The 216498-nt window shown below is 67.9% G+C and carries 188 protein-coding genes, 1 tRNA gene and 1 pseudogene; 104 read left to right on the forward strand and 86 right to left on the reverse strand.

What is annotated here, in order from left to right:
- Window positions 1-237: 237 nt before the first annotated feature.
- Window positions 238-762 carry a GNAT family N-acetyltransferase gene (locus QK291_RS03415; protein WP_282379171.1) on the reverse strand — a complete coding sequence of 175 codons (525 nt, stop codon included), beginning with the start codon at window positions 760-762 and terminating at the stop codon, window positions 238-240.
- Window positions 746-1447: a YigZ family protein gene (locus tag QK291_RS03420; RefSeq protein WP_282379173.1), complete on the reverse strand. Its 702-nt coding sequence runs from the start codon at window positions 1445-1447 to the stop codon at window positions 746-748. Before QK291_RS03420 ends, QK291_RS03415 begins: the two co-directional genes overlap by 17 nt.
- Window positions 1448-1469: 22 nt before the next feature.
- Between QK291_RS03420 and coaE the strand changes: the two genes are divergently transcribed.
- From coaE to QK291_RS03440, 4 genes are all read left to right on the forward strand, one after another.
- Window positions 1470-2747 (forward strand): dephospho-CoA kinase, encoded by a 1278-nt coding sequence (gene coaE / locus QK291_RS03425; protein ID WP_282379175.1) that lies wholly within the window; start codon window positions 1470-1472, stop codon window positions 2745-2747.
- A 40-nt stretch (window positions 2748-2787) separates the two neighbouring features.
- On the forward strand, window positions 2788-4869 hold the full coding sequence (uvrB, locus tag QK291_RS03430; RefSeq protein ID WP_282379177.1) for an excinuclease ABC subunit UvrB: 2082 nt from the start codon (window positions 2788-2790) through the stop codon (window positions 4867-4869).
- A 178-nt stretch (window positions 4870-5047) separates the two neighbouring features.
- On the forward strand, window positions 5048-6076 hold the full coding sequence (locus QK291_RS03435; protein WP_282379179.1) for a TerC family protein: 1029 nt from the start codon (window positions 5048-5050) through the stop codon (window positions 6074-6076).
- Between the two features lie 27 nt (window positions 6077-6103).
- On the forward strand, window positions 6104-6631 hold the full coding sequence (locus tag QK291_RS03440; protein WP_282379181.1) for a hypothetical protein: 528 nt from the start codon (window positions 6104-6106) through the stop codon (window positions 6629-6631).
- Here the strand turns inward: QK291_RS03440 and QK291_RS03445 are convergent.
- The 4 genes from QK291_RS03445 to QK291_RS03460 all read right to left on the reverse strand — a co-directional run bounded on the left by QK291_RS03445 (window position 6613) and on the right by QK291_RS03460 (window position 12723).
- Window positions 6613-7848: a VCBS repeat-containing protein gene (locus QK291_RS03445; protein ID WP_282379183.1), complete on the reverse strand. Its 1236-nt coding sequence runs from the start codon at window positions 7846-7848 to the stop codon at window positions 6613-6615. The two genes, QK291_RS03440 and QK291_RS03445, sit on opposite strands and share 19 nt — an antisense overlap.
- 361 nt (window positions 7849-8209) lie before the next feature.
- Window positions 8210-9484 (reverse strand): alpha/beta fold hydrolase, encoded by a 1275-nt coding sequence (locus tag QK291_RS03450; RefSeq protein ID WP_282379473.1) that lies wholly within the window; start codon window positions 9482-9484, stop codon window positions 8210-8212.
- A gap of 139 nt (window positions 9485-9623) precedes the next feature.
- On the reverse strand, window positions 9624-10124 hold the full coding sequence (locus tag QK291_RS03455; RefSeq protein ID WP_282379185.1) for a GNAT family N-acetyltransferase: 501 nt from the start codon (window positions 10122-10124) through the stop codon (window positions 9624-9626).
- Between the two features lie 52 nt (window positions 10125-10176).
- Window positions 10177-12723 carry a DEAD/DEAH box helicase gene (locus QK291_RS03460; protein WP_282379187.1) on the reverse strand — a complete coding sequence of 849 codons (2547 nt, stop codon included), beginning with the start codon at window positions 12721-12723 and terminating at the stop codon, window positions 10177-10179.
- Between the two features lie 142 nt (window positions 12724-12865).
- Here QK291_RS03460 and QK291_RS03465 point away from each other — a divergent pair, with 142 nt between their 5' ends.
- The 17 genes from QK291_RS03465 to QK291_RS03545 all read left to right on the forward strand — a co-directional run bounded on the left by QK291_RS03465 (window position 12866) and on the right by QK291_RS03545 (window position 32784).
- Entirely contained in the window at window positions 12866-13645 is a 780-nt protein-coding gene (locus QK291_RS03465; protein ID WP_282379188.1) for a trans-aconitate 2-methyltransferase, read from the forward strand.
- A 149-nt stretch (window positions 13646-13794) separates the two neighbouring features.
- Window positions 13795-15522 (forward strand): ABC transporter ATP-binding protein, encoded by a 1728-nt coding sequence (locus QK291_RS03470; protein ID WP_282379189.1) that lies wholly within the window; start codon window positions 13795-13797, stop codon window positions 15520-15522.
- 215 nt (window positions 15523-15737) lie between these two features.
- Window positions 15738-17546, forward strand: a complete 1809-nt coding sequence (locus QK291_RS03475) for an ABC transporter ATP-binding protein (protein ID WP_282379475.1) — start codon at window positions 15738-15740, stop codon at window positions 17544-17546.
- 17 nt (window positions 17547-17563) lie between these two features.
- Entirely contained in the window at window positions 17564-17935 is a 372-nt protein-coding gene (locus QK291_RS03480) for a GntR family transcriptional regulator (RefSeq protein WP_282379477.1), read from the forward strand.
- Between the two features lie 176 nt (window positions 17936-18111).
- On the forward strand, window positions 18112-21012 hold the full coding sequence (gene uvrA / locus QK291_RS03485; RefSeq protein ID WP_282379479.1) for an excinuclease ABC subunit UvrA: 2901 nt from the start codon (window positions 18112-18114) through the stop codon (window positions 21010-21012).
- A gap of 121 nt (window positions 21013-21133) precedes the next feature.
- Window positions 21134-21910, forward strand: a complete 777-nt coding sequence (locus tag QK291_RS03490; protein ID WP_282379190.1) for an HAD hydrolase-like protein — start codon at window positions 21134-21136, stop codon at window positions 21908-21910.
- The gene (locus QK291_RS03495; protein WP_282379191.1) at window positions 21897-22565 is read left to right on the forward strand and encodes a lysophospholipid acyltransferase family protein; all 669 of its coding nucleotides are present in this window, start codon (window positions 21897-21899) and stop codon (window positions 22563-22565) included. Before QK291_RS03490 ends, QK291_RS03495 begins: the two co-directional genes overlap by 14 nt.
- 103 nt (window positions 22566-22668) lie before the next feature.
- A complete protein-coding gene (uvrC, locus tag QK291_RS03500; protein WP_282379192.1) occupies window positions 22669-24696 on the forward strand; it encodes an excinuclease ABC subunit UvrC in 2028 nt (675 codons plus the stop codon).
- A gap of 130 nt (window positions 24697-24826) precedes the next feature.
- Window positions 24827-25750, forward strand: a complete 924-nt coding sequence (rapZ, locus tag QK291_RS03505) for an RNase adapter RapZ (protein ID WP_282379193.1) — start codon at window positions 24827-24829, stop codon at window positions 25748-25750.
- Window positions 25750-26769 (forward strand): uridine diphosphate-N-acetylglucosamine-binding protein YvcK, encoded by a 1020-nt coding sequence (gene yvcK, locus QK291_RS03510; RefSeq protein ID WP_282379195.1) that lies wholly within the window; start codon window positions 25750-25752, stop codon window positions 26767-26769. The genes rapZ and yvcK overlap by 1 nt, the downstream gene beginning before the upstream one ends.
- Window positions 26770-26778: 9 nt before the next feature.
- Entirely contained in the window at window positions 26779-27759 is a 981-nt protein-coding gene (whiA, locus tag QK291_RS03515) for a DNA-binding protein WhiA (RefSeq protein WP_069951655.1), read from the forward strand.
- Window positions 27760-27931: 172 nt separating this feature from the next.
- Entirely contained in the window at window positions 27932-28555 is a 624-nt protein-coding gene (locus tag QK291_RS03520; RefSeq protein ID WP_282379198.1) for a superoxide dismutase, read from the forward strand.
- Between the two features lie 283 nt (window positions 28556-28838).
- Window positions 28839-29849: a type I glyceraldehyde-3-phosphate dehydrogenase gene (gene gap / locus QK291_RS03525; RefSeq protein ID WP_282379199.1), complete on the forward strand. Its 1011-nt coding sequence runs from the start codon at window positions 28839-28841 to the stop codon at window positions 29847-29849.
- Between the two features lie 10 nt (window positions 29850-29859).
- A complete protein-coding gene (locus QK291_RS03530) occupies window positions 29860-31086 on the forward strand; it encodes a phosphoglycerate kinase (RefSeq protein ID WP_282379200.1) in 1227 nt (408 codons plus the stop codon).
- 81 nt (window positions 31087-31167) lie between these two features.
- The gene (tpiA, locus tag QK291_RS03535) at window positions 31168-31983 is read left to right on the forward strand and encodes a triose-phosphate isomerase (RefSeq protein ID WP_282379201.1); all 816 of its coding nucleotides are present in this window, start codon (window positions 31168-31170) and stop codon (window positions 31981-31983) included.
- 49 nt (window positions 31984-32032) lie between these two features.
- Entirely contained in the window at window positions 32033-32287 is a 255-nt protein-coding gene (gene secG, locus QK291_RS03540; RefSeq protein WP_282379202.1) for a preprotein translocase subunit SecG, read from the forward strand.
- A gap of 116 nt (window positions 32288-32403) precedes the next feature.
- Window positions 32404-32784: an RNA polymerase-binding protein RbpA gene (locus QK291_RS03545; RefSeq protein WP_282379203.1), complete on the forward strand. Its 381-nt coding sequence runs from the start codon at window positions 32404-32406 to the stop codon at window positions 32782-32784.
- A 48-nt stretch (window positions 32785-32832) separates the two neighbouring features.
- Here QK291_RS03545 and pgl read toward each other — a convergent pair whose 3' ends face one another.
- The 6 genes from pgl to tkt all read right to left on the reverse strand — a co-directional run bounded on the left by pgl (window position 32833) and on the right by tkt (window position 41105).
- Window positions 32833-33639, reverse strand: coding sequence for a 6-phosphogluconolactonase (gene pgl, locus QK291_RS03550; RefSeq protein ID WP_282379204.1), 807 nt, complete (start codon window positions 33637-33639; stop codon window positions 32833-32835).
- Window positions 33629-34570 carry a glucose-6-phosphate dehydrogenase assembly protein OpcA gene (locus QK291_RS03555; RefSeq protein WP_282379205.1) on the reverse strand — a complete coding sequence of 314 codons (942 nt, stop codon included), beginning with the start codon at window positions 34568-34570 and terminating at the stop codon, window positions 33629-33631. The genes pgl and QK291_RS03555 overlap by 11 nt, the downstream gene beginning before the upstream one ends.
- Complete coding sequence (gene zwf / locus QK291_RS03560) at window positions 34567-36141, reverse strand: glucose-6-phosphate dehydrogenase (protein ID WP_282379206.1); 1575 nt, start codon at window positions 36139-36141, stop codon at window positions 34567-34569. The genes QK291_RS03555 and zwf overlap by 4 nt, the downstream gene beginning before the upstream one ends.
- Before the next feature lie 15 nt (window positions 36142-36156).
- Window positions 36157-37791: a glucose-6-phosphate isomerase gene (locus QK291_RS03565; RefSeq protein WP_282379207.1), complete on the reverse strand. Its 1635-nt coding sequence runs from the start codon at window positions 37789-37791 to the stop codon at window positions 36157-36159.
- A gap of 4 nt (window positions 37792-37795) precedes the next feature.
- Window positions 37796-38917 carry a transaldolase gene (gene tal / locus QK291_RS03570; RefSeq protein ID WP_282379209.1) on the reverse strand — a complete coding sequence of 374 codons (1122 nt, stop codon included), beginning with the start codon at window positions 38915-38917 and terminating at the stop codon, window positions 37796-37798.
- A 70-nt stretch (window positions 38918-38987) separates the two neighbouring features.
- Window positions 38988-41105 (reverse strand): transketolase, encoded by a 2118-nt coding sequence (gene tkt / locus QK291_RS03575; protein ID WP_282379481.1) that lies wholly within the window; start codon window positions 41103-41105, stop codon window positions 38988-38990.
- Between the two features lie 517 nt (window positions 41106-41622).
- Between tkt and QK291_RS03580 the strand changes: the two genes are divergently transcribed.
- Window positions 41623-42585 carry a heme o synthase gene (locus QK291_RS03580; RefSeq protein ID WP_282379211.1) on the forward strand — a complete coding sequence of 321 codons (963 nt, stop codon included), beginning with the start codon at window positions 41623-41625 and terminating at the stop codon, window positions 42583-42585.
- A 121-nt stretch (window positions 42586-42706) separates the two neighbouring features.
- On the opposite strand, the gene QK291_RS03585 is transcribed toward QK291_RS03580, so the two are convergent.
- The 3 genes from QK291_RS03585 to QK291_RS03595 are packed head-to-tail and all read right to left on the reverse strand — an operon-like array spanning window position 42707 to window position 45433.
- Complete coding sequence (locus QK291_RS03585; RefSeq protein WP_282379213.1) at window positions 42707-43651, reverse strand: COX15/CtaA family protein; 945 nt, start codon at window positions 43649-43651, stop codon at window positions 42707-42709.
- Window positions 43652-43658: 7 nt separating this feature from the next.
- Entirely contained in the window at window positions 43659-44468 is an 810-nt protein-coding gene (locus QK291_RS03590) for an ABC transporter permease (RefSeq protein WP_282379214.1), read from the reverse strand.
- Entirely contained in the window at window positions 44465-45433 is a 969-nt protein-coding gene (locus QK291_RS03595) for an ABC transporter ATP-binding protein (RefSeq protein ID WP_282379216.1), read from the reverse strand. The genes QK291_RS03590 and QK291_RS03595 overlap by 4 nt, the downstream gene beginning before the upstream one ends.
- Window positions 45434-45735: 302 nt before the next feature.
- Between QK291_RS03595 and QK291_RS03600 the strand changes: the two genes are divergently transcribed.
- The 6 genes from QK291_RS03600 to QK291_RS03625 all read left to right on the forward strand — a co-directional run bounded on the left by QK291_RS03600 (window position 45736) and on the right by QK291_RS03625 (window position 50888).
- Window positions 45736-46515: a MarR family transcriptional regulator gene (locus QK291_RS03600; protein WP_282379483.1), complete on the forward strand. Its 780-nt coding sequence runs from the start codon at window positions 45736-45738 to the stop codon at window positions 46513-46515.
- A complete protein-coding gene (sufB, locus tag QK291_RS03605; RefSeq protein ID WP_282379218.1) occupies window positions 46515-47978 on the forward strand; it encodes a Fe-S cluster assembly protein SufB in 1464 nt (487 codons plus the stop codon). The genes QK291_RS03600 and sufB overlap by 1 nt, the downstream gene beginning before the upstream one ends.
- Complete coding sequence (sufD, locus tag QK291_RS03610; protein WP_282379220.1) at window positions 47978-49264, forward strand: Fe-S cluster assembly protein SufD; 1287 nt, start codon at window positions 47978-47980, stop codon at window positions 49262-49264. The genes sufB and sufD overlap by 1 nt, the downstream gene beginning before the upstream one ends.
- A 31-nt stretch (window positions 49265-49295) precedes the next feature.
- Window positions 49296-49655: a non-heme iron oxygenase ferredoxin subunit gene (locus QK291_RS03615; RefSeq protein WP_024365476.1), complete on the forward strand. Its 360-nt coding sequence runs from the start codon at window positions 49296-49298 to the stop codon at window positions 49653-49655.
- Window positions 49656-49744: 89 nt separating this feature from the next.
- Window positions 49745-50542, forward strand: a complete 798-nt coding sequence (sufC, locus tag QK291_RS03620) for a Fe-S cluster assembly ATPase SufC (protein ID WP_024365477.1) — start codon at window positions 49745-49747, stop codon at window positions 50540-50542.
- 13 nt (window positions 50543-50555) lie between these two features.
- On the forward strand, window positions 50556-50888 hold the full coding sequence (locus QK291_RS03625; RefSeq protein ID WP_069951673.1) for a metal-sulfur cluster assembly factor: 333 nt from the start codon (window positions 50556-50558) through the stop codon (window positions 50886-50888).
- Between the two features lie 246 nt (window positions 50889-51134).
- Here QK291_RS03625 and QK291_RS03630 read toward each other — a convergent pair whose 3' ends face one another.
- Entirely contained in the window at window positions 51135-52022 is an 888-nt protein-coding gene (locus QK291_RS03630; RefSeq protein ID WP_282379227.1) for a neutral zinc metallopeptidase, read from the reverse strand.
- Window positions 52023-52080: 58 nt separating this feature from the next.
- Between QK291_RS03630 and QK291_RS03635 the strand changes: the two genes are divergently transcribed.
- Both QK291_RS03635 and QK291_RS03640 read left to right on the forward strand, forming a co-directional pair.
- Window positions 52081-53505 carry an AMP-binding protein gene (locus tag QK291_RS03635; RefSeq protein ID WP_282379228.1) on the forward strand — a complete coding sequence of 475 codons (1425 nt, stop codon included), beginning with the start codon at window positions 52081-52083 and terminating at the stop codon, window positions 53503-53505.
- Window positions 53498-54703 (forward strand): thiolase family protein, encoded by a 1206-nt coding sequence (locus tag QK291_RS03640; protein WP_282379229.1) that lies wholly within the window; start codon window positions 53498-53500, stop codon window positions 54701-54703. The genes QK291_RS03635 and QK291_RS03640 overlap by 8 nt, the downstream gene beginning before the upstream one ends.
- Window positions 54704-54981: 278 nt before the next feature.
- Here the strand turns inward: QK291_RS03640 and QK291_RS03645 are convergent, their stop codons facing one another.
- The 3 genes from QK291_RS03645 to QK291_RS03655 are packed head-to-tail and all read right to left on the reverse strand — an operon-like array spanning window position 54982 to window position 57148.
- Window positions 54982-55653, reverse strand: a complete 672-nt coding sequence (locus tag QK291_RS03645) for an energy-coupling factor transporter transmembrane protein EcfT (protein WP_282379230.1) — start codon at window positions 55651-55653, stop codon at window positions 54982-54984.
- Window positions 55650-56462 carry an ABC transporter ATP-binding protein gene (locus QK291_RS03650; RefSeq protein WP_282379231.1) on the reverse strand — a complete coding sequence of 271 codons (813 nt, stop codon included), beginning with the start codon at window positions 56460-56462 and terminating at the stop codon, window positions 55650-55652. Before QK291_RS03650 ends, QK291_RS03645 begins: the two co-directional genes overlap by 4 nt.
- Complete coding sequence (locus QK291_RS03655; protein ID WP_282379233.1) at window positions 56459-57148, reverse strand: biotin transporter BioY; 690 nt, start codon at window positions 57146-57148, stop codon at window positions 56459-56461. Before QK291_RS03655 ends, QK291_RS03650 begins: the two co-directional genes overlap by 4 nt.
- Window positions 57149-57469: 321 nt before the next feature.
- Here QK291_RS03655 and QK291_RS03660 point away from each other — a divergent pair, with 321 nt between their 5' ends.
- A complete protein-coding gene (locus QK291_RS03660; protein ID WP_282379235.1) occupies window positions 57470-59068 on the forward strand; it encodes an ABC-F family ATP-binding cassette domain-containing protein in 1599 nt (532 codons plus the stop codon).
- 69 nt (window positions 59069-59137) lie between these two features.
- Here the strand turns inward: QK291_RS03660 and QK291_RS03665 are convergent, their stop codons facing one another.
- Genes QK291_RS03665 through QK291_RS03680 form a run of 4 tightly spaced genes read right to left on the reverse strand, consistent with a single transcriptional unit; the run spans window position 59138 to window position 61290 of the window.
- Window positions 59138-59605 carry a YbaK/EbsC family protein gene (locus QK291_RS03665; RefSeq protein WP_282379237.1) on the reverse strand — a complete coding sequence of 156 codons (468 nt, stop codon included), beginning with the start codon at window positions 59603-59605 and terminating at the stop codon, window positions 59138-59140.
- 12 nt (window positions 59606-59617) lie between these two features.
- The gene (locus tag QK291_RS03670) at window positions 59618-60508 is read right to left on the reverse strand and encodes an SURF1 family protein (protein ID WP_282379239.1); all 891 of its coding nucleotides are present in this window, start codon (window positions 60506-60508) and stop codon (window positions 59618-59620) included.
- Window positions 60509-60757: a hypothetical protein gene (locus QK291_RS03675; protein ID WP_282379240.1), complete on the reverse strand. Its 249-nt coding sequence runs from the start codon at window positions 60755-60757 to the stop codon at window positions 60509-60511.
- A complete protein-coding gene (locus QK291_RS03680; RefSeq protein WP_282379241.1) occupies window positions 60754-61290 on the reverse strand; it encodes a DUF3099 domain-containing protein in 537 nt (178 codons plus the stop codon). Before QK291_RS03680 ends, QK291_RS03675 begins: the two co-directional genes overlap by 4 nt.
- A 152-nt stretch (window positions 61291-61442) precedes the next feature.
- On the opposite strand from QK291_RS03680, the gene fabG reads away from it, so the two are divergent.
- Window positions 61443-62168 carry a 3-oxoacyl-ACP reductase FabG gene (gene fabG / locus QK291_RS03685; RefSeq protein WP_282379243.1) on the forward strand — a complete coding sequence of 242 codons (726 nt, stop codon included), beginning with the start codon at window positions 61443-61445 and terminating at the stop codon, window positions 62166-62168.
- Window positions 62169-62264: 96 nt separating this feature from the next.
- On the forward strand, window positions 62265-62684 hold the full coding sequence (locus tag QK291_RS03690) for an Hsp20/alpha crystallin family protein (RefSeq protein WP_282379245.1): 420 nt from the start codon (window positions 62265-62267) through the stop codon (window positions 62682-62684).
- A 177-nt stretch (window positions 62685-62861) separates the two neighbouring features.
- Here QK291_RS03690 and QK291_RS03695 read toward each other — a convergent pair whose 3' ends face one another.
- On the reverse strand, window positions 62862-63227 hold the full coding sequence (locus QK291_RS03695) for a DUF5655 domain-containing protein (protein WP_282379247.1): 366 nt from the start codon (window positions 63225-63227) through the stop codon (window positions 62862-62864).
- 219 nt (window positions 63228-63446) lie between these two features.
- On the opposite strand from QK291_RS03695, the gene QK291_RS03700 reads away from it, so the two are divergent.
- Window positions 63447-64199, forward strand: a complete 753-nt coding sequence (locus QK291_RS03700) for an SDR family oxidoreductase (protein WP_282379249.1) — start codon at window positions 63447-63449, stop codon at window positions 64197-64199.
- Between the two features lie 141 nt (window positions 64200-64340).
- On the opposite strand, the gene serB is transcribed toward QK291_RS03700, so the two are convergent.
- A complete protein-coding gene (serB, locus tag QK291_RS03705; RefSeq protein ID WP_282379251.1) occupies window positions 64341-65249 on the reverse strand; it encodes a phosphoserine phosphatase SerB in 909 nt (302 codons plus the stop codon).
- A 155-nt stretch (window positions 65250-65404) separates the two neighbouring features.
- On the opposite strand from serB, the gene QK291_RS03710 reads away from it, so the two are divergent.
- From QK291_RS03710 to QK291_RS03730, 5 genes are all read left to right on the forward strand, one after another.
- Entirely contained in the window at window positions 65405-66190 is a 786-nt protein-coding gene (locus QK291_RS03710) for an ABC transporter ATP-binding protein (RefSeq protein ID WP_282379253.1), read from the forward strand.
- Window positions 66191-66208: 18 nt separating this feature from the next.
- On the forward strand, window positions 66209-66994 hold the full coding sequence (locus QK291_RS03715; RefSeq protein WP_282379255.1) for a sulfite exporter TauE/SafE family protein: 786 nt from the start codon (window positions 66209-66211) through the stop codon (window positions 66992-66994).
- Window positions 66995-67039: 45 nt separating this feature from the next.
- Window positions 67040-67861, forward strand: a complete 822-nt coding sequence (locus QK291_RS03720; RefSeq protein WP_282379257.1) for an RNA methyltransferase — start codon at window positions 67040-67042, stop codon at window positions 67859-67861.
- A 189-nt stretch (window positions 67862-68050) separates the two neighbouring features.
- The gene (locus tag QK291_RS03725) at window positions 68051-68308 is read left to right on the forward strand and encodes a type B 50S ribosomal protein L31 (protein ID WP_282379259.1); all 258 of its coding nucleotides are present in this window, start codon (window positions 68051-68053) and stop codon (window positions 68306-68308) included.
- Window positions 68309-68432: 124 nt separating this feature from the next.
- On the forward strand, window positions 68433-69539 hold the full coding sequence (locus QK291_RS03730) for a biotin/lipoate A/B protein ligase family protein (protein ID WP_282379260.1): 1107 nt from the start codon (window positions 68433-68435) through the stop codon (window positions 69537-69539).
- 58 nt (window positions 69540-69597) lie between these two features.
- Here QK291_RS03730 and pepN read toward each other — a convergent pair whose 3' ends face one another.
- A complete protein-coding gene (gene pepN / locus QK291_RS03735; protein ID WP_282379262.1) occupies window positions 69598-72225 on the reverse strand; it encodes an aminopeptidase N in 2628 nt (875 codons plus the stop codon).
- 4 nt (window positions 72226-72229) lie between these two features.
- A complete protein-coding gene (locus QK291_RS03740; protein ID WP_282379264.1) occupies window positions 72230-73261 on the reverse strand; it encodes a putative sulfate exporter family transporter in 1032 nt (343 codons plus the stop codon).
- Between the two features lie 106 nt (window positions 73262-73367).
- On the opposite strand from QK291_RS03740, the gene QK291_RS03745 reads away from it, so the two are divergent.
- The 3 genes from QK291_RS03745 (at window position 73368) to QK291_RS03755 (ending at window position 76774) form a co-directional block, all read left to right on the forward strand.
- Window positions 73368-74924: a circularly permuted type 2 ATP-grasp protein gene (locus QK291_RS03745; protein WP_282379265.1), complete on the forward strand. Its 1557-nt coding sequence runs from the start codon at window positions 73368-73370 to the stop codon at window positions 74922-74924.
- Between the two features lie 75 nt (window positions 74925-74999).
- On the forward strand, window positions 75000-75926 hold the full coding sequence (locus QK291_RS03750) for an alpha-E domain-containing protein (RefSeq protein WP_226762129.1): 927 nt from the start codon (window positions 75000-75002) through the stop codon (window positions 75924-75926).
- A complete protein-coding gene (locus tag QK291_RS03755) occupies window positions 75923-76774 on the forward strand; it encodes a transglutaminase family protein (RefSeq protein WP_282379267.1) in 852 nt (283 codons plus the stop codon). The genes QK291_RS03750 and QK291_RS03755 overlap by 4 nt, the downstream gene beginning before the upstream one ends.
- A gap of 82 nt (window positions 76775-76856) precedes the next feature.
- Here the strand turns inward: QK291_RS03755 and QK291_RS03760 are convergent, their stop codons facing one another.
- Entirely contained in the window at window positions 76857-77345 is a 489-nt protein-coding gene (locus tag QK291_RS03760) for a pyridoxamine 5'-phosphate oxidase family protein (protein ID WP_282379269.1), read from the reverse strand.
- A 179-nt stretch (window positions 77346-77524) separates the two neighbouring features.
- On the opposite strand from QK291_RS03760, the gene QK291_RS03765 reads away from it, so the two are divergent.
- Window positions 77525-79216 carry a GAF domain-containing sensor histidine kinase gene (locus tag QK291_RS03765; protein ID WP_282379270.1) on the forward strand — a complete coding sequence of 564 codons (1692 nt, stop codon included), beginning with the start codon at window positions 77525-77527 and terminating at the stop codon, window positions 79214-79216.
- Window positions 79217-79262: 46 nt separating this feature from the next.
- On the opposite strand, the gene QK291_RS03770 is transcribed toward QK291_RS03765, so the two are convergent.
- Window positions 79263-79991 (reverse strand): response regulator transcription factor, encoded by a 729-nt coding sequence (locus QK291_RS03770; RefSeq protein ID WP_282379271.1) that lies wholly within the window; start codon window positions 79989-79991, stop codon window positions 79263-79265.
- A 359-nt stretch (window positions 79992-80350) separates the two neighbouring features.
- Between QK291_RS03770 and QK291_RS03775 the strand changes: the two genes are divergently transcribed.
- Window positions 80351-80803, forward strand: coding sequence for a universal stress protein (locus QK291_RS03775; protein ID WP_282379272.1), 453 nt, complete (start codon window positions 80351-80353; stop codon window positions 80801-80803).
- 146 nt (window positions 80804-80949) lie between these two features.
- Here QK291_RS03775 and QK291_RS03780 read toward each other — a convergent pair whose 3' ends face one another.
- From QK291_RS03780 to glgC, 3 genes are all read right to left on the reverse strand, one after another.
- Window positions 80950-81420, reverse strand: a complete 471-nt coding sequence (locus tag QK291_RS03780; RefSeq protein WP_282379273.1) for a pyridoxamine 5'-phosphate oxidase family protein — start codon at window positions 81418-81420, stop codon at window positions 80950-80952.
- An 88-nt stretch (window positions 81421-81508) separates the two neighbouring features.
- Complete coding sequence (locus QK291_RS03785; RefSeq protein WP_282379274.1) at window positions 81509-82972, reverse strand: SDR family NAD(P)-dependent oxidoreductase; 1464 nt, start codon at window positions 82970-82972, stop codon at window positions 81509-81511.
- A 72-nt stretch (window positions 82973-83044) separates the two neighbouring features.
- Complete coding sequence (gene glgC, locus QK291_RS03790) at window positions 83045-84460, reverse strand: glucose-1-phosphate adenylyltransferase (RefSeq protein WP_282379485.1); 1416 nt, start codon at window positions 84458-84460, stop codon at window positions 83045-83047.
- 97 nt (window positions 84461-84557) lie between these two features.
- Here glgC and glgA point away from each other — a divergent pair, with 97 nt between their 5' ends.
- Window positions 84558-85763, forward strand: a complete 1206-nt coding sequence (glgA, locus tag QK291_RS03795) for a glycogen synthase (RefSeq protein ID WP_282379275.1) — start codon at window positions 84558-84560, stop codon at window positions 85761-85763.
- A 96-nt stretch (window positions 85764-85859) separates the two neighbouring features.
- Here glgA and QK291_RS03800 read toward each other — a convergent pair whose 3' ends face one another.
- Both QK291_RS03800 and QK291_RS03805 read right to left on the reverse strand, forming a co-directional pair.
- Window positions 85860-88004 (reverse strand): acyl-CoA dehydrogenase, encoded by a 2145-nt coding sequence (locus QK291_RS03800; protein ID WP_282379276.1) that lies wholly within the window; start codon window positions 88002-88004, stop codon window positions 85860-85862.
- On the reverse strand, window positions 88001-88720 hold the full coding sequence (locus tag QK291_RS03805; RefSeq protein WP_282379487.1) for a TetR/AcrR family transcriptional regulator: 720 nt from the start codon (window positions 88718-88720) through the stop codon (window positions 88001-88003). Before QK291_RS03805 ends, QK291_RS03800 begins: the two co-directional genes overlap by 4 nt.
- 142 nt (window positions 88721-88862) lie before the next feature.
- Between QK291_RS03805 and QK291_RS03810 the strand changes: the two genes are divergently transcribed.
- Genes QK291_RS03810 through QK291_RS03820 form a run of 3 tightly spaced genes read left to right on the forward strand, consistent with a single transcriptional unit; the run spans window position 88863 to window position 92563 of the window.
- On the forward strand, window positions 88863-90290 hold the full coding sequence (locus tag QK291_RS03810) for an acetyl-CoA C-acetyltransferase (protein WP_282379278.1): 1428 nt from the start codon (window positions 88863-88865) through the stop codon (window positions 90288-90290).
- Window positions 90291-90299: 9 nt separating this feature from the next.
- Window positions 90300-91655, forward strand: a complete 1356-nt coding sequence (locus QK291_RS03815; RefSeq protein WP_282379280.1) for a 3-oxoacyl-ACP reductase — start codon at window positions 90300-90302, stop codon at window positions 91653-91655.
- The gene (locus QK291_RS03820; RefSeq protein ID WP_282379282.1) at window positions 91652-92563 is read left to right on the forward strand and encodes a MaoC/PaaZ C-terminal domain-containing protein; all 912 of its coding nucleotides are present in this window, start codon (window positions 91652-91654) and stop codon (window positions 92561-92563) included. The genes QK291_RS03815 and QK291_RS03820 overlap by 4 nt, the downstream gene beginning before the upstream one ends.
- Before the next feature lie 6 nt (window positions 92564-92569).
- Here QK291_RS03820 and QK291_RS03825 read toward each other — a convergent pair whose 3' ends face one another.
- The 5 genes from QK291_RS03825 to QK291_RS03845 form a co-directional block, all read right to left on the reverse strand.
- Window positions 92570-93700: an aromatic acid exporter family protein gene (locus QK291_RS03825; RefSeq protein ID WP_282379284.1), complete on the reverse strand. Its 1131-nt coding sequence runs from the start codon at window positions 93698-93700 to the stop codon at window positions 92570-92572.
- 10 nt (window positions 93701-93710) lie between these two features.
- The gene (locus tag QK291_RS03830) at window positions 93711-94319 is read right to left on the reverse strand and encodes a hypothetical protein (protein WP_282379285.1); all 609 of its coding nucleotides are present in this window, start codon (window positions 94317-94319) and stop codon (window positions 93711-93713) included.
- 445 nt (window positions 94320-94764) lie between these two features.
- Window positions 94765-95829, reverse strand: a complete 1065-nt coding sequence (locus tag QK291_RS03835) for a glutathione S-transferase C-terminal domain-containing protein (RefSeq protein ID WP_282379286.1) — start codon at window positions 95827-95829, stop codon at window positions 94765-94767.
- Window positions 95830-95838: 9 nt separating this feature from the next.
- Window positions 95839-96618 (reverse strand): M50 family metallopeptidase, encoded by a 780-nt coding sequence (locus tag QK291_RS03840; RefSeq protein WP_282379287.1) that lies wholly within the window; start codon window positions 96616-96618, stop codon window positions 95839-95841.
- The gene (locus QK291_RS03845; protein ID WP_282379288.1) at window positions 96615-97001 is read right to left on the reverse strand and encodes a TraR/DksA C4-type zinc finger protein; all 387 of its coding nucleotides are present in this window, start codon (window positions 96999-97001) and stop codon (window positions 96615-96617) included. Before QK291_RS03845 ends, QK291_RS03840 begins: the two co-directional genes overlap by 4 nt.
- Window positions 97002-97230: 229 nt before the next feature.
- Between QK291_RS03845 and QK291_RS03850 the strand changes: the two genes are divergently transcribed.
- The 3 genes from QK291_RS03850 (at window position 97231) to QK291_RS03860 (ending at window position 101144) form a co-directional block, all read left to right on the forward strand.
- Entirely contained in the window at window positions 97231-97770 is a 540-nt protein-coding gene (locus QK291_RS03850) for a hemerythrin domain-containing protein (protein ID WP_282379289.1), read from the forward strand.
- Window positions 97771-97779: 9 nt separating this feature from the next.
- Window positions 97780-99954, forward strand: a complete 2175-nt coding sequence (gene malQ, locus QK291_RS03855; protein ID WP_282379290.1) for a 4-alpha-glucanotransferase — start codon at window positions 97780-97782, stop codon at window positions 99952-99954.
- Window positions 99955-100157: 203 nt separating this feature from the next.
- Window positions 100158-101144 (forward strand): hypothetical protein, encoded by a 987-nt coding sequence (locus QK291_RS03860; protein WP_282379291.1) that lies wholly within the window; start codon window positions 100158-100160, stop codon window positions 101142-101144.
- Between the two features lie 330 nt (window positions 101145-101474).
- On the opposite strand, the gene QK291_RS03865 is transcribed toward QK291_RS03860, so the two are convergent.
- A tRNA-Leu gene (locus tag QK291_RS03865) sits at window positions 101475-101557 on the reverse strand.
- 163 nt (window positions 101558-101720) lie between these two features.
- On the opposite strand from QK291_RS03865, the gene QK291_RS03870 reads away from it, so the two are divergent.
- Window positions 101721-103025, forward strand: coding sequence for a M20/M25/M40 family metallo-hydrolase (locus QK291_RS03870; RefSeq protein ID WP_282379292.1), 1305 nt, complete (start codon window positions 101721-101723; stop codon window positions 103023-103025).
- Between the two features lie 20 nt (window positions 103026-103045).
- Window positions 103046-104233 carry an acyl-CoA dehydrogenase family protein gene (locus QK291_RS03875; RefSeq protein WP_282379293.1) on the forward strand — a complete coding sequence of 396 codons (1188 nt, stop codon included), beginning with the start codon at window positions 103046-103048 and terminating at the stop codon, window positions 104231-104233.
- Here the strand turns inward: QK291_RS03875 and QK291_RS03880 are convergent.
- Complete coding sequence (locus QK291_RS03880; protein ID WP_024366712.1) at window positions 104230-104463, reverse strand: DUF5703 family protein; 234 nt, start codon at window positions 104461-104463, stop codon at window positions 104230-104232. The genes QK291_RS03875 and QK291_RS03880 overlap by 4 nt on opposite strands.
- A gap of 39 nt (window positions 104464-104502) precedes the next feature.
- Here QK291_RS03880 and QK291_RS03885 point away from each other — a divergent pair, with 39 nt between their 5' ends.
- Window positions 104503-104766, forward strand: a complete 264-nt coding sequence (locus QK291_RS03885; protein WP_282379295.1) for a hypothetical protein — start codon at window positions 104503-104505, stop codon at window positions 104764-104766.
- A 23-nt stretch (window positions 104767-104789) separates the two neighbouring features.
- Here QK291_RS03885 and QK291_RS03890 read toward each other — a convergent pair whose 3' ends face one another.
- On the reverse strand, window positions 104790-105725 hold the full coding sequence (locus tag QK291_RS03890; protein WP_282379296.1) for an aldo/keto reductase: 936 nt from the start codon (window positions 105723-105725) through the stop codon (window positions 104790-104792).
- A gap of 53 nt (window positions 105726-105778) precedes the next feature.
- Here QK291_RS03890 and QK291_RS03895 point away from each other — a divergent pair, with 53 nt between their 5' ends.
- On the forward strand, window positions 105779-106612 hold the full coding sequence (locus QK291_RS03895; RefSeq protein ID WP_282379297.1) for an undecaprenyl-diphosphate phosphatase: 834 nt from the start codon (window positions 105779-105781) through the stop codon (window positions 106610-106612).
- Between the two features lie 15 nt (window positions 106613-106627).
- Window positions 106628-107908, forward strand: coding sequence for a cysteine--1-D-myo-inosityl 2-amino-2-deoxy-alpha-D-glucopyranoside ligase (mshC, locus tag QK291_RS03900; protein WP_282379298.1), 1281 nt, complete (start codon window positions 106628-106630; stop codon window positions 107906-107908).
- Here the strand turns inward: mshC and QK291_RS03905 are convergent.
- Window positions 107905-108810: a PAC2 family protein gene (locus QK291_RS03905; protein WP_282379299.1), complete on the reverse strand. Its 906-nt coding sequence runs from the start codon at window positions 108808-108810 to the stop codon at window positions 107905-107907. The two genes, mshC and QK291_RS03905, sit on opposite strands and share 4 nt — an antisense overlap.
- Window positions 108811-108940: 130 nt before the next feature.
- Between QK291_RS03905 and QK291_RS03910 the strand changes: the two genes are divergently transcribed.
- The 18 genes from QK291_RS03910 (at window position 108941) to QK291_RS03995 (ending at window position 130147) form a co-directional block, all read left to right on the forward strand.
- Window positions 108941-109726, forward strand: a complete 786-nt coding sequence (locus QK291_RS03910; protein WP_282379300.1) for an HAD family phosphatase — start codon at window positions 108941-108943, stop codon at window positions 109724-109726.
- Complete coding sequence (locus QK291_RS03915; RefSeq protein WP_282379301.1) at window positions 109719-110927, forward strand: site-2 protease family protein; 1209 nt, start codon at window positions 109719-109721, stop codon at window positions 110925-110927. The genes QK291_RS03910 and QK291_RS03915 overlap by 8 nt, the downstream gene beginning before the upstream one ends.
- Before the next feature lie 113 nt (window positions 110928-111040).
- On the forward strand, window positions 111041-112171 hold the full coding sequence (locus QK291_RS03920; RefSeq protein WP_282379302.1) for a tRNA (adenine-N1)-methyltransferase: 1131 nt from the start codon (window positions 111041-111043) through the stop codon (window positions 112169-112171).
- Between the two features lie 82 nt (window positions 112172-112253).
- Entirely contained in the window at window positions 112254-114029 is a 1776-nt protein-coding gene (arc, locus tag QK291_RS03925) for a proteasome ATPase (RefSeq protein ID WP_282379304.1), read from the forward strand.
- Window positions 114030-114088: 59 nt separating this feature from the next.
- Window positions 114089-115699, forward strand: a complete 1611-nt coding sequence (dop, locus tag QK291_RS03930; protein ID WP_282379489.1) for a depupylase/deamidase Dop — start codon at window positions 114089-114091, stop codon at window positions 115697-115699.
- A gap of 89 nt (window positions 115700-115788) precedes the next feature.
- Window positions 115789-115992 carry a ubiquitin-like protein Pup gene (locus tag QK291_RS03935; RefSeq protein ID WP_282379306.1) on the forward strand — a complete coding sequence of 68 codons (204 nt, stop codon included), beginning with the start codon at window positions 115789-115791 and terminating at the stop codon, window positions 115990-115992.
- A gap of 91 nt (window positions 115993-116083) precedes the next feature.
- Complete coding sequence (gene prcB, locus QK291_RS03940; protein ID WP_282379307.1) at window positions 116084-116917, forward strand: proteasome subunit beta; 834 nt, start codon at window positions 116084-116086, stop codon at window positions 116915-116917.
- Between the two features lies 1 nt (window position 116918).
- Window positions 116919-117626, forward strand: coding sequence for a proteasome subunit alpha (gene prcA / locus QK291_RS03945; protein WP_282379308.1), 708 nt, complete (start codon window positions 116919-116921; stop codon window positions 117624-117626).
- A 1-nt stretch (window position 117627) separates the two neighbouring features.
- Complete coding sequence (gene pafA, locus QK291_RS03950; protein WP_282379309.1) at window positions 117628-118992, forward strand: Pup--protein ligase; 1365 nt, start codon at window positions 117628-117630, stop codon at window positions 118990-118992.
- A 110-nt stretch (window positions 118993-119102) separates the two neighbouring features.
- Window positions 119103-120035: an FKBP-type peptidyl-prolyl cis-trans isomerase gene (locus tag QK291_RS03955; RefSeq protein ID WP_282379311.1), complete on the forward strand. Its 933-nt coding sequence runs from the start codon at window positions 119103-119105 to the stop codon at window positions 120033-120035.
- A gap of 42 nt (window positions 120036-120077) precedes the next feature.
- Window positions 120078-120473, forward strand: a complete 396-nt coding sequence (locus QK291_RS03960; protein WP_282379313.1) for an FKBP-type peptidyl-prolyl cis-trans isomerase — start codon at window positions 120078-120080, stop codon at window positions 120471-120473.
- 137 nt (window positions 120474-120610) lie between these two features.
- Window positions 120611-122659: a WYL domain-containing protein gene (locus QK291_RS03965; protein ID WP_282379314.1), complete on the forward strand. Its 2049-nt coding sequence runs from the start codon at window positions 120611-120613 to the stop codon at window positions 122657-122659.
- Between the two features lie 26 nt (window positions 122660-122685).
- On the forward strand, window positions 122686-123084 hold the full coding sequence (locus QK291_RS03970; protein ID WP_282379315.1) for a hypothetical protein: 399 nt from the start codon (window positions 122686-122688) through the stop codon (window positions 123082-123084).
- Window positions 123085-123119: 35 nt separating this feature from the next.
- The gene (gene tatA / locus QK291_RS03975; protein ID WP_282379316.1) at window positions 123120-123389 is read left to right on the forward strand and encodes a Sec-independent protein translocase subunit TatA; all 270 of its coding nucleotides are present in this window, start codon (window positions 123120-123122) and stop codon (window positions 123387-123389) included.
- Window positions 123390-123437: 48 nt separating this feature from the next.
- Entirely contained in the window at window positions 123438-124232 is a 795-nt protein-coding gene (gene tatC, locus QK291_RS03980) for a twin-arginine translocase subunit TatC (RefSeq protein WP_282379317.1), read from the forward strand.
- 24 nt (window positions 124233-124256) lie between these two features.
- Entirely contained in the window at window positions 124257-127151 is a 2895-nt protein-coding gene (locus QK291_RS03985; protein ID WP_282379318.1) for a DEAD/DEAH box helicase, read from the forward strand.
- Window positions 127152-127239: 88 nt separating this feature from the next.
- Complete coding sequence (locus QK291_RS03990) at window positions 127240-128943, forward strand: amidohydrolase family protein (protein WP_282379319.1); 1704 nt, start codon at window positions 127240-127242, stop codon at window positions 128941-128943.
- A 454-nt stretch (window positions 128944-129397) separates the two neighbouring features.
- The gene (locus tag QK291_RS03995) at window positions 129398-130147 is read left to right on the forward strand and encodes a polyprenol monophosphomannose synthase (protein WP_282379320.1); all 750 of its coding nucleotides are present in this window, start codon (window positions 129398-129400) and stop codon (window positions 130145-130147) included.
- 178 nt (window positions 130148-130325) lie between these two features.
- Here the strand turns inward: QK291_RS03995 and QK291_RS04000 are convergent, their stop codons facing one another.
- From QK291_RS04000 to QK291_RS04015, 4 genes are all read right to left on the reverse strand, one after another.
- On the reverse strand, window positions 130326-130673 hold the full coding sequence (locus QK291_RS04000) for an RNA polymerase-binding protein RbpA (protein WP_282379321.1): 348 nt from the start codon (window positions 130671-130673) through the stop codon (window positions 130326-130328).
- Window positions 130674-130969: 296 nt separating this feature from the next.
- The gene (locus QK291_RS04005; protein WP_282379323.1) at window positions 130970-131980 is read right to left on the reverse strand and encodes an SPFH domain-containing protein; all 1011 of its coding nucleotides are present in this window, start codon (window positions 131978-131980) and stop codon (window positions 130970-130972) included.
- 96 nt (window positions 131981-132076) lie between these two features.
- Window positions 132077-132538, reverse strand: a complete 462-nt coding sequence (locus tag QK291_RS04010; RefSeq protein WP_282379325.1) for an NfeD family protein — start codon at window positions 132536-132538, stop codon at window positions 132077-132079.
- Window positions 132539-132696: 158 nt separating this feature from the next.
- A complete protein-coding gene (locus QK291_RS04015; RefSeq protein ID WP_282379326.1) occupies window positions 132697-133572 on the reverse strand; it encodes a methyltransferase domain-containing protein in 876 nt (291 codons plus the stop codon).
- Between the two features lie 119 nt (window positions 133573-133691).
- Here QK291_RS04015 and QK291_RS04020 point away from each other — a divergent pair, with 119 nt between their 5' ends.
- The gene (locus QK291_RS04020) at window positions 133692-135785 is read left to right on the forward strand and encodes a S9 family peptidase (RefSeq protein WP_282379328.1); all 2094 of its coding nucleotides are present in this window, start codon (window positions 133692-133694) and stop codon (window positions 135783-135785) included.
- A gap of 17 nt (window positions 135786-135802) precedes the next feature.
- Here the strand turns inward: QK291_RS04020 and QK291_RS04025 are convergent, their stop codons facing one another.
- Both QK291_RS04025 and QK291_RS04030 read right to left on the reverse strand, forming a co-directional pair.
- The gene (locus QK291_RS04025; protein ID WP_282379330.1) at window positions 135803-136465 is read right to left on the reverse strand and encodes a peptide deformylase; all 663 of its coding nucleotides are present in this window, start codon (window positions 136463-136465) and stop codon (window positions 135803-135805) included.
- A gap of 9 nt (window positions 136466-136474) precedes the next feature.
- The gene (locus QK291_RS04030) at window positions 136475-137458 is read right to left on the reverse strand and encodes a hypothetical protein (RefSeq protein ID WP_282379332.1); all 984 of its coding nucleotides are present in this window, start codon (window positions 137456-137458) and stop codon (window positions 136475-136477) included.
- Window positions 137459-137594: 136 nt separating this feature from the next.
- On the opposite strand from QK291_RS04030, the gene QK291_RS04035 reads away from it, so the two are divergent.
- A complete protein-coding gene (locus QK291_RS04035; protein ID WP_282379333.1) occupies window positions 137595-138005 on the forward strand; it encodes a nuclear transport factor 2 family protein in 411 nt (136 codons plus the stop codon).
- Window positions 138006-138067: 62 nt separating this feature from the next.
- On the opposite strand, the gene QK291_RS04040 is transcribed toward QK291_RS04035, so the two are convergent.
- Genes QK291_RS04040 through QK291_RS04050 form a run of 3 tightly spaced genes read right to left on the reverse strand, consistent with a single transcriptional unit; the run spans window position 138068 to window position 141137 of the window.
- On the reverse strand, window positions 138068-139201 hold the full coding sequence (locus QK291_RS04040) for an NAD(P)/FAD-dependent oxidoreductase (RefSeq protein ID WP_282379334.1): 1134 nt from the start codon (window positions 139199-139201) through the stop codon (window positions 138068-138070).
- Window positions 139194-139892 (reverse strand): class I SAM-dependent methyltransferase, encoded by a 699-nt coding sequence (locus tag QK291_RS04045; RefSeq protein WP_282379353.1) that lies wholly within the window; start codon window positions 139890-139892, stop codon window positions 139194-139196. Before QK291_RS04045 ends, QK291_RS04040 begins: the two co-directional genes overlap by 8 nt.
- A 6-nt stretch (window positions 139893-139898) precedes the next feature.
- Window positions 139899-141137: a type III polyketide synthase gene (locus QK291_RS04050; RefSeq protein WP_282379354.1), complete on the reverse strand. Its 1239-nt coding sequence runs from the start codon at window positions 141135-141137 to the stop codon at window positions 139899-139901.
- A gap of 139 nt (window positions 141138-141276) precedes the next feature.
- Here QK291_RS04050 and QK291_RS04055 point away from each other — a divergent pair, with 139 nt between their 5' ends.
- Both QK291_RS04055 and QK291_RS04060 read left to right on the forward strand, forming a co-directional pair.
- Complete coding sequence (locus QK291_RS04055; protein ID WP_282379491.1) at window positions 141277-143685, forward strand: excinuclease ABC subunit UvrA; 2409 nt, start codon at window positions 141277-141279, stop codon at window positions 143683-143685.
- A 261-nt stretch (window positions 143686-143946) separates the two neighbouring features.
- Window positions 143947-145368 (forward strand): FAD-binding oxidoreductase, encoded by a 1422-nt coding sequence (locus QK291_RS04060; RefSeq protein ID WP_282379356.1) that lies wholly within the window; start codon window positions 143947-143949, stop codon window positions 145366-145368.
- An 869-nt stretch (window positions 145369-146237) separates the two neighbouring features.
- Here the strand turns inward: QK291_RS04060 and arfB are convergent.
- From arfB to QK291_RS04075, 3 genes are all read right to left on the reverse strand, one after another.
- Complete coding sequence (gene arfB / locus QK291_RS04065) at window positions 146238-146660, reverse strand: alternative ribosome rescue aminoacyl-tRNA hydrolase ArfB (protein ID WP_282379358.1); 423 nt, start codon at window positions 146658-146660, stop codon at window positions 146238-146240.
- Window positions 146661-146834: 174 nt separating this feature from the next.
- Entirely contained in the window at window positions 146835-149015 is a 2181-nt protein-coding gene (locus QK291_RS04070; RefSeq protein ID WP_282379360.1) for an elongation factor G-like protein EF-G2, read from the reverse strand.
- 157 nt (window positions 149016-149172) lie between these two features.
- A complete protein-coding gene (locus QK291_RS04075) occupies window positions 149173-149649 on the reverse strand; it encodes a VOC family protein (RefSeq protein WP_282379361.1) in 477 nt (158 codons plus the stop codon).
- Window positions 149650-149839: 190 nt separating this feature from the next.
- On the opposite strand from QK291_RS04075, the gene QK291_RS04080 reads away from it, so the two are divergent.
- Complete coding sequence (locus tag QK291_RS04080; RefSeq protein WP_282379363.1) at window positions 149840-150280, forward strand: DUF3054 domain-containing protein; 441 nt, start codon at window positions 149840-149842, stop codon at window positions 150278-150280.
- A gap of 99 nt (window positions 150281-150379) precedes the next feature.
- Window positions 150380-150661, forward strand: coding sequence for an Lrp/AsnC ligand binding domain-containing protein (locus tag QK291_RS04085; protein WP_282379365.1), 282 nt, complete (start codon window positions 150380-150382; stop codon window positions 150659-150661).
- Window positions 150662-150723: 62 nt separating this feature from the next.
- Here the strand turns inward: QK291_RS04085 and trpD are convergent, their stop codons facing one another.
- Window positions 150724-151782, reverse strand: coding sequence for an anthranilate phosphoribosyltransferase (trpD, locus tag QK291_RS04090; protein ID WP_282379367.1), 1059 nt, complete (start codon window positions 151780-151782; stop codon window positions 150724-150726).
- 208 nt (window positions 151783-151990) lie between these two features.
- Between trpD and QK291_RS04095 the strand changes: the two genes are divergently transcribed.
- From QK291_RS04095 to QK291_RS04110, 4 genes are all read left to right on the forward strand, one after another.
- Window positions 151991-152569, forward strand: a complete 579-nt coding sequence (locus QK291_RS04095) for a heme-copper oxidase subunit III (RefSeq protein ID WP_282379369.1) — start codon at window positions 151991-151993, stop codon at window positions 152567-152569.
- Window positions 152570-152655: 86 nt separating this feature from the next.
- Window positions 152656-153441, forward strand: a complete 786-nt coding sequence (locus QK291_RS04100; RefSeq protein ID WP_282379371.1) for a cytochrome c — start codon at window positions 152656-152658, stop codon at window positions 153439-153441.
- Window positions 153442-153543: 102 nt separating this feature from the next.
- Entirely contained in the window at window positions 153544-154614 is a 1071-nt protein-coding gene (locus QK291_RS04105) for a Rieske 2Fe-2S domain-containing protein (protein ID WP_282379373.1), read from the forward strand.
- On the forward strand, window positions 154592-156268 hold the full coding sequence (locus QK291_RS04110; protein WP_282379375.1) for a cytochrome bc complex cytochrome b subunit: 1677 nt from the start codon (window positions 154592-154594) through the stop codon (window positions 156266-156268). The genes QK291_RS04105 and QK291_RS04110 overlap by 23 nt, the downstream gene beginning before the upstream one ends.
- A 150-nt stretch (window positions 156269-156418) precedes the next feature.
- On the opposite strand, the gene QK291_RS04115 is transcribed toward QK291_RS04110, so the two are convergent.
- Complete coding sequence (locus QK291_RS04115; RefSeq protein WP_282379493.1) at window positions 156419-157186, reverse strand: GntR family transcriptional regulator; 768 nt, start codon at window positions 157184-157186, stop codon at window positions 156419-156421.
- A 192-nt stretch (window positions 157187-157378) separates the two neighbouring features.
- Between QK291_RS04115 and QK291_RS04120 the strand changes: the two genes are divergently transcribed.
- Complete coding sequence (locus QK291_RS04120) at window positions 157379-157672, forward strand: HPr family phosphocarrier protein (protein WP_282379377.1); 294 nt, start codon at window positions 157379-157381, stop codon at window positions 157670-157672.
- Window positions 157673-158178: 506 nt separating this feature from the next.
- Here QK291_RS04120 and QK291_RS04125 read toward each other — a convergent pair.
- The 5 genes from QK291_RS04125 to QK291_RS04145 all read right to left on the reverse strand — a co-directional run bounded on the left by QK291_RS04125 (window position 158179) and on the right by QK291_RS04145 (window position 163376).
- Window positions 158179-158580 carry a cytochrome c oxidase subunit 4 gene (locus QK291_RS04125; protein WP_282379379.1) on the reverse strand — a complete coding sequence of 134 codons (402 nt, stop codon included), beginning with the start codon at window positions 158578-158580 and terminating at the stop codon, window positions 158179-158181.
- Window positions 158577-160301, reverse strand: a complete 1725-nt coding sequence (gene ctaD / locus QK291_RS04130; RefSeq protein WP_282379380.1) for a cytochrome c oxidase subunit I — start codon at window positions 160299-160301, stop codon at window positions 158577-158579. Before ctaD ends, QK291_RS04125 begins: the two co-directional genes overlap by 4 nt.
- Before the next feature lie 10 nt (window positions 160302-160311).
- Window positions 160312-161184, reverse strand: a complete 873-nt coding sequence (coxB, locus tag QK291_RS04135; RefSeq protein WP_282379382.1) for a cytochrome c oxidase subunit II — start codon at window positions 161182-161184, stop codon at window positions 160312-160314.
- A 199-nt stretch (window positions 161185-161383) separates the two neighbouring features.
- The gene (locus tag QK291_RS04140; RefSeq protein WP_069951776.1) at window positions 161384-161773 is read right to left on the reverse strand and encodes an iron-sulfur cluster assembly accessory protein; all 390 of its coding nucleotides are present in this window, start codon (window positions 161771-161773) and stop codon (window positions 161384-161386) included.
- Between the two features lie 172 nt (window positions 161774-161945).
- Window positions 161946-163376, reverse strand: coding sequence for a dipeptidase (locus QK291_RS04145; RefSeq protein ID WP_282379384.1), 1431 nt, complete (start codon window positions 163374-163376; stop codon window positions 161946-161948).
- Between the two features lie 106 nt (window positions 163377-163482).
- On the opposite strand from QK291_RS04145, the gene QK291_RS04150 reads away from it, so the two are divergent.
- Complete coding sequence (locus tag QK291_RS04150) at window positions 163483-164082, forward strand: DUF3043 domain-containing protein (protein WP_282379389.1); 600 nt, start codon at window positions 163483-163485, stop codon at window positions 164080-164082.
- Between the two features lie 93 nt (window positions 164083-164175).
- On the opposite strand, the gene QK291_RS04155 is transcribed toward QK291_RS04150, so the two are convergent.
- On the reverse strand, window positions 164176-165249 hold the full coding sequence (locus tag QK291_RS04155; RefSeq protein WP_282379391.1) for a quinone-dependent dihydroorotate dehydrogenase: 1074 nt from the start codon (window positions 165247-165249) through the stop codon (window positions 164176-164178).
- 67 nt (window positions 165250-165316) lie between these two features.
- On the opposite strand from QK291_RS04155, the gene QK291_RS04160 reads away from it, so the two are divergent.
- Both QK291_RS04160 and QK291_RS04165 read left to right on the forward strand, forming a co-directional pair.
- Window positions 165317-166339, forward strand: a complete 1023-nt coding sequence (locus tag QK291_RS04160; RefSeq protein WP_282379393.1) for an alpha/beta hydrolase — start codon at window positions 165317-165319, stop codon at window positions 166337-166339.
- Window positions 166336-167394, forward strand: a complete 1059-nt coding sequence (locus QK291_RS04165; RefSeq protein WP_282379395.1) for an alpha/beta hydrolase — start codon at window positions 166336-166338, stop codon at window positions 167392-167394. Before QK291_RS04160 ends, QK291_RS04165 begins: the two co-directional genes overlap by 4 nt.
- 32 nt (window positions 167395-167426) lie before the next feature.
- On the opposite strand, the gene QK291_RS04170 is transcribed toward QK291_RS04165, so the two are convergent.
- The 3 genes from QK291_RS04170 to leuA form a co-directional block, all read right to left on the reverse strand.
- Complete coding sequence (locus tag QK291_RS04170; RefSeq protein WP_282379397.1) at window positions 167427-168254, reverse strand: isoprenyl transferase; 828 nt, start codon at window positions 168252-168254, stop codon at window positions 167427-167429.
- Between the two features lie 2 nt (window positions 168255-168256).
- Complete coding sequence (gene recO, locus QK291_RS04175) at window positions 168257-169012, reverse strand: DNA repair protein RecO (protein WP_282379399.1); 756 nt, start codon at window positions 169010-169012, stop codon at window positions 168257-168259.
- A 105-nt stretch (window positions 169013-169117) separates the two neighbouring features.
- Window positions 169118-170857 (reverse strand): 2-isopropylmalate synthase, encoded by a 1740-nt coding sequence (gene leuA, locus QK291_RS04180; RefSeq protein ID WP_282379401.1) that lies wholly within the window; start codon window positions 170855-170857, stop codon window positions 169118-169120.
- 252 nt (window positions 170858-171109) lie between these two features.
- On the opposite strand from leuA, the gene QK291_RS04185 reads away from it, so the two are divergent.
- Complete coding sequence (locus QK291_RS04185) at window positions 171110-173065, forward strand: M13-type metalloendopeptidase (RefSeq protein ID WP_282379403.1); 1956 nt, start codon at window positions 171110-171112, stop codon at window positions 173063-173065.
- A gap of 94 nt (window positions 173066-173159) precedes the next feature.
- Here the strand turns inward: QK291_RS04185 and QK291_RS04190 are convergent, their stop codons facing one another.
- The 5 genes from QK291_RS04190 to QK291_RS04210 form a co-directional block, all read right to left on the reverse strand.
- Window positions 173160-174608, reverse strand: coding sequence for an LCP family protein (locus QK291_RS04190; RefSeq protein WP_348994555.1), 1449 nt, complete (start codon window positions 174606-174608; stop codon window positions 173160-173162).
- A 237-nt stretch (window positions 174609-174845) separates the two neighbouring features.
- On the reverse strand, window positions 174846-175805 hold the full coding sequence (gene era, locus QK291_RS04195; RefSeq protein ID WP_282379407.1) for a GTPase Era: 960 nt from the start codon (window positions 175803-175805) through the stop codon (window positions 174846-174848).
- On the reverse strand, window positions 175789-177120 hold the full coding sequence (locus tag QK291_RS04200; protein ID WP_282379409.1) for a hemolysin family protein: 1332 nt from the start codon (window positions 177118-177120) through the stop codon (window positions 175789-175791). The genes era and QK291_RS04200 overlap by 17 nt, the downstream gene beginning before the upstream one ends.
- The gene (gene ybeY / locus QK291_RS04205; protein ID WP_282379411.1) at window positions 177117-177590 is read right to left on the reverse strand and encodes an rRNA maturation RNase YbeY; all 474 of its coding nucleotides are present in this window, start codon (window positions 177588-177590) and stop codon (window positions 177117-177119) included. Before ybeY ends, QK291_RS04200 begins: the two co-directional genes overlap by 4 nt.
- Window positions 177587-178675 (reverse strand): PhoH family protein, encoded by a 1089-nt coding sequence (locus QK291_RS04210; RefSeq protein WP_282379413.1) that lies wholly within the window; start codon window positions 178673-178675, stop codon window positions 177587-177589. Before QK291_RS04210 ends, ybeY begins: the two co-directional genes overlap by 4 nt.
- Before the next feature lie 430 nt (window positions 178676-179105).
- Here QK291_RS04210 and QK291_RS04215 point away from each other — a divergent pair, with 430 nt between their 5' ends.
- Window positions 179106-180005 (forward strand): GerMN domain-containing protein, encoded by a 900-nt coding sequence (locus tag QK291_RS04215; RefSeq protein WP_282379415.1) that lies wholly within the window; start codon window positions 179106-179108, stop codon window positions 180003-180005.
- A 114-nt stretch (window positions 180006-180119) separates the two neighbouring features.
- Here the strand turns inward: QK291_RS04215 and QK291_RS04220 are convergent, their stop codons facing one another.
- From QK291_RS04220 to hrcA, 3 genes are all read right to left on the reverse strand, one after another.
- Window positions 180120-180929, reverse strand: a complete 810-nt coding sequence (locus QK291_RS04220; protein ID WP_282379417.1) for a 16S rRNA (uracil(1498)-N(3))-methyltransferase — start codon at window positions 180927-180929, stop codon at window positions 180120-180122.
- Window positions 180930-180931: 2 nt separating this feature from the next.
- Window positions 180932-182059 (reverse strand): molecular chaperone DnaJ, encoded by a 1128-nt coding sequence (dnaJ, locus tag QK291_RS04225; protein WP_282379419.1) that lies wholly within the window; start codon window positions 182057-182059, stop codon window positions 180932-180934.
- Window positions 182060-182168: 109 nt separating this feature from the next.
- Window positions 182169-183182, reverse strand: coding sequence for a heat-inducible transcriptional repressor HrcA (hrcA, locus tag QK291_RS04230; RefSeq protein ID WP_282379421.1), 1014 nt, complete (start codon window positions 183180-183182; stop codon window positions 182169-182171).
- A 233-nt stretch (window positions 183183-183415) separates the two neighbouring features.
- Here hrcA and QK291_RS04235 point away from each other — a divergent pair, with 233 nt between their 5' ends.
- Both QK291_RS04235 and QK291_RS04240 read left to right on the forward strand, forming a co-directional pair.
- On the forward strand, window positions 183416-184267 hold the full coding sequence (locus QK291_RS04235) for a DUF3097 domain-containing protein (RefSeq protein WP_282379423.1): 852 nt from the start codon (window positions 183416-183418) through the stop codon (window positions 184265-184267).
- Between the two features lie 142 nt (window positions 184268-184409).
- Window positions 184410-184829 carry a DUF4870 domain-containing protein gene (locus QK291_RS04240; protein WP_024368069.1) on the forward strand — a complete coding sequence of 140 codons (420 nt, stop codon included), beginning with the start codon at window positions 184410-184412 and terminating at the stop codon, window positions 184827-184829.
- A 115-nt stretch (window positions 184830-184944) separates the two neighbouring features.
- Here the strand turns inward: QK291_RS04240 and hemW are convergent, their stop codons facing one another.
- Together hemW and lepA are read right to left on the reverse strand one after the other, a co-directional pair.
- Window positions 184945-186183 carry a radical SAM family heme chaperone HemW gene (gene hemW / locus QK291_RS04245; protein ID WP_282379428.1) on the reverse strand — a complete coding sequence of 413 codons (1239 nt, stop codon included), beginning with the start codon at window positions 186181-186183 and terminating at the stop codon, window positions 184945-184947.
- A gap of 42 nt (window positions 186184-186225) precedes the next feature.
- Window positions 186226-188079, reverse strand: coding sequence for a translation elongation factor 4 (gene lepA / locus QK291_RS04250; protein ID WP_282379430.1), 1854 nt, complete (start codon window positions 188077-188079; stop codon window positions 186226-186228).
- Window positions 188080-188270: 191 nt separating this feature from the next.
- Between lepA and QK291_RS04255 the strand changes: the two genes are divergently transcribed.
- Together QK291_RS04255 and rpsT are read left to right on the forward strand one after the other, a co-directional pair.
- The gene (locus QK291_RS04255; RefSeq protein WP_282379432.1) at window positions 188271-188912 is read left to right on the forward strand and encodes a type II toxin-antitoxin system PemK/MazF family toxin; all 642 of its coding nucleotides are present in this window, start codon (window positions 188271-188273) and stop codon (window positions 188910-188912) included.
- A 173-nt stretch (window positions 188913-189085) separates the two neighbouring features.
- The gene (rpsT, locus tag QK291_RS04260; protein WP_226775157.1) at window positions 189086-189346 is read left to right on the forward strand and encodes a 30S ribosomal protein S20; all 261 of its coding nucleotides are present in this window, start codon (window positions 189086-189088) and stop codon (window positions 189344-189346) included.
- Window positions 189347-189501: 155 nt separating this feature from the next.
- On the opposite strand, the gene holA is transcribed toward rpsT, so the two are convergent.
- The 3 genes from holA to QK291_RS04275 are packed head-to-tail and all read right to left on the reverse strand — an operon-like array spanning window position 189502 to window position 192915.
- On the reverse strand, window positions 189502-190515 hold the full coding sequence (gene holA, locus QK291_RS04265; protein WP_282379434.1) for a DNA polymerase III subunit delta: 1014 nt from the start codon (window positions 190513-190515) through the stop codon (window positions 189502-189504).
- Complete coding sequence (locus tag QK291_RS04270; RefSeq protein WP_282379435.1) at window positions 190449-192419, reverse strand: ComEC/Rec2 family competence protein; 1971 nt, start codon at window positions 192417-192419, stop codon at window positions 190449-190451. The genes holA and QK291_RS04270 overlap by 67 nt, the downstream gene beginning before the upstream one ends.
- A 55-nt stretch (window positions 192420-192474) precedes the next feature.
- Window positions 192475-192915: a ComEA family DNA-binding protein gene (locus QK291_RS04275; protein WP_282379436.1), complete on the reverse strand. Its 441-nt coding sequence runs from the start codon at window positions 192913-192915 to the stop codon at window positions 192475-192477.
- 18 nt (window positions 192916-192933) lie between these two features.
- Here QK291_RS04275 and QK291_RS04280 point away from each other — a divergent pair, with 18 nt between their 5' ends.
- Window positions 192934-193116: a hypothetical protein gene (locus QK291_RS04280; RefSeq protein ID WP_282379437.1), complete on the forward strand. Its 183-nt coding sequence runs from the start codon at window positions 192934-192936 to the stop codon at window positions 193114-193116.
- 548 nt (window positions 193117-193664) lie between these two features.
- Here QK291_RS04280 and QK291_RS04285 read toward each other — a convergent pair.
- Entirely contained in the window at window positions 193665-194663 is a 999-nt protein-coding gene (locus QK291_RS04285; protein WP_282379438.1) for a DegV family protein, read from the reverse strand.
- A gap of 80 nt (window positions 194664-194743) precedes the next feature.
- Complete coding sequence (gene leuS / locus QK291_RS04290) at window positions 194744-197275, reverse strand: leucine--tRNA ligase (protein ID WP_282379439.1); 2532 nt, start codon at window positions 197273-197275, stop codon at window positions 194744-194746.
- Between the two features lie 800 nt (window positions 197276-198075).
- On the opposite strand from leuS, the gene QK291_RS04295 reads away from it, so the two are divergent.
- The 4 genes from QK291_RS04295 to QK291_RS04310 are packed head-to-tail and all read left to right on the forward strand — an operon-like array spanning window position 198076 to window position 205783.
- Complete coding sequence (locus QK291_RS04295; protein WP_282379440.1) at window positions 198076-201252, forward strand: efflux RND transporter permease subunit; 3177 nt, start codon at window positions 198076-198078, stop codon at window positions 201250-201252.
- Window positions 201249-201701: a hypothetical protein gene (locus tag QK291_RS04300; RefSeq protein WP_282379441.1), complete on the forward strand. Its 453-nt coding sequence runs from the start codon at window positions 201249-201251 to the stop codon at window positions 201699-201701. Before QK291_RS04295 ends, QK291_RS04300 begins: the two co-directional genes overlap by 4 nt.
- Before the next feature lies 1 nt (window position 201702).
- Window positions 201703-204846 carry an efflux RND transporter permease subunit gene (locus QK291_RS04305; protein ID WP_282379443.1) on the forward strand — a complete coding sequence of 1048 codons (3144 nt, stop codon included), beginning with the start codon at window positions 201703-201705 and terminating at the stop codon, window positions 204844-204846.
- A 31-nt stretch (window positions 204847-204877) separates the two neighbouring features.
- Window positions 204878-205783: a hypothetical protein gene (locus QK291_RS04310; RefSeq protein WP_282379445.1), complete on the forward strand. Its 906-nt coding sequence runs from the start codon at window positions 204878-204880 to the stop codon at window positions 205781-205783.
- 108 nt (window positions 205784-205891) lie between these two features.
- Here QK291_RS04310 and glpK read toward each other — a convergent pair whose 3' ends face one another.
- The 3 genes from glpK to QK291_RS04325 all read right to left on the reverse strand — a co-directional run bounded on the left by glpK (window position 205892) and on the right by QK291_RS04325 (window position 210175).
- Window positions 205892-207406, reverse strand: a complete 1515-nt coding sequence (glpK, locus tag QK291_RS04315) for a glycerol kinase GlpK (RefSeq protein WP_282379447.1) — start codon at window positions 207404-207406, stop codon at window positions 205892-205894.
- A gap of 51 nt (window positions 207407-207457) precedes the next feature.
- A complete protein-coding gene (locus QK291_RS04320) occupies window positions 207458-208207 on the reverse strand; it encodes an MIP/aquaporin family protein (protein ID WP_282379449.1) in 750 nt (249 codons plus the stop codon).
- A 156-nt stretch (window positions 208208-208363) separates the two neighbouring features.
- Window positions 208364-210175 carry a glycerol-3-phosphate dehydrogenase/oxidase gene (locus QK291_RS04325; RefSeq protein WP_282379450.1) on the reverse strand — a complete coding sequence of 604 codons (1812 nt, stop codon included), beginning with the start codon at window positions 210173-210175 and terminating at the stop codon, window positions 208364-208366.
- Between the two features lie 125 nt (window positions 210176-210300).
- Here QK291_RS04325 and QK291_RS04330 point away from each other — a divergent pair, with 125 nt between their 5' ends.
- From QK291_RS04330 to QK291_RS04345, 4 genes are read left to right on the forward strand one after another with little or no spacing between them, the layout of a single operon-like run.
- Entirely contained in the window at window positions 210301-211263 is a 963-nt protein-coding gene (locus QK291_RS04330) for a sugar-binding domain-containing protein (RefSeq protein ID WP_282379452.1), read from the forward strand.
- A gap of 50 nt (window positions 211264-211313) precedes the next feature.
- Window positions 211314-212192 carry an aldo/keto reductase gene (locus tag QK291_RS04335; protein WP_282379453.1) on the forward strand — a complete coding sequence of 293 codons (879 nt, stop codon included), beginning with the start codon at window positions 211314-211316 and terminating at the stop codon, window positions 212190-212192.
- A 10-nt stretch (window positions 212193-212202) separates the two neighbouring features.
- Window positions 212203-213132, forward strand: coding sequence for an alpha/beta hydrolase (locus QK291_RS04340; protein ID WP_282379454.1), 930 nt, complete (start codon window positions 212203-212205; stop codon window positions 213130-213132).
- Window positions 213129-214217, forward strand: a complete 1089-nt coding sequence (locus tag QK291_RS04345; protein WP_282379455.1) for a glycosyltransferase family 1 protein — start codon at window positions 213129-213131, stop codon at window positions 214215-214217. The genes QK291_RS04340 and QK291_RS04345 overlap by 4 nt, the downstream gene beginning before the upstream one ends.
- Window positions 214218-214281: 64 nt before the next feature.
- Here the strand turns inward: QK291_RS04345 and QK291_RS04350 are convergent, their stop codons facing one another.
- Entirely contained in the window at window positions 214282-214866 is a 585-nt protein-coding gene (locus QK291_RS04350) for a hypothetical protein (RefSeq protein WP_282379456.1), read from the reverse strand.
- A gap of 757 nt (window positions 214867-215623) precedes the next feature.
- Between QK291_RS04350 and QK291_RS04355 the strand changes: the two genes are divergently transcribed.
- Window positions 215624-216013 (forward strand): ClpX C4-type zinc finger protein, encoded by a 390-nt coding sequence (locus QK291_RS04355; RefSeq protein WP_282379457.1) that lies wholly within the window; start codon window positions 215624-215626, stop codon window positions 216011-216013.
- A gap of 125 nt (window positions 216014-216138) precedes the next feature.
- Here QK291_RS04355 and QK291_RS04360 read toward each other — a convergent pair.
- Window positions 216139-216498: pseudogene (locus QK291_RS04360) on the reverse strand (hypothetical protein); the annotation flags it as partial.

Raw genomic sequence — 216498 nt, forward strand, 5'->3', positions numbered from 1 at the left:
GCGCCACGCGGATGGGCACAATGGGCCTATGTCCAGCCACTGCGGCCACGGTGGGCATGTCCAGTGGGGGCCGGGCGTCGAGGGAGGGCATGTCCAATCGCGCGCCACGCGGATGGGCACAATGGGCCTATGTCCAGCCACTGCGGCCACGGTGGGGCATGTCCAGCCAAGCGCGTGTGGTTACGTGGGGGCATGTCCACTGGCAGGGCAGGCGGTGGGGCATGTCCAGCCGGAGCCTCAGCGCAGCGGGATTCTTGCCCTGACCGGGACCGCTGCGGCGTCGGAGGCTTCGCCTTGCTCGAACTCGGCCCCGGCCGAGCGCAGGAGCACCAGCGCGGCGGCATTGCCCGCTGTCGTGTCGGCCTCCAGCACGGCGGCCCCGGACGCGGCGGCCCGCTCCATCACCAGGCGCAGGGCCTCCCGTGCGATGCCGTGGCCTCGGAAGCTGCGGCCCAGCCAGATGCCCGTTTCCAGGGAGTCCGGTCCGGTCCGTTGGAGCCGGATGGATCCTGCCAGTTCCCCGTCCGAGCTGATCGCCCAGCTCTTCTGCTGCGCGGGCCCGTCGAGCCCCGCGGCGGCGTGGTGGTACTCGCGGAACCAGCTGATCCGCTCGGAGTTCCAGCCGGAGGCGCTGCCCAGGGGAGGGGTCACCTCGTCCGGGTCGGCGTCCTGGATCGCGACGTTCAGGAGCCGCTCGAGGACCGGCTCCGTGACGTCTGCGAGCCGGACACCGGCAGGGGACGGCTCAGCCGAGGGGGACATCGATCCACTCCGTTTCTCCAGGCAGCAAGTCGGCGGTTCCGGCGGACAGGGCCGCTACACGTTCCCCCGCCCGGGCCAGACCCGCCGGATCATCCGGCAGGGCAAGCCTCAGGACAGTAGTCTGCGCCTCATAACTGGTTTCGGCCATCACATAGCCCGCGGCGCGCAGCTCGTTCTCCAGCCGCCCGGCCGCCGTGTGCCGGACCGCCACCGCGCAGATCCGCAGCCGGCGGCGCTGCGCGAGCAGCGCCCGGTCCAGGGCAGCGGAGACGGATACCGAGTAGGCCCGAACCAGTCCGCCGGCGCCGAGCAGGATTCCGCCGAAATAGCGGACGACGACGGCCGTCACATCGCTGAGGTCCGTCACACCCGGGGCCGTTTCGCGTTTCAGCAGCGCGTCCAGCATCGGGGCGCCCGCGGTGCCGGACGGCTCGCCGTCGTCGTTAGCGCGCTGCACAGCGCGGTCGGGACCAAGCACGAACGCGGAGCAGTGATGCCGCGCATCGTGGAATTCCTTGCGCAGCCCGGCGAGGATGGCGCGGGCCCCCTCCTCGTCCTCGGTGCGGTGCAGCACTGTGATAAAGCGGGAGCGTTTCACTTCGATCTCGTGGCGGAACTCCGGCCCCGCCGCCAGCGTGGTGTACACGGAGGCCCTGCTCTCGGGGAAATCCGCATCTTCAGCCACCGGATCAGTTTAGTCTGGAGGGGTGCTGAAAATCGGGTTGACGGGCGGCATCGCCTCAGGGAAGTCCGTGGCCGCCGCACGGCTGCGCGAACTCGGGGCCGTGGTGATCGACGCCGATGCCCTGGCCCGTGAGGTCGTGGAACCCGGAACGCCGGGACTCGCCCAGGTCGTGGCTGCCTTCAGCAAGGCCATCCTGGCGCCCGACGGCGGCCTGGACCGGCCGAAGCTCGGCGCCCTCGTCTTCGGCAACCCGGAACGCCTCGCCGTGCTCAACGGCATCATCCATCCCCTCGTCAGGGAGCGCGCCGCCGCGCTGGCCGTCGCCGCCCCGAAGGGCGCCGTCGTCGTCCAGGACATCCCGCTCCTCGTCGAGACCGGCCAGGGCGCCAACTTCCACCTGGTCGTGGTGGTGGACGCCCCGGACGACGTCCGGGTGCAGCGCATGGTGCAGCACCGGCACATGACCGCCGCGGACGCCCGCGCCCGGATGGCCGCCCAGGCCACCAGGGCCGACCGGCTGGCAGCAGCCGACGCCGTCCTGGATAACTCCGGCGCCAAGGAGGAGCTGCGGGACGCGGTGGACCGGCTCTGGAAGTTCCGGCTGGCACCGTTTGCCGTGAACCTGGCCAGGCACCGCCTCGCACCGCGGACCGGGGGGCCGGTGCTGGCGCCCGCCAACCCGGACTGGCCCGCGCAGGCCGCCCGGCTTATCGCTCGTCTGCAGGCGGCGGCCGCCGGGGATATCCTCACCCTGGACCACGTCGGTTCCACGGCCGTCCCCGGACTGCCCGCGAAGGACATCCTGGACCTCCAGCTGGGCGTTATGGACATGGCCGCCGCGGAGCGGATCGGGCCGCTGCTGGCCGACGCCGGCTTCCCCGCCTGGCCCGGCATCCTCTCCGACAACCCCAAGCCCTCCCGTCCGGACCCGTCGGACTGGCCGAAGCGGCTGCACGGCAACGCGGACCCCGGCCGGACGGTCAACCTCCACGTCCGCGCCGTGGGTTCCCCGGGCTGGCGCTTTGCGCTCTGCTTCCGGGACTGGCTGCGCGACGACGAGGCCGCGCGGACCGACTACCTGGCCGAGAAGCGCCGGGTCGCCAAGCTGCACGGCGTGGACAAATCCACCGCGCGCTACGCCGCCGACAAGGAAGCCTGGTTCGCCGGGCAGGCGGCCCCCCGGATGGAGGCGTGGGTGCAGCGCACCGGCTGGCACCCGCCGTCGTACCACAGCCCCGGGCCAGGGGACGCTCCGGGGACCGACCCGGAGAGGGGCCCGCGCGGTACCGCCCAAAGCTGAATCCGGGCTCAGTGTCGGGGGCCGGCGGTAGATTAGATGCATGAGTCTTGCGCAGCAGATCAACCGTGTCGTGGCGCCCTTCGAGGTCATCAGCGAATTCCAGCCGGCCGGTGACCAGCCGGCCGCGATCGCGGAACTGACCGAGCGGATCAAGAACGGCGAGAAGGACGTGGTGCTGCTCGGTGCCACCGGTACCGGCAAGAGCGCGACGACGGCGTGGCTGATCGAGCAGGTCCAGCGGCCCACCCTGGTGATGGTGCAGAACAAGACCCTCGCCGCGCAGCTCGTCAACGAATTCCGCGAGCTGCTGCCCAACAACGCCGTCGAGTACTTCGTCTCCTACTACGACTACTACCAGCCGGAAGCGTACGTGGCGCAGACGGACACTTTCATCGAGAAGGACTCCTCCGTCAACGAGGAAGTCGAACGGCTCCGGCACTCCGCCACCAACGCGCTGCTGACCCGCCGTGACGTAATCGTCGTGGCCACCGTGTCCTGCATCTACGGCCTGGGCACCCCGGAGGAATACATTGCCGGCATGGTGACGCTCCGCAAGGGAGCCCAGATGAACCGGGACGATCTGCTCCGCAAATTCGTCTCCATGCAATACGCCCGCAACGACATGGACTTCCACCGCGGCACGTTCCGGGTCCGCGGCGACACCGTGGAAATCATTCCGATGTACGAGGAGCTGGCGATCCGGGTCGAGTTCTTCGGCGACGAGATCGAGAACATCTACACGCTGCACCCGCTCACCGGGGAGATCATCCGGGATGAGACCGAGATGTACGTATTCCCGGCCTCGCACTACGTGGCCGGTCCGGAACGCATGGGCCGGGCGATCAAAAGGATCGAAGACGAACTCGCCGAGCGGCTCAAGGTCCTGGAGAGCCAGAACAAGCTCGTGGAGGCGCAACGCCTCCGGATGCGCACTACCTATGACCTGGAAATGATGCAGCAGATGGGCTTCTGCAACGGCATCGAGAACTACTCAAGTCACATCGACGCCCGCGCCCGCGGGACCGCGCCGCACTGCCTGATCGACTACTTCCCGGACGACTTCCTGCTGGTGATTGACGAATCACACGTCACCGTGCCGCAGATCGGCGCCATGTATGAGGGCGACATGTCGCGAAAGCGGAACCTCGTGGACCACGGCTTCCGGCTGCCCTCCGCGATGGACAACCGGCCGCTGAAGTGGGACGAGTTCCAGGACCGCGTGGGACAGACCGTCTACCTGTCCGCCACGCCGGGCAAGTATGAGCTCGGCAAGGCTGACGGCTTCGTCCAGCAGATCATCCGGCCCACCGGACTGATCGACCCCGAGATCGTGGTCAAGCCAACCAAGGGCCAGATCGATGACCTGCTCGGTGAAATCAGGACCCGCACGGCCAAGAACGAGCGCGTCCTGGTCACCACCCTGACCAAACGGATGGCCGAGGACCTCACTGACTACCTGCTCGGCCACGGCGTGAAAGTGGAATACCTGCACTCGGACGTGGACACCCTGCGCCGGGTGGAACTGCTCCGCGAGCTCCGGATGGGCGTCTTCGACGTGCTGGTGGGCATCAACCTGCTCCGCGAAGGCCTGGACCTGCCCGAGGTGTCGCTCGTCAGCATCCTGGACGCGGATAAGGAGGGCTTCCTGCGCTCGTCCACCTCGCTGATCCAGACCATCGGCCGTGCAGCCCGCAACGTCTCCGGCCAGGTGCACATGTACGCGGACCGGATCACCGATTCCATGGCCCACGCCATCGACGAGACCAACCGGCGCCGCGCGATCCAGGTCGCCTACAACACCGAAAAGGGCATCGACCCGCAGCCGCTGCGGAAGAAGATCGCAGACATCACGGACCAGATCGCCAAGGAGGACGCCGACACCCGCGAACTCCTCGCCAACGCGGGCAAGGCCCGCGGCAAGGGCAAGGGTTCGGACAGGATCCGCGCGGACGGCCTCGCGGCCGCACCGGCCGAGGACCTGGTGGGGTTGATCGAGCAGCTCACCGAACAGATGCACTCCGCCGCCGGGGAGCTCCAGTTCGAGCTCGCCGCACGGCTCCGCGACGAGGTGGGGGAGCTGAAGAAGGAACTGCGCCAGATGCAGGCCGCGGGGCACGCTTAGGGTAGGGTTGGGCGGACGTAGGGGAGTATCCCAAGCGCTACGATCGTCAACACGCACGGCACAGATGCCCTGCCGGGCGCAGCGGGCAGCCAAGCAGAACCGGTTTCGTCAGTACCGGACACTCAGGCAAGTCGGAGAGACTTACACCGCACAGTCACACCCTGCGAAAGGTATCTTCGTGCCCGAACTTCCCGTCTGGTTTGAGATCGGCTCCTTCGTCGTTCTCGGCATCATCCTTGCCATCGACCTGCTGCTGGTCCTCAAACGTCCGCACGAGCCCTCCATGAAGGAAGCCGGCCTGTGGGTGTCCTTCTACATTGCCCTTGCCTTGGTCTTCGCCGGTGCCATGTTCGCCTTCACCGGCCCGGAATACGGCGGCCAGTTCATCGCCGGCTGGGTGACGGAGTACAGCCTCAGCATCGACAATCTTTTTGTCTTCATCATCATCATGGCCCGCTTCTCGGTACCCCGTAAGTACCAGCAGGAAGTCCTCATGGTCGGCATCATCATCGCGCTGGTCCTCCGCGGCATCTTCATCCTCCTCGGCGCCGTCGTGATCGAACAGTTCAGCTGGGTCTTCTACATCTTCGGTGTCTTCCTGCTCTGGACCGCGTGGAAGCAGGCCCAGGACGGCGGTGAGGACGAGGAGGACAAGGAAAACCCGCTCATCGCCCGGATCCGCAAGGTCCTGCCGATGTCGGAGAAGTTCGACGGCGGCAAGCTCCGCACCGTGGTCGACGGCAAGAAGGTCTTCACCCCGATGCTGATCGTCTTCGTCACCATCGGCCTGACGGACCTGCTGTTCGCGGTGGACTCCATCCCGGCCATCTTCGGCCTAACCCAGAGCGCGTTCATCGTGTTCACCGCCAACATCTTCGCCCTGATGGGCCTGCGGCAGCTGTACTTCCTGCTCGGCGGCCTGATGACCCGCCTGATCTACCTCAAGCACGCACTCTCGGTGATCCTCGCGTTCATCGGCGTGAAGCTGGTCCTGCACGCCATGCACGTCAACGAGGTGCCCTTCATCAACGGCGGCCAGCACATCGAGTGGGCCCCCGAGATCCCGACGTACGTCTCGCTCGGCGTGATCGTGGGCACCATCATCGTCGCCGTGATCGCAAGCCTGGTCAGCTCCAAGGTCACGCAGTCGAAGCTCGATGCCCGGCTCGAAGAGGACTCCCGCAAGAGCCTGACCGACGCCGAATAGCACTCACGGTTCGGCTAGGCCCGGACCGTGAAAATTTTCGACGCTGCAGCAGTCAACGGTACGCCGCTGGACCCGCAACGGGTCCAGCGACGTACCGTCTGGGTGCTCAGCAGCGCTCAGCTCCTCAGCGGCGTCGGCAGCGGCGCCAGCCTGCCCGTGGGTTCGCTGCTGGCCGTCCAGCCCTCCGGCTCGACCGCCTGGGCCGGCTCGGTCACCACCGTGATGACCCTCGAGAGCACTCTCCCCGATCGTCCTCTGGACCGTCCCAACGGGCACATCCAGGTCAGGGGCGTCGACGGCACCGGACAGCGCCAGTACCTATACCACTCCCGGTGCCGGGAGCTGAAGGACCGCGAGAAGTTCGAATGCGTCCTCGCCTCGGCGTCCGGGTGGACGGGCGGGACGACTTCGCGGGACCGGCGCGGCCCCCACTTCACCGCGAAGGATTTACGCACCTGGCCGGGAACGGTGACCGCCGCGGGTGCGGGATGGCCGTGGGCGGTGCGCCGGCTCCGCAGGGACGTGAGGCCCCGTGCTCAGGACAGCCCGACGTAGGTAGCCGAGTATCCGAAGCCGACGACGTCGTCGCGGCCGTCTCCGTTGACGTCCCCGAGCAGGCGGGGGAACCGTGCCGGGTCCCAGCCGGCCGCCCGGCCGAAGGAGGTGGACTTCAGCTCCGGCCCGACCAGGAAGTTGTCGTCCCCGTAGGCCACGAGCACGCCCGCGTTGCCGAAGCCGACCACGTCCAGGATCCCGTCGCCGTTGATGTCCCCCAGCTTCCGGGGGTGCCGGTCGACGCGCCACCCCTGGGCGTACCCGAAGTCGGCGAGCTCGACGGTGACCGGGAGGTACTTCGGCTCGCCCGGGGCGAAGGCCCGGGAGTAGGCGGCGAGCACGCCCGCGTTGCCGAAGCCAACGACGTCCGGGATCCCGTCGCCGTTGATGTCCCCTATCTCCCGGGGGTGCCGGTCGACGCGCCACCCCTGGGCGTACCCGAAGTCGCGGATCTCCAGCGCGGGCTGGGTGAACGTGTCCCCGAGCTCCGAGAAGTAGGAGACGTACGTGCCGGCGTCACCGAAGCCGACGATGTCTGCCGTGCCGTTGCCGTCCATGTCGGCGAGCATCCGCGGGTGCTTGTCGACCCGCCAGCCGCGGTCCCAGCCGTAGTTGTCGATCCGCTTGCCGGTGCCGTCGAAGGTGCGGTCCGCCCGGCCGTGGGAGATGGTCACGCCGGAGTACCCGAAGCCGACGATGTCCGCCGTTCCGTTCCCGGAGAGGTCGGCCAGCTCGCGGACGTGCTGGTCGACCCGCCAGCCCTGGTTCCAGCCGAATTCGCGGACCTTGAGCTGCGGAGCGGTGAAGCTGCCGTCGGGCTGCGCGTAGGAGACGATCACGCCGGCGTTGCCGAATCCGACGATATCGGCGCGGCCGTCGCCGTCGACGTCGGCGACCCTCCGCGGGTGCCGGTCGATGCGCCAGCCCTGCGCGGTGCCGAAGTCGCTGACCTTCAGCACCGGCGCGGCGAAGGTGCCGTTGGCCTGGCCGAGGGCGACGAAGACACCGGCGTCGCCGAAGGCCACGACGTCGGCGCGGCCGTCCCCGTTAACGTCTGCGAGCTCTCGCACGTGCTGGTCGACCCGCCAGCCGTCGACGTAGGAGAGGAACGGCTGGGTGGACACCGCGTGGGCCGGTCCGGCGAGGGCGATGCCGGTGGTGGCCAGCGCGGCCGCGGAGAGCCCGGTGAGCAGCCGGGCTGTCGGTGAGCGTTTCATGGTTGAAACTCCAAGTTCCGAAGAGCGGGGAACTCTGTCCGGATCGCCGGACGGCGGGTGAGACGCCGATCGGTCCGACCGACCGGAGACTTGCCGTGGGCTCGGAGGGGGTCCCGGGACCGTGGTCCACCGGTGACCGACTCCCGCCGAGCGGACGGAACTGCTGGTGGGACCAGTGTAGAGCCGTTCGCATGCAATCGGTAAGTGTTCTCCGGACCGTGCCGGCCGAGGACGCCCAGCAGCAGGACCGCCTGACCGAGGCGGGTCAGGCGTCACACCAGACAGATCAACACCAAGCCTGCCAGCGGGTACCAGACCTGCGTGCATGCGGGTCCCGGGCACCGAAAGGGGCCGGCCCGGGTCAGTCCCGGACGGACCGGGTCAGGCCAAGGAGCCGGGCGAAGATGCCCTCGCCGTCGTCCGCGATGCCGTCATGGTGGAAGTCAGCGGACTCCCAGACCTGCAGGCCCCGGACGGCCGCTGCCGTCTCGAGCGACAGCCCGCGGTCGACGTAGATGTCGTCGGTGTAGACGGCAGCGGCCACCGGGACCGTGTTGAGCGCGAGCCGTTCCGGGTCGTAGAGCGGGGGCCAGTCGTCCTTTTCGGCGAGGCGCCGGGCGACGTCCTGCAGCGGCCGGAGGGCGGTATCCTGCTCGAAGTACCACGGGTAGACCATTTCGCCGGTGAGCAGCGGCTCGGGGGCCGCGGGGGAGAACTCCGGGAAATCCTGCAGCACCCGCCAGGCGGCCCAGTCCGTGGACTCGCACTGGCCGTAAATCGACTCGTGCATCAGCGCATAGAGGGGGTTGGCGGCGCGGGACACGAGCCCGCGGACCTGGTCGCGGAACGCGTCCGAGAGGCGGTCCCCGGCCGGCGTGCTGACGAAGGCATCCTCCAGCAGGTGGTGCAGGGCATCCACCCGGGTGTTCCCGCCCAGGAAGGACCCCACCATCTGGAAGCGTTCCACGGTGAGCCGTTCGCCGTCGGGCAGGTATTCCTCCGTGTTCCGGAGGTGCCGGGCGATCCGGGTGACCGCAGCCCGGTCCTCGGGGTACCGGCCGAAGTATTCGGCGTTGCGGGCCGCCACGCGCGCGAAGGTGGCCCGGTAGACCCGGTCCGCGGGCCCGGCGAGGGGCGCGAGACCGCCGGTGATGAGGGCCTCCCGCAGGCCCTCCGGGGCGAAGGAGAGATAGCTGAGGGCACAGAAGCCGCCGTAGCTCTGCCCGTAGATCGTCCACGGCCCGGAGCCCAGCGCCAGCCGGATGGCCTCGGCGTCGGCGACGATCGAGTCCGCCCGGAAGTGCGCGAGGTAGTCCGCCTGGTCGGCGTCGTTCCCGCGCAGCGGCAGGGTGTTCCGGTCGACGGCGGCGGACAGGCCGGTGCCGCGCTGGTCCAGCATCAGGATCCGGAAGTCCTTGGCGGCGGCCTTGCTCCACCCGCCGAGCGCCGGGAGACGGTTGCCGCGTCCGCCCGGGCCGCCCTGCAGGTACAGCAGCCACGGGAGCTCGGCGGCCTCAGCCTCGCTGTGGTCTGTGGAGACGTACTCGCGGGCAAAGACCGTAATGGTCTCGCCCGCCGGCGCGCCGGCGCCGAAGTGGTCCAAGGGCACTTCGAAATAGTGCTCCGCGGTGCGCATCCCGCGGTATTCGTGCCGCGCCTTGATGGTGTGCGGGGCGGTCGGCCGTGCGGCCTCCAGCAGGCCGGCGGCAGCGGTCCCGGTCAGGGGCCGGCCCGGCAGGGGAAGGCCCGGCAGGGGAATGTCAGCCCGGGGCAGGTCAGCCATGGGCGTGGACTTCCCGCGCGGCCGCGAAGGCTTCCAGGGCGGCGCCGGTCAGCCGGAAGGTGGACCATTCCTCCATCGGGCTGGCCCCCAGCCTCTTGTAGAAATTGATGGAGGGCTCGTTCCAGTCCAGGACGCTCCACTCGACGCGGGCGTAGCCGCGGTCGACGGCGGTCGCGGCGAGATGCTGCAGGAGCGCCTTGCCATGGCCTTCGCCCCGGGCCTCGGGGCGCACGTACAGGTCCTCGAGGTAGATGCCGTGGACGCCTTCCCAGGTGGAGTAGTTCAGGAACCAGAGGGCGAAGCCCCGGACCTCGCCGGCCTCGTTCTCGGCCATCGCCGCGAACACCCGCGGGTGTTCACCGAACAGCACCCCGGCAAGCATCTCCGGGGTGTTCCGGACAGCGTCCGGCTCCTTCTCGTAGACGGCGAGGTCATGGATCATCTGCAGGATATCGGGGACATCGTTCGCCGTCGCGGGCCGGATTACACTCATCCCCCGAGTTTACTAGCGCCGGGCCGCTGATGCCGCTCCGGTTCCCGGACCGTCAGAGCCGGTTCACGTCCGTGACCCGGACGACGGCGGTTCCGGTCTCGTCCGAGGCCCCGAGGTCCACCTCCGCGGAGATGCCCCAGTCATGGTTCCCGGCCGGATCCTCGAAGATCTGCCGGACCTTCCAGCGGCCCGGCTCATCGGTGATGATCAGCAGACCCGGGCCGCGGGCGTCCGGGCCGGTGCCGATGTCGTCGTGTTCGTCGAAGTAGTCATCCAGCACGTCCTCCCACCGTTCGGCATCCCAGCCGGAACCGGCGTCGAGCTCGCCGAGGGCGGTGGCGTCCTCGTCCGCGAAGAGCTCCACCCGGCGGAACATCTCATTGCGGACCATCACACGGAAGGCGCGGACGTTGGAGGTCAGCGACGGCGGCGGCGGCGGGGGAGCGTCGTGCGGCGTCGGCGCCTTGCCGGAGGTCAGCTCCTCCCACTCATCGAGCAGGCTGGAGTCGACCTGGCGGACCAGCTCGCCGAGCCACGCGATGAGGTCCTCGAGGTCTTCGCGGAGGGCGTCCTGCGGGACGGTCTGCCGCAGCGCCTTGAAACCGTCGGCAAGGTAGCGCAGCACAATGCCCTCGGAACGGGCCAGTCCGTAGAACTGGACGAACTCGCCGAAGTTCATCGCCCGTTCGTACATGTCCCGGACGATGGACTTGGGCGCGAGTTCGAAGTCGCCGATCCACGGGGCGGCCCGGCGGTAGACATCGAACGCCTCGCCGAGGAGCTCCGCGAGCGGCTGCGGGTAGCTGACTTCCTCCAGCATGGCCATGCGCTGGTCGTAGTCGATGCCGTCGGCCTTCATCGCCCCGATCGCGTCGCCGCGCGCCTTCTTCAGCTGCGCGGAGAGGATCTGCCGGGGCTTCTCCAGCGTGGACTCAATCACGGACACGACGTCAAGGGCGTACGACGGCGACTCCGGATCCAGCAGCTCCAGTGCCGCGAGGGCGAAGGGTGACAGCGGCTGGTTCAGGGCGAAGTTGGCCTGCAGATGGACCGTCAGGCGGACCGTGCGGCCGTCCGCTCCCTGCTCCTGCGGCGGAATCCGTTCCACGACCCCGGCGGCCAGGAGCTCCCGGTAGATGCCCAGGGCCTTCTTCATGAGCTGCAGCTGGGAGGAACGCGGCTCGTGGTTTTCGGTCAGCAGGCGGCGGGCGGCCTTGAACGGATCGCCCGGGCGTTCCATCAGGTTCATCAGCATCGCGTGGGTCACGCTGAAGCTGGAGGTCAGTGGATCCGGGACCGAGTCGACGAGGCGCTTGTAGGTCGGTTCGCCCCAGGACACGAAGCCCTCGGGCGGTTTCTTCTTGACCACCTGGCGGAGCTTCTTCTGGTCGTCGCCGAACTTGGCCGTGGCTTTCGCCATGGCCTTGACGTTCTCCGTGACATGTTCCGGGGCCTGCACCACGACGGTCCCGGCGGTGTCGTAGCCGGCCCGCCCGGCGCGGCCGGCGATCTGGTGGAACTCCCGGGAGTTCAGCAGCCGGGTGCGGACGCCGTCGTACTTGCTCAGCGCCGTGAGCAGCACGGTGCGGATGGGGACGTTGATGCCCACGCCGAGGGTGTCGGTACCGCAAATAACCTTCAGCAGCCCGGCCTGGGCGAGCTGTTCCACGAGCCGGCGGTATTTGGGCAGCATGCCGGCGTGGTGGACGCCGATGCCGTGCCGGACCAGCCGGTTGAGCGTCTTGCCGAAACCGGCCGCGAAGCGGAAACCGGCGATCAGCTCGGCGATCTTGTCCTTCTCCTCGCGGGTGCAGACGTTGACGCTCATCAGGTTCTGGGCCCGGTCGATCGCCTCCACCTGGCTGAAGTGCACCACGTAGACGGGGACCTGCTTCGTGGCGAGGAGTTCCTCGAGCGTCTCGTGCACGGGCGTCTGCTCGTAGTAGTAGTGCAGCGGGATGGGCCGCTCCGCCGAACTGACGGTCGTTGTCGGCCGTCCGGTCAGCTCGGTGATGCCGGCCTCAAACCGGCTCATGTCGCCGAGCGTGGCGGACATCAGCAGGTACTGCGCCTGGGGGAGTTCCAGCAGCGGGACCTGCCAGGCCCAGCCGCGCTGCGGGTCGGAGTAGAAGTGGAATTCGTCCATGATGACGGCGCCCAGCTCGGCGGCCGCACCTTCACGGAGGGCGATGTTGGCCAGGATTTCCGCCGTGCAGCAGATGATCGGGGCGTCCTGGTTGACGCCGGAGTCGCCGGTGATCATACCCACGTTCTCGGCGCCGAAGATCTCGCACAGGGCGAAGAACTTCTCCGAGACGAGGGCCTTGATCGGTGCGGTGTAGTAACTGCGCTGTCCGCGGGCCATGGCCTGGAAGTGCACCGCGATCGCGACGAGGGACTTCCCCGAGCCCGTGGGCGTCGCCAGGATGACATTGGCACCCGCGGCGAGCTCCATGACGGCCTCGTCCTGGGCGGTGTACAGGGCCAGCCCGCGGGTTTCCGTCCACTCGACAAAGCGGGTGTAGAGCTCGTCCGGGTCCAGACCGGCCGGGCCGGGGACTCGGGCGGCCGGGGCGGGGAGCTGATCAACAAGTTTCATTGCTCACCAGCTTAGTGGCCGGAGCCGCGGCCACAGGCTGTGCCCGGGGCCGGTGCGCCAGGGTCGCGCGCCTCCTGGGCTGCCGTTCCCGCCGGGGTTACGCTTCGGACGTCGCGTCGTTCGCCGGTGACTGGAGGAAGCAGTGAAATGGGATCCCGCCACGTACGTGCAGTTCGGGGACTACCGGGACAGGCCGTACTTTGACCTGACGGCCCGGGTCCATGCGGACGCGCCCCGCCAGATCGTCGACCTCGGCTGCGGTCCCGGCAACCTGACGGCCACCCTCGCCGAGCGCTGGCCCCTGGCCCGGGTCACCGGTCTGGACTCCTCCGCGGAAATGCTGGCCCGGGCTGTCGGCCAGGCGGAGCGGCTGCCCAATCTGTCCTTCGGCGAGGCGGACATCGCTGGCTGGATGCCCGCCGCGGACACGGACGTCGTCGTCACCAACGCCGCGCTGCAGTGGGTTCCGGGCCACCGGGACATGCTGGCGCGCTGGCTCGCGGCGCTCCGGCCCGGCGCCTGGTTCGCGCTGCAGGTCCCCGGGAACTTCAATTCGCCCTCGCACACGCTGATGCGCGGGCTGGCGGAGTCCGCGGCGTGGTCGGGACGTCTCGCCGGGGTGCTGCGCCACGAGGACGTTGTGGGCGAGCCGGACGATTACCTGGCCATCATGCTCGACGGCGGCTGCGACGCGGACGCGTGGGAGACGACGTACTTCCAGCTCCTCCCCGGAGCGGACCCCGTCCTGGAGTGGGTGCGCGGCACCGGACTCCGGCCCGTGCTCGCTGCACTGTCCGCCGCGGACGCCCGTGAGTTTGAAGCCGAATACGCGGCGTTGCTGGCGGAGGCCTACCCGGCCGGGCCGTATGGGACGGTGTTCCCGTTCCGGCGGATCTTCGCCGTGGCCCGGAAGCGGGGCTGATCCGCAGCCGTGGTTCCGGACCGGCGTGACAGGCCGGACAGCGTATGACTGCGAAGCACAGTGTGAGGGTGCTTACAATGTCGAGGCAGCGTGGGGGCGGCTGCCTTGGTCAATCCCGATCCGTGCCCTGACGTAGCGATGGAGGTTCGGTGCTTATTGGGCTGACGGGCCGGCTGTTGGCCGACCACAAAGGGGCCGTGCTGGCCATCGTGGTGCTGCAGCTCGTGCAGACGACCGCGAACCTCCTCCTCCCCACCCTGAACGCGGCCATCATTGACAACGGGATCGTCCGCGGCGACATCCCGGCGATCCTGAACCTGGGTTCCTGGATGGCTGCAATCGCCTGCGCGCAGGTGGCGGCGGCGATCGCCGCCGGGTATCTCGGCGCCGTCGTGGCGATGGAGCTCGGCCGCAAACTGCGCGAGGACCTCTTTGCCAGGGTGCAGTCCCTGTCCTCCCAGGAAGCCGGAGCCTTCGGCGCCGCCAGCCTCGTCACCCGGGCCACGAACGACGTCGCGCAGATCCAGAACCTCATGGTCCTCGTGTTCACGATGCTGGTCGCGGCGCCGGCCATCTTCATCGGCGGCATAGTGCTCGCCGTGCACCAGGACATCGCGTTGTCCGGCATCGTCGTCGCGGTCATTCCGGTGCTCGCGGTGATCATGGTCCTGATCGTGCGCCGCCTGGTCCCGCTGTACCGGCAGGGCCAGGAACTCATCGACCGGATCAGCAGGGTGCTGCGCGAGCAGATCATCGGCGCCAACGTCATCCGGGGCTTCGTCCGCCAGGGGCACGAGATACGGCGCTTCGACGGGGCCAACCGGGACCTGACCCGGAACAACCTGCGTTCCGCGCTGCTCGTCGCCGGAATGATGCCGCTGATCATGCTCGTGGTCAATCTGTCCTCAGTCGGTGTGGTCTGGTTCGGCGGGCACCGGATCCAGTCCGGTGACATGCGGCTGGGGGCGCTGACGGCGTTCATCGCCTACATCCTGCAGATCCTGATCGCGATCATGATGGCGATGTACGTCTTCATGACGGCGCCCCGCGCGGCAGCCTGCGCGGAGCGGATCCAGGCCGTCCTGGACACGGCGCCGGCAATCACGGACGGCCCGGGCGGAGCGGCTCCCGAGGGCACTGCCGTGGAGTTCAGCGACGTGTCCTTCGCATACCCGGGCGCCGAGGCCCCGGTCCTCGACGGCGTCAGCTTCACGGCTGCTCCCGGGACCGTGACGGCGGTCATCGGCGCCACCGGCTGCGGTAAGACCACCCTGCTGAACCTGCTGCCCAGGTTCCTGGAGGCCACCGCCGGGCACATCCGCATCGGCGGATGCGATGTCCGCAGCCTGCCCCTGGCAGCGCTGCGGAGCATGGTCGCCGTCGTTCCCCAGCATTCGTACTTGTTCTCCGGAACGCTCGCCGGAAATCTGAGGATGGCGGCGCCCGCGGCGACGGACAAGGATCTGTGGCAGGCGCTGGACACCGCCCAGGCCGCGGAGTTTGTCCGGGAACTGCCGCTGGGCCTGGAGTCACCGGTGAGCCAGGGCGGCACGAATTTCTCCGGCGGTCAGCGGCAGCGGCTGTGCATGGCGCGGGCGCTGCTCCGCCGGGCACCCGTCTACCTGTTCGATGACAGCTTCTCAGCGCTGGATTACGGCACCGACTACCGGCTCCGCGAGGCGATGGCGCCGCTGCTGCACAAGGCCACCGTCCTGATCGTCGCCGAACGGGTCGCCACGATCGTGGACGCCGGACTGATCCTGGTCCTCGAAGACGGCCGGGTCGTGGCGCAGGGAACACATCTGGAGCTGATGGCGTCGTCGCCGAGCTACCAGGAAATCGCGGCGTCGCAGCTGGTGCCGGAGGAAACCCTGTGACCCGTGAACCGGCGCTCGACGCCGGGACCGACGCCGGGACTGACGCGCCCGCCGTCCGTGACGCCCGGGACCACCCCCTGGTGGACGCGCCCTCCGGCGGACGCAACAAACCCTTCCCGGTGGTGTCCCCTGGGGACACCGCCGGGAAGGGCGCCCGGTTCCGCTGGCGTACCGCCGGACGGCTGCTCGGGCTGCTGCGGCCATCGAAGTGGCGGATGGCTTGCGTCATCGCCGCCACCTGCGCCTTTGTGATGCTCAATGTGGCGGCGCCGAAAATACTGGGGGACGCCACCGACGTCGTCGTCGAGGGCGTGGTCGGCGGATCCTTCGACCAGGAGAAACTGGGGGTCCTGCTGGCGGCGGTGTCCATCATGTATCTGGGGGCTTCCCTCTTCAGCTGGATCCACGGAGCCTTGACGGCCGTGGCGGTGCAGCGCCTGGGCTACGGGCTGAGGGCCTCGGTGGAGGAGAAGCTGCACGTCCTGCCGTCCAGCCACTTTGACGTCCAGCACCGCGGGGACGTGCTGAGCCGCGCCACGAACGACGTCGACAACATCGCCCAGGCCCTCAACCAGCTCCTCAACCAGCTGATCCTGTCGCTGCTGATGCTCTCCGGGGCCCTGGCCATGATGCTGTGGCTCTCCCCGGTCCTGGCCGTGATCGCGCTGGTCTCGGTCCCGGTGTCCACCCTCATCACCGTTCTGGTGGCCCGGCAGTCCCAGGCCCATTTCACCGAGCAGTGGGGGAGCACCGGCGAGCTGAACGCCCAGCTGGAGGAGTTCTTCACCGGCCACGAGGTCATCAAGGCCTTCGGGCAGCAGGAGGCGGCCGCGGCCACTTTCAAGGACGGCAACGACAAGCTGTGCCGTGCCAGTGCCCGCGCCCAGTACGTGTCCGGCGTCGTGCAGCCCCTCATGGTCCTGGTGTCCAACCTCAACTACGTCGCGGTCGCCGTCGTCGGCGCGCTCCAGGTCCTGTCCGGCGCCCTGACCCTTGGCGGCCTGCAGGCGTTCTTCCAGTTCAGCAGGCTCTTCAGCCAGCCGATGGGACAGATCGGCGGCATGCTGACGATCATGCAGTCCTGCCTCGTGTCGGCCGGGCGGGTCTTTGAGCTCCTTGACGCACCGGAGATCACGCCGGAAGCGGCCCCGCGCCCGGCGGCCCGGACGGCGGCGGGTGCGGCGGGCGGTGCAGCCGGGGCCTCCACTGCGGCGACCGCCGTCGGGCATGCCGAAGCCGGGGTGCCGGCGGCCGGGCGCGCCGGCCGGGTCACGTTTGAGCGGGTCACCTTCGGCTACCGGCCCGGCTCGCCCGTGGTCCGGGACCTGTCCTTTGCCGTGGAGCCGGGCCAGACCGTGGCGATCGTGGGGCACACCGGCGCCGGCAAGACCACTGTGGTGAACCTCCTGATGCGGTTCTACGACCTGGATTCCGGCCGGATTACGGTCGACGGGGCGGATATCGCGGAGCTCCGGCGGGATGAGCTGCGGGCCAATTTCGGCACAGTGCTGCAGGACACGTGGCTGTTCACCGGAACCATCCGGGACAACATCGAGTACGGCCGCCCCGGCGCGGGCGACACCGAAATTGTCGCCGCGGCGCAGGCCAGCCACGTGGACCAGTTCGTCCGGGCCCTGCCTTGCGGCTACGCCACGATGCTCGGGAACGACGGCGACTCGCTGAGCCGCGGCCAGCGCCAGCTGATCTCGATCGCCAGGGCGCACCTGGCCGGGCGCAGCATCCTGGTCCTCGACGAGGCCACCAGTTCCGTGGACAGCCGCACCGAGGCGCAGATCCGGCAGGCCATGCGGCGGCTCCGGCAGGGACGCACCAGCTTCGTGATAGCCCACCGCTTGTCCACCGTCCGGGACGCTGATCTAATTCTCGTCATGGACCAAGGACGGATCGTTGAACAGGGCACCCACCGGCAACTCATGGCCAGGGGCGGGCTGTACCCGAATCTGTACGAGGCGCAGTTCGCCCGCCGCGAACACCGCAAGCACACCCAGGAGCCCGGACAGTGACCCCCACCGAGACGTCCATCACACCGTTCCCGGGTGCCTGGCGGCCCAACCCGGGCAGCTCCGTCCCGCTGTTCGAACAGCTCCGGCTCAGCATTATTGAACGGGCGGACAACGGCACCCTGGCGCCCGGGACCAAGCTTCCTGCCGTCCGGAGCCTGGCCGGCGAGCTGGGCGTCGCCCCGCATACCGTGGCCCGTGCCTACAAGGAACTGGAGGCTGCCGGCGTTGTGCTGACCAGGGGCCGGAACGGGACGGTGGTCTGCGCCCGGGACGAGGCCTGGAGTTCCCTCTCCGCTGCCGCCGCCGAGTTCGCCGCCGCAGCAAAGGCCCGGGGCGCCAGCTTCGCCGAGGCCGTGCAACTGCTCGCCGCCGCCTACGACCGCGAGTAGCGCACCATCAACGCACCGGGCGGCCTGGCCCGCCCGGCGGCCCGGCCGGAAATGGAAATTCGAAGAAGTTTTCGATTAGCATTGGTAGCGTGCCTAAAGCCGTAGCTGAAAATCCAGCCGTTGATTCCCCGCCCTCCGCAGTTCAGGAGAGCCCAGTTCCGATGGACTCCGCTGCGATGAGTCCGGTCAAACCGGGCGGCGCGGAGGAATCCCGCCCCGCGCTCAAACGCCCGGACATGTCCCGGCTCATTGTCAAGGGAGCGCGCGAGCACAACCTGCGCAACGTCGACCTGGACCTGCCGCGCGACTCCATGATTGTCTTCACCGGGCTCTCCGGGTCGGGCAAATCGTCGCTGGCCTTCGACACGATCTTCGCCGAGGGCCAGCGCCGGTACGTCGAATCCCTGTCCGCCTACGCCCGGCAGTTCCTGGGCCAGGTGGACAAGCCCGACGTCGACTTCATCGAGGGCCTCTCGCCCGCTGTGTCCATCGACCAGAAGTCCACCAGCAAGAACCCCCGCTCCACCGTGGGCACCATCACCGAGATCTACGACTACATGCGCCTGCTGTGGGCCCGTGTCGGCCGCCCGTACTGCCCCGTCTGCGGGGAGCTCGTCGCGAAGCAGACCCCGCAGCAGATCGTCGACCAGCTGCTGGAACTGCCGGAGGGCACCCGCTTCCAGGTCCTGGCCCCGGTGGTCCGCGGCCGCAAGGGCGAGTTCGTCGAACTGTTCAAGGAACTGACCGCGAAGGGCTATTCGCGGGCTCGGGTCGACGACAAGCTGATCCAGCTGAGCGATCCCCCCAAGCTGGGCAAGCAGTTCAAGCACACCATCGAAGTGGTCGTGGACCGCCTCGTGGTCAAGGAAGGCATCAGCCAGCGGCTCACCGATTCGGTGGAAACCGCGCTCGGCCTGGCCGAGGGGCGGATCCTCGCCGAATTCGTCGACCTTGACGATGATGACCCGGAGCGGCTCAGGGCGTTCTCCGAGCACCTCGCCTGCCCCAACGAGCACCCCCTCGCGATCGACGAGATCGAGCCCCGTTCCTTCTCCTTCAATAACCCCTTCGGCGCATGCTCGGCCTGCAGCGGCATCGGCACGAAGCTGGAGGTCGACGAGGAGCTCATCATCCCGAACGGGGAACTGTCCCTCGCGGAAGGGGCCATCGCGCCGTGGTCGCTCGGGACCGCCACGACCGAATACTGGAACCGCCTCCTCGGCGGTCTCGCCAAGGAACTCGGTTTCTCGATGACGACCCCGTGGGACAAGCTATCCGAGGACAGCCGCCAGACCGTGCTGCACGGCAAGGACCACAAGGTCGTGGTGCAGTACCGCAACCGCTTCGGCCGGGAACGCAAATACAGCACCGGCTTCGAGGGCGTCATCCAGTACGTCCACCGCAAACACCTCGAAACCGACTCGGACTCGGCCCGCGACCGCTACGAGGAGTACATGCGGCAGATCCCGTGCCCGGCCTGCAACGGCGCGCGCCTGAACCCGGCGTCGCTTTCGGTGCTGATCAACGGCAAGTCCATTGCCGAGGTCGCCGCCCTGCCGATGCGCGAATGCGCCCACTTCCTGGACAACCTCGTCCTCACCGGCCGCGAGGCCCAGATCGCGAACCAGGTCCTCAAGGAGATCCAGGCCCGCCTGACGTTCCTGCTCGACGTCGGTCTGGAGTACCTGAATCTGGAGCGCCCGTCCGGCACCCTGTCCGGCGGGGAAGCCCAGCGCATCCGGCTGGCCACCCAGATCGGCTCCGGCCTCGTGGGCGTGCTCTACGTCCTGGACGAGCCGTCCATCGGCCTGCACCAGCGGGACAACCGCCGCCTGATCGAGACCCTCACCCGGCTGCGGGACCTCGGGAACACCCTGATCGTGGTGGAGCACGACGAGGACACCATCCAGGAAGCGGACTGGGTGGTGGACATCGGACCGGGAGCCGGCGAACACGGCGGCATGGTGGTGCACTCCGGTTCCTACAAGGGGCTGCTGGAGAACACCGAGTCGCTCACCGGCGACTACCTCTCCGGCCGGAAACGGATCGAGATTCCCAAGAAGCGGCGCAAGTACGACAAGAAGCGCGAACTCAAGGTGGTCGGCGCGAAGGAGAACAACCTCCTGAACGTGGATGCCACCTTCCCGCTGGGCCTGTTCACCGCGGTGACCGGGGTGTCCGGCTCCGGCAAGTCCACCCTGGTCAACGAGATCCTTTACAAGGTCCTGGCGAACAAGCTCAACGGCGCCAAGCAGGTGGCGGGGCGGCACAAGTCCATCCAGGGCCTCGAGCACCTCGACAAGGTGGTCCACGTCGACCAGAGCCCGATCGGCCGGACCCCGCGGTCCAACCCGGCGACCTACACGGGTGTCTTTGACAACATCCGCAAGCTCTTCGCCGAGACCACCGAGGCCAAGGTCCGCGGCTACCTGCCGGGCCGGTTCTCCTTCAACGTCAAGGGCGGCCGCTGCGAGGCCTGCTCCGGCGACGGCACACTGAAGATCGAAATGAATTTCCTGCCGGACGTCTACGTGCCCTGCGAGGTGTGCCACGGCGCCCGGTACAACCGCGAAACCCTGGAAGTCCACTACAAGGGCAAAACGATCGCCGATGTCCTGAACATGCCGATCGAGGAAGGCGCGGAGTTCTTCGCCGCCTTCTCGCCGATCGCCCGGCACCTGAAGACCCTCGTCGACGTCGGACTCGGCTATGTCCGGCTGGGCCAGCCCGCCACGACGCTCTCCGGCGGCGAGGCGCAGCGCGTCAAGCTCGCCGCGGAGCTGCAGAAACGCTCCAACGGGCGCAGCATCTACGTGCTGGACGAACCCACCACTGGCCTGCACTTCGAGGACATCCGCAAGCTGCTCCTGGTCCTCCAGGGCCTCGTGGAAAAGGGCAACACGGTCATAACGATCGAGCACAACCTCGACGTCATCAAGAGCGCGGACTGGGTCGTGGACCTGGGCCCCGACGGCGGGTCCGGCGGCGGACGGATTGTCGCCTCCGGAACCCCGGAACAGGTGGCCAAGTCCACGGAAAGCCACACGGCGGCCTTCCTCGCCGAAATCCTGGCCTGACGGGGCCCGGCCCCGGTGCCTCCGCGCTGTTTCCGCGGAGGCACCGGGGCGGGGCCCCGGATACATTCCCACTGCGGCATGCGAGTTTCTGGCATCGGTGCTCTCATGAGAAACTAGGCCGGTGACGCAAACAACAGTGCCCGTGATCTTCGACCTGGACGGCACTCTTGTCGATCCGGCCGGAGGGATAACGGACGGAATCGCAGCGGCCCTCACCGAGCTTGGACTCGGGGTTCCCGAGAAGGCCCTGCTGGATGCCATGATCGGCCCGAAACTCAGCCATTCCCTCACGGACATCGCCGGCGTCCCGGCCGAACGGCTCGACGACGCCATCCGCATCTACCGCGCTCACTACCGCGCCACGGGCATCGGCCAAAGCCTGCTCTACCCGGGAATCCGGGCGCTGCTGGAATCCTTCGTCGAGGCGGGCCGGCCCCTCGCCGTCGCCACCCAGAAACCCGAAGGCATCGCCCGGACTGTCCTGGAGCACCACGGCATCGCCGCCCTGTTCCACACCATCCGCGGCTCGGCCGCCGACGAGGCGGCAGCGGCCGGCGTGCCCTCCGGGAAGGCGGCGATCGTGGCCGCAGCACTGGCGGACCTCTCCGGCCACCACGGCGTGGACACCCGGCATGCCGTGATGGTGGGAGACCGTGCGCAGGACGTGGCCGGAGCGGCTGCCAACGGAATGGACTGCATCGGCGTAGGCTGGGGCTTCGCTCCGGACGGCGAACTGGACGCGGCCGGCGCGGTGCAGATCGTGCACAGCAGCGCGGCCCTCCACGAGACGATTGCCCGGCGGGATCCGGGACGGGCCACCGCCGGGAAACCGGATGCAGTGACCCCTGACCCGATGACCGACGCCGTAGACGAGGTGCACACCGATGGCAATGTTTGATGCAATCCGCTGGACCACGCGGGGACTGGTGACCTCGACGTGCCGGCCCACGGTAATGGGACTCGAAAACGTCCCCAAGGAGGGCCCGTTCATCGTGGCCCCCAACCACCTGTCCTTCCTGGACAGCGTGATCGTCCAGGCGCTCATGCCCCGGCCCGTGGCCTTTTTCGCCAAAGCGGAATACTTCACCACCGGCGGGGTCAAGGGCAGGGTGATGAAGTCCTTTTTCGAGGCTGTCGGCTCCATCCCGGTGGAACGCGGCGAACAGGCCGCCAGCGTCCAGGCGCTCAAGACGCTGCTGGAAATCCTTGACTCCGGCAAGGGCGTCGGCATCTACCCGGAGGGCACACGTTCCCGCGACGGGATCCTCTACCGCGGCCGCACCGGCGTCGGCTGGCTGGCGCTGACCACGGGAGCCCCGGTGATCCCGGTCGGACTGATCGGCACCGAGCACCTCCAGCCCGCGGACAGCAAATCGGTCAAGCCGCAGCACTTCACCATGAAAGTCGGTGCACCGCTGTACTTCGACAAGACCGGTCCGGACCACTCCCTGCCCGCCCGCCGGCAGGCCACCGACCGCATCATGGACGCGATCGCGGAACTCAGCGGCCAGGAACGCTCCACGAGCTACAACCAGAGCAAAACCGTTGATTAAGAACAGGACCAGCACGGCCTGATCAGGGCGGCCTGACCGCCAGGGGGCGCCGGCCCGGGGCTGACCGTCCGGGGAACGTCCGCAGGCTCAGTAGACTTGAACTGTGGCAGATCCAGCGAGTTACCGACCCCAGACGGGTGAGATTCCGACCAATCCGGGCGTGTACCGCTTCCGCGACCCGCACGGCCGGGTCATCTATGTCGGCAAGGCCAAGAACCTCCGCGCGCGGCTGAACTCCTACTTCGCCAACCCTGCGGGGCTGCTCCCCAAAACCTATGCGATGGTCCATGCGGCCAGCAGCGTCGAGTGGACCGTCGTCGGCAGCGAGCTTGAGTCGCTGCAGCTCGAATACACCTGGATCAAGGAATTCAAGCCCCGGTTCAACGTGATGTTCCGGGACGACAAAAGCTACCCCTACCTGGCCGTCTCCATGGGGGAGAAGTACCCCCGCGTCCAGGTCCTGCGCGGCGAACGCCGCAAGGGCACCCGCTACTTCGGCCCGTACACCGCCGGTGCGATCCGCGACACCATGGACACCCTGCTGCGGGTGTTCCCCGTCCGCAGCTGCAGCCCCGGCGTCCTGAAACGGGCCGAGGCCAGCGGCAGGCCCTGCCTGCTCGGCTACATCGACAAGTGCGCGGCCCCCTGCGTCGGCCGCATCTCCGCCGAGGACCACCGCGCCCTGGCCGAGGACTTCTGCACCTTCATGGGCGGCGAGGCCAAGCCGTTTGTCACGCGGCTGGAAAAGGACATGGCCGCCGCCGTGGCGGAGCTGGACTACGAGCGGGCGGCGCGGATCCGCGACGACATCGTCGCGCTCAAGAAGGTGTTCGAACGCAACGCCGTCGTCCTCGCGGAGGGCACCGACGCCGATGTCTTCGCCCTGCACGAGGACGAACTCGAAGCCGCCGTGCAGGTCTTCCACGTCCGCGGCGGCCGGATCCGCGGCCAGCGCGGCTGGGTCGTCGAAAAAGTCGAGGACTCCACCACACCGGACCTCGTTGAGCACCTGCTCCAGCAGGTGTACGGCGAGGAAGCCGGACTCCAGGGCAGGCTGCCCCGCGAGGTCCTCGTCCCGGCGGAGCCCAGCAACGCCGCGGAGCTGTCGCAGTGGCTCAGCGGGCTGCGCGGGGCGCGGGTCGATGTCCGTGTACCGCAGCGCGGGGACAAGGCCGCCCTGCTGTCCACCGTCCGGGACAACGCCGAGCACGCCCTCAAGCTCCACAAATCCCGCCGCGCCGGCGATCTGACGCTGCGGTCCCAGGCACTGCAGGAACTGCAGGAGGCCCTCGAGCTGCCGGTCGCGCTGATGCGGATCGAATGCTTCGACATCTCACACGTCCAGGGCACCAACGTGGTCGGTTCCATGGTGGTGGTCGAGGACGGGCTGCCCAAGAAGTCCGAGTACCGGAAGTTCTCCGTCACCGGCGCCGCCGCCGCCGACGACACCGCGGCCATGCATGACGTGCTGACCCGGCGGTTCCGGAACTACCTGCAGGAGAAGACCGTCCAGGCCGACGCCTCCCGGCAGCCGGGCCATCAGGCCATGCTCACCGCCACGGCGGACGCCGCCGTCGCGGCTTCCTCCCCGGTGGCCGTCGCCGACACCACGACCCCGGCGCCCCGGACCAGGTTCGCCTACCCGCCCAACCTCGTCGTGGTCGACGGCGGCAAACCGCAGGTCAACGCGGCCGCCCGTGCCCTGGCCGGACTGGGCATCGACGACGTCTACGTCGTCGGGCTGGCCAAACGGCTCGAGGAGGTCTGGCTGCCGGACAGCGACTTCCCGGTGATCCTGCCGCGCGCCTCGGCCGGGCTGTACCTGCTGCAGCGCGTCCGCGACGAGGCCCACCGCTTCGCGATTTCCTTCCACCGGCAGAAGCGCGGCAAGGCGATGACCGTGTCCGCGCTCGACGGGGTGCCCGGTCTCGGGGAGTCCAAGCGCAAGGCCCTGCTCGCCCAGTTCGGCTCGGTCAAGAGCATCAGGACCGCCAGCGTCGAGGAACTTACCGGCGCCAAGGGGATCGGCCCGTCGCTGGCAGCGGCGATCGTGCGGCACTTCAGCGACGACGACGGCTCCGCCACCGTGCCCGCCATCAACATGACCACCGGCGAAATCCTGGAGACTTAGCTAGCCCCGGCAAACTTAGCTAGGGTAAGGACTTGGGAAACGGCGCGCGGCAATTCCAGCAAACAACGACACTGCGGGCCGCTCCCGTCGCAAATCGGGAACAACAGCACAGCAGAATGGGGCTTCACTGATGGCAGAGTCGACGGCAGAATCCGGGACGGAGTCGGACGGCATGACGCCGGTCAAACCCGTCGAGGCCGAACTGCTCGTGGTGACGGGCATGTCGGGAGCCGGCCGGAGCACCGCCTCGGACGCGCTGGAGGACCACGGCTGGTACGTCGTGGAGAACCTCCCCCCGCAGATGCTCGGCACGCTCGCGGAAATCGTGTCCCACGCGCCGGGCTCCATTTCCAAGCTCGCAGTGGTGATGGATGTCCGGAGCAAGGAGCTGTTCGCTGACATCCGCACCGCCCTGCGCAACCTGGAAGCCAGCGGCATCGGGTTCCGGGTGCTGTTCCTGGACGCGAACGACGACGTCCTCGTCCGCCGCTTCGAACAGGGCCGACGCCCCCACCCGCTGCAGGGCGGCGGCAGGATCCTGGACGGCATCGCCGCCGAACGCGAACTCCTGCAGGAACTGCGCACCTCCGCCGACATCGTGCTGGACACCTCCACCCTGAACGTCCACGGCCTCGCCACCGCGATCACCGAGCTGTTCAGCGAAACCGGGCCCGTGGCGCTCCGCCTCAACGTGATGAGCTTCGGCTTCAAATACGGGCTCCCGGTCGACGCCAACTTCGTCGCCGACGCCCGCTTCATCCCCAACCCGCACTGGGTGCCGGCGCTGCGTCCGCACACCGGGCTGGACCAGGACGTCAGCGACTATGTCCTGGCGGCGCAGGGCGTCAGCAACTTCGTGGAACGCTATGTGCTGGCGCTCGAACCGGTCCTCGACGGCTACCGGCGGGAGAACAAGCACTACGCCACCATCGCCGTCGGCTGCACCGGCGGCAAACACCGCTCCGTGGCCGTCGCCGTCGAGCTGTCCCGCCGCCTCGCGCAACACCCGCGGGTCACCGTGACCACCACCCACCGGGACCTGGGCCGCGAATAATGGCGCTGCTCACCGGTCCACTGCCGCTTCTCCCTCCGGCCAGCGCCGCCTTCGCCAGCCAGCAGGACAAAGGTCCCTCCGTCGTGGCGCTCGGCGGCGGCCACGGCCTGGCCGCGTCGCTGTCCGCGCTGCGCCTGCTCACGTCCGAGCTCACCGCCGTCGTTACCGTCGCGGACGACGGCGGGTCCTCGGGCAGGCTGCGCGAGGAGTACGGCGTCCTGCCGCCCGGCGACCTCCGGATGGCCCTCTCGGCGCTCTGTGACGACACCGACTGGGGCCGCACGTGGCGCGACGTCATGCAGCACCGCTTCGCGCCCGGCAAGGGCCGCGGCGGGTCCCTCGACGAACACGCCATGGGCAACCTGCTGATCGTGACCCTGTGGGAGCTCCTCGGTGACACCGTGGCCGGCCTGAAATGGGCCGGGGCGCTGCTGGGCGCCCGCGGGGAGGTCCTGCCGATGTCCAGCGTCCCGCTGACCATCGAGGGCCAGGTCCGGGTCACCGCGCCGGACGGCAGCCAGGCGCTGCAAACCCTGACCGGGCAGGCGAAGTGCGCCGTCGCCGGCTCGCTGGAACGCGTCCGCCTGCTGCCCGAGGATGCCCCCGCCTGCATCGAGGCGCTTACCGCGATCGAACTGGCCGACTGGGTCATCCTGGGCCCCGGCTCCTGGTACACCTCCGTGCTGCCGCACCTGTTGCTGCCGGAAATGCGCGATGCGCTCTGCAACACGGCCGCCCGCCGGTGCCTCACCATGAATCTCGCAACGGACACCAAGGAAACCCTCGGCATGTCCGCCGCCGACCATTTGCGGGTGCTCCGGGACTACGCCCCGGACTTTACGATCGACGTTGTCCTGGCCGATCCGGCCTCCGTGACGGACCGCGCCGATTTCGAACAGGCAGCCGGGATGCTCGGCGCCGAGGTGGTGTTGGGTAAAGTGGGGGCGTCGAGCCGCCGGCCGATCCACGACCCGCTGCGTCTGGCAACGGCGTACCACGACATTTTCGGGAACAGGTAGGAAAGTGCCATGGCACTGACAGCATCAGTCAAGGAAGAACTTTCCCGGCTGGACATCAAGAAGTCCTCGGTCCGCAAGGCTGAAGTGTCCGCCATGCTTCGGTTCGCCGGCGGACTCCACATCATCTCCGGCCGGATCGTGATCGAGGCCGAAGTCGACCTCGCCTCGACCGCGCGGCGGCTGCGCGCCGCCATCGCCGAGGTTTACGGGCACCAGAGCGAAATCATCGTTGTATCCGGCGGCGGACTGCGCCGCGGCAGCCGCTACGTCGTCCGGGTGGTGCGCGACGGCGAGGCCCTCGCCCGCCAGACCGGCCTGCTGGACGCCCGGGGCCGCCCGGTCCGCGGCCTGCCCTCGGCCGTGGTGAACGGATCCGCCGCCGACGCCGAGGCCGTCTGGCGCGGCGCCTTCCTGGCCCACGGCTCCCTCACCGAGCCCGGCCGGTCCTCCGCCATGGAGGTCACCTGCCCCGGCCCCGAGTCGGCCCTGGCCCTCGTCGGCGCGGCCCGCCGGCTCGGCATCCAGGCCAAGGCCCGCGAGGTCAGGGGAGTGGACCGCGTGGTGATCCGCGACGGCGACACGATCGCGGCGCTGCTGACCCGGATGGGCGCCCACGACGCGCTGATGGTCTGGGAGGAACGGCGGATGCGCAAGGAAGTCCGGGCCACCGCCAACCGGTTGGCCAACTTCGACGACGCCAACCTGCGGCGTTCGGCGCAGGCCGCCGTCGCCGCGGGCGCCCGCGTGGACCGTGCCCTGGAGATTCTCGGCGACGACGTCCCGGACCACCTAAAATACGCCGGTGAACTCCGTGTGGCGCACAAACAGGCCAGCCTTGACGAACTCGGCCGCCTCGCGGACCCCGTCATGACCAAGGACGCCATCGCCGGGCGGATCCGCCGACTGCTGGCCATGGCGGACAAACGCGCCCAGGACCTCGGAATCCCAGGCACTGAAGCCAATGTGACGCCGGAAATGCTGGACGAGTAGCCTCTCCGCGGAAACATCTGCAGAATCGGATCGGGCCGGCGGGAATACCTTAGGGGGACCGGAGGCTATGCCCACTGGATTCCGATCCAGAGACTTCCGGGTGCCACAACATCCGGATGCACAATCCGAGAGTTACCCAACGGACAACCAGTCCACGACATTGGAGGATTTTGTGACCGAGTACGTACTGCCCGAACTCAGCTACGACTACGCAGCGCTGGAGCCCCACATTTCCGCGCGGATCATGGAGCTGCACCACAGCAAGCACCACGCCGCCTACGTGGCCGGCGCCAACAACGCACTCGCCCAGCTGGCCGAGGCACGCGACAAGGGCGATTTCGCCAACATCAACCGCCTCTCCAAGGACCTCGCGTTCCACACCGGCGGGCACATCAACCACTCGGTGTTCTGGAACAACCTGTCCCCGGACGGCGGCGACAAGCCCGAAGGTGAGCTGGCAGCCGCCATCGACGACGCGTTCGGCTCCTTCGACGCGTTCCGCGCGCAGTTCAGCGCCGCGGCGCTGGGCCTGCAGGGATCCGGCTGGGGTTTCCTGGCCTACGAGCCCATCGGCGGCAACCTCGTCATCGAACAGCTCTACGACCAGCAGGGCAACGTCGCGCTCGGCACCACGCCGCTGCTGATGCTGGACATGTGGGAGCACGCCTTCTACCTGGACTACGTCAACGTCAAGGCCGATTACGTCAAGGCCTTCTGGAACATCGTGAACTGGGCCGACGTCGCCAAGCGCTTTGACGCCGCCCGCAAGAACGCCACGGGCCTGATCACGCTTTAACACCGCCGGGCCCCTGGTCTGTGTGACGGGGTTCACCAGCCGGTAACAAACTTCACAATTCGGGCCGAATGGCTCAAATCGTGGACGGTCTGCCCCCGCACTTGCGGGGGCAGACCAAGTTAAACGTAAGATGGGTCACGGAAGGCGGTTAGCCTTCAGCAATGTGGCTGGTCGCCCTCCGATCTGTTAATCATCTCTGCCCAATGGCGTGCGGGATCTGTTAGTTGGCTTGAGCGCCTTCTCAACTAGTCGTGCTTGCAAAAGCACCAAGGAGACTGAAAACGTGACCACCCGTATTGGTATTAACGGCTTCGGCCGTATTGGCCGCAACTACTTCCGCGCCGCACTTGCCCAGGGGGCAGACCTCGAGATCGTGGCCGTGAACGACCTCACCAGCCCGGAAGCCCTGGCCCACCTCTTCAAGTACGACTCCGTGGGCGGGCGCCTGCAGGAGACGATCGAGGTCAAGGACGGCAACATCGTCGTCGACGGCAAGACCGTCAAGGTCCTCGCCGAGCGGGACCCGGCCAAGCTGCCCTGGGGCGAGCTCGGCGTTGACATCGTGATCGAATCCACCGGGTTCTTCACCAAGGCCGCCGACGCGCAGAAGCACATCGACGCCGGCGCCAAGAAGGTGCTGATCTCCGCCCCCGCCTCGGACGAGGACATCACGATCGTGATGGGCGTCAACGACGGGCTCTACGACCCCGCCGCGCACCACATCATCTCCAACGCCTCCTGCACCACCAACTGCCTCGGCCCGCTGGCCAAGGTGGTCAACGACGCCTTCGGCATCGAGCGCGGCCTGATGACCACCATCCACGCCTACACCGCCGACCAGAACCTGCAGGACGGCCCGCACAAGGACCTCCGCCGCGCCCGCGCCGCCGCCATCAACATGGTCCCCACCTCCACGGGTGCGGCCAAGGCAATCGGCCTGGTCCTCCCGGAACTCAAGGGCAAGCTCGACGGCTACGCCATCCGCGTTCCGGTTCCCACCGGTTCCGCCACTGACCTGACCGTCGTCGTCTCCCGCGAAACCACCGTCGAGGAAGTCAACGCAGTCCTCAAGGCAGCCTCGGAGACCGCGGAGCTCAAGGGCCTGCTGACCTACACCGACGAGCCGATCGTCTCCTCGGACATCGTCGGCGACCCGGCGTCCTCCATCTTCGACTCCGGCCTGACGAAGGTGATCGGCAACCAGGTCAAGGTTGTTTCCTGGTATGACAACGAATGGGGCTACTCGAACCGCCTCGTGGACCTCACGGAGCTCGTCGCAGCCAAGCTGGGCTAGGGTAAGACTCATGACATTCCACACCCTCAACGAACTGATCGCTGATGGTGTCCGCGGGCGGTACGTTCTGGTCAGAAGTGACCTGAACGTGCCGCTCGACGGCTCTACAGTGACTGACGACGGCCGCATCAAGGCCTCCCTGCCAGTGCTGGCGAAGCTCACGGACGCCGGTGCCCGCGTGCTGGTCACAGCACACCTTGGCCGCCCCAAGGGCGCCCCTGAGGACAAGTACTCGCTCAAGCCCGCCGCGGCGCGGCTGGCCGAGCTTGCTGGCTTTAAGGTTTCCCTGGCGGCGGACACCGTCGGGGAGTCCGCCCGGGCATCCGCCGCGGCACTGCAGGACGGCGAAGCCCTGATCCTCGAAAATGTGCGCTTCGACGCCCGCGAAACGTCCAAGGACGACGCCGAGCGCGGCGCTTTCGCGGACGACCTGGTGGCCCTCACCGGCACCAACGGCGCCTTCGTGGACGATGCCTTCGGTGCAGTGCACCGCAAGCACGCCAGCGTGTACGACGTCGCCACCCGCCTGCCGTCCTATCAGGGCGACCTGGTCAGCACCGAGGTCGAGGTGCTGCGCAAGCTCACCACGGACACCCAGCGCCCCTACGTCGTCGTGCTGGGCGGTTCCAAGGTCTCGGACAAGCTCGCCGTGATCGACAACCTCATCGGCAAGGCAGACACCATCCTGGTCGGCGGCGGCATGCTGTTCACCTTCCTCGCCGCCGCGGGCCACAAGGTGGCCGGCAGCCTGCTGGAAGAGGACCAGATCCCGGTCGTGCAGGACTACCTCAAGCGCGCCGCGGACGCCGGCACCGGGTTTGTGGTTCCCACCGACGTCGTGGTGGCCAGCAAGTTCGCCGCCGACGCCGAGCACGAGACAGTGCCGGCCGACGCCATTGAAGGCAGCAGCTTCGGCGCCCAGGGCATCGGCCTGGACATCGGACCGGAATCAGCGGCAGCCTTCGCCGAACAGATCAACGGCGCCAGGACGGTGTTCTGGAACGGCCCCATGGGCGTGTTCGAGTTCGCGGCCTTCGCAGCGGGCACCCGGGCCATCGCCCAGGCGCTCACCGAGACCGCGGCGTTCACCGTGGTCGGTGGCGGCGATTCCGCCGCCGCAGTCCGGACCCTCGGGTTCGCCGATGACCAGTTCGGTCACATCTCCACCGGCGGCGGCGCCAGCCTCGAGTACCTTGAAGGCAAGGAACTCCCCGGCCTGAGCGTCCTGGACCGCTAGACCCTCCGGCCGGCAGGGCGCCCATCCCAGGACGGGGCGCCCTGCCGGCCGCTCCACTGCTACGACCTTTTGGGAGACCACGTGACTACTTCAACCAACGGCACCTTCGACCGCACGCCCTTCATCGCGGGCAACTGGAAGATGAACATGGACCACGTCCAGGGCATCACCCTCCTGCAGAAACTGGCCTGGACCCTGTCCGACGCCAAGCACGACTACAGCCGGGTGGAGGTCGCCGTCTTCCCGCCGTTCACCGACCTCCGCGGCGTCCAGACCCTGGTCCAGGGCGACGAACTGACCATTGTCTACGGCGGCCAGGATCTCTCCCCGGCCGACTCCGGCGCCTACACGGGTGACATCTCCGGGCAGTTCCTCGCCAAGCTCGGCTGCAGCTACGTCCTTGTCGGGCACAGCGAACGCCGGACCATCCACCACGAGTCGGACGAGGTGCTGAACGCCAAGACCAAGGCAGCCTTCCGGCACGGCATCACCCCCGTGCTATGCGTCGGTGAAGGCCTGGAGATCCGGCAGGCAGGAACACACGTCGACCACACACTGGCCCAGCTCCGCGCCGGCGTCGAGGGCCTCACCCCCGAGCAGGCTGCCGAGCTTGTCGTCGCCTACGAGCCGGTCTGGGCCATCGGCACCGGTGAAGTTGCCGGGCCGGACGACGCCCAGGAAATGTGCGCCGCCATCCGCGCCGAGCTCGCCACGCTCTTCGGGGCGGACGTCGCCGCCAAGACCCGGCTGCTCTACGGCGGCTCGGTCAAGGCCAACAATGCCGCCTCGATCCTCAAGGAACGCGACGTGGACGGATTGCTGGTCGGTGGTGCCAGCCTGGACGCCGCCGAGTTTGCTAATATTGTCAGGTTCGAGAGTCACCTGCTGACGGATTAGTCCGGACACCGTCGTGGCCCCCGCAATCCAAATCTTCTGAAAGGCCGTCGTGGACGTTCTTCATGTCATTCTGCAGGTCCTCCTGGGTATCACCAGCCTCCTGCTGACCCTGCTCATCCTGCTCCATAAGGGTCGGGGTGGCGGTCTGTCCGACATGTTCGGCGGCGGCATGAGCTCCGGGCTCAGCTCCTCCGGGGTGGCCGAACGGAACCTGAACCGTTTCACGGTCATCCTCGGCATCACATGGGGCGTCGTGATCGTCGGCCTTGGCCTGATCATGCGGTTCAGCGGCGGCGACTCCTAACTCCCCTCCGAAAACTTCATATGGGGTCCTTTTGGCCCTGCCTTGCCTCGGGAACTCCGAACTACACTGTGGCTGACTGCACGCGCATTCCGTCCCCAAGTAGCCAGGAGTTCCCGATGCTGCATTCCGCCTCCGGATTCCGGGGCATCCGCGTAGGAGCCACCGAAGGGGCCTCGCCCCGCCACGAACCGCTCCACGGCGCCGCCGCCCGCACACCCCGCATCCGCGTCAGCTACCGCTGCGCCAAGGGCCACGAGACGCCGCTGGTCTTCGCCCGGCTGCCCGAGGACCAGATCCCCGGGGTCTGGGACTGCCGCCGCTGCGGCGGGACAGCAACCCGGGACGAGGCGCAGTTCGCGCTCGAGGAAGTTCCGGTGGAAGGCTTCAAAAGCCACCTGGAATACGTTAAGGAGCGGCGCTCCAGCCAGGACGCCGAAGACGTGCTGGCCGGCGCGCTCGAGAGACTGCGGGCCAGCCAGGCCCTCCCGGAGGGATAAGACAAAGAGATCGCGCCGGGGATAGCGCCGGGCAGGAGCGCTGCCGGGCTAACTCTTCCGGACCAGCTGCTCCGGAACCCGGGCAGCCGCGTTCTCATCGATCAGCCAAAGGGTTTCGTTCCGCCCCCGCGGGCCGGCCGCAGGCACCTGCACCGGGTTGGCGCCCGCAAGGGCCAGCCCCACGGCGCCGGCCTTGTCCTCGCCGGCGACCACCATCCAGACTTCCGAGGCCGTGTTGATGGCGGGCAGCGTCAGGGACACCCGCAGCGGCGGCGGCTTGGGGGAGTTGCGGACGCCCACCACGGACAGTTCCTTCTCCCGGATGCCTGCCTGTTCGGGGAAGAGCGACGCTACGTGCGCGTCCGGCCCAACCCCCAGCAGGACGATGTCGAAGCGGGGGAGCGCCGACGGGTGCTCCGGCCGGTCATCGGACATGTCCGCGGCGTGTTCCGCTGCCGCCGCGTCGCTGAGTTGGCGGGCGTAGTCCGCGGCCGCCTCCTCGGGAGTGTCGAAGTCGCTGGCGGACCCGGGCACGTGGATCCGGGCCGGATCCGCATCTATGCGCGAGAGCAGAGCCTCATGGGCCTGGCGGGTGTTGCGTTCGGGGTCGTCGGTGGCGACGAAACGCTCATCGCCCCACCAGAAATTGACCTTGGACCAGTCGACGGCCGGAGCCGCCGGCGACTCGGCCACGGCCTTGAGCGAGCCGATGCCCATCGACCCGCCGGTAAGCACCACCGTCGCCTCGCCGTGCTTGTCCTGGATGTCCACCAGCTTGGTGATCAGGCGCGCCGCGATGGCTGCCAACAGAACGGACGAATCGGGATGGATGCTTACTCTGGGATCAGCGCTCACTGGGACGGACACTCCTTAGATTGGTACGTGGCAGTCCAATAGTAATCACTTCACCGAACACTTCGTCCGGATCCAGGCGGCGCAGCTCTTCGGCAAGGCAGTCCTTGAGGCTGCGGCGCGGCAGTGAGATGCGCTGGACCGGCTGCCCGGGCTGGCTCAGTTCCGCCACGGTGAGACCCGGCCGGAACAGCTGCACGTCCCCTGCGGTGCGGGTAAGCCGCACCCGCCGGATCCCGGTGCCGGCCGGGTCCGCCACGATCGTGACCGGAGCGTCCAGGGCCAGCGTGAGCCAGGCCGCCAGCAGGATCGTGCTGGGGGAGTCCGAGGCGCCTTCAACGGCGACCGCCGTCACCGGGGAACCGTTCACCTGGTCCAGGACCGCGGCGAGCTGGATCCGCCAGTTGGTCAGGCGGGTCCAGGCCAGGTCGGTGTCGCCGGCCTTGTAGGTGCGGCGGATGTTGTCCAGCGCCCGCTGCGGATCGGACTCGTTGGCCGAGTCGGTGATCCGGCGGTGCGCGATCCGGCCGATGGAGGTCTGGCAGGCGTTCTTCGGGGCGCCGTGCGGCCACCAGGCCACGATGGGCGCGTCCGGCAGCAGCAGGGCCGCGACGAGGGATTCGCTTTCCTCCGCGAGTTCGCCGTAGCCGCGGAGCAGGATGACCTCGGAGGCCCCGGCGTCGCCGCCCACCCGGATCTGCGCATCGAGCCGGGTCGGGGCCTTGGCGCCGGCGTCGGCGAGGACGATGATCCGGCACGGGTGCTCCCGGCTGGCCTCGTTGGCGGCCTCGATGGCCTCCTCTTCCAGCCCGGATTTGGTGACGACCACGAGGGTCAGCACCCGGCCCAGGGCGATGACGCCGCCCTGTTCGCGCAGGGCCATGATCTTCTTGGAAATCTTGGAGGTGGTGGTGTCGGGAAGATCTACGATCATGGCCTTCTCCAGGTTCGTCCGTCACGGGCAAGGAGCTCGTCGGCGGAAGGAGGGCCCCAGCTGCCCGGGGCGTAGGGTTCGGGCTGTTCGGCCAGGGACGCCCAGTAGTCCTCGAAGGGGTCCAGGATCTTCCAGGACAGTTCGACTTCCGCGTGGCGCGGGAACAGCGGCGGCTCGCCGAGGAGCACATCGAGGATGAGCCGTTCGTAGGCCTCCGGGCTGGACTCCGTAAAGGAGTGGCCGTAGCCGAAGTCCATGGTGACGTCGCGGACTTCCATTTGCGTGCCGGGGACCTTGGACCCGAAGCGGATGGTGGCGCCCTCGTCGGGCTGGACGCGGATCACGACGGCGTTCTGGCCGAAGTCGTCCTCGCCGTGGTCGGTGAAGAGCAGGTTGGGGGCGCGTTTGAGCACCACGGCGATCTCGGTCACCCGGCGGCCCAGCCGCTTGCCGGCGCGCAGGTAGAACGGCACCCCGGACCAGCGGCGGGTATTGATGTCGACCCGGATCGCGGCGAACGTCTCGGTCGTGGAGTCGGCGGGGATGCCGTCCTCCTCAAGGTATCCGACGACTTTTTCGCCGCCCTGCCAGCCGCCGGTGAACTGCCCGCGCGCCGAATGGGTGGAGAGGTCCTCGGGGAGCCGGACGGCGGCGAGGACCTTTTCCTTCTCCGCGCGGAGGTCGTCGGCGTTGAAGGAAATCGGTTCTTCCATCGCGGTCAGCGCCAGGAGCTGGAGCAGGTGGTTCTGGATGACGTCGCGGGCCGCTCCGACGCCGTCGTAATAGCCTGCCCGGCCGCCGGTGCCGATGTCCTCGGCCATGGTGATCTGGACGTGGTCCACGTAGTTAGCGTTCCAGAGCGGCTCGAAGAGCTGGTTGGCGAAGCGCAGCGCCAGGATGTTCTGAACCGTCTCCTTGCCCAGGTAATGGTCGATCCGGAAGACCGCGTCCGGCGGGAAGACCGACTCGACGATGTCGTTGAGCTGCCGGGCCGACTCGAGGTCGTGGCCGAACGGCTTCTCGATCACGACTCGCCGCCACTTGTCCCCCTCGGCCTGGGCCAGGCCGTGCTTGGACAGCTGCCGGCAGACCAGCTCGAAGGCGTTCGGCGGGATGGAGAGGTAGAACGCGTGGTTGCCGCGCGTTCCCCGCTGCTCATCGAGTTCGTCGATGGTTTCGGACAGCCGTTTGAAGGCGTCGTCGTCGTCGAACTCGCCCTGCACGAACCTTATGCCTTCGGCGAGCTGCGTCCACACCGTTTCGTCGAACGGGGTGCGGGCGTAGGCCTTGACCGCGGTCTTCACCTCGGCGGCGAAGTCCTCGGTCTCCCAGTTCCGCCGGGCGAAGCCGACGAGGGCAAAGCTGGGCGGCAGCAGCCCGCGGTTGGCCAGGTCGTAGACGGCCGGCATGAGCTTCTTGCGTGCGAGGTCCCCCGTGACGCCGAACAGGACCAGCGACGACGGTCCGGCGATACGGTTCAGGCGGCGGTCCCGCGGGTCCCGGAGCGGGTTGCCGGCAGGCCTTCCCGAGCGGGTCGCGGAACTGCGGCCGCCATTGTGTTTGTCTGGCATGGTTGCGTGGGTGCCTTAGCTTTCGGAGGAGGGGACTGCCCGGCCGGCCAGCGTGGAGATGATCTCCTGCAGCTGGCGGACGCCCGCGGCGCGGTCCGTGAGGTGCAGTCGCAGGACCGGGCGGCCGTGTTCGGACAGCACCTGCGCATCGCCGGCGGCCTGCGCGGAGATCAGCTCGCCGAAGGTGAAGGGACGGTCCGGGATGGCCAGGTCGGTGGCGGAGGCGGCCGTCACCTGCAGGAAGACGCCGATCGCGGGTCCGCCCTTGTGGAACTGCCCCGTCGAGTGCAGGAACCGCGGACCCCAGCCAAAGGTCACCGGGCGGCCGCTGACGGCTGCCAGCTGGTCCCGGACCCCCTCAAGGGGTGCGTAGGCGAGCCGGTCGAAGTAGGCCTGGACGCTCAGGTAGCTGTCCGGACCAAGTTCGCCCAGCAGGGCGCTGACCGCTTCGGCAGCGGTGCCCGCGCCGCCGAGCCAGTCGCCGCCGCGGACCTCGACGGCACCGTCGGTGAAGGCCGCCGGCGTCGGTTCGGGCTGGGCGTCCAGCAGGCCGCGGGCGGCCACCTTGGCGGCTTCGACGTCGGGCTGGTCATAGGGGTTGATGCCGAGGAGGCGTCCGGCGACCGCGGTGGCGAACTCCCACGTCATCATCTGGGTGGGCAGGCCGCCGGCGATCGCGACCTCGTTTTCGCCGAGTTCGACGTCGGCGTCCGCCGCGACGACGCGGATCACCAGGACGTCGGGGGCTCCGAGGGTGGCCTCCGGGGAGGACGGGCCGGCGACGACCGGCAGCACGCCGGTGCCGAGTTTTCCGGTGGATTCGGCAATAAGCTGTTCGGCCCAGTCCGCGAAGCCCTTGATCCCGGAGCCGTCCTCGGCGATGACGATCTTGTTGCGCAGCGGGTTGGTGCCGCCCAGTGCCGAGCCGAGGGCGAGGCCGATGTTTTCCTCGCCGTCCTCATTGAGGACCTCGGCGGCTTCCTCCGCCTCGTCCAGGAAGGCCTGGATGTCCACGCCGGCGAGTCCGCAGGGCACCATCCCGAACGCGGTGAGCGCCGAGTAGCGCCCGCCGACGGTGGGGTCGGCGTTGAAGACGGCGCGGTAGCCGGCCTCCCGGGAGGCGGTATCCAGCGGCGAACCCGGATCGGTGACGATGATGATGCGGCTCTTCGCGTCGAGGCCGGCCTCGGTGAAGGCGTGCTCGAAGATCCGGCGCTGCGAATCCGTCTCCAGGGTGGAACCGGACTTGGAGGACACCACAATCGCGGTTTCGGCCAGCCGGTCCGCGAGGGCGGCGGCGACCTGTTCCGGATCGGTGCTGTCCAGCACGGTCAGCTCGACGCCGGCGGTTCCGGCGATGACCTCGGGGGCCAGCGAGGATCCGCCCATGCCGCACAGGACAATCCGGCTGACGCCGTCGGCGCGCAGGGCGTCGCGGAGGGCCAGGATGTCCGCGACCAGCCGCTGGGAGACGGTGGCCGCCTCAACCCAGCCGAGCCGGACCGAAGCCTCGGCCGCCGCGTCGGGACCCCACAGGGTGGGGTCCTTGGCGAAGATCCGGGTGGCGACTTTGTCTTCCAGCAGGGCGGTCAGGTGCTGTTCGTGGGCCAGGCGGGCGGCGCCCGTGGCGTCGTAGCTGAGAGTGGTCATGGGACTATGCGTCCTTCCGTGCAGCGGCGAGGGCTGCCTCGACGTCGGCCAGCAGTTCCTTCCAGCTTGCCACGAACTTGTCGAGGCCTTCGGACTCGAGCACCGCGACGACCTCGTTGTAGGAGATGCCGAGGCCATCGAGGGCGTTCAGGGTGGCGTTGGCGTCGTCGTAGCCGCGGCTGATCGTGTTGCCGGTCACGGCGCCGTGGTCGAAGGTCGCGTCGAGGGTCTTTTCCGGCATGGTGTTCACCACGCCGGGGGCCACGAGTTCCGTGACGTACAGGGTGTCCGGGTAGGCCGGGTCCTTGACGCCGGTGGAGGCCCACAGCGGGCGCTGCGGGAGGGCGCCGGCGTCGGCCAGGAGGGCCCAGCGTTCGGTGGAGAAGAGCTCCTCGTAGACCTGGTAGGCCAGGCGGGCGTTCGCGAGGCCGGCTTTGCCCTTGAGGGCGCGGGCCTCGTCGGTGCCGATGGCGTCGAGGCGCTTGTCGATTTCGGCGTCGACGCGGGAGACGAAGAAGGACGCGACCGAGTGGATTTTGGAGAGGTCATGGCCGTTGTCCCTGGCTTGCTCCAGGCCGGACTGGAAGGCGTTGATGACGGCGCGGTAGCGCTCGAGGGAGAAGATCAGCGTGACGTTGACGCTGATGCCGGCGGCGAGCGTGGCGGTGATGGCTTCCAGGCCCTCAAGGGTCGCCGGGATCTTGATCAGCACGTTGTCCTTGTTGACCTGGGCGTACAGTTCCTTGGCCTCGGTGATGGTGCTGGCGGTGTCCCAGGCCAGGCGCGGGTCAACCTCGATCGACACGCGGCCGTCGACGCCCTTCGTGGCCGCTGCCACCGGGGCGAAGAGGTCGCAGGCGTCGGCGACGTCGGAGGTGGTGATCGCGAAGACGGTCTCCTCGACGCTGGCGCCGGAGGCGGCCTTGGCGGCGATGATGTCGTCGTAGTCGTGGCCGGTGGTGATGGCCGCGTGGAAGATCGACGGGTTCGTGGTGACGCCGACGACGTTCTTCTCCTCGATCAGCTTGCGCAGCGTGCCGGTGGACAGCCGGCCGCGGGAGAGGTCATCGAGCCAGATGGAGACGCCGGCGTCGGAGAGCTGCTGCGTGGGGGTGGTGGTGCTCATAGTTAACTCCTGAAGTCTGGGGCCGCCGCCCTTGTGTTGGGGCGGCGGCCCGGAAAGCGTGAAGTTGGGGTCAGGCCGGAAGGCCGGCGAGGGATTCCCTGGCTGCGGCGGCAACGGCCTCCGCGGTGATGCCGAATTCCTGGAACAGGCGCTTGTAGTCCGCCGAGGCGCCGAAGTGCTCAAGGCCGATGGAACGGCCGGCGTCGCCGACGAATTCCTTCCAGCCCAGGGCGAGCCCGGCCTCGACGGACACCCGTGCCTTGACTGCCGCCGGGAGCACCGTTTCGCGGTAGGCGGCGTCCTGCTTGTTGAACCACTCCACGCACGGCATCGACACCACGCGGGTGGGGATCCCCTCTGCCTGGAGCGCTTCGCGGGCGTGCACGGCCAGCTGGACTTCCGAGCCGGTGCCGATCAGGATGACCTGCGGCTCGGCGGTCCGGCCGTTGGCCGACGCCTCCGCCAGGACGTAGCCGCCCTTGGCGACGCCGGCGGCGGAGCCGAAGGTGTCACCCTCGGCGTCGGACGTTCCGCGGGCATAGGTGGGAATGTTCTGGCGTGTCAGCACGATGCCGGCAGGGTTCCCGTGGTTCTCGAGCATGACCTTCCAGGCCGCCGCGACCTCGTTGGCGTCGCCCGGGCGGACGACGTCCAGGCCCGGGATGGCCCGGAGCGTGGCGAGCTGCTCCACCGGCTGGTGGGTCGGTCCGTCTTCGCCGAGGCCGATCGAGTCGTGCGTCCAGACGTACAGCGACGGGACCCCCATGAGGGCACCGAGGCGGATCGCCGGGCGCTGGTAGTCGCTGAAGATCAGGAACGTGCCCGAGAACGCGCGGGTGCGCCCGTGCAGGGAAATGCCGTTCACGATCGACGCGGCGGCGTGCTCGCGGATGCCGAAGTGCAGCACCCGTCCGTAGGGGTTGCCCTTCCAGGCGGCCGTGGAGCGGGAGGCCGGGATGAACGACGGCGAGCCCTCGATGGTGGTGTTGTTCGATTCGGCGAGGTCGGCGGAGCCGCCCCACAGCTCCGGCATCACCGGGCCGATCGCGTTCAGGACCTTGCCCGACGCGGCGCGGGTGGAGACGTCCTTGCCGGCTTCGAAGACCGGCAGGGCGGCGTCGAGCTCGGCCGGGAGCTTTTTCGCCTCGACGCGTTCGAGCAGCGCGGCGGCCTCGGCGTTGGACGACTGCCAGGCCTCGAAGGCTGTCTGCCATTCGGTGCGGGCGGCCGCGCCGCGGTCCGCGGCTTTCCGGGCGTGGGCCAGGACGTCGTCATCGACCTGGAAGGTGCGCTCCGGGTCGAAGCCGAGGACCTTCTTCAGCGCGGCGACTTCCTCGGCGCCGAGGGCGGAGCCGTGAATCTTGCCGGTGTTCTGCTTCTTCGGGGCCGGGTAGCCGATGATGGTGCGCAGCGAAATGATGGACGGCTTGCCCGTCTCGGCCTTCGCGGCGAGGAGCGCGGCATGCAGTTCCTGCACGTCCTCCTTGTATTCCCCGGTCCGGGTCCAGTCCACCCGCTGGGTGTGCCAGCCGTAGGCCTCGTAGCGGGCCAGGACATCCTCGGTGAAGGCGACGTCGGTGTCGTCCTCGATCGAGATGTGGTTCTCGTCGTAAATCACCACGAGGTTCCCGAGCTCCTGGTGCCCGGCGAGGGAGGAGGCCTCAGAGGTCACGCCTTCCTGCAGGTCGCCGTCGGAGGCGATGACCCAGATGGTGTGGTCGAACGGGCTGGTGCCCTCAGCGGCGTCGGCGTCGAACAGCCCACGCATCCGGCGCTGGGAGTAGGCGAAGCCGACGGCGGACGCGAGGCCCTGGCCCAGCGGGCCGGTGGTGATCTCGACGCCGGCGGTGTGCTTGTATTCCGGGTGGCCGGGGGTCAGCGAACCCCAGGTGCGCAGCGCCTCAAGGTCCTTCAGTTCCAGGCCGTAGCCGGAGAGGAAGAGCTGGATGTACAGCGTCAGGGAGGTGTGCCCGGGGGAGAGGACGAAACGGTCCCGTCCCAGCCAGTCGGGGTTCTTCGGGTCGTGCCGCATCAGCTTCTGGAAGAGAAGGTAGGCGGCCGGAGCCAGGCTCATGGCGGTGCCGGGGTGGCCGTTGCCGACCTTCTCCACCGCGTCGGCGGCGAGGACACGGATGGTGTCCACGGCGCGCTGGTCCAGGCTGGTCCAAGACAGTTCTTGCTCTTCCAAATTTGGCACGAAAACCGGGCCCCTCTCTGTGCTGATGGCGGGTGGTATGGTCAGTCCCGTCCGGGGCACAGTTCGGTGCCCGCTGCGGTACGTACCAGCCGTTCACCATCGAAACGTTGATCTATCCTTCAGCGGCGCGCGCCGGGACACACCTGCATAAATCTGCAGGAAGGTGCATCCAGCACTGGGGAAGCCTTTTGGCCGTTCCTGTGCGCGCTGATCTGCAGACAGCTTAGCCCTATTCCACCGGGCGGGTGCGGTATATCTCACCAATTGGACCGGATTTCGGCTTATATGAATCACCGGCGTCCGCGGCGGCTGTGAGCCCGCGTTAATATGTTCGAATCACGGCTCCCCGCCGGCAGTGTTCCCGGGACCCGCCGCGCTGTGCCTGCACGGTATGATGGTTCGTGGCTACCAACGGGGGCGGGGACACGCCTGTGCGCTGCGCGAGGACCCCTCCGATATGCAACCCGCGTTGCGGAACCAGCCGGACTGAACAGCCAGACAGAACAGAGTGACTGCCACCGTGAGCACAACAGATACGCCGCTGAACGCCTCTCCCATCCGCGGAAGAACCGGCTTCGCCCGCAAAGCCAAGGCCTATCTGGCGCTCACGAAACCCCGCGTCATCGAGCTCCTGCTGGTCAGCACCCTGCCGACCATGATCTACGCCGAGCGCGGCTTCCCGTCGATCGGCCTGATCGTGGCAACCCTGGTCGGCGGTGCCTTTGCCGCCGGCAGCGCGGGCGCCTTCAACTGCTATATCGACCGGGACATCGACAAGCTCATGCACCGCACCGAGAACCGGCCGCTGGTCACCGGCGAGGTCACCCCGCGTGAGGCGCTGATCTTCTCCTGGCTCCTCGGCGCGGCGGCGATCGCGATCCTCTGGTTCGGCGCCAACCCGCTCGCCGCCTGGCTCGGCGTCGGCGCCATCGTCTTCTATGTGGTCATCTACACGATGATCCTCAAGCGCCGCACGGCGCAGAACATTGTCTGGGGCGGGGCGGCCGGCTGCTTCCCGGTGCTGATTGCCTGGGCCGCGGTGACCAACACGGTCGAGTGGCCCGCCGTCGTGCTCTTTATGGTCATCTTCCTGTGGACGCCGCCGCACTACTGGCCGCTGTCCATGCGCTACGGCGAGGACTACCGCAACGCCAACGTGCCGATGCTCGGTGCGATCGCCGGGGCCAAGGTTGTTTCCGTCCAGGTGGTCCTGTACGCGTGGGCCATGGTGGCGTGCTCGCTGCTGCTCGTCCCGGCCGGCGGCGCCGGCTGGGTCTACACCGTCACCGCGGTACTCGCCGGTGCCTGGTTCCTCTTCGAATCGCACGGCCTGTACAACCGGGCGCAGGCCGGCGACGTGTCCAACAAGGGCGCCATGAAGGTCTTCCACGGCTCGATCAGCTACCTGACCCTGCTCTTCATCGCCCTCGCCGTCGACCCGTTCATCGGTTCCCCCCTCATGGGCGGCTAGCCCCAGCCCTCCGCGACACACCAACGCGGGGTCACTTGCGGCCCCATTCCGGGCGTCCGGATGGACCGCAAGTGACCCCGCGTTGTTTTGTACGACGGTGCGTGCGGCCGGGGTGTTGCGGCTACTTGACCGGGCTGCTGCGGGCCAGGTCGGCGGCGTTGGTGGCCGCGCTCATCAGCAGGGCGGCGGCGAGCATGTGCGCCGCGACCAGGAGCGCCGGGATGCCGTTGTAGTACTGCGTGAAGCCGATGGCGGCCTGCAGCACTGTGACGCCCAGAAGCATCATGACGGCGGTGCGGAACGGGCCGGGGGTCCGGTCGCGGATGACGAGGTACAGCGCGAACAGCGCCCCGGCGGTCACCAGGTAGGCCGGCACGGCGTGGATGTGCGAGAACAGGTCCCAGTCCAGGTTGTTGCGCGGCGCATCGGCGTCGCCCGCGTGCGGGCCCGCTCCGGTGACCACAACACCCAGGCAAACGGCCAGGGCGGAGAACAGCGCGACGGCGGTCATCAGCGGGCGCGCGACACCCGGCAGGGCCGGCAGTTCAGCGACCCGGAAGCGGCCCGTCCGCCCGTAGGCACGGTTGACCAGCAGGGTGGCCACGACCACCAGCGCCATGGAGACCAGGAAGTGCAGGCCGACGACCCAGGGGTTCAGCTGGGTCAACACCGTGATGCCGCCGATGACGGCCTGCGCCGGGATGCTGGCGAGCAGGCCGAGGGCCAGCAGGAAGAGGTCGCGCCGTTCCCTGCGGAGGTTCCAGAGGTACACCAGCATGGCGACGGCGACGGCGGCCAGCGCGAACGTCAGGAGGCGGTTGCCGAACTCGATGATGCCGTGGATGCCCATTTCCGGGGTGTTCACGAGCGACGCGTCCGTGCAGCGCGGCCAGGTGGGGCAGCCCAGGCCCGAGGAGGTCAGGCGGACCGCGCCGCCGGTCACGATCAGGACGGTCTGGCCGATCAGGGACAGCACCGCCAGCCGCTGCACCGTCTTGTTGACCGTGACGGGCAGCCAGGCGATGTTCCGGGACGCGGTAAGGGGAGGGCGGGAGGCCGTGCTCACAGATTTCTCAATTCCATTTGAACCATCGGGTGGCTGCGCCGCCGGCGATCGCCGTCCAGAGCAGCAGGACAAGTACCGGGACAGGACTGACGGTCCCGGACAGGAAGGCTTCGCGCATGGCCTGTCCCAGGGCGCCGGAGGGGAGGAACTGCACGATCGACTCCAGCAGGGCGGGCAGCCGTTCGGCCGGGATCACGATCCCGCCGAGGGCACCGAGCAGGATCCACAGCAGGTTGGTGATCGCGAGGGTCGCCTCCGGACGGACCGTTCCGGCGACGAGCAGGCCCAGCGCGGTGAAGGCCGCCGCACCGAGCACCAGCAGCACGAGGCCCGGGGCCCAGCCCAGCGGATCCGGCTGCCAGCCCAGCAGCAGGGCCACGGCAGTGACCACCAGCACCTGCAGCGCCAGGACCGCAAGGACCGCAAGGATCTTCCCGGCGATCAGCCCGGTACGCCCCAGGGGAGTGGTGGAAAGGAACCGCAGGACCCCGTAGCGGCGGTCAAAACCGGTGGAGATGCCCTGGCCGGTGAACGCGGTGGACATGGCACACAGCGCGAGGATCCCGGGCACGGCAACATTGATCCGGCTCGCGCCGAACCCGTCCAGCAAGGGCGTGACCGTCAGGCCCACCATGGCCAACAGCGGCAGCACGACCGCCAGGATCAGCTGTTCGCCGTTTCTGAGCATGGTGACCGTCTCGTACTTCCCCTGCAGCACGATGCGCCGCAGCAGTGGCGCCGGGGCGCTCCCGAGGGTGCGGGCCGGCGCGGCGCTGCCGGGCCGTGCGCTGCCCAGAGCGGCACTGTCGCGGGTCATCGGATCTCCCTTCCGGAGATGTCGAGAAAGACGTCCTCAAGGCTGCGGGCTTCAAGGCTCAGCGAGCGGGGCATGATTCCCCGCGCAGCCCACCACGCGGTGATCGCCGCGAGGTCCGCGGCGGTCAGCGCGCCGGTGGCGGCGTAGCTGCCGGCCCGTGCCTCGGTGACGTTGACGCCGTCGGGCAGCACCCCGGTGAAGTCCAGCCCGGGGTCGGCCTCGAACAGCAGGGTGCGGATGTGCTGCTCCCCGGCCTCCGGCGGGAGGGGGTGCTGCAGGAGTTGGGCGACGGTCCCCTCGGCCACATTGCGGCCGGCGTCGATGATGTAGACGTAATCGGCGAGGCGCTGGGCGTCGTCCATGAGGTGGGTGGTCAGGACGATCCCCATCCCGCGGTTCCGGAGTTCGGAGATGAGCTCGAACACAAGCTGGCGCGACTGCGGGTCCAGGCCGGCGCTCGGCTCGTCCAGGAACAGCACCTCGGGGTTGCCCACCAGCGCGGCCGCGAGCGCGAGCCGCTGCTTCTGCCCGCCGGAGAGCCGCCGCACGGACGTCCGGCTGAAGGAGTCGATGCCCAGGCGCTCGATGAGCTCCCCGACCGGCCACGGGTCCTGGTACATCCCGGCAACATGCTTAAGCAGCGGAATGGGGCGGGCCGACGGCGGCAGACCGCCGTCCTGCAGCATCACCCCGACGCGGGCCCGCAGCGCGGCCCCCGCGGTGTCCGGGTCCTCGCCGAGGAGGCTGATGCTGCCGTGCGTGCGTTTCTGCAGACCCTGCGCGCACTCGATGGTGGTCGTCTTTCCCGCGCCGTTGGCCCCCAGCAGGGCCGTGACCTGTCCGCGTTCGGCGACGAGGGAAAGGCCGCTGACCACGCGCAGCATTTTGCCGTCGAGGGTGGGCAGCGGCCCAACATCCTTGACTAGCCCGCTGATGGACAGGACGGGGGATTCGGGGGATCGCACCACAGCATTCTACGGGATGTAGTACGTGCCGTTCCGGCCGTCGGCGGGACCCGGGCCGGGGAACGGCGCGCGGGGGCGGCTCCGGGGTGCCGCTCCCGCAGGGGACCGAAGATCTGCAGGGGGCCAAAGATAGCCATGCCTTACTGGTCCGGGGGACTAAATTACGACATGATTGTGTTGTGTATTCCATGAGCCCCTCAACTTCTGTTGCGCCCGCCGGGCGCGGCCGTCTGCGTGCGGCGTCGACCGCCGCGTCGGCGCCAGCGGAATCGGTGACACCGGGACCAGTGACACCGGGATCCATGGCCGCCCAGGCGGCGACCGCTTTCCCGGCGGTCGACGCCGAAGAGCGCACCCGGGACCGCGTACTGAACGCGGTACTGGAACACGGCCCCATCAGCGCCGCCGAACTCGGCGACCTGCTGGGTTTCACGCCAGCCGCGGTCCGGCGGCACCTGGACCACCTCTCACGCAGTGGCGTGATTGAGGTCAAGCGCGCAGCCCGCGCCGGCGCCGGGGCAGGGCGCCCCGCCCGCCGCTATGTCCTGAGTTCCCAGGGGCAGTCCACGCTGGGCAACGACTACCTGGACATCGCCACCCTGGCCCTGCAGCGCCTCGGCGAAATGGCCGGGCCCGACGCCGTGCGGCAGTTCGCCGTCGAACGCTTCGGGGAAATGGAACGCCGCTACGCGCCGGAGATCGACGCCGCCGGCCCGGACATCACCGCCCGCGCCCGGGCGCTGTCCGAGGCGCTGAGCCGCGACGGGTTTGTGGCCTCCACCACCTCGATCGAGGCCAAAGCCCCCCTGCCGGCGGCACTCTCCAGCGTGCAGCTCTGCCAGGGACACTGCCCCATCCAGCAACTTGCGGCGCAGTTCCCGGTGTTCTGCGACGTCGAGACCGACGTGTTCTCCCGGCTGGTCGGCGTCGACGTCCGCCGGCTCTCCACGCTGGCACGCGGCGGGCACGTCTGCACCACCCACATACCTACAGGCCGTCCGGCGGCCAGGGGGCCTCACAGCCCCGCAACCACCCCGGGCAGCCTGGACGAAGTATCCAACCATCTGCAAGAAAGGCCGTGATGACGGACCAACTATCAGAGAAGAAGGTTGCTGAATCCACTGTGATTTCGGAGATTCTCGAAAAGAATCCCGAGCTCCACGGAATCGGAACCTATGAGTACGGCTGGTCCGACAAGAACGACGTCGGAGCCAACGCCCGCCGCGGCATCAACGAGGACGTCGTCCGCGACATTTCGGCCAAGAAGAGTGAGCCGAAGTGGATGCTGGACCTGCGCCTCAAGGGTCTGAAGTACTTCGACCGCAAGCCCATGCCGACCTGGGGCGCTGACCTCTCCGGCATCGACTTCGACAACATCAAGTACTTCGTGCGGTCCACGGAGAAGCAGGCCAACACCTGGGAAGACCTGCCCGAGGACATCCGGAACACCTACGAGAAGCTGGGCATCCCGGAAGCCGAGCGCAGCCGCCTCGTCTCCGGTGTCGCCGCCCAGTACGAGTCCGAGGTCGTCTACCACCAGATCCGCGAGGACCTGGAACAGCAGGGCGTCATCTTCCTGGACACGGACACCGCGCTGCGCGAGCACCCGGAGATCTTCCAGGAGTACTTCGGCACCATCATCCCGGTGGGCGACAACAAGTTCGCTTCGCTGAACACGGCCGTCTGGTCCGGCGGTTCCTTCGTGTACGTGCCCAAGGGCGTCCACGTGGACATCCCCCTGCAGGCCTACTTCCGCATCAACACGGAAAACATGGGCCAGTTCGAGCGCACGCTGATCATCGCGGACGAGGACTCCTACGTCCACTACATCGAGGGCTGCACCGCGCCAATCTACACCTCGGATTCGCTGCACTCCGCCGTGGTGGAAATCATCGTGAAGAAGGGCGCCCGCGTCCGCTACACGACCATCCAGAACTGGTCCACCAACGTGTACAACCTGGTCACCAAGCGCGCCATCTGCGAAGAGGGCGCCACGATGGAGTGGATCGATGGCAACATCGGCTCCAAGGTCACCATGAAGTACCCGGCCGTCTACCTCGTCGGCGAGGGCGCGAAGGGCGAGACCCTGTCCATCGCATTCGCAGGCGAAGGCCAGCACCAGGACACCGGCTCGAAGATGGTCCACATCGCGCCGAACACCAAAAGCTCCATCGTTTCCAAGTCCGTGGCCCGCGGCGGCGGCCGCGCCGCCTACCGCGGCCTGGTCCAGGTCCGCGAAGGCGCCAAGCACTCGGCCAACACGGTCCGGTGTGACGCGCTCCTCGTGGACACCATCAGCCGTTCGGACACGTACCCCTACATCGACATCCGCGAGGATGACGTCACGATGGGGCACGAGGCCACGGTGTCGCGGGTCAGCGAAGAGCAGCTGTTCTACCTGATGTCCCGCGGCATGCGCGAAGACGAGGCCATGGCGATGATCGTCCGCGGCTTCATCGAGCCGATTGCCCGTGAGCTGCCGATGGAATACGCCCTTGAGCTGAACCGCCTGATTGAACTGCAGATGGAAGGATCGGTCGGTTAATGACTGACATCACTACTGAAAAGGCCCGCATCGGCGCGCCCTCAGCCAAGCCGTTCATCAACGGCTTCACGGAGGAAGGCGAAAGCCTTTCACCGCTGAACGCCAGGGAGTCCAAGGCCCCGCTCGCCGGCGAGGCCGTCAAGCGGCACTCGCACGGCGGCGGCGTCGGCATTCCGGACAGCTCACGCGCCGGACGACTGACCTCCTATAAGCTCGCGGACTTCAAGCCGCTGACCGGCATGGAGGAGGACTGGCGCTTCACCCCGCTCAAGCGCCTTCGCGGCCTGCACACCGAGGTCCTCAACGGCACCGCACCGTCCGTGAGCGTCACCGCCCCGGACAGCGTCACCGTTGAGACCGTCGGCCGTGAGGACCGCCGGATCGGCTCCGCCGCGATCCCCGAGGACCGCGTCTCCGCGAACGCCTGGGAAAACTTCACCGAAGCCACCGTCATCACGGTCCCGGCCGAGGTCCAGGTCGACGGCGAGGTCAGCGTCCTGCTGACCGGCCAGGGCACCGCGGCCTCCGCCCAGCACGTGGTGATTGTCGCGGAGAGGTTCTCCAAGTCCGTTGTCGTCCTGGACCACCAGGGCACCGCGGTCGTGGCGGAGAACGTCGAGATCCTCGTGGAGGACGGCGCGCAGCTGACGGTCATCTCGCTCCAGGAATGGAACGACGACGCCGTGCACGCCTCCTCCCAGCAGGTCAAGCTCGGCCGCGACGCCAAGTTCAAGCACATCGTCGTCAGCCTCGGCGGCGACCTGGTGCGGGTCACCCCGTCGGCCCGCTTCACCGCCCCGGGCGCCGAAGTGGAACTGTTCGGCCTGTACTTCGCCGACGCCGGCCAGCACCTGGAGCAGCGCCTCTTCGTGGACCACGCCGTCGCGAACTGCAAGTCCAACGTCCTGTACAAGGGCGCCCTGCAGGGCCGCAACGCGCACACCGTCTGGGTGGGTGACGTCCTGATCCGCAAGGAAGCAGAAGGCACCGACACCTATGAGGCAAACCGCAACCTGGTCCTCACCGACGGCGCCCGCGCCGACTCCGTGCCGAACCTGGAAATCGAGACCGGCCTGATCGCCGGCGCCGGCCACGCCAGCGCCACCGGACGGTTCGATGACCAGCACCTGTTCTACCTGATGGCCCGCGGCATTCCGGAAGAGGTGGCCCGCCGTCTGGTGGTCCGCGGCTTCCTGAACGAGATCATCCAGCAGATCAAGGTTCCCGCCATCGAGGAGCGCCTCACAGCCGCCGTCGAACGCGAACTCGCGGCAACGAACCACTAGTTCGCAGCACTAGAGAACACGGAAAGCATCAATGACTGAACAGCCAAGAGGCGAGCTCGTCTGCAACGCCAGTGAGATCCAACTCAAGCAGGCGCTGCGGATCCTGGTCGACGACTACCCTGTCGCGATCGTGAAGGACTCGATGGGCGAGATCCATGCCATCGGCGACACCTGCTCGCACGCCGACATCTCCCTTTCCGAGGGTGAGGTGGAAGGCTGCAAGATCGAGTGCTGGGGCCACGGCTCCCAGTTCGATCTGCGCAGCGGCGAGCCGCTCCAGCTGCCGGCCTATGATCCTGTCCCGGTTTTCGCCGTGACCGTCCTGGATGACGAGGTCTACGTGGACTTCACCAACGTCCTGAACGGCGCCGAGGCCCCGAACTTCAGCTAGCTGCCGGCAGCCGGCAACCCGCACAACAGAACTTATCGACAAGAAACCGCACAGTGCCGGAGGGCACCGTGCAGAGGAGAACAAGGCATATGTCTACTCTTGAGATCAAGGACCTGCACGTCAGCATTGACACCGAGCAGGGCACGAAGGAAATCCTGAAGGGCGTCAGCCTGACCATCCGGACCGGCGAAACCCACGCCATCATGGGTCCGAACGGTTCCGGCAAGTCCACCCTGGCGTCCACCATCGCCGGGCACCCGCGCTACAACGTCACCTCCGGCACCATCACGCTGGACGGCGAAGACGTCCTGGCGATGAGCGTGGACGAGCGCGCCCGCGCCGGCCTGTTCCTGGCCATGCAGTACCCCGTCGAGGTTCCCGGCGTCAGCATGACGAACTTCCTGCGGACCGCCAAGACTGCCATCGACGGCGAAGCACCCAAGCTGCGGACCTGGACCAAGGACGTCAAGGCCGCCATGGCGCAGCTGCGCATCGACGCCGACTTCACCCAGCGCAACGTCAACGAGGGCTTCTCCGGCGGCGAGAAGAAACGCGTCGAGATCCTTCAGCTGGAACTGTTCAAGCCCAAGTTCGCCATCCTGGACGAGACCGACTCGGGCCTGGACGTCGACGCGCTCAAGGTCGTCTCCGAGGGTGTCAACCGCGCCCACGCCGAGGGCAAGATGGGCACCTTGCTCATCACGCACTACACGCGGATCCTGCGTTACATCAAGCCGGAATTCGTCCACGTGTTCGTGGACGGCCAGGTAGTGGAAGAGGGCGGCCCGGAGCTCGCCGACCGCCTCGAAGAAGAAGGCTACGACCGCTACGCCACCGGCGCCGGAGCAGCCACCATCGCTGCCGCGTCCGCTGCAGCACAGGCCTAGTTAGGACATCACCATGACCGAACTCAATGTGGCCCGCACGAGCCTCGAGGATGTCGAAGAAGCACTCAAGGATGTGATCGACCCTGAACTGGGCGTGAACATCGTTGACCTCGGGCTGCTGTACGGACTGAAGTACTCAGACGACGACGGCGCCCTGCTGATCGACATGACGCTCACCACGGCCGCCTGCCCGCTCACCGATGTGATCGAGGAGCAGGTCGGCAAGTCCCTGGATGGTGTCGTCGACGAATGGCGCCTCAACTGGGTCTGGATGCCGCCGTGGGGTCCGGAGCGGATCACCGAGGACGGCCGCGACCAGATGCGCGCGCTGGGCTTCAACATCTAGATCCCCACCGCCTCCCTTGCCTCGCTTCGCTCGGCCAGGGAACCCTCCCCGCTACCTCCCCAATCTCGCACGCTCGTTTGGGGCCCCTCGGTAGCGTGGGCCCAGGCGGCGGAGGCCCCTGACATGAAAACGACGGCGGCAGGTCCCCTTCCACGGAAGGGGACCGGCCGCCGTCGTCGTTCATCGATTGCTCCGTAGCGGCCCTTCAGGGACCCCTAAACGGCAGTTACGGAGCAGCGGACCGGGTTACGGGGTGGCGACGGCGAAAGTGTCGCACTGGTTGATGTCGCCGGTTGTGTAACCCCGGTAGAACCACTGCTGCCGCTGCGCGCTGGACCCGTGGGTCCAGGACTCGGGCGAGACCCGGCCGGTCGTCGCCTGCTGGATCCGGTCATCGCCGACAGCCGAGGCGGCCGACAGGGCGTCCTGCAGGTCCTTCTCCGTCAACGGATCAAGGAACGGCAGCCCGGTCTTGGGGTCCTCCTGGGTGGTGGCGTAGCGGACCCACAGTCCGGCGTAGCAGTCGGCCTGGAGTTCCACCCGGACAGCCCCCGATTCCGGTCCCTGGGGATCCTGCTGGGCCTGGTCGAGGTTCCCGAGCACGTTCTGGATGTGGTGGCCGAACTCGTGGGCCACCACATACTCCTGTGCGAGCGGTCCGCCGGAGGAGCCGAAGCGGTCCACCAGCTCCTGGAAAAAGCCCGGGTCGAAGTACGCGGTGGTGTCCGCGGGGCAGTAGAAGGGCCCCACCTCCGACGTCGCGGCGCCGCATCCGGTGTTGGTGCCGCGCGTGAAGATCACGGTTTCCGGCTGCGGGTACTGCTTGTTGTACTGGGCGAGGTAGGCCGGCCAGAAAGCGTTCAGGCTGTTCACCGTGCCGACGATCCGGCAGTCCAGGCGGGCATCCGCGTCGGCGCCGCTGGCGCAGGCCGGAGCCGTGCCCTGGCTCTGCGCTCCGGGGTCCTGCGTGGTGCCGGCCAGGCCTTCGAGCAGGCTCGGATTGATACCGAGCAGCGCCGCGATCAGCAGGATAATGCCGCCGCCGATCCCGCCGCCGACTTTGGCGCCGCGGCCCATGCCGCGCCGGTCCTGGACCTGCGAGGGATCCAGTTGGACGTTGTCATTAAAACTCATGCTGTCACAATATCGCGTCCCCGCTTTCGGGCCGCCCCGGCCCGGTAAAGTTGGTCTGATGCCTTTTCTCGACAGACTCCAGCGCTGGGCCGATGACCGCCCCGATGGCACCGCCGTCGTCGTGGCCGGCCAGCGCCTGAGTTGGGACGAACTGCGGGACACCGCCGCCGGCCTCGTGCCGGGGACCTCCGCCGTGACCGTTTTGTCCGAGGAAAACTCCCTGCACTTCGCCGCGGCATTCGCGGCCGCCGTCGCCGGGGAGCGGCAATGCGCCGTGCTGGACCCGGCGTGGCCGCAGCCGCTGCAGGACAGCATCAGGGACCGGATCCGGGAGACCGTTCCGGCCTCGGCAGCACCCATCTCCGTTCCGGGACTCGCGGACGGGCCGGACCTCGTCGACGGGCCGCCGGGCACCCCGTTCCTGCTCGGCCTGACCTCCGGCACCACGTCTGTCCCCAAAGCCTTCAGCCGCTCGCGCCGGTCCTGGCAGCTGTCCTTCGACGCGTCGGTGGAATTCTTTGGCCTGGCCGCTGACGACAGGACCCTGGCACCGGGGCCCCTCGCGGCCAGCCTGAACCTCTACGCCCTGGCCGAATGCCTGTACGCCGGCTCGGAGTTCCACACCCTGGCCCGGTTCGACGTCGGCGACGCCCATGCCGCCGTCAGCCACGACGGCATCACGCGGCTGGTCCTGGTCCCTACGATGCTGCGGATCCTCAGCGAACGCGGACTCAGCGGCGGGGTCGACGGCTCGGGCATCCGCAGCATCATCTGCGCCGGCTCAAAACTGGACGCCCGGACCCTGGAAGCCGCCCGCCGCTGGGCGCCCAACGCGACCATCTTCGAGTACTACGGCGCCTCGGAACTCAGCTTCGTCTCCGGCGCCGGCCTCGCCCCCGGCCAGCAGCCAGATCAGCGCGGCACCGGGATCGGCAAGCCGTTTCCCGGCGTCGAGATCCGCATTCTCGACGACGGCGGGGCCCGGCTGCCGGACGGCACCGACGGCAACATCTGCGTCCGCAGCGGCATGGTCAGCGACGGCTACCTCTGGGGCGACGACGGCCAGGCCCTGCAGAGCTTCGAGGGCTGGCACACGGTGGGGGACCAGGGCTACCTCGACGGCGAGACCCTGCACATGCTGGGCCGCCGCTCGGACATGATCATCACCGCCGGCACCAACGTCTACCCGCATGAGGTCGAGCTGGCCCTGGCCTCCGTCCCCGGCGTGGCCGCCGCCGTGGCCGCGGGCCTCGCGGACGAACTCCGCGGCCAGAAGGTCGTCGCCGGCATCGTCCCCTCGCATGGCGGGCTGACCGCCACCCAGCTCAAAGCCGGCGTCGAGGACGTGCTGGCACGGACCAAACGGCCGCTGGACTACTTCGCCCTGGCCGAGCTTCCCCTGACAGACCGCGGCAAGCTCAGCCGGGAGCTGCTGCTCGACTGGATAGCCCGCGGCGACCCCCGGATCCGGCGCCTTGGCTGAGGCCCCTCCGCGGAGACTCCCCGACGACCGGCAGCCGGTCATCATCGCCGCCCGGCGCACCCCGATCTGCCGCGCCCACGGCGCCCTGAAGACACTGCACGCCCATGAACTGCTGGCCCCCGTGCTCCGCCGCCTGCTCGCCGACACCGGCGTGGCCCCGGCATCGGTCGCGGATGTCGTGATCGGCAACGCCGTCGGCGGGGGCGGGAACGTGGCCCGGCTCGCTGCCCTTGAGGCCGGCCTGCCGGTCAGCGTCCCCGGCCTCACGGTGGACCGGCAGTGCGGGTCCGGGCTCGACGCGATTGCCCTGGCCGCCGGGCTCGTGGCCGTCGGCGGCGGCGGCGTGTACCTGGCCGGCGGCGTGGAGAGCATCAGCACGGCACCTCTCCGGGCCCGCCGGGACGCCGGCGGCGCCCCGGAATTCTTCGCGCGGGCGCAGTTCGCACCCCTCGGCCTGGGCGATCCGGACATGGGGGTGGCCGCCGAAAACGTGGCCGCACGCTTCGGGGTCAGCCGGGAACGCCAGGATGAGCTGGCGCTGCGCAGCCACCGGCGCGCCCTGGCGTCCGCCGCCGCAGGGTTCTTCGACGCAGAGACCGTCCCGCTGCCCGGGGTGCCCGGACCTGACGGCCCCCGTACGGTCAGTGCCGACGACGGGCCGCGGCGCGGGCTGACCGCCGCCGTGCTGGCCCGGTTCCCTCCGGTGTTCGCCGCCGGCGGGACCGTCACCGCCGGGAACTCCTGCTTCGACGCGGACGGAGCGGCCGCCGTCGTGATCACCTCGGTGGAACGCGCCCGCGGGCTCGGCGCCGCCGACGGCCTCCTCGTGCGGGGCACGGACACGGCCGGCGTGGACCCGCAGCTGCTGGGCATCGGGGCGGCCCGCGCGGCCCGGCGCCTGCTGGAAAACAGCGGGGTCGCGGCCGCGGAGCTGGGGCTGGTCGAGTTCAACGAGGCGTTCGCATCGCAGACGATCGCGTGCCTGGAGGCGCTGGGCATCGCCCCCGAACGCGCCAACGTCGACGGCGGCGCCCTGGCCTTGGGGCACGCCTACGGGGCATCCGGCGCCGTGCTCGTCACGCGGCTGCTCGCCCAGGTGCGCCGCAGCCCAGCCGGGGGGCAACTGGCCCTGGCCCTGGTCAGCATCGCCGGAGGCATGGGCACCGCCGCGCTGCTGGAGTACCGCAGCCTCGCCTAGCCCGGTCCCGCTCCCGGCTCCGGGGGACATGCCCATTTTGGGGCCCGGCCAGTGGACATAGTGGGTATATGTCCGCTCGCCGCGCGGTGGGGGGCGCATGTCCGGTGGTCCCGCGGCTTCCGAGCCCAGCCGCTCACCACTCCTCCGGGGGACATGCCCATTTTTGGGCCCGGCCAGTGGACATAGTGGGTATATGTCCGCTCGCCGCGCGGTGGGGAGCGCATGTCCGCTGGGGAGGCAGGTCCGGTGGGGGCTCGGGGTCCGGTGGGGGCTCGGGGTCAGGGGACCGCATATCCCGCGGCGGGGGCGGTGGGTGGTGCATGCTCCTCCGTGTCGGCCTCGCCCAGGCCGCGGGCGGCGAGGGCATCGCCGGTCTGCCGGGCGAAGGCCACCGTGGTGATGAAGACCGGGAGGATCAGGGCCCGGGGGTTGCGCTCCAGCCCGCGGGCCCGGGCGGAGTCCCGGACATCGCTGTAGGCGCCGGCGATGAAGGGGATGCTGCGCAGCATGATCGCGATGGTCAGTGCGAAACGCTCCGGGTCCGCACCGAACCGCTGGAACGGCTTCGCCAGGGAAGCGACACCGTCCAGCAGCCGCTGCACCGCGGTGGTGGCCGTGAGGACGGACGCCGCCACAATACAGACCAGCACGTTCAGGACAATCCGCGCTGCGGTCGGGCCGCCGAGCTGCCACCACTGGAGGAGCCCGATCGCCGCCAGGACCGGCAGCACGGGCCGGACCGCCCGGAACAGCCGCGACACACCCGCCCCGCTGAGCAGGAACAGGGAGCACATCACGGCCAGGGCGGCGGCCGCGGCGGCCCAGTCCACAATCAGGAACGACGCCATGCCGCAGCCGACGACCAGCAGGAACTTCAGCCACAGCGGCGCACGGTGCAGCAGGGAGCTGCCCGGCACATAGTTGGCCAGCAGGAACCCGTGGCCGCTCACGGCTGCCCCGGACGCGGCGCCCGCTGCGGACTCTCGAGCACCGGCAGCACCGGCAGCACCGGCAGCACCGGACGTGCCGCGTCCGCCGCTGCCCCGGTTGCCGGGAGCCCCGCCGCGCACAGCGCACGGTAATGCGCGACGGCGTCGGCCGGCCCGCCGTCGAACACCACCGCCCCGGCGTCGACCACAAGGACCCGGTCCAGGTCCAGTGCGAGCTCCAGGTCGTGGGTGGAAAGAATGACCTGCTGGCTCAGCCCGGCCAGGGTGCGGCGCAGCAGCTCCCGGTTGCGCAGGTCCAGCAGGGTGGACGGCTCGTCCAGGACCAGCACCTCCGGGTCCACGGCGAGGACCGCGGCGAGGGCCAGGAGCTGGCGCTCCCCGCCGGAGAGCTCGTAGATGCTCTGGTCGGCCAGCGGCAGCAGCCCGAAGCGGTCCAGGGTTGACTCCGCCTGGCGGCTGCGTTCGCGGGCGTTCCGGACCGAGCGGCGCAGGGACAGTTCCACGTCCTCCCTCCCGGTCGGCATGACAAGCTGGGACAGCGGGTCGGTGAAGACGAAACCGACGCGCCGGCGCACCTCCCGGACCGAGCGGGCCGTGTCCCACTTGTCCACCGTCACGGTCCCGCTGCTGGGCAGCACGAGTCCGTTGAGGAGCCGCAGCAGGGTGGACTTGCCGGAGCCGTTGGCGCCGATGATGCCGATCCGCTGCTCGGTGAGCCGCAGGGTCAGCTCCGCCAGCAGGGTTTTCGGCGCGGGGCGGCCGTCAACCGCCACCCGTACCGCAACCCGGTCCAGCGCGATGAGACTCACGGCCGGTGAACCACCGTGGCGTGCGGAGCGAATGTGCCGGCCGGGGCACCGGCCCCGGACCGGATGCGGCGGATCAGCAGATCCGGAAATGCCTTGTGCAGGGCCAGGGCAATGGTCACGGCCAGTACGTTCTTGATCACATCTCCCGGGTAAAAGACCAGGTCCACGAGGAACGCCTTCGAGAGGTCCAGCTTCGCGTTGACCATCATGCCGAGGATGCCCAGGCCGTGGACGAAGATGATGCTGCTCACCATCGCGGCCGCGAAAAGCAGGACCGCGCGCAGCCGGCCGGGACGGCCCGCCGTCCGGCGCAGCACGAGGACGGTCAGCCAGCCCGCCGCCGTCGCGGCAACGACGAAACCGATGATGTAGCCCGCCGAGGGGCCGGCCAGGACCCCGAGCCCGGCGCGTCCGCCGCTGAAGATCGGCAGCCCGGCGAGACCGAGGAGAACATAGAGCCCGACGGCGGCGAACGCCCTGCCGGGGCCCAGGGCCAGGCCGGTGAGCATCACAGCGAGCGTCTGCACCGTGATGGGCACGCCCATCCCGGCCACCGGAATGGCGGCAATCAGGGCGGAGCTGGCCACGAGCGCGGCGAAGACCGCGATCAGTCCGAGGTCGGTGGCGTTCCAGCGGTTCCGTTGCCGGGCGGGGGTGGCGGCTGCGCTGCCGGTGCTCTGCGTCATGGGGAGTTCCTATCGGGAGTAAATCGGTTCTGCATCTAAATCTGACTCTACGAGCATGCAGGGGCGGGTTTTTTGTAGGTCCTCCACTATCCGGGGGACCGATCGCTGGAGGGCCGCACCATAGCCTCCCGTGGTTCCGGGCAGCGCCAGGCGGGCGCCGCCGCCGTCCGGTGTTTCCGGCCGCGGGCGTGGGACTTGTCAACGGGCGGAGGCTGGGCCGGTAGACTTAGGCAGGCCGTTCTCTCGGCCACACTGCCCCGGCCCCCTCCAGATACCACCGTTGTGCCGCGGCGTTCCCTGTTGTGAAAGGCCTTAGCTGCATTGATTACCGTCCAGGATCTCGAACTGCGCGCCGGCGCCCGCCTCCTTATGGACCAGGTGAGCTTCCGGATCGACAAGGGAGACAAGATCGGCCTTGTTGGCCGTAACGGTGCAGGCAAGACCACGCTGACCCGGGTGCTCGCGGGCGAAGGCCTGCCCGCCGGCGGAAAGGTCACCCGCAGCGGAGAGATCGGCTACCTGCCGCAGGACCCCCGGACCCCGGACATGGAACAGCTGGCCCGCGACCGGATCCTGTCCGCCCGCGGTCTGGACATCGCCGTTGGCAAACTCCGGCAGTCCCACGAGGACATGGCCAGCGACGACGCCGAGGTCCAGCGCAAGGCGATGAACCGGTACGACCGGCTCGAGTCCGAATTCCTGGCTGCCGGTGGCTACGCTGCCGAGGCCGAGGCCGCAGCGATCTGCTCCAACCTCGCCCTCCCGGACCGGCTGCTGAACCAGCCGCTCAAGACCCTTTCCGGCGGCCAGCGCCGCCGCGTGGAGCTCGCCCGCATCCTGTACTCGGACGCCGAAACGATGCTCCTGGATGAGCCCACGAACCACCTCGACGCCGACTCCATCACCTGGCTGCGCGAGTTCCTGAAGAACCACCAGGGCGGCCTGATCGTGATCAGCCACGACACCGAGCTGCTCGAGGCCACCGTGAACAAGGTGTTCCTGCTCGATCCGAACCGTGCGCAGATCGATTTCTACAACATGGACTGGAAGCGCTACCTCCAGCAGCGCGAAACCGATGAGCGCGCCCGCAAGCGGGAGCGAGCCAACGCGGAAAAGAAGGCCCAGGTCCTCTTCGACCAGGCCAACAAGATGCGCGCCAAGGCGACCAAGGCCGTCGCCGCGCAGAACATGGCCAAGCGTGCCGAACGCCTGCTGGGCGGCCTCGAAGCCGTCCGCGCGACCGACCGCGTGGCAGCCCTGCGCTTCCCGGATCCCTCGCCCTGCGGCAAGACCCCGCTCACCGCGGACGGCCTCAGCAAGTCCTTCGGTTCGCTGGAGATCTTCACCGACGTTGACCTCGCGATCGACCGCGGCTCCAAGGTGGTCATCCTGGGCCTCAACGGCGCGGGCAAGACCACCCTGCTGCGGATGCTCGCCGGCGTCGACAAGCCCGACACCGGCCAGGTCGTTGCGGGCCACGGCCTGAAGGTCGGCTACTACGCCCAGGAGCACGAGACACTCGACGTGGACCGGACCGTGCTGCAGAACATGCGCTCCTCCGCCCCGGACATGAACGACGCTGAAGTGCGCAACATCCTGGGCTCGTTCCTGTTCTCCGGCGACGACGTCGACAAGCCCGCCGGTGTGCTGTCCGGTGGCGAGAAGACCCGCCTGGCCCTGGCCACCATCGTGGCCTCCAGCGCGAACGTGCTGCTCCTCGATGAGCCCACCAACAACCTCGACCCCGCCAGCCGCGCCGAAATCCTCGGCGCCCTGAGCAACTACACCGGCGCCGTGGTGCTCGTCAGCCACGACGAAGGTGCCGTTGAGGCGCTGAACCCGGAACGCGTTGTGCTGCTGCCCGACGGCATCGAGGACCACTGGAACGAAGACTACCTGGACCTCATTACCCTCGCGTAGCCCACGCACCGACTGGCAGGTGTGGCCGTTCAGAGCCCTCGAAACTGCCACAGCTGCGAGGCAGTTGGGTCAGCGGACGGGCATCTCTTCGGCGGCGGTGATTCTCTGTAGCTCCTCGTAGCTGATGGAGAACATCGAGTGGTGGTCTCCTGCCCCGGCCCAGAGGACCTGGTGGAATTTCAGGGACTCGTCCAGCAGGGTCTTGATTTTCTCCGGATGCCCGACCGGGGCGACGCCGCCCACTTCCTGGCCGGTGTGCTCCAGCACGAACTCGGGGGAGGCGCGGCGGATTCTTCCGGTGCCCAGCTGTGCGGCGACCTTCCGGACATCGACTTTGGCGGCGCCGCTGGCCAGGATCAGCAGCGGGGCGCCCTCAAGGTCGAACACGAGGCTGTTGGTGATCGCCGCGACCTCGCAGCCCAGCGCCGCAGCCGCCGCGGCCGCCGTCGGGACGGTCGAAGCGAACACCGTCACGGTGTCCTCGGCGCCGAGCACGCTCAGCGCGCGCTTCACCCGGGCCACCGGCTCAGGGACCACGGCGGCCACTCCTCAGAACCCCTGAGCGTCCAGGATGGCGTCTTCCTCATCCTCCGCGGTGGCGTTCTTCCGTTTGCGGGGGACAGGACGACGGCGGGCCACCGGGCCGCTGGAGTGCATAAAGGCGGCGGCAGAGTCTCCGTCTCCGGACTGGGCTTCGGCGTCCTCGGCGTCGATGGCGGCGTTCCGGGCCTGCTGGCGGGCCGCGTAGCCAAAGCCGATGAACATCAGCACGCCGAAGGCGAACCACTGCAGCGAGTAGGACAGGTGGGTGCCCTCCTCGGTGGAGGGCTTGGGGAACGGGAAGGGCATGTCCGCTGCTGCCGGGCTCTCCGAGGCCAGCTGCCCGTACGCGCCCGTCAGCAGGGGGTAGCCCAGCTCCGCGGAGTAGCCGGCGAGATCGATCGAGGCCAGCTGCCCTTCCGGGGCGCCGCGCTGGAGCTCAGGCTCGGCAGGTTTGAGCCTGGCGACGACGGTCACGGTCCCCGGCGGGGGTGCAGGAACCGCGTCGGGGCTGCCCGGATTGTTGTTGCCGATCGGCAGCCAGCCACGGTCAATCACGACGGTCTCGCCGGTGAGCAGCCTGAACGGGACGACGACTTCGTAGCCGGGCTGGCCGTTAAGCGGGCGGTTGCGGACGATGCGCTGCCCGGCGACGTCGTAACGGCCCTTCAGCTCCACCTGGGTCCATTCGCGTTCCGCCGCCAGCGAGCTGAACTGGTCCTTGACCTGGGCGAACGGCACGGGCGTGGCGGAGTAGTTCGACGTGACCCGGTTGATTTCGGCGAGCGTCTCGGCGCGGCGGTCCATCTGCCAGCGGCCCAGTCCGACGCACGCCGCGGCAAAAATCGCGGCCAGCAACAGATACCCCAGCCACTTGCTGGAGAAAAGAAAACGGTACATTCAGCTTGCCCTGCCTGCCGGGTTTAATGCCACGGTGTCCTTCCAGAGCCCGCGGGTCTGCAGATAGTCCTCGAGCCAGGCCCGGTGCTCTCCGCAGGCCAGCCAGATCTTGCGCCGTTCGGGGGTGTGGATCTTCGGGTTGTTCCAGAGCAGCTGCCATTCGGCGCCGTGCCGGCACGCTTTACGGGAGCAGACGGCTTCCGCCGGTCCGGGGGCCCCGCCGTTTCCGGTGAGGTCAAGGATCTTCATGACGCGGCCCGTCCGTGTCCGCCGTCGTCTCCGCCGGGGGCGCCGGGGCCTCCGGGGGCGCCGGGGCCTCCGGGGGCGCCGGGGACTTCAGGACCGCCGCGGCCATCTGTCGGAGCGTCATCTTCGTCGACGAGTTCGCCCTGCAGCAGCGTCATCGACGGGTCGTCCGGCACCGCGCCGCCCTGGCCGGCAAGCCCGGCGGCCGGTGCATCGAGCTGGGCCAGCGGCGCGGAGTCCAGCAGCGAGTCGGCATGAACTTCCGCCGTGTCGCTTCCGTTGGCGATGATGACGGCAAACCAGGGCAGGAACACGGCCCCGATGACCGGGAGGATCCTCAGCCAGCCGTCCACGACAAAAATCAGGATCAGGCACACCATGCGGATACCCATCGCCACGGCGTACTTGATCATCCGCTGGCGCATCTCTTCAGAGTGCGCGGCGGCGGCGTCCGTGATGCTGTGAACCTCGGAATCACCGGACGGTTCTTCCGGGCTCCCGGGCACAGGAACACCGGGTCGGTTTTTTAGTGTCAAGGCTGTCAGATCACGCTCCCAAGGCTTACTCCAATTCTCTCACCAACGGGAGAGCCGCCCAAACGCGGGCGGCACCGGGCGCTAAGATCGGAGGCAGGAAAAACCCGCCCCCAGCGCGGCGCCGCCCCGCCGCAGAATTCCGGAGCCCCACCATGTCTGAAACAGCACCCACCGGCCGCAGTGTCCTGATCACCGGCGGAAACCGCGGGATCGGCCTTGCCATCGCCGAAGCCTTCCTCGCCAACGGCGATAAGGTCGCCGTCACGTACCGCAGCGAGTCGTCGCTCCCGGCAGGTATCCTCGGCGTCAAGGCCGACGTCACGGACGAGGCCTCCGTCGACGCAGCGTTCACGGAAGTGGAAGCCGCCCATGGCCCCGTCGAGGTGCTGGTGGCCAACGCCGGCATCACAAAGGACACCCTGCTGATGCGCATGAGCGAGGACGATTTCACCTCGGTCATCGACACCAACCTCACCGGCGCCTTCCGTGTCATTAAGCGCGCCTCCAGGGGCATGATCCGGGCACGCAAGGGCCGCGTCGTCCTGATCTCCTCCGTCTCGGGCCTCTACGGCGCGCCCGGCCAGATCAACTACTCGGCGTCCAAAGCCGGCCTGGTCGGCATCGCCCGCTCGCTGACCCGCGAGCTAGGCGCCCGCGGCATCACCGCGAACGTCGTGGCCCCGGGTTTCATCAACACGGACATGACGGCGGAACTGGCCGAGGCAACCCAGAAGGACTACCTCTCCAAAGTTCCCGCCGGCCGCTTCGCCGAGGCCTCCGAGGTCGCCAACGTGGTCCGCTGGATCGCCAGCGACGAGGCCGCCTACATCTCCGGCGCCGTCATCCCGGTCGACGGCGGCCTCGGCATGGGCCACTAGGACTTTCAGCCCTTAGCCCGGCCGCTGCCGGGGTGTGTAATGGGGCTACAGCCCCTGGCCACACCTCGGCAGGGGCATGGAATCAGGAGGACAATCGTGGCTGAACTGAACAAGTGGGTCCCGTCGGACGTGCTGGATCCGATCAAGCGTTTCCTTGACGGGGACCTGACCATGACACCGTCCATCAAGGTCGAACAGTTCGTGGACGGCACCACCCTGGTGGTCCGTGCGGAGGTTCCGGGAATTGATCCCGACAAGGACGTCGATGTCTCCGTGAGCGAAGGCATGCTGCACATCCGGGCGGAGCGTGCGGAGAAGACCGAGCACAAGAGCAAGGACGGCTACCGCTCGGAGTTCCGCTATGGCTCCTTCTCGCGCAGTGTTGCGCTGCCGCCAGGTGCCAAGGAAGAGGACGTCACCGCCACCTACAAGGACGGCGTGCTTGAGGTGCGGGCACCGGCCCCCGTGGCCGCCCCCGACGCGACGGCCAAGAAGATCCGCATCGACCACATGTAGCACGGGAGTCGGCGCCGGGCGGGGGCCACATCGGTCCGCCCGCCCCCGTGCGGCCGCCAACTGCCCCCGCACCGGCCTGGGGCCTCCCGGCGCGTCTCAGCACAACGGCGCCTGCAACGGCGTCGCACCGCCCGGCACGGGCCTCAGCACACCGAAACGGCGTCCGACCGCCCGGCCTCAGCATGCCGCCGCACGGGCCTCCCGCAGCCAGCCGGCAACCTCGGCGTCGAGGTCCTGTTTGTTGTGCAGCTCCAGATGGTGCATCCACATCCCGGGCAACGGGTTGGCGATCTCCTTGAACCTGGCGGAATCAATGCGGCGCGGGAGCGCGATCGACAGCACGGCAGGCACCCCGGAATCAACGTACCGCCCGGGCCACCAGACGTACGCGAAACCGCGCCTCTCCCGGAAGGCCACCTGGCTTTTCGTTGCCCGGACCACCGGCGGGACGGGCACGGCCAGCAGCCTTTCCACGGCATGAAGCAACTCCAGGCCCCGCGGCGAGCCGCTGAAAACCTGCTCCGGCGTGGACTCCTCACTCACGCTCCGCGGCACCATTTCCCCTGATGTCCGGCCCTTTGCCCGGTCTCTCGGCACGCACCGCAAGCACGGTCCATGACCGCGATCGTACGCCCGCGGGCCGGGCCGGAACTAGCCTGTTGTGTCTTCTTTGTGGAACCCGGACAACGGAAAACGCCGGCACCGCTGGCATGATGGACTGCAGACCCACCGTTTTTGGACGTTTGGAACAAAGGAGCTCATATGGGACTGCTGGACAACAAAACTGCAATCGTGACCGGTTCGTCGCGGGGCATCGGCGCTGAAGTCGCCAAGGTCCTCGCCGCCGAGGGTGCCGCCGTCGTCGTGAACTACCGCCAGAAGGCGCCCCGCGCCAACAAGGTTGTGGCGGAAATCGAAGCGGCCGGCGGCCGTGCCGCGGCCGTCGGCGCCGACCTCACCACCCAGGAAGGCGTCCAGGCCCTGGCCAGCGCCGCGATGGAGAACTTCGGATCTCTTGATGTCCTGGTCCTCAACGCCTCCGGCGGGATGGAATCCGGCATGGAGGAGGGCTACGCGCTCAAGCTCAACCGTGACGCGCAGGTGAACATGCTCAACGCTGCCGTGCCGCTGATGCCCGAGGGCTCCCGGGTGGTCTTCGTGACGAGCCACCAGGCGCACTTCATCAACACCGTGCCCACCATGGAGAACTACGAGCCCGTGGCCCGCAGCAAGCGTGCCGGCGAGGACGCACTGCGCGAGCTCGTCCCGAACCTGGCCGAGAAGGGGATCTCCCTCGTCGTCGTTTCCGGCGACATGATCGAGGGCACCGTCACGGCCACCCTGCTGGACCGCTCCAACCCGGGCGCCATCGAGGCCCGCCGTGCCGAGGCCGGGAAGCTGTACTCGGTCACGGAGTTCGCCGCCGAGGTCGCCAAGATGGTCACCGCCGAGGTCGAATCCGGCCACACCGAGTATGTCGGCGGATCCGACTACTTCGACAAGAGCAGCAACTAACAGCCATCAGGGGCACGCGGTAAAGCGCCACGCAGTCAAAAGGCACGCGGTAAACAGAAACGCGGTCGGAGCGCAGTAAGCAGGTGAAGGCTGGGGCAACCGCCCCGGCCTTCACCTGCTTCCCGGTGGCCGGGAATTGTCTCAGACGCCGGCGATGTGCCGCACGGCGTCGAGATAGGGCATGTTCACTGCGGCATCCGCGACCGCGCGGACGGCCGGTTTGGCGTTGAACGCCACGCCGATCCCCGCGGCGCCCAGCATGTCCAGGTCGTTGGCGCCGTCGCCTACGGCAATCGTGTGCTCCATCGGGATGCCTTCCCTGGCGGCCCAGGCACGCAGGTACTCTTCCTTCGCCGCCCGGTCAATCACCTCACCGATGACTTTTCCGGTCAGCGCGCCGTCGACGATTTCAAGTTCGTTGGCCACCCAGTAATCCAGTCCAAGACCCTCCGCGATCGGCTGCAGGATCTGGTTGAAGCCGCCGGAGACCACCGCCACCACATGGCCCGCGGCGTGGAAGGCTGCCACGAGCTCCGCCGCGCCCAGGCTCAGTTTCACCTCGGCGCGGACGGCATCGACGACGGCGGCCGGCAGGCCGGCGAGCACCGCCGCCCTCGCATGCAGGCTCTGTGCGAAGTCGAGTTCGCCGCGCATGGCGGCCTCGGTGACCGCCGCGACTTCCTCGCGTTTGCCGGCGTAGGCGGCGAGGAGTTCAATCACTTCCTGCTGGATCAGGGTGGAATCCACGTCCATGATGAGGAACTTCCGCCGGGCACTCCGGAGGGCGGCGGGGACGATCGCCGTGTCCACCCCGGTGGGGCCGTGCTCTGCCGCTGCCCGGCGCAGGTCCGCCAGCGCCGTTACCCGGTGGTCCGGGCCGGCGGCCAGGTCAATGCTCCCGTCCGCCGTGTAGACCTCGAAGCGGTCGTCTCCGGTGCGGGTTTCCGCGTCCAGCGTCACTCCCGCCGCCACGAGCAGCGACCGGAGCCGGTGCACCTCGGGATGGGTCAGTTTGGGGGCATAACTCACGGCGGTCACGAACAGGTTCATGGCTGCAATCCTAGCGATCACGCCGATGCGGCCCCGAATCCGTTGCGCCCCGGTGACGTAGCGGCAGCCGGGCGGCCGGCCCGCCGCGCGGGCCTGGCGCCGTCCCGGCGTTCCGGTTATCAGTCGTCCGCTGTTTTGTCCTAGTGTCTACTCCTATGAGTGATGTTCTTGAAATGGCCGCAGTCAGCGTTGTACGTGGGGCAAAGACCCTGCTGGACAAGGTCGACTGGCAGGTCAAGGAAGGCGAGCGTTGGGTGATTCTGGGCCCCAACGGCGCCGGCAAGACCACTCTGCTGCAGCTCGCGGCCGCGCGGATCCATCCGACCAGCGGCATGGCCGGCATCCTGGAGGAGATCCTTGGCGACGTCGATGTCTTTGAACTCCGGCCCCGGATCGGCCTCTCCTCGGCCGCGCTGGCCAACCAGATCCCGGAGCACGAGAAGGTCCTCAACGTCGTCGTGACTGCCGCCTACGGTGTGACCGGACGGTGGCGCGAAGGCTATGAGAAGGACGACGAGCGCCGCGCCTTCGCCCTGCTGAACGAGTGGGGCATGGGGCCGCTGCTGAACCGGCCGTTCGCCTCGCTGTCGGAGGGGGAGCGCAAGCGGGTCCAGATCGCCCGGGCGCTGATGACCGATCCCGAGCTCCTGCTCCTGGACGAACCCGCCGCTGGACTCGACCTGGCCGGCCGCGAGGACCTCGTGCACCGGCTCAGTGAACTTGCCCGCGACGAGGCGGCCCCGGCCATCGTCCTGGTCACACACCACCTCGAGGAGGTCCCGCCGGGCTTCACCCACGCCATGCTGCTGCGCGACGGCGGCGTGGTGGCCCAGGGCCCGATCGAAGGCGTCCTCACGGCCGGGAACCTGAGCCTGACGTTCGGGCTGCCGCTGGACGTCAGCGTTGCCGCCGGCCGCTACACGGCCACCGCGCGCCGCTGACCGGGCCGCTGACCGCGCGTGGAGCTCCTCAGTAGTGTCCTCATTTTCTTCGCCGGGCTCTGGGCCGGCACCATCAACAGTGTGGTCGGTTCCGGCACCCTGGTGACCTTCCCGGTGTTGATCGCCCTCGGCTTCGCACCGGTCACGGCGTCCATCAGCAACGCGATGGGCCTGGTGGCCGGGAACGCCGCCGGCGCCTGGGGCTACCGCAAGGAACTGTCCGGACGCGGCAAGCAACTGCTTAAGCTGCTGCCCGCCTCCCTGCTGGGCGGCATCTCCGGCGCCTACCTGCTGCTGCACCTGCCCGAGAAGGTCTTCTATTACGCCGCCCCCGTCCTGATCGTGCTCGCGCTGCTGATGGTCGCCTTCCAGCCCCGGCTCCAGCAGTGGGTGCGGGACCGCGAACAGAACCCGGAACACGCCATCCGGGACCGCAGCCACGGCGTCGTCCTTGTCGTCCTCGTGTACCTCGCCGGCGTATACGGCGGCTACTTCGTCGCGGCGCAGGGCATCCTGCTGGTCGGCATCCTGGGCATCTTCATGACCGGCACCATCCAGAACGCCAACGCCATGAAGAACTTCCTGGTCCTTGGCGTCAACATGGTGGCGGCGGCCTCCTACCTGCTGTTCGCCTCCGGCCGGATCGACTGGGCCGTCGTCGGGCTGATCGCCGTGAGCTCACTGATCGGCGGCGTGATCGGCTCCAAGGTGGGCCGCCGGCTGTCCCCGGTGGTGCTGCGCGGTGTCATCTTCGTCCTGGGCCTCGTCGCGCTGGGGTTCATGATCGCCAACCTGTTCAAGTGACCCTGGCCCTGTGACCGCACAATCTCCCGCTGAAATGACCAGCCTGTGACATTCCACCGCCTTGAATCCGCCGCTGACCCCCGGGTCTCGGACTACACGCAGCTGACGGACGTGCACCTGCGCAAGCTCCGCGAACCCGCCGAGGGCATGTACATCGCCGAGTCCTCCCGGGTGCTCCGCCGGGCCCTCGCGGCGGGCCACATGCCACGGTCCTTCTTCCTCGCCGAGAAGTGGCTTGCGGACCTCTCGGACATCTTCTCGCAGTACCCGGACGTTCCCGTGTACATCGGCTCCGCCGCGCTACTCGAGGAGATCACCGGCTTCCACCTGCACCGCGGCGCGATGGCGGCCATGCAGCGCCCGGAGCCCGTGCCGCTGTCCGAGCTGCTCGCCGGCGCCCGCCGGGTCGCCGTGCTGGAGGACATCGTGGACCACACCAACGTCGGCGCGATCTTCCGCTCCGCCGCGGCCCTGGGCATCGACGCCGTCCTCGTCTCGCCGCGCTGCGGGGACCCGCTGTACCGCCGCAGCGTCCGGGTCAGCATGGGCGCTGTGTTCCAGGTGCCCTGGGCCCGGCTGGAGGACTGGCCGGGGGACCTGCAGATGCTCCGCAGCCAGGGCTTCACCGTGGCCGCCCTGGAACTTACCGGCGACGCCTTCGACCTCGACGCGCTGGCGGCGCGCCGGCCGGAGAAACTCGCGCTGGTGCTGGGCACCGAGGGAGCCGGGATGAGCGAGGGCACCCTCGCCGCCGTCGACCTCGCCGTGAAGATCCCCATGCGCGCGGGCGTTGACTCCCTCAACGTCGCGGCCGCGTCCGCCGTCGCATTTTGGGAGTTGCGCCCCAGGGATGAACCGCAGCCCTGAACCGCAGCCCTGAACCGCTGCATTGAAAAGGCTGCATTGAACAGCACCGCTGGTCAGTGGCGCTGGTCCGGCGGCGGAGGCGCCGACTTTCCGCTATGCTTGATAGCTGGCCGTCCGGTGCATTCCGCCGGCCATCCCATTCATACCTGGCAACTGGCAAAATCCAGTTGTGCGAACGAAGGTCCAATTATGAAGACTAATACTCACCCGAAGTACGAAGCTGTTGTTTTCAACGACCTGGCTTCCGGCGTCAAGTTCCTGACCAAGTCCACCGTGTCTTCCAAGAAGACCATCGAGTGGGAAGACGGAAACACCTACCCGGTCATCGACGTCGAAATCTCCTCCGAGTCCCACCCGTTCTACACGGGCAAGCAGCGCATCATGGACTCTGCCGGCCGCGTCGAGCGTTTCAACGCTCGCTTCAAGGGCTTCGGCGGCAAGAAGTAACTTCTTCTCCCCAAGGTCTTTTGGAAAAGCCCGCACCGGTGACGGTGCGGGCTTTTTGCGTCCTGCGCTGAACCGCTCCGTGCGGCAAACTCCGGCGCGGCCGGTGCGTGGCAGGATTAAGGGCATGACATCCTTTCCCCCGGTCCCCGGCTCCAGCAGCACTGACGACGGCGGCGCCCGCCACCACGGGGAGTACAAGGTCCCCGGCGGAAAACTCGTCGTCGCCGATCTCGACGTCGTCGACGGCGTGCTCGCGAACGTCTCGCTCAGCGGGGACTTCTTCCTTGAGCCGGACGAGGCGCTGCCGGCGATCAACCGGGCCCTCACCGGACTGCCGTCGGATGCCGGGGCCGCGGACATCTCCGCAGCGGTGGCGGCGGCCCTGCCGGCCGGGGCCGTGCTGTTCGGGTTTTCCGCCGACGCCGTGGCCGTCACCGTCCGCCGCGCCCTCGCGAAGGCCACCGGCTGGGCGGACCACCACTGGAACATCATCGGGCCCTCCGTGCTGCCCACCCACGTCAACGTCGCGCTGGACGAGGTCCTGGCCGAGGAGGTCGGCGCCGGGCGCCGCAACCCGACCCTGCGGTTCTGGGACTGGGAGGAACCGTCCGTGGTGATCGGCAGCTTCCAGTCCGTCCGCAACGAACTGGACCCCGCCGGCGTCGAACGCCACGGCATCAGCGTGGTCCGCCGGATCAGCGGCGGGGGAGCGATGTTCATGGAGGCGGGCAACTGCATCACCTACTCGCTGTACCTGCCCCAGACCCTGGTGGACGGCATCAGCTTCGCCGACTCGTACGGCTTCCTGGACGCCTGGGTGATGGCGGCCCTCCAGGAGATGGGGATCAGCGCCTTCTACGTCCCGCTCAATGACATCGCCACAGAACACGGGAAGATCGGCGGCGCCGCGCAGAAGCGGCTCGCCAACGGCGGCATGCTGCACCACGTCACCATGAGCTATGACATCGACGCGGACAAGATGGTCGAGGTCCTGCGGATCGGCAAGGAGAAGCTCTCCGACAAGGGCACCCGGAGCGCCAAGAAGCGGGTGGACCCGCTCCGGCGCCAGACCGGCCTGGCCCGCACCGAGATCGTCGCGGCCATGATGAAGGTCTTCGCCGAACGCTACGCCGCGACCCCCTCGGAGCTCACCGAGGCCGAACTCGCCGCCGCGCACCACCGGGTCGATGCCAAGTTCGGCACGCCGGAGTGGCTGCACCGCGTCCCCTAAGCCCCGCCACCTTCGTCGGTTGCTCCGTAACTGCCGTATAGGGTCCCCAAAAGGGCGGCTACGGAGCAGTCGATGGTGGGTTTGCGGCCGGAGTCTGCGCGGTGAGGGAGCGGTGCAGGTGGCTGCGCTGTTCGATGATGATGCGGCGCAGCGCCCGCGGGGCGTCCGGGTGGTCGGCCAGCCAGGTGTCCGTCCGGACGATGACCGGGTGCGTGTCCGGAGTGCTGCCGTCCAGGTCCTGCCCGGCGGGGTAAAGCCCGCGGACAATCCGGCTGGCGATTTCGATGCTGCGCCCGGCCCAGACGTCCTCCAGGCAATCGAAGTACCGGTCAATGAAGCCGCCCAGCAGGGCCGCCGGGCCGGTGTTGAAACCGGCGATGGTCGCGCTGAGCAGCTGGTTGGACAGCGAGGTGCCGTGCACCGCTTCCGTCCAGGCCGCCTCCTTGACGGCAGCCTCGGGGCGGGCCGCGAGTGCGGTGGCGTGTCCGGATTTTCCGGCGGCGGTGTTGTCGCGGTCCAGCTCCCCGTCGAGCTGAGCCACGGTGGCCTCCCCGTTCGCCGCCAGGGCGTGCCAGAAGTTCCAGCGTAGCTCCGCGTCCACGGCCAGGCCCTCAAGGACCGTGCTGCCGGCCAGGATGCCGCGGATCAGGTCAAGCCGGCTGCCGTCATAGCGGCTGGCGGCGGCCACCGTGCGCGCCCACGCCAGCTGATGGTCGGAACCCGGCACGGCCAGCCGGAGCTCGTCCGCCGCGAGGGACAGGAAACCGCGGCGGACAGCGGCCCGCTCGGCCACGGGGACGTACCGTTCGATCGCGGTGGCCGCGTTGCCCAGGACAGTGAGCAGCACGCCGATGCCTGATTCCGCGGGCCCGAAGCGCTGGACGGCGTCCACGTACAGGGACGACGGCGTCACGGCGTCACGCGCCGAGTCCCAGAGGGCGGTCCAGCACAGGGCCCGGGCCATCGGATCACTGAGCGCGCCCAGGGAGGCCCGGACGGTGGCCTCGGAGTGCGGATCCAGCCGGACCTTGGCGTAGCTGAGGTCCTCATCGTTGACCAGCAGCAGGGCCGGCGTCGGCTTCCCGGAGAGGGCTGTCACCTCGGTCCGGGCCCCGTTGACGTCGGTCTCGACACTGTCGGTGCGGACCAGGGCGCCGGCGCCGTCCATCCCATACAGGCCGATCCGCAGCCGGTGCGGCCGCGGCTCCTGCCGGCCCGTCGTCGGGTCCGCGGCGTCCTGGATGATCGTGAGTGTGCCGAGGACGCCGTCGCGCTCCTCGATCTCGCTGGTGAGGGTGGAGATGCCGGAGGTCTGCAGCCACTGGCGGGCCCAGTCCGCGAGGTCCCGGCCGGAGGCGGCGCTGAGCGCGGCCAACAGCTCCGCCAGGGTGGTGTTGCCGTAGGCGTGGTCCTTGAAGTACTGGCGCGAGCCGGCCACGAAGGCCTCGAAACCCACGTAGGCGACCAGCTGCTTGAGGACCGAGGCACCCTTGGCGTAGGTGATGCCGTCGAAGTTCTGCTTGGCGGCTTCGAGGTCGGGGATGTCGGCGACGATCGGGTGGGTGGTCGGCAGCTGGTCCTGGACGTAGGCCCAGGCCTTGCGGTTGTTGGCGAAGTTCACCCAGGCCGTGGCCCAGTCCGTGGTGCGGTCCACGCCGAGCGTTCCCATGTAGTCCGCGAAGGACTCCTTGAGCCACAGATCGTCCCACCACTGCATGGTGACGAGGTCGCCGAACCACATGTGCGCCATCTCGTGCAGCAGGGTGTTGGCGCGGGCCTGGTACTGGGAATCGGCGGCCCGGGAGGTGAAGACGTAGCTTTCGGTGAAGGTCACCAGTCCGGGGTTTTCCATGGCGCCGAGGTTGTATTCGGGTACAAAGGCCTGGTCGTACTTCCCCCACGGGTATGGGAAGTCGAAGAGCTCGTTGAAGAAGTCCAGGCCGTTCCTGGTGAGGGTAAAGAGGGCCTTGGGGTCGAAGGACGGCGCCATCGAGGCGCGGCAGTAGAGCGCCAGCGGCACGTCCACCCGGGTGCCGTCGTCGTATTCCCTGCTCCAGGAGTCCTCGGCCTTGAAGTACGGGCCGGCCAGCACGGTGGTGATGTAGGTGGACATCGCCTTGGTCGGGGCGAAGTCCCAGCGGCTCGTGTCCGGGCCGCTGGCCAGGGGCGTACGCTGCGTTTCGGTGCCGTTCGAGGCCACCTGCCACGCCGAGGGGGCCGTGACGTGGAAAGTGAATTCGGCCTTGAGGTTGGGCTGTTCGAAGTTGGCGAAGACCCGGCGGGCGTCGGCGGGCTCGTACTGGGTGTAGAGGTAGCACTGGCCGTCGGCCGGGTCGAAGAAGCGGTGCATGCCCTCCCCGGAGGTGCTGTACAGCGCGGTGCCGGTGACAGTGACCTGGTTGTCCGCCTGCAGGTTGTCGAGCCGGATCCGGGACCCGTCCGCGACGTCGGCGACCGCGAGTTCCTTGCCGTTGAGGACAACGCTGTGCACCTCGCTGCTGATGAAGTCCAGGAAGGTCGAGGCGCCGGGTTCGGCCGCGGAGAAGGTGATCACGCTGCGGCTCGGGTAGGCTGCGACGTCCGGATCGGCAGCCTGCCGGACGTCCAGGGAGACGTCATAGCTGTGGGTGGTGATCAGGGCTGAGCGGGTTGCGGCTTCATCGCGGCGCAGGTTCTGGTTCGACACCCCGCTATCTAATCATGAGGAACGCGGCTCCCAGCCCCAGCCCGGCGATCAGCAGCCAGGACGCCAGCGCGGCCAGCAGGGCCCGCGCTCCGGTGTGCAGCAGCTCGCCCACCCGCACCGCCGAGCCGAGGCCGAAGAGCGCCATCCCCAGCAGCACGTCCTGCAGGACCGCGGCGGCGTCCAGGGTGCCGGGGGAGAGCCAGCCCGTGGTGCGCAGGGCTGCCAGGGCGACGAAGCCGAGCACGAACAACGGGACGATGGGCGGCCGCTTCAGTCCGGTGCCGGGGGCGGCGCTGCTGCGGTGGTGCAGCCCGGCGGCGGCGACCATGGGCGCCAGCAGGATCACCCGGGTGAGCTTGACGACGACGGCGACGGCCAGCGCCGACGCCCCGGCGGTCTGCGCGGTGGCCACCACCTGGCCCACGTCGTGCACCGACGCCCCGGCCCAGGCGCCGAAGACTGCCGGGCTGAGGCCCAGCGGCCGGATCAGCAGCGGCAGCACCCCGATGGCGAGGGTGCCGCAGAGGGTCACGAGGGCCACCGGCAGCACGGCGTCGTGCTGGCGGATCCGGCGCGCCGCGGCCATCGCCCCGATCGCGGAGGCCCCGCAGATGGAAAAGCCGGTGGCAATCAGCAGCGCTACCGGCGGCGGCAGCCGGAACAGCCGGCTGATGCCGTAGGTCCCGGCGAACGCGGCCAGGACCACACCCGTGATCAAAAGCAGCGCGGCCCAGCCGAGTCCCAGCACATCGACGAGGCTGACCTTCAGGCCCAGGACCACGATCCCGGCGCGCATCAGGTGCTTGCCGGCGAAGTCCAGGCCCGGACGGCCCTGGCCCGCGGTCCAGCCGGACAGCCCCGGGACGTTCGCGGCGAGCAGCCCGAATGCCACCGCCAGCGTCATGGCCGGAAGCACCGCCACCATGCTGTGGACGGCGAGGGCAAGCACGACGGCGGCGGCCGCGGACAGCAGGCCCGGAAGCAGGCGCGGCAACTGACCAGCCCGGAGCAGGAGTGTGAGCGTAAACGGTGGCACGTGTCTACATTGACGCAACCGCCGGGAAATACCGTCACCGCCACGGCGGCCGCCGCCGGGAGCGCGCCGAAATGATTTCGCAACAAAAAGGTGATTGTCTAGTGACATGTCTGACCTATTCCAGGATTACTCAGTGGCCGCCGGGCGCTCCGGTGCCTACGACGAGATGTTTACCCCCGAGCAGCAGCCCCGGCAGTCCTACGGGCAGGTCGCCGGAGCCCTGCGTGAACTCTCGCTGGCTGATGTCACCGCCCGCGCCGATTCCATGGCCCGGACCTTCCTGGACCGCGGTGTCACGTTCGACTTCGCGGGGGAGGAGCGTCCCTTCCCGCTCGACATCGTGCCCCGGGTCATACCGGCCGATGAGTGGACCGTGCTGGAGAAGGGCGTGGCGCAGCGCGTCCGTGCCCTGGAGGCGTTCCTCAATGACGTCTACGACAAGATGACCGTGGTCGCCGACGGTGTCATCCCTCGCCAGCTCGTCACGACGAGCGCCCACTTCCACCGCCAGGTGCACGGTTTCGAACCCGCCGGCGGCGTCCGGGTGCACATTTCCGGCATCGACGTGGTCCGCGACGCCGCCGGGACGTTCCGGGTCCTGGAGGACAACGTCCGGGTCCCCTCCGGTGTCAGCTATGTTCTGGAGAACCGCCGCGCGATGGCCAAGGGCCTGCCCGAGGCCTTCGGCCAGCAGCTCATCCGGCCGGTCGAGGAGTATCCCCGCCGGCTGCTGTCCGCCCTGCGCAAGACCGCACCGACCGGCGTCGACGACCCGACCGTGGTGGTCCTGACCCCCGGCGTCTTCAACAGCGCCTACTTCGAGCACACGCTGCTCGCCGGCCTGATGGGCGTGGAACTCGTCGAGGGACGCGACCTCATCTGCCGCGGCAACCGCGTCTACATGCGCACCACCGCCGGTGAACAGCGCGTGGACGTGATTTACAAACGCATCGACGACGAGTTCCTGGATCCGCTGCAGTTCCGCGCCGATTCCATGCTCGGCTGCCCGGGCCTGGTCAACGCGGCCCGCGCCGGGGGCGTGACCATAGCGAACGCCGTGGGCAACGGCGTCGCCGACGACAAGCTCGTTTACAGCTACGTCCCGGACCTGATCCGCTACTACCTCAATGAAGAACCCGTGATCGCCAACGTGGACACCTTCCGGCTCGAAGAAAAAGCAGCCCGCGAAGAGGTCCTGGACCGTCTCGCTGAACTGGTGGTCAAGCCCGTGGATGGTTCCGGCGGCAAGGGCCTGGTGATCGGTCCGGACGCGACCAAGGACGAGCTTGAGGCCCTGCGCAAGCGTGTCATCGCGGACCCGCGCGGCTGGATCGCGCAGCCGGTGCTGCAGCTGTCCACGGTTCCCACGCTCAGCGGCGACCGGTTCGGCCCGCGGCACGTGGATCTGCGCCCCTTCGCCGTCAACGACGGCGACGACGTCTGGGTCCTGCCCGGCGGCCTGACCCGGGTGGCGCTCAAGGAAGGCTCCCTGATCGTCAACTCCAGCCAGGGCGGCGGCTCCAAGGACACCTGGGTGCTGGCGGACTCCCCGGAGGTGCCGGTGGAGGTCCTGCCGCGTCCGGCCATCACGGTCCGCGAACGGGTCTCGGTCTGGCCCGTCGAGAGCAACTGGCGCGACAGCCAGAAGGAGCAGCAGCAGTGACCCGCGGCACCGTGTCGGTCCCTGTTCCGCCAACCCATTCTTTTCAGATTTCCGATCCGCTGGAGGTAACCGCGAATGCTTAGCCGTATCGCCGAGTCATTGTTTTGGATCGGCCGCTACGTGGAACGGGCTGACGGCACCGCCCGGATCCTCGATGTCCACCTTGAGCGGCTCAACCACCTGCCGATGGAGGAGCAGCGCAGCGTGGCGCAGGAACTCCTCGCCGTCATGGGCGCCCGGGCGCAGAGCGAGGACTTCGGCCTCCCCGAACTGCTGAACGCGCTTGCGTACGACAAGCAGAGCGCCACGTCCATTGCCGGTTCGCTGGGCGCGGCACGGGAGAACGCCCGGCGTGCCAGGGAGACCGTGTCGTCCGGGCTCTGGGAGAGCCTGAACACCACCTACTACGGACTCAACCAGCACCGCAAGGACGTCGTCGGCACCTACCGCTTCTGCAACTGGGTGCTGGAACGCACAGCCATGGTCAGCGGGCTCGCGGACACCACGGTCAGCCACGACGAGAGCTGGCAGTTCCTCGTCCTGGGCCGTTCGCTGGAACGCGCCGACATGACCGCGCGGATGCTCTCCACCCGGGATGTGCTCTCCGCGGGGATGTCGTGGGTGAACATGCTCCGCTGCGCCGGGGCCTACGAGTCGTTCCTGCGGACCCGCCGCGCGGCCTTCGGCGACCAGCACGCCGCCGAGTTCCTGCTGCTGGACCGGCTGTTCCCGCGGTCCATCGTGTACGCACTGCGTGACGCCGACGAGTGCCTCGCCATGCTGGACCCCTCGGCCCAGCGCGTCGGCTTCATCAACGACGCCCGCCGGATCGTGGGACAGGCCCGCACCTTCCTGGAGTTCCACCGCACCGATGACCTCATGTCGGAACTGCCGGAGCACATGGAGCGCGTGCAGAAGGCCGTCTCGCAGGCCTCGGACGCCATTTCCCGTAAGTACTTCAATCAGGCAGACGAACTGGCCTGGGTGGGAGAAGTTTCATGACCCGGCTGAGCATCATCCACAGGACGGCGTACAAGTACAACAAACGCGTCACGCTCTCCTACAACGAGGCCCGCATGACCCCGCTGACGGATCCCCAGCAGGTGGTGCTGGAATCCTCCCTGAAGGTCTCCCCGTCCCAGGCGGCCGTGAGCAGCTACCGCGACTACTGGGGCACCCGCGTCACAGCCTTTGACATGCAGATGCCGCACGAGCACCTCGAGGTCCTGTCCACCACCACCGTCGAGGTGCACCGGGCGGAAAGGGTCCCGGCGGAGGCGGACATCGCCGGCTGGGACGTCCTGGAGGCCCCGGAGACCCTGAACAAGTTCAGCGACTGGATCCCGCAGTCGCAGCTCACCGGGCCGGGCGCCGAGGTGCTCGGGATCATTCCCGGCGTCGTCGTGGACCGCAACCCGCACGAGGCTGCCCTGGCGGTCTTCGACTGGATGCGCGGCGAAATGACCTACATGAAAGGCTCCACCGGCGTCACCACAAGTGCCGAAGAGGCCTGGAACCAGCGCCAGGGCGTCTGCCAGGACCTGGCGCATCTGGCCATCGGGGCGCTGCGCAGCCGGGGCATCCCCGCCCGCTACGTGTCCGGCTACCTGCACCCGCGGTCGACGGCGGAACTCGGCGAGACGGTCGCCGGGCAGTCCCACGCCTGGCTGGAATGGTGGGACGGCGAATGGCGCAGCTGGGACCCGACCAACCACAAGCCGGCCGGTGACTTCCACGTGACCGTGGCGAGGGGCCGGGACTACCGCGACGTGCCCCCGCTGAAGGGCATCCTGTCCGGCGGCGGCGGCTCAGCCCTCAGCGTGAGCGTGGAGATCACCCGCCTGGCCTGATTCCCCGATGCGCTATCACTTCCCGCTGTTCTGGGTCCCCAGAACAGCGGGAAGTGATAGCGCATCGAAGGGTAACCGGGGGTTATTCGAGTCCGGAGCGGGTGGCGTCGTCCAGCGGTGTCCACCAGGTCAGCGGCGGGACCACCTTGAACCGGCGTCCCGTCACGGTTTCCGGGGTGATCCTGACGAAGTGCTCCTTCTTGCCGGCCTGCCACGGGAACAGCAGCAGCCCCACGGTGTCCACGACCTCCTGCTGGTTCTGCACCGGCGCGGCCTGTCCCTTGATGACCACACTCCAGGCGATGCCGCTGTCGGCGTCAACGCCGTCGGCCTCCACCGCCACCGGGGTATCGCTCGTGGCCGCCTGGAGCTTGGTGCCGTCCGCCGTGCGGAACACCAGGGTACCGTGGTCCACCTTGTAATTGATCGGGAAAATGTCGGGATGGTCGTCCACCCAGACCGCGAGCCTGCCCACGCTGACGCTGCGTAACAAACGCCAACATTCGTGATGGTCAAGGTTTTCAACGTCGTGGGCCTGCTGGGTTTTTTCCGGCTTCGGATCAGTACTCATGCCGGCGAGCCTACGCCAGGCACGCGGCGACAGGGTAGGGGATAAGGTCACAATCAGAAGCAACGTGATCCGATGTCTAGGGCCTTTGCCCCCGTTTCGGGGTATTCTGGCATCACTGTCGTCAGCGCGGACGATTGTTGTGTTCGTTGTATCGAATTGGGGCCAGGAGCATGCATTCAATGGGGGAACGACCAGACCCGACCGCCACTGAGCCGCAACCCATGATCGACGGTGTCCTCAGGGGCTTCGTTTCCAGGGCCGAGGAGCTGCTCCAGTCCCAGGAACGGATGGCCGGGCTGCTGGAGGCAGTCGTCGCCGTCGCCGAGGACCTCAGCCTCGATGCTGTGCTGGAACGGATGGTGCAGTCCGCCTGCCGCTTGCTCCATGCCCGCTATGGCGCCCTTGGCGTCATCGGCGACGACCACGCGCTCAGCCACTTCATCACGGTGGGCATCGACCAGGAGATGGCCGACAGGATCGGGCCCCTGCCCACCGGCCACGGAGTACTGGGCCTCCTGATTTCCGATCCCCGCCCCCTCCGGCTTCATGACCTGCACAACCATCCGGAATCCTACGGCTTCCCGGCGAACCATCCCCCCATGAAGTCCTTCCTGGGCGTCCCCGTGCGGGTCCGGGACGTGGTATTCGGGAACCTCTATCTGACAGAAAAAGAAGACGGCAGCGACTTCACGGCCGAGGACGAGGGACTGGCAGTGGCCCTGGCGGCCGCCGCGGGCGTCGCCATTGAGAATGCCCGTCTCTACGACGACGCCCGGCGTCGGGCCCGCTGGCTGGAAGCCTGCATGGACGTCTCTGGGCTGATGCTCAGCAGCGACCGCGACTACACCTCCGGCGGGCTGGACCCCATCGCAAGCCGGGCCCTGCAGGAATCGGGGTCGCAGCTGGCCCTGCTCGTGGCGCCCGCCGCCGACGGCCACGGCCATATCGTCGCCGGTGCCGCCGGCGCAGGCAGTCCGCAGTTCTCCGGCCGTTCGCTGAGGCTCGATTCGCCGTTGCTGGAAAGTGTCCTGGACGGCGGCGAGCCGGTGGTGTTTGAGAACGCTTCCGCCCTTTTCGGAGGGATCGACAGCGGGATCACCGGTCCGCTGCTGGCGGTGGCCCTGAGCACCCAGGGAGCGCACCACGGGCTCCTGCTGCTGATCCGGGACCCGAACGCGCTGCGCTACGCTCGCACGGAGATCGAGATGGGGGCCGTCTTCGGTTCCCATGTCGCGCTCGCCCTGGAGCTCGCCCGCGTTCACCGGCTCCGCGAGGAGCTGCTGGTTTTCACCGACCGGGACCGGATCGCCCGGGACCTGCACGACCTCGTGATCCAGCGGCTGTTTGCGGCCGGACTCAGTGTCCAGAGCCTGACCCGTTTTACCAAGGACGAGCTTGCCACCGAGCGGATCCGCAATATCACCAACGAGCTTGACGAAGCGATCCGAAGCCTGCGTGACACCATCTACTCGCTCAAGAGCAGCAGCGGGGGAACGGAAGCGCTCAGCGGACGGATCCGTCGGGTCACGCGCAGCTCGGCGAAGTACATGCCGTTCACTCCGCGCCTGATCATCACCGGCCCGGTGGACGCCGTCACGCCGGACAAGGCGGACAATGTCGTGGCCGTGGTCTCCGAGGGGCTCAGCAACGCCATCAGGCATTCCGGCGCGGACACGATTTCTGTATCAGTGGGTGTGGTCAAGGGCCGCGTGACGGTGGTCATCACGGACAACGGAGCCGGCTTCGCCGAACCCGAGAAACGCCGGGGACTCGCCAATCTGGAGGACCGCGCCCGGATGCTGGATGGCGAATGCACCATCACCAGCGCCCTCGACGCCGGCACGAGCCTTGAGTGGTCGGTGCCGCTCTAGCCGCAGGCGGCGGCGGCGCGGCCGTCAACGGGCGGGCCCTGTGCGGCTAGCGGACAGTGTGTGGGCGGTTGGTTTCGGCATGGCTTCCGGAGGCCACCGGTGAGGAGGGCCCGGCGATGAACACAGCGGCCTGGGTCCGGCGTTCGAATCCCAGCTTGGCCAGCAGGGATGATACGTAGTTCTTGACGGTCTTCTCCGCGAGGAACATTTCCGCAGCAATCTGGCGGTTCGTGAGCCCGCCGCCCACCAGTTCCAGGACCCGGCGCTCCTGCGGCGTGAGGGAGGATGTCCGGGGGTCCACCTCCTCGGCCTCGACAAGGCTGTCGACGACGCCCGCCGCGACGCCCTCCGCGAAGAGAGACTCGCCGGCAGCCGCCCGGCGCAGTGCCCCGATCAGGTCGGTGCCGCCGATTTCCTTGAGCACATAGCCGCTTGCGCCCGCCAGCACGGCGCCGCGCAGGGCCTGTTCGTCATCGAAGCTGGTAAGGATGATGCAGTTCAGCGACGGGTCAACCGAGCGCACGTCCCGGCATACCTCAATCCCGGTCCCGTCCGGCAGCCGGGCGTCGAGCACACTGACGTCCGGATGGAGCGCCGGAATACGGCGGGTGGCCTCGACGGCGGAACCCGAACTCCCGACCACCAGGAAGCCCTCACCCTCGAGGAGCTCCTGAAGTCCGCGCCTGACGAGCTCGTGGTCATCCAGGATGAAAACACGGATGACGGCCGGCGCTCCGTCGGGTGCAGTGAGACCTGCATCTGCCCAGGCAATCATGATTCTCCTGTCCGGCGGCTTGCGCTGCCATGAATGGTGAGGTGCTCCCCAGCCTGATTTCGCAGATGGCGCCTGCGGGTCGTGCCTGTTAAATCCATTGTCGCTGACCCAGGTGCCGCCGTCGCTGCCGATTGCCGCCTGGTCCCCGTTGTTACGTCCGTTCAACCATTGTCCGCTCCGGGAGCCTGTTCGGTCCCGGAGACTGCAATTCTTCTCCGTGTCCAGGGCCCCGGCAAGGGTCATTGGTCCCGCCGGGGCAGGCCGGCGGGCTGTCCCGGTGACTTCCGGCCCTAGCTGCTTCCGCGGCCCGCGCGGCACTATAGGCTGGACGCGACCGCCGTATGACGAAGGGATCTGCCATGACCGAAGCCAGGGACATCCGGACCATTGTGGTGGGGGTTGATGGTTCCGATGCGTCGGTGGAGGCGCTTCGCCAGGCCCAGGGACTTGCTGTGCCGCTCTCGGCGACGCTGGTGGCGCTGGCCAGCTGGGACGTCCCTCCGGTGTATGACGGTTACGTCGCGATGGGAATAGATGACTTCGATGTCCGGGCCGGAGAGATACTGCAGGAGACGGTGGAGAAGGCCTTCGGGGTGGATACCCCGGCCAACGTCGAGAGCCGCCTCGTCCAGGGCCACCCGCGGCACACCCTGATTGAGGCCAGCAAGGACGCCGACCTGGTGGTGGTGGGGCGCCGCGGGCACGGAGGCTTCGGCGGAATGCTGATCGGATCGGTGAGCTCTGCCCTGGTGGCCCACGCCCATTGCCCCGTCCTGGTCGTCCATTCACCGGAAGTGAAGGCCGCCAAGTAGGAACGGCCCGGCCCGCTGATCGAACGGCGCCTTAACCGACCGAAGCCCTATTCGGCCTAATCGAACGGTGCCTAATCGAACGGTGCCTAATCGAACGGTGCCTAATCGAACGGTGCCTATTCGAACGGTGCCTATTCGAACGGTGCCTATTCGAACGAGGCGCGGCGGGGATCGGAGAGCCGGGTGCTCCACAGGTCCGGCCGGTTGACCTTGAACCGGCGCCCGGTCAGGGCCTTCGGGGAAAGCCGGACGTAGTAGTTCTTGTCGCCCGGCTGCCACGGTTCCAGCAACAGGGAGTCGACAGTTTCCTTCTCCTGCTGGCTTTCGATCAGTGCCGCCTCGCCGCGGGCAACCACGCTCCAGGCCTGCTGCTCGTGGGTGTCGTACCCGTCAATTTCGAAGGCGATGGGTTTTGCTGTCATCGCCGCCCACAGCTTGGTGCCTCCGGCGGTGCGGAACACGATCGAACGGCGCTCGAGCGCGAAGTTGACCGGGAAGATCTCCGGATGCCCGTCCACGATCAGGGCGATCCGCCCCACAACCTCGGTGTCCAGCAGGACCCAGCACTGGTCGATGGACAGTCCAAAATCGGGCGCAGGCGTCGTCTCTGTGTTCATGTGGACCCACGTTACGTATTGTGCCGTGCCCCCATTAGGGCCATTAGGCCTCTAGCCCCCGACGCCCGGCTCTGGTAGCGGCGGGCGCCTACCAGGGGCTCGGCCTGTAGTCCTTCAGAAAGACGCCGAACTGGTCCTCGCCCGACTCGCCCATGACGATCGGATCGTACACCCGCGCGGCCCCGTCAACCAGGTCCAAGGGGGCGTGGAAGCCCTCCTCCATCAGCCGGACCTTCGTGTAATGCGGGCGCTCATCCGTGATCCAGCCGGTGTCAACGGCCGTCATCAGGATGCCGTCCTCGTCCAGCATTTCCTGGGCGCTGGTCCGGGTCAACATGTTCAGCGCCGCTTTGGCCATATTCGTGTGCGGGTGCCCGGGACCCTTGTAGGCGCGGGAGAACTGGCCTTCCATGGCGCTGACGTTCACGATGTACTTACGCCGCGCGGTGGAGCGCCTCATCGCCCCGCGGAGCCGGCTGACGAGCAGGAACGGTGCGGTGACGTTGCACAGCTGGACTTCGAGCATTTCGAGGGGGTCCACCTCGTCGACCACCTGGGTCCAGCTGTTGATGCTGGCCTGGTCGGGAACGAGGCCGCCGGCGTCGATCGCGGTACCGGCGGCGATGCGCTCCAGCGAGGCGGACCCGGTGGACAGCGCCAGCGAGGTGATCGCGTCCCCGGCGAGCACCGGGTGTTCCAGCACGGTGCTCGCCAGGGCCAGCGGGTGCTTGTCGTGGGCGTGGCCGAAGGTCACCAGTTCCGGGCCGCCGTTCGCGGCCTGGAGCGCCGCGGGGAGGGGCTCGTCCTCGGCGTCGACCAGGGGCTTGTAGGCGTTCCCGGAACGTCGCACGGTCTGGGCGGCGTTGTTGATGATGATGTCGAGCGGGCCGGCGGCGTCGAGGGAATCGGTCAGCGCCATCACCTGCGAGGGATCGCGCAGGTCTATGCCGACGATCCGCAGCCGGTCAAGCCACTCGCCGCTGTCGTCCATCGCGGCGAAGCGCCGCGCGGCGTCCTTGGGAAAGCGGGTGGTGATGGTGGTGTGGGCGCCGTCGCGGAGCAGCCGCAGCGCGATGTACATGCCGATCTTGGCCCGGCCGCCGGTCAGGAGGGCGCGGCGTCCGCTCAGGTCCGTCCGGGCGTCGCGCTTGCTGTGGCTGAAAGCCGCGCATTCGGGGCACAGCTGGTGGTAGAAGGCGTCCACCTGGGTGAAGTGCTGCTTGCAGATGTAGCAGGGCCTGGACCTGATCAGGTGCCCGGCGATGCTCCCCGATGTGGAGGGGGCGAGCTTGTTGCCGCGGGTCTCGTCGTCGATCCGGTCCGGGGCCGCCGTCGCCGTCTGGGCGATCACGGCGCGGTCCGCCTCCGCAATGAGATCCCGCTTACTGACCCTGCGGTGGCGCTTGACGGCTTTGAACATCTTGCCGGTGGCACGGCGCACCGAAACGTAGTCCGGGTGCTCCTCGTCGTAGACGTGGATACTGTTCAGGACCTTCAGGCAGGCCTGGATTTCCTCGGGGGTCAGATCGGAGGGCACATCGGGGGAGCTCATTGCCCCAATTTTACAGCCTGCGGGGAGCCCGGCCCGACGCCGTGTCCGGACTCCCGCTACAGCAGTTCAGGCTCAGGGGGCGTTGCTTGCCCGCGGAGCGGTGACGCCGACGGCGGCTGCCTGGACTTCCGCCACCTTGTCCACGGATTCCCGCAGAGCGGGCCAGTGCTCCGTGGCGGCCCTGACCGCGTCCGGCACCAGGATCAGGTTGGCGGCAGACAAGGCGCGTTCCCCTTCGCCGGGCTCCGGGACGACCTGTCCCTTGGACAGCACGGTGATGCCCGAGTCGGTGACCTTGAATCCGCGGGCCCGGTCCAGTTCGGCGTCGAGCCCGATCGCGGCGCCAGCCGGGACCTGGACGTTCTTATCGATGATGGCCCGTTTGACGACGGCGCCCTCACCGATGTTGACCTTGTCCATCAGCACGGAGTCGAGCACCCGGCTGGACGTGCCCACATAGACGTCGTTGGACAGCACGGAGCCTTCCACGATGCCGCCGGAGATCACGGTGCCGCTGGCAACAATCGAATCCAGCGCCGTGCCGACCGTGTTCTTCTGGCCGCGGACGAACTTGGCCGGCGGGGAGATGCTCTGCCGGGTGTAGATCGGCCATTCCGAGTTGTAGAGGTTGAAGACCGGCACGGGCGAGATGAGGTCCATGTGCGCGTCGTAGAACGAGTCGATGGTGCCGACGTCGCGCCAGTAGGTGCGGTCGCGTTCGGTGGAGCCGGGGATCTGGTTCAGGGTGAAGTCGTAGACCCCGGCCTCGCCCTTGTCGACGAAGTAGGGAATGATGTCCCCACCCATGTCGTGCTTGGTGTCCAGCCGTTCGGCGTCGACGTGCAGGGCTTCGACGAGGGCGTCGGCGTTGAAGACGTAGTTGCCCATAGAGGCGAGGAACTGGGAGGGGTCGGCGGCCAGTCCCGGTGTGGAGGACGGCTTCTCGACGAAGGCCGCGATCTTCTCCGGGTTGTCCTGGTCCACTTCGATCACACCGAACTGGTCCGCCATGTGCAGCGGCTGGCGGACGGCCGCGACGGTGGCCTTGGCGCCGCTGGCGACGTGCTGGTCCACCATCTGGGCGAAGTCCATCCGGTACACGTGGTCTGCGCCCACGACGACGACGATGTCGGGTTTGGCGTCATGGATGAGGTTCAGGGACTGGTAGATGGCGTTGGCGCTGCCGAGGAACCAGCTTTTGCCCACGCGCTGCTGTGCGGGGACCGAGGCGATGTAGTTGCCCAGCTGCGTGGACATCCGCCAGGTTTCGGAAATATGGCGGTCCAGGCTGTGCGACTTGTACTGCGTCAGGACGACGATCTGCAAATAGCGCGAATTGACCAGGTTCGACAAGGCAAAGTCAATGAGCCGGTAACTTCCGGCAAACGGGACGCCGGGTTTAGCCCGGTCCGCCGTCAATGGCATGAGCCGGTTTCCCTCGCCACCTGCGAGGACAATGGCGAGAACCTTCTTATTCGGCATGGTGATCGCTCCTGAACGCCTTTAGTACTTCCCCAAAACAGTCCGGCACGCCCGAACGTCTTCACACTAGATCAGTTCCACCGTAACGACTACCTTGGGGTTTGTGCGTATAGACATTGTGACCAAGGAATTCCCGCCCGAAATCTATGGCGGCGCCGGGGTCCACGTGGCCGAGCTCAGCAGGGTGCTCGCCCAGCACGTGGATCTGCAGGTGCGCGCCTTCGGCGCGCCCCGTGAACCGGGGTATCACGGTGCGACGGTGACGTCCTACGCCGTGCCCGAGGATCTCGGCGGGGCGAACGCCGCACTGCAGACCCTGGGGGTGGATTTGCGGATCGTCCCGGACATTGCCGGCGCCGATGTGGTGCACTCGCACACCTGGTACGCCAACATGGCCGGGCACATCGCCTCGCTGCTGCACGGCATTCCGCATGTTCTCAGCGCCCACAGCCTGGAACCGCTGCGTCCGTGGAAGGCCGAGCAGCTCGCCGGCGGCTACGCCCTGTCCTCCTGGGTGGAAAAAACCGCGTACGAGGCAGCGGCCGCGATCATCGCCGTGTCCGAGGGCATGCGCCAGGACATCCTCCGCAGCTACCCCGAGGTGGACCCGGCCAAGGTCAAGGTGGTGCACAACGGCATCGATGTCAGCCAGTGGAACCGGGATGAGGGTGATGACATCATCCGCGGACTCGGCATTGACCCAGAGCGGCCCAGCGTTGTCTTCGTGGGCCGGAACACCCGGCAGAAGGGCGTACCGTACCTCCTGCGGGCCGCCGCCAAGCTCCCGGCCGACGTGCAGCTGGTCCTTTGCCTGGGTGCAGCGGACACTCCGGAACTGGCGGCCGAGACGGCACGCCTGATCGAGGAGCTGCAGAGCCAGCGCAGCGGCGTCATCCTGATCGAGCGGATGCTGCCCCGCAACGAAGTCGTCCAGGTGCTGAGCCACGCGACCGCGTTCGCGTGCCCGTCCATCTACGAGCCGCTGGGCATCGTGAACCTCGAGGCGATGGCCTGCGGCGCCGCCGTTGTGGCCAGCGCCACCGGCGGAATCCCCGAAGTGGTCCGGCACGGCGAGACCGGACTACTGGTTCCGATCGAGCAGGTCACGGACGGTACGGGCATCCCCCTGGACCCGGAGAAATTCGTCACCGACTTCGCCGAGGCGCTTATCGAGGTGGTGTCCAATCCCGAGCGGGCACGCGCCATGGGTGAGGCCGGCCGGCGCCGGGCCGAGGAGCACTTCTCCTGGGAATCCATCACGGAAACCACCCTCGAGGTCTACCGCTCGGTGCTCCCCGCGGGTTCCTGACCCTCGTCAACCGAGGAGCAGACGACGACGGCGCCGCCCCGGCTTAGGGGGCGGCGCCGTCGTCGTCTCCGCCGTCGTCGTCGAATTAAAGCCGGGTCAGGCGCGGGGCGCCCTGGTCCGGTGGCTCTTGCGGGCCAGCAGGATCTTCTCGTCCACCGGGGCATCGCCGCTGGCGCGCTGGGTGCGGAAGTACTCCCGGGCTTCGTCCTGGCGGAGCCTCTCGGCGCCCGTGGCGATCTCGGCGCGGAGGTGCTCGGGGCCGAACCCGAAGGCGTCAACCAGGTCCAGGGCGTGCGGGCGGATCTTCACGAGCAGGCGGTTGATATAGTCGCCCACGGTCCGGGCGCGCTGCATGGAAAGCCGGCCGTTCATCAAATACCACGACAGGTTTTCCTCGATCAGGGACAGCCCGAAGAGGTCGCGCAGCCAGGTCAGGACCTTCCTGGTGCCCGGGTCCGTGACCTTGCCCAGCGCTTCGGTGAAGGCCTCCCATTGGAGCAGCTCGGCGTGCGCCTGCGCAGCTTCGATGAGTTCGTCCTGGTGGCTGTTGAACAGGGCCGCCCCCTGCTGCTGCGGCAGCTTGTTGGCTCCCTTGAGCGCCGTGCCGACTTCGGCGACCATGGTCTGCACCCGGTCGGTCAGCAGCGCGCGCTGGCTCGCCTCGTCCTTGATCGCGATGGCAGCCTTCTGCACTGACCCGGAATCGGCCATGAACTGCGCGACACCGCGCAGTCCGGTCCGGTGGATGGCGGCACCGGTGGCCTGGCCGACCACGTAGCGGGCCAGCACGCCGAAGTTCACCGTCCGGAATTCCTTGGCGTAGTCGGCCAGCAGCCGCTTGGCGACCAACTGCAGCAGGACCGTGTTGTCACCTTCGAAGGTGGCGTACACGTCGAGGTCGGCGCGGAGCGAGGCAAAGCGGTTCTCGATCAGGAAGCCGGCGCCGCCGCAGGCTTCGCGGCATTCCTGCAGGGTGTCGAGTGCGTGCCAGGTGCTCAGCGGCTTGAGCGCCGCGGCGAGGGTTTCCAGGTCCTGGCGGTCCTCGTCCGTGTCAGCCCGGCCGGAGAAGACGTCGTCGAACTTCTCCAGCAGCTGTTCGCTGGCGAAGCTCGCGGCGTAGGTGGTGGCGAGCCGGGTGAACAGCCGGCGCTGGTGCCGCTGGTAGTCCAGCAGGACCTCCTCCTCCGTGGGCGAGGAGGCGTTGAACTGGCGGCGTTCGGAGGCGTACTGGATGGCGGTCTTCAGGGCCAGCTTGGACGCGGTGACGGCGGCGCCGTCGAGCGAGACCCGGCCCTGGACCAGGGTGCCGAGCATCGTGAAGAAACGGCGCCCCGGGCTCGCGATAGGCGAACTGTAGGTGCCGTCGGCGTCGACGTTGCCGTAGCGGTTGAGCAGGTTTGCCCGCGGGATCCGGACCTGGGTGAAGTGCAGCCGGCCGTTGTCGATGCCGTTCAGGCCGCCCTTGACGCCGTCGTCCTCGCCGTCGATACCCGGCAGGAATTCCTTGGTCGTCGGGTCACGAAGCTCCACGTAGAAGGCGTGCACACCGTGGTTGACGCCGCTGGTGATGAGCTGGGCGAAGACGACGGCGGCCAGGCCGTCGATCGCCGCGTTGCCGATGTAGTCCTTCCACGCCGCGCGGAACGGCGTGTGCACCACGAACTCCTCGGTGGCGGCGTCATAGGTGGCGGTGGTGGCGATGCTGGCGACGTCCGAGCCGTGGCCGGTCTCGGTCATGGCGAAGCAACCGGGAATGTCCAGGCTCATGATGCCCGGCAGCCATTTCTTGTGGTGTTCCCCGGTGCCGAGGTGGTTCACCGCGGAACCGAACAGGCCCCACTGCACGCCGGCCTTAATCTGCAGCGAGGGGTCGGCGATCACGAGCTCCTGGAACCCGGCCACGTTGCCGCCGTGTTCATCCGCGCCGCCGAGCTCCACCGGGAAGGCGCGGTGCACGGCACCGTTCTCCACGAGGATCTTGAGCTGGCCGAAAACCCGCTCGCGGTGCTCCGTGTGGGGCATGCCCTCAGTCTTGTGGAGTTCCGGGCGGCCCGCGAGCTCCCGTGCGGCACGGCGCGTGTCGGACCACTTCCCCAGGAGCAGCTCTTCCAGCGCGGCAACGTCGACGGCGGGGGCCGCGGCAGCCGTCGCGCCGGGCGTGGCCACCGGGCGGGGGGATGCCGGTTTCTTGGCACGGACGGTGGTAGGGGAGCCCGCGGGGCGGTCGGCTAGGTCGGTCATGTCGATTCCTTCGTTGGTTCTGACAAGGTCGGTGCTGAGGTCGGTGCTGACGTTGGCGCTGAATCTGGTACTGAGGCCGGCGGTGCCGTCCGCAGTTCGGGGGCGATGCCGAGGCACAGCCAGTCGGTGATCTGTCGCGCCATGGCCGCCTGGTCGGGTTTGGCCGGGGACGCCGGGCTGGCCAGCCACTGTTCGCCGGCGTTCCGGACGAGGCCGATGGCCGCGTTCGGCCAGTAGCCGATCACGGCCTCGCGCCCGGCCGAGTCGCCAAGGTGGCTGCGCATGGGCCGGGCGATCATGTCGCTGATCGCCGCGAAGAAATGGCCGAGGGCACCTGCGGTGGCGATGGTGCCGCTCGTGGTGTCGCCGGGGGTGTACCGCGTGACGAAGGTGTACACACTGGGGCTGGTTTCGGCCATCTGCAGATACGCGGAGACCATCGCCAGCAGGCCCTCGCGGGGTGTCTGGGCGCTCTGGGCGGCCTCCTGGATGCGGCGCTGCATCTGGCTCAGAACGACTTCGCCGACGGCCTGCTGGAGCCCGGCCTTGTCCCCGAAGTAGCGGTAGAACACGGACTTGGAGGTACCTGCTGCGGCGGCAATGTCCTCCATGGAGGCATCACTGCCCAGCCGGTGCACGGCCCTGCGGGCCGATTTGATCAGCTCCCGGCGGCGTTCTTCGCGGTGTGACTGCCAGCGCGAGGCGCGGCCGTCCACGGCGCCGCCACCGGCACCGCCACCGGCACCGGCGGGGCCAGCCGCGCTGTCGCCGGGAAGGTCACTCTGGGGGATGTTCACGATACCCAGCGTATCAGGTACGCTGGGTATCGGTAACCGCTTTGATCAAAGGAGACAGCCCATGTCCGTCAACGGACAGTCCGCACCCGGACCAAAGGAATCAACCACCCCGGCGACGCCCGGGGCCGTCACGTCAGCCGGCTCCCCTTCAGCGGAAAGCCCCGCCGCAGAACCGACTGGGCGGACAGTGCCGCGGCTGCGCCAGGCGGTCATCGTTGGCGGCAACCGGATTCCCTTTGCCCGAACCGGGGGCGCCTACGCCAAGTCCTCCAACCAGGACATGCTCACCGCAGCCCTGGACGGGCTCATCGCCCGGTTCGGGCTGCAGGATGAACGAATCGGCGAGGTTGCCGCCGGCGCGGTGCTCAAGCACTCCCGCGACTTCAACCTGACGCGTGAAGCGGTGCTGGGCTCCGCACTGTCCGCCGAGACCCCCGCCTATGACGTGCAGCAGGCCTGCGCCACCGGGCTGGAAACGGTCCTCGGGCTCGCCAACAAGATCAAGCTCGGCCAGATCGACTCGGCGATCGCCGGCGGCGTCGACTCCGCCTCGGACGCGCCCATCGCCGTGAGCGAGGGCCTGCGCGAAGTGCTCCTTGACCTGAACCGTGCCAAGACGCTGCCGCAGCGGCTGCAGGTCCTGAGCCGGCTCCGGCCCAAGGACCTCGCCCCGGACGCCCCCAACACGGGCGAACCGCGCACCGGCCTGTCCATGGGGGAACACCAGGCCCTCACCACGGCGCAGTGGAAGGTCACCCGGGATGCGCAGGATGAACTGGCCTTCAACAGCCACCGCAACCTCGCCGCTGCCTACGATGCCGGCTTCTTCGATGACCTGCTCACCCCCTACCGGGGCCTGACCCGGGACTCCAACCTGCGGGCCGACACCAGCCTGGAGAAGCTCGCCACCCTCAAGCCCGTTTTCGGCAAGAACCTGGGTTCCGCGGCCACCATGACGGCCGGCAACTCCACCCCGCTGACCGACGGCGCCTCCACGGTGCTGCTCGCGGCCGAGGACTGGGCCGACGCCCATGATCTGCCCAAGCTGGCCACCGTCGTCGACGGCGAGGCGGCCGCGGTCGACTTCGTTCACGGCAAGGACGGCCTGCTGATGGCTCCGGCCTTCGCAGTGCCGCGGCTTCTGGCCCGCAATGGGCTCAGCCTTGACGACATTGACTTCTTCGAGATCCATGAGGCCTTCGCCGGTACCGTCCTGAGTACCCTGGCCGCGTGGGAGGACGAGGAATTCGGCCGCACGCGGCTCGGCCTGGACGGGGCCTTCGGCAGCATCGACCGGTCCAAGCTCAACGTCAACGGCTCCTCCCTCGCGGCCGGCCACCCCTTCGCAGCCACCGGGGGCCGGATCGTTGCCTCGCTCGCGAAAATGCTGCACGCCAAGGGCCACGTTGACGGCCGCCCGGCCCGCGGGCTCATCTCCATCTGCGCCGCCGGCGGCCAGGGCGTCGTCGCTATTCTTGAAGCACTCTAGGGGGATCCGATGACCGACAAATACACCCAATTCGTGAGCCAGGGCCCGGGAAGGGACCTTGCCAGGAAACTCGGGCTGCCCCAGCCGGTGGTATTGCGCCGACACCAGCCGGGAGAGCCGCTCGTGGGCGGGCCGGTCCTGGTCCAGGGAGGCGGCAGCGGCGCCGACGCGCTGGCCTCGACACTCCTGTCCTGGGACCTCGATGTGCGCCGCCATGCGGTGCCCAAGGAGAAGCTCGGCGCGATCATCCTGGTACTGGATGAACTGGGCGGTCCGGAGGACCTGGCAAAGCCGGTGCTGACCGCAGCCACGTCCCTCCGGGACCTGGCAGCCAATGCCCGCGTCATCACCGTCTCCCGCGCGGCGGCGGATGCTGCGAGTCCAGCCACCGCTGACCCGGCCGCCGCGGCCGCACGCCAGGGCGTGGACGGGCTCCTCCGCTCACTGGCCAAGGAGCTCCGCGCCGGTGCCACCGCCAACGGCATCCTGCTCTCCGGCGGCGCCGGCACCACCAGCCCCAGCACCCTTGGCGCGCTCCGCTTCTTCCTCTCCGGCCGGTCCGCATTTGTCGACGGGCAGTTCCTCACCGTCAGCTCCGCCGAGGGGCAGCTGCCGGCCGAAGCCGAGAAGCCGCTGGCGGGGAAGGTCGCCGTCGTGACCGGGGCCGCGCGCGGAATCGGCGCCGCCATTGCGCGCACCCTCTACCGGGACGGCGCCACGCTCGTCGTCGTCGACATCCCGGCCGCCGGTGACCACCTCGCTGCCGTGGCCAACGAGGTGCACGGCACCGCCCTGCAGCTGGACATCAGCCACGAGGCCGCCGGGCAGCGGATCATCGACCACGCCGTGGAACGTCACGGGCGCCTGGACATCGTGATCCACAACGCCGGCATCACCCGGGACAAGCTGCTCGCCAACATGGACCAGGGCCGCTGGAACTCGGTGATAGCGGTGAACATTGCCGCGCAGCTGCGGATCAACGAGGCCCTGCTGGCCTCTGAGCATTTCCGGAGCTCCCCGCGGATCGTCTCCGTCGCCTCCACCAGCGGCATCGCCGGCAACCGCGGCCAGACCAACTATGCCGCCTCCAAGGGCGGGGTGATGGGTATGGTCCGGGCCACGGCTCCGCTGATCGGCAGGCACGGCGGCTCCATCAACGCCGTGGCGCCGGGCTTCATCGAGACGGAGATGACGGCGAAGATCCCCTTCGCCACCCGCGAGATCGCCCGCCGGCTGAACTCCCTGCAGCAGGGCGGCCAGCCGGGCGACGTCGCCGAGGCCATCGCGTTCCTGGCCAGCGACGCGGCCGGGGGCATCTCCGGTGAGGTCCTGCGCGTCTGCGGGCAGAACCTGGTGGGGGCATGACCCTTTCGCAGCCCCTCATCCTGGGGGAGATGCCGTCGCTGTCCAAGCTCTACGTCAATGCGGCGGCCACCGCCGCCCGCCGCCGGGTGCTCGGCACCCAGGCCGGCGACGGGCTCCCGGGGGCACGGCACGAGGTCCGCGGCGTCAGGGCGTCGGTGGACAACCTCACGGCGTACCAGCACCTGATCGGCGAGACCGCGAGCGATGTGCTGCCGGCCGGCTTCATCCATGCGCTGACGTTCCCGCTGGCCATGAGCGTGATGAACCGGGATGACTTTCCGCTGCCGCTGCTGGGCATGATCCACCTGGAAAACAAGGTGGTGCAGTCCGCGCCCCTCCGGTTCACCGAGGCGCTGGACATCCAGGCCTGGGCGGAGAACCTGCGCGGGCACCGGGCCGGCACCGAGCTGGATCTCGTCGCGGAGGTGCGCCGGGCAGGGGAGGACACCGTGAGCTGGCGCGGTGTCTCCAGTTACCTGGCAAAGGGCGTGTTCCTGCCGGGGATCGACAAGCCCACGGCCGCGACGGCCGCGGCGGAATTCTCGGCGCCGGATCCCACCGGGCTGTGGCAGCTCGGCGTCGACACGGGGCGCGCCTACGCCGCAGTGTCCGGCGATTTCAACCCGATCCACCTGAGCGTGCTCTCGGCCAAGGCGCTGGGCCTGCGCCGCTCGATTGCGCACGGCATGTACCTCGCGTCCAGGGCCCTGGCGGATGTGGGGGCCGCCAAGGGCGATGCCTTCAGCTGGGATGTGGCCTTCGAGGCGCCGGTATTCCTGCCGGCCCGCGTGGCACTGGATATCAGTACGGGCCAGGACACTGCCGGGGCGTGGCGGCGGTCGGACTATGTGGCCTGGAATTCACGGTCCGGGCGCAAGCACTTCAGCGGATCGGTGGCCGCGCTTTAAGCCGCCCTAAGCCCGGTCGGCGGAGTTCTTCACCACGCGCAGCATCCGGTGCAGGCTCATCAGGATCGATTCGACGGCGCTGGGGGCGTCGGTGGCTGTCTCCTCGGCGCCAACGCGTGCTGTCAGGCCCCTGACGGCGGCGTCGGCTTCTTCGCTCAGCTCCGACTGCCGGTCCGGGTTCGACTTCTCGACCGACTCCAGGACGTGGCCGACGGCGGCCAGGGAGTCGGCGAGCGGCGCAGCGAATTCATCCGGCACCACAAAGGGGGTGTCTTTGGCCCAGATGACATCCGAGAGCACCTGCGTCACGTCCTGGACGTGGAACGTGATCCGTTCCAGGTCCCGGAGGTTGCGGTAGTCCAGCTCGATGTCCCGCGGATGGAGCCGTCGCCGGGGGTTGGCCCGCCGGCTGGCGTCCGCCTTCTCTACGGCCACCCGGACGGCGCGCGCTGACGTTTCGAGGGCGCCGGAGCGCTGGGACCAGTCCTCGTGTTCCGGCGGCCAGCTCTCCTTCAGCGCCTTGGCCATGTCCCAGAGCTGCTGGGCGAGCGCGAGGCGCAGTTCGGCGATGCTGAGCTCGGCGGCGCGGAAGTGCAGCGGGGGGAACACCAGCAGATTCACCAGGATGCCCACCGTGACCCCGGCCGCCATCTGCAGGAGGTAGCCGAAGGAGAACTGGTCCGGATTGTGGCCGCCGACCAGCAGGACCAGAAGGGCCGCCGTCGGGATCCAGTCCCGGCCAGCGCCGATCTTCGGTAGTCCGGCCAGGACGACGCCGAAAGCCATCACGACACCGACTGTCAGCGGCGTCGGACTGCCGAGGATGAACAGCACAAAGGCCAGCCCCACTCCGATCGCGAGCCCCGCGAGCGTCTGCACCCCCTGCTTCATGGAACCGGCGACGTTCTCGTACATCGCCACCAGCGCACCCAGCGGGGCGTAATAGGGGTAGTCGGCCGCGGAGCCGGGCATGAACGGGGCGATTGCGAAGGCAATGCCCGCGGCCAGTCCTGCCTTGAGGGCCAGTTGCAGCCGCGGCCACAGCAGCGCCGAGCGGACGTTGCCGGTCACGATCCGCCAGAGCCGCCGGGGGAGGGAGGGGCCGCCGGTGTGCGTGGCCTGGTCTGTAGTTGTCATCCGGCTCACCTTAGGGCGGGGACGTTGCTGCGACAACTGGACGAACCCCGGCCTGCAGAAGAAGTATGACTGCACTCTTCACACCACTGATGTTGTCGAACGGCTCGGACTCCTCGTGCCATGCATCGCGGAGGAGGAGGACAAACCTGTTCGGCCGGCCGAGTTGGCAGCCTGGATCAACATCGAGGCCGAGAACGAACCTGGCATAGCGGAACATGGCTGGCTGGTGGAACTGGACGACGAGGTCGGTCTGCTCGTTCGCCCCGATCACGACGACCTGGCGGACCTGTTGGGAGAGCAGGTCGGTGTCCGCTCGGTTGTCCAGCCCGATCGGGAAGTATTCGCCGTTGACGCTCCCCGGTTGTGTGACGATGGACTGTGGGCAGCCGTTATGCAGGCCGTCGCTGCTGCCAACAGGAGGGCCAATGGCCCGCACCCGGCAGGTCAGGCGGGCACCCCGGCTGGAGACAGCGACGCCCCGCCCGCCCCGGCGCCCACGGCGCAGACAACACAGACGGCACAGTTGGTGGAACCCCCCGAAGACGACGACCTGTGCCGGCTGGTCTCGGGGGACGCGGCCAGTGACGGCCGGAGAGTTCAAATATGGGTCAATCGTCATGGCATCCTCATCCTGCCCGCCGGGACCATCCCTCACCGCCCCTTGGACGACAGCGAGAACCCACACTTTCAGCGCGCCACCGTTGCGACGGTTCGTGCAGTCGGCCTGGCAATGCGCCATGCAGGGAGATGGATCCCCTGTTCCTCCCTCAGCAAGCTCCGGCTTCGCCGGCCCGGGCTCGTGCGACGCCGGTGGACAGCCACCGTCGTCGAACAGAGCAGCGCACCGGTCCCGCTGAGCCGGCACGGAACCCGTCCCCACGCACTGTTGTTCTGGGGGTACGTCGTTGCCCGGTGCGGCCTCGGCCGAGTGGACGGACTGCCCTTAAAAGGGGACCGCTCGGTAAGCGGGGAACGTTGGTCGTATACAGGATGCCTCACACCTACCGCGGCCGAATCGTCCTCCGCGCCATCGCCAAATGGCCCATAGTATTGGGAGACATGCCTTAGTCCGCCCCGTGTCCCCGGGCAACTTCCTCCCCGGCCCGGACCGGCCCGGGCGGCGTTCCCCCGCCGAAAGGACGTCCGCCGAGGGCCTCGCGGCCGTGGGCGGTCAGCCAGTTGCCGAGCTCCGGGCCTGCCGGAACGATCCCGGTGGGGTTGATGTCCTCGTGGACGAGGTAATAGTGCTGCTTGATCTGCACGAAGTCGGTGGTGTCGCCGAACCCCGGGGTCTGGAACAGGTCGCGGGCGTAGGCCCACAGTGCCGGCATCTCGCTGAGTTTCTGGCGGTTGCACTTGAAATGACCGTGGTAGACGGCGTCGAACCGCGCCAGGGTCGTGAAGAGCCGGACATCGGCCTCGGTGATCGTGTCTCCCACGAGGTACCGCTGCCCGCTGAGCCGCTCCTCCAGCCAGTCCAGGGCGGTCCAGAGCCGGCCGTAGGCGGCATCATAGGCTTCCTGGCTGCCGGCGAACCCGCAGCGGTATACGCCGTTGTTCACTTCGGTGAAGACCCGCTGGTTCACCGCGTCGATCTCCCCGCGCAGCGCCTCCGGGTAGAGGTCCGGGGCGCCCGGGCGGTGGTGCTCGGTCCACTCAGTCGCGAAGTCGAGGGTGATCTGCGGGAAGTTGTTGGTCACCACCTGGCCGCTGGCGACGTCGACGATGGCCGGCACGGTGATGCCGCGGGGATAGTCCGGGAACCGGAGGAAGTAGGACTCCTGGATCCGTTCCACGCCGAGCACCGGATCCCTGCCGTCCGGGTCAAGGTCAAAGTTCCAAGAGCGTGCATCATGGGTGGGGCCGGGCTGGCCGAGGGAAATGGCGTCCTCGAGGCCGAGCAGCCGCCGCACGATCACGGTCCGGTTGGCCCACGGGCAGGCGCGCGCCGCGACCAGCCGGTAGCGTCCCGGCTCCACCGGCCAGCCGGACTCGCCGTTCCGGCCGGGGGCGCCGTCGCGGGTGATCCGGTCCTCGATGTAGTTCGTGTCGCGGGTGAACTCCGCACCTCCGGTGACGTAGGCACCTCTGGTGCTGAATCCCGCGCTGCCCGTGTCTATTGTGCTCATGGTCCCAGCCTATGCCGGGGTGCCGCCCTGTCCGGGCACGGTCAGCGGCGGCAGTGTTGCGAACACCTGCGACATCGGCTGCCAGGCCGCCCACCAGGCGGCGCCGACGACCGCGGCGAACAGCAGGATCCAGACGGCGGCGGGGATGCGGGTGGCCCGGGAGAGCAGGTACGCGTCCGACGTCGCCAGCCGGTCCCGCCGCTTCAGGTGCACGTTGGCGAGTTTGCCGAGGTCCCGGACGGCGCCGACGAGGAGTGCCAGGCCCAGCACGATCATGACGTGGCCGTTGAATTCGGGCGGGACGAACAGCACCAGCAGGGCGGCGGCCAGGACCGCGGCGGCGGTGATCAGCAGCCCGATGCCGTTGCGGATGAACAGGAACGAGGCCAGCAGGATGAGGGTCCCGGCTGACATCGCCGCCGGACCCCAGCCGTTAAAGCCGCACCAGACCATCGCGGCGCCGACCACGGCCGGCACCGGGTATCCCCAGAAGGTGGACCAGACGGCGGCCAGGGGCCTCCGGCTGAAGGTGGTGGTGGTGCCCGAGTGGTCCAGGCGCAGATGGATGCCGCCCAGGCGCTGCCCGGTCATGAGCGCGGCGAAGGCGTGGCCCAGTTCGTGGGTCACGGTGGCCAGCAGCCCGAAGTACCGCCAGGTCACCCGCGGCAGGGAGAGGGCGACGGCCAGGAGGATGACCAGGGCCAGTTCGGTGCCGGTGACATGCGGGACGGGGGAGTGGGTGAACCCGGCGACAATCCGGTTCCACCAGGTCTCGGCAGCGTTGGTCATGTTCCGGTCCGGCGCGGTGTCCCAGCGGCGCCCGCCGGTCCGGCACTGTGCCTGATGCAGTACGGGGTCCAGGGCCGGGCCTCCAGCCGGCCGTCCGCGATGTGTTCCCCGCACACGGCGCAGCTGCCGTACGTGCCGGCGTCGATCCGTTCCAGCGCCGCCTCGATCTGCGCGAGGCCCTGGCGGCTCTGCTCCAGCAGGGCCGAGGCCTGGGAGAGCTCAAACGCGATCGTCGCTCCCTCGGGATCGTGTTCGTCGTCGACATTGGAATCCTGACGGGCAGCGTTCACCGAGGAGATGTCCCGGCGAAGCGCGGGCAGGAGCACAAGTTTCCGGCGGCGCTCCTCCTGGAGGAGGATCCGGAACCGTTCGACGTCGACCATAGGCTGCAAGGCTAGCGCGGAGGCCGCGGCCGAGTCCAAAGCCGGCGTCAAGATCCGCGGCCGGCCGCGCGTCACCCGGGCACCGGCCCGAAAGCCCCGGTGCCCGGGTGGGTCTCCGCCGTACAGTGGGAAAAAGAGCGTTTGCACCTACCGGTATGCCGGCAGCGGCACACTGAGCCGGCGCACACTCTGTTCACCACTACCGCCATCAGCAGACGTAGGAGACGTCATGGACCAGCCAGCGGCCAGCACCGTCAACAAGAACGCCGGTGATGACGCCGAGGCGCTGGCCGCGGTGGAACAGCACCACGCGGGCATGCTCAAGCGTCTCAGCGCGCTGACGGCGACCCTGATCCGCGCCGTCCGGACCGGTGACACCGTGGCGGCGCACGACGCCCATGAGGTCCTGGTGGAGTGGTGCGAGACCGATCTTGTCCCGCATGCGCTCGCAGAGGAGGGCCCGCTGTACAGCGCGCCCCGGAACCTGCCGCAGGGACAGCTGCTCGTGGACGGGATGCTGGCCGAGCACCAGGTGATCGTCGGACTGGTCGAGGACCTGCGGGGATCCACCGGCGTAGACGCCGCCGTGGCCGCCGGCTCCATCCGGAACATCTTTGCCCTGCACCTGGAGAAGGAGAACCGGCTCCTGATGCCCTTCATCGTGGCCTCCCCCGAGCTGTCCCTGGCGGGCGCCGTCGAGGGCCTGCATGAACTGGTCGGCGACACCCACGTCCATCGGCACGGTACGGGGCACGGGGGCAGCGTCTAGAGTTGCCCCATGGCTGATGGAATGAACCATAACAACAGGCCCGGCGCACCCACACTGCTGCGGGAGCTCGCGTCCGCCCACGGAGTGGGGACCTCCTACTGGGGCTGGGACGGCGTCGAACGCTCCGTTGCGGACAGCACCCTCCGCGGCGTCCTGGCGGCGCTGGGCGTCCCGGCCGGGGAACCGGACGAGATGGAACGGTCCCTGGCCGAGGCCCGCCGGGCGCCGTGGCGGCGCCTGCTGCCCCCGGTTGCCGTCGCCCGGGAAGGGCAGGAACTCCCTGTCAACGTCCATGTACCCCACGGAAGTGCCGTCAGCGTCTGGATCGTCACCGAAGACGGACAGCGCCACGAGGCAACGCAGCGGGACAACTGGGACGCGCCGGTCGACGTCGACGGCGTCCTCACCGGCCGTGCGGTGTTCGCGGTCCCGGATCGGCTGCCGCTCGGGTGGCACACCCTGCTGGCGGACAATGAGGGAACGGTCGCCCAGTGCCCGCTCATCGTCACACCGCGGAGGCTGCAAACGACCGAGGCGCTCGCCGGCCGGAGGAACTGGGGACTGACGGCGCAGCTCTATTCCGTGCGGTCCTCCCGTTCCTGGGGTATCGGCGACTTCTCCGACCTCGCCGATCTCGCCGCCATGACCGGGCAGGAGGGCGCCGGTTTCCTGCTGGTCAACCCGATGCACGCCGCCGAGCCCCGGCCGCCGGTCGAGGACTCGCCCTACCTGCCCACCACACGGCGATACTTCAACCCGCTCTACCTCCGGGTGGAGGAGATCCCCGAATACGGCTACCTTGGCCCGGCCGGCCGGGCCGAGGTGGAGCGGCTGGCCAGTCAACAGCACGCCGCAAACCACTCCACCGGGCTGCTGGACAGGAGCTCCAGCTACGGGGCCAAGCTTGCGGCCCTTGAGCTGCTCTACGGCGTCCCGCGCGACCCCGCCCGCGCTGTCGCGTTCGCTGACTTCTGCGCCGGGGAGGGGCAGGGGCTCGACGACTTCGCCCTGTGGTGCGCCCTGGCCGAGAAGCTGGCCCCCGATGCCCCCCAGTGGGCGGCGGAGGCCTCCTCGCCGGACACCGCCTACTGCAGGGAACAGCGGGCCCTGCTCGCCGGCCGGATCGAGTTCCACCGCTGGCTGCAGTGGCTCTGCGACCAGCAGCTCGAAGCCGCCCAGCGGGCGGCCCGGCTGTCAGGCATGGAAATCGGCGTCATCCACGATCTGGCGGTCGGAGTGAAGCCCGGCGGTGCGGACGACTGGTCGCTCGCCGGGGTGCTGGCCCGGGACGTCACGGTCGGCGCCCCACCGGACATGTTCAACCAGCAGGGGCAGGACTGGACCCAGCCGCCGTGGCACCCCGGCCGGCTCGCCGCGTCAGGCTATGCCGCCTACCGGGACATGCTCCGGACGGTGCTGCGCCATGCCGGCGGAATCCGGGTGGACCACATTCTGGGCCTGTTCCGGCTGTGGTGGATCCCGGAAGGTGCCGGGCCGGAGCACGGCACCTACGTCTACTACGACCACGAGGCGCTGATTGGCATCCTTGCCCTGGAGGCGCAGCGGGCCGGAGCGGTCGTGATCGGCGAGGACCTGGGCGTGTTCGAGCCGTGGGTCCGGGACTATCTGGCCGAACGCGGCATATTCGGCACGTCGATCCTCTGGTTCGAACACGACGCCGACGGCCCGATCCCGCCGGAACGGTACCGCCAGCAGTGCCTGACCAGCGTCAACACCCACGATCTGCCCCCTACGGCCGGCTACCTGGCCGGCGAACACGTCACGCTCCGCGAGTCGCTGGGCCTGCTGCAGCGTCCGGTGGACGTGGAACGCGCGGAGGCCGCCGCCGAGCAGCAGGCGGTGCTCGGGCTCCTGCGGGAACGCGGCCTCCTGCCGGAGCCGGGGCACCAGGACGTGCAGGCCACCGTCGAGGCGCTCTACGCTTTCACCACGCTGACGCCCTCGTCCCTGCTGGGAGTCGCGCTGGTGGACGCGGTCGGGGAGACCCGGACGCAGAACCAGCCCGGAACCAGCACGCAGTACCCCAACTGGCGCATACCGCTGGCTGGTCCGCGGGGACCTGTCCTGCTCGACAGCCTCGCCGAGGATCCCGGCTTCCGCTCGCTCCTCGGCACCATCCGGACTGCCCTGCACACCGGGGTTGGGCGCAGGCCGGGGGAATAGCCGCGGGCATGAGTGGGACGCGCCGCTGATGAGTGACCTGCCCAAGTAGCGTGCCGCGTGCTGTACAGGTGCTACTTGGCCGGGGGACAAGTAATACTACTCGTTCCATCCATGTCCGCTCCGTCTAATCTGATCGCCAAGGGCACCAGAGACTATCGTCGCGCAGGCATGTCCTGCACATCCGATGTTTATGGGAGGAACAAATGAAAAGCATTGTGCGGGTGGCTGGTGCCGGTCTGGCTCTGGCAATGGGAATCGCTGGAAGCGTAGCCGGCACTGCAGGAGCCGCCACGAGTTACAGCTTCGCCGTCATCGGCGACACGCCCTACGGCAGCACCCAATTAAGCCTCTTTCCGAAACGCATTGCGCAGATAAATGCGGATCCGAATGTGCGCATGGTCGGGCATCTCGGTGATATCGGCACGGGTGTCTGCTCTGACGCCTACTACCAGAAGATCAAAGCAAGCTTCGACAAGTTTGTCGACCCGCTCGTGTACACCCCCGGTGACAATGAGTGGGCGGACTGCCACAGCGCCAGCATCGGCAAAGCCAATCCGCTGGAGCGCCTGGCTGCCATCCGCTCGGTCTTCTTTCCCAGAGTCGGCCGGACCCTGGGAAAGAACCCGATCTCCGTCACGGCCCAGTCCGGGTACAAGGAGAATGTGAAGTTCGCGGCCGGTGGGCTGACCATCTCGACCCTGCACATCGTTGGTTCGGAGAATGACCTCCAGCCGTGGAGCGGACTCGGCTTCACGACGCCCACCACTGAACAGGTGGCCGAGGAGAAGGCCCGGGTGAATGCCGCCGTCGCGCAGATCCAAAGCGCCTTCGCAACGGCGAAGGCCAACAACAGCAGGGCCGTGGTCCTGATGACCCAGGCGGACATGTTTGCTCCCGGCACCCAGAACGCGGACTACCGCAACGCCTTCCAGAGCATCGTGCGGGCCATCGCCAGTGAAAGTAAGGCATTCAAGAAGCCGGTGTTCCTTTTCAACGGCGACACCCACTTCTACGCCAAGGACAAGCCGCTCAACAACGAGCAGTGGCTGTCCTTCTACGGAATTTCCGGCGCGGCGTCCAACCTCACCAGGGTCTCAGTCGAGGGCGAAACCTTCGTGGATGAATACGTGAGGGTCAACGTTGTCTCCAACTCGGAGGTCCTGCAGATCCAGCGGATTGCCTTCAAGTAGCGGCCCCGCAAATAGGCCGCAAATCCGGCCCGGGCGCCGGCAACAATCGGCCAGATTTTCCAGGAGCGTCAGGTAGCTTTGCCTTTCCTCATCGTTGCGGCAACCCTGCACGGAGCCAAGCTGGCAGCAGAGCCGGTCCGCGTTGGCCGTGAGGTCCTCCGCAGCCGCCGGGGCGACCGCCGCCAGTCGCGTCAGTGGCGGTGAGGGAGCTGGCCTGGCCGGGGTGGTCATCGGTGCCGGCCATCCCGCTGCCGGGGAAACGTCCGCGCCGAAGATCCGCCGAGACAGAAAAAACCCCCAGAATCCTTGGATTCTGGGGGTTTCCCGTTGTGCGCGGAGGGGGACTTGAACCCCCACCCCCTTTCGAGGACTAGCACCTCAAGCTAGCGCGTCTGCCATTCCGCCACCCGCGCAGGTGGTACTCGGTATACCTTTTCGCCTTTCAGCGTTTCGGTTTTCTCCGAAGCAGCGAGAAAGACTCTAGCATGATCTTTCCCGAAACAAATAATCGGGGCCTGAACGGGCATGTGGGTAGGCTGAAGCCAGCAACAGAGCCGCCGCCACAAGGAGTGAAACATGACTGACATCAGGCCCGAGGACGAAGTCGTCAGGATCTGCCAGGAACTGATCCGGATCGACACGTCCAACTACGGCGACGGTTCCGGCCCGGGGGAGCGGACGGCCGCCGAGTACACCGCCGGACTGATGACCGAAGTGGGGCTGGACGCCGAGATCTTCGAGGCCGCCCCGGGCCGCGCCAGCGTGGTGACCAGGCTGGCCGGGGAGGACCCGTCCGCCAGCGCCCTGGTGGTCCACGGGCATCTGGACGTTGTCCCGGCACTCCGTGAGCAGTGGTCGGTGGATCCCTTCGGCGCGGAACTCAAGGACGGCATGATCTGGGGCCGCGGCGCCGTGGACATGAAGGATATGGACGCCATGATCCTCTCCGTTCTGCGGAATTTCGCCCGCACCGGACGCAAACCCAAGCGGGACCTCATCTTCGCTTTCTTCGCCGATGAGGAAGCCGGCGGCACCTACGGTGCCCGCTACGCGGTCGAAAAGCGGCCCGAACTCTTCGACGGCGCCACCGAGGCCATCTCCGAGGTCGGCGGCTTCTCCGCGACTATCGGCGGCCAGCGCACGTACCTGCTCCAGACCGCGGAGAAGGGCCTGTCCTGGCTGCGTCTCGTCGCCCACGGCCGCGCCGGCCACGGCTCCCAGATCAACACGGACAACGCCGTCACGCGGCTCGCCAGCGCGGTGTCCCGGATCGGGGAATACCGCTGGCCGGTGGAGCTGACGCCCACCACGCGGCAGTTCCTTGACGGCGTGACGGAACTCACGGGCGTGGAATTCGATCCCGATGACCCGGACAAGATCCTCAAGGAGCTCGGGACCGTGGCCCGCTTCGTCGGTGCGACCCTGCAGAACACCACCAACCCCACCCTGCTCAAGGGCGGCTACAAGCACAATGTGATCCCCGAATCGGCGGAGGCCCTCATCGACTGCCGGACCCTGCCCGGCCAGGAGGAGCACGTCCTCGAGATCGTCCGCGAACTCGCCGGCAAGGGTGTGGACGTGAGTTACGTCCACAACGACGTCTCGCTGGAGGTTCCGTTCGCAGGGAACCTCGTGGACTCCATGATCGACGCCCTCCACGCCGAGGACCCGGGAGCGAAAGTCCTGCCCTACACGCTGTCCGGCGGCACGGACAACAAGTCGCTGAGCCGGCTGGGCATCACCGGGTACGGCTTTGCGCCGCTCCAACTCCCGGACGAACTGGACTTCACCGGGATGTTCCACGGCGTGGACGAACGCGTCCCCACCGATTCCCTGAAGTTCGGCGCCCGGGTGCTCGATACCCTGCTCACCAATTACTGAAGCCTTGGAGACCCCGCCCCGTGAGCCCTCAAGATGACCTGCCCGATAACCTGCCCGATGTCCTGCCCGATGACCTGCTGGAACGGATCCGTGGGCGCGCCGCCGGCTATGACCGGGACAACGCCTTTTTCCACGAGGACCTGACCGAGCTGGCAGCGGCCGGCTACCTGAAAATGTTCGTTCCTGCCTCCGACGGCGGCCTGGGGCTCGGGCTCCACGCGGCGGCGCAACTGCAGCGCCGGCTGGCGACGGCGGCACCGGCCACCGCGCTGGCGATTAATATGCACCTGGTCTGGACCGGCGTCGCGCACGTCCTGGCCGCCCGGGGCGACTCGTCCCTTGGCTTCGTCCTCCGGGAGGCCGGGCAGGGGGAGATCTTCGCATTCGGGAACTCGGAGGCGGGGAACGACTCGGTGCTCTTCGACTCCCGCACCACGGCCGTCCCGCAGGCCGGCGGCGGGTATGCGTTCACCGGCCGCAAGATCTTCACGAGCCTCTCGCCGGCCTGGACCCGGCTGGGGATCTTCGGGAAGGACGCCGCGGCCGCGGACGGCGCAGGGCAGCTGGTCCATGGCTTCCTGACCCGGGAGACTCCCGGGTACGAGATCCTGGCCGACTGGGACACCCTGGGCATGCGGGCCAGCCAGTCGAACACGACGGTCCTGGACGGCGCGGTGGTGCCGCCGGAGCGGATCTTCCGCAGGCTGCCGGTCGGCCCGAACGCGGACCCGCTGATCTTCGCCATCTTCGCCTGCTTCGAGACGCTGCTGGCCGCGGTCTACACGGGCATTGGCGAACGGGCCCTCGCCCTGGGCGTTGACGCGGTTAAGCGCCGCACGTCCTTCAAGAACGGCGGGCGCAGCTACGCCCAGGATCCGGACATCCGCTGGAAAGTGGCTGACGCGGCCATGGCGATGGGCGCCCTGTACCCCCAGCTCTCGACCGTGGCCGCCGACGTCGACGCGCTGGCCGACCACGGCAGCCAGTGGTTCCCTAAACTGGTCGGGCTTAAAGTCAGTGCGACAGAGACGGCCCGCACGGTCGTGGACCTGGCCATCAGGGTATCCGGGGGATCGAGCTACTTCCGCGGTTCCGAGCTGGAGCGGCTGTACCGTGACGTGCTCGCGGGAATGTTCCATCCTTCCGACGACGAATCGGCGCACAACACAGTGGCCAACGCGTGGCTGGGGCCGCTCGAGACGCCCTAGACGGTCCGCTGGACCTGGGTGACCCGGCGGCGGAGCCAGAAGCGGCGGCCGCCGCCTAAATACAGCACGCTGCGCTCCAGTTCCCACTTGCCGTACTCGGAGTGTTCCACCAGGCGGCGGCGCGCTTCCGGCAGGGAATCCTCAGGACTTACCGTCAGTACGAGGTACTCGTACTGCCTCACATAGTCCCGTTCCCGCCGGACTGAACTGCTCAGAAAATGTTCCTTCATTGCTCTCCATTTTCTTCCTTTTCCGGCTAACGTGAAGTCATGAGCATCGATCCGCGTGTCGCGCTTGAAGCCCTGACGGCTGCCCTGGGAGAACACCTCGCCGCTGCGTCAGCACGCCGGGGACCCGGGGACCCCGCGGTCGAGGCGGCGTTTTTCGCCGTTGCTGATGCCTTTGAAGTCTACGACGACTCCCTCTATGAAGCGTACGGCGAAGTGACGGGACTTGGGGTCCTGGATGACGACGGCGATGACGACGAGGAAGAAGACATCGACGACGAGGAAGACCTCGAAATCCTGCAGTGACTTTGTCCGGACGGGACACCCGCTCAGGCAGGGCTGGACACGTCCTCCAGGGCCTGGGCGATCTGCGGCGGCAGCGCCGCCAGCGTTGAATCCAGGATCTCCTTGAGCTGCGCCGGCGTGCGCGGGCCCACAACCGCCGTCGCCACACCGTGCTGGGAGAGCAGCCAGCTCAATGAGACGTCGAGGGCTGTCCGGCCCAGCCCCTTCGCTGCCATCGCCACGGCCTCCACCACACTGGACGAGGTCCCCTCGAGGTACGGCTCCACATACCCGGCCAGCCGGCTATTGGCTGCCCGTGAATCCGCGGGAATGTGCCCGCGGTACTTGCCGGTCAGCACCCCGCGCCCCAGCGGAGCCCAGGCCATCAGGCCCAGGCCGGCGTCCTCGACGGCGGGAATGAGTTCAGCTTCGGGGGAGCGGTGCAGCAGGGAGTATTCCGACTGGTTCGCCACCAGCGGGAAACCCGCGACGGCCGCGGCCTTGGCCGTCTGCCAGCCGTTGAAGTTGGAGACCCCCGCATAGCGGGCACGGCCCGAGCGGACGGCGAATTCGAGCGCGGACAGGGTCTCCTCCAGCGGGACGTTGGGGTCCCAGGCCTGGGCGAACCAGAGATCCACGTAGTCGGTGCCCAGCCGGGCGAGGCTCGCATCCAGGCCGGAGAGCATCCCGTTCCGGGACGTGTCGACGCCGCGGCGGCCATCCGACGTCGACAGCCCGGCTTTAGTGGAGATGACCAGCTCGGAGCGGGCAACAATGTCGCCCAGCATTCCGCCCAGCATCGCCTCCGCCTGGCCGTCGCTGTAGGACGCGGCCGTGTCGATCAGGGTTCCGCCGCCGTCCATGAAGGTGCGGAGCAGGGCCGAGGCACCCTGCTCATCGGTTTCCCGGGCCCAGGACATGGTGCCGAGGGAAAGGGAGGACACGCGCAACCCACTGTTGCCGACATAACGCTGCTGCATGTCAGCAAGCTTACGGGGGGTTCAGACGCCTTCATGACGTAGGGTCTATCTACGTGAACTGGTTTGAAGCGGCCTTTTTGGGCCTTGTGCAGGGACTGACAGAATTCCTCCCTATTTCCTCAAGCGCCCATCTGCGGATCGTTGGCTCCTTCCTTCCCAACGCCGCCGACCCCGGGGCCGCTTTTACGGCAATCACCCAGCTGGGCACGGAAACCGCCGTCATCGTCTACTTCTGGCGCGACATTGTGCGGATCGTTACGGCGTGGGCCGGATCGCTGACCGGCAAGGTTTCCCGGCAGCATCCGGACGCCAGGATGGGCTGGCTGGTGATTCTGGGCAGCCTGCCGATCATCATCCTCGGTCTGCTGTTCCAGGACCAGATCGAGTCCGTGCTCCGCAGCCTCTGGCTCGTCGCCACCATGCTGATTGTCTTCGGCATGATCCTCGCCGTCGCCGACGCCATCGGACGACAGGAACGCGAGCTGACCCAGCTGACGTATAAACACGGCATCCTCTACGGCCTGGCCCAGGCCATGGCCCTGATCCCGGGGGTCTCCCGCTCCGGGGGCACCATCACCGCTGGCCTGCTGATGGGCTACACCCGCGAAGCGGCGGCCCGCTATTCCTTTCTGCTGGCCATCCCGGCCGTGTTCGGCAGCGGCCTGTACCAGCTCTACAAGGTGGTCTCCGCGGACGGCATCACCGGCCCCTACAGCCTCCCGGAAACGGCGCTGGCCACAGCCGTCGCCTTCGCGGTGGGCTACATCATCATCGGCTGGTTTTTGAAGTACGTCTCGACCCACGGCTACCGGCTCTTCGTCTGGTACCGGATTCTCCTGGGCCTGGCCCTGTACCTGCTGCTCGGTTTCAACGTCATCAGCGCCTAGCACTAGGCTTGGGCTGTGAAGTCTTGGATCTCCCGCCCCGTTCCCCAGCTCCCGGGCAGCATGCCTGCCCTCCGCCTCTTCGACACCGCCCAAGGCAGCGTCGTCACCCTCGGGGCAGCAGGCGAACAGTCAATGTACGTCTGCGGCATCACCCCGTATGACGCCACCCACATGGGCCACGCGGCCAGCTACGTCGCGTTCGACCTGCTCAACCGCGCCTGGCGGGACGGCCGCCAGCAGGTCGCCTACGTCCAGAACGTCACCGACGTCGACGACCCCCTGCTGGAGCGCGCGACCGCCACGGGCGTGGACTGGCGCGAACTCGCCGACAGCCAGATCGAGCTCTTCCAGACCGACATGGAAGCCCTCAACGTGCTGGCCCCCGACCACTACGTGGGTGCGGTGGAAGCCATTCCGCTGATTGTTCCCGCGATCGAACGCCTGGTGGAGCGGGGCCTGGCCTACCGGGTGGCCGGCACCGCCGGCGAGCCGGACGGGGACGTCTATTACGACGTCGAAGCGGCCGGCAAGCACTCCGCCGAGGCCACAGACGCCTGGACCCTCGGCGCCGTCTCCGGACTGTCCGACGCGGAAATGCTCGAGCTGTTTGCCGAACGCGGCGGCGACCCCGGCCGGGCCGGCAAGCGCCAGGCGCTGGACCCCCTGCTCTGGCGGGTTGCCCGAGCGGGCGAACCGAGCTGGCCCGGCGACGGGCTGGGGGCGGGCCGGCCCGGCTGGCACATCGAATGCACCGTCATCGCCCAGAAGTACCTGCCCGCGCCGTTCACCGTGCAGGGCGGCGGCTCGGACCTGATCTTCCCGCACCACGAAATGGGCGCCGGGCATGCGTACTCCCTGACCGGTGTGCCGCTGGCACAACACTTCGCGCACGCCGGCATGGTGGGGCTCGAGGGCGAGAAAATGAGCAAGTCCAAGGGAAACCTGGTCCTGGTCTCCAAACTCCGCACCGCCGGTGAGGACCCGTCCGCGATCCGGCTGGCCATCCTGGCCCACCACTACCGCAGCGACTGGTCCTGGACCGAGGCCGGCTTTGCCCGGGCCAAGGACCGGCTCCGCACCTGGCGGGCTGCCCTGGATGCGGCGCCCGCAGGCTCAGCCGCCGGGCTGGTGTCCCGGCTGCGGGCCGAGCTCTCGAACGATCTGAACGCCCCCGGGGCTGTCGCGGCCATGGATGAGTGGGCCGCGGCGGCCCGCCAGGCAGCCGGGGCCGGGTCCGCCCCGGACGCCGCCCTGGCGGCCGACGCCGTGAACGCCCTGCTGGGCGTCGAGCTCTAGGGCTTGTCTTTGCCGCGGCGTTTGAGGTAGCGCTCAAACTCCCGGGCGATGGACTCGCCGCTGGCCTCCGGGAGGTCGGCGGTGTCCTTCGCTTCCTCCAGCTGGCGCACATACGCCGCGATCTCCGGGTCCTCGGTGGCGAGCTCGTCAACGCCGCGTTCCCAGGCGTCGGACTCCTCGACAAGGTCCTGGGTGTCGAGCGGAACCTGCAGCAGCTCCTCGATCCGGTGCAGCAGCGCGAGCTGTGCCTTGGGGGACGGGGCCTGGGCGACGTAGTGCGGCACGGCGGCCCAGAGCGAGACGGTGGGCAGACCGGCCAGCAGCGCCACCTCGGCGAGGACCCCCACGATCCCCACGGGACCCTCGTACTGCGAGGCCTCAAGGTCCATCCGCTCACGCAGCGCAGGGTCATCCGTGGACGTGCTCACCGGGATCGGCCGGCTGTGCGGCACATCAGCGAGCAGTGCGCCGACAAGGATGACGTAGTCCACGTGGAGTGCCTCTGCGTGGACCAGCAGTTCGGCGGTGTAGGCCCGCCACTTGTACGACGGCTCGGTCCCCTGGACGAAGATGACGTCCACGTTGGAGTCGGGAACGCTCGCCTTGAAAATACGGGTGGAGGGCCACTTGATCTTCCGCTCACCGGAGGATGTGCGGCGGATCGTGGGCCGGGTGAACTGGAAGTCGTAGTACTCGTCGGCATCGACCGAACCGACCTTCTTCCCGCCCCAGAGCTTGTTGAGGTAGCGCAAGGCATCGCTCGCAGCCTCCCCGGCGTCGTTCCAGCCTTCAAAGGCGGCGAGCATCACCGTGATGCGCCGGCCCTCGGGTACGGGCTGCAGCAGCCGTTCCGGCTCGGGCACGTCGCCCGTTTCCGCGGGGTCTCCCTCGAAGCTATTCATCCCTTCACCCTACGTCCAAGGACCCGGCCCCCGCAGGGAATGAAGCGCCGGAAAACGGCGGTCTGCGGCCGATATTCGCCGTAGGCGTACTATCAGGCCCCGCACAGGGGCTCCCCGTAGACTGGAAAGCATGCAATCCTCAGCTCCCCAGCCCCCGCTCAAAGCCGTGCTCTGGGACATGGATGGCACCATCGTCGACACCGAGCCGTACTGGATCGAGGCCGAACACGCCCTGGTTGCCGCGCACGGCGGACAGTGGTCCCACGAGAAGGCCATGCAGCTGGTGGGTCAGTCGCTGGTCTTCTCCGCGGGCATCCTGCAGGACGCCGGGGTGGCGCTGGGGCGCCGGGAGATCATCGACATCCTGACCGCCCACGTCATCAGCCTGGTCCGCACCTCCGTGCCGTGGCGGCCGGGCGCCCGCGAACTGCTGGAGGAGCTCCACACCGCGGGAATCCGCTGCGCCCTGGTGACGATGTCCGAGGCCCCGCTGGCCCGGGAGATCGTGGCCAGCCTGCCCAGGCGCTACTTCGATTTCCTCGTCACCGGAGACACCGTCACGCAGGGCAAACCACATCCCGAGGCCTACCTCACGGCGGTCGGGCTGTTGCAGGAACAGGAACCGGAACTCGGCCTGCATCACTGCATCGCGCTGGAGGACTCCTCGCCGGGCGTCGCCGCCGCCGTCGCCTCCGGCGTGCTGACCGTCGCCATCCCGCATATCGTGCCGCTGCCGCAAGATCCGCGCCACGCGATGTGGGAGACCCTGGCCGGGCGAACCGTGGCCGACCTCGAGGAGCTGATCGCCCTGCGCCACGAATTCCCGAACGCTACCTTCGGCCTGGCCGGCGGCACCGACGCCGTCCCCGGCGGCCGGCGGGAACGCGGCGCGGCGAAGGTGCCGGTCCATGACTGACACCGACACCCGGGGCCGCAGCGGGCAGGACCCGCAGAAGCAGGGCCGCAAGGAGGGAATCCCGCTGGGGCGGATAGCCGGCATCCCGGTGATCCTCGCCTATTCGTGGTTCATCATTGCCGCGTTCACCGTGATCGTCTACGGCCCGGTGCTGCAGGTGAACAACCCCTACCTCGGCATCGGCGCCTACTTCGTGGCCTTCGCCTACGCCGTCCTGCTGCTGATTTCCGTGCTGGTGCATGAGCTCGCGCACGCGCTGACCGCGAAAATTTACCGCTGGCCCAGCGAAAAGATCGTCCTCAACCTTTGGGGCGGCCACACCCAGTTCGAGAGCTTCACGGCGTCCCCCGGGCGTTCCGTCGTCGTGGCGATGGCGGGTCCTGCGGCCAACTTTGTCCTCGCCGCCGGCGGCTGGCTCCTGCTGACGGCTGGCGACCTCACCGGCGTCGCAGGGATCCTGGCCAACATCTTCGTCTGGGCCAACCTGCTGATCGGCATCTTCAACGTCCTGCCGGGCCTGCCGCTGGACGGCGGCCGGCTGGTTGAATCCGCTGTCTGGAAACTGACCGGCAGCCAGGCAAAAGGCACCGTCGCGGCCGGCTGGGGCGGCCGGATCATCGTGATCGCGCTCGTGGCCTGGTTCGTGGTCCTGCCCGTGCTCAGCGGCGACCGGCCGGACATCTCCCTGATGCTCATCACCGTCCTCGTCGGCAGCTTCCTCTGGATGGGCGCCACCGCCTCCATCGAGCAGGCCCGGCTGCGGAGCCGGCTTCCGCTCGTGGCAGCCGGCGCGCTGGCCGAACCGGCAGTGGGCCTCCCGGACGGCGCGACCGTGGCCGAGCTGCTGGCGCTGGCCCTTGACCCCGCCACAGGGGCGGGCCCCGCCGTCGTGCTCTACCGCCCGGACGGGCGCCCCGCAGCCGTGGTCGACGCCGGGGCCGTCGCCACGGTCTCCGCGGCCGCCGCCGCGACAACGCCACTCACCGCCGTGTCCTACGCCCTCGCGGACGGTGCCTACGTGCCGGAATGGTCCAAAGGACAGGAACTGATCCAGTACCTGGCCCAGCTCGAGGGCCTGGAATACGCCGTTGTCGACCGCGACGGAACCGTGACCGGCCTGCTGCGCCAATCCGCGGTCCTGGGCGCCCTGACGGGCAGGAATCCCAGGTCCGGCAAGCGGATGTTCGGGCAAAGCCGGTAGAGTTACCTGCCGGTCGTGTATTTCCGGCCTGGGCGCACCGCCCTGGGCGCGAGCAGCCGGACCGCCGGCGATTTCCGCGGCCACACAGCTTTACAGGAGCGAGGAACACTTTCATGAGCAGCGACACCGCCGCCAGCACCAGCCCCGACGACGCCGTAACCGCCGACGGCGCAACAGCCGACGGCGTCGCCGTCAGCCCGGCCGCCAGCACAGACGCCCCGGCGCGTGCTGACGCCTCTCCTGCCGCCGCACCCGTCGGCGCAGCCCGGCGTCGAGGACCGTTCCGGGAGGGCGAGCGGGTGCAGCTCACCGACGAGCGCGGCCGCATGAACACGATCAGCCTCGAAGTCGGCGGGGCGTTCCACACGCACCGCGGCTTCCTGAACCACGACGAGATCATTGGCAAGCCGGACGGCTCCGTGGTGGTCAACAACGTCGGCCAGCAGTACCAGACGCTGCGCCCCCTGCTCTCGGACTTCGTCCTCTCGATGCCCCGCGGCGCAGCCGTCGTCTACCCCAAGGACGCTGGCCAGATCGTCACCATGGCGGACATCTTCCCCGGCGCACGCGTCGTGGAAGCCGGCGTCGGCTCCGGTGCCCTGTCCATCTCGCTGCTCCGCGCGGTCGGCGACAACGGCTACCTGCACTCCTTCGAGCGCCGGGAAGAATTCGCCGACATCGCCCGCGGCAACGTCGAGACGATCTTCGGCGGCCCGCATCCGGCCTGGCAGATTTCCATCGGTGACTTCCAGGAGGAAGTGGTCCGCACCGAGGAGCCCGGCTCCGTGGACCGCGTGGTCCTGGACATGCTGGCGCCCTGGGAATGCCTCGACGCGGTTGCCACCGTCCTGGCGCCCGGCGGTGTGTGGATCAACTACGTCGCCACCGTGACGCAGCTGTCCCGGACCGCCGAGGCGATCCGCGCCGACGGCCGTTTCACCGCGCCCGACGCCTGGGAATCCATGGTCCGCGGCTGGCACCTCGAGGGCCTGGCGGTCCGTCCGGACCACCGGATGGTCGCGCACACCGGCTTCCTGCTCGTGACCCGGCGGCTGGCCGACGGCGTCACGGGCATCTCCGTGAAGCGCCGCCCGTCCAAGACCGATTTCAACGCCGAGGACGTCAACGCCTGGACGCCCGGTGCCGTGGGGGAGCGCGCCGTTTCGGACAAGAAGCTGCGCCGCGCGGCCCGGGACGCCATCGCCGGAACCAATGTCAAGGACGATCCGGATATTACGAAGTAGTCCGCATACCGGAAGTCTTCAGCGGGGTCCGGCTTCTTGGGGCTAATGTCTTAATAGACGCGTAGGAAGGGGCTGATGCACGATGGAGACTCCGAACACCGATCCGGGCCAGACACCGGCAGAGGGCACGGCAGCATCCGCGGGGCAGGCGCACGCCGCCAGCGAACTGTCCGTGGCCGAGCGGCAGGTCAATATCCTCCGGGACAAACTCCGGCACATTGACCGCCAGCTCGCCGCCGCGACGCAGAACAACTCCAAGCTCGTGGGCATGCTGGAAACCGCGAAAGCGGAAATCCTCCGGCTCAAGAACGCCCTCGACCAGGAGGGCCAGCCGCCCTACAGCTTCGGCACGGTGCTGCAGCTGAACCCGAAACGCCACCCCTCCGCCGGCAACGGCGGGCAGGCTGCCACCGAGGAATCGGTCGATATCTTCAACGCCGGCCGGAAAATGCGGGTCGGGATCAGCCCGCTGGTGAACATGAACCAGCTGGCGGTCGGCCAGGAGGTCCTGCTCAACGAGGCGCTGATGGTGGTCGCCGGGCTGGGCTACGAACGCGCAGGGGACCTCGTCACGCTGAAGGAGATGCTGGGCACGGACCGTGCCCTGGTGGTCGGCCGGGCGGACGAGGAACGCGTCATCCGGCTCTCCGGCGCCCTGCTCGCGCAGAAGCTCCGGGTCGGCGATGCGCTCTCGATCGATTCGCGCACCGGCTACGCCCTCGAAAAGATCCCGCGCTCCGAGGTGGAGAACCTCGTCCTTGAGGAGGTGCCGGACATCACCTACCAGGACATCGGCGGCCTGGGGCCGCAGATCGAGCAGATCCGCGACGCCGTGGAGCTCCCGTTCCTGCATCCGGACCTGTACCGCGAGCACGGGCTCAAGGCCCCGAAGGGCATCCTGCTCTACGGCCCGCCGGGCTGCGGCAAGACCCTCATCGCCAAGGCGGTCGCCAACTCCCTCGCCGCCCGGGCCGCCGAACGCACCGGCAAAACGGACATGAAGAGCTATTTCCTGAACATCAAGGGACCGGAGCTGCTGGACAAGTACGTCGGCGAGACCGAACGGCACATCCGGCTGATCTTCGCCCGCGCCCGGGAGAAGGCCTCCGAGGGCAGCCCGGTGGTGGTGTTCTTCGACGAAATGGACTCGCTGTTCCGCACCCGCGGCACCGGCATCTCCTCCGACGTCGAAACGACCATCGTCCCGCAGCTGCTCAGCGAGATCGACGGCGTGGAGCGGCTCGACAACGTGATCGTGATCGGCGCCTCCAACCGCGAGGACATGATCGACCCGGCGATCCTGCGGCCGGGCCGCCTGGACGTCAAGGTCAAGATCCACCGGCCCGATGCGGAGGCCGCGGCGGACATCTTCAACAAATACATCACCGCCGACCTTCCTTTCCACGAGTCCGACCTCGCCGAGCACCAAGGCGATGTGCAGGCCACCGTCGACGCGATGGTCCAGCGCACCGTCGAGGCCATGTACTCCACCGACAAGTCCAACGAATACCTTGAGGTCACCTACGCCAACGGCGACACTGAAATGCTCTACTTCAAGGACTTCAACTCTGGCGCCGTGGTGCAGAACGTCGTGGACCGGGCCAAGAAGTACGCGATCAAGGACCTGCTCACCGTGGGCCAGAAGGGCATCCGGATCGACCACCTGCTGCGCGCCGTCGTCGACGAGTTCCGCGAGCACGAGGACATGCCGAACACGACCAACCCGGACGACTGGGCACGGATCTCGGGCAAGAAGGGCGAGCGCATCACCTACATCCGCACCATCGTCCAGGGCAAGGCCGGTCAGGAACCCGGCAAGTCCATCGAGACGATGCCGAGCACGGGCCAGTACCTGTGACCTCGGCTGTGCCCGGCGGGCCGTCCGGCGTGTCCGGCGGGCTGCCGGCTGGCGGTGCCATGCGGGTGATGGGCTCGGAGACCGAATACGGCATCCACGCCCCGTCCGCGCCCGGCGCCAACGCCACGATGATGTCCGCCCGCGTGATCCAGGCCTACGCCCAGGTGACCCGGCAGCGTGCCGCCGGGGGTGCCGAGACCCGCTGGGACTACACCGATGAGGAACCGCTGCACGACGCCCGAGGCTGGACGCTGGAGCGCAGCCAGGCCGAACCGGACCAGCTCACGGACCAGCCGCCGGTCCTCGACGCCGAGGCGGTCGCCCTGGCCTATGGCCGGCAGGAGCTGGAAGCCGACGGCGAGGACGAGTCCGGCACCCTGCTGATGAACATGGTGCTCGGCAACGGTGCCCGGCTGTACGTCGACCATGCGCACCCCGAGTACTCCAGCCCGGAGGTGACCAACCCGCGCGACGTCGTCGCCTGGGATGCCGCCGGAGACCTCGTGGCCCTCGCCGCGGTGCGGAGGCTGTCCGCGGATCCTGAACTGCCCCCGGTCAATCTGTACAAGAACAACACCGACAACAAGTCGGTCTCCTACGGGTCCCACGAGAACTACCTGATGCCCCGTTCGGTGCCGTTCGGCGACATCGTCCGCGGCCTGACCCCGTTCTTCGTCACCCGCCAGATTTTCTGCGGCGCCGGCCGGGTCGGCATGAAACAGGACGGCTCCCGCCCCGGCTACCAGATCAGCCAGCGGGCGGACTTTTTCGAGACCGAGGTCGGCCTCGAAACCACGATCCGCCGCCCCATCATCAACACCCGCGACGAACCGCACGCGACCGCGGACAAGTACCGGCGGCTGCACGTCATCATCGGCGACGCCAACCTCAGCCAGACCGCCAACTACCTGAAATTCGGCACCACGGCCCTGGTCCTGAGCCTGATCGAAGCCGGCCTGGCCCCCAAGCTCGAAGTCCACGAGCCGGTCGCCTCGCTGCAGGCCGTCAGCCATGACACCTCGCTCACCGCCACCCTGCGGCTGCTCGACGGGCGCCGGATCACCGCCCTGGACCTGCAGTGGATCTACTTTGAGGCGGCCGCGAAGCATGCCCAGGACACCGGCGTCGCCGATGCCGTGGACGGGGACGGCCACACCCACGAGGTGCTCGAACGCTGGTCGGCGACGCTGACCGAACTGGGCAACGACCGGGCCGCGGCCGCGTCCTCCGTCGAATGGCTGGCGAAACTCTCCCTGCTGGAGGGCTACCGGGGCCGCGACGGACTGGAATGGGGCCACGCGCGGCTGGGCCTCGTGGACCTCCAGTGGGCGGACATCCGGCCCGAAAAGGGGCTCTACTACCGCCTGCTGGCACGGGACCGGATGCAGCGGGTCGTCGACGACGGCGTGATCCAGCGGGCGGTCACCGAGCCGCCGTCGGACACCCGGGCCTTTTTCCGGGGACGCTGCGTCAGCCGATTCGGGGCCGACGTGGTCGGCGCCAGCTGGGACTCCGTGATTTTCGATGTGCCAGGCCGCGGCAGGCTGCAGCGGGTTCCCACCCGGGAACCGCTGCGCGGAACCGAGGCCCTCACCGGGGGCCTCTTCGCCCGGCACCGGGAGGCCGGAGCGTTCTTGTCCGAGCTCCTGGGACTCCCTCCCGGTTCCTAGGGCCAAACAGTCCCGCAGGGGCTCCGGGCGTGGCAATATGGCTTACATGAAGTCCCTCGCGAAGCAGGGACGGACAGAAGGAGAGAACAATGGCAGGCCAGGAGCAGCAGCAGCCGCAGTCGCGTGACACCGAGGTCGACGAAGACGTCCCCGCCGCACCGCCGGCCTCCGCGGAGGGCCAGGCATCAGCCGCCACCCAGGGCGTCGACGATCTGCTCGATGAGATCGACGGTGTGCTGGAGTCCAACGCCGAGGAATTCGTCCGCGCGTTTGTCCAAAAGGGCGGCCAGTAGCGCACCGCCCGGACCGCGGCGGCCCAGGGGCGCGCCGGCACGGGGCTGAGGGCCGGAAGCCGTTGATTCACTACGTTGAGGGAGTGCACCAGTGCAGGAAACCACCGCCAACCAGGTAGCAGCCAACGCCACGTCCTCCTTCACCGAACATCTGCAGCGCCAGCGCCCGGACTTGCTGCCTTTCGGCCAGCTGCCCTCCGGCCAGCAGTTCCCGGCGGGGAACGCAGCCACTCCCCTGCAGGCGCCGCACGGGACCACCATCGTGGCACTGACCTACGCCGGAGGGGTGCTGATGGCCGGTGACCGACGCGCCACGATGGGCAACGTCATCGCCAGCCGGCATATCGAAAAGGTGTTCCCCGCGGACCAGTATTCCGTGCTCGGCATCGCCGGCACCGCGGGAATCGCGCTCGACATCACCCGGCTCTTCCAGGTCGAGCTCGAACACTACGAGAAGATCGAGGGGACACTCCTGAGCCTCGATGGCAAAGCCAACCGCCTCGGGGCGATGGTCCGCAGCAACCTGCCCATGGCGATGCAGGGCCTCGCCGTTGTCCCGCTGTTTGCAGGCTTCGACCGTCCCACGGGCCTGGGGCGGCTCTTCTCCTACGACGTCACCGGCGGACGGTACGAGGAGCAGGAACACCACACCGTCGGTTCCGGATCGATGTTCGCGCGCGGCGCGCTCAAGAAACTCTGGCGGCCCAACCTCCCCGAACCGGACGCCGTCTCCGTCGCCGTCGAAGCGCTCTACGACGCTGCCGACGACGACTCCGCCACCGGCGGCCCCGACCCCGTCCGGCAGCTCTGGCCGGTGGTGTACGTCGTCAACCGGACAGGTGCCGTCCGGGTTCCGGATCGCGAGCTCGCGGCCATGGCCGGCGCCATCATCGAGTCCCGGGCCGTTGCCCAGCGGGAGGCCTGAGATGACCCAGCAGTTCTACGTATCGCCCGAACAACTGATGAAGGACCGCGCGGATTTCGCGCGGAAGGGCATCGCCCGCGGGCGCTCCGTAGTGGTCATCAGCTGCCGCGACGGGATTGCCCTGGTGGCCGAAAACCCCTCGCCGTCCCTGCATAAGATCGGCGAGATCTACGACAAGATCGCGTTCGCCGCCGTGGGCAAGTACAACGAGTTCGAGAGCCTCCGGCAGGCCGGGGTCCGGTACGCGGATGTCCGCGGCTACTCCTACGACCGGGAGGACGTCACGGCCCGTGGTCTCGCCAGCGTCTACGCGCAGAGCCTCGGGGCGGTGTTCACCGCGGAACAAAAACCCTTCGAAGTCGAACTGGCCGTGGCCGAGGTGGGCTCCTCCCCGGAAGAGGACCACCTCTACCGGCTGACCTTCGACGGGTCGATCGCCGACGAGAAGGGCTTCATCGTGATGGGCGGCCAGGCGGACAAAGTCTCAGAGGCCGTCGCGGCGGGCTGGCAGGGCGCACTGGACTTCGCCGGCGCCATCAGGCTTGCGCTGGCCGGCCTCGTGGCGGACAAGGAAACCACCACGCTGCCGCCGTCGGCCGTGGAGGTGGCGGTGCTGGACCGCGGCTCGGAGAGCAGCCGCGGCACCCGCCGGGCGTTCCGCAGGCTTGAGGACGCAGATGTCACGGCATTGCTCGCTGAGGAGAACTGAGATGGACAAGCGCATTTTCGGCATTGAGACCGAGTTCGGGATTTCCTATTCGAGCCCGGAGTCACGCCCACTGGCCCCCGAAGAGGTGGCCCGCTACCTGTTCCGCAAGGTGGTCAGCTGGGGGAGGTCCTCCAATGTTTTCCTGACCAACGGCTCCAGGCTCTACCTCGACGTCGGCTCCCACCCGGAGTACGCCACCGCGGAATGCGACGACCTCGCCCAGCTGATCGCGCATGACCGGGCCGGGGAACTCATCCTGGACGACCTGGTGGACGAGGCGCAGGAACGGCTCGCGGCGGAGGGCTTCAACGGCACCGTGTACCTGTTCAAGAACAATACCGACTCCGCCGGAAATTCCTACGGCAGCCACGAGAACTACCTCATCCCGCGGCGCGGCGAGTTCTCCCGGCTGGCCGAGATCCTGATTCCGTTCCTCGTGACCCGGCAGCTGATCGCCGGGGCCGGGAAGATCCTCAAGACCCCGCACGGGGCCACGTTCGCGTTCTCCCAGCGTGCCGACCACATCTGGGAGGGCGTCTCCTCCGCCACCACCAGGTCCCGCCCGATCATCAACACCCGCGACGAGCCGCACGCCGACGCCGAATTCTACCGCCGGCTGCACGTGATCGTGGGCGACTCCAACATGTCCGAAACGACGGCGCTGCTCAAGGTCGGAACCGTGGACCTGATCCTGCGGATGATCGAAGCCGGGGTCATCATGCGCGACATGCGGATGGAGAACCCGATCCGCAGCATCCGGGAAATCTCCCATGACCTCAGCGGCCGCGCGCTGGTCCGGCTCGCCAACGGCCGGCAGCTCACCGCGCTGGAAATCCAGCGCGAATACCTGGGCAAGGTCACGGCCTTCGTCGCCGAACAGGGTGCCCACAACCCCCACGTACCGCTGATCCTGGACCTCTGGGAACGCACCCTCGATGCGATCGAGAGCGGTGACACCAGCAGGATCGACACCGAAGTGGACTGGGCGATCAAGAAAAAGCTCATGGACAACTACCGTGCACGGCACAACCTGGGCCTGGACGCGCCCCGGATTGCCCAGCTGGACCTGACCTACCACGACATCTCCCGAACCCGCGGACTCTACTACCTGCTCCAGTCCCGCGGGGCCGTACGCCGTGTGGTCGATGACACCGCGGTCAAAGATGCGGTGGATGCCCCGCCACAGACCACCCGCGCCAAGCTCCGCGGCGACTTCGTCCGGCGGGCGCAGGAACTGGGCCGCGACTACACCGTGGACTGGGTGCACCTGAAGCTCAACGACCGTGCCCACCAGACCCTGCTCTGCAAGGACCCGTTCCGCAGCGTGGACGAGCGGGTGGACGCCCTGCTGGACTCTATGGGCTGATACCCAGCTTTCCACGTTATTCTGAAGGGGTGCCGTTCGCGGCCAACGCTTGCTTTGCCGCTGGCAGTTGCCCGGCGAGGCGTCCATCCTGCCCCGACGAAAGTTCTTAAGTGCGCCGACTACTAGCAATTCTTCTACCCGGACTGCTGCTGCTGACCGCCTGCGGCGGCGGAGAACCAGCCGCCCCGGAACCCACCAGCCAGTCCGCCGGCGAGACCGCCAAGCTGGACTCCCTCAAGCTGACGGAGAACGGCGATAAGAAGGCACCCGGTGTTGAATTCACCAAGCCCCTTGAGGTCAAGGAACCCACCGTCAAGGTGGTCAAGGACGGCGAAGGTGACAGGGTCAAGGCCAACCAGGTCGCCTCGATCTCCATCGTTGCCCTGAGCGGCAAGGACGGCTCCACCCTGGAGGACACCTTCCCGAAGGACCCGGAGGAGCTCGAACTGAACGACGCCCTCAAGACTGAGAGCCCCGTCATCTACAACGCCTTCGTAGGCGCTAAGATCGGCACCCACCTCGCCCTGGCCGTTCCCGGCGCGGCGGCCGCTGAAGGCGCCGAGGCGCAGCCCACCCAGCTCCTCGTCGTCAAGGTGCTCTCCGCCAAGGACGCACCCAAGGTCCTGGACAAGCCCGAGGGCGAAACGGTCACTCCGCCCGCCGGCCTGCCGACCGTCAAGGACAATGACAAGGGCATCCCGGAGATCTCCGTCGAAGGCGTCGCCGCCCCGACCGCCCTCGTGTCCCAGGACCTCATCAAGGGCACCGGCCCCGAAGTTAAGGAAACCGACACCCTCACCGTGAACTACGTGGGTGTGGCCCTTGAAGGCGGCAAGGTCTTCGACTCCAGCTTCGACCGCGGCGAGAAGGCCACCTTCCCGCTCACCGGCGTCATCAAGGGCTGGACCCAGGGCCTGAACGGCAAGAAGGTCGGCTCCCGCGTTCTCCTGGTCATCCCCAAGGACCTCGCTTACGGCGACGAGGGCAAGGGCGATGCGAAGGGCGACCTCGTCTTCGTCGTCGACATCCTCGGCGTCAAATAACCACCCGCACCACACCCCAAAGCCACGCTAGAAGGAGCAACCATGTCATTTGGACAGCGCAACACTGACCGCCAGAAGCCGGAAATTGACTTCCCGGAAGGCCCCGTGCCCACCGACCTGGTCATCACCGACCTCATCGAGGGCGACGGCGCCGAAGCCAAGGCCGGCGACACCGTTTCCACCCACTACGTCGGCGTGGCCTGGTCCACCGGCGAAGAGTTCGACGCCTCCTGGGGCCGCGGCGCACCGCTCGACTTCCGCGTCGGCGTCGGCCAGGTCATCCAGGGCTGGGACCAGGGCCTGCTGGGCATGAAGGTCGGCGGCCGCCGCCGGCTCGAAATCCCCTCCGAGCTGGCCTACGGCCCGCGCGGCGCCGGCGGCGCGATCGGCCCCAACGAGGCCCTGATCTTCGTCGTCGACCTCGTCGCTGTCCGCTAGCATTCAGCGGAAGTACCGGCGGCCGGCCTGACCGGACGCCGTCCTGCGTCACGAAGCGCGGTAACAATCGGGAAAGTTCTTCCGGCTGTTGCCGCGCTTTTGTCAGTTTCGGGCGCGGACTTTAGTAGCCTTGCGGGGTGTCAGCCTCCCGTACCGAACGCCTCCTGAACCTGCTCATCGCCCTGCTCAACACCACCTACGGCCTGCGCCGGAGTGAACTGCGCGAGAAGGTCTACCACGACACCAGCAGCACCGACGTCGCCTTCGGACGGATGTTCGAACGGGACAAGGGCGAACTGCGGCGGTTCGGCTTCGACGTCGAGACCGTCACGGACAAGGGCTGGGGTTCGGATGATCCGGCCACCACCCGCTACCGGATCGGCAAGGACTCCAACCGGCTTCCGGACGTCAGCCTCACCCCGGCAGAGTGCACCGTGCTCATGCTCGCGGCCCAGCTCTGGGAGCACGCCGCCCTCGGCTCCGCAGCGCTCAACGCTGTGCGGAAGCTGCAGGCCTCCGGCGGCCTGGTCGACGCCGAACTCCCCGCCGGGGTCCAGCCGCGGATCCGCCCCGCGGGACAGGCGTTCGAGGACCTCGTCGCGGCCATGCACGCCCAAAACCCCGTCAGTTTCCGCTACCTCGCCGGCAGCACCGGCAGGGAAGAGGAGCGGCTCGTGGAACCCTGGGGACTCGGCAGCCGCTTCGGCCAGTGGTACCTCGTGGCCCACGACAGGGCCCGGGGGGACAAACGCTTCTTCCGCCTCTCCCGCCTCACCTCCGCCGTGACCGTCCTGGCGCAGGAACGTTTCACCCCGCCGGCGGACTTCAACATGCGCGCCGAACTGGCCGGGCTGGCGGAGCTGCCGGTCCGGACAGCCGCCGTCGACGTCGAGCCCGGCAGGCTGCGCGGACTCCGCAAACGCGCCCTTCCCGGCCCCGCTTCCGGCACCGGCCCCGCTTCCGACACCACCGCCGGGCCAACCGCAACCGGCCGGGACCGCCTCGACGTGCCGTTCCGGGACGTCGAGACGCTGGCCGAGGAACTGGCCTCCTACGGGCCCCTGGCCGTCGCGGTGTCCCCGCCCGAACTCGTCAGCTCCGTACGGCGCCGTCTGGCCGCCGCCGCCGACTTCGCCGCGGCGCCCGTCCCGCCGGTCGCCTTCCCGGCCATCCCCTCGGCGGCCCCTTACCCTGCGGCCGCCTTCCCTTCGGGGAAGCCCCGGCCCGGCCGCAAACGCACGTCCGAGGACCAGCTAAGCCGGATGCTCCAGCTGGTGCCGTTCCTGGTGCACAACCAGGGCCTGCACATCAGCGACGTGGCGCAGAAATTCGGGATCACCCGCCAGGAACTGGAAGCGGACCTGCGGATCCTGATCTGCTCCGGACTGCCCGAGGGCTACCCGGACGACCTGCTGGATATCCAGTGGGACGACGACCACGTCACGATCTCCGAGCATCTCGACCTGAACCGGCCCGTCCGCTTCACCGTCGAGGAGGCCTGCGCCCTGCTGACAGGGCTGGAGACGCTCAACGGGCTGCCCGAACTGGCCGAGGGCAGCGCCCTGGAATCGGTCACGCTCAAACTCATGGCAGCGGCGGGGGAGGAAGGCCTCAAAGCGGCCGCCCTGTCCGGCCCCGAGGTGGGGCCCGGGAATTCCGCAGCGCTGGAAACAGCGCGCGAAGCCATCCGGACCGGCACCCAGCTGCGGCTGCGCTACTTCTCGCCGCTGCGGGACACGGTCTCCGAACGCAACATCGATCCGCTCCGGCTTTACTCGCTGGACAACACCTGGTACCTCGAGGCCTACTGCCATTCCGCGCAGGGGCTGCGCAACTTCCGGCTGGACCGGATCGAAGCCCTTGAAAGCACGGGCCTGCCTGCCTCGGAAACGGCGCCGCCGGGCAGCAGTTTCCCCGTCAAACTCTTCACCCCGAACGACGACGACACCGTGGTGGTGGTTGAGCTGACCCGCCGCGGCACCGGGCTGGCCGATGAGTACTACGCGGAGCGGACGGCGGAGCTCCCCGGCGGCGGGCTGCTCGCCGAAATCCGCTTCGGCAGCACCGACTGGCTGCCGATGTTCGTGGCCCAGCACGGCGGGACGGCCCGGATCCTGCAGCCCGAAGAACTCGCGGCGGCGTCCCGGACGTGGCTGGCCGCCGGCCTGGCCAATTATGAAGACTAGCCGGTGCGGCGGATAGACTACTCAGCATGCCTTGGTGGTCCTGGATCGTGATCTGGATAGCGCTCGTTGCGCTGTCACTGTTGTTCTTTGTTGTGCTCGGCGCCCGGTTGTTCCGGCAGTTTATGGCCACGGCCAAGGAACTCGGCGAAGCGGGGGGGCGGTTTTCCACGTTGCCGTCCGGCCCGGCCACCTCCGGTTCAGCCGATGTTCATCCGGGCCGCGTAGGCTCGGACGGCGACGATGCGGGGGACGGATCCGGTCCGTGCGTAGGACCCGGATCCGCCGTTTTCTCCTCTCCCGTACAGATGGGGCATGACTACCGCGCGGCCAAAATCGCCCGCCAGGAATCCCGCCGCCGGCGCCGCGTCCAGCGCAAGCGGGACCGCGTGCAGCCCCAGCGGCTGCACGACATCGAATTGACTTAGACGTAGGATGTATTCAAACGAAAGGACCTCACATTATGAGGCTTGAAGGCTGGCATCTCATCATCATCATCGTTCTGGCTCTGGTGCTTTTCGCTGCACCCAAGCTGCCCGGCATGGCCCGGAGCCTGGGCCAGTCGATGCGCATCTTCAAGTCCGAAGTCCGGGAGATGAAGAAGGACGGCGCCGCAGACGCTGCGGACGGCTCCGAGCCCGTCGAAGGCCGGGTCGTGAACCACCCGAAGTCCGCCGGCACGGAAACCCGCACCGGAGACGGAACCGACGTTCCGCCGCCGAACCGCGCCTAACACCGCGTGGCAGTAACCATGGGCCGCCGGTCGAACCCCGAGGGGAGGATGGCGCTCCTCGACCACCTGAAAGAGCTGCGGAACCGTCTCTTCAAGTCCGCGATCGCCGTCGTGCTGGGGACCGTCGTCGGGTTCCTCGTGTACCAGCCCATGCTTGCGGCGCTCATCAAACCAATCGCTGACCTCAATGAACATGAGGGCCGGCAGGCGACGCTGAACTTCGATGGTGTGGCCAGCTCTTTTGACCTCATGATCCAGGTTTCCGTCTTCCTGGGCCTGATCGTGGCGAGCCCGGTCTGGCTGTACCAGCTGTGGGCCTTCATCGTCCCCGGCCTGCACAAGAAGGAACGCCGGATGGCACTGTCCTTCGTGGCCGCCGCCGTTCCGCTGTTTGTGGGCGGCGTCCTGCTGGCCTGGCTGGTCCTCCCGAACGCGGTCCGGGTCCTGACCGATTTCACCCCCTCCGGGGGCTCCAACTTCATCAGCGCCCAGGTGTACTTGTCGTTTGTGCTGCGGCTCCTGCTGGCCTTCGGCATCGCCTTCCTGCTGCCGGTGGTCCTCGTCGGGCTGAACCTGGCCGGGATCATCAAAGGCAAGCAGCTGGTCAAGAGCTGGCGCATCACGGTGTTCCTCGTCTGCCTCTTCGCCGCCATGGCGGCGCCCGGCGCGGACGCGATGAGCATGTTCTACCTTGCCGGGCCGATGCTGCTCCTGTTCTTCGCCGCCATCGGTCTGTGCCTGCTCAACGACCGCCGCCGCGAACGGCGGGCCGTCAAACGGGCCGCCGAGACCGAAGCCACCGCGGACCGGGCGACTCCCAGCTCCGAGCTGGAGAATCTCTAGGCCATGGCGCACTAGGCTGGAAGCATGTCCTCACTACCCGGGCCGGAATCGCCGTCTGACCGCTACCGCGCCAGTGCCGAGCGGGCCGCAGAAGCCAAAACCTATCTGGGCGGCTTCATCCGTTCGCTCGCTTTCGAACTCGACGACTTCCAGCGCGAGGCGTGCCTGTCCCTGCAGGCCGGCCGGGGCGTCCTGGTGGCCGCCCCCACCGGAGCCGGGAAGACCATCGTGGGGGAGTTCGCCATCTACCTGGCGCTCCAGCGCGGCCTCAAGGCCTTCTACACGACCCCGATCAAGGCCCTGTCCAACCAGAAGTATTCCGAGCTGGCCGACAAGTACGGTGCCGACCGGGTGGGCCTGCTGACCGGCGACACGTCCATCAACGGCGACGCCCCCGTCGTCGTGATGACCACCGAGGTCCTCCGCAACATGCTCTACGCGGACTCCAGCACCCTGGCCGACCTCGGCTACGTCGTGATGGACGAGGTGCACTACCTCGCGGACCGCTTCCGCGGGGCCGTCTGGGAAGAGGTCATCATCCACCTGCCCAGCGAGGTCCAGGTCGCCTCGCTCAGCGCCACCGTCTCCAACGCCGAGGAGTTCGGCGCCTGGCTGGACACGGTGCGCGGCCAGACCGACGTCATCGTGTCCGAGCACCGCCCGGTGCCGCTGTGGCAGCACGTGATGGTCGGACGGAAGATCGTGGACCTCTTCGCCGGCGACACCAGCTTCGATGAGATCGCCCCGGCCGGCGAGGCCGCTGTCGCCGCCGTGTCCGCCACCGCGGAAACCGCCGACCTGGCTGCCCGCCCCGGCTTCGAGGTCAACCCTGAGCTGCTTTCCATGGCCCGCGCCGAGAGCCAGATGAACTTCCGCGGACGCTTCGGCCAGGGCGGCCGCGGCGTCCGGCGCCAGCGGAACCAGCGCGACGACGCACCGCAGGGCGGCCCCCGCAGCCCGGTCCGGAAGGCCAGCCGCCCCCAGGTCATCGCCAGCCTGGACCGGCAGGACCTGTTGCCGGCCATCACCTTCATCTTTTCCCGCGCGGGCTGCGACGCAGCGGTGGCGCAGTGCGTCGCGGCCGGGCTGTGGCTGACCACCGAGCAGGAACAGCTCATCATTGCCCGGCGCGTCGACGAGGCCGCCCAGGACATCCCCTCCGACGACCTGGACGTGCTCGGCTTCTGGAGCTGGCGCGACGGGCTGCTCCGCGGCCTGGCGGCCCATCACGCCGGCATGCTGCCCACCTTCAAAGAAGTCGTCGAGAAACTCTTCGTCGACGGGCTCGTCAAGGCCGTGTTCGCGACCGAAACCCTGGCGCTGGGGGTCAACATGCCGGCACGTTCCGTCGTGCTGGAGAAGCTCGACAAGTTCAACGGCGAAGCGCACGTCAACATCACCGCGGGGGAGTACACGCAGCTGACCGGTCGCGCCGGCCGCCGCGGGATCGACGTCGAAGGCCACGCCGTCGTGCTGTGGCAGCCCGGCACGGATCCGGCATCCGTCGCCGGCCTCGCCTCGCGGCGCACCTACCCGCTGAACTCCAGCTTCCGGCCCACGTACAACATGTCGATCAACCTGCTGGCGCAATTCGGCCGGCCCCGGGCCCGGGAGATCCTCGAATCCTCCTTCGCCCAGTTCCAGGCCGACCGCTCCGTCGTCGGGCTGGCCAAACAGGTCCGCAGCCGCGAGGAATCCCTGGCCGGCTTCAGCAAGGCGATGAGCTGCCACCTGGGCGACTTCACCGACTACTCCCGGATCCGGCGGGCGCTCTCCGACGCCGAGAAAAACGCCTCCCAGACCAGCTCCCGGGCCAGGAAATCCGTGACCGAGGATTCCCTGAGCAGGCTGCTCCCCGGGGACGTGGTGGATGTACCCACCGGCCGGGCGCCCGGACTCGCCGTCGTCCTCAGCTCCGACCACCACTCCCGCGAACCGCGGCCCGCCGTGATGACCCTGGACAACCAGCTGCGGCGGATCGGCACCCAGGACGTGGAAGGGCCGCTGGCTCCCATCACGCGGGTCCGGATCCCGAAATCCTTCAACGCCAAGGTGCCCAAGTCACGGCGCGACCTGGCGTCCTCGGTCCGGAATGCCCTCCGGGAAAACCGTCCCTCTGCGCCGCCGAGCCGGAACGACGACTTCGGCCGAGCCGCTGCCCTGCCGGACCAGGAAAAGAGAATCGCTGAGCTGCGCCGCGAACTCCGCGCGCACCCGTGCCATGGCTGCAGCGAACGCGAGGACCACGCACGCTGGTCCGAGCGCTACTGGAAGCTCCGCCAGGAGACCGACGGGCTGGTGCGCCAGATCCAGGGCCGCACCAACACGATCGCCAAGACCTTCGACCGGGTCTGCGGCGTCCTGTCCGGCTACGGCTACCTAAAAACCTCCGACGCCGGCGTGCTGACCATCAGCCCCGACGGGCAGCGGCTCCGCCGGATCTACGGCGAGAAGGACCTGCTGATTTCCCAGTCCCTGCGCCTGGGCGCCTTCGGCGACCTGGACGCCGCCGAGGTCGCCGCCCTCGCCAGCATCCTGGTCTACCAGGCCAAACGCGAGGACCGCGGGCTTCGGCCCAAGATGCCGAGCGTGTCACTGGAATCCGCCGTCGACATCGTGGTGCGTGAATGGTCCGCTCTGGAGGACATCGAGGAAGCCAGCAAGCTCCCTCTGACCGGTGAACCCGAACTCGGCCTGGTCTGGCCGATTTTCAAGTGGGCCAAGGGCCGGCACCTGCAGGACGTCCTCAGCGGCACCGACCTGGCAGCGGGCGACTTCGTCCGCTGGGTCAAACAGGTTATCGACCTGCTGGACCAGCTCGCGAAGATCCCGTCGCTGGACCCCAGGGTGTCGCGGCTGTGCGGGGACGCGATCAAGCTCATCAAGCGCGGCGTCGTCGCGTATTCCTCCGTGGCCTGACCGCCGCGGCCGGCCCTCGGGCCGGAACATCCCGTCGTCGAACACGTCCGGCCCGCGCCGGCCGCCAGCAACAAGGAGTCCCCGAGCCATGACCGATTCACCGGCCGCCCCCGCGCCGCACAAGGTAACGCTGTACCGCAACGGCTCCGTGTACACCGCCGCCGATCCCTTTGCGACGGCGATGCTGGTCGACGGCGACACCGTCGCTTGGGTCGGCTCCGAGCAGGCGGCCACCTCGATTGCCGACGCCACGATGGAGGTCATCGACCTGCGCGGCGCGCTGCTCGCCCCCGGCTTCGTCGATTCCCACGTCCATCTCACCGAAACAGGGATCGCCCTGGACTCGCTGCAGCTCGGCGGGGTCCGCTCGGCCCGGGAACTGCTCGACGCCGTTGCCGCCTCCTGCGTCTCCGCTTCCAGCGCCGGCGGCACCGTGCTGGGCCATGGCTGGGACGAGACCCGGTGGGCGGACCCCGCCCTGCCCACGCGCGAGGAACTGGAACGCGCCGCAGGCGGCCGGCAGGTCTACCTCTCCCGGGTCGACGTGCACTCGGCCCTCGTATCCTCCTCGCTGGCGGCAGTCGCAGGCCTCTCCGGCATTGACGGCTCCGGGGTCGACGGCTCCGGCGTTGACGGCTCCGGGGTCGACGGCTCCCTGGCGGGCGGGCAGGTCAAGCGGGCCGCCCACACGGCGGCCCGGCTCGCGGCGCGCCAGCTGCCCGCCGCGGCGCTGCGGGGCTACCAGCAGCGGGCCCTCGCCGAGGCGGCGGCCAACGGCTACGTGGCCCTGGCGGAAATGGCGGCCCCGCACATCGGCAGCATCGAGGACCTGCAGCTCGCCGCTGCCTGGAACACCGGCCCGGACGCGGTGCCGGAGATCCTGCCGTTCTGGGGCGAGCTGGCCGGCTCCGCGGAACATGCCCGGTCCATCCTGGACGGCCTGGGCGTGCCTGTCCTCGGCCTCGCGGGGGACCTGAACATCGACGGCTCGATCGGTTCGCGGACCGCGGCCCTGCGGGCGGACTACAGCGACGCCGCAGGGGAGCGCGGCAGCCTTTGCCTCTCATCCGCGGAGGCGGCGGCCCACCTCGCGGCGTGCTCGCTGCTGGGGGTCCAGGCAGGCTTCCACGTCATCGGCGACGCGGGCCTCGACGCCGCGCTGGACGCGCTGGACCGTGCGGCGGCCGAGGTCGGAGAGCAGAGGGTCCGCGCCGCGGGCCACCGCTTGGAACACGTCGAGCTCGCCGATGCAGAGTCCATCCGCCGGCTGGCCACCTACTCCGTTACGGTCAGCGCACAGCCCGGTTTCGATGCTGCCTGGGGCGCGGCGGACGGCCTTTACCAGCAGCGCCTGGGATCCCGGCGCAGCGGCATGAACCCCTTTGCCTCCCTCTACGCCGCCGGCGTCCCGATCTGCTTCGGCAGTGACAGCCCGGTCACGCCGCTGCGGCCCTGGTCCAGCGTCCGGGCCTGCCTGCAGCACAACAACCCGGCGGAACGCATCTCTGCCCGCGCCGCGTTCCTCGGCCACACCCGTGCCGGCTGGCGGGCTGCCCGGTACCGGAACCCGATGGCCGGCCAGCTGGTACCCGGCGCCCCCGCCAGCTTCGCCGTGTGGGAAGTCGAGGAGCTGATGGTCCAGGTGGCTGACGGCCGGGTCCAGTCCTGGAGCACGGACCCCCGCGCGCGGACGCCGCTGCTGCCGGCACTGGACGCCGGTTCCGAGCCGGCGTGCCTGCAGACCGTCAGGGACGGCCGGGAACTGTTCGCCAGCGGCTCGCTGCGCGGCTGACGGCCGGCGCCGGAAGAGGCCGGCCGGGCCCGAAACTTTGCCGGCCGGAAGGCGGTCCTGACCTGCGGCGACGGATGAAACGGCAGGTCACGGAGCGGTTGACAGATCGGGGCCGCCCCGTAGCATTGAGGGGCAACGGAGGGTTGTGTAAGCGGCAGACTCCGGACGTCCCCCGGCCAGTTCCAGGTTGCCGCCAGTGCGGCAGCTTGCCCGGTCATGGCCATGGGTACTCCCAGGGGGCGGGTCCACTTCGCAGCAGAAAACGGTTCCGGCGGCGCTTTTCGCGCCCTGCCGGAACTGGCCCGAGGCGGGTGGACCTGCCCGGTGACGTGCCCGGGGACCGGCATCGGCCTCAGCGGCCCCGGCGACTCCCTATAATGGAGAGTTGCGCCTGGTGTCAGCTATGCTCTGACCGCCCGGCTCTCGACCGCTCTCTTCAAGGAAAGGCCCCGCTGTGCGTGTCCTCACGATCATCCCGACCTACAACGAGCTGGAATCGTTGCCCAAGACCCTCGGACGGCTCCGCACCGCGGTGCCGGACTCCGACGTCCTGGTTGTCGACGACAACAGCCCCGACGGCACCGGGCAGCTGGCGGACCGCTTCGCCGCCGAGGACAGCCAGGTCCACGTCCTGCACCGCGCCGGCAAGGCCGGACTTGGAGCGGCCTACATCGCCGGTTTCAAGTGGGGGCTCGCCGCCGGTTACGACATCCTCGTGGAGATGGACGCCGACGGCTCGCACCAGCCGGAGCAGCTTCCCCAGCTGATCGAGGCCGTGGAGCAGGGTGCCGACCTGGCCATGGGTTCCCGCTGGGTGCCCGGCGGCAGTGTCGTCAACTGGCCGCTGTACCGGCAGGCGATCTCCCGTGTGGGCAGCACGTATGCCCGGATCATGCTGGGCATCAAGATCAAGGACGTCACCGGCGGCTTCCGTGCGTTCCGCCGCAGCACGCTGGAGAAACTGGACCTGAGCACCGTCGACTCGGTCGGCTACGGCTTCCAGGTGGACCTGGCCTGGCGCGTCGCCAAGCTCGGCCTGACCATTGTCGAACGCCCCATCACTTTCGTCGAGCGCGAGCTGGGCGACTCGAAGATGAGCGGAAACATCGTGGTCGAGGCCATGATCAATGTCACCCGGTGGGGCCTCACCGCCCGCTGGAACACGCTCGCCGGAAAGCTCCCCGGCAAGAACGCCCCCAAGTAGGGCCGACAATAGCGGCCTTGCCCCGTGAGGGAAAAGCAAAGGGCCGGTCGTGCATCGTCGATGACGGTGCGTGACCGGCCCTTCCCAGAGCAACGCGGGGTCACCTCCAGCCCATCCGATGCCTCAGGATGGGCCGGAAGTGACCCCGCGTTGCTTGTTGTGGCGGTGCGGGGGCTGTTTAGGCCGAGCGCCGTTCGCCGCGGCGTTCTCGCAGGATCGTCAGACGGTCCTCAAGGATCTGCTCGAGTTCGGGCAGCGACCGACGTTCCAGGAGCATGTCCCAGTGCGTGCGGACTGCCTTCTCGTTAGGGTTCACGGGGCGTTCGCCGTCGACGAGCAAGGCTTCCTTGCCGGTCTTCGACACCCATACCGCGGGGATCTCCGCTTCGGAGGAGAAGGTCACGAATACCGGCTCACCGTCCGCGCAGCGGTACTCGACCCGCTGGCGCGGAGCCGGCTCGACACCGGATTCGGTCTCCATGCTCTGTGCGCCAAGGCGCATACCCCGCAGGCTGCGATCGCTCATCTTTTCTCCCTCTATTCGGTTCGCAGGGTCATGCCCTGCGTGAGCCGGGGGCTGTGAGACCGCGCCGGACTACTGTCTGCTCTGCGCCGTTTCACTGGACCCAAACCGGATGAATCGTCACTGGATAAAACGCTTAGCGAAGCTAAAATGTTCCGCCGAACTGAACCAGCCGGACAAATATTCAAGTATACGGGAACAGGGCACCCCCGGTAAAGCCTGCGGTGGCGAGGGCAGGTGCCGGGCAACGCAATGGGGAGGCATCCGCTGCGCGGATGCCTCCCCATTCGTCGACGCGCTTAGGCCTCCGGGTGGCCCGGGACGCCGGCGGCGGGCCCTGCGGCCGGACCGGCGGCGGGCGGAGCCGGACGGGTAGCAGCGGGTTCCGCCGCGGCGTCGGAATCGGGGCCGAACAGCCCGTCATTGAACTGCCCGTCCTTGCTGCCGCCGAGCGCGTTGCCGATGCCCTTGAGGGCTTCGCCGACTTCGCTCGGGATGATCCACAGCTTGTTGGCCGAGCCCTCGGCGATCTTCGGCAGGGTCTGCAGGTACTGGTAGGCCAGGAGCTTCTGGTCCGGGTTGCCCTTGTGGATCGCGTCGAAGACCTTCTGGATGGCCTGGGCCTCGCCGTCCGCCCGGAGGATCGCCGCCTTCGCGTCGCCTTCGGCCTTCAGGATCGAGGACTGCCGCTGGCCCTCGGCGGTGAGGATGGCGGACTGCTTGGTGCCTTCCGCGGTCAGGATCGCGGCGCGGCGGTCACGCTCGGCGCGCATCTGCTTCTCCATCGAGTCCTGGATGGAGTGGGGCGGATCGATCGCCTTGAGCTCCACCCGGGAGACGCGGATGCCCCAGCGGCCGGTCGCTTCGTCCAGGACGCCGCGGAGTTGCCCGTTGATCTGGTCACGCGAGGTCAGGGCCTCTTCGAGATTCAGGCCGCCGACGACGTTGCGGAGCGTCGTGGTGGTGAGCTGTTCAACCGCCTGGATATAGTTGGCGATCTCGTACGTGGCCGCCCGCGCGTCGGTGACCTGGAAGTAGACCACCGTGTCAATGGAGACCACGAGGTTGTCCTCGGTGATCACCGGCTGAGGCGGGAAGGAGACCACCTGTTCACGCAGGTCAAGCAGCGGCAGCAGCCGGTCCACGAAGGGGATCAGGATCGTGAGGCCAGGGTTCAGCGTCCGCTGGTACTTGCCCAGCCGTTCGACGACGCCGGCGCGGGCCTGCGGGACTATCCGCACCGCCCGGACGAGCACGATTATTACGAACGCAACGAGAACCAGCAGCACGATTGCGACTGCGATATCCATACATCACCTATTCCCCAGATTGGTCTTGCCATGGTGTGCGGCGGTCTCCCGCCGCCTGCCCGGCGCCGGTGGCGGCCGCCGGAATTCTTGCGGGCGCTACTGGATGGCGGTTTCCGGCTGCGAAGCGACGACGGCCGTGGCGCCGTCGATCGCGCTGACAATCGCGTGCTGTCCGGGTGCCAGGACGCCGTTTTCGGAGCGGGCGCTCCACACGTCGCCCCCGATTTTGACCAGGCCGCCGGTTGCGGTCACCGGCTCCATCACCAGGGCGGATTCGCCGATCAGCCGTTCGACGTTGCTGCGCCGGTCGGCCGGACCTTTATGCAGGTGCTTGAGCGCGACGGGACGGACGAAGCCGATCATCAGGAGGGAAACCACGCAGAAGGCCACGACCTGCAGGCCAACGTCGGCGCCGGCCAGGGCCGCCGCCAGCCCGGCGAGGGCTCCGCCGCCAAGCATGATGAAGAACAGGTCGAGGGTGATCATCTCCACCACGGCAAACACCAGGAACACCGTGAGCCACAGCGCCCACCAGTTGTCGGGAAGCCATTCGAACATCTTTCCCCCTTTTGCCCCGGGGGCTGCAGGTGCAGACCCTCAGTCACTGTGATTCCATCCTAAGCCGAACGGCAACGCCTGCAGAGTGCCGGGTTACGCACTTGGCGAAAGTGGCCAAGTCGTTACCTGCGGGCACTACTTTGGCACGGTTGGAGGCGCTAGCGGAGCGGCTCGGACACGCTGATCCGGAACCGGGCCGACACGGCGGTCAGCGGCGGAAGCCCGGCGGCGAGGGACGCCAGAGCACTGCGGTCCAGGTGGTGCCCGGCGGGGCCCATGAGCGCCAGTTGGGCGACGTCCCCGGGGGACAGCAGGAGCGGCACGTCGAGGTCCTCGGCGGAGAGCGCCGAAAAGGTTCCCGCGAGCGAGGCCGCGAGCCGCTCGTCTTTCGCCGGTTCGATCCCGAGCATGCCTGTCCGGCCCGCCACCTCCTCGAGGTGGCCCGGCCGGGGAGTGACGATTACCAGCCGCCCGCCGGGGCGCAGCACCCGGGCGAACTCTGCCGCATTGCGCGGCGCGAAGACCACGGTGACGACGTCGACGGCGTCGTCGGCGACCGGCAGCGGCTGCCACACGTCCCCGACAAGGTTGATGGCCTCCGGGTTCAGCTTTGCGGCACGGCGGATCGCGAACTTCGAGATGTCCATGCCGATCGCCGCCGCGGGTGTCCGGTCCAGTGCCGCCCGGTCCAGCAGGGCCCGGAGGTAGTGGCCGGTCCCGGTTCCGGCGTCCAGCACCGTCCCCGGCATATCAGGGGTTCCGCCGGCGAGGGCCGGGACCGCCAGGTCCGCCACGGCCGCGGCGAGCGGACGGTAGTGGCCGGCCGAGAGGAAATCGAAGCGTGCCGCCACCATGTCGGCCGTGTCCGCCTCGAAGACGGTGCCTTTGCCGACGAGGAAGTTGAAGTACCCCTGTTTCGCCGCGTCGAAGCGGTGGCCGGCCGGACACCCGAGGGTGCGGCCGGCGGCGTCGCTGAATCCGAGGCTGTTCCGGCAGACCGGGCACAGCAGGCAGGCAGCGGAGGCGGGGGGCATAGTGTCCATCCTAGGGGCGGCGGGCCCGGCCGGAGCCGGCAGGTCCGCGCCGCCCGTCGTTGATGCCTCACGGGGTGATCCATTTCACAGCCGGGGAAACTGGGGCTAGGCTCTCACACGTGAAATCCGAACATCTGCCGCTGCTCAATTCCGTCTCCGCCCCCGCCCTGCATCCGGACGGCACACGTGCCGTCGTGTCCGTGATCCGGCCTGACTTCGACGCCGACGCCTATGTCGGCCAGCTGTGGACGGTGCCACTGGACCCGGACCGGCCCGCGCGCCGCCTGACCCGCGGATTCCGCGACACTGCGCCGGACTTCTCCCCGGACGGGCAGATGCTGGGCTTCCTGCGCGCCGCGGCCGGCGGCAAACCCCAGCTCCATGTTGTGGAGGCCGCCGGCGGGGAGCCGCAAGCCGTCACCGACGCGCCGCTGGGAGTGTCGGCGTTCGCCTGGTCGACCGATTCCCGGCAGATTGTCTACAGCGCCCGGACTCCGGTGGACGGCCGCTACGGCAGTACCGAGGGAGTTTCCGCCGGCGGCGAGGACGCACGGCTGATCACCGACTACCAGTACCGGATGAACGGCGTCGGGTACACCGCGGACAAGCCGGTCCAGCTCTTCCTCATAGAGGTCCCGGACCCCGGCGCGGAGCCCAAGGTCGCGCCCCAGGGCAGGGCGTTGAAGGCCCGCACCGCGGCACCTGCGGCTCAGGGTCAGCCAGCACCCGGCGCCGGCGGCAAGCCGGACGGGCTGCTGCCGGCCGCGCGGCAGCTCACCAACGCGGCCACCGACCACACCGGGGCGAGTTTTAGCACCGACGGGCGAACCATTTACTTCACCGCCGCCCTGCATGAGGGCAGCGATAACGATCTCGCCAGCGGCATCTACCGCATTGCGGTGGGGGAAGGCACCGGGGAAGCCGGCGGTGGAGGAGAACCGGAACCGGTCGCCCCGGCCAACACCGGCCTGCAGAGCATCCACGCCGTCCGCGAGTCACAGGACGGGCAGTGGCTGTTCTTCCTCGCCCAGGATCTCGGCCCGTCGGGCCAGGACTTCGTGGCGCGCAACACCGCGCTCCACGTGATGCCGGCGGGCGGCGGCGACGCCACCTGCCTGAGCGACGTCGAAACCATGGACCTCGGCTGCAACGGCAGGCTCGAACTGGGCGGCCCCGACTCGGTGCTGCCGCTGAACAACGCCGGGGGAACGGTCGAGCTGCTTCAGTTCCAGGCCTCCGGGACCCACGACGTACTGGTCCGCGGCGGGCGCGTGGTTACTGGTGGTGCCTCCCACGGCGGTTCGCTGGTAGTCAGTTTCGCTGATGCCGGGACCGCGGGCGACGTCGCCGTGGTCGACGGCGGGCAGCTGCGTGTCCTGACCGATTTCTCCGCACCGCTGCGCTCCGGCGCCGGAATCATCGACCCGCTCGAGTTCACGGTCCCGTCCGGCGACGGCTACCCCGTCCACGGCTGGCTGGTGAAACCGCCGGGCCAGGGTCCCCACCCGGTCCTGCTGAACATCCACGGCGGCCCGTTTGCCCAGTTCACCGGATCCCTGTTTGACGAGGCGCAGGTCTACGCCGCGGCAGGGTACGCGGTCCTGATGTGCAACCCCCGCGGTTCCGCCGGCTACGGCCAGCAGCACGGGCGGGCCATCAAGGAGCAGATGGGCACCCTGGACATGCAGGACGTCCTGGCCTTCCTCGACGGCGCGCTCGGCAAGTTTGAGGAACTCGACGCCGGGGCGCTCGGCATCATGGGAGGTTCCTACGGCGGCTACCTCACCGCCTGGACCATCAGCCACGACCACCGCTTCAAGGCCGCCATCGTGGAACGGGGATTCCTCGACCCCGTGAGTTTCACCGGCTCCTCCGACATCGGCTGGTTCTTCGGCGGCGAATACACCGGCCGTTCCGCCGAGCAGATGGCGGCGCAAAGCCCGATGGCGCGGGTCGAGCAGGTGCGCACACCGTCCCTGGTCATCCACAGCGAGGAGGACCTCCGGTGCCCGGTGGAGCAGGGCCAGCGGTATTTCACCGCACTGAAACAGCTCGGCGTGGAGGCCGCGTTCCTGGTCTTCCCGGGCGAGAACCATGAGCTGTCACGTGCCGGGACGCCGCACCACCGCAAGCAGCGTTTCGACCAGATCCTCCAGTGGTGGTCCCGCTACCTTCCGACGGCGGCAAACCCCGCCCCTGCGGCCCGGGACTGAGCGGGCGCCGAGGGGCGTTACGGGCCCGGGAGGAACCCCAGTTCCTTCCGGGCAAGGCTGATGTCCGGCTGTGCCCAGCGTGCGGAGTACTCGGCGTTGCTGCTGATGGAGCGCAACTCGGCCCGGTCCAGGTACAGGATTCCGTGCACGTGGTCGGTTTCGTGCTGGACGATCCGCGCCTGCCAGCCCGTGAACTCCCGCTGCTGACTGGTTCCGTCCGGTGCCGTGAAATCCAGCCGCACCGACTCGGGCCGGTTAACGGCGGCCTGAAGTCCGTGCACTGAGAGGCACCCCTCATAGAACGCCACGGTGGAACCGTTCGTCGGCCGGTAGGACGGGTTGAGCATGGCGAAGAACGGCAGCGGCTCCCGCCCGCGGGCGGCGGCGACCGCGGGATCGACGTCAAACTGGTCCTCGAGCACGGCGAGCCGCAGCGGAATCCCGAGCTGGGGCGCCGCCAGGCCCACGCCGGGCGCCTTGTGCATCACGCTGCGCATCAGGTCGATCAGCTGGCCCAGTTCGGCGCCGCTCAACTGCCCGTCGAAGGGCGCGGCGAGCTGCCGCAGCACCGGATGTCCAGCCTGGACAATGACCGGGAGCACGCCGGCGGTGAGCACCTGCTGGACGGCTTCATGGATGCGGGCGGCGCTGAAGTCAGTATGCTTGGCGTCAGGGGACATGGCACCAGACTACTGGCGTCCGCAAGCCGTGGTCACAAAGTCGTAAATGCGTCCCCGCAGCAGCGCTCCGGCGTCGATTTTCAGGATGCCCTCCCGGCCTCCCACGGACACCCTCAAGGGCAGCAGGGTCCCTACTTTGTCCTCCGCGATGGCGTGCGGATCGCAGCGTGCCGGCCGGATCCCCAGCCGGAACTTCTGGCCGGGGTCACCGGCGTGGACCGGGACGGAGCGCGGCCAGGGGACGTTTGGGTCCTCTTCGAGCAAGGTGGTCCCGTCGATCCTGTTGATCGTCAGGGTCCCCGCTGAACCGGGAGTCATGGCGCCGGGGGCGTCGCGCGGTGTGATGGCAACCGTCAGCACGGCGCTCTGTGCGCCGGCGGACACCTCGAGCTCCGGTTCCAGCCGCAGCACCGCGACCCCAGCGGCCGCCTGGGCCAGGCACATTTCCGCGTTGTTGCGTTCCAGCACGCCGTAGGGGTCGGCAGCCGGCACCGTCGTGGCGGGCACTGCTGTGGCGGGCACTGTTGTGGCGGGCACTGTTGTGGCGGGCACTGTTGTGGCGGGGGCGGTTGTGGCGGGCGCGGAGTGGCTGGACGGGGCAAAGCGGAGCTCCACCGCCGCGCCGGAGTCCGCCGGCGCCGTCCGGATTCCGCACTCCGGGGCCCGCAGCTGTGCAGGCAGGATCTTGGTCTGTCCCGGCGGCAGCTCGATCCCGGCGGGCGCCTGCTGCCACTCGATAGTGCCGGAAAAGAGCGGGCTCGCCACGGCGGCGCTGAGCACGGTCAGCGGACCGGCGGTGTTGTTCGTCAACTGCACGGCAATGATCTGCCGGCTGTAGTTGTCGCGGAGCTGGTTGATCACCGCGGTGACCGGGGCGGCTGGCGTGGGCGTCGGGGTCGGCGTGCCCGACGCACTGCCGGTACTTGACGCACCGCCGCTGCAGGAGGCGGTCAGGGCGAGGACAGCGCCGGCGGCAGCCAGTCTCCCGGCCAATCCGGGGAGCAGACAGTGACTGTTTCCGCAGGCCGGGCGACGCAGGAGCGGGGGGAAGCGACCCATGCGGCCAGTGTATTCCGGGCGCAGGCCGGTGTGACCGGGCCCGGCCGGTGTGTTCGGATAGTCTCGTTCCATGACTTCACGGGCCCCCTTGGAAAGCGTTCTCGCGTTGCTGCGCGCTATCGAGGGCGGCGGCGGTGCGGCAGAGATCGCCCCGTTCCTGGCCCAGGACTACACCCTGAGCGAGGCGCCGCATCTGCTGGCTCCGGCCGGTGCAACCCGGAACCGGGACGACGCCCTGGCCGGGGCGGAGGCAGCCCAGGACGTCGTCTCCGGGCAGCGGTTCGTGGTGCGGCGCACGACGTGTGAGGGAAATCGTGTGGTCCTGGAGGCCGAGTGGAGCGCCACCCTGCTGATGGACCTGCCGCACTGGGACACCGGCGACGTCATCCGGGCCAGGGTCGCGTCCGTCTTTGAGGTTCGGGACGGCCGGGTCATCAGCCAGGACAGCTACGACTGCTACTTCACGCCCCCGTCCGCCTGAGCCACGGTGTCGTTCGAACGCCGCTGACGTTCGAACGCTGCGCGGCGCTCCGCCGCGGTCGGTTACTGCATGGTGAACCGGCGGGCCACGAACCCGTTGACGGCGGGTACGGAGGCAGCCGCCGCGACGGCACGATTTCGCGCGGCCCACGGCCCGGCGGCCAGGGGCCGGCCCAACGCCATGTTGATTTCTGACTGGCGTGCCGCCCGGGCCGCCGCAGCCGTGCGGCGGGTCTCGAACTTCCTTAGCGCCGCCCCCACGTCCGTGCCGTGCAGGGACGCGAGCACCAGGGGGGCCAGGGCATCGGCGTCCAGCCAACCCAGGTTCATGCCCTGCCCGCCGATCGGGCTGATTTCGTGGGCGGCGTCGCCGATCAACACCGTCCGGCCGGTCACCATCCTGCGGACCAGCCGGGACCGGACGCCAAACCGGCTCAGCATGCTGTTGCTCGCGGGATCGACGTCGATCCCAGTGCGTTCCCTGACCGTTTGCGCGAGCCAGCTGGCGTCCCCGCCGTCCCCGGCGTCCCCGAGGCGCACCACCCAGCGCCGCAAAGCCCCCGGCAGGGGGAAAGACTCCACGATTCCCGCGGATTCCAGGAACAGGGCCGCGTCCGGACCGAACCCGGTCGTGTCCGCGAAGTCACCCATCAGGTAGCTGACCCGGTAGTCCTTCGCCCGGACGGCCGTGCCGAGCAGCGGCCGGACCGTGGACCGGACACCGTCGGCGGCAATGGCAAGGGCCGCCGTGTACTGAACCGCAGAGCCGCCCGCGGTGGCCTCCGCGGTGACCTGGCCGCCGTCGTCGTGTAAGCCCGTGACCCGGACGCCGCGGTGCACGGCGGCCGGGTGGAGCTGCCGGACGCGTTGCTCCAGTACCGCTTCGGTACGGGACTGCGGCAGGGCAAGGACGAACGGGAAGCCTTCCGAGACCCCGGCAAAGGACATTCGGGCGATCGTCCGGCCGCCGCCGACGGCGATGCCGCGCCGGATCGGGACCCCTTCGGCCACCATGGCCCGGGCCACGCCGATGCCCTGCAGCGCATCCAGCGACGGCGGATGGATGCCGATGGCCCGGGAGTGCGGTTCGGCGCCGGTCCGCTGTTCCAGGACGCGCACGCTCACGCCCTGCTGGAGCAGCAGGGCGGCCATAAACAGCCCCACCGGGCCGCCGCCGATGATCAGGACGTCAGCCATGATCCCTGTCCTTGTTGAGGACCAGCAGGTTGCGGAACGGGGTGCGTCGGATGACGGTCCAGCCCGGGGGAGCGGTGGCCTGGAGTTCGGCGGCGGTGTAGCTGCGGCGGATCGAGGTGAGGCCATCCTGCCTGATGTAGGAGCCCGTGAAGGGCCAGGATCCGGCGAAGAAGAGGGCGTAGGCGGCCGGGCTGCGCCGGAGGTCGTTGTGGATCACCCGGCCGCGGCAGAGCCTGGCGGACTCGGCGAGGAACCCCGGGAGTTCGTCCTCGGGCAGATGGTGCAGCACGTGGTTGGACACCACCAGGTCGAAGCTGCGACCCTCGACGGCGAGCTGGGCTGCCGTGGACTGACGGAACGTCACGCCCGAGGCCCGGTGCCGTTCGGCAGCGAAGCGGCTGGCGCGAGGATCCGGATCGATCGCCGTGATCTCCAGCTGGAGCCCATCGCGGGCGGCCCAGCGGGAGAGCATCACCGGCACGTCGCCGCCGCCGCAGCCGATGTCCAGCAAGGTGGCGGGACCGTTCCGCAGGCGCGGCCTGAACTGGCTCCGGTAGATGCCCCGCCAGCCGGAGACGGCCCGGTTCACGAGCGCAAACTGGGCATAGGTGCGGTCCAGCCGGACCGGATCACAGCCGGGCAGGTCCATCTCCTCAACGGCGTGCGCCGCACGATCCCGCAGCAGGTGCACTGGTTTTCAGGCCAGGGCCGATGCCGGCTGGGCGGGCCCGTTCCGGGCCGCGTGCCCGCTCCGGGCCGCGTGCCCGCTCCGCTGCGGCGGGTCTCCACGGCGCGGGCTGCTGAGCTTGGTGAACAGCGCCGATTCCACCGTCAGTCCCGGCCCAAACGCCATCGAGCAGATCCGCTCCGCGCCGTCGTCGGCACCCTCCGCCGGCGGCAGGTCAAGGATGTGCCGGAGCACGAACAGCACGGTGGCGCTGCTCATGTTCCCGTAGTTGCGCAGCGTCTCACGGGCCGGGACCAGCTGCTCGTCGCTCAGCTCCAGCCGCGACTGGACCTTGTCCAGGATGCTGCGGCCGCCGGGGTGGATGGCCCAGTGCCGGATGTCGCGGTAGGGGAGTCCCCGCAGGGCACCCTCCCGGGAGAGGAGTGGTTCCAGGGCGCCGATGATGTGGTCATCGATGATGTGGGGGACGTAGTTCCCCAGGACCATCTCGAAACCTTCGTCGCCGATATTCCACGCCATGGACTCCTCGCCGACCGGGGTAAGGACGGTCTCAAAGTGGTCCAGCTGCAAGAGCGACGGTTCGTCCGGGCGCTCCTGGGCCGTGACGATGGCGGCGGCCGCGCCGTCGGCAAACAGCGCCGAGCCCATGATGGTGTCAGGGTCGTTCGAGGTCCGGACGTGCAGGGAGCACAGTTCGGCGCAGACGACCAGGACGACGGCGTCGGGGTCGGCCTCGCAGAAGGATTTGGCCGCCCGCAGGGCGGGGAACGCCGCGTAACAGCCCATGAATCCGAGGTGGTAGCGCTGCACGGCAGGATCCAGGCCGAGGGCACGGACGATTTTGTAGTCTGGGCCGGGGTTGAAGAACCCAGTGCAGGACACCGTGACGAGGTGGGTTATGTCCTGGGACGTGATCCCGGGACAGGCGTCCAGGGCCTTCTGTGCTGCCTCGATGAAGAGTTTGGTGGCTTCGGTGGCAAAGATGTCGTTGCGGACTTTGGTACTGGGGCTCAGCAGCAGCCCCGTGCCGGCGTTGAAAAACCGCGGGTTCTCCGCCTGGTGATCCTTCGTCAGTTCCTCGACGGCCGTGTGGCGGGTGTCGATGGCAGCGGAATCAAAACAGGTGCTGACCAGACGGGTGCCCAGCCTGGTCAGCCCCGGCTGGGCCGCGAAAACGTCCCGGGCCTCCGTTTGGATCAGGACAGTGGGCGGGACAGCAGTTTCCAGGGACCTCAGGTAGACCGTCATGGTTCATTCTCAGCGAGGCCGGCGCAGAAGACAATGGATTCGCCCGCGGATCCCGGCTCGAAGCTGGTTAGATAGAGCCAGAGTACGCCGGCGGAGACCGCAAACGCGGCCCCGCCCACAAGAGGGAGACACGATGAGCATGGCTTCGACGTCGGAAACGCAGCCGGATGCGCGGCCCGGCACGCAGCCGCGTTCGCTGCATGTTGCCGACAGCCACGACCTGATCCGCGTGGTCGGAGCCCGTGAGAACAACCTCAAAGACATCAGCATCGAGATCCCGAAACGCCGTCTGACGGTGTTCACCGGTGTGTCCGGCTCCGGCAAGAGCTCGCTCGTGTTCGCCACCATCGCCGCTGAGTCGCAGCGGATGATCAACGAGACGTACAGCGCCTTTGTGCAGGGGTTCATGCCCAACCTGGCGCGTCCGGACGTCGACCACCTTGAGGGGCTGACGACGGCGATCATCGTCGACCAGGAACGGATGGGCGCGAACCCCCGTTCCACGGTGGGCACGGCCACCGACGCCAACGCCATGCTCCGGATCCTTTTCAGCCGCCTGGGATCGCCGTATGTGGGGCCGCCCACGGCATTCTCCTTCAACGTCCCGACCCGGAAGGCAAGCGGGGTGATGAGCACCGAAAAGGGCGGCCGGGTGGAGAAAAGCGTCGTCCAGAACGCCGTCTATTTGGGCGGGATGTGTCCGCGCTGCGAGGGCATGGGCTCGGTCTCCGACTTCGACCTCACCGCGCTCTACGACGAGAGCAAGTCGCTCGCCGAGGGCGCGCTGACGATCCCCGGCTACAGCATGGACGGCTGGTACGGCCGCATCTTCAGCGGCGCCGGCTTCAACATGGACAAGCCGATCGCGAAGTTCACCAAGAAGGAAATGCAGGACCTCCTCTTCAAGGAGCCGACCAAGATCAAGGTCGAGGGAATCAACCTGACGTATGAGGGCCTGATCCCGAAGATCCAGAAATCGATGCTCTCCAGGGACGTCGACGCGATGCAGCCCCACATCCGGGCCTTCGTGGAGCGTGCCATCACGTTCCAGGCCTGCCCGGAATGCGACGGCACACGGCTCAGCCCGGAGGCCCGGTCCTCGAAGATCCAGGGCAAGAATATCGCCGAGCTGTGCGGGATGCAGATCAGCGATCTGGCAGGGTGGGTCCGCGGGCTCGACGAGCCTTCCGTCGCGCCGCTGCTCCATGGCCTGCAGCACCTGCTCGACTCGTTCGCCGAAATCGGGCTGGGCTACCTCTCGCTGGACCGGCCGGCGGGCACGCTGTCCGGGGGAGAAGCACAGCGCACCAAGATGATCCGGCACCTCGGCTCGTCCCTGACGGATATCACCTACGTCTTCGACGAGCCGACGATCGGCCTGCACCCGCATGACATCGAGCGGATGAACCGGCTCCTGCTGCAGCTGCGGGACAAAGGCAACACGGTGCTCGTCGTCGAGCACAAGCCGGAGACCATCGCCATCGCCGACCACGTCGTTGACCTTGGCCCCGGCGCCGGCACCGAGGGCGGCCGCGTCTGCTTTGAGGGAAGCGTGGAGGCCCTGCGGGGGAGTGACACCATCACCGGACGCCACCTCGATGACCGGGCCAGGGTCAAGGAATCGGTGCGTAAACCGTCCGGGACGCTCGCGGTGCGCGGTGCCTCGACGCACAACCTCAAGGACGTCGACGTCGATATCCCGCTCGGGATGCTGTGCGTGCTCACCGGCGTGGCCGGGTCGGGGAAGAGCTCGCTGATCCAGGGTTCGGTCGCCGGCCGGGACGGCGTGGTGGTGATCGATCAGGGGGCGATCAGGGGGTCCAGGCGCAGCAACCCGGCGACGTACACGGGCCTTCTAGAGCCGATCCGCAAGGCGTTCGCCAAGGCCAACGGCGTGAAGCCGGCCCTGTTCAGCTCCAATTCGGAAGGCGCCTGTCCCACCTGCAACGGCGCGGGCGTCATTTTCACCGAACTGGGTGTGATGGCCACCGTCGAGTCCACCTGCGAGGTCTGCGAGGGCCGGAGGTTCCAGGCGTCAGTCCTGGAATACCAGCTGGGCGGCCGCAACATCGCCGAAGTGCTGGCCATGTCAATGACCGAGGCCGAGGCGTTCTTTGGAGCCGGCGAGGCGAAGACGCCGGCGGCTCACAAGATCCTCGGCCGGCTCGCAGACGTCGGGCTTGGCTACCTGACCCTGGGACAGCCGCTCACCACGCTGTCCGGCGGCGAGCGGCAGAGGGTCAAGCTGGCCACCCAGATGGCCGAGAAGGGTGACGTCTACGTCCTCGACGAGCCCACCACAGGCCTGCACCTCGCCGATGTCCAGAACCTGCTGGGCCTCCTGGACCGCCTGGTGGACTCCGGCAAGTCGGTCATCGTCATCGAACACCACCAGGCCGTCATGGCGCACGCCGACTGGATCATAGATCTGGGCCCGGGCGCCGGGCACGACGGCGGCCGGATCGTCTTCGAGGGCACACCGGCCGGGCTGATCGCGGCCCGCAGCACCCTCACCGGCGAGCACCTGGCGGCCTACGTCGCGCGGTGACGGTGCGTTGATTCGCCGCCAGCCGCACTCGGCAACCCGCTGGACAGTCAATTCGCGATCTACCCTTCCGTGCGTGGGCGCCTAGGTGCGGATACCTGTAGTCCGTTGTCCGGCGCCGCAGGCGAATCTATACTGTGGACACCGCGAGCTGTTCCGGTGCCGTGGCGGCTGGAAGCATCGCCGTGCAGCGCCGACCCCGGGGAGATCAATTCCACTGTTGGACCAGGGGTACCAACCCCCAGGCACGGAGGCAGCAGACCGATGAGCACAAAGCATCAGGGCGAGCAGGCCGGCGACGAGGACCGTGCCCTGCAGGAGTTGCGCGGGCAACTGGCAGGGTCGGTGATCGAACCGCAAGATCCCTTGTACGACGAGGCCCGGGCGGTATGGAACGGCATGATCGACGTGCATCCGCGGGCCGTGATCCGGGCGGGAGGCGTCGGAGACATTGATCCCGTCCTTCAGACGGCCCGGCGCACCGGCCTGCCGCTTGCCGTACGCGGGGGCGGGCACAACATCGCCGGCCACAGCACCGTCGAAGGTGGCCTGGTGCTGGATCTGGGCCAGTTGCGCGGGGTGGAGGTCGATGTGGAAAACCGGCTCGTGACCGTCGAACCCGGGGCGACCCTGGCGGACGTGGACCGGGCCACCACCACGCACGGACTGGCCGTGCCGCTTGGCGTCATCAGCGCCACCGGGGTCGCCGGGCTGACCCTCGGCGGAGGGGTCGGCTGGCTGACTCGGCCCAACGGGCTGAGCCTGGACGATCTGGTCTCCGCCGATGTCATCACTGCCGCGGGAGAGCACCTGCACGCCAGCGAACAAGATAACCCCGAACTGTTCTGGGGGTTGCGCGGCGGGGGCGGGAACTTCGGGGTGGTGTCTTCCTTCACCTTCCGCGCCCGGCAGTTGCCGGCTGCCGTGCTGGGTGGAAACTTCTTCTACCGGCCGTCCCGCTGGAAAAGCGCGCTGGGCGCGTTCGACAAGTGGACGCAGGGTCTACCCGAGGCAATGAATCCGATCGTCTCCTTCCTGGTGCTCCCGCCCGACTTGGACATGGGGGAGGAGCCGTGGATGATCATCGGCTTCGCCTGGGCTTCGGAAAACCACCAACCCGGACTCGAACTGATCGAACAACTGCGCGCCGCCGCACCCCCGGACGAGGAAGAAGTCGCCCCGACCGCCTGGCCGGTGTGGCAGTCCGCCATGGACGACCTCTTTCCGAGGGGCTCCCGGGGGTACTGGAAAAACTTATCGTTCTCGCGGATGGACGATGATGCCGTCGACGTTCTGGTCGGTTTCGCCTCTGAAGTGACCTGGCTGGGAACCGGGATCGATATCCACCACATGGAAGGGGCCTTCGGGCGTGTGCCGGAGGAGGCCACAGCGTTTCCCCACCGCTCGGCAAAGTTCTGGCTGAACATCTACGGCTTCTGGAACGACCCGGCGGAGGACGATCGGCTGAGCGCCTTCGCCCGGAAGGCCTACACTCTCATGCGGCCGTTCGCCGAGGACGGCCAGTACGTCAACTTCCTCGGCGCAGAAACCGGACAGGACATCACCGAGGCAGCACGTGAGGCTTACGGGCCGGACAAATATGACCGACTCTTGGCGCTGAAGAACCGTTTCGACCCGCAAAACCTTTTCCGGCTCAACCACAACATCGTACCGACCTCGGCCTGAGCCAGCGGCGGAAAGAGACTTCTCGCAGCCACTTCTACTCCCTTGCTTTAAACGCCGATAATCAACATTATGTCAAGTAGAACCGTGATTATTGCACGTGAACTGTGATTTGTCAGGTGCGGGACGGGGGCGCAGCGTGTGAAGAGCTTGGCGGGTTACGCCCGCTCTGATCCGCGCGGTCCTCGGCGCCGTGGGCACGCTGGGGCTCCTTGGATCGTTCGGGCCGCCGAGACGCGCGCCAAAGAGCCACCCCACTGAACGCCGCCGCCGCGACACCGGCAACCCACCAGGCTTTCCGGGGCTGCTTGCTCATGGAAGCCTTTGAAACCGACGCGGTGCCATCGGGAATGATCCGCGCAATGCGCTCATGGAGCCTGGGGGTGACTGTCTCAACTCCCCCGGCGAGTTCTTCGGCGATAGCCCTCAAGCTGGCCTGCAGTCGCGGCGATGCCACATCAATTCCGCTGTCCACCCCCGCGAGAGCGCGGCGGAGGGCGGATTCGACGGCGGGCGTCGCCCATTCTCTGCCCTTCTCCAGGCGCCCAATGAGAGCCTCCTGCAAGTGACGCGATTGAGCGGTCGTGGCGGTGGCGGTTTTATCTGACAGATGCACAGGTGCCTCCCGGGCCGAGGAATGTGGGGCCCAGCTTAGGGTTCGTTCCCCAGGAAATACAGCCTTGATTTCAAGATGCTCGCGCCGGTGCCGTCATGGGCCGGACACAGAAGTTGAGACAGTGTCCCCGGCACGAAGCTGACACGCCGGCGGGCGCCAGCGGGAACCTGAATTAGAGTTCATGTCACCACTCCCCTGCGCCCCCGTCCGCAAGGGACCCGCGATCTCCCGGCTGAACACTGCGGACCGGATGGCGCTACTCGGCGGACGGCCGCTGTCGTTGCCGTTTCGTCGCTGACCGCTGTTCCTTTGCGGCGAGGCGCCGACGGTTCGATCCGCGGGTGGGTTTGGTCGCACGGCGTCGTGCCGGTCCGGGAGCCAGGCCCACTGCCACAAGGTCGGCGAGCTTGGCCAGGGCGAGTTCACGATTGCGTAGCTGGGACCGCCGCTCTGAAGCGGTCACGGTGATCACCCCGGCGACGAGACGTCGTCCGAGTCGCGTGAGCAGCAATAGCCGCTGGTCATCCGATAGCACCGCAGAGTCGCTGATGTTCCACGAGAGTTCAACGCGGCTGTCCGACGTGTTGACGTGTTGACCGCCGGGCCCGGATGAACGCGAAAAACGCCAGCCAAGTTCCGACGAGGGAATCGTGAGCGCGGGCGACACCTCCAGATCCATACCACCAGCGTTGCACACTATGGGCCCGATCAGAGCCCCGCCAGCGGAACGCTGCGCCGGGCGGATGAGACCATGGCGGACGACGACGGCGGGGCGGAAGCGCTGGCGTAGGACGGGGCTCCCCCGCGCACGGTGACATTCTCCAGCCCGCCGGCATGCGTTCCGGACGGGTCCTCAGTCCTTCGTGGCGGCGCGGGCGGCGGCAGCGGGCACCGGTTCGTGCCGCAGGTAGCTCCGCCCGAAACGGCCGCTTCCCGATGTCAGGGCGCGCAGTTCGATCGTGTAGCGCAAGAGCTCCTGGTCCGGTACTTCGGCCGTGATTTCAGTCAGCCCTCCCCCGGTCGACGTCGTTCCGGTCAACCGGGCCCGCCGCGATGACAGGTCGCTCATCACCGCGCCCACATGCTCATCCGACACGCTGATGGTGACGGCCGAGACGGGTTCCAACAGCTGGCTGCTCCCGGCGGCAGCTGCCTCCCGCAAGGCCAATGCCCCCGCCGCCTGAAAGGCGGCGTCCGAGGAATCCACGCTGTGGGCCTTGCCGCCGAGCAGGGTCACCCTGATATCCACCACCGGGAAGCCGGCCCAGACGCCCTTCTGCATCTGCGCCCGCACGCCCTTCTCCACCGAGGCGATGAAGGGTCCCGGGATGACCCCTCCCACGGTCTTGTCGATGAATTCAAAGCCGGCGCCACGTTCCAGGGGTTCCACCTCTATGTCACACACGGCGTACTGGCCGTGGCCGCCTGACTGCTTGACGTGCCGGCCGTGGCCCGCCGCGCGCCCTGCGAATGTCTCCCGAAGGGGGGTGATGACGTCGACCGTCTGCAGGTTCACGCCCTGCTCGCGCAGCCTGCCCAGGACGACGTCCGCGTGCGCCTCTCCCACGCACCAGAGGATGAGCTGGTGCGTCTCGGCGTTCCGTTCCACGCGAAGCGCCGGGTCCCCTGCCGCGACCTTGCCCAGGCTCCGGGCGAGGGCATCCTCGTCGCCGTGGGAGGCGGCCTCAACGGCTACAGGCAGCAGGGGTTCCGGCATCTCCCACGGTTGGATCAGCAGCGGCAAATCCCTGGCCGAAACCGTGTCGCCGGTCTCGGCCGGCCCCAGTTTTGTGAGGGCGCAGATGTCCCCCGCCACGCTGTACGGCACCGGCCGCAGGCTGGATCCCAGCGGCGAATACACGTGGGAGACACGCTCGTCACTGTCGTGGTCGGCGTGGCCCCGGTCCGCCAGCCCGTGCCCGGCCACATGGACGGCCGTGTCCTCGCGCAGTGTGCCGGAAAAGAGGCGGACCAGGCAGACGCGGCCCAGAAACGGATCGATGCTGGTGCGCACGACTTCACCGAGCAGCGCCCCCGCGGCGTCGCAGTCCGGTGGGGCGGCCGGTGTGCCATCAAGGTGGGACACCACCGGACCACGGTTCTCGGTTGGCGGGGGGAAAGCCCGCGCCACGACGTCCAGGAGTTCGGCCAGCCCGACGCCGGTCTCGGCGGACGTGGGGATCACCGGGTGGAAGGACCCCTGGGCAACGGCCGCCTCCAGGTCGCCGATAAGGACCTCAGCTGGGATGTCCTCGCCGCCGAGGTACCGGTCCAGCAACGACTCATCCTCGCTCTCGGCGATGATCCCTTCGATGAGCGCGCCCCGCGCCGCCGCGGAGGCGGCGCGTTCGCCGTCGTCGGCCTCCCGCGGGACCGGCGGCGCATTGTCCGCCGGCCGTTCCAGCACAGAGTCCGAGAGCAGCCCAAGCAACCCGGTGACCTCCGCCCCGTTGCGCACCGGAAGGTAGAGCGGCAGCACCGTGTCGCCGAACGCCCGCTGGCATCTCTCGAGCGCCGCGTCGAAGTCCGCCCTGGGATGGTCCAGCCGGCTGATCACCACCGCCCGCGGCACCCCAACACGCTGACATTCCCCCCACAACGCCGTCGTGGCAGCATCGATGTCGTCCACCGCCGAAACGACGAACAATGCCGCGTCGGCCGCGCGCAGCCCGGCGCGCAGTTCGCCGACGAAGTCCGGGTATCCCGGCGTGTCGAGCAGGTTCAGCTTGACATCACCAACCAGCACGGGCGCCACGGAGAGGGCGACGGAGCGCTGCTGGTGGACGGCGGCAGGCTCCGAGTCACTCACGGTCGTGCCTTCGGCGATGGAGCCCTTCCGCGAAATCACGCCTGTTTCCGCCAGCAGCGCCTCGGCGAGCATCGTCTTGCCGGCACCCGAATGGCCAACCAGCGCCACATTCCGGATCAATTCAGGGTGTTCGGGCGGCCTGACATCGCCGGCGTCGGCCCGCCGGAGTTCGGATGTGCCCCGGCTGGCGGCTTTCGCCGGAACCTTCGCGTCTTTCGCGGCCATGGGAACCTCCTGGATCGCATCCGTCGGGGGCCGAACGGACGGCCTTCCGTGCAGCGCGCGGCTGTCTATATGGATTGGACACCCTGGGAGGAACCGACGGCAAGACGCAACGGACAACTCCCCCGCAGCGCCAGTGCTGCGCGCTCCGCTGTCCGCCCTAGCTGCCGTCGTAGGCCCGTTGCAGCACCGCGATATCAAGCTTCTGCATTCCCAGCATGGCCTGCATGGCACGCCGGGACCCCTCCTGGTCCGGTCCCCCGATCAGCCCGCCCAGCACGGAGGGAACCACCTGCCACGAGACCCCGAACCGGTCCTTGAGCCAGCCGCACTGGCTTTCGGCGCCGCCCGCGCGCAGGGCGTCCCAGTAGCGGTCGACCTCCTCCTGGGTGGCGCAATCGATGACGAAGGAAACCGACTCGTTGAAGGTGAAGGCAGGCCCGCCGTTCAAGGCCGTGAAGGTCCGGCCCTCGATTTCAAACCGCACGGTGATCGCCTGGCCTGCCGGGCCGGGACCGCCCTCGCCGTAGCGGGAGACATCCAGCACCTTCCCGCCGTCGAACACGGATGCGTAGAACCCGGCGGCTTCTTCCGCCTGGTTGTCGAACCACAGGCAGGTGGTGATCTTCTCGGCCACGGTCAGTCCTCTTTCTGTTGGGCCCGTGCCGCAAGGCGGAATCCGGCGGCGGTGCGGGGTTGTCCGCCCGAGCCTAGTCCCGCCGGGTTACCGGCACAACGACGGCGCTGCGCTGACCGGCCCGCCGTCGGGACCGCAGCCACGAACGCCCAATCTTCGGCCTTCCAGCCTGCCCGGCTACGCTTGGACCATGCCTTCCGCAACGCCTCCGCTTCCCCGCCCAGCCGCCACCCCGTCCGCGCCAGCAAGGGCGGCACGCCGGACGGCAGTGCTGGCAGCCTGCGCTGATGCCGCCCTGATTCTCGTCTTCGCAGCCATCGGCCGGGACGCCCATCAGCGCGGGGACATCGTCATCGGCGTCTTTTCCACGGCCTGGCCCTTCCTCGTCGGCGCGGCCCTCTCCTGGCTGGCACTGCGTTTGTGGCGCACCCCCCTGGCCCTCTGGCCGGCCGGCGTCGGGGTCTGGCTCGGCACGGTCGCCATCGGCATGCTCCTGCGGGCAGTCACCGGGCAGACCGTGGTCCTGCCGTTCGTCATCGTGGCGCTGCTCAGCCTGGGTTTTCTGCTGCTCGGATACCGCCTCCTGGCCGCCGCTGTCCGGCGGTTCAACACCCGCCGCCGCGGGGCGTGATGGACTAGGCTTGCAGGGACATGGCCGAGGTCCGGAGGAGTACCGCCCGGGGCTTACACTCGGCCGGCAACGGCGCAACAGATCCGGAAAGGCTCACACGTGGTCACCGCTTTCGTCCTGATTAAGACAGACGCTTCCCGCATACCGGAGACTGCGGAAGAGATCTCCGCCATCCAGGGAATCAGCGAGGTCTACTCCGTGACCGGCGAATGGGACCTCATCGCCATCGCCAGGGTCCCGAAGCACGACGATCTTGCCGACGTCATCGCGGACAAACTCTCCAAGGTGGCCGGCGTTGTCCACACCACCACCCAGATCGCATTCCGGGCCTATTCCCAGCACGACCTCGACGCGGCCTTCGCCCTAGGGTTCGAACAGTAGGATTCAGCGGGTCCAGGGCCCGGCAGCCGGGCCGCCCCGACAACCGGCTTACCGCGGACTGTTTAGCTGCGCGAGAGTGCGACCCACCGGTCCAGCACAGCTGCCGCCGCACCCGACTCGATGGACTCTTCCGCGCGCTTCAAAGCGGCGGCCATCCGCTCCCTGAACGGTCCGACAGCATCCAGATCAAAGGCCACGAGTCCGGCGGCGGCGTTCAGCAGGGCGGCATCGCGTGCCGAACCGGGGCCGCCGGCAAGCACGGACCGCACGACGGCGGCATTGGCCGCGGCGTCCCCGCCGCGAAGTTCCTCAAGGGTTGCCTGACGGATGCCAAGATCACGCGGATCAAATATTTCCTCGCTCACGGCCCCGTTCCGGATTTCCCACACCCGGGACGGCCCGGTGGTGGTGAGCTCATCAAGTCCGTCATTTCCGCGGAATACCAGCCCGCGACTGCCTCGTTTGGCCAGGACCCCGGCCACCAGCGGAGCCATGCGCTCATTGGCCACACCCACCGCAGAGGCCTGCACGTGGGCCGGGTTGATCATGGGGCCGAGGAAGTTAAAGGCCGTCGGCACGCCGAGTTCCCGGCGGGCGACGGCAGCATGGCGCATCGAAGGGTGGAATACCTGCGCGAAGCAGAACGTGATGCCCGCCTCTTCCGCGTTGAGAGCCACCCGCGGGACCGGCAGGTCCAGCCGGACGCCCAGGGCTTCAAGGACGTCCGCGGACCCGGAGGTCGAGGACGCCGCACGGTTGCCGTGCTTAACCACCTTGGCGCCGGCGCCGGCCGCGATCAGCGCGGCCATGGTGGAAATGTTCACCGTGTTCTGCTGGTCTCCACCGGTTCCGACGATGTCCAGCTTCTGCCCTGCTATCTCAATGGGGCTAGCGTTCGCGATCATCGCCTCAACCAGGCCGACCAGTTCATCCACGGTCTCGCCCTTGGACCGGAGTGCCACGAGGAAACCGGCAACCTGGGCCGGCGTCGCCTCCCCCGACATGATCGAGTTCATCGCCCACTCCGTGTTGCCGGTGGTGAGATCCGTCCCGTTAATGAGTGCGTTGATGAGCCGCGGCCATGTGTTGACTGCCGCCTGTGCAGATGCCTGAGAAGTCACGTTCTGATGCTATCGAGGTGCGCACTGCAAAGACCAATGTGAACCTGTCCGGGAACTTTTCCGCGCGAATTCGCGTCTTTGTAGAAAAAGTCCCCCCAAAACGCGGTTTGCGTTGGGCAGGAGGGAGTTTTATAGACATAATGTCTATGTGACATCTGCGACCCATGCCCCCAGTACCCCGGCGCACCCGACGCTGAATCGCCCGAACATGGTTTCTGTTGGAACCGTAGTCTGGCTGTCCAGTGAGTTGATGTTCTTCGCCGGTCTCTTCGCCATGTACTTCACACTCCGTTCGACTTCAGGACAGATGTGGGCCGATGAGACAGCCAAGCTCAACTTCCCCTTTGCGCTCATCAACACGATCGTCCTTGTGGCAAGTTCCTTTACTTGCCAGATGGGCGTCTTCGCCGCTGAGCGGCTTCAGCCGCGTCGAAGCGGCGGCCCCCTCAGCTTCACCCGCTGGGGAATGAACGAATGGTTCACCGTGACATTCGTCATGGGCGCCTTCTTCGTGGCCGGCCAGGCGACTGAGTACGCCCTGCTCGTTTCCGAGCATGTCTCGCTCTCCTCCAACGCTTACGGTTCGGCGTTCTACATCACCACAGGCTTCCACGGCCTGCACGTTATCGGCGGCCTGGTTGCCTTCCTCCTCATCATGGGCCGCTCCTTCGCAGCGAAGAAGTTCGGCCACTTCGAAGCAACCTCCGCGATTGTCACCTCCTACTACTGGCACTTCGTCGACGTCGTCTGGATCGGCCTCTTCCTGGTCATCTACGTGCTCAAGTAGCAATACCTGGCTCTTGTTCTACAAGAGGTAGAATTTTAAGAAGTGGCTCCCGGAGCCAACGCAGGATCGAAAAAAGGAACCACCACGTGAAGGCACTCTCGCAGAAGCGACGTCACCCGCTAGCAGCAATTGCACTGCTGCTGATGGGCCTCCTGGTCACTGGTGGGCTGTACGCCGTAGCCACCACCGTCAACCAGGCCAAAGCCAGCACCAGCTTCAGCGCAAATGACGCAGAGGAAGGCGGCAAGCTCTTTGCCGCCAACTGCGCCACCTGCCACGGCATGGGCGCCAGCGGGTCCCAAGCCGGCCCCTCACTGGTTGGCGTCGGCGCTGCCGCCGTTGACTTCCAGGTTGGCACCGGCCGTATGCCCATGCAGATGAACGGCCCGCAGGCCTACAAGAAGCCCGCGCAGTTCAACGAGGAGCAGACGCACCAGCTGTCCGCTTACGTTGCTTCGCTCGGCCCCGGCCCGTCCATCCCGGAGGCAAGTGTCCTCGACGGTCAGGGCGACGCCGCCAATGGCGGCGAACTGTTCCGCGTGAACTGTGCCATGTGCCACAACGCTGCGGCTGCCGGCGGCGCCCTGACCCGGGGCAAGTTCGCTCCGGCCCTGAGCGGTGTCTCCGAAAAGCACATCTACGAAGCCATGGTCACCGGCCCGCAGAACATGCCGGTCTTCAGCGACGCCAACATCGGCCCCGAGGGCAAGCGCGACATCATTACCTTCCTGAAGCAGATCGAAGCCAACGGTTCACCCGGCGGCGCCGATCTGGGTGCTTTGGGACCGGTGTCCGAAGGCCTGTTTGTCTGGATCGCCGGCCTGGGCGTCATCATTGCCTTCACGATCTGGCTTACGTCCCGGACGTCCTAAGCCCACCTGTTGCACCTGTAAGAGTTTTCTGCTGACCCGTCAGCAGTTTGAATTGAAAGCTAACTCGGCATTCGCCGAGACGAGAGAGGGATGAGGCGAATTATGGGCAACCATAGTGACGGCAGTCCGAACCACTCGGGCACCGTAGCTACGGCTGGTCAGAATGAGGTGGAGAAGTTCCAGGATCCTGGACTTCCTCCGCATCGTTTGCGCCTGGCCGACACGGACCCGAAGGCCGCCAAGCGAGCAGAACGGCAGGTAGCCCTTCTGTTCGGGACCTCGGTCGTTGGCACCCTGATATTCCTGGTGGCGTACTTTGCCATCGATCTGGGGGACGGTACCGGGATCGCGACGGTCCGGCTGCAGAACATGCTGCTGGGCCTCGGCACCGCCTTTGCCATGCTTGGCATCGGCACCGGCATCGTGCACTGGGCCAAAGCCCTCATGCCGGACCATGAAGTCTCGGAAGAGCGCCATGCCATCCGCACCGAGGAAGACCGCCAGGCCGCTGTCCGGATCGTCGACGACATCGCCGAGGAAACCGGCATCAAGCGCCGTCCGCTGATCCGCAACACCCTCCTGGGCGCCGTGGCGCTGGCTCCCCTGCCGGCCCTGGCCATCTTCGGTGATCTGGGTCCGCGTCCTGACGACGCCCTGAAGCACACGATGTGGGCACCCCAGGATGGCAAGCTCAAGCGGCTTGCCCGCGATCCTGACGGCACCCCCATCAAGGCCGCCGACGTGACCATCGGTTCAGCTTTCCATGTCATTCCGGAAGGCCTGAACGAACTGCACGAACACAAGCTGGAAGAAAAGGCCAAGGCCGTTGTTCTGCTGATGCGCCTTAACCCGGAATCGCTCAATCCTTCCCCGGGACGCGAGGACTGGGCCTATAACGGGATAGTCGCCTACTCCAAGATCTGCACCCACGTTGGTTGCCCTGTTGCCCTGTACGAGCAGCAGACACACCACCTGCTCTGCCCGTGCCACCAGTCAACCTTCGACCTGACCCAGGAATGCAAGGTTATCTTTGGCCCGGCCAGCCGGCCCCTCCCCCAGCTGCCAATCGCGGTTGATTCCGAGGGCTACCTGGTCGCTACCAGCGACTTCAAAGAACCTGTAGGACCTAGCTATTGGGAGCGTGATGAGCATGAGCGCAGTATCAACGCCTAATGCCCCCGCCTTCGTCGCCAAGACCAAGGGCGGCCGCATTACCAACTTCGTTGACGAGCGCGTCGGCGGGTCAGGGATGCTCCGCGAGTTCGGCCGCAAGGTCTTCCCGGACCACTGGTCCTTCATGTTCGGCGAGGTGGCGCTGTACTCCTTCGTCATTCTGCTGCTCTCGGGCACCTTCCTGACGTTTTTCTTCGATCCCTCGATGGCGGAGACGCGTTACCAGGGCTCCTACATGCCGCTGAAGAACGTGGAAATGTCGGTGGCCTACAGCTCCTCACTGGATATCTCCTTCGATGTCCGCGGCGGTCTGTTCATGCGCCAGGTCCACCACTGGTCCGCGCTGCTGTTTGTCGCCTCGGTCTCCGTGCACATGCTCCGCGTCTTCTTCACCGGCGCGTTCCGCAAGCCCCGTGAAATGAACTGGGTGGTGGGCAGCGTGCTGCTCATCCTCTCGATGGCTGCCGGCTTCACCGGCTACTCCCTCCCCGATGATCTGCTCTCCGGCAACGGCCTGCGCATCATCGACGGCGTGATCAAGTCCATTCCGGTGATCGGAACGTACATCTCGTTCTTCCTCTTCGGCGGGGAATTCCCCGGCACGATGGTTATCGGCCGCCTGTACATGCTGCACATCCTCCTGGTTCCCGCGCTCATCCTCCTGATGATCGTGATGCACCTCTTTATGGTGGTCGTGCACAAGCACACCCAGTACCCCGGCCCGGGACGCAACGACGGCAACGTCGTCGGTTACCCGCTTGGCCCGGTTTACGCGGCCAAGGCCGGCGGCTTCTTCTTCATCGTGTTCGGTGTCGTCGCCCTCATGGCAGGGTTCTTCACCATCAACCCGATCTGGAACTACGGCCCCTACGACCCCTCCCCGGTCTCCGCTGGTACCCAGCCTGACTGGTACATCGGGTTCGTGGACGGTGCACTCCGACTGATGCCGGGCACCATCGGTAACTGGAGCGTTGAACAGGTCTGGTTCGGCCAGGTCTTCAGCTTCAACGTCCTGGTCCCGGCCCTGGTGCCGGCGGGAATCCTGTTCACCGTGATGTTCATGTACCCGTGGATCGAACGGTGGATCACCAAGGACGACCGCGAGCACCACGTCCTGGACCGTCCGCGCAACGCCCCGACGCGCACCGCCATCGGTATGGCCGGCTTCGTCTGGTACTGCGTCATGTGGGCAGCCGCCGGCTCGGACCTCATCGCCACGCATTTCCACGTGTCGCTGAACGATGTGACGTACTGGCTGCGGACCCTGTTCTTCATCGGCCCGATCATCGCCTTCGTTGTCACGAAGCGCATTGCCCTGGCCCTGCAGCGCAAGGACCGGGAGATCGCCCTGCACGGCCGCGAAACCGGCCGTATCGTGCGCCTGCCCCACGGCGAGTTCATCGAGGTCCACGCCCCGCTGGACGAGTACAAGCGCTACAAGCTCGTCGGCTTCGAGTCGCCGTCTCCGCTTCCCGCGGAGCCGAACGCCAACGGCGTCGTTGACAAGAAAGAGAAGCGCCGCGCGAAGCTGTCGCAGTGGTTCTTCGAGGACCGGGTTGCCCCGGCCACGCCTGCTGAGCTTGAGGCGGCCCATGGCCACGGCGCCCACGAGGCGATCGAGTCAGGCGAGACCCAGAAGACGCTCAGCCGCTAAACAGCTGCAGTGAACACCAGAAAGGCCCGGTCCACCAGGACCGGGCCTTTCTGCGTGTTCTGCGTGTTCCGCATATCCGGCAAACAACGCGGGGTCAGTTGGCGACCATCCCGAAGGGTCCTATGGGCGCGAGGTGACCCCGTGTTGCTGTCATGGGCGGTAGCCGGAGGCGTAATTGCGGGTCGGGCGGACGCCGGGACGCTGCAGCGGCACCCACAGCTTGTAGCGGTCGGCCCGGTAGTACGACACCGAGTAGTCCACCATGGCCCGGGCCACGAAGGCGTGGCGCTGGATTTTCAGCAGCGGCGAACCGACCTCGACGTTGAGCAGGCGGGCCGTGGAGGGCGAGGCGGCCGTGGCCTCGATCATGTCCTCGCCCCACTCCATCACCAGCCCGAAGCGTTCGCTCAGGACGTTGTAGAGCGAGGTGGGCGGTTCGCCGTCGAGCAGTCCCGGCACGCGGTGGGCCGGGATGAAGTTCTCGTCCACGCTCATGGGTTCGTTGTCTGCCAGCAGCAGGCGGCGGAACCGCACCAGGGGGGTCCCCTCCTCGAGCTGGAGTTCCCGGGCCAGGAATGCACTGGCGCCGATCTGCTCGAAGCTGAGGACCTTGGCCGCCGGGACCATGCCGCGTCGCTGCATCTCCTCGCTGTACGAGGTCAGCTTGACCTGCAGATCCAGCTTCGGTTTCCGGACAAATGTGCCCAGGCCCACCACCCGCTCGATGACTTCCTCACCAACGAGGGCATCGATGGCTTGGCGCACCGTCATCCGGGCCAGGCCAAAGCGCCCGGCGAGGTCCCGCTCGGAGGGCAGCGCCGACCCGGGCGGGCAGGCGCTGACAATGTGGGACCTGAGGATTTCCCGCAACTGGACGTAGATGGGCGTACCGTTGTTCCGGTCGATCTCGCCGACCATGCGTGCCGCGTCAGAGGGCGCCACTGCGCAGCCTTCCGGAATGAGTCATACCTCAAGGTTAAACCACCCCCTGCGCAGGTCTAGACCACCGGGTAGTGCCGGTTCGCCCGGGAACGCGGCCCCGGCTAGGCTTAAATGCACCGGTTCCCCGCCGGCACCACGATCGCCACTGTCTGAGAAAAGGGAGTCCCGTTGCTAGTACGGAGCGCAGTCGTTCAGGCGGACGTCGGACTGCATGCAAGGCCTGCGGCGCTTTTTGTCCGGGCTGTCCATGAAACCGGGCTGCCCGTCACCATCAGCAAGGACGGCCGGCAGGGTGTCGACGCCCGCTCCCTGCTCGAAGTCATGACCGAGGACTTCCACTGCGGCTGTGTGGTGGAGTTGGCTGTCAACCCCGACACTGTCCCGGAACGCTTCAGCCCTGTCGACGTCGATGCGGCCCTGGATGGCCTGCGTGCGCTGCTGGAGTCCGCCCGGCACGGATAGGCGCCGCAAGGGGCCTCCTGGGGCCCTGAGGCTCCCCCGGCGGCGTCCGCTCTGCCCCTGCGGCCAGTGGCCGGCCCCGGCTTCCCAACCGATAATTCCGCCGGTACGAGCTGAGGCCGACGAGCCGCGACGATTCCCGGTGACGCTAACAGGATCATGCGTCCCTTCCATGCCCACGCGAAGTAATGCCGCGAGGGCCTCCACGCCACCACGAGCAACACCATCAGCGCCGCCACAAGGGCGCTGAGCGCCACTGCGGGCATCGTCAGCGGGAGCGCACCGGCCCACCGGTCTCTCGTGCCTACGCCAGGGCAGGGCAAGGCAGGGGCCAGCGCGGCCGCCAGCCAACGCCAGTCAGGCTTTGACAACGCGGCGTCCGAGGGCGAGGCAGCACCGCGCGGGACCCGACGACGGCGGGACCCCAAACGACGGAGGCCCCAAACGACGGCGGGCCCCGCCAAATGGTGGGGCCCGCCGTCGTTGATCAGTATGTGTCCTCGCGGACCTTAGTGTGCGTGGTCTCCGCGGCTGTATTCGTAGACCCAGCCGACCAGACCGACCAGTGCAAGTCCGGCCGCGATGTAGACGATCCAGAATCCCATCGCCAGGCCAAGGAATCCACCGGCGGAGGCCAGGCCAAGCACCAGCGGCCACCAGCTCCAGGGGCTGAAGTGACCCTGTTCACCGGCGCCCTCGTGAATCTCCGCATCGCTGCGGTCCTCGGGACGCATCCCGACGCGCTTGGCGGTGAAGGCCAGGTACGCGCCGACCATCAGCGAAAGTCCGCCGAGCAGGAGAACACCGAGGATGCCGACCCACTCTGTCCATCCGGTCAGGAATCCGTAGACGATCGAGACCGGGACGAAGAAGAAGACTCCGAATCCGAAGAGTCTTGATTCGATTTTCACTGGGCTTGATCCTTCTGGTCGGCGTTACCGAGCGCTGCTGCTGCCGGGGCAGGCGATTCGACGGTGTATGACTGGGAGAGCTCGGGGTGGTGAAGGTCCAGGGCGGGACGCTCCGAACGGATCCGCGGCAGCGACGTGAAGTTGTGGCGCGGCGGCGGGCATGAGGTCGCCCACTCGAGCGAGGCGCCGAAGCCCCACGGGTCATCCACTTCGACCCGCTCGTTGCTGCGCCAGGTGATGTAGACGTTCCAGAAGAACGGGATCAGCGAGGCACCCAGCAGGAAGGAGGCGTAGGTGGAGAACTGGTTCATCCAGGTGAAGTTGTCCTGCGGCATGTAGTCCGCGTAGCGGCGGGGCATACCCTCGACGCCCAGCCAGTGCTGGATCAGGAAGGTGCCGTGGAAACCGAGGAACAGCATCCAGAAGTGGATCTTGCCAAGGCGCTCATTGAGCATCTTGCCGGTCCATTTCGGCCACCAGAAGTAGAAGCCGGCGAACATTGCGAAGACAACTGTACCGAAGACGACGTAGTGGAAGTGGGCCACCACGAAGTAGGAGTCGGAGACGTGGAAGTCAAGCGGCGGGGAGGCCAGAATGATGCCGGTCAGTCCGCCGAAGAGGAACGTCGCCAGGAAGCCGATGCTCCACAGCATGGGGGTTTCGAAGGTGATCGATCCCCGCCACATGGTGCCGATCCAGTTGAAGAACTTCACACCGGTTGGCACTGCGATCAGCATCGTCATGAAGGAGAAGAACGGCAGCAGGACCGAGCCGGTGACGTACATGTGGTGCGCCCACACGGTCACGGACAGCGCGGCGATCGAGATGGTCGCGTAGACCAGGCCCTTGTAGCCGAAGATCGGTTTGCGGCTGAAGACCGGGAAGATCTCCGAGACAATGCCGAAGAACGGAAGGGCGATGATGTAGACCTCCGGGTGTCCGAAGAACCAGAACAGGTGCTGCCAGAGCACCGCGCCGCCGTTCTCCGGGTCGAAGATATGGGCGCCGAAACGGCGGTCCGCGCCAAGGGCGAAGAGGGCTGCGGCCAGCGGCGGGAACGCCATCAGGACCAGGATCGACGTGACGAGGATGTTCCAGGTGAAGATCGGCATCCGCCACATCGTCATGCCCGGGGCGCGCATGCAGATGATCGTGGTGATGAAGTTGACCGCGCCGAGGATGGTGCCGAAGCCGGTCAGTGCGAGGCCGAAGACCCACAGGTCACCGCCCACGCCCGGGCTGAACGTCGTGTTGGACAGCGGCGCGTACGCGAACCAGCCAAACGACGCCGCACCCTGCGGGGTGATGAAGCCGGACACGGCGATGGTGGAACCGAAGAGGAAGAACCAGAAGGCCAGGGCGTTCAGCCGCGGGAAGGCGACGTCGGGGGCGCCGATCTGCAGCGGCATCATGACGTTGGCGAAGCCGGCAAACAGCGGCGTCGCGAACATCAGGAGCATTACGGTGCCGTGCATGGTGAACAGCTGGTTGTACTGCTCTTTGGTCTGCAGGATCTGCATGCCTGGCTCGAACAGTTCGGCGCGGATCAGCAGCGCCATGACTCCGCCGAAGCAGAAGAACACGAACGAGGCGATCAGGTACATGTACCCGATGGTCTTGTGGTCGGTCGTGGTGATCCAGTTGACGACGATGCGTCCCTTGGACTTCGGTACTACGGGAGCCTCAAGGATCCCGGTGGGCTGTGAATAGGTAGTTGCCACGTCGCTCCCCTTACTTGGTTTCGGTCGGGGCCGGGTTGCGGTCGTACTCTTCGCCGAGGAGGCCCGTGTTGCCGTCCTGGCGCAGCTTTTCCAGGTGCGCCTGGAACTCGGCGTCGGAAACGACCTTCACGCGGAACAACATTTCGGAGTGGTATTCGCCACAGAGTTCGGCGCACTTGCCGTCGTAGGTTCCCTCCTTGGTGGGGGTGAACCTGATGTAGTTGGTCTTTCCGGGGATCATGTCGCGCTTCTGCAGGAAGGCGGGGACCCAGAAGGAGTGGATGACGTCGCGGGCGTTCAGCTCGAGGTCAACCGATTTGTCGACCGGGAGGTACAGGGTGGGCAGCTTTTCCTTGTCCACATTCTCGCCGGTGAGGTGCGCCTGGACGCCGGCTTCGTGGACATCCTCGCGGACGACGTCGCCCTTTTTGTAGTTGAAGTCCCAGGCCCATTGCTTGCCGCGGACGTCGACGACGACGTCGGCCGGCTCGGCGCGGTTGTCGATCGCCTGCTGGTCGCGGTCGGTGAAGTAGAAGAACACCAGGACCATGAACAGCGGGATCGTGAGGTAGAAGACCTCCAGGGGCAGGTTGAAGCTGTTTTGCCGCGGGAACCCGACGGTGCCCTTGCGGCGCCGGTAGGCGACGATGCACCAGATCATCAGGCCCCAGGTGATGACGCCCACGATCAGGGCGGCAATCCATGAGTTGACCCAGAGGTCCATGATGCGGTCAGTGTGGTTGGTGGTGCCACGTTCAGTGGGCAGCCACCCTTTCTGTACCTCTGGTGAACATCCAGTCAAAGCCAACGCGCCGGCGAGTGCCAAGCCAGTGATCGTAGTGATCTGTTTGCGTCGGCTGCCGGTTCGGTTCTGCGAACTCACAGACGGCCCTTCCTACTTGTTGCTGTCGCCCGGGCCGCAAAATGGCGGTCAGGGCACACGAAAAGTTTTACTACTCGATGTAGAGCTTACCGCTCCCCGCGAGTTTTCGCCCACATGTCCGCGCCGTGCGTCGGGACCTTTTTACCGGGTCCGCTCGTTGTGAATCCTGCGGCACTAGGGCCGGGCAGATTGCCCGGCCCTAGTGGAAGGAGTCACCGCAGGCGCAGGAGCCGCCGGCGTTGGGATTGTCGATGGTGAAGCCCTGCTTGGAGATGGTGTCCTCGAAGTCGATGCTGGCACCACTGAGGTAAGGGACGCTCATCTTGTCGACGACTACTTCGACGCCGTCATAGTCGCGCACGGCGTCCCCGTCGAGGAGCCGTTCGTCGAAGTAGAGCTGGTAAATCAGGCCAGAGCAACCGCCGGGCTGCACGGCCACGCGAAGGCGCAGATCGGTGCGGCCTTCCTGCTCAAGCAGGCTGCGGACCTTGCCGGCCGCGACGTCGGTCAGTTTGACCTCGTGCGTTGCCAGTTCCCCGCCCGCCGTGGCGGTGGTGTCGGCGCTGTTTTCATTGGTTGTAGTGCTCATGGCCTACCTTCTAACGACGGTGGTGGCGGCGCCGCTCCCGCGGCACCCGCCCCTACTTGAACGGTACGGGCTATAGCTACATGCTACGTCGATCAGCCCGGTAGCTCTAACTCCGGACGTAACCGTCCCAGCCGGCCGGATGTTCCCCGGGGAACACCGCCGGCCGGTCCGCTCAGGCCAGTCCTTCCTCATTCAGGCGGGCCAGCATCAGGGCTTCGGCCACGATGGCGTTCCGGAAGTCCGCGAGGTGGAGCGATTCGTTTGCGCTGTGCGCCCGGGAATCGGGATCCTCGACGCCGGTGACCAGGATCTGGACGTCCGGGTACAGCTCGGTGAGGTCGGCGATGAACGGAATCGAGCCGCCGATGCCGGTCTCCACGGCCGGGACGCCCCACGCCTCGCCGAGCGCCCACATCGCGACGCTGGCAGCCTTGGAGGAGGTGTCCGTGAGGAAGGCGTTGCCGCTCTCCCCCGGAGTGAAGACGATGTGCGCGCCGAACGGCGCGTTGGCTTCCACATGCCGGCGGACGGCCTCCATCGCCTCGGCCGGATCCTGTCCGGGCGCGAGCCGCAGGCTGAACTTGGCGCGCGCACGGGGCAGGAGGGTGTTGGAGGCGACGTCCACGGCGGGAGCGTCGAAACCGATGATCGACAGTGCCGGTTTGGTCCACATCCTCGAGGCGATCGAACCGGTGCCGGCGAGCCGGACGCCGTCGAGCACCGAGGCATCGGCGCGGTACTGCTCTTCGGAGAGGTCCACGGTGACGTCGTCCCGGCTGGCCAGCCCGGCAATCGCCACGTTGCCCGCATCGTCGTGCAGGGTGGCGATCAGGCGGGAGAGCAGGGTCGGGGCGTCCAGCACGGGCCCGCCAAACATGCCGGAGTGGACGGCGTGGTCCAGGACCTTGACCTCGATGGTGCCGTCGACCAGGCCGCGGAGGCTGGTTGTCAGCGCGGGGATGCCGACCTTCCAGTTGCTGGAGTCGGCCACGACGATCACATCGGCACGCAGCAGTTCCTGGTGGGTTTCGAGGAAGGCCCGGAAAGTCGGCGAGCCGGCTTCCTCCTCCCCCTCGAAAAAGAAGGTCACGCCGAGACCCAGGTCGTCGCCCAGCACACGGGTCACCGCCGAATAGGCCGCGATGTGCGCGAGGATCCCGGCCTTGTCGTCGGCCGCGCCGCGCCCGTACAGCCGCCCGTCGCGCTCGACGGCGGTGAACGGCTCCGTCTCCCACAGCGCCAGGTCACCGGTGGGCTGCACATCGTGGTGCGCGTACAGCAGGATCGTCGGCTTGCCCGCGGCGGCCGGACGGCGGGCGACGACGGCGGGGCCGCCCGGGGTCCCGTCTTCCTTGTCGCAGCGCAGGATCAGGACCTCGGCGAAGCCGCTGGCACGGACCAGTTCGGCGACGGCGTCGGCGCTGGCGTTGAGCGGGGCGGGGTCGAAGCTGGGCCAGGCGATGCCCGGGATGGCGACGAGCTCCGTCAGCTGGGCGATCGTGGTGTCGAACGATTCGGTAACGGCCTGGCGGAGGGCCTCGGTGTCGACGTTTCCGACCCGGGCAGTGGCGGTTTGCGGGTTCCCCGCGGGTAATGAAGTCATGGCCAGAACACTACCGGTGCCGCGGATCACTTCAAACAGAGCAGCAGCGCGTCACGTGCCGTGTGGGCCGGGTCTCGTGCGTGCCGCACCGGGGTATTCTGTAGGGGTGTTTGGACGTAAAAAAGAAGCGCCATCGGCGCAGGACATAGTTGACCAGCAGGCGGCCGGGGCAGCGGCCCGGGATGCCGCCCTCGGCAAGGGCGCGCCCACGCCCAAGCGCAGCGCGCAGGTGGCGGCCCGCAAGCGGCCGCTCGTGCCCGAGGACCGCAAGGCTTCGAAGGCCGCCGAGCGGGCAGCGGTCCAGGAGCAGCGGCTCAAGATGCGGCAGGCCATGGACACCGGCGATGAGAGGTTCCTGCCGCTGCGCGACAAGGGCCCGCAGAAGCGCTTCGCCCGTGACTATGTGGATGCCCGCTTCAGCCTCGGCGAATATTTGATGTTCGGGGCGCTCATCTTCGTGATCGTCTCACTCCTGGTCCCGTCCACCAGCGAACAAATGATCTACGTCCTGGGCGGGTTCTGGGTGATGTTCCTGGCGGTCTTCGTCGACGTGTTTATCCTGTCCCGGAAGCTGAAGAAGCGCCTGGAACAGAAGTTCGGGCACGTGGAGCGCGGCACCGTCTGGTACGGCTCCATGCGTTCGCTGCAGTTCCGCAGGCTGCGCCTGCCCAAGCCGCTCGTCAAGCGCGGCGAATACCCCGCCTGATTCACGCCATCAACACAAAGCCCCCGGCAGTCTGACTGCCGGGGGCTTTGTCGTCCCCGGCAGTCAGGGATGCTCCGTGCTGTGCAGGGTGGCTCAGCGCCGGGACGGGTGCTTCGCGAGGAGCCGGTTGATGCGGGCGGCCCAGAACGGCCCTTCATAGAGGAACGCCGTGTATCCCTGCACGAGGGTGGCGCCGGCGTCGAGCCGTTGCTGGACGTCCTGCGCGGTTTCGACGCCGCCCACGGAGACCAGGGTCAGCCTGCCGCCGGTGGCCGCCTTCAGCCGGGCGAGCACCTCCAGCGACCGCTGATTCAGCGGCGCGCCGGACAGCCCGCCGGCCCCGCACGCCGCCACCTTTTCGGCGCTGGAGGAGAGCCCGGTGCGGGCGATGGTGGTGTTGGTGGCGATGATTCCGTCCAGGTTCAGGTCCAGTGCCAGGCGCGCGACGTCGTCGATGTCGTCATCGCTGAGGTCCGGGGCGATCTTGACCAGCAGCGGGACGTGGCGTCCGGACGCCACGTCCGCCGCCTCCCCCACGGCCGTCAGCAGCGGGCGCAGGGTTTCAACATCCTGCAGCAGCCGCAGGCCCGGGGTGTTCGGGGAGCTGACGTTGACCACGAGGTAGTCTGCGGCTGGCGCGAGGCTGCGGGCGCTGGCCAGGTAGTCGGCCACGGCGTCCTTAAGTTCCACGACCTTGCTCTTGCCGATGTTGACGCCGATCACCGGGCGGACCCCGGGGTGGCGGCGCTGCAGGGCCGCGCGGGCAGACTTCAGCCTTGGCGCCACGGCGGCGGCGCCGTCATTGTTGAAGCCCATCCGGTTGATCACGGCGCGGTCCTCGACCAGGCGGAAGAGCCTCGGCGCGGGGTTCCCCGGCTGGGCCTGCCCGGTGATGGTGCCGACCTCGACATGGCCGAACCCCAGCTCGGTGAGGGCCTCAATGCCGTGCCCCTCCTTGTCGAATCCGGCCGCCAGTCCGAACGGGGAGGGGAACGTCAGGCCGAACGCCTGGGTCTGGAGGGACGCCGCCGGGGCGGTGAACTTCTGCAGCACCCGGCCGGCGCCGCAGGAGTGGACGAGCCGGATGGCCTTGAAGCCGATCTTGTGGGCGCGTTCGGCGTCCATCCATGAGAAGGCCAGCCGGAAGAAAGTCGGATATACGCGCATGGCTCTAGTTTTGCGGTTCCGGCGGCCCAGACCAAACCCGCAGGCCACCGGGCGCTAGCATGAAGCCATGGACTGGGTACCCGATATCCTCGGCGACGACTTCGAGGCCTGCACTGTCGCGGCGTCCGGGCCTGACGGCGTCGAGCGGACCGCCACGCTGGTGCGGCACGTTCCCCGGGCAGGGGGTGCCGCCGGCGGAGCGGCAGCCAGCGGGACTGCAGCCGCCGGGCGCCGGCCCCGCGCCGTGCTGTTCCTGCACGGCTGGAGTGATTATTTCTTCAACGCGGAACTCGCCGAATTCTGGACCGGCCAGGGGTTCGCGTTCTTCGCCCTTGACATGCACAACCACGGGCGGAGCCTGCACGCCGGCGCGCACGGCGGCTACGTGGCCGACCTGGACGACTACGACGCCGAGATCACCGCGGCGGTTGGCATCATCGCCTCCCTGCACCCCGTGGCGGAAGCACCGCCGGCGGTGGCGCTGATGGGGCATTCCACCGGCGGGCTGATCGCCGCGCTGTGGGCCAGCCGGCATCGGGGGAAGGTTTCGCAGCTGATCCTCGACAGCCCCTGGCTGGAAATGCACGGCAGTCCGGCCGTGCGCCGCGCGGCCCGGACCATGGTGGAACCGCTCGCGCGGTTCCGGCCCGAAGCCGTCATCCGGCTCCCCGAACGCGGCTTTTACTGGCGCAGCATCAGCAGCGCCGCAGAGGGCGAATGGACCCTGGATGACAGCTACCGCCCGCCCCGTGCGTTCCCCGTTCGGGCCGGGTGGCTGAGCGCGGTCCTCAGCGGACAGTCGCGGGTGGCGCGGGGACTGAACATCGACGTCCCGATCCTGGTGCTGATCTCGGGAGCCAGCGCCACCGGGATGTTCTGGAAGGAATCCATGCGGCGCACCGACGCGGTCCTGGACGTCAACACCATTGCACTGCGGGCCCTCAGCCTGGGCCGGACCGTCACGCTCGAACGGATCGACGGCGCCCTGCATGATGTGTTCCTGTCGGCCCCGTGCGTCCGTGCCGACGCCTATGCCCGGCTGGCCCGCTGGCTCCGCGCGTACGTGCTGGACGACGGCGGCGCCGCGTGACGTCCGCCGGGGTGCGGCCGGTCTGGCGGGAAGATGTGCTGGGCAGCCGTTTCGCGCGCCTGGAACTGCCCCTGGCGCCGGACGACGAGGGCCCCGTTGTCGCGACCCTGGTCCGGCACGCCGGCCCGGACGGAGCGGCGTCCGGGGTGGCGGCTCCGGCCCCGGCCACCCCTGACCCAGCCCCGGCCCTCCCTGGGACTCCGGCACCGGCGAAGGTGGTCCTCTACCTGCACGGCTGGGCCGACTACTTCCTGCAGGCCGAGCTCGCCGACCGCCTCGTTGCCAGCGGCTTCCACTTCTATGCCCTGGACCTGCGGAAGTTCGGGCGCAGCCTCCGGGACTGGCAGACCCCCGGGTACACCACCGACCTGGCCATCTATGACGAGGACATCGCAGCAGCGCTGGCAGCGATCGGCTCCGATATCGCCGGCCGCACCGGCAGCTCCGCGGCGCCGACGGTGCACGTGCTCGCGCATTCCCTCGGCGGCCTGGTGGCGGCGCTGTGGGCGGACCGGAACCCTGGGAGGCTGGGCACGCTGGTCCTCAATGCGCCTTGGCTGGAACTTCAAGGCAGCAGCCTGATCCGGAACATCGCGGTGCACCTGGTGGAACCGCTGGCGCGCGCCGATCCGCGCCGGACGCTCCTGATGCCCAGCATGCCCGGCTACTGGGACAGCGTGGGCGAGACAGCCCACGGCGAATGGGGCCTCGATCCCGCGTGGCGTCCGCGGGAATCGTTCCCCGTCCGGCCCGGCTGGATGAAGGCAGTTCTGGCCGGCCACGCGGCCGTGGCCCAGCGGCTCGCCATCAGCTCACCGGTGCTGGTGATGCTGTCCGGACGCACCCGGATCCAGGCCGAATGGTCCGAGGAACTCATGGGACTCGACGCCGTGATCGATGTCGAGGAAACGGCGCGCAGCGCGCTCAGGCTGGGCCGCCGGACGGCAGTGTTCCGGTACCCGGGGGCGATCCACGACATCTTCCTGTCCCGCCGCGCGGTTCGGCAGGAAGCCTACGACGACCTCGTCCTCTGGCTCAGCCTGTACCCGGGCTGACAAAGCAGACTAGCCGGCCGCCGCTCTGGGGGTCAGGCCGGGCCGGCGGGGGCCGCGTCCACCGCACCGCCGTAGCGGCGGTCCCGCTGGGCGTAGACCTCGACGGCGTCCCACAGCGTGCGCCGGTCCACGTCGGGCCAGAGCGTGTCCATGAAGACGAACTCTGCATACGCCGACTGCCACAGCATGAAGTTGGAAAGCCGCTGCTCCCCGGAACTGCGCAGGAACAGGTCAACGTCGGGAAGGTCCGGCTCGTCCAGGTATTTTTGGATCGTCTTTTCGGTGATGGCGCCCGGCTTGAGCCGCCCGGCGGCGACTTCCTCGGCGATCGCGGACACCGCGTCCGCGATTTCGGCGCGCCCGCCGTAGTTAACACACATGTTCAACGTGCACGTGCTGTTGCCGCGGGTGAAGTCCTCGGCTTCCTCCAGTTCGCGGATCACCGAGCCCCAGAGCCGGGGGCGCCGGCCGGACCAGCGGATCCGGACGCCCCACTCATCAAGCTGGTTGCGCTGGCGACGTAGCACATCCTTGTTAAATCCCATCAGGAAGCGCACTTCCTCGGGCGAGCGGCGCCAGTTTTCGGTCGAGAAAGCGTAGACACTCACGTACTCGATGCCGAGCTCGATCGCCCCGGCCACCACGTCCAGCAGGGCCGGCTCCCCCGCCTTGTGGCCCTCGATCCGGGGCAGGCCGCGCATGTTGGCCCAGCGCCCGTTGCCGTCCATCACGATCGCGACGTGGCGGGGGATGAACTCCGCCGGGATTGCCGGGGGTACGGCTCCGGAGGTGTGCGGGTACGGGCGCACCACCGGGGCGCTCCGCTGCCGGGCCGGACTCTTCTTTTTACCCAACGCCACGGTTACGTTCGCTCCACATGTTTGAGGGATTTGAGGACACGTTCCAGATGCCACTGCAGGTAGCTGGCCACGAGGCCGGCGGCCTCCCGGCGGTGCACGCGCACGGACGCGTCCGCCGTCGTCCAGTCCCCGGTGAGCAGCGCGCCGAGCAGCACGACGGTTTCCGCGGCAGGCGCGGGCGATCCCGGCGGCCGGCAGTCGGCGCACACCATGCCGCCGAGCGGAGCCGAGAAAGCGGTGTGCGGCCCGCGGGCCCCGCAGCGTGCACAGTTGGTGAAGCTCGGCGCCCAGCCGCCGGTGGCGAGGGCTCGCAGCAGGTACGAATCGAGGATGAGTTCCGGGCTGTGGTCCCCGCGGCTCAGCGATGCCAGGGCCCCGACGAGGAGGTTGTACTGGGCGGTGCCGGCTTCGCCGTCGACGTCGGTGAGCTTCTCGGCCGTCTCCGTCATGGCCGCAGCGACGGTGTAGCGGCCGTAGTCGGCGGCGATGCTGCCGCCGTAGGCGCCTTTGGCGACGGCCTGCGTGACAATGTCCAGGGTGCGGCCGGAGATCAGTTGCAGGTCCGCGACCATAAAGGGTTCCAGCCGGGCGCCGAAGCGGCTGCTGGTGCGCCGGACGCCCTTGGCCACCGCGCGGACCTGGCCGTGGTGCTTGGTGAGGATGGTGATGATGCGGTCCGCTTCACCCAGCTTGTGGGTGCGCAGGATGACGCCGTCATCACGGTAGGCGCGGGAGGCAAAGGAGGAGGGATGGGCCACGGTTAATCTTCGCACTGTCTTGGAAAGAAACACTGCCTATCGGGAAACCCCGCAGTTCAGGCAGACTGCGCCGCCGGAGGACCCGGCGGCGCAGTGACGGCCGGCTTAGGCGCGGGCGTCCCGGATGGCGCGGTTCACGGCCGAGATGACGGCCTTGAGCGAGGACGTGGAGGTGTTGGCGTCGATCCCGACGCCCCACAGCACACGCTCCCCCACGGCGCATTCGACATACGCCGCGGCGAGGGCGCTGCCGCCTTCGGACAGGGCGTGTTCGCTGTAGTCCAGCACCCGGACGTCGACGCCGTCCTCGCGCAGGATGCTCAGCAGCGCAGCGATCGGACCATTGCCGGTGCCGGTGCGGTGGACCGGGGTGCCGTCGATCTTCAGCGCGGCGTGCAGCGTCATGGAACCGTCCTCGTCCGTCTCGGTGCTGAACGGTCCGAGCGCGTAGCGGCCCCACTGCGCGTCGGCCGCGCCGGAGGGCAGGTATTCATCCTGGAAGACCTGCCAGAGCTGGGCGCCGCTGACTTCGCCGCCCACGGTGTCGGTCTGCTTCTGGATGACCCCGGAGAATTCGATCTGGGCGCGCCGCGGCAGGTCCAGGTTGTGCTCGTTCTTCAGCAGGTAGGCGACGCCGCCCTTGCCCGACTGGGAGTTGACGCGGATGACCGCCTCGTAGCTGCGGCCGAGGTCCTTCGGGTCGACCGGCAGGTACGGGACCTGCCAGGGGTAGTCCGCGACGTCCTTGCCGGCGGCGGCCGCATCCTTCTCCAGGGCTTCCAGGCCCTTCTTGATGGCGTCCTGGTGCGAACCCGAGAACGCGGTGAAGACGAGGTCCCCGCCGTACGGGCTGCGCTCGGCCACGGGCAGCTGGTTGCAGTACTCCACCGTGCGGCGGACTTCATCGATGTCGGAGAAGTCGATCATCGGATCGATGCCCTGGACGAACATGTTCAGCCCCAGCGTCACCAGGTCCACGTTGCCGGTCCGCTCGCCGTTGCCGAACAGGCAGCCTTCGATCCGGTCCGCGCCGGCCAGATAGCCCAGCTCGGCGGCCGCGACGCCGGTGCCGCGGTCATTGTGCGGGTGCAGGGACAGGATGATGCCCTCCCGCGGGTGCAGGTTCCGGCTCATCCACTCAATGGAGTCCGCGTAGACATTCGGGGTGGCCATTTCCACGGTGGCCGGCAGGTTGATGATGACCTGGCTGTCGGCGGAGGCCTCGAACACGTCGGCGATGGCGTTGCAGACCCGCACGGCGTACTCCAGCTCGGTCCCGGTGAAGGATTCGGGCGAGTACTCGTAGGTGATGTGGGTGTCCTGCAGGGTCTCTTCGTACTTCTTGCACAACCGCGCGCCCTGCAGGGCGATGTCCAGGATGCCGTCCTCGTCCTGGTTGAAGACGACCCGGCGCTGCAGGACCGAGGTCGAGTTGTACAGGTGCACGATGGCCTGCCGGGCGCCGACCAGGGACTCGTAGGTCCGCTCGATGAGGTGCTCGCGGGCCTGGGTCAGGACCTGGATGGTGACGTCGTCCGGGATGTGGTTGCCCTCGATCAGCTGGCGGACGAAATCGAAGTCCGTCTGCGAGGCGGAGGGGAACCCTACTTCGATTTCCTTGTAGCCCATCTGGACCAGCAGCTGGAACATCTTCAGTTTGCGGGCGGGGCTCATCGGGTCGATCAGGGCCTGGTTGCCGTCGCGCAGGTCCACGGCGCACCAGCGCGGGGCGTTGGTGATGACCTTGTCCGGCCAGGTGCGGTCCGGCAGTTCAACCGTGATCAGATCCTGGAACGGTACGTAGCGGTGGACGGGCATTCCTGAGGGCTTCTGTGCGTTTCGCATTACAATCGGGGCCTTTTCTGTGATTCCTGATGAAAGGGTGGCCGGGCAACACAAACTCCGCAGCGAGGGTGGGCCTTGCGCTAGATCGCGTCTGAGGCCTCGCCGCGGCAGCTAAGAAGAAGCAGTTCTGCGCGCACCCTTTCACAGTAACACGGGTGCGTAAGATGAAGGGGCCACACCTCCGTAACGTCCACCATGCAGACCGGGGGCCCGTAACAAGGCGGTCCCGGGCTGCCTCTCAAAGGAGCATCCGTGCCACTTTCGGGGATCGTCCTGTCCAATATCGACGCCAGTGTCCGGCCGCAGGATGACCTGTACCAGCATGTCAACGGCACCTGGCTCAAGAGCACCGAGATCCCGGACGACCGGCCCCTGGAGGGGACCTTCACGGCGCTGCGGGACGGCTCGGAGCTTGCGGTGAGGGAGATCATCGAGGATGCGGCCGCCCGCGGCGCGGAGTCCACCGGGATCGAGCAGAAGATCGGGGATCTCTACAACAGCTTCATGGACGAGGCTGCGGCGGAGGCCAAGGGACTGGATCCGATCCGGCAGCGGCTCGCCGAGGTGTTCGCCACGCAGACGGTCGCAGAACTCGTGGCCCTCTCCGGGCGCCTGTTCCGCGCGGACGTGGGCGGGCTCTTCTACATCTATCCCGCCCCCGACGCCGGCAACCCGGACCGGATCCTGCTCTACACCGGCCAGGGCGGACTCGGCCTGCCGGATGAATCGTATTACCGCGAAGAGAAGTTCGCCGCCGTGGTCCACGCCTACCGGGACCATGTGGCGACCGTTTTCACCCTGGCCGGTGTACAGCAGGATCCGGAAGCGGCGGCCGGCCGGGTCGTGGCGCTGGAAACGGCGCTGGCCGCTCACCACTGGGACAAGGTCACGCTGCGGGATCCGCAGAAGACGTACAACCTGAAATCGGCAGAGGAGGCCACGGAGCTCTTCCCGCTCCTCACGACCTGGTTCGACGCCGCCGCCATCACATCCGATAAACGCGCCGAACTGGTCGTCAGTACACCGGACTTCTTCGCCGGGGCGGCTACCCTGCTGGATGCCGAGCCGTTGTCCGTCTGGCAGGAATGGCTTGCCCTGCGCGTTGTCAGCGCGGCCGCACCGTACCTGTCCGCCGCGTTGGTGGACGCCAACTTCGCCTTTTACGGCACGACGCTCAGCGGCACGCCGCGGAACAAGGACCGGTGGAAGCGCGGCGTCGCCGTCGTCGAGGCCGCACTGGGCGAGGCCGTGGGCCAGATCTACGTGGCCCGGCACTTCCCGGAAACGCACAAGGCCCGGATGGAGTCGCTGGTCGCCAACCTGATCGAGGCGTACCGCCAATCCATCACCGGCCTGGCCTGGATGGGCGAGGACACGAAACATGAGGCACTGAAGAAGCTCAATTCCTTCCGGGCCAAGATCGGCTACCCGGACAAGTGGATCGACTACTCCGCGGTCGAGATCGACCCGTCGGATCTGCTCGGCAATGTGGAGCGCGCGCACAACGCCGACGTCGACCGGCACCTTGATGAGGTCGGCAAGCCCGTGGACCGGGAGAAGTGGCTGATGACGCCGCAGACGGTGAATGCCTACTACCACCCGCTGCTGAACGAGATCGTCTTCCCCGCGGCGATCCTGCAGCCGCCCTTCTTCACCGCCGACGCCGACGATGCCGTCAACTACGGTGGCATCGGCGCCGTCATCGGCCACGAAATCGGCCACGGCTTTGATGACCAGGGCTCCCAGTACGATGGCAACGGGCTGCTCCGCGACTGGTGGACTGAGGACGACCGCACCGCCTTCGAAGCGCTGACCGCCAGGCTGGTGGCCCAGTTCGATGCGCTCTCCCCCGCCGCGGCGCCCGGGCACACCGTCAACGGCAAACTGACCCTGGGCGAGAACATCGGCGACCTCGGCGGCCTGACGATTGCGTACAAGGCTTACCAGATCAGCCTCGACGGCCAGGAGGCGCCCGTGCTGGACGGCCTGACCGGTGTGCAGCGCTTCTTTGCGTCCTGGGCTGCCAGCTGGCGGCAGGTCATCCGGACCGAGGAAGCGATCCGCAGGATCGCCACGGATCCGCACTCACCCAACGAGTTCCGCACCAACCAGATCGCCAGGAACCTCGACGCCTTCCACGAGGCCTTCGGCACGGCGGAGCAGGACGGCATGTGGATGCCGGCGGACGAGCGCGTCAGCATCTGGTAGACGCTCAGAGCCGGCTGCCCTGGCACGCACCGAGCGCCGGCCGCGGGAGCAGTTCAGCTCCTGCGGCCGGCCCTCGCCGGTTCAAAGCGCGCCGCTACCGGGTGATCAGCGCCGGGTTGGCCTGCTGGCAGACGACGTCACCGGCGGTCTGGTTGACGATGTCCGAGGGCAGTTGCACCGCTGAGTCCGCACCAGTGCCGCCCACCAGATCGCTGCCAAGGTAGACCTGGACGCCGGCGACACCGGCTGCCGGAAGCACCTGCGTCGCCGGAATGCCCAGCAGGGCGGCAACGTCGGCGGCCACAACCTCGTAGCCGGCACCGTAGTAGACGGCGGTCGCTGCGACCGGCCGGGCGGCCAGCTGCCCGAGCTGGGTGAAGCCGCCGGCGGTGAGGGCCTGGATAATCTCCTGGGGCCGGGCCGGAACGCCGGACCCGTTCGCGACCGTGACGGGCTGCAGCGCCTTGTCGTACGCGGGGGCCGTCTCGCTGGGTGTCGGCTCGGCGCTGGCACTGGGATCCGGGGACGCGGACGGGCTCGGCGGCGCCGTCGGGTCCGTGAGGTCAATGTCCTTGCGCATCGCCGCGAAGAGCTGGGAAGCAGCGGGCTCCGCGACCTGCAGGCGGTTCAGGTCGCTCACCGCGGGAACCGTCGGGACCGCCACGAAGGCGACCTTTCCGACGTCGATGTTCTTCAGCCGGTTCCCGACCGTCAGCAGCGTCGGGATGGAGGCGAGCCCCTCGTCGATAGTCAGGTTCCTGGTGACGACGTCGGCGATCTCCAGCATCCTGGCCGGGTTGGACATCGTGCCGTCATCCTTCATCTTCCGCGTCAGGGAGGACAGGAAGCCCTGCTGTGCCCTGATCCTGCCGAGGTCGCCGCCGTCGGCGAAAGCGTGCCGGGTGCGCAGGTACGCCAGTGCCTGCTCGCCCTGGACCGTGGAGGTTCCCTTCGGGAGCCGCAGCTTCGAGTCCGGGTCGTACACGGCGTCGCTGATGCAGACCTCCACACCGCCCACTGTGTTCGAGAGCTCCTTGACAGCGTTGAAGTCCGCCATCATAAAGTGGTCGATCTCCAGGCCCGTCAGTTTGTTGACCGTGTCCACCGCGCAGCCGATGCCGGCCTCCGACATGGCCTCGTTGATCATCACGTTCTTCTGCGCCGGGAATTCCTGCTTGGATTCCTGGTCGGTGCATTTCGGTTTGTCCACGAGCAGGTCGCGGGGGAAACTGACCACGCTGACCCGCTTGTTGTCCGCCGAGATGTCCATCAGCATCATGACGTCGGAGTGCCCGAAACCGGTGGCGTCGTCGGACGTGCCGTAGTTTGAGTTCTTCCCGTCACGGGTGTCCGAGCCCAGGATGAGGATCTGCATCCGGTCCCGGGAATCGTCCAGGGCGCCCTCGGTCTTGTCGCTGCCGGCCCCGAGTGACGCCTTGCTGATGTTGCCCTGCAGCCGGAGGACCCAGTAGGCGCCGAAGACGAGGACGCCAATCAGCAGGATGGAGAAAGCGGCGCTGCCGATCTTCAGCCAGGTCGGCATGCGGCGGATGCGTCCCAGGTGCCGTGCCGGGCCGACGGCGGGATCATCCGTGTGCCGGGCAGCAGAACCTGAACGGGCCGGGGATCCGGTTCCGTCTGCGCGGTCTTCACGGGGTCGAGACACAGTTAATCCTGCTTTCACGAAAGGGGTCAGCCCATTTTAGGGTCCGAAACTGGGAATTCCCCGATGCCGGGCTCCATGGGAGCGGCGCAGGCCCCGTCGGCGCCGGGGTGGCGCCTAGAAGCCGAGCTTGACGAGCTGCTTCGGATCCCGCTGCCAGTCCTTGGCGACCTTCACGTGCAGGTCCAGGTAGATGCGCGCGCCAAGCAGCGCCTCGATCGCCTTGCGGGCGTTGGTGCCGACCTCACGGAGCCGGGCGCCGCCCTTGCCGATGATGATGGCCTTCTGCGAAGGACGTTCCACGTAAAGATTGACCCGCACGTCGAGGAACGGCTTGTCTTCAGGCCTGCCCTCCCGGGGAACAATCTCGTCGACGACGACGGCAAGGGAGTGCGGCAGTTCGTCGCGGACGCCCTCGAGGGCGGCCTCCCGGATGAGTTCGGCGATCATCACCGCTTCCGGCTCGTCTGTCAGGTGGCCGTCCGGGTAGAGCGGCGGCGAGGGCGGCATCAGGCCGATCAGCACGTCGGCAAGGGTCTTGACTTGGAAGCCGTCGGCGGCTGAGACCGGGACGATGTCCTTCCAGCCGTCCTCGCCGAGAACCTCTCGGCCCAGGGCGTCGACTGCGAGCAGCTGTTCGGTGAGGCCCTGGCGGTCCACCGTATCGGCCTTCGTCACGATGGCGATGACCGGTTTGTTCCCGATGGCGGCGAGCTGGGCGGCGATGAACTTGTCCCCCGGGCCGATCTTCTCGTTCGCCGGCAGGCAGAAGCCGATCGCGTCGACCTCGGCGAGGGTGTCGGCCACGAGTTCGTTCAGCCGCTTCCCCAGCAGGGTGCGCGGACGGTGCAGGCCCGGAGTGTCTACGAGGATCAGCTGCCCGTCGTCCCGGTGCACGATGCCGCGGATGGTGTGGCGCGTGGTCTGCGGTTTGGCCGAAGTGATCGCAACTTTCTGGCCGACCAGGGCGTTGGTGAGGGTCGACTTGCCCGTATTGGGCCGCCCGACCAGCACCGCGAAACCGGCTTGGTAGCCGCCGTGGGCTGCTTCGCCGTCGGACTTATTCTGCTTGCTCACGTGAGACTCCCTGTTGGATTGGTGCGGCCTCGTCGAGAAGGTCTTCAAGGTCAGTTTCTACTGCTGGTGCGGCCGCCGCAATGATGTGGCTGACGCGGTTCCGCCGGCCCTCGAGCCGGTCGGCACGGAGGGACAGTCCGTGGACCTCGACGGTGCTGCCGACAATCGGCACCCGGCCGAGGGCCTTGGCGAGCAGGCCGCCCACGGTGTCCACTTCGTCGTCGTCGAGCTCGAGGTCGAAAAGCTCACCCAGGTCCTCGATGCTCATCCGGGCGCTGACCCGGTAGCTTCCGTCGCCGAGTTCCACCGCCTCCGCGCTCTCAGTGTCGTATTCGTCGACGATCTCACCGACAATTTCCTCGATGAGGTCCTCGAGGGTGACGAGCCCGGCCGTGCCGCCGTATTCGTCGATCACGATCGCGACGTGGGTCGATTCCTTCTGCAGTTCGCGCAGCAGGTCACTCACCGGTTTGGAGTCCGGCACGTAGCGCACCTCGCGGGCGAGCTCGTCAACAACCGGCGGCTCCCCACCGGGGCCGAGGTTGTGGATGACCGCGGCCACATCCTTGAGGTACACGATGCCCAGGACCTGGTCGGTGTTCTCGCCGATGACGGGGATCCGGGAATAGCCCGAGCGCAGGAACAGCGACATGGCCCGGTGCAGGCTGGACCCGGAGTCGATGCAAAGGATGTCGGTGCGGGGCACCATGACGGAACGGACCAGGGTGTCCCCGAAATCGAACACCGACTGGATCATTTCGGCCTCGTTGTCCTCGATCACGTCAGATTCCGTGGCCCGGTCCACAAGCTCACGGAATTCCTCCTCGCTGAAGAACGCCTCGTTGTCCGCGGGCGCCCCGGGGGCCACCGCGCTGCCCAGTGTGACGAGCCAGCCCGGAATCGGACCCAGCACCCAGCAGAGCCAGCGGATCGGCGGGGCGCTGAAGCGGACCAGGCCGGCCGAGTGCACCCGGCCGAGCTGCCGGGGGGACACCCCGACGATCACGAAGCCCAGCAGGGCCATCACGCCGGTGGCGATCAGCCCGGAAATCCAGACGTTGTCGAGCAGGCTGTTCAGCAGCACCGTCACGGCCACGGCGGAGGCCATATCGAACCAGATGCGCCAGAACCGCAGGGCCCGCATGTGCGCCACGGGCTGGGCCATGATGTGCTTGAGCGCGTTGCCGCGGCTGTGCAGGATCGCGGCCTCGGCGTCGTGCCGGGAAAGGTAGTTAAAGGCAGATTCGGCTGCGGTCAGGAACGCGGCAAAGCTCAGGAACACCAGCGCCATGCCGGCAACGATCAGTGGCGTCACTGAATCGTCTCGGAGGGGGCATCTTTACCGGTGAAGGCGGAGAGCAGTTCGCGCTGGAGGTCGAACATCTCCTCCTTCTCCTCCGGCTCCGCGTGGTCGAAGCCGAGCAGGTGCAGGATGCCGTGGGTCGTGAGCAGCAGCATCTCGTCCTGGGTGGAGTGGCCTGCGTTCATCGCCTGGACCTCCGCGACCTGCGGGCAGATGGCGATGTCACCGAGCATGCCCTGCGGCGTGGGCTTGTCCGGGGTGCCCGGCGTCAGCTCGTCCATGGGCACGGAGAGCACATCCGTGGAGCCCGGCTCGTCCATCAGCTCGATGTGCAGCTTCTCCATGGCCGGCTCGTCCACCAGGAGGATGGACAGTTCAGCCTGCGGGTGGATGAAGAGCCGTTCGAAAACGAACCTGGACAGCTGGACCAGCTCGGCCTCATCGACGGTGATGCCGGATTCGTTGTTGACCTCAATGCTCACGCGCGTTCCCCCCGCTTGTCCCGGGCCACGGAATGCTTGACCCGGTTCCGCTGGATCTCGTCCCAGACACTGTAGGCGTTGACGATGTCGCCCACCAAGCGGTGCCGGACGACGTCGGAGGCGTCCAGGACGGTGAAGTTGACGTCGTCGATGCCCTGCAGGATGTCCTCCACGATGCGGAGGCCGGAGCGGGTCCCGAAGGGCAGGTCAACCTGCGTGACGTCACCGGTGATGACCATTTTGGAGCCGAAGCCCAGCCGGGTGAGGAACATCTTCATCTGCTCCGGGGTGGTGTTCTGCGCCTCGTCCAGGATGATGAAGGCGTCGTTGAGCGTGCGCCCCCGCATGTAGGCCAGCGGGGCGACCTCGATGGTGCCGGCCGCGATCAGCCGCGGGATGGATTCGGGGTCCATCATTTCGTGCAGGGCGTCGTAGAGCGGGCGAAGGTAGGGATCGATCTTGTCGCTGAGCGTGCCGGGAAGGAATCCCAGCCGCTCCCCCGCCTCCACGGCGGGACGGGTCAGGATGATCCGGGTGACTTCCTTTTGCTGCAGTGCCTGAACGGCCTTGGCCATCGCCAGGTACGTCTTGCCGGTACCGGCCGGGCCGATTCCGAAGATCACCGTGTTGTCGTCAATCGCGTCCACGTAGTTCTTCTGGTTCAGCGTCTTCGGCCGGATCGTCTTGCCGCGGCTCGAGAGGATGTTGTGCGTGAGCACCTCGACCGGGTTCTGCAGGGACTGGCTCCGGAGCATCGACACGAGCTGCTGCAGGACCGAGGGGGTGACGACGGTGCCCCGGGCGACGAGACCCCGGACCTCGTTGAGCAGGCGCATGATCCGCGGCACGTCGGCGGCCGGCCCGCTGATGGCGAGTTCGTTGCCGCGGACATGGAAGTCGACGGCCGGGAACTGGGCCTCAATGAAGCGCAGGGCTTCGTCATGACTGCCAAGGGACTGGACCATCTGATCGGAGTTGTCGAACAGGACCACCTCCGTCCGCAGCCCTGGTAGGGAGTGGGGAAATTCACCTGCGGCGCGCTCTCCGGCGCTGATCCGGGCCTTGCCGTTCGCTGCTTCAGTCATGGTGTTGGCCCGCGGGCCTCTGGTCCCCTCCAGTTGGAAATGGTCTGTGCTGACCCGGCCCCGACGGCGCTTGATTTGCCTTCTGGTTCCGGGTGTCAGCGGGTCCTTTTATCTTACGCCAGAGCGGGGCTTCGCACCGCGCCGGGCGCGGCGGCCTGTCGGTCCGCCGCACGGCGTCATCCGCCGGCTTTCGCGCATTTAGGTATCAAGTTCGTATCGGCCTCATATCGTTCCCGTTGCATTTCCCGCCGGCCGGCCGAATCCAGGCGTTCGCCCCCGACCCGTGTGCCATGCTGGAAACCTTCCTCCGTCGCGGTTTTGAGCCGGGCTGGGGGTGGTTGAACTCTAAGAATCCGAGCAGTGGAAGGCAACGGCCATCAGGGATCGCGGGACCGGGCAAACAGCGGCAGGCAGGCGGATACGTCCGGGCATGCCGCTGCTGGCGCTGCCCGCAGCGCTGGCCCTGGCCCTCACCGGCTGCGTGGCCACATCCCAGACCGGCATCACGGATTCCAGTACCCCCTCGCAGGTCCTTTCTGCCCAGGCGTCGGCGCCGGCCACGAGCGCACCGCTGGAAACCACGCAGGCGTCCAACAAGGCGCCGGTGTACTGGATCGGCCGGAGCAACGACAGCATGTTCCTCTACCGGGAGTTCCGTGACGTTCCGGAACAGGACAATCCGGTCACGCGGGCGCTTCGGGTCATGATGTCCGAGAAGCCGCTCGATCCGGACTTCTTCACCCCGTGGCAGGACCCCAAGAAACTGGCAAGCTCCATTTCGGGCAAGAATGTCATCACGGTCGACATGTCCGCGGACGCCTTCAACAGCAATGTGGACCCGGCCATGGCCGAGCGCGCGGTCCAGCAGCTCGTCTATACCGCGACGGCAGCCGCGGCCAGCGCGGGGCTAATCGATGCCGGCCAGCAGATCCAGGTGGTGGTGCTCGTGGACGGCCATACCGACTACGTCGCCTTCAACCACGTCCGGCTTGGCTCTCCGACGGCCCGCAGCGTCGGCATGGTCGCCCCGGTATGGATCATCGATCCCCAGGAGGGGACCTCCGTGGAGGACGGTGCCGTCAAGATCTCCGGCCGAAGCACCACTCCGGGCGGCAAACTTCGGTGGGAAATCCTGCGCATCGAAGGCAGCGTCGAGACCCGGTACCTGGACGGGACCGTCACGGCCTCGGCTGAGGCCGGCCAGTCGGGAGCCTTCGGCCTGTCGGTCAGCCTGGGGCCGGGCAACTATGAGGTCCGGGTGGCGCAGCTCGAAGAGGGGAACCCGGCCGAGGATCTGAACGTCGACACCCGCGGGTTCACGGTCAAATAGCGGACCCCGCCGGATTTCCGGATCGGCTGCTCCGTAGCGGCCCTTTTGAACCCTCAAAACGGCGCTTATGGAGCAGTCGATCGCTTCCTTTATGCGCGGACGGACTGCGGGACGCTACCAGCGGCCGAGGACGTCGCTGGCCAGGACCGTGGCGGCGGGACCGGCCGTGGACGAGCGCAGCACATGGTGCCCCAGCAGGGCCGTCACCGCGCCGGCGTCGCAGAGCCTGGTCACCTCCCTCGGGCTGATGCCGCCCTCAGGTCCGACGATCAGGAGCACCTCGCGGCCGCCGTCTGACCAGCCGGCCGCAGCGCCGTCGGCGGCCGCCCGGTCAGCTGCCGAGCCGGCGTCCTGCCAGGCCTCCAGCACCTGCCGCAGCGGACGGACGGCGTCCTCGTGCAGGATGACGGCCAGGTCGGCCGCCGCCACTGCTGCCTGCAGCCCGGCGCCGTCGACGGCGGGGCGGACCGGGGGAATCCAGGCGCGGCGTGCCTGCTTTGCCGCCGCCGTGACAACCGACTGCCACTTGGCGTGGGCTTTCGCCGCGCGTTCGGCCTTCCAGCGGACGATCGACCGTTCCGCCTGCCAGGGGACGACGGCGTCGATCCCCAGCTCGGTAGCGGTTTCGGCAGCGAGTTCGTCCCGGTCGCCCTTCGCGAGGGCCTGGACCAGCACGAGCCGCACCGCAGGCCGGGGCTCCTCGGCGAGTCGGGAACACTCCACGGACAGTTCGCCGGGCGCGACGGCGGCCACGGTGCCGGTGAGGCGTTTTCCGGCGCCGTCGGCGATGTCCACGCTCTCCCCCACACCAAGCCGCTTCACCGTGACCGCATGGCGGGCCTCTGGACCGTCAAGGACGAAGACGGAACCGGGGGCCAGCCCGTCCAGGGTGCCGGGGGCAGTGAAGAAGACCGGGTTGCTCACGGCTACAGGTTACCGAACCGGTCCCGAATCTTAGAGAAGACCCCGCCGCTCACGGCGAGCTTTCCTTCGCTGAACTGTTCCCCGCGCAGCTTGGCGAGCTGGCGGAGCAGATCCTCCTGGGCGGCGTCGAGCTTGGCGGGGGTGTCCACCTGGAGGTGGACCTTGAGGTCGCCACGGCCGTAGCCGCGCAGGTGGGTAACGCCGAGCCCGCGGAGCGTAATGACCTCGCCGGACTGGGTGCCGGCCTTGACGTCGATCTCCTGCCGGCCGTCGAAGGTCTCGAGGGTCAGCTCGGTGCCCAGCGCGGCGGCCGTCATGGGGATGTTGAGGCTCGCGTGCAGGTCGTCGCCGTCGCGAACGTACGTGGCGTCGTTGTTGACCCGGATCTCAACGTACAGGTCGCCCGCGGGGCCGCCGGCAGGTCCGGCCTCGCCCTGCCCGGAGAGCTGGATGCGGGTGCCGGTGGCCACACCGGCGGGAACCTTGACCGTCAGGGAACGCCGGCTGCGGATCCGTCCCTGGCCGGCACATTCGTTGCAGGGGTCCTTGATCACGGTGCCGAAGCCCTCGCAGGAGCCGCAGGGGGCCGTGGTCATGACCTGGCCGAGGATAGAACGCACGGCGCGCTGGACCTGGCCGCTGCCGCCGCAGATGTCGCAGCGCACGGGGTGGCTGCCTGCACGACAGCACGAGCCATCGCAGGTGGGGCAGGTGACGGCCGTGTCCACTTCGATTTTCTTGTTGACGCCGAACACGGCGTCGCGGAGGTCGATCCGGACGCTGATCAGCGCGTCCTGGCCGCGACGGACCCGGGAGGCCGGCCCGGCCTGGCCGCCGGCGCCGAAGAAGGTCTCGAAAATGTCCTGGAACGCGAAGCCCTGGCCGGCGTAGCTGCCGCCGCCGAAGCCGTTGTCGGTGCCGTTCTCGTTGCCGGTGGTGTCGTAGATCCGGCGTTTCTGCGGGTCAGACAGCACCTCATAGGCGTGGGTGACGGCCTTGAAGCGGTCCGAGGCGTCGTCCCCCGGGTTCACGTCCGGGTGGAGGGTCCGCGCGAGTTTGCGGTAGGCCTTCTTGATCTCTTCTCCGGTAGCTTCACGGGAGACTCCCAAAACGTCGTAATGGCTGCTCAAAATGTGTATCTCTTCCTTTTTATACTGCCGGTGGGGCACTGCCTGTTAGGGGCAAGAAGTCTGGTGCCGGCCCGTCGGGCCGTCAGGCCAGCCGGGTCTGCGCGGTTCGTCAGGGGCCGAGAATCCGAGAAAGGTAGCGGGCCACGGCCCGGACGGCGGCCATGGTGGTCGGATAGTCCATCCGGGTGGGGCCCAGCACGCCGACTTTCGCCGTCGCGTCCGGGCCGTAGCCGGTTGCCACCACGGAGGCCTCGGCGAGTCCGTCATACGGGTTTTCCCGGCCGATGCTGACCGTCACCCCCCGCGGGTCCTCGGCCATGTCGCTCAGCAGGCGGAGCATGACCACCTGCTCCTCGAGGGCTTCCAGCACCGGGCCGATGCTGAGCGGGAAGTCGACGTTGGAGCGGGCCAGGTTGGCGGTTCCGGCCATGACCATCCGCTCCTCGCGGCTGCTGGTGGCCAGAGCCTCCAGGCCACGCGCCAGCGCCTGCGCGGGGCCGCGACGGGCGGGAGGGCAGCCGGCAATGACGGACTGCAGTGTCTGCGGCAGCAGGTTCAGCGGCGTGCCCGAGAGGCTGCCGAGGAACCGGGTGCGCAGCTCGGACAGGACCTCGTCGGAAAGCTCCTGCCCCGCATCGATAACCCGCTGTTCCACCTTGCCGGTGTCTGCGATCAGCACTGCGAGCACCTTGCGGGGAGCCAGCAGGACGAATTCGATGTGCCGCACCTTGGCGCGGCTGAGGTGGGGGTACTGCACGACGGCGACCTGGTTGGTCAGCTGCGAGAGCAGCCGCACGGTCCGGTCGAGGACGTCGTCGAGGTCGTCGGAGCCCTCCAGGAGTGCCTGGATGGCGCGGCGCTCGGCCGGTGAGAGCGGCTTGACCGCCGAAATCTGGTCCACGAAGAGCCGGTAGCCCTTGTCCGTGGGGATGCGCCCGGCGCTCGTGTGCGGTGCCGTAATCAGGCCCTCATCTTCCAGGGCCGCCATGTCATTGCGGATCGTGGCGCTGGACACCCCGAGGTGGTGCCGTTCGACGAGGGCTTTCGAGCCGACGGGTTCACGCGAATGGACGTAGTCCTCCACGATGGCGCGCAGCACTTCGAGCTTGCGTGGTTCGCTCACGCTCCACCTCCCTTCGACTGTCCTGCATCCGGTGCCGCCGCTCGCCGGCCGCGCCGGACAATGGTTCCGGCACAAAGACATGGTGGTTAGCACTCGCCACGCCTAAGTGCTAACCAGTCTAATATGAGTCGCCGCATTGTTAGCATTGAATTCGCTCCGGGCGTTCCTCCTGGGGCGGGTGTTTTCGGGCACAGCCCGCCGCAGCAAACCGACCGTAGAGCAGGGTGTAACCGATGTCGTACCAGAACTGGGGCCCCCAGGACCTGTCCAGCCCGGCCAGGACCGAACTGCCTGAAGTGCCGGTGGAGCGCGGAATGGTGCTCGAGGATGTGCAGTCCGGCTGGGTGGGTGCCGTCACGCGGGTGGAGAAATCCGGCGGCATGGTCGTGGTGGCCCTCGAAGACCGCCGCGGCAAGTCCCGGTCGTTCCGGCTCGGCTTCGGTTTCCTGCTGGAGGGCCAGCCGATCCGGCTGATGCCGCCGGCGCCCCGGGCCGCCGCGGAACCCGCCGGCGGCACCAGAACCGCCTCCGGCTCCGTCCGGGTGGCTGGCCACCGCGCCCAGGTGGCCAAAGCGAGCCGGATCTGGGTGGAAGGCAAGCACGACGCCGAACTCGTCGAACGGGTCTGGGGAGACGATCTCCGGGTGGAGGGCATCGTGGTCGAGCCGCTGCACGGCATCGATGACCTCGCCGGTGCCGTGGCAGCCTTCGGGCCCGGGCCCGGACGCCGGCTCGGTGTCCTGGTGGACCATCTGGTGCCCGATTCCAAGGAATCCCGGATCGCCGCGGCGGTGATGGCATCCCCCGGAGCGGCCGGCAACGTCCTGATCGTTGGCCACCCCTACGTCGACGTCTGGCAGGCGATCCGGCCCGCCGTGCTGGGAATCGAGAAGTGGCCTGTGATCCCCCGCGGCGTGGACTGGAAGACCGGTATCCTGATGGCCTTCGGCTGGCCGCACAGCACCAAGGAGGACATCGGCCTGGGCTGGCAAAAGCTCCTTGGCGCGGTCCGGAGCTACGCCGATCTGGAACCCTCCCTGCTGGGCCGGGTGGAGGAGGTCATCGACTTCCTCACCGTTCCCTGAGGCGCCCCCCGCGCACCCCAGCCAGCGGGCCGATCGGTGATTCCGCGCCCGAGCAAGTATTCTTGTAAGGCGGCTGCGCTCCCGGCGCAGCCCTGGCACCTCCAGGCAGCAACGCACCACCCGCAATCCGAAGGACGACACCGTGGCAGATGACGCACGCGAACACACTGGCAACCAGGCCGGCCATGGCCAGCCCCCGTACCACGGCGTTCCCGCAAATGCGCTGCCGCTGACGGCAAACGAGGACCGGCAGTGGGCCACGCTGGCGCACTTCGGCGGCATCCTGGGCTGCGTTCCCTCGCTGCTGATCTACCTGATTTTCAAGGACCGCGGCCCGTTCACGGCGCAGGAGTCCAAGGAAGCCCTTAACTTCACGCTGCCCCCCACGATTGCTGCCGTGCTGTGCAACCTGCTGGTCTTCGTCCCGGTGGTGGGCAACATCTTCGCGGTCCTGGCCACGGTCATCTGGATTGCCGTGACGTGCTTCTCGGTCGCGGCCGGCATCCACGTCAACCGCGGCCAGCCGCACCGCTACGAGTTCAACCTCCGCTGGATCAAGTAGGCCCGCAGCCCCTGCCGGCGAAGTCCGGCGTGACCTGCGCCCTCCCGCCGGGCCAGGGCCTCTCTCGCAGGACCTGCGTCAGTTCAAAACCGGCGTTGGGCCGGCAGGACCTGCGTCAGTCCGGCAGGATCCTGCGGACCACGGCGTCGGCGAGCAGCCGGCCCTTGAGCGTCAGGACGAGGTTGCCGCGGAAGGCCGCCACGGGATCCACGAGGCCGTCGGCGATGAGCCCGGCGACGGCGTGCCGCCCGGTATCACCGAGCCCGCCGAGGCTGGCGATCTCCAGCCCTGAGTTCAGCCGCGCCGCGAGCATGACGCGCTCCACGTTGCGGGTCTCCGAGTCGAGGGTTTCCCGGCCGGCGGCCGGCGAGAGCCCGGACCCGAGACGGTTGGCATAGGCGGTGGGATGCTTGACGTTCCACCAGCGCACGCCGCCAACGTGTGAGTGCGCGCCCGGGCCGATCCCCCACCAGTCGTCCCCTCGCCAGTAGGCGAGGTTGTGGCGGCAGGCCTGCTCCGGGGTCCGGGACCAGTTGCTGACCTCGTACCAGGAGAGCCCGCCGGCCGACATAAGTTCGTCGGCGAGCTCATACTTGGCCGCGTGGTCGTCGTCGTCGATTCCCGGCACTTCACCGCGGCGGATCTGCGCGGCGAGTTTGGTGCCCTCCTCGACGATCAGTGCGTAGGCGCTGATGTGGTCAGGCCCGTACGACAGTGCCGTCTCCAGCGAGTGGCGCCAGTCCGCCAGCGACTCCCCCGGCGTTCCGTAAATCAGGTCAAGGCTGACGGCGAGGCCGGCCTCCCGGGCCCATTGGACCGCCTGGGGCACCCGGCTCGGGGTGTGGGTGCGGTCCAGCACCTTCAGGACGTGCGGCACCGCGGACTGCATGCCGAAGGAGACCCTGGTGAAGCCGGCGTCGGCCAGCAACTGCAGGGACTCGGGGGTGACGGAGTCCGGGTTCGCCTCGGTGGTGACCTCGGCGCCGGGCTCAAGGCCCCAGGCCGCGATGGCGGCGGTGAGGATCCGGGCCAGGTCCGCGGCGGGAAGCAGCGTGGGTGTTCCGCCGCCGAAAAAGACCGTGCTGAGCGGGCGCGCCGGCACTCCGCTGCGCTGCAGGACCGCCGCCGCGAAGTCGACCTCCGCGATGGCGGTACCGGCGTAGGCGTCCTGGGAGGCCCCGCCGCCGAGCTCCGTGGCGGTGTAGGTGTTGAAGTCGCAGTAGCCGCAGCGCACGGCACAGAACGGGATGTGGACATACAGCCCGAAGGCCCGGCCCGGGGCGCCTTCCAGCGCCTGGGCCGGCAGCAACCCGTCCGGCGGCGCCGGGTCGCCCAGCGGGAGGGCGCTAGGCACGGTCCGGGCCTGCCTGAATGGGGACAGTCATAAGTGGCACCGCTACTTCTTGGCCTTGTCCTTGGATTCGTCCGTGGTGAGGGCGGCGATGAAGGCTTCCTGCGGGACCTCGACGCGGCCGACCATCTTCATGCGCTTCTTGCCTTCCTTCTGCTTTTCCAGCAGTTTCCGCTTTCGGGTGATGTCACCGCCGTAGCACTTCGCGAGCACATCCTTGCGGATGGCTCGGATGCTTTCCCGGGCGATGATCCGGGAACCGATGGCAGCCTGGATGGGCACCTCGAACTGCTGCCGCGGAATGAGTTCGCGCAGCTTGCCGGTCATCATGACGCCGTAGGCGTAGGCCTTGTCACGGTGTGTGATGGCGGAGAAGGCATCCACCTGTTCGCCCTGGAGCATGATGTCGACCTTGACCAGGTCGGCGACCTGGTCGCCGTCGGCCTTCCAGTCCAGCGAGCCGTAGCCGCGGGTCTTGGACTTGAGGATGTCGAAGAAGTCGAAGACGATCTCGGCCAGCGGCAGGCGGTAGCGGATTTCCACCCGGTCCTCGGAGAGGTAGTCCATGCCGCCCATGACGCCGCGCCGGCTCTGGCACAGCTCCATGATGGCGCCGACAAACTCGTTCGGGGCGAGGATGGTGGCGGCGACCATCGGTTCGCGGACCTCCGCGATCTTGCCGGTGGGGTATTCGCTGGGGTTCGTCACGTGGACGACCTTCTTGTCCTCCAGGGTGACCTCGTATTCCACGTTGGGGGCGGTGGAGATGAGGTCCAGGTTGTATTCGCGTTCGAGCCGCTCACGGGTGATTTCCAGGTGCAGCAGGCCCAGGAATCCCACGCGGAAGCCGAAGCCCAGTGCGGCGGACGTCTCCGGTTCGTACACCAGGGCAGCGTCGTTGAGCATCAGTTTCTCGAGCGCATCGCGGAGCACCGGGTAGTCCGTGCCGTCCAGCGGATACAGGCCCGAGAAGACCATCGGCTTGGCATCGGCATAGCCGGGGAGGGATTCGGACGCCGGCTTGGCGAGGTTGGTGACGGTGTCCCCGACCTTGGACAGGCGGACGTCCTTCACGCCGGTGATGAGGTAGCCCACTTCACCGACGCCGAGGCCCTTGGAGGGGGTCGGCTCCGGGGAGCTGACGCCGATCTCGAGGAGCTCGTGGGTGGCGCGGGTGGACATCATCTGGATGCGTTCGCGGGGGTGCAGCATGCCGTCAACCACGCGGACGTAGGTGACGACGCCGCGGTAGGTGTCGTAGACCGAGTCGAAGATCATGGCGCGGGCCGGGGCGTTGGGGTCACCCTTGGGGGCCGGAAGGTCGCGGACGATCTTGTCGAGCAGGACCTCGACGCCCATTCCGGTCTTGCCGGAGACGCGGAGCACCTCGTCGGGGTCGCCGCCGATCAGGTTGGCCAGCTCCGCTGCGTACTTCTCGGGCTGGGCTGCCGGGAGGTCGATCTTGTTCAGGACCGGGATGATGGTGAGGTTGTTTTCCATCGCCAGGTAAAGGTTGGCGAGGGTCTGGGCCTCGATGCCCTGGGCCGCGTCGACCAGCAGCACGGCGCCTTCGCAGGCCGCGAGCGAGCGGGAAACCTCGTAGGTGAAGTCAACGTGCCCGGGGGTGTCGATCATGTTCAGCGCGTAGCTGACACCGTCGAGCTCCCACGGCATACGGACAGCCTGGGACTTGATGGTGATGCCGCGCTCGCGCTCAATGTCCATGCGGTCCAGGTACTGGGCCTTCATGTCGCGGGACTGGACCACGCCGGTGTACTGGAGCATCCGGTCGGCCAGTGTGGACTTGCCGTGGTCAATGTGCGCAATGATGCAGAAGTTCCGGATGATGTCCGGCTCTGTTGCCGCGGGCACCGGGGCGGTGCGGGCCATGGGAGACACGCAGGGTCCTTACTGTTGGCAATACTGTTGGCTTTTGCACAGACCGGCAAGGGGGCTGGTTTCCCAGCCCGCGACGTGCCGCATCTCTGAACCTATAGTCTCCCACGTTCGGGCCCATGGGAGTGCATCCCAGCCTTCGGCCGACCGCCTGGCTGCCGCCGGACTGGTTACGCTGCCGGTAGTGTTTCCCCATGGCTTGGAACTTACGCTCGATCGGCAATGCAATCCGCAGCACCATGCGCTTCCTGGAGGGACGCCCGGGCTCAGCGCCAAGCAGCTCCGGTTCGGCCCGACCGGCCGGCACCAAGGCCAAGCCCGGAACAAGGGCAAAGTCCGGACCCAACGCCCAGCCGGGACGGACCGGTACGAAGACCGGCCCAAAGACCGGCGGACGCCCGGGGACCGGCGGAGGCGCCGCCGTCGGACTGGCCAACGCCTATCCCGGCGATTTCCGCGGAACGTCGAAGGTCAGCTACGCGCCCTCCCCCAACGGCCGGCCCGAACCGGGCGAAGTCGTCTGGACATGGGTGCCGTATGAAGAGGACCACTCGCGGGGCAAAGACCGTCCGGTGCTGCTGGTGGGCACGAGCGGCCGCTATCTGCTCGGGCTGATGCTCACCAGCAAGGACCACGACGGCGACCCGCGACGCGCGGACGACTATATTGACATCGGCACCGGCCCCTGGGACCGGCAGTCGCGCCCCAGTGAGGCGAAACTGGACCGCATCCTGCAGATCAACCCGCAGGATGTGCGGCGCGAGGGCGCCATCCTCGATGCAGGAAGCTTCGGCCGCATCGCCGGCGTCCTGCAGAGCCGCCACGGCTGGCGCTGAACGCCTCTAAATCGCCACACCGCCGGCCTTTCTGCTACTATTGACAGCTGTGTGTCCGTGCAGGTCGACGGCCACAGATGGTTGGTCGCCATAGGTATCCCCACGCCGCTCAGTCAATGGCCAATCTGAAAGCCCTCTAGACCATTTTCCGCATTGAAAAAGAGAGTTCACACGTGGCTAATATCAAGTCCCAGAAGAAGCGCATCCTCACCAACGAGAAGGCCCGCCTGCGTAACAACGCAGTCAAGTCCGAGCTGAAGACGGCCATCCGCGCCGTCAACACCGCCGTTGAGTCCACCGACAAGGATGCTGCGGCTACCGCGCTGCTTTCCGCCAGCCGCAAGCTGGACAAGGCTGTCAGCAAGGGCGTTCTCCACAAGAACAACGCTGCAAACCGCAAGTCGGCCATCTCCAAGAAGGTCAACGCCCTCTAAAGGTTTCCAGTTCACTTGAACTGATGATTGTGGCCGGCACCCTCGGGTGCCGGCCACTTCCAGTTAACCGCACGTCGGCCGCCGGACCATGGGCCAGCCCGCACCATGGCCCGGGCGGCGCCCGCACGGCCGGCCAGCGCACCCGAAGCCCGGTGTCAGCGGCGCACGGACGTCGCAATCACCGTCACAGCGTGTTCGACGGCGTAGACCGGGTCCCGGGACAGGCCCTTGACCTGTGCATCAGCCTCGGCGGTCACCTGGATGGACCGGACGAGCCCCTCCGGAGTCCAGCGCCGCACCTCGCGCTGCGCCTGCTCGACAAGCCAGGGCTGCATGCCCAACTGCTTGGCAATCTGCGACGAGGAGCCCTGGGCGCCGGCAACCTTGGCGAGGGTGCGCAGCTTCGAGGCAAGCGCGGCCACCAGGGGCACCGGGTCAGCCCCGGTGTCCAGGGCGTGGCGGAGGGTGGACAGTGCCAGCGGGGCGTTGCCGGCCATCGCGGCGTCGGCGACCTTGAACGCCGTAGCTTCCACCCTGCCCCCGTAATACCGGTCCACCATGGCGGTATCCACCCCGGTGGCGGCATCGGCGATCAATTGGCTGCAGGCGGCGGCGAGTTCAGCCAGATGCGCGCCGACGGCGTTGACCAAGGCATGCACCGCGTCGGGATCAACGCGGCGGGACGCCGCCTTGAACTCGGACGTCACGAACGCGACCTTGTCGGCGTCCTTTTTCAGGGGCTGGCAGTCCACCACCGGCCATCCGCCGGCCTTGACAGCGTCCAGGAGCTTCTTGCCGCGCACGCCACCGCTATGTCGGAGGACCAGCACGGCGTCGGGCTCGGGGCGGGTGAGGTATTTGAGCCCGTCGGCCAGGAAGGCGTCGTTCATGCCCTCCAGGCCCTCCACCTCGATGAGCTTCTGCTCGCCGAAAAGGGACGGGCTGACGTTCATGGCGAGGGAGCCTGGCTCGTAGTTGCCGGCATTGAGCCGCGTGACTTCGACATCAGGGGCAGCGGCGCGGACCTGCGCCCGGATGCGGTCCATGGCCCGGGACCCCAGATAGTCTTCCGGTCCGCCGACCAGCACGACGGCGGCCGGGGTCACGTCGCGCCAGGTGGCGGTGTTCGACGCGGCGGACCGTGCGCGTGGGGTCTGGGCAGCAGCCACTGAGGTTTCCTCCCGGAATATTGTTTACAGACTCTAAGCCTGCCACGGCCCAGGCGGTGCACCAAGCCGGGCCGGGCCCCTCCCCGCGATGCCCGCAGGCCGTCGCCGCGGGGCGGGATTCGGTTGAGCAGTGCCACTATCCGTTCATGCGCATCCCGGGCCAGCGCAGCGGTGCGGGCGGGGTGGAATAGCAGCCACCAGGCGGCGATGGTGCAGGCCGAGAAAAGCGTCATCGTCGCGGCCCCGAACACTCCTTCCGTCCACGGGAGGACCGCGCCCGGTAGCCCGGCGAAGCAGCGTGCGATCACGCCGACCCCGGTGGCGAAAGCCGCAGCGATGCCCAGCGGCGCGGCGGCGAGGGCCGGGGCCAGCGGCACCAAGGGCACGGCCGCTGTCCCCAGCAGCGTGACTGGTGCGACAAGGACGGCGGCGGCCATGTTGGCGGGCAGGGCATAGGTGGAGAACTGCGGCTGCAGGAAGACAATCGCCGGCCCGCAGAAGGCCTGAGCGGACAGCGGAACTGCGAATCCTGCGGCGAGCCAGCGCGGCACCGGAGCCGGGAACCAGGCCATGATCGGCCGGGCTGTCACCACGATGCCGAGGGTCGCAAGTACGGAGAGCAGGAATCCGAAGCTGGTCGAGAGCCCCGGCTCTACCAGTACAAGTCCGATCACGGCGAGGCACAAGAAGCTCAAGCCCCGGCCGGGCCGGCCGCCGGCAAGGGCCACGAGGCCGATTGCGCCCATCACGGCTGCGCGCAGGACACTGGACTCCGGGCCTACCATCAGGACAAACAGGCCCAGCCCCGCGAGGCAGAGGACCGCCGCGAACGCCCGGTTGAACCGCAGGCTTCGGGCGGCCAGCAGGAGGGCGCCCAGGATGAGGCTGCAGTTGGCGCCGCTGACGGCCGTCAGGTGGGTCATCCCGACGGACTTCATGGCCGCGTCCAGCTCCGGGTCAAGGCGGCTGGTGTCACCGGTGACCATGCCCGGCAGGAGTCCCTGGGCGTCACCGTCGAAGCGCCCGGCGGCCGTTGTGAAGCGACCTCGGAGTTCGGCCGGGCCCTGCTGCCAGTTCGAGGCCGCCCCGAGCGTCAGCGGGGCCGAGCTGACCGAGAGAACCGCCGCTTCCGGCTGCCCCGGCCCGGGCGGCTTGAGTTTGCCGGTCGTGCGGATCCGCTGACCCGGAGCTGAACGTTCCCAGTCGCCCCCGCCCAGGACCAGCAGCCTGGCCGGCGCCTGGACCCGGTGCGAGTCGAAAGTCATGTTGATCAGGGTGGCTGGGACCGCCCACCGGTCCGCGAGCCCGGATCGCCCAGGCGTCCTGAGTCGCCGCGGCGACCCCGCAATCTCGATTTCGACGGCGACGGCGGTGTTCGAGGCGGCTGCGGCGGCCACGGCCCCTTCGTGCCGGCGGGCGGAGTCGGCCGCGCCGTGCCCGCCCGCCGCCGCGGCGAGCAGCAGGGCGCCGGCCATCGTCGCGTGGAAGCTCCCGTGCGCCGGCGCCCCGGGCGGTCGCGCCCCGGCGGTGGACACTGCCCTGAGCAGCAGCAGTCCCGAACCGGCCACGAGGCTCAGGCAGAGGGCGGCCAGCGCTGCAGGGTGCAGGTGGTGAACCGCAGCGGCAGTTGCCCACACCAGAACCGCCGGGGGGACCAGACGCACATCGGTCCTGCGGAGGGTGTCCGCCCTGGCCGGACCGGCGCGGCCGCGGACTGCGAATGATGTCAGCCAGCCGCGGGCCGCCGGGCCGCCGCGCCGCTGCGGGCGGGCCTGCAGACGTGCCGCCGCGACGTGGGTGTTCCCGTACCGTGCCAGCGCGGGCGCCGGCCTCGGCGCATGGGTGTTCCACTCCCCGGTATGGGCGGGCTCTGACGCCCGGGGGTTCCCGGGTGTCCGGCCCACCGCGGCATCAACATACTGCTGCCAACGACTCGTAAATTCCAGGTCCGGCACGCCCTCACACCCGGACCAGGGGCAGCAGGCCTTCGAGCAGCTTTGGCCCGAACCCGTCCACCGCATCGAGTTCCTCAACCCGCCGGAAGTCACCGTGCTGCTTGCGCCAGTCCACGATCCGTTGGGCCAGCACTGGGCCCACCCGAGGGAGGGCGGCCAGTTCCTCGGCGCCGGCCGTGTTCAGGTTTATCTTTCCCCCTGCGGGAGGGGAGCCGCTCCCCGGGCTTCCCCGGGCGCCCGCGCCACCCACCGGGGCGGACGCGGCCGGCACGGTTTCACCCTGCCGCGGCACCACGACCTGCTGCCCGTCCTCGAGGACGGCCGCGAGATTGAGCTGGTCCGGGTCTGCGCCAGGGGCACCGCCTCCGGCCGCCGCGATGGCCTCGTGCAGGCGGCTTCCCCGCCGCAGCTCCACGATGCCGGCCCGGACAACCGCTCCGGCCACATGCACGATGATGCTGTCGTGGCTGTCCGCTCCGCCTCCGCTTTGCCCTCCACCTCCGCCGCCTCCGCCTCCGCTGTTGCCGTTGCCGTTGCCGCCGCTGTTGCCGTTGCCGCCGCTGTTGCCGTTGCCGTTGCCGTTGCCGTTGCCATTGCCATTGCCATTGCCATTGCCATTGCCGGGGGAATTCTCCGGGACGGCTGACGGTCCTCTTTCAGGTTCCGGATCCTCTGCTCTGCTGGCTTCCGTTGGGTTGATGGAACTGAGCGGACTGACCTCTGCTGTGACGTTCGCCGCCTGCCACCAGAACCAGCAGAGGAACACTGTGGCCAGCAGGCACAGCAACGCCGCCGCACGGCGCCCGGTGCGCCACCTGATCCGGGGGTTGCGGACCGGCGACGGGTCCGGAGCGGGGTCATGCTGCCTCCCGGGACTTGACACGAAGGGCGGCCCGTCGAGCAGGCCCGTTCCGGCGTCAGGACGAACAGTGCCCGGACGAACTGCGGCCGCCAGCCTGCGGTCGGCGCTACCCGGTTCGGCACCGGGCGGGTCTCCAGGATTGTGGCGCGGCATGCGCCCATCCTACGAAGCTCCGGGCACTCGGTTCAGGGGCTGTGGGTCCTATGTGGATAGCGGGAGACCGCCGGGCAAGGCCAACGGGTCTTGAGTGGATAGCAGGAGACCACCGGGCAGGGCCAACGGGTCTTGAGTGGATAGCGCGAAACAGCGGGATACAGCTATGGCGCGCCGGACTATGGCGGGCCGGGGATGTCCGTGGCTGCCGGGGTGCTGCTCTCCCCCACGATAACTGCCAGAACACCAAGTCCGGCATGGGCCGCCAGCACGGCCGGAAGGGCACTGATCTGGACAGGCGCACAGCCGGGGACCGCTTCGGCCAGCTGCGCCGCGAGCTGTTCCGCCTCGGCCGGGTTGCCGAAATGGTGGACGGCGAACCGGGCCTGCCCCGGGGGCCGGCCGGCGGCGTCGGCCACAACGATCTCCTGAAGCCGGGCGATGGCCTTCGTTGCCGACCGCACCTTCTCCAGCGGAACGACTTTGCCGTCCTCCACCGCGAGGATGGGCTTGATCGAGAACATGGTCCCCCAGAGCGATGCCGCGGCGCCGATCCGCCCCCCACGGCGCAGCTGTTCCAGGCTCGGGACGTAGAAGTACACCTTGGTGCTGGCGAGTCCATGCTCGGCGAACGCGCGCACGTCGGCCGCGGCCGCACCGTCCGCCGCCGCGGCGACGGCGCCCTGGACACCCATCCCCTGCGCCATGCCGACGGTGCGCGAGTCCAAGACCTCCACCGGGATGTCCACGCGGGCGGCGGCGAGCCGGGCGGAGTCCACCGTTCCGGACAGTTCCCCGGAAATATGGAGCGAGACGACGGACTCAAAGCCGTTGCGCTGGGCCGCAAGGTACGCCTGTTCAAACTGTCCGGGTGAAGGGCGCGAGGTCTTGACGGGCCTGCCGCTGGCAAGGGCCAGGGCGATCGTCTCGGCGATGTCGTCCTCGCCCTCGCCGTAGATTTCCGCCCCCACCATCACCGGCATCGGGACGACCGTCAGCCGCCCGTCGGCGGAGACGGCATGGACCCAGTCGGCCGGCAGCGCCGCGGCCGAGTCCGTGACGACGGCAGTCCGCACGACGGCGGCGGGGCCGACTGCCGGGCCTTCCGCGGACGGTTTGGTCTGCCGGAGCCCGCTGAGGCGCTCCTTCAGCCATCCTGCGGGGTCGCGGTGGGGCACGAAGGACCTCCTGCTGTCTGCACGCTGACGGACTTGCGGTATCGGCCAGCCGCCGGGGGGAACCGGCGGCCGGCTCCCGGTTAGGCCGGGACGATATTGACCAGCTTAGGTGCCCGGACGATCACCGTGCGGATCCCACGGCCGTCGAGGGCTCGCTGGACGTTTTCCGACGCCAGGGCCAGTTCCCGCAGTTCGTCCTCGCTGATCTCCGGCGAGACTTCCAGCCGGTCCCGGACCTTGCCCTGGACCTGGACGACGGCGGTCACCGTGTCCTGGACCAGGAGGGCCGCGTCATGCGCCGGCCAGCCGGCGTTGGCCACTGAGGCGGGATGTCCCAGCACGTTCCAGAGGTCCTCGGCCGTGTACGGAGCGAAGAGGCTCAGGATAACCGCCACGGTCTCCACGGCTTCACGGACCGCCGGATCGGCGCCGCCCGCTCCGCCGGCTGCGTCAATAGTCTTACGCGTCGCGTTGACCAGTTCCATCAGCTTCGCCACGACCACGTTGAACTTGTTGTGGTCCAGCAGGGCTTCCGCGTCTGCGATCGTGCGGTGTGTGACGGCACGCAGGGCACGGTCCCCCGCAGCAAAGTCGGCGCCGGGGGCGCTGGTGACGTCCCGGCCCAGGCGCCAGGCGCGGGCCAGGAACTTCGCGGAGCCCGACGGCGAGACGTCGGCCCAGTCGACGTCGTCCTCCGGCGGGGAGGCGAAGATCATGGTGAGCCGGACGGCGTCGACGCCGTACTTGTCCAGCTGTTCACTCAGGTCAACGCCGTTGCCCAGGGACTTGCTCATGGCCTTGCCGCCGTTGAGTACCTGGCCCTGGTTCAGCAGCGCGCTGAACGGCTCGTCTGCGTCGATCATGCCCAGGTCGTGGATGACCTTGGTGAAGAACCGCGCGTAGAGAAGGTGCAGGATGGCGTGCTCCACGCCGCCCACGTACTGCCCGACCGGCATCCAGTCGTTGATTTTCTCCGGATCGAACGGGCCCTCTGTGTACTGCGGCGAGACGAAGCGCAGGAAATACCAGGACGAGTCCACGAAGGTGTCCATGGTGTCCGTGTCGCGCTTGGCCGGACTGTGGCAGCTGGGGCACTCCACGTTGACCCAGCTTTCGACGGCGGCCAGCGGTGACGTTCCCTTCGGGGACAGGTCCTCGCCGCGCAGGTCGGCCGGCAGGGTGACAGGCAGCTGTTCGTCCGGGACCGGGACCTCCCCGCAGGCCGGGCAGTGGATGATCGGGATCGGGGTGCCCCAGAAACGCTGCCGGCTGAGCAGCCAGTCGCGCAGGCGGAAGTTCACGAATTTCTCGCCCGTGCCCTGCTGCTCCAGGATCCCGATGGCGGCCGGAATCGCCTCTGCCTTGGGCAGGCCGTCCAGGGCACCGGAGTTGATCAGGGTTCCCTCGCCGGAGGTCGCCGTGCCGCTCACGGCGGGGTCCTCCTCGCCGGTGTCCAACACCGCCCGCACGGGCAGGTCGAAGGTCCGGGCGAAGTCGAGGTCGCGCTGGTCGTGGGCCGGGACGGCCATGATGGCGCCGGTACCATAGTCCGCCAGCACGTAGTCGGCCGCCCAGACGGGCAGCTTCTCGCCGTTGAGCGGGTTGATGGCGTACCGGCCGGTGAAGACACCGGTCTTTTCCCGCTCAGTGGACTGGCGTTCGATTTCCGAGAGCGCCTTGACCTGCTCACGGTACGCGTCCAGGGCGGCGGCGTGTTCCTCGGTGACCAGTTCGACGGCGATCGGCGCGTCCGCGGCAACGACGAAGAACGTCGCGCCGTACAGGGTGTCGGGGCGGGTGGTGAACACCGCCACGTCCATGGCGGGCTTGCCGCCGTCGGCCTCGATCACGAAGGTGACGTGCGCGCCCTCGGACCGTCCGATCCAGTTCTTCTGCATGGCCAGAACCCGTTCGGGCCAGTGGCCGCGCAGTTCGTCCATGTCATCGAGCAGCCGGTCGGCGTAGTCGGTGATCTTGAAGTACCACTGGTTCAGTGATTTCTTGGTGACCGGGGTGCCGCAGCGCTCACAGGCACCGTTGACCACCTGTTCGTTGGCCAGCACGGTCTGGTCCGTGGGGCACCAGTTGACCGGGGAATTCTTGCGGTAGGCCAGGCCGCGGTCGTGGAAGCGCTTGAAGAGCCACTGCGTCCAGCGGTAGTACTCCGGGTCGGAGGTGTGGATCCGGCGGGACCAGTCGGCGGAAATGGCGTAGCGTTTGAACGACGCCGCCTGGGTGTCGATGTTGGCATACGTCCACTCGCTGGGGTGGGCATTGCGTTTGATGGCCGCGTTCTCGGCGGGCAGCCCGAAAGAATCCCAGCCGATCGGGTGCAGCACGTCGTAGCCCTGCTGGCGCAGGTAACGCGCGACGACGTCTCCCATGGCGAACGCCTCGGCGTGGCCCATGTGGAGATCTCCGGAGGGGTACGGGAACATGTCCAGCACGTACCGCCGTTCCTTCGACCCGTCATCGACGGGGGTGAAGACCTTGAGGTCTTCCCAGACCTGCGGCCACTTGGCTTCAATGGCCGCGAAGCTGTAGGCACCCTCTTCAGGGGTCTCCGCTGCGACTGCTGGTGTTCCGGTCTCTGTCTCCGGCTGAACGCTCAATGCTGGCCTCTTCTGTTCTGTCAAGCCTTATGTTCCGTCAAGTCTTGTACCGCAAATCACTCAGGCGGCGGCTACTGTCCTGCCACGCCTGCTCCCCTGTCAGCCGTCTGCGCAAAAGGGTCCAGACACACAAAAGCCCCTCGACACGGAGGGGCTGCCGCTCGGCTATCCGAGTTCTCGTCGGGATACCGGGCGGCTAGCTAAGCAGGAGGTTCGCACGCATACCTCTACTTTAGCGCCTCGGGCTGCATCCCGGGGAAACTGCGCAGCTCGGAGCCTGGCGGAAACCGGACCTGCGGGCCAGAGGTGCGGCGCGGCCCCCGGACACCGCATCGTAGACCAAATTGTTATAAACGCACCACTCGGAAGGAAATCCGGTACTTACTCCGGCAAGGGTGACGTCGCCGGGTCCTCAGCGCCATCAAAATGAAGTACGTGAGACATCAACTTGCGGAATTTCTCCCGGTCTGTCCGAGTAAATTCTAAGCTTCTGTCTGAGTAATTTTTCCGCCCTTCCGAGTAGTTTTGCTGTGATCCCGAGTATCCGGATCTCCCCCGTTTAAAGTTTGTCGTCTACTGGAAATAAACTTTCAGGTTCCGCGTTTCCGGGCGAATTCTGCCACCTTGCCAAACCGTGTCGGGAGGGCCACTATGCACTCAAGACCCCTGGGGGATTCCACAAACAGGTCTCGGACTGAGGAGCCCGACATGTTTTGTTTGTGCAGTGCTGTCACTCCACAAAGCTGGAAGCTGACCGAGCGCTCCGGCGTCACGGGCAGCAACCTGGAATCGGATTAGCCATGTTTGGCTGGATAACCCGGTTTAGTCTGCAGTTCCGGATCCTGGTGCTCGCTCTCGCTGCCGGACTCATCACCTTCGGCGTTATTAACGTTCCACGCATGGCAGTGGACACAATGCCCGAATTCGCCCCCGCGCAAGTCGAAATTCAGACAGAGGCCCTGGGCCTTTCCGCTGTCGAAGTTGAACAGCTCATTACCGCCCCGATGGAAGCCGACCTCCTCAATGGGGTGGCCTGGCTGGACGAGATCCGATCGAAATCCGTTCCGGGGATGTCCTCGATTGAACTCGTTTTCGAGCCGGGCACGGACCTCCTTCGTGCCCGTCAGCTTGTGGCGGAACGGATGACCCAGGCGCACGCCCTGCCAAACGTGTCGTCTCCGCCGCTCATCATGCAACCGATGTCCTCCACCAGCCGTGTGCTGATGGTCCGGTTGAACTCGAAGCAGCTTTCGGGCATCGAGATGTCCGTCCTGGCGCGGTGGAAGGTCAAGCCGCGGCTGATCGGCATCCCTGGCGTGGCGAACGTGTCCATCTGGGGCCAGCGTGAACAACAGCTGCAGGTGGAGGTCACTCCCACCCAGTTGCGCGACAGGGGAATCACCCTGGAGCAAATCATCAAGACCACCGGTAATGCCGTCTGGGTCTCGCCGTTGAGTTTCCTTGAGGCCTCGACACCGGGCACCGGCGGTTTCGTAGAGTCGCCCAGCCAGCGCTTGGGCATCCAGCACGTCCTTCCGATCCGCACTCCCGCGGATTTGGCCAAGGTAAGTGTGGAGGACGCAACCCAGCCGATGCTCCTCGGTGACATCGCCCAGGTCAAGGAAGACCATCAGCCCCTGATCGGCGACGCCGTCGTCGGGCAGGATGCGGGCCTCATGCTGGTTGTTGAGAAGTTCCCGGGCACCAGCACGGTGGACGTGACCCGCGACGTCGAGGCAGCCCTGAAGGACATGGAACCTGGCCTCACCGGCATCACGATCGACACCAGCGTGTTCCGTCCCGCCACTGCCGTTCAGGACACCGTGGACGGTCTCGGTATCGCGCTGCTGCTTAGCCTCCTGATCGCGGTGGCGCTTTTCTGGCTCCTCTTCCGTTCCTGGCGGGTCGCTGTGATCGCTCTGGTGGCCCTCACGGCGACGGTCATGACGGCGGCCGTGGTGCTCTACGCGCAAGACGCGACGCTGAACATCACGATTATGCTCGGCATTCTGCTCGGCGTTTCCGTGATCGTGGGCGACGTAGTGGAGGACGTCCAGGCACAGCGCCGCAGGCCCCTGACCACCGTGGCCACGGAAACCGATGCAACTTTGAGGTCCCGCATCACCAACGTGACCCGCGGCATCCGCACTCCGCTCTTCCACGCCTCACTCATCATGCTGGTCGCCCTTATTCCGACACTGTTTGTCACCGGTGTCGGCGGCTCGTTCTTCCAGCCGCTCTTCTGGTCGTTGGCGCTTGCCCTCGCCGCCGGGTTGCTCGTTGGCCTGTCGGTGACGCCGGTGCTGGCCCAGATGCTCCTGCCCCGGGACACCGCAACCCGCCCGGAGTCTCCTACCGCCGGACGTGCTGGCGCCTACTTCGGCCGGGCGCTGGACAGCGCCCGTTCCCGCCGCGCCCTCAGTCTGGTCGCTGTTGCCGTCATCGGGGTGCTCGGCCTCGCCGCCGGATCCCAACTGATCGCCAACCGGCCGCTCATTCCCACCCTGCCGGACAGGACCCTGCTGGTGCAGTGGGACAGCGCGGCCGGCACGTCTACTGATGAGGTACGCCGGGTCGCATCCAAAGCCTCAGATGAGCTGCGGGCCCTGCCTGGTGTATCCGGCGTTGGCGGCCACATCGGCCGCGCCATCTCCTCGGACCAGGTTGTCGGGAACAATTCAGCCGAACTCTGGGTGTCCATTGCCGCCGATGCCGACTTCAGTGCAACCGAGCAGGCAGTCCGGGACGTTGTCCAGGGCTACCCGGGTATCGCCCACAATGTCTCGAACTACTCACAGCAGGAGGTCGGCGATGTGCGCAGCAGCATGGAGCCGGGCTTTGCGGTCCGGGTTTACGGGACGGACATGCCCATCCTGCGCGAAAAGGCCGAAGAGGTTCGGCAGGCACTTGCGAACATCAGCGGCGTACAGAACCCGACCGTCAAAGCCGCGGCCATGACTCCGATCGTTGAGGTGGAAGTCAACCTCGAGGCAGCACAGAGGGTCGGCATCAAGCCAGGCGACGCCAGGCGTGCCGCGGCCACGCTGATGCAGGGCATCATCGTCGGCAACCTCTTCGAACAACAGAAGGTGTTTGAAGTGGTCGTACGCGGGGCGCTTAGCGTCAGGGATGACCTGACGAGCATCCGTGAGCTGCTCCTGGACACCCCCAGCGGGGGCCATGTCCAGCTGGGTGAAATCGCCGCGGTCCGGATGGTTCCCAATGAAGTAGTCATCGAGCACGATTCCACCTCGCGGCGGATCGACGTGGTGGCCGACGTCACCGGGCGGCCCCTGGCCGATGTCCAGCGCGATATTGAAGCGGCAATAAAGCAAATTCAGTTCCCGCTTGAATACCACGCGGAGATTCCCGCGAAGTACAGCGAACTGCGCGCGGCCGACACGGTGGTGCTCTGGCTTGCAGCGGCCGCCCTGGTGGGCATACTGCTGCTGCTTCAGACCGCAGTGCGGAGCTGGAAGCTGGCCCTGGCCCTCTTCCTGTCATTGCCGGCGGCGCTTGCCGGCGCGGCCGTGGCCGCGTGGATCGGTGCGTCTTCGGTCTCCTGGCTCTCACTGACCGCCATGGCTGCGGTGCTGGGCATCGCTGCCCGCAACGCGGTTCTGTTGTCAGCCCGTGCGGATGAGCTATGGCGCTCCGCGCCCCAGACGTCACGGGCGGAGGTCGTCATGGCGGCGGCCCGCGACCGGGTCTCCCCGGTCCTGAAGTCAGCCCTGATCACCGTGCTCATCCTGATTCCGCCCGCGTTGTTGGGCGGCAGCGTCGGGCAGGCCCTGGTCGTTCCGATGCTGCTGATCATTGCGGGCGGACTCATCACCACGACGCTTGTGGGGCTGTTGGTGTTCCCTCTCCTGACCCTTTGGTTCGGTCCCCAGACCGCCCCGGAAGAGTGGTCGGAGGTCTACGACTCGGAAATCCCCGTTCAGCCCGATTTGCAGGAAAAGGTGGAAGCAAAATGACCAGCCACAAGCCCCAACGGCGCCTGCCCCTGGCGGCCGCTGTCTGTGCAGCCCTCGTGTTCTCGCTCCCGGCCTGCGCGGCGCCCGCCGCTGCCCCGGCGGCCGTGGGCGAGGCCCCGGCCAAAGTGGAAAAGAACGCGACGACCGGCATCGCGAAGCTGACCCTCACCCAACGGGGCGTGGACCGGCTCGAGCTCAAAACCGAGCCTGTCACGGCGGGTACGGGAACAGAGGTCCTGATTAACTACGGCGCCCTGATGTACGACGCCAACGGCAAGACCTGGGTCTACACCAACCCCGCCCCCAGGGTTTACCAGCGCCAGGAGGTTACCGTCGGCAAGGTGGAAGCCGGCGTGGTCACGGCCACCGCCGGACCGCCGGCAGGAACCCTGGTGGTCACAGTGGGAGCAGCGGAACTGTTCGGCGCCGAATTCAACACAGGCAAATGACATGCGCCGGATAGTCGCAGCCAGCCTAAGGTTCAGATCGATCATCATTGCGATGGCGGCTGCCCTGATGATCGTGGGCGGCGCACAACTCAGCAGCGCCTCGGTGGACGTGTTCCCCGAGTTTGCGCCGCCGAAGGTCGAGGTCCAGACAGCGTGCCTGGGACTCACCGCCGCCGAAGTCGAAGAACTGGTCTCCGTTCCCTTGGAAGAGGCCTTCAACGGCATCGACGGCCTCGACCACATGCGGTCGAAGTCGGTCCCCCAGCTCTCGTCGATCGTCATGGAATTCGAGAACGGCACGGATATCCTGACGGCCAGGCAACTGGTCTCAGAGCGGATGGCAACTGTCATACCAACCCTGCCCACGTGGGCGGCGCCGCCGCTGATGCTGCAGCCGCTGTCCTCGACCAGCCGAGTCATGAAGATCGGGCTGTCCTCGGACACCCGGTCCCTGATCGAGATGTCCATGATTTCGTACTGGAACATCAGGGCCCATCTACTCCGGGTTCCGGGGGTGGCAAACGTGGCTATCTGGGGCGAACGCCTCCAGATGCTCCAGGTGCAGGTCGATCCTGCCAGGCTGGCGGCCAACAACGTCACGCTGGAGACGGTGATGACCTCCACCGGTGACGCCCTGGACGCGGGTCTGCTCAAGTATTCCCCGGGCGCTCTGATCGGTACCGGCGGCGCGCTGGATACACCGAGCCAGAGCATGGCCATCCGGCACGTCCAGCCCATCACATCGCCTGAAGAGCTTGCGAAGGTGGCGGTCGCCGACCGTGAGGGCCAGGCCCCGCTGCGGCTTTCCGACGTCGCCAACGTCGTGGAAGACCACCAGCAGCTGATCGGTGACGCCGTCATCAATGGTGGTCCGGGACTCATGCTGATCGTGGAAAAGCTGCCCTGGGGCAACACGCTCGAAGTGACGCGCGGGGTCGAAGAGGCGCTGAAGCAACTCGAACCCGGCCTCACCGGGATCGCAGTGGACACCACGATCTTCCGGCCGGCGACCTTCATCGAGGAATCACTCGGCAACCTGGGGGTGGCTCTCGTCCTCGGATGCCTGTTGGTCATCCTGGTGCTGAGCGTGTTCCTCTTCCAGTGGCGGACTGCGCTGGTCAGCGTGCTGGCCATTCCACTGTCCCTCATGGCCGCAGCCATGGTGTTGTATTGGACCGGAGGCACAATCAACACGATGGTGCTTGCGGGGTTGGTGATCGCCGTCGGGGTGGTGGTGGACGATGCCATCATCGACGTCGAAAACATCGTTCGACGGCTCCGGCAGCACCGGGCAGATGGCGGCACCGAAAGCACGGCCAGGGTGGTGGTCAACGCCTCGCTTGAGGTCCGGGGACCGATTGTGTACGCAACCCTGATCATCGTTGCTGCCACGGTGCCGATCTTCTTCCTGGACGGCCTGACGGGGGCGTTCTTCCGGCCGCTGGCCACCTCCTACACCCTTGCGGTGATGGCGTCCATGCTGGTTGCGCTCACAGTCACCCCGGCGATGGCGTACATCTTCCTCCGGAACGCCAAACTGGAGGATCGTGATCCGCCGCTGGTCCGGGTTCTGAAGCGCTGGTACGCCCGTGCGCTTCGTCCCATCGTCCGCCGGCCCGTTCCGGGGTATCTTGCCCTGGGGGCACTGGGCGTCATCGGCATTGTCGCGGCCCCGCTGCTGGGTCAGTCGCTGCTGCCGTCCTTCAAGGAGCGGGACTTCCTGATGCACTGGCTCACTCAGCCGGGCACGTCCAACTCGGAGGAGGTCCGTGTCAGCCAGCTGGCGTGCAAGGAGCTCATGACGATCCCGGGCGTGAACAACTGCGGGTCCCACATCGGGCAGGCCTTCAACGCCGATGAGGTGGTGGGCGTCTACTTCGGTGAGAACTGGATCAGCGTCGACCCTGCGGTGGACTACGACGAGACGCTGGCTGCTGTTCAGGAAGTTGTGAACGGCTACCCCGGCATTGTCCGGGACGTCCAGACGTACCTCAAGGAACGCATCCGCGAGGTCCTGACCGGCACGGGCTACGCCGTTGTCGTCCGGGTATACGGTGACGACCTCTCGATCCTTAAGCAGGAGGCTGACAAGATCAAGTCCATCCTCGGCGGTATTGAAGGAGCAGTAGGTGCGAAGGTCGCCCTCCAGGCCAACGTCCCGCAGGTCAATGTGGAAGTGAACCTGGACAAGGCCAACAGCTACGGGCTGAAACCTGGCGACGTCCGCCGGGCCGCGGCCACGATGATCGCCGGCGAGGAGGTGGGCGACATCTATCGGGACGGCAAGGCCTACGACGTGCAGGTGTGGAGCGCTCCGGAAACCCGGACCAGCGTGTCGAGCATCGAGAATCTCCCGCTCGATACGCCAAGCGGGCAGAAGATCCGGTTGGCTGATGTCGCCACGGTCGCGGTCAAGCCCACCCCGAACGTCATTGAGCGTTCAGAGGGGTCCCGGCGCATCGACGTCAGCGCCAACGTCAAGGAAGGCGACCTGGCCAAGGTGGTCGAAACGTTGCAGTCCGAGATGAAGTCGATTGAGTTCCCGGTCGGCTACGAAGCGGTCGTCCTCGGCGAGTACGCAGAACGCCAGGCCGCCTCCCAGCGGCTCCTGCTTTACGCGACCGGCGCGGTCATCGTGGTCTTCCTGCTGCTCCAGGCGGCGTTCCGCAGTTGGCGGCTCGCGATTCTCGCTATCCTGACGTTGCCGGTGGCCCTCGTGGGCGGTATCATCGCCGCGCACATGAGCGGAGGCATCCTATCCCTGGGGTCGCTGGTCGGCTTCCTGACATTGATGGGCATCGCGGCCCGCAACGGCATCCTGCTCATCAATCACTGCCAGCACCTGGAACAGTTCGAGGGCATGCCCTTTGGCCGTGACCTGGTGATGCGGGGCGCCGCCGAGCGCTTGTCACCGATTCTGATGACAACTCTTGCCACCGCACTGGCCCTTGTGCCGCTGGTGGTGATGGGGAACATCCCCGGCCATGAGATAGAACATCCCATGGCGGTGGTGATTCTGGGCGGCCTCGTCACGTCGACGCTGGTCAACCTGTTCATCGTCCCGTCCCTCTACCTGCGGTTCGCAAAAAAGCGTCCAAGGCGTGAGAGTCAGCCCAACCAGCCCCAGCCGGCGCCTGCCGTCTAGCCACCCACCACCCAAGAAAGAAGCCTGTGACATGGCTCTACCAGGAAAACGCTTCACCGCGTACGGCTCCGCAGTCCTGCTGGTGCTGGCGACGCTGACGGTCACGACGGCGGCTGCAGCCACCGCCGCTTCGGGTCCCAAGGAACTCTGCGGACGCGGCTCGGCGATCGACTTCGATCCCTGGGAATTCCCTGACTCGCCGCAGATCAACAACAAGTGGTTTCCGCTGAAGCCAGGGATGCAGTACACCACCGACGGAACGGTCACATCGGCGGACGGAACCAGCGCTCACAAGGTTGTCCATACCGTCACCGGCCTGACCAAAGTCATCGACGGGGTGAACACCCGGGTGATGTGGGACCGGGACTACTCCGACGGCGAACTGGCCGAATCCGAACTGGCGTTCTTCGCCCAGTCGGAAGACAACAACGTCTGGCTCTTCGGCGAGTATCCGGAGGAGTATGAGAACGGCAAGTTTGTGGGTGCGCCGAGCACCTTCATCAGCGGGATCGCCGAGGCGCAGGCTGGGACCGCCATGCAGGCCCATCCGCGGACCGGCACACCTGCGTACGTGCAGGCGTATGCCCCCCAGGTCGATTTCCTGGACTGCGGCGACGTGTTCAAAACGAACCAGCACGTGTGCGTCCCGACCGGGTGCTATGACGATGTGCTGGTGATCGACGAGTTCAACCCGCTGGATCCGCCCTCCGCCGGGCACCAGCGGAAGTTCTACTCCGCCGGCACCGGGCTCGTAAAGGTCACTGCCGTAGGCGGTGACCAGCAGGAGACCATGGACCTGGTCAAGATCCGCCAGCTCAGCGATGCGCAACTCAAGAAGGTCAATGAGCAGGCGCTGGAACTGGACAGGCGCGCCTACAAGGTCAGCAAGGACGTGTACGCGAAGACGCCGCGCGCCGTCGAAGTGGATCCCCGTTAACCGGCACCAGGACTGACCTGTTGCCTCCGTCCCCGGCGGCACACTGGAAGAGCCCCGGCCAGCAAGGCTGGCCGGGGCTCTTCGTGTCCCCGGAGGGGCGCGGAAAGGCTACTTAACGTCCTCGTCGACCCAGTCCATGGACTTGGTGACGGCCTTCTTCCAGAGGCGCATCTGGCGCTCGCGCTCCGCCTGATCCATCCGCGGCTCCCAGCGCTTGTCCTCAGACCAGTTGGCCGAGCACTCGCCGAGGTCCTTCCAGAAGCCGACGGCCAGGCCGGCGGCGTAGGCGGCGCCCAGGGCAGTGGTCTCCACGACCTTGGGCCGGATCACCGGAACGCCGAGGATGTCCGCCTGGAACTGCATCAGCGCGTCGTTGGCGACCATGCCGCCGTCGACCTTCAGTTCCGTCAGCGGCACACCCGAGTCGGCGTTGACGGCGTCGAGGACCTCGCGGGTCTGGAAGGCGGTGGCCTCCAGCGCCGCGCGGGCGATGTGGTTCTTGTTCACGAAGCGGGTCAGGCCGACAATTGCGCCGCGGGCGTCGGAGCGCCAGTAAGGTGCGAACAGGCCGGAGAACGCGGGCACGATGTACACGCCGCCGTTGTCCTCGACCGCGGCCGCCAGGGTCTCGATCTCCGGGGCGCTGCTGATCATACCCAGGTTGTCCCGCAGCCACTGCACCAGCGAACCGGTCACGGCGATGGAACCTTCCAGCGCGTAATGCGGTGCGGCGTCGCCGAGCTTGTAGCCGACCGTCGTCAGCAGCCCGTTCTTGGAGTGGACGATTTCCTCACCGGTGTTGAAGATGAGGAAGCAGCCGGTGCCGTAGGTGTTTTTGGCTTCACCGGCGTCGAAGGCGGCCTGGCCGAACGTTGCGGCCTGCTGGTCGCCGAGGATGCCGGCGACCGGGACCTCGCGCAGCAGCTGGGAGGTGTGCACCGTGCCGTAGACCTCGGAGGAGGACTTGATGGCCGGCATCATGGAGGCCGGAACGCCGAAGGCGTCCAGGATCTCCTGGTCCCAGGAAAGCGTCTCCAGGTCCATGAACAGGGTCCTGGAGGCGTTGGTGACATCCGTGACGTGGACGCCGCCGTCGGTCCCGCCGGTGAGGTTCCAGAGCACCCAGCAGTCGGTGTTGCCGAACACCAGGTCTCCGGCCTCAGCCTTGGCGCGGGCACCCTCGACGTTGTCCAGGATCCACTTGATCTTGGTTCCCGAGAAGTAAGTGGCCAGCGGCAGGCCGACCTTCTGCTTGAACCGCTCGGGTCCGCCGTCCCTGGCCAGCTCGTCCACGATCGGCTGGGTGCGGGTGTCCTGCCAGACGATTGCGTTATAAATTGCCTTGCCGGTGGTCTTGTCCCAGACAACCGCGGTTTCACGCTGGTTGGTGATGCCCACGGCGGCGATGTCGTGGCGGGTCAGGTTTGCCTTGGACAACGCGGAGGCGATGACCTCGCGGGTGTTGTTCCAAATCTCGGCGGGGTCGTGCTCCACCCAGCCTGCCTGCGGGAAAATCTGTTCGTGCTCCATCTGCCCCGAGGAGACGATGTTGCCGCTGTGGTCGAAGACGATGGCGCGGGTGCTGGTGGTGCCCTGGTCGATGGCGATTACGTACTGGTTCATGTTGACGTCCTTGTCTTGGGCTGGGAGTTGAATGAGTGCGTAGCGGGTGGGTTAGGCGGCTGCGGTGGCGATGATCGGCACGACTGCTGCGACGAGGCCGGCGAGGCCGCCGCCGACCAGGGGTCCGACGACCGGGATCCAGGAGTAGCTCCAGTCCGAGGAGCCCTTGCCCTTCATGGGCAGCAGTGCGTGGGCGATGCGGGGGCCAAGGTCACGGGCCGGGTTGATGGCGTAGCCGGTGGGGCCACCGAGGGAGACACCGATACCGACAACGAGCAGGGCCACGGCGAACGGGCCGAGCCCCGAGGGCGTCCCGCCGAAGGTCAGGATGACGAAGACGAGGACAAAGGTGCCGATGATCTCCGTGATCAGGTTCCAGGGGGTGGAGCGGATGGCCGGACCGGTCGAGAACACCGCCAGCTGGCTGGCGGGCTCCGGCTCGGCGTCGAAGTGCTGCTTGTAGGCCAGCCACATGACCACGGCGCCGAGGAAAGCACCGAGCAGTTCACCGCCGAAGTAGGTGAGGGTGGAGGCGAAGTCGACCGGGACACCCGGTGCGTACTCCTTCTTGCCATTAAGCAGCAGGCCGAAGGTCACGGCGGGATTCAGGTGGGCCCCGGACATGGCGGCAACGTAGACGCCGCAGAAGACGGCGATGCCCCATCCCCAGGTGACCATCAGGAACCCGCCGTTGTTGCCCTTGGTGCCTTTGAGTGCAACGTTTGCCACAACGCCGCAACCCAGCAGGGTCAGCATTGCGGTACCGAATACTTCGGACAGGAAAACAATTCCGAGAGACATCTTTGACTCCTCTATTTTCTGTTGTCAGCCCTCGCGGGTTTGAGGGGCTGTTGGGCCGGCAACGTGCTGGCGCCGCCGGCCGGCCACTGCGCCGGTCCCCGAGAGGACCACGCAGTCCTTGCGCCCGGACGTCCCCCGTCCGGGCGCCGAGGTCTATCAGGCGACCAGGCTGTGGACCTGGACGCCGTGGAACCGCTTGAGCACCTCCTGAGCGTGGGTGATCTCCGACGACCGCGTCGCCGTGTCCCAGCCCAACGGGCCGGAGAGAATGTCGGCAACCTCGTTCAGCAGCTCGCCTGTCACCAGCCCCCGGAAGGCGAGGGAGGTGCGGCGGATCAGTACGTCGACCAAGTGGCCGACCTGCTCGTTACGGGCCATGAACTCCAGCTCGCGGACGCTGAGTTCCCGGGTGGAGTGCAGGAGCCGGTCCGGGGCGGCTCCCGGGGTGCCGTCGAGGAAGCCGATGACTTCCTCGGCGCGGGTGCCGTAGCGGGTCAGCAGTCCGGCCGCGCGGTCCGCGTCGCGTCCGGCGGCCATGTGCGCCTTGATCCAGCGCTGCACGCCGTCGTCGCTGTCCGGGAATCCGGCGCCGCCGCCGATGGCGAGTTTCGCCGTCGAGACCTTCCGCTCCATCCCCAATTCGGCGAGGACGTCGTTGCTCAGGTGTTCGGCGAGGGCCCGGAAGGTGGTCCACTTTCCGCCGACGAGGCTGAGCACGACGGCGCCGCCGCCCTGTCCTGCTCCAGCGCCCGGTATGGCGCCGGCGCGGCGTTCGATCCGGTAGTCGCGGCTGACGAAGCCGGGCTGGGTGGCGTCGTGCCTGGGCAGCGGGCGGACACCGGAGAAGGTGTAGACGATCTGCTCCCGGTCCACGGAAATGTCCGGGAAGACGTGGCCGATCAGGTCAAAGAAGTAATCGATCTCCGCCTCGGTGCACACCGCGTCCTCGGCCATGTCGGCGTCGACGTCGGTGGTGCCCACCAGGACCCGGTCCCCCATCGGGTAGATCAGCACGATCCGGCCGTCGGTGTGTTCGAAGAAGATCTCGCGGCCGTTGCAGGCGGCCAGCAGCTCCGGGTGATCCAGCACGATGTGCGATCCCTTGGTGCCGCCCATGAACGCCGACGCCGCACCCATGGCCTGGTTGGTCTGGTCGACCCAGGCGCCGGTGGTGTTGACGATGACGTCCGCGGAGAAGTGGAACACTTCACCGGTGAGCTCGTCGCGAAGTTCCACGGTGCTTCCGGTACGCCCGGGTCCTGCGCCGTCCCGGACGGAGACCAGGGAGAGGTAGTTGCTGGCACGGGCGTCGCTGGGGCCCGCGGTGCCGGCCTTCTCACCATCCTGGAGCACGTCCAGGGTCAGTCGCTCCGGGTTGTGGACGGAGGCGTCAAAATACGTGGCGGCATACTTGATGCCCGGGTGCAGGCGCGGCAGTTCCGCCAGGGCCCGCTTGCGGCCGCGGAACTGGTGGCGGGGGACGGTTCCGCCGTCACGGGAGAAGAAGTCGTACAAGCTCAGGCCGAGCTTGATCAGGAATGCCCCGCGTTCCTTGGGGGCGCCCTGCTGCTTGTGCGTCAGGAAACGCAGCGGAGCGGAGAGGATGCCGGAGAAGGTGCTGAAGATGGGGATGGTGGTCTGCAGCGGTTTGACGTAGTGCGGGGCGATGCGCAGCAGCCGGTTGCGTTCCACCACCGATTCCTGGACGAGGCGGAACTCGCCGTTCTCAAGGTAGCGGATGCCGCCATGGATCATGTGTGAGGAGGCGCCGCTGGCCCCCTGGCAGTAGTCACCGCGCTCTACGAGGGCGACGTCCACACCCTGCAGGGCCAGGTCCCGGAACGTGCCCACTCCGTTGATGCCGCCGCCGATGATCAGCACCTGGGCGTGGGGCCGCGTCCGCAGCTTCTGCACCGATGCTCGCTCGCCGGCCGACGCCTGGTTGCGGGCTGAATCCTTCTGTCCCAAGAACTGCTCCTCTGGGTTTAGTCCTGTGCGGCGCGCCACGTGGCGCGCCACCGTTCAACACTATTCTTTGGACTAATGGAAAATGGAGTCAAGCACTATGCACAAACGTGCAGAACGGAAATGGAATGACGCCCTCACGAAGCTCCGACGCCCTCCGCGCGGCCCAGTTGTATTACCTCCAAGACCTGACCATGGACGCGATCGCCCGCGAGCTCCGCACGTCCCGGTCCACCGTGTCCCGGCTGCTTTCCTCGGCCCGGGAATCGGGGCTGGTGCAGATCCAGATCCGCAGTCCGCTGGACACGGGCCCCGAACTGGCGAGCATGATCCGCGCCGAATACAAGGTCGATGTGCACGTCGTTCCGGTGGTGGACACGCTGAATGAGGCGGAAACACTGGACCGCGTGGCGATGCAGGCCGCGCGCACCATCGGCCCGCTGGTCGACTCCAACGCCATCATCGGCGTCGCGTGGGGCTCCACCCTGAGCGCTGTCAGCCGGCACCTGACCCGGAAGATCACCCACGACAGCGTGATCGTCCAGCTCAACGGGGCCGGCAACATGCAAACCACGGGCATCACCTACGCCTCCGACATCATGCGGCGCTTTGGCAGTGCCTACGGGGCGCGGGTGGAACAGTTCCCGGTCCCGGCGTTCTTCGACCACGCCGCGACGAAACGGGCCATGTGGAATGAGCGCAGTGTGCAGCGGGTCCTTGAACTGCAGGCCCGCATGAGCATCGCCATTTTCGGCGTCGGCTCGGTCGACGCCGACTACCCCAGCCACGTCTACGCGGGCGGCTACCTCGACGAAGACGACCTGGCGGTCCTGGCCTCCTCCGACGTCGTGGGCGATGTGGCCACCGTCTTTTTCCGGGCCGACGGCTCCTCGGACGGCATCACCCTCAACGAACGCTCCACCGGCCCGGACCTGGCCCAGTTGCGCCAGGTCCGCCGTCGGATCTGTGTCGTGTCGGGCGCCTCCAAGATCAACGGCCTGCGCGGCGCCCTTGCCGCGGGGCTGGCCACCGACCTGATCCTCGACGAGGCCAGCGCCCGGCGCCTGGTCAGCTTCGACGGCTTGTCCTGAACCGGCCCGCCGTGGGCAGTCCCGCCGGAGGAGTCGGTAAAGTCGATGCTATGAAACCCTCGCCGCGCCTCAGCCTCAACAATGGAGTACTGATCGACCAGGTGGGGTGCGGACTCTATAAGGTGCCCCCTGAGGACGCCGCCGGACTTGTGACCATGGCGCTGGAGGCCGGCTACCGGCACTTCGACACCGCGGCCATGTACGGCAACGAGACAGGCGTTGGCCGGGGTATTGGCTCGCTGTCGAGTTTCGTGAGCCCCGAGGACGCCCGCGGCGGATCCGGCGAGTCCTCCCCCTCGCTCTCGCGCGAGGACCTGTTTGTCACCACCAAGCTCTGGAACGACGACCAGGGCTACGACGCCACCCTGCGCGCCTTCGACACGTCCATGTCCAACCTCGGACTGGAATATGTGGATCTGTACCTGATCCACTGGCCCTGTCAGCAGCGCGGGCTGTATCCCGAGAGCTACCGCGCCATGGAGACGCTGTACCGGGAGGGCAGGGCGCGGGCTATCGGAGTCTCCAATTTCCAGCCGGCCCACCTGGACCGTCTGCTGCAGAGCGCGGAAGTCGTCCCGGCCGTCAACCAGATCGAACTGCACCCCTGGCTCCAGCAGCAGGAGCTGCGCACCCTGCACGGCGAACTCGGAATCACCACCGAGGCGTGGAGCCCGCTTGGCCGCGGCCAGGTCCTGCAGGATCCGCTGGTGCTGGACCTCGCCGCGGCGCACGGCAGGACCCCCGCGCAGATCATCCTCCGCTGGCATATCGAGCTCGGCAACGTCACCATCCCCAAAGCGAGCTCCTACGCCCGGATCAAAGAAAACCTGAACGTCTTCGGCTTCAGCCTCGACGACGCCGCCATGGACGCCCTGGCCGGTCTGGAACGTGGCTTCCGCACCGGCTCCCACCCGGACTCAGTCAACTAGGACTTATCGAATGGAACACGTGGCCACCGAGCCTTCCTCCACCACTCCCCTGTTCAGCGCCGGGCTCGGGGCCCGCACCCATGGCTCCGAGGTCGTCCTTGAGGGCACCAGGGTCGCGTACTGGAGCTATGAGCCGGTCCGGGTGACGCCGGAGACCCGGACCATCCTGGTCATCCACGGCTTCCGGGGCGACCACCATGGCCTGCTCCGGGTAGCCGACCAGCTCCCCGAGATGCGGCTGATCATGCCCGACCTCCCCGGCTTCGGCAGCTCTGCCGCCTTCGTCGGCGCCGAACACAGCGTTGAGCGCTACGGCCGGTTCGTCTCGGACTTTATAGGTGCCCTGGGTCTGGGGCCCGACACGGTCCTGCTAGGCCACTCCTTTGGCTCCATTGTCGCGGGCCACTACGTGGCGGCGCACCCCGGCACTGTCTCCGAGCTGATCCTGGTCAACCCGATCGCCGCTCCCGCCCTGGAGGGGCCCAAGGGGCTCATGACCAAGCTCGCCGTCCTGTACTACGAAGCCGCCGCGCGCCTTCCCCGCCGGCTGGGGCAGGGCCTGCTGCGCAGCCAGCTGATTGTCCGGGTCATGAGCGAGACGATGGCAAAGACCCGGGACAAACAGCTCCGGCGTTTTGTCCATGCCCAGCACAGCGCCTATTTCTCCGCGTTTGCGGACCGCGAGAGCCTGCTGGAGGCATTCAAGGCCTCGGTCGGCAGCAATGTGGCGGAAGTGGCCGGCAGCCTGACCCTTCCCGTGCTGCTGATCGCCGGGGAAAAGGACGAGATCGCCGCACTGCCGGACCAGCACACACTGCTGGCCCTCCTGCCGGACGCGCACCTCGACGTCATCCCCGGCGTCGGACACCTGATCCACTACGAAACCCCGGAACCCGCCGCGGGCTTTATCCGCCGCTTCCTGAAGGACCATTCCGCGTGAAAATCCTCATCGATGCCCGCTTCACCCGGCAGGACCACCATGACGGCATCAGCCGCTACGGTTCCAGCCTGATCGAGGCGACGGCAAGAATCGCCGATGTCTCCATGCTGATCAGCGACGTCCGCCAGCTGGCCCTGCTTCCGGATGTGCCATACACCCTGATCAACAGCCCGTTGTCCCCCGCCGAGCTGTTCGTCGCGGGCAGAGTCAACAAGCTCGGAGCCGACGTCGTGGTGTGCCCGATGCAGACCATGGGCAGCTGGGGCCGGAAGTACGCGCTGGTGCTGACCCTGCATGACCTGATCTACTACGAACACCCGGCACCTCCCGGTTTCCTTCCGGCCCCGGTCCGGGTCCTCTGGCGGCTGTACCACAAGGCATTCTGGCCGCAGCGGCTCCTGCTGAACCGGGCCGACGTCGTCTCCACCATCAGTTCCACGACCGCCGCGCTGATCTCGAAGTACCGGCTCACCCGGCGCCCCGTCCGGATCGTCGGCAACGCCCCGCAGCACGGCCACGCGCCGCGGGACCCCGGGGCGGGAGCGGACAAGACGCTGCTGTACATGGGTTCCTTCATGCCGTACAAGAACGTCGAGACCATGATCCGGGGCATGGCGGATCTCCCGGACATGACCCTGCACCTGCTCAGCCGGATCACCCCCGATCGCCGGGCCGAGCTCGAGGCCCTGACACCGGCGGGCGCCGACATCGTCTTCCACAACGGCGTGACCGACGCCGAGTACGAGGCCATGCTGGGACGCACCACGGCCCTGATCAGCCTGTCCAGGGCGGAGGGCTACGGACTGCCTCTCGTTGAAGCCATGTCCCACGGCACGCCCGTGATCGCCAGCGACATCCCCATCTTCCGCGAAGTGGGCGGCGACGCCGTCAGCTACGTCCACCCCGATTCCCCGGCGGAGTTCGCCGTTGCGGTCCGGAAGCTTGAGGAGCCGGACCTGTGGAAGGCCCGGTCCCGCCGCTCGGTGGAACGCGCAGCGGACTTCAGCTGGGACGAGTCCGCCCGCAGGCTGCTGGGCGTCGCCGAAGAGGCTGTGGCGCTGCGCGCACGCCACTCGGGCCTGTGATTGATACCTCGGCGGGAGTCAGCCGGTAACGAGGCGGGCGCCACCGTCTAAGTCCGCCGGAATCTCACGCCAGATCCGCATTGGCGAAAAAACGATCGGGACAGCAGAGGCGCCGGCGAGCAGGGCCCAGATCCAGAGCACGGGCTGGACACCCATCCATGAGGCCAAGACGCCCCCCGGTCAGGCTGGCGAGCGGCATGATTCCGAGGACGAAGAGCCGGCTGCTCGCCATCACGATTCCTAGCCGGTGGGCCGGAGCGATGCGCGGGATGATGCCGGCACCAGCCACCGACATGACCACGACGAGGAAGGCCCACCCGAACGTGGACGCGCCGAGCCAGAGGGCCGGGAACCAGGGCAGGACCGCCGCCAGGGGCGTCAGTGCGACTACCGGGACGCAGGCGACTCCGGCGAGAATCCTGGTCCTCCCGATGCCCCAAAGCTTCAGAAGGGCCGGCCCGGCGAAGGAGGCCGCCAAGCCGCCCAGGGCGGCGAAGGAGCCAAGCAGAGCAAAAACAGCGGGGCTGAGCCCTAGGACGCCCAGAGCGTAGACCGCCGTGGCGGCGCTGCCGATCATGGTGGCCGCGTTGAGGATCATGCCGGACAGGAAGTGGCCTCTGAGCACCGGGTGGTAGATGGTGAAGGACAACCCGGCCCGTGCTGCCGGCCAGAAACCCTCCTCGTGCCGGGGAGGTTTTGATGTCCTCGCCGACCTGGATGCCGGTGAGGGTCAGGCCGGATAAGGCGTAGGAGATCCCTGCCGTCACCAGGGCGAACGGTGCTGCCATGACGCTGAGCAGAGCCGCCGCCAGGGACGGGGACCCGACGGCGACCAGGCTGGCGGACGATTGCAGCCGGGCGTGGGCGTCGCTGATCTGCTCCCGGTCCACCACGGAAGGGACGAAGGCTCCATGGGCGGTGGTGTACACGGCGTCGGCGACGCTGATCAGCACCACGCAGACCAGCAGGTGCCCGATCGTCATTGCACCCGTCACGAAGACCGCCGGAACGCTTAGGACCACCAGTGCCCGGGCCACGTCCGCGGCGATCATGAGCCGTCGTCGGCTGAGCCTGTCCACCCAGACGCCGATCGGGACGCCCAGGACAAGGAAGGCACTCAGGCCCAGGGCGTTGATGATTCCCACCTCCCAGGCGCCGGCACCAAGCATCGAGACCGCAATGATCGGGATCATGACGCGGGTTGCCTCATCCCCCAGCCCTTCCAACGCGCTGGCCATCCACAGCTTCCGAAAAGCAGCAAGCCGCATTAGTGGTGTTTTACCGGGCGGCCGGCTTGTGGGATCTGCAACTGGATGTAAGGTCACGCCTGACAATCTGTCAGGCAACCCCTGACATGTCAACAACTAGACTGAACATTGTCAGCCAACGTGCGCAAGGAGAATGCCGTGGATACCGATCTGCCGCTTGCGGGCCCGATGATGTGCAGCTTCTGTGCAAAATCAGCCAGCAGTATGCGTCGTCTGGTGGCAGGTCCGGGTGTCGCCATCTGTGGGGACTGCGCCAGGTCATCCATCAGGCTCTTGAGCGGCACGGACAGTTCACCGGAAGAGGCTCCGTGGGCGGGAATGACTGATGAAGCGCTGCTCGCCCACCTGCCGGAAATTTCCGCCGTCGCCGCACAAGTCGAGGACCGGCTGTGCGCGTGGGTGGAGACCGCCCGGCAAAGAAGTATCAGCTGGGCACGCATTGGCGCTGCATTGGGCATGACCCGCCAGTCAGCGTGGGAACGCTTTAGGTCGCCGGCCGCTGACGCCTCCTCGTCCGACACACCCTGAGCCTGCTGCCCGTGCCGTCCGCGGCCGTCTCTCCACCTCGAACTGGCACTGCCGTCCGGGGGATGCAGCCCGGACGATAGCCGCTAGCCAGCAGCAGGCTTCCGGCTGCTTAGTCGCATGGAGGACTAGGAACGAGTCCGGGAAAGGGTCCTCGGGGGCGCTGGCCAGCAGGGATCGTCCGTGTCCGCGGCAGGGAATTCGTGCCCGGAAGGGAAGTGGTCCCAGTCCGGGAAGGGGTCCGGCGGTAGTTCCAGGTTGGGGTCCCGGTCGGGGTCCGGGGCCAGTTCCAGGTCGCAATTCCAGCCCGGGTCCGCGGGCAGGTCCAGTTCGGGATCCCAGTCCGGGTCCGCCGGCAAACCCTGGCCCGGTACTTCGTCCGCGGGCGGGCCTACGTCGAGTCCTTCGCCCGCGGCCGGGAGTGTGCCGGTGGCCGGGAGGTGGGGTGGCCAGTCGGGTGGTTCCCAGTCCTGCTGTTCGCTGGGGTA

Origin of the sequence: Arthrobacter sp. AL12 (genome assembly GCF_029960645.1) — a bacterium.
GTDB lineage: Bacteria > Actinomycetota > Actinomycetes > Actinomycetales > Micrococcaceae > Arthrobacter.

Excerpts from the sequence above, each read along its gene's own strand:
- uvrA (WP_282379479.1), top strand. The coding sequence starts at position 18,112 with ATGAGTCCGGTCAAACCGGGCGGCGCGGAGGAATCCCGCCCCGCGCTC.
- leuA (WP_282379401.1), bottom strand. The coding sequence starts at position 170,857 with ATGCGAAACGCACAGAAGCCCTCAGGAATGCCCGTCCACCGCTACGTA.
- QK291_RS03850 (WP_282379289.1), top strand. The coding sequence starts at position 97,231 with ATGGACCAGCCAGCGGCCAGCACCGTCAACAAGAACGCCGGTGATGAC.
- QK291_RS04190 (WP_348994555.1), bottom strand. The coding sequence starts at position 174,608 with ATGCCGACCTGGCTGAAGATCGGCAGCGCCGCTTTCTCCATCCTGCTG.
- QK291_RS03625 (WP_069951673.1), top strand. The coding sequence starts at position 50,556 with ATGACCGAACTCAATGTGGCCCGCACGAGCCTCGAGGATGTCGAAGAA.
- QK291_RS03745 (WP_282379265.1), top strand. The coding sequence starts at position 73,368 with ATGTCTGACCTATTCCAGGATTACTCAGTGGCCGCCGGGCGCTCCGGT.
- QK291_RS03780 (WP_282379273.1), bottom strand. The coding sequence starts at position 81,420 with ATGAACACAGAGACGACGCCTGCGCCCGATTTTGGACTGTCCATCGAC.
- QK291_RS03845 (WP_282379288.1), bottom strand. The coding sequence starts at position 97,001 with ATGGTCGACGTCGAACGGTTCCGGATCCTCCTCCAGGAGGAGCGCCGC.
- QK291_RS04310 (WP_282379445.1), top strand. The coding sequence starts at position 204,878 with ATGGCTCTACCAGGAAAACGCTTCACCGCGTACGGCTCCGCAGTCCTG.
- QK291_RS04005 (WP_282379323.1), bottom strand. The coding sequence starts at position 131,980 with ATGGATATCGCAGTCGCAATCGTGCTGCTGGTTCTCGTTGCGTTCGTA.
- QK291_RS03600 (WP_282379483.1), top strand. The coding sequence starts at position 45,736 with ATGGCCGCCCAGGCGGCGACCGCTTTCCCGGCGGTCGACGCCGAAGAG.
- QK291_RS03775 (WP_282379272.1), top strand. The coding sequence starts at position 80,351 with ATGACCGAAGCCAGGGACATCCGGACCATTGTGGTGGGGGTTGATGGT.
- QK291_RS04330 (WP_282379452.1), top strand. The coding sequence starts at position 210,301 with ATGACGCCCTCACGAAGCTCCGACGCCCTCCGCGCGGCCCAGTTGTAT.
- QK291_RS04015 (WP_282379326.1), bottom strand. The coding sequence starts at position 133,572 with ATGCCCCCCGCCTCCGCTGCCTGCCTGCTGTGCCCGGTCTGCCGGAAC.
- QK291_RS03450 (WP_282379473.1), bottom strand. The coding sequence starts at position 9,484 with ATGCGCACCGCGGAGCACTATTTCGAAGTGCCCTTGGACCACTTCGGC.
- sufD (WP_282379220.1), top strand. The coding sequence starts at position 47,978 with ATGACTGACATCACTACTGAAAAGGCCCGCATCGGCGCGCCCTCAGCC.
- zwf (WP_282379206.1), bottom strand. The coding sequence starts at position 36,141 with ATGCCAGACAAACACAATGGCGGCCGCAGTTCCGCGACCCGCTCGGGA.
- prcA (WP_282379308.1), top strand. The coding sequence starts at position 116,919 with ATGACCCAGCAGTTCTACGTATCGCCCGAACAACTGATGAAGGACCGC.
- QK291_RS04055 (WP_282379491.1), top strand. The coding sequence starts at position 141,277 with ATGGCTTCGACGTCGGAAACGCAGCCGGATGCGCGGCCCGGCACGCAG.
- QK291_RS03830 (WP_282379285.1), bottom strand. The coding sequence starts at position 94,319 with ATGACGATTGACCCATATTTGAACTCTCCGGCCGTCACTGGCCGCGTC.
- malQ (WP_282379290.1), top strand. The coding sequence starts at position 97,780 with ATGGCTGATGGAATGAACCATAACAACAGGCCCGGCGCACCCACACTG.
- QK291_RS04060 (WP_282379356.1), top strand. The coding sequence starts at position 143,947 with ATGAGCACAAAGCATCAGGGCGAGCAGGCCGGCGACGAGGACCGTGCC.
- QK291_RS03445 (WP_282379183.1), bottom strand. The coding sequence starts at position 7,848 with ATGAAACGCTCACCGACAGCCCGGCTGCTCACCGGGCTCTCCGCGGCC.
- QK291_RS04000 (WP_282379321.1), bottom strand. The coding sequence starts at position 130,673 with ATGAGCGATCGCAGCCTGCGGGGTATGCGCCTTGGCGCACAGAGCATG.
- QK291_RS03710 (WP_282379253.1), top strand. The coding sequence starts at position 65,405 with ATGAGTGATGTTCTTGAAATGGCCGCAGTCAGCGTTGTACGTGGGGCA.
- QK291_RS04010 (WP_282379325.1), bottom strand. The coding sequence starts at position 132,538 with ATGTTCGAATGGCTTCCCGACAACTGGTGGGCGCTGTGGCTCACGGTG.
- QK291_RS03655 (WP_282379233.1), bottom strand. The coding sequence starts at position 57,148 with ATGACGCAGAGCACCGGCAGCGCAGCCGCCACCCCCGCCCGGCAACGG.
- QK291_RS04025 (WP_282379330.1), bottom strand. The coding sequence starts at position 136,465 with ATGTCCCCTGACGCCAAGCATACTGACTTCAGCGCCGCCCGCATCCAT.
- QK291_RS04215 (WP_282379415.1), top strand. The coding sequence starts at position 179,106 with ATGCCGCTGCTGGCGCTGCCCGCAGCGCTGGCCCTGGCCCTCACCGGC.
- QK291_RS04300 (WP_282379441.1), top strand. The coding sequence starts at position 201,249 with ATGACCAGCCACAAGCCCCAACGGCGCCTGCCCCTGGCGGCCGCTGTC.
- QK291_RS04160 (WP_282379393.1), top strand. The coding sequence starts at position 165,317 with ATGGACTGGGTACCCGATATCCTCGGCGACGACTTCGAGGCCTGCACT.
- QK291_RS04140 (WP_069951776.1), bottom strand. The coding sequence starts at position 161,773 with ATGAGCACTACAACCAATGAAAACAGCGCCGACACCACCGCCACGGCG.
- QK291_RS03770 (WP_282379271.1), bottom strand. The coding sequence starts at position 79,991 with ATGATTGCCTGGGCAGATGCAGGTCTCACTGCACCCGACGGAGCGCCG.
- QK291_RS04070 (WP_282379360.1), bottom strand. The coding sequence starts at position 149,015 with ATGGCCGCGAAAGACGCGAAGGTTCCGGCGAAAGCCGCCAGCCGGGGC.
- QK291_RS03545 (WP_282379203.1), top strand. The coding sequence starts at position 32,404 with ATGCTGCATTCCGCCTCCGGATTCCGGGGCATCCGCGTAGGAGCCACC.
- QK291_RS03890 (WP_282379296.1), bottom strand. The coding sequence starts at position 105,725 with ATGCAGCAGCGTTATGTCGGCAACAGTGGGTTGCGCGTGTCCTCCCTT.
- sufC (WP_024365477.1), top strand. The coding sequence starts at position 49,745 with ATGTCTACTCTTGAGATCAAGGACCTGCACGTCAGCATTGACACCGAG.
- QK291_RS03765 (WP_282379270.1), top strand. The coding sequence starts at position 77,525 with ATGGGGGAACGACCAGACCCGACCGCCACTGAGCCGCAACCCATGATC.
- QK291_RS04320 (WP_282379449.1), bottom strand. The coding sequence starts at position 208,207 with ATGTCTCTCGGAATTGTTTTCCTGTCCGAAGTATTCGGTACCGCAATG.
- QK291_RS03670 (WP_282379239.1), bottom strand. The coding sequence starts at position 60,508 with ATGTACCGTTTTCTTTTCTCCAGCAAGTGGCTGGGGTATCTGTTGCTG.
- QK291_RS03475 (WP_282379475.1), top strand. The coding sequence starts at position 15,738 with ATGGCTTGCGTCATCGCCGCCACCTGCGCCTTTGTGATGCTCAATGTG.
- QK291_RS03915 (WP_282379301.1), top strand. The coding sequence starts at position 109,719 with ATGACTGACACCGACACCCGGGGCCGCAGCGGGCAGGACCCGCAGAAG.
- QK291_RS04305 (WP_282379443.1), top strand. The coding sequence starts at position 201,703 with ATGCGCCGGATAGTCGCAGCCAGCCTAAGGTTCAGATCGATCATCATT.
- QK291_RS03825 (WP_282379284.1), bottom strand. The coding sequence starts at position 93,700 with ATGACAACTACAGACCAGGCCACGCACACCGGCGGCCCCTCCCTCCCC.
- QK291_RS04210 (WP_282379413.1), bottom strand. The coding sequence starts at position 178,675 with ATGACTGAAGCAGCGAACGGCAAGGCCCGGATCAGCGCCGGAGAGCGC.
- QK291_RS03960 (WP_282379313.1), top strand. The coding sequence starts at position 120,078 with ATGTCATTTGGACAGCGCAACACTGACCGCCAGAAGCCGGAAATTGAC.
- QK291_RS04095 (WP_282379369.1), top strand. The coding sequence starts at position 151,991 with ATGGTTTCTGTTGGAACCGTAGTCTGGCTGTCCAGTGAGTTGATGTTC.
- QK291_RS03755 (WP_282379267.1), top strand. The coding sequence starts at position 75,923 with ATGACCCGGCTGAGCATCATCCACAGGACGGCGTACAAGTACAACAAA.
- rapZ (WP_282379193.1), top strand. The coding sequence starts at position 24,827 with ATGGCAGAGTCGACGGCAGAATCCGGGACGGAGTCGGACGGCATGACG.
- QK291_RS03530 (WP_282379200.1), top strand. The coding sequence starts at position 29,860 with ATGACATTCCACACCCTCAACGAACTGATCGCTGATGGTGTCCGCGGG.
- uvrB (WP_282379177.1), top strand. The coding sequence starts at position 2,788 with ATGAGTCTTGCGCAGCAGATCAACCGTGTCGTGGCGCCCTTCGAGGTC.
- arfB (WP_282379358.1), bottom strand. The coding sequence starts at position 146,660 with ATGGATCTGGAGGTGTCGCCCGCGCTCACGATTCCCTCGTCGGAACTT.
- tal (WP_282379209.1), bottom strand. The coding sequence starts at position 38,917 with ATGAGCACCACCACCCCCACGCAGCAGCTCTCCGACGCCGGCGTCTCC.
- QK291_RS03750 (WP_226762129.1), top strand. The coding sequence starts at position 75,000 with ATGCTTAGCCGTATCGCCGAGTCATTGTTTTGGATCGGCCGCTACGTG.
- QK291_RS03455 (WP_282379185.1), bottom strand. The coding sequence starts at position 10,124 with ATGAGTGTAATCCGGCCCGCGACGGCGAACGATGTCCCCGATATCCTG.
- QK291_RS03730 (WP_282379260.1), top strand. The coding sequence starts at position 68,433 with ATGACATCCTTTCCCCCGGTCCCCGGCTCCAGCAGCACTGACGACGGC.
- QK291_RS03835 (WP_282379286.1), bottom strand. The coding sequence starts at position 95,829 with ATGAGCACAATAGACACGGGCAGCGCGGGATTCAGCACCAGAGGTGCC.
- QK291_RS04035 (WP_282379333.1), top strand. The coding sequence starts at position 137,595 with ATGACTTCACGGGCCCCCTTGGAAAGCGTTCTCGCGTTGCTGCGCGCT.
- QK291_RS03590 (WP_282379214.1), bottom strand. The coding sequence starts at position 44,468 with ATGACCCGCGACAGTGCCGCTCTGGGCAGCGCACGGCCCGGCAGCGCC.
- QK291_RS03990 (WP_282379319.1), top strand. The coding sequence starts at position 127,240 with ATGACCGATTCACCGGCCGCCCCCGCGCCGCACAAGGTAACGCTGTAC.
- tatC (WP_282379317.1), top strand. The coding sequence starts at position 123,438 with ATGGCGCTCCTCGACCACCTGAAAGAGCTGCGGAACCGTCTCTTCAAG.
- QK291_RS04080 (WP_282379363.1), top strand. The coding sequence starts at position 149,840 with ATGCCTTCCGCAACGCCTCCGCTTCCCCGCCCAGCCGCCACCCCGTCC.
- QK291_RS04255 (WP_282379432.1), top strand. The coding sequence starts at position 188,271 with ATGGCTTGGAACTTACGCTCGATCGGCAATGCAATCCGCAGCACCATG.
- QK291_RS03555 (WP_282379205.1), bottom strand. The coding sequence starts at position 34,570 with ATGATCGTAGATCTTCCCGACACCACCACCTCCAAGATTTCCAAGAAG.
- QK291_RS03495 (WP_282379191.1), top strand. The coding sequence starts at position 21,897 with ATGGCAATGTTTGATGCAATCCGCTGGACCACGCGGGGACTGGTGACC.
- pafA (WP_282379309.1), top strand. The coding sequence starts at position 117,628 with ATGGACAAGCGCATTTTCGGCATTGAGACCGAGTTCGGGATTTCCTAT.
- tatA (WP_282379316.1), top strand. The coding sequence starts at position 123,120 with ATGAGGCTTGAAGGCTGGCATCTCATCATCATCATCGTTCTGGCTCTG.
- QK291_RS03415 (WP_282379171.1), bottom strand. The coding sequence starts at position 762 with ATGTCCCCCTCGGCTGAGCCGTCCCCTGCCGGTGTCCGGCTCGCAGAC.
- QK291_RS03800 (WP_282379276.1), bottom strand. The coding sequence starts at position 88,004 with ATGACCGACCTAGCCGACCGCCCCGCGGGCTCCCCTACCACCGTCCGT.
- QK291_RS03880 (WP_024366712.1), bottom strand. The coding sequence starts at position 104,463 with ATGAAGGAACATTTTCTGAGCAGTTCAGTCCGGCGGGAACGGGACTAT.
- QK291_RS03840 (WP_282379287.1), bottom strand. The coding sequence starts at position 96,618 with ATGACCAACGCTGCCGAGACCTGGTGGAACCGGATTGTCGCCGGGTTC.
- QK291_RS03910 (WP_282379300.1), top strand. The coding sequence starts at position 108,941 with ATGCAATCCTCAGCTCCCCAGCCCCCGCTCAAAGCCGTGCTCTGGGAC.
- QK291_RS04155 (WP_282379391.1), bottom strand. The coding sequence starts at position 165,249 with ATGCGCGTATATCCGACTTTCTTCCGGCTGGCCTTCTCATGGATGGAC.
- QK291_RS03920 (WP_282379302.1), top strand. The coding sequence starts at position 111,041 with ATGAGCAGCGACACCGCCGCCAGCACCAGCCCCGACGACGCCGTAACC.
- QK291_RS03785 (WP_282379274.1), bottom strand. The coding sequence starts at position 82,972 with ATGAGCTCCCCCGATGTGCCCTCCGATCTGACCCCCGAGGAAATCCAG.
- QK291_RS03725 (WP_282379259.1), top strand. The coding sequence starts at position 68,051 with ATGAAGACTAATACTCACCCGAAGTACGAAGCTGTTGTTTTCAACGAC.
- QK291_RS04040 (WP_282379334.1), bottom strand. The coding sequence starts at position 139,201 with ATGGCTGACGTCCTGATCATCGGCGGCGGCCCGGTGGGGCTGTTTATG.
- QK291_RS04295 (WP_282379440.1), top strand. The coding sequence starts at position 198,076 with ATGTTTGGCTGGATAACCCGGTTTAGTCTGCAGTTCCGGATCCTGGTG.
- arc (WP_282379304.1), top strand. The coding sequence starts at position 112,254 with ATGGAGACTCCGAACACCGATCCGGGCCAGACACCGGCAGAGGGCACG.
- QK291_RS04105 (WP_282379373.1), top strand. The coding sequence starts at position 153,544 with ATGGGCAACCATAGTGACGGCAGTCCGAACCACTCGGGCACCGTAGCT.
- QK291_RS03615 (WP_024365476.1), top strand. The coding sequence starts at position 49,296 with ATGACTGAACAGCCAAGAGGCGAGCTCGTCTGCAACGCCAGTGAGATC.
- QK291_RS03885 (WP_282379295.1), top strand. The coding sequence starts at position 104,503 with ATGAGCATCGATCCGCGTGTCGCGCTTGAAGCCCTGACGGCTGCCCTG.
- QK291_RS03815 (WP_282379280.1), top strand. The coding sequence starts at position 90,300 with ATGACCGACAAATACACCCAATTCGTGAGCCAGGGCCCGGGAAGGGAC.
- QK291_RS03905 (WP_282379299.1), bottom strand. The coding sequence starts at position 108,810 with ATGAATAGCTTCGAGGGAGACCCCGCGGAAACGGGCGACGTGCCCGAG.
- QK291_RS03565 (WP_282379207.1), bottom strand. The coding sequence starts at position 37,791 with ATGACCACTCTCAGCTACGACGCCACGGGCGCCGCCCGCCTGGCCCAC.
- QK291_RS04335 (WP_282379453.1), top strand. The coding sequence starts at position 211,314 with ATGAAACCCTCGCCGCGCCTCAGCCTCAACAATGGAGTACTGATCGAC.
- QK291_RS03970 (WP_282379315.1), top strand. The coding sequence starts at position 122,686 with ATGCCTTGGTGGTCCTGGATCGTGATCTGGATAGCGCTCGTTGCGCTG.
- QK291_RS04340 (WP_282379454.1), top strand. The coding sequence starts at position 212,203 with ATGGAACACGTGGCCACCGAGCCTTCCTCCACCACTCCCCTGTTCAGC.
- QK291_RS03985 (WP_282379318.1), top strand. The coding sequence starts at position 124,257 with ATGTCCTCACTACCCGGGCCGGAATCGCCGTCTGACCGCTACCGCGCC.
- QK291_RS03810 (WP_282379278.1), top strand. The coding sequence starts at position 88,863 with ATGTCCGTCAACGGACAGTCCGCACCCGGACCAAAGGAATCAACCACC.
- QK291_RS04115 (WP_282379493.1), bottom strand. The coding sequence starts at position 157,186 with ATGGTCGGCGAGATCGACCGGAACAACGGTACGCCCATCTACGTCCAG.
- QK291_RS04050 (WP_282379354.1), bottom strand. The coding sequence starts at position 141,137 with ATGACGGTCTACCTGAGGTCCCTGGAAACTGCTGTCCCGCCCACTGTC.
- QK291_RS03700 (WP_282379249.1), top strand. The coding sequence starts at position 63,447 with ATGGGACTGCTGGACAACAAAACTGCAATCGTGACCGGTTCGTCGCGG.
- QK291_RS03630 (WP_282379227.1), bottom strand. The coding sequence starts at position 52,022 with ATGAGTTTTAATGACAACGTCCAACTGGATCCCTCGCAGGTCCAGGAC.
- QK291_RS03635 (WP_282379228.1), top strand. The coding sequence starts at position 52,081 with ATGCCTTTTCTCGACAGACTCCAGCGCTGGGCCGATGACCGCCCCGAT.
- QK291_RS03870 (WP_282379292.1), top strand. The coding sequence starts at position 101,721 with ATGACTGACATCAGGCCCGAGGACGAAGTCGTCAGGATCTGCCAGGAA.
- QK291_RS04145 (WP_282379384.1), bottom strand. The coding sequence starts at position 163,376 with ATGACTTCATTACCCGCGGGGAACCCGCAAACCGCCACTGCCCGGGTC.
- dop (WP_282379489.1), top strand. The coding sequence starts at position 114,089 with ATGCGGGTGATGGGCTCGGAGACCGAATACGGCATCCACGCCCCGTCC.
- whiA (WP_069951655.1), top strand. The coding sequence starts at position 26,779 with ATGGCACTGACAGCATCAGTCAAGGAAGAACTTTCCCGGCTGGACATC.
- QK291_RS04110 (WP_282379375.1), top strand. The coding sequence starts at position 154,592 with ATGAGCGCAGTATCAACGCCTAATGCCCCCGCCTTCGTCGCCAAGACC.
- QK291_RS03760 (WP_282379269.1), bottom strand. The coding sequence starts at position 77,345 with ATGAGTACTGATCCGAAGCCGGAAAAAACCCAGCAGGCCCACGACGTT.
- QK291_RS03860 (WP_282379291.1), top strand. The coding sequence starts at position 100,158 with ATGAAAAGCATTGTGCGGGTGGCTGGTGCCGGTCTGGCTCTGGCAATG.
- glpK (WP_282379447.1), bottom strand. The coding sequence starts at position 207,406 with ATGAACCAGTACGTAATCGCCATCGACCAGGGCACCACCAGCACCCGC.
- yvcK (WP_282379195.1), top strand. The coding sequence starts at position 25,750 with ATGGCGCTGCTCACCGGTCCACTGCCGCTTCTCCCTCCGGCCAGCGCC.
- QK291_RS03460 (WP_282379187.1), bottom strand. The coding sequence starts at position 12,723 with ATGAAACTTGTTGATCAGCTCCCCGCCCCGGCCGCCCGAGTCCCCGGC.
- sufB (WP_282379218.1), top strand. The coding sequence starts at position 46,515 with ATGACGGACCAACTATCAGAGAAGAAGGTTGCTGAATCCACTGTGATT.
- fabG (WP_282379243.1), top strand. The coding sequence starts at position 61,443 with ATGTCTGAAACAGCACCCACCGGCCGCAGTGTCCTGATCACCGGCGGA.
- QK291_RS03820 (WP_282379282.1), top strand. The coding sequence starts at position 91,652 with ATGACCCTTTCGCAGCCCCTCATCCTGGGGGAGATGCCGTCGCTGTCC.
- QK291_RS04235 (WP_282379423.1), top strand. The coding sequence starts at position 183,416 with ATGTCGTACCAGAACTGGGGCCCCCAGGACCTGTCCAGCCCGGCCAGG.
- QK291_RS03675 (WP_282379240.1), bottom strand. The coding sequence starts at position 60,757 with ATGAAGATCCTTGACCTCACCGGAAACGGCGGGGCCCCCGGACCGGCG.
- serB (WP_282379251.1), bottom strand. The coding sequence starts at position 65,249 with ATGAACCTGTTCGTGACCGCCGTGAGTTATGCCCCCAAACTGACCCAT.
- QK291_RS03935 (WP_282379306.1), top strand. The coding sequence starts at position 115,789 with ATGGCAGGCCAGGAGCAGCAGCAGCCGCAGTCGCGTGACACCGAGGTC.